This window comes from Xenorhabdus budapestensis (assembly GCF_017743015.1).
In the GTDB taxonomy this organism is placed as follows: Bacteria; Pseudomonadota; Gammaproteobacteria; order Enterobacterales; family Enterobacteriaceae; genus Xenorhabdus; species Xenorhabdus budapestensis.
Genome location: NZ_CP072455.1, coordinates 2,221,016 through 2,451,701 on the forward strand (window position 1 = coordinate 2,221,016; position 230,686 = coordinate 2,451,701).

General features: G+C 42.6%; 185 protein-coding genes and 5 pseudogenes (2 of these 190 cut by a window edge). 83 read left to right on the forward strand and 107 right to left on the reverse strand.

Going from position 1 to position 230,686, the window contains the following annotated elements; genetic code table 11:
* On the forward strand, positions 1-13,085 hold the 3' portion of the coding sequence (locus HGO23_RS09825) for a non-ribosomal peptide synthetase (protein ID WP_209026495.1). Its footprint begins 3,763 nt before the window's first position; only the last 13,085 of its 16,848 coding nucleotides appear in the window; the start codon falls outside the window, past its left edge; it ends in the stop codon at positions 13,083-13,085.
* A 139-nt stretch (positions 13,086-13,224) separates the two neighbouring features.
* Here the strand turns inward: HGO23_RS09825 and nth are convergent, their stop codons facing one another.
* From nth to HGO23_RS09865, 8 genes are all read right to left on the reverse strand, one after another.
* Positions 13,225-13,857, reverse strand: a complete 633-nt coding sequence (gene nth, locus HGO23_RS09830) for an endonuclease III (RefSeq protein WP_209026496.1) — start codon at positions 13,855-13,857, stop codon at positions 13,225-13,227.
* 14 nt (positions 13,858-13,871) lie between these two features.
* Positions 13,872-14,579: an electron transport complex subunit E gene (locus HGO23_RS09835; RefSeq protein WP_209026497.1), complete on the reverse strand. Its 708-nt coding sequence runs from the start codon at positions 14,577-14,579 to the stop codon at positions 13,872-13,874.
* The gene (gene rsxG / locus HGO23_RS09840) at positions 14,580-15,206 is read right to left on the reverse strand and encodes an electron transport complex subunit RsxG (RefSeq protein WP_209026498.1); all 627 of its coding nucleotides are present in this window, start codon (positions 15,204-15,206) and stop codon (positions 14,580-14,582) included.
* Positions 15,207-15,216: 10 nt separating this feature from the next.
* Positions 15,217-16,296, reverse strand: coding sequence for an electron transport complex subunit RsxD (rsxD, locus tag HGO23_RS09845; protein WP_209026499.1), 1,080 nt, complete (start codon positions 16,294-16,296; stop codon positions 15,217-15,219).
* A 12-nt stretch (positions 16,297-16,308) separates the two neighbouring features.
* Entirely contained in the window at positions 16,309-18,321 is a 2,013-nt protein-coding gene (rsxC, locus tag HGO23_RS09850; protein WP_209026500.1) for an electron transport complex subunit RsxC, read from the reverse strand.
* A complete protein-coding gene (gene rsxB / locus HGO23_RS09855; protein ID WP_099135273.1) occupies positions 18,314-18,937 on the reverse strand; it encodes an electron transport complex subunit RsxB in 624 nt (207 codons plus the stop codon). Before rsxB ends, rsxC begins: the two co-directional genes overlap by 8 nt.
* Positions 18,937-19,518 (reverse strand): electron transport complex subunit RsxA, encoded by a 582-nt coding sequence (rsxA, locus tag HGO23_RS09860; protein WP_047680103.1) that lies wholly within the window; start codon positions 19,516-19,518, stop codon positions 18,937-18,939. The genes rsxB and rsxA overlap by 1 nt, the downstream gene beginning before the upstream one ends.
* 125 nt (positions 19,519-19,643) lie before the next feature.
* On the reverse strand, positions 19,644-20,084 hold the full coding sequence (locus HGO23_RS09865; RefSeq protein ID WP_099135274.1) for a DUF2569 domain-containing protein: 441 nt from the start codon (positions 20,082-20,084) through the stop codon (positions 19,644-19,646).
* Between the two features lie 140 nt (positions 20,085-20,224).
* Between HGO23_RS09865 and HGO23_RS09870 the strand changes: the two genes are divergently transcribed.
* Positions 20,225-21,265 carry an oxidoreductase gene (locus tag HGO23_RS09870; RefSeq protein WP_209026501.1) on the forward strand — a complete coding sequence of 347 codons (1,041 nt, stop codon included), beginning with the start codon at positions 20,225-20,227 and terminating at the stop codon, positions 21,263-21,265.
* Positions 21,266-21,304: 39 nt separating this feature from the next.
* On the forward strand, positions 21,305-22,312 hold the full coding sequence (locus tag HGO23_RS09875; RefSeq protein ID WP_099135276.1) for a bile acid:sodium symporter family protein: 1,008 nt from the start codon (positions 21,305-21,307) through the stop codon (positions 22,310-22,312).
* Positions 22,313-22,355: 43 nt separating this feature from the next.
* On the opposite strand, the gene add is transcribed toward HGO23_RS09875, so the two are convergent.
* The 3 genes from add to manA all read right to left on the reverse strand — a co-directional run bounded on the left by add (position 22,356) and on the right by manA (position 26,392).
* Positions 22,356-23,357 carry an adenosine deaminase gene (add, locus tag HGO23_RS09880; protein WP_209026502.1) on the reverse strand — a complete coding sequence of 334 codons (1,002 nt, stop codon included), beginning with the start codon at positions 23,355-23,357 and terminating at the stop codon, positions 22,356-22,358.
* Between the two features lie 165 nt (positions 23,358-23,522).
* Entirely contained in the window at positions 23,523-25,046 is a 1,524-nt protein-coding gene (locus HGO23_RS09885) for a YdgA family protein (RefSeq protein WP_209026503.1), read from the reverse strand.
* A 170-nt stretch (positions 25,047-25,216) separates the two neighbouring features.
* Positions 25,217-26,392, reverse strand: a complete 1,176-nt coding sequence (manA, locus tag HGO23_RS09890; RefSeq protein ID WP_209026504.1) for a mannose-6-phosphate isomerase — start codon at positions 26,390-26,392, stop codon at positions 25,217-25,219.
* 173 nt (positions 26,393-26,565) lie between these two features.
* Here manA and fumC point away from each other — a divergent pair, with 173 nt between their 5' ends.
* Entirely contained in the window at positions 26,566-27,960 is a 1,395-nt protein-coding gene (gene fumC, locus HGO23_RS09895; protein WP_209026505.1) for a class II fumarate hydratase, read from the forward strand.
* A gap of 90 nt (positions 27,961-28,050) precedes the next feature.
* On the opposite strand, the gene tus is transcribed toward fumC, so the two are convergent.
* Positions 28,051-28,977: a DNA replication terminus site-binding protein gene (tus, locus tag HGO23_RS09900; RefSeq protein WP_209026506.1), complete on the reverse strand. Its 927-nt coding sequence runs from the start codon at positions 28,975-28,977 to the stop codon at positions 28,051-28,053.
* 313 nt (positions 28,978-29,290) lie between these two features.
* Here tus and HGO23_RS09905 point away from each other — a divergent pair, with 313 nt between their 5' ends.
* The 8 genes from HGO23_RS09905 (at position 29,291) to bioD (ending at position 36,488) form a co-directional block, all read left to right on the forward strand.
* Positions 29,291-29,923, forward strand: a complete 633-nt coding sequence (locus HGO23_RS09905; RefSeq protein WP_209026507.1) for a helix-turn-helix domain-containing protein — start codon at positions 29,291-29,293, stop codon at positions 29,921-29,923.
* 301 nt (positions 29,924-30,224) lie between these two features.
* The gene (locus HGO23_RS09910) at positions 30,225-30,779 is read left to right on the forward strand and encodes an iron transporter (protein ID WP_099135283.1); all 555 of its coding nucleotides are present in this window, start codon (positions 30,225-30,227) and stop codon (positions 30,777-30,779) included.
* A gap of 78 nt (positions 30,780-30,857) precedes the next feature.
* A complete protein-coding gene (locus HGO23_RS09915; RefSeq protein ID WP_209026508.1) occupies positions 30,858-31,196 on the forward strand; it encodes a cupredoxin domain-containing protein in 339 nt (112 codons plus the stop codon).
* A gap of 22 nt (positions 31,197-31,218) precedes the next feature.
* Entirely contained in the window at positions 31,219-32,058 is an 840-nt protein-coding gene (locus HGO23_RS09920) for an FTR1 family iron permease (RefSeq protein WP_209026509.1), read from the forward strand.
* Positions 32,048-32,947: an EfeM/EfeO family lipoprotein gene (locus HGO23_RS09925; protein WP_099135286.1), complete on the forward strand. Its 900-nt coding sequence runs from the start codon at positions 32,048-32,050 to the stop codon at positions 32,945-32,947. Before HGO23_RS09920 ends, HGO23_RS09925 begins: the two co-directional genes overlap by 11 nt.
* Positions 32,944-34,236: an iron uptake transporter deferrochelatase/peroxidase subunit gene (gene efeB, locus HGO23_RS09930; RefSeq protein WP_209026510.1), complete on the forward strand. Its 1,293-nt coding sequence runs from the start codon at positions 32,944-32,946 to the stop codon at positions 34,234-34,236. Before HGO23_RS09925 ends, efeB begins: the two co-directional genes overlap by 4 nt.
* A 347-nt stretch (positions 34,237-34,583) precedes the next feature.
* On the forward strand, positions 34,584-35,804 hold the full coding sequence (gene mlc / locus HGO23_RS09935) for a sugar metabolism global transcriptional regulator Mlc (RefSeq protein WP_099135288.1): 1,221 nt from the start codon (positions 34,584-34,586) through the stop codon (positions 35,802-35,804).
* Positions 35,805-35,924: 120 nt separating this feature from the next.
* The gene (bioD, locus tag HGO23_RS09940; protein WP_099135289.1) at positions 35,925-36,488 is read left to right on the forward strand and encodes an ATP-dependent dethiobiotin synthetase BioD; all 564 of its coding nucleotides are present in this window, start codon (positions 35,925-35,927) and stop codon (positions 36,486-36,488) included.
* 60 nt (positions 36,489-36,548) lie between these two features.
* Here the strand turns inward: bioD and HGO23_RS09945 are convergent, their stop codons facing one another.
* The 4 genes from HGO23_RS09945 to HGO23_RS09960 all read right to left on the reverse strand — a co-directional run bounded on the left by HGO23_RS09945 (position 36,549) and on the right by HGO23_RS09960 (position 38,782).
* Positions 36,549-36,890, reverse strand: coding sequence for a DUF1161 domain-containing protein (locus tag HGO23_RS09945; RefSeq protein WP_244589865.1), 342 nt, complete (start codon positions 36,888-36,890; stop codon positions 36,549-36,551).
* Positions 36,891-36,923: 33 nt separating this feature from the next.
* The gene (locus HGO23_RS09950; protein WP_209026511.1) at positions 36,924-37,286 is read right to left on the reverse strand and encodes a DUF1283 family protein; all 363 of its coding nucleotides are present in this window, start codon (positions 37,284-37,286) and stop codon (positions 36,924-36,926) included.
* 129 nt (positions 37,287-37,415) lie between these two features.
* Positions 37,416-38,162: a bifunctional NADP-dependent 3-hydroxy acid dehydrogenase/3-hydroxypropionate dehydrogenase YdfG gene (gene ydfG, locus HGO23_RS09955; RefSeq protein WP_209026512.1), complete on the reverse strand. Its 747-nt coding sequence runs from the start codon at positions 38,160-38,162 to the stop codon at positions 37,416-37,418.
* A 164-nt stretch (positions 38,163-38,326) separates the two neighbouring features.
* Complete coding sequence (locus tag HGO23_RS09960; RefSeq protein ID WP_099135292.1) at positions 38,327-38,782, reverse strand: hypothetical protein; 456 nt, start codon at positions 38,780-38,782, stop codon at positions 38,327-38,329.
* 152 nt (positions 38,783-38,934) lie between these two features.
* Between HGO23_RS09960 and HGO23_RS09965 the strand changes: the two genes are divergently transcribed.
* The 7 genes from HGO23_RS09965 to HGO23_RS09995 all read left to right on the forward strand — a co-directional run bounded on the left by HGO23_RS09965 (position 38,935) and on the right by HGO23_RS09995 (position 45,555).
* Positions 38,935-39,402 carry a MarR family winged helix-turn-helix transcriptional regulator gene (locus HGO23_RS09965; protein ID WP_099135293.1) on the forward strand — a complete coding sequence of 156 codons (468 nt, stop codon included), beginning with the start codon at positions 38,935-38,937 and terminating at the stop codon, positions 39,400-39,402.
* A gap of 269 nt (positions 39,403-39,671) precedes the next feature.
* The gene (locus HGO23_RS09970; protein ID WP_209026513.1) at positions 39,672-41,102 is read left to right on the forward strand and encodes a gamma-aminobutyraldehyde dehydrogenase; all 1,431 of its coding nucleotides are present in this window, start codon (positions 39,672-39,674) and stop codon (positions 41,100-41,102) included.
* A gap of 15 nt (positions 41,103-41,117) precedes the next feature.
* Entirely contained in the window at positions 41,118-41,891 is a 774-nt protein-coding gene (locus HGO23_RS09975; protein WP_209026514.1) for a nuclear transport factor 2 family protein, read from the forward strand.
* Between the two features lie 53 nt (positions 41,892-41,944).
* Positions 41,945-42,682, forward strand: a complete 738-nt coding sequence (locus HGO23_RS09980) for a FadR/GntR family transcriptional regulator (protein ID WP_209026515.1) — start codon at positions 41,945-41,947, stop codon at positions 42,680-42,682.
* Positions 42,683-42,735: 53 nt separating this feature from the next.
* A complete protein-coding gene (locus HGO23_RS09985; protein ID WP_099135297.1) occupies positions 42,736-43,488 on the forward strand; it encodes a cache domain-containing protein in 753 nt (250 codons plus the stop codon).
* A 100-nt stretch (positions 43,489-43,588) separates the two neighbouring features.
* Positions 43,589-43,987, forward strand: coding sequence for a DUF805 domain-containing protein (locus HGO23_RS09990; protein WP_099135298.1), 399 nt, complete (start codon positions 43,589-43,591; stop codon positions 43,985-43,987).
* Positions 43,988-44,013: 26 nt separating this feature from the next.
* A complete protein-coding gene (locus HGO23_RS09995; protein ID WP_209026516.1) occupies positions 44,014-45,555 on the forward strand; it encodes an NAD(P)/FAD-dependent oxidoreductase in 1,542 nt (513 codons plus the stop codon).
* Between the two features lie 101 nt (positions 45,556-45,656).
* Here the strand turns inward: HGO23_RS09995 and nadA are convergent, their stop codons facing one another.
* From nadA to nadB, 3 genes are read right to left on the reverse strand one after another with little or no spacing between them, the layout of a single operon-like run.
* Positions 45,657-46,763, reverse strand: coding sequence for a quinolinate synthase NadA (gene nadA, locus HGO23_RS10000; RefSeq protein ID WP_209026517.1), 1,107 nt, complete (start codon positions 46,761-46,763; stop codon positions 45,657-45,659).
* Positions 46,750-47,613, reverse strand: a complete 864-nt coding sequence (nadC, locus tag HGO23_RS10005; protein ID WP_209026518.1) for a carboxylating nicotinate-nucleotide diphosphorylase — start codon at positions 47,611-47,613, stop codon at positions 46,750-46,752. The genes nadA and nadC overlap by 14 nt, the downstream gene beginning before the upstream one ends.
* On the reverse strand, positions 47,613-49,163 hold the full coding sequence (nadB, locus tag HGO23_RS10010) for an L-aspartate oxidase (RefSeq protein ID WP_209026519.1): 1,551 nt from the start codon (positions 49,161-49,163) through the stop codon (positions 47,613-47,615). The genes nadC and nadB overlap by 1 nt, the downstream gene beginning before the upstream one ends.
* 101 nt (positions 49,164-49,264) lie before the next feature.
* Between nadB and HGO23_RS10015 the strand changes: the two genes are divergently transcribed.
* The 7 genes from HGO23_RS10015 (at position 49,265) to HGO23_RS10045 (ending at position 68,545) form a co-directional block, all read left to right on the forward strand.
* Entirely contained in the window at positions 49,265-50,419 is a 1,155-nt protein-coding gene (locus HGO23_RS10015; RefSeq protein ID WP_099135303.1) for an IscS subfamily cysteine desulfurase, read from the forward strand.
* Positions 50,409-50,951: a transcription repressor NadR gene (locus HGO23_RS10020; protein ID WP_209026520.1), complete on the forward strand. Its 543-nt coding sequence runs from the start codon at positions 50,409-50,411 to the stop codon at positions 50,949-50,951. Before HGO23_RS10015 ends, HGO23_RS10020 begins: the two co-directional genes overlap by 11 nt.
* Before the next feature lie 314 nt (positions 50,952-51,265).
* Entirely contained in the window at positions 51,266-51,505 is a 240-nt protein-coding gene (locus HGO23_RS10025; protein WP_209026521.1) for a hypothetical protein, read from the forward strand.
* Between the two features lie 773 nt (positions 51,506-52,278).
* Positions 52,279-56,694 (forward strand): SpvB/TcaC N-terminal domain-containing protein, encoded by a 4,416-nt coding sequence (locus HGO23_RS10030; protein ID WP_209026522.1) that lies wholly within the window; start codon positions 52,279-52,281, stop codon positions 56,692-56,694.
* A gap of 51 nt (positions 56,695-56,745) precedes the next feature.
* Positions 56,746-59,883: an RHS repeat protein gene (locus HGO23_RS10035; protein WP_209026523.1), complete on the forward strand. Its 3,138-nt coding sequence runs from the start codon at positions 56,746-56,748 to the stop codon at positions 59,881-59,883.
* A gap of 308 nt (positions 59,884-60,191) precedes the next feature.
* Entirely contained in the window at positions 60,192-67,358 is a 7,167-nt protein-coding gene (locus HGO23_RS10040; RefSeq protein WP_209026524.1) for an amino acid adenylation domain-containing protein, read from the forward strand.
* 23 nt (positions 67,359-67,381) lie between these two features.
* Positions 67,382-68,545: an FAD-dependent monooxygenase gene (locus HGO23_RS10045; RefSeq protein ID WP_209026525.1), complete on the forward strand. Its 1,164-nt coding sequence runs from the start codon at positions 67,382-67,384 to the stop codon at positions 68,543-68,545.
* 345 nt (positions 68,546-68,890) lie between these two features.
* Here HGO23_RS10045 and stlA read toward each other — a convergent pair whose 3' ends face one another.
* Positions 68,891-70,489 carry a phenylalanine ammonia-lyase StlA gene (gene stlA, locus HGO23_RS10050; protein WP_209026526.1) on the reverse strand — a complete coding sequence of 533 codons (1,599 nt, stop codon included), beginning with the start codon at positions 70,487-70,489 and terminating at the stop codon, positions 68,891-68,893.
* A 392-nt stretch (positions 70,490-70,881) separates the two neighbouring features.
* Positions 70,882-71,352 carry a GNAT family N-acetyltransferase gene (locus HGO23_RS10055; RefSeq protein ID WP_209026527.1) on the reverse strand — a complete coding sequence of 157 codons (471 nt, stop codon included), beginning with the start codon at positions 71,350-71,352 and terminating at the stop codon, positions 70,882-70,884.
* A 370-nt stretch (positions 71,353-71,722) separates the two neighbouring features.
* Between HGO23_RS10055 and HGO23_RS10060 the strand changes: the two genes are divergently transcribed.
* From HGO23_RS10060 to HGO23_RS19925, 10 genes are all read left to right on the forward strand, one after another.
* Positions 71,723-73,816: a replication endonuclease gene (locus tag HGO23_RS10060; RefSeq protein ID WP_209026528.1), complete on the forward strand. Its 2,094-nt coding sequence runs from the start codon at positions 71,723-71,725 to the stop codon at positions 73,814-73,816.
* A gap of 238 nt (positions 73,817-74,054) precedes the next feature.
* Positions 74,055-74,480: a hypothetical protein gene (locus HGO23_RS10065; RefSeq protein WP_209028839.1), complete on the forward strand. Its 426-nt coding sequence runs from the start codon at positions 74,055-74,057 to the stop codon at positions 74,478-74,480.
* 477 nt (positions 74,481-74,957) lie between these two features.
* Positions 74,958-75,215 carry a hypothetical protein gene (locus tag HGO23_RS10070; RefSeq protein ID WP_209026529.1) on the forward strand — a complete coding sequence of 86 codons (258 nt, stop codon included), beginning with the start codon at positions 74,958-74,960 and terminating at the stop codon, positions 75,213-75,215.
* A 7-nt stretch (positions 75,216-75,222) separates the two neighbouring features.
* Complete coding sequence (locus tag HGO23_RS10075; protein ID WP_209026530.1) at positions 75,223-75,471, forward strand: hypothetical protein; 249 nt, start codon at positions 75,223-75,225, stop codon at positions 75,469-75,471.
* A gap of 130 nt (positions 75,472-75,601) precedes the next feature.
* The gene (locus HGO23_RS10080; RefSeq protein WP_209026531.1) at positions 75,602-77,029 is read left to right on the forward strand and encodes a hypothetical protein; all 1,428 of its coding nucleotides are present in this window, start codon (positions 75,602-75,604) and stop codon (positions 77,027-77,029) included.
* 8 nt (positions 77,030-77,037) lie between these two features.
* Positions 77,038-77,328: a DUF2523 family protein gene (locus tag HGO23_RS10085; protein ID WP_209026532.1), complete on the forward strand. Its 291-nt coding sequence runs from the start codon at positions 77,038-77,040 to the stop codon at positions 77,326-77,328.
* 14 nt (positions 77,329-77,342) lie between these two features.
* Positions 77,343-78,386 (forward strand): zonular occludens toxin family protein, encoded by a 1,044-nt coding sequence (locus HGO23_RS10090; protein ID WP_209026533.1) that lies wholly within the window; start codon positions 77,343-77,345, stop codon positions 78,384-78,386.
* Positions 78,386-79,513, forward strand: a complete 1,128-nt coding sequence (locus tag HGO23_RS10095) for a type II secretion system protein GspD (protein ID WP_209026534.1) — start codon at positions 78,386-78,388, stop codon at positions 79,511-79,513. Before HGO23_RS10090 ends, HGO23_RS10095 begins: the two co-directional genes overlap by 1 nt.
* Positions 79,514-79,719: 206 nt before the next feature.
* A complete protein-coding gene (locus HGO23_RS10100) occupies positions 79,720-79,968 on the forward strand; it encodes a hypothetical protein (RefSeq protein ID WP_209026535.1) in 249 nt (82 codons plus the stop codon).
* Between the two features lie 189 nt (positions 79,969-80,157).
* A complete protein-coding gene (locus tag HGO23_RS19925; protein ID WP_280529515.1) occupies positions 80,158-80,292 on the forward strand; it encodes a hypothetical protein in 135 nt (44 codons plus the stop codon).
* Between the two features lie 410 nt (positions 80,293-80,702).
* Here the strand turns inward: HGO23_RS19925 and HGO23_RS10105 are convergent, their stop codons facing one another.
* The 3 genes from HGO23_RS10105 to HGO23_RS10115 all read right to left on the reverse strand — a co-directional run bounded on the left by HGO23_RS10105 (position 80,703) and on the right by HGO23_RS10115 (position 81,671).
* Entirely contained in the window at positions 80,703-80,984 is a 282-nt protein-coding gene (locus HGO23_RS10105; RefSeq protein WP_209026536.1) for a hypothetical protein, read from the reverse strand.
* A 223-nt stretch (positions 80,985-81,207) separates the two neighbouring features.
* A complete protein-coding gene (locus tag HGO23_RS10110) occupies positions 81,208-81,405 on the reverse strand; it encodes a type II toxin-antitoxin system TacA family antitoxin (protein WP_209026537.1) in 198 nt (65 codons plus the stop codon).
* 68 nt (positions 81,406-81,473) lie between these two features.
* Positions 81,474-81,671 carry a hypothetical protein gene (locus HGO23_RS10115; protein ID WP_069315805.1) on the reverse strand — a complete coding sequence of 66 codons (198 nt, stop codon included), beginning with the start codon at positions 81,669-81,671 and terminating at the stop codon, positions 81,474-81,476.
* 387 nt (positions 81,672-82,058) lie between these two features.
* Here HGO23_RS10115 and HGO23_RS10120 point away from each other — a divergent pair, with 387 nt between their 5' ends.
* Complete coding sequence (locus tag HGO23_RS10120; RefSeq protein ID WP_209026538.1) at positions 82,059-83,153, forward strand: NAD(P)/FAD-dependent oxidoreductase; 1,095 nt, start codon at positions 82,059-82,061, stop codon at positions 83,151-83,153.
* A 122-nt stretch (positions 83,154-83,275) separates the two neighbouring features.
* Positions 83,276-83,668 (forward strand): annotated as a pseudogene (locus HGO23_RS10125) (aldo/keto reductase); the annotation flags it as partial.
* Here HGO23_RS10125 and HGO23_RS10130 read toward each other — a convergent pair.
* From HGO23_RS10130 to HGO23_RS10145, 4 genes are read right to left on the reverse strand one after another with little or no spacing between them, the layout of a single operon-like run.
* Positions 83,649-84,899 (reverse strand): HlyD family secretion protein, encoded by a 1,251-nt coding sequence (locus HGO23_RS10130; RefSeq protein WP_209026539.1) that lies wholly within the window; start codon positions 84,897-84,899, stop codon positions 83,649-83,651. The pseudogene HGO23_RS10125 and the gene HGO23_RS10130 overlap by 20 nt on opposite strands.
* Complete coding sequence (locus HGO23_RS10135; protein ID WP_209026540.1) at positions 84,892-86,355, reverse strand: TolC family protein; 1,464 nt, start codon at positions 86,353-86,355, stop codon at positions 84,892-84,894. Before HGO23_RS10135 ends, HGO23_RS10130 begins: the two co-directional genes overlap by 8 nt.
* Positions 86,348-87,556, reverse strand: a complete 1,209-nt coding sequence (locus HGO23_RS10140; protein WP_209026541.1) for an ABC transporter permease — start codon at positions 87,554-87,556, stop codon at positions 86,348-86,350. Before HGO23_RS10140 ends, HGO23_RS10135 begins: the two co-directional genes overlap by 8 nt.
* On the reverse strand, positions 87,549-88,286 hold the full coding sequence (locus HGO23_RS10145; RefSeq protein ID WP_209026542.1) for an ABC transporter ATP-binding protein: 738 nt from the start codon (positions 88,284-88,286) through the stop codon (positions 87,549-87,551). Before HGO23_RS10145 ends, HGO23_RS10140 begins: the two co-directional genes overlap by 8 nt.
* Positions 88,287-88,638: 352 nt before the next feature.
* Here HGO23_RS10145 and HGO23_RS10150 point away from each other — a divergent pair, with 352 nt between their 5' ends.
* Together HGO23_RS10150 and HGO23_RS10155 are read left to right on the forward strand one after the other, a co-directional pair.
* Positions 88,639-88,917, forward strand: coding sequence for an LCI fold-containing protein (locus tag HGO23_RS10150; protein ID WP_099135316.1), 279 nt, complete (start codon positions 88,639-88,641; stop codon positions 88,915-88,917).
* 299 nt (positions 88,918-89,216) lie between these two features.
* The gene (locus HGO23_RS10155; RefSeq protein WP_244967777.1) at positions 89,217-89,501 is read left to right on the forward strand and encodes a hypothetical protein; all 285 of its coding nucleotides are present in this window, start codon (positions 89,217-89,219) and stop codon (positions 89,499-89,501) included.
* A 17-nt stretch (positions 89,502-89,518) separates the two neighbouring features.
* Here HGO23_RS10155 and HGO23_RS10160 read toward each other — a convergent pair whose 3' ends face one another.
* Complete coding sequence (locus HGO23_RS10160) at positions 89,519-90,463, reverse strand: helix-turn-helix transcriptional regulator (RefSeq protein WP_099135317.1); 945 nt, start codon at positions 90,461-90,463, stop codon at positions 89,519-89,521.
* Between the two features lie 84 nt (positions 90,464-90,547).
* Between HGO23_RS10160 and HGO23_RS10165 the strand changes: the two genes are divergently transcribed.
* Positions 90,548-90,997 (forward strand): carboxymuconolactone decarboxylase family protein, encoded by a 450-nt coding sequence (locus HGO23_RS10165; RefSeq protein ID WP_209026543.1) that lies wholly within the window; start codon positions 90,548-90,550, stop codon positions 90,995-90,997.
* Positions 90,998-91,125: 128 nt separating this feature from the next.
* Here the strand turns inward: HGO23_RS10165 and HGO23_RS10170 are convergent, their stop codons facing one another.
* On the reverse strand, positions 91,126-91,509 hold the full coding sequence (locus HGO23_RS10170; RefSeq protein WP_244967778.1) for a nitrilase-related carbon-nitrogen hydrolase: 384 nt from the start codon (positions 91,507-91,509) through the stop codon (positions 91,126-91,128).
* A 217-nt stretch (positions 91,510-91,726) separates the two neighbouring features.
* Here HGO23_RS10170 and HGO23_RS10175 point away from each other — a divergent pair, with 217 nt between their 5' ends.
* Positions 91,727-92,668: an acyl-CoA thioester hydrolase/BAAT C-terminal domain-containing protein gene (locus HGO23_RS10175; RefSeq protein WP_209026544.1), complete on the forward strand. Its 942-nt coding sequence runs from the start codon at positions 91,727-91,729 to the stop codon at positions 92,666-92,668.
* A gap of 214 nt (positions 92,669-92,882) precedes the next feature.
* On the opposite strand, the gene HGO23_RS10180 is transcribed toward HGO23_RS10175, so the two are convergent.
* Both HGO23_RS10180 and HGO23_RS10185 read right to left on the reverse strand, forming a co-directional pair.
* A complete protein-coding gene (locus tag HGO23_RS10180; protein ID WP_209026545.1) occupies positions 92,883-94,088 on the reverse strand; it encodes a DmpA family aminopeptidase in 1,206 nt (401 codons plus the stop codon).
* A 307-nt stretch (positions 94,089-94,395) separates the two neighbouring features.
* Positions 94,396-95,499 carry an alkene reductase gene (locus HGO23_RS10185; RefSeq protein WP_209026546.1) on the reverse strand — a complete coding sequence of 368 codons (1,104 nt, stop codon included), beginning with the start codon at positions 95,497-95,499 and terminating at the stop codon, positions 94,396-94,398.
* Positions 95,500-95,674: 175 nt separating this feature from the next.
* Here HGO23_RS10185 and HGO23_RS10190 point away from each other — a divergent pair, with 175 nt between their 5' ends.
* Both HGO23_RS10190 and HGO23_RS10195 read left to right on the forward strand, forming a co-directional pair.
* The gene (locus tag HGO23_RS10190; protein WP_099136610.1) at positions 95,675-96,172 is read left to right on the forward strand and encodes a GNAT family N-acetyltransferase; all 498 of its coding nucleotides are present in this window, start codon (positions 95,675-95,677) and stop codon (positions 96,170-96,172) included.
* A 230-nt stretch (positions 96,173-96,402) separates the two neighbouring features.
* A complete protein-coding gene (locus tag HGO23_RS10195) occupies positions 96,403-97,905 on the forward strand; it encodes an amidohydrolase family protein (RefSeq protein WP_209026547.1) in 1,503 nt (500 codons plus the stop codon).
* A 2-nt stretch (positions 97,906-97,907) separates the two neighbouring features.
* Here the strand turns inward: HGO23_RS10195 and HGO23_RS10200 are convergent, their stop codons facing one another.
* The 6 genes from HGO23_RS10200 to aptA form a co-directional block, all read right to left on the reverse strand.
* Entirely contained in the window at positions 97,908-98,366 is a 459-nt protein-coding gene (locus HGO23_RS10200) for a MarR family winged helix-turn-helix transcriptional regulator (RefSeq protein ID WP_209026548.1), read from the reverse strand.
* A gap of 107 nt (positions 98,367-98,473) precedes the next feature.
* Complete coding sequence (locus HGO23_RS10205; RefSeq protein ID WP_209026549.1) at positions 98,474-99,004, reverse strand: SDR family oxidoreductase; 531 nt, start codon at positions 99,002-99,004, stop codon at positions 98,474-98,476.
* Positions 99,005-99,018: 14 nt separating this feature from the next.
* Complete coding sequence (locus HGO23_RS10210) at positions 99,019-101,286, reverse strand: ATP-binding cassette domain-containing protein (RefSeq protein WP_209026550.1); 2,268 nt, start codon at positions 101,284-101,286, stop codon at positions 99,019-99,021.
* Between the two features lie 259 nt (positions 101,287-101,545).
* On the reverse strand, positions 101,546-101,749 hold the full coding sequence (locus tag HGO23_RS10215) for a hypothetical protein (RefSeq protein WP_099136606.1): 204 nt from the start codon (positions 101,747-101,749) through the stop codon (positions 101,546-101,548).
* A 200-nt stretch (positions 101,750-101,949) separates the two neighbouring features.
* Entirely contained in the window at positions 101,950-103,359 is a 1,410-nt protein-coding gene (locus tag HGO23_RS10220) for a CoA-acylating methylmalonate-semialdehyde dehydrogenase (protein WP_209026551.1), read from the reverse strand.
* A 14-nt stretch (positions 103,360-103,373) separates the two neighbouring features.
* Positions 103,374-104,735, reverse strand: coding sequence for an omega-aminotransferase AptA (gene aptA / locus HGO23_RS10225; protein ID WP_209026552.1), 1,362 nt, complete (start codon positions 104,733-104,735; stop codon positions 103,374-103,376).
* Between the two features lie 325 nt (positions 104,736-105,060).
* Between aptA and HGO23_RS10230 the strand changes: the two genes are divergently transcribed.
* Positions 105,061-105,486: a DUF2946 domain-containing protein gene (locus HGO23_RS10230; RefSeq protein WP_244589962.1), complete on the forward strand. Its 426-nt coding sequence runs from the start codon at positions 105,061-105,063 to the stop codon at positions 105,484-105,486.
* Positions 105,487-105,611: 125 nt separating this feature from the next.
* Entirely contained in the window at positions 105,612-107,690 is a 2,079-nt protein-coding gene (locus HGO23_RS10235; protein WP_209026553.1) for a TonB-dependent receptor domain-containing protein, read from the forward strand.
* A 151-nt stretch (positions 107,691-107,841) separates the two neighbouring features.
* On the opposite strand, the gene HGO23_RS10240 is transcribed toward HGO23_RS10235, so the two are convergent.
* Entirely contained in the window at positions 107,842-108,333 is a 492-nt protein-coding gene (locus HGO23_RS10240) for a MarR family winged helix-turn-helix transcriptional regulator (protein WP_099136602.1), read from the reverse strand.
* 312 nt (positions 108,334-108,645) lie between these two features.
* Here HGO23_RS10240 and HGO23_RS10245 point away from each other — a divergent pair, with 312 nt between their 5' ends.
* Positions 108,646-109,242 carry an NADPH-dependent FMN reductase gene (locus HGO23_RS10245; protein ID WP_209026554.1) on the forward strand — a complete coding sequence of 199 codons (597 nt, stop codon included), beginning with the start codon at positions 108,646-108,648 and terminating at the stop codon, positions 109,240-109,242.
* Between the two features lie 110 nt (positions 109,243-109,352).
* Here the strand turns inward: HGO23_RS10245 and HGO23_RS10250 are convergent, their stop codons facing one another.
* The 3 genes from HGO23_RS10250 to HGO23_RS10260 all read right to left on the reverse strand — a co-directional run bounded on the left by HGO23_RS10250 (position 109,353) and on the right by HGO23_RS10260 (position 111,207).
* Positions 109,353-109,970 carry a pyridoxamine 5'-phosphate oxidase family protein gene (locus HGO23_RS10250; protein ID WP_209028754.1) on the reverse strand — a complete coding sequence of 206 codons (618 nt, stop codon included), beginning with the start codon at positions 109,968-109,970 and terminating at the stop codon, positions 109,353-109,355.
* 107 nt (positions 109,971-110,077) lie between these two features.
* A complete protein-coding gene (locus HGO23_RS10255; RefSeq protein WP_099136599.1) occupies positions 110,078-110,503 on the reverse strand; it encodes an N-acetyltransferase in 426 nt (141 codons plus the stop codon).
* An 11-nt stretch (positions 110,504-110,514) separates the two neighbouring features.
* Positions 110,515-111,207 carry a class I SAM-dependent methyltransferase gene (locus tag HGO23_RS10260; protein ID WP_209026555.1) on the reverse strand — a complete coding sequence of 231 codons (693 nt, stop codon included), beginning with the start codon at positions 111,205-111,207 and terminating at the stop codon, positions 110,515-110,517.
* Positions 111,208-111,878: 671 nt separating this feature from the next.
* Here HGO23_RS10260 and HGO23_RS10265 point away from each other — a divergent pair.
* The 3 genes from HGO23_RS10265 to HGO23_RS10275 all read left to right on the forward strand — a co-directional run bounded on the left by HGO23_RS10265 (position 111,879) and on the right by HGO23_RS10275 (position 117,999).
* Positions 111,879-114,944, forward strand: a complete 3,066-nt coding sequence (locus tag HGO23_RS10265) for an autotransporter domain-containing protein (RefSeq protein WP_209026556.1) — start codon at positions 111,879-111,881, stop codon at positions 114,942-114,944.
* Between the two features lie 180 nt (positions 114,945-115,124).
* The gene (locus HGO23_RS10270; RefSeq protein ID WP_209026557.1) at positions 115,125-116,645 is read left to right on the forward strand and encodes a trypsin-like serine peptidase; all 1,521 of its coding nucleotides are present in this window, start codon (positions 115,125-115,127) and stop codon (positions 116,643-116,645) included.
* Positions 116,646-116,778: 133 nt separating this feature from the next.
* Complete coding sequence (locus HGO23_RS10275; protein ID WP_209026558.1) at positions 116,779-117,999, forward strand: MFS transporter; 1,221 nt, start codon at positions 116,779-116,781, stop codon at positions 117,997-117,999.
* A 61-nt stretch (positions 118,000-118,060) separates the two neighbouring features.
* On the opposite strand, the gene tyrP is transcribed toward HGO23_RS10275, so the two are convergent.
* The 3 genes from tyrP to HGO23_RS10290 form a co-directional block, all read right to left on the reverse strand.
* A complete protein-coding gene (gene tyrP / locus HGO23_RS10280) occupies positions 118,061-119,269 on the reverse strand; it encodes a tyrosine transporter TyrP (protein ID WP_209026559.1) in 1,209 nt (402 codons plus the stop codon).
* Between the two features lie 18 nt (positions 119,270-119,287).
* Positions 119,288-121,237: a pyridoxal phosphate-dependent decarboxylase family protein gene (locus tag HGO23_RS10285; protein WP_209026560.1), complete on the reverse strand. Its 1,950-nt coding sequence runs from the start codon at positions 121,235-121,237 to the stop codon at positions 119,288-119,290.
* Positions 121,238-121,540: 303 nt separating this feature from the next.
* Positions 121,541-122,443, reverse strand: coding sequence for a dimethyl sulfoxide reductase anchor subunit family protein (locus HGO23_RS10290; RefSeq protein WP_209026561.1), 903 nt, complete (start codon positions 122,441-122,443; stop codon positions 121,541-121,543).
* A gap of 259 nt (positions 122,444-122,702) precedes the next feature.
* Here HGO23_RS10290 and HGO23_RS10295 point away from each other — a divergent pair, with 259 nt between their 5' ends.
* Both HGO23_RS10295 and uspE read left to right on the forward strand, forming a co-directional pair.
* Positions 122,703-123,458, forward strand: coding sequence for a fumarate/nitrate reduction transcriptional regulator Fnr (locus tag HGO23_RS10295; RefSeq protein WP_099136591.1), 756 nt, complete (start codon positions 122,703-122,705; stop codon positions 123,456-123,458).
* Between the two features lie 128 nt (positions 123,459-123,586).
* Entirely contained in the window at positions 123,587-124,528 is a 942-nt protein-coding gene (uspE, locus tag HGO23_RS10300) for a universal stress protein UspE (protein WP_099136590.1), read from the forward strand.
* A 72-nt stretch (positions 124,529-124,600) separates the two neighbouring features.
* On the opposite strand, the gene HGO23_RS10305 is transcribed toward uspE, so the two are convergent.
* Positions 124,601-125,518 carry a tyrosine-type recombinase/integrase gene (locus HGO23_RS10305; RefSeq protein WP_416778706.1) on the reverse strand — a complete coding sequence of 306 codons (918 nt, stop codon included), beginning with the start codon at positions 125,516-125,518 and terminating at the stop codon, positions 124,601-124,603.
* Between the two features lie 280 nt (positions 125,519-125,798).
* Here HGO23_RS10305 and HGO23_RS10310 point away from each other — a divergent pair.
* From HGO23_RS10310 to HGO23_RS10325, 4 genes and pseudogenes are all read left to right on the forward strand, one after another.
* Positions 125,799-125,933, forward strand: a pseudogene (locus HGO23_RS10310) (IS5/IS1182 family transposase); the annotation flags it as partial.
* Between the two features lie 90 nt (positions 125,934-126,023).
* Positions 126,024-126,803: a lysoplasmalogenase gene (locus HGO23_RS10315; RefSeq protein ID WP_209026562.1), complete on the forward strand. Its 780-nt coding sequence runs from the start codon at positions 126,024-126,026 to the stop codon at positions 126,801-126,803.
* Complete coding sequence (locus HGO23_RS10320; protein WP_209026563.1) at positions 126,800-128,203, forward strand: coniferyl aldehyde dehydrogenase; 1,404 nt, start codon at positions 126,800-126,802, stop codon at positions 128,201-128,203. Before HGO23_RS10315 ends, HGO23_RS10320 begins: the two co-directional genes overlap by 4 nt.
* Before the next feature lie 261 nt (positions 128,204-128,464).
* Complete coding sequence (locus tag HGO23_RS10325; RefSeq protein WP_209026564.1) at positions 128,465-130,117, forward strand: FGGY-family carbohydrate kinase; 1,653 nt, start codon at positions 128,465-128,467, stop codon at positions 130,115-130,117.
* Between the two features lie 14 nt (positions 130,118-130,131).
* On the opposite strand, the gene HGO23_RS19930 is transcribed toward HGO23_RS10325, so the two are convergent.
* The 18 genes and pseudogenes from HGO23_RS19930 to HGO23_RS10410 form a co-directional block, all read right to left on the reverse strand.
* On the reverse strand, positions 130,132-130,482 hold the full coding sequence (locus HGO23_RS19930; RefSeq protein WP_342355502.1) for a surface lipoprotein assembly modifier: 351 nt from the start codon (positions 130,480-130,482) through the stop codon (positions 130,132-130,134).
* Positions 130,370-131,449 (reverse strand): surface lipoprotein assembly modifier, encoded by a 1,080-nt coding sequence (locus HGO23_RS19935; protein ID WP_280529516.1) that lies wholly within the window; start codon positions 131,447-131,449, stop codon positions 130,370-130,372. The genes HGO23_RS19930 and HGO23_RS19935 overlap by 113 nt, the downstream gene beginning before the upstream one ends.
* 179 nt (positions 131,450-131,628) lie before the next feature.
* The gene (locus tag HGO23_RS10335) at positions 131,629-132,414 is read right to left on the reverse strand and encodes an adenosylcobalamin/alpha-ribazole phosphatase (protein ID WP_425330493.1); all 786 of its coding nucleotides are present in this window, start codon (positions 132,412-132,414) and stop codon (positions 131,629-131,631) included.
* A complete protein-coding gene (locus HGO23_RS10340) occupies positions 132,411-133,961 on the reverse strand; it encodes a cobyric acid synthase (protein WP_099136586.1) in 1,551 nt (516 codons plus the stop codon). Before HGO23_RS10340 ends, HGO23_RS10335 begins: the two co-directional genes overlap by 4 nt.
* Positions 133,962-134,171: 210 nt before the next feature.
* Positions 134,172-134,375 (reverse strand): annotated as a pseudogene (locus HGO23_RS10345) (CbiQ family ECF transporter T component); the annotation flags it as partial.
* A pseudogene (locus HGO23_RS10350) lies at positions 134,369-134,503 on the reverse strand (cobalamin biosynthesis protein CbiM); the annotation flags it as partial. The pseudogenes HGO23_RS10345 and HGO23_RS10350, both read right to left, overlap by 7 nt.
* Positions 134,503-135,300 carry a cobalt-factor II C(20)-methyltransferase gene (locus tag HGO23_RS10355; RefSeq protein ID WP_209026565.1) on the reverse strand — a complete coding sequence of 266 codons (798 nt, stop codon included), beginning with the start codon at positions 135,298-135,300 and terminating at the stop codon, positions 134,503-134,505. The gene HGO23_RS10355 and the pseudogene HGO23_RS10350, both read right to left, overlap by 1 nt.
* On the reverse strand, positions 135,297-136,088 hold the full coding sequence (gene cbiK, locus HGO23_RS10360; protein WP_099136584.1) for a sirohydrochlorin cobaltochelatase: 792 nt from the start codon (positions 136,086-136,088) through the stop codon (positions 135,297-135,299). The genes HGO23_RS10355 and cbiK overlap by 4 nt, the downstream gene beginning before the upstream one ends.
* 23 nt (positions 136,089-136,111) lie before the next feature.
* Positions 136,112-136,897 carry a cobalt-precorrin-6A reductase gene (locus HGO23_RS10365; RefSeq protein WP_209026566.1) on the reverse strand — a complete coding sequence of 262 codons (786 nt, stop codon included), beginning with the start codon at positions 136,895-136,897 and terminating at the stop codon, positions 136,112-136,114.
* The gene (locus tag HGO23_RS10370) at positions 136,894-137,619 is read right to left on the reverse strand and encodes a precorrin-3B C(17)-methyltransferase (RefSeq protein ID WP_047683756.1); all 726 of its coding nucleotides are present in this window, start codon (positions 137,617-137,619) and stop codon (positions 136,894-136,896) included. Before HGO23_RS10370 ends, HGO23_RS10365 begins: the two co-directional genes overlap by 4 nt.
* The gene (gene cbiG, locus HGO23_RS10375) at positions 137,613-138,719 is read right to left on the reverse strand and encodes a cobalt-precorrin 5A hydrolase (protein ID WP_209026567.1); all 1,107 of its coding nucleotides are present in this window, start codon (positions 138,717-138,719) and stop codon (positions 137,613-137,615) included. The genes HGO23_RS10370 and cbiG overlap by 7 nt, the downstream gene beginning before the upstream one ends.
* A complete protein-coding gene (locus tag HGO23_RS10380; protein ID WP_209026568.1) occupies positions 138,700-139,488 on the reverse strand; it encodes a cobalt-precorrin-4 methyltransferase in 789 nt (262 codons plus the stop codon). Before HGO23_RS10380 ends, cbiG begins: the two co-directional genes overlap by 20 nt.
* Positions 139,481-140,080: a decarboxylating cobalt-precorrin-6B (C(15))-methyltransferase gene (locus tag HGO23_RS10385; RefSeq protein ID WP_209026569.1), complete on the reverse strand. Its 600-nt coding sequence runs from the start codon at positions 140,078-140,080 to the stop codon at positions 139,481-139,483. The genes HGO23_RS10380 and HGO23_RS10385 overlap by 8 nt, the downstream gene beginning before the upstream one ends.
* Entirely contained in the window at positions 140,070-140,741 is a 672-nt protein-coding gene (locus tag HGO23_RS10390) for a cobalt-precorrin-7 (C(5))-methyltransferase (RefSeq protein ID WP_209026570.1), read from the reverse strand. The genes HGO23_RS10385 and HGO23_RS10390 overlap by 11 nt, the downstream gene beginning before the upstream one ends.
* The gene (gene cbiD, locus HGO23_RS10395) at positions 140,738-141,916 is read right to left on the reverse strand and encodes a cobalt-precorrin-5B (C(1))-methyltransferase CbiD (protein WP_099136579.1); all 1,179 of its coding nucleotides are present in this window, start codon (positions 141,914-141,916) and stop codon (positions 140,738-140,740) included. Before cbiD ends, HGO23_RS10390 begins: the two co-directional genes overlap by 4 nt.
* Positions 141,909-142,550: a cobalt-precorrin-8 methylmutase gene (locus HGO23_RS10400; protein WP_209026571.1), complete on the reverse strand. Its 642-nt coding sequence runs from the start codon at positions 142,548-142,550 to the stop codon at positions 141,909-141,911. The genes cbiD and HGO23_RS10400 overlap by 8 nt, the downstream gene beginning before the upstream one ends.
* A gap of 12 nt (positions 142,551-142,562) precedes the next feature.
* Positions 142,563-143,537 (reverse strand): adenosylcobinamide-phosphate synthase CbiB, encoded by a 975-nt coding sequence (gene cbiB, locus HGO23_RS10405; protein ID WP_209026572.1) that lies wholly within the window; start codon positions 143,535-143,537, stop codon positions 142,563-142,565.
* Positions 143,534-144,931 (reverse strand): cobyrinic acid a,c-diamide synthase CobB, encoded by a 1,398-nt coding sequence (locus tag HGO23_RS10410; protein ID WP_209026573.1) that lies wholly within the window; start codon positions 144,929-144,931, stop codon positions 143,534-143,536. Before HGO23_RS10410 ends, cbiB begins: the two co-directional genes overlap by 4 nt.
* An 832-nt stretch (positions 144,932-145,763) precedes the next feature.
* Here HGO23_RS10410 and cobA point away from each other — a divergent pair.
* The 3 genes from cobA to HGO23_RS10425 are packed head-to-tail and all read left to right on the forward strand — an operon-like array spanning position 145,764 to position 148,490.
* On the forward strand, positions 145,764-146,567 hold the full coding sequence (cobA, locus tag HGO23_RS10415) for a uroporphyrinogen-III C-methyltransferase (protein WP_099136575.1): 804 nt from the start codon (positions 145,764-145,766) through the stop codon (positions 146,565-146,567).
* The gene (gene cobD / locus HGO23_RS10420; protein WP_209026574.1) at positions 146,564-147,637 is read left to right on the forward strand and encodes a threonine-phosphate decarboxylase CobD; all 1,074 of its coding nucleotides are present in this window, start codon (positions 146,564-146,566) and stop codon (positions 147,635-147,637) included. The genes cobA and cobD overlap by 4 nt, the downstream gene beginning before the upstream one ends.
* Entirely contained in the window at positions 147,630-148,490 is an 861-nt protein-coding gene (locus HGO23_RS10425; RefSeq protein WP_209026575.1) for a GHMP family kinase ATP-binding protein, read from the forward strand. Before cobD ends, HGO23_RS10425 begins: the two co-directional genes overlap by 8 nt.
* Positions 148,491-148,578: 88 nt before the next feature.
* Here HGO23_RS10425 and HGO23_RS19655 read toward each other — a convergent pair whose 3' ends face one another.
* A complete protein-coding gene (locus tag HGO23_RS19655; protein ID WP_244967779.1) occupies positions 148,579-149,472 on the reverse strand; it encodes a YadA-like family protein in 894 nt (297 codons plus the stop codon).
* A 239-nt stretch (positions 149,473-149,711) separates the two neighbouring features.
* A complete protein-coding gene (locus HGO23_RS10435; protein ID WP_209028758.1) occupies positions 149,712-150,659 on the reverse strand; it encodes a LysR family transcriptional regulator in 948 nt (315 codons plus the stop codon).
* A 384-nt stretch (positions 150,660-151,043) separates the two neighbouring features.
* Between HGO23_RS10435 and HGO23_RS10440 the strand changes: the two genes are divergently transcribed.
* Positions 151,044-151,313 (forward strand): hypothetical protein, encoded by a 270-nt coding sequence (locus tag HGO23_RS10440; protein ID WP_145956639.1) that lies wholly within the window; start codon positions 151,044-151,046, stop codon positions 151,311-151,313.
* Between the two features lie 36 nt (positions 151,314-151,349).
* Positions 151,350-152,171, forward strand: coding sequence for an intradiol ring-cleavage dioxygenase (locus HGO23_RS10445; protein WP_209026576.1), 822 nt, complete (start codon positions 151,350-151,352; stop codon positions 152,169-152,171).
* 194 nt (positions 152,172-152,365) lie between these two features.
* On the opposite strand, the gene HGO23_RS10450 is transcribed toward HGO23_RS10445, so the two are convergent.
* The 9 genes from HGO23_RS10450 to pntA form a co-directional block, all read right to left on the reverse strand.
* Positions 152,366-153,322 (reverse strand): fimbrial protein, encoded by a 957-nt coding sequence (locus tag HGO23_RS10450; RefSeq protein WP_209026577.1) that lies wholly within the window; start codon positions 153,320-153,322, stop codon positions 152,366-152,368.
* 12 nt (positions 153,323-153,334) lie between these two features.
* Positions 153,335-155,818 carry a fimbria/pilus outer membrane usher protein gene (locus HGO23_RS10455; protein ID WP_209026578.1) on the reverse strand — a complete coding sequence of 828 codons (2,484 nt, stop codon included), beginning with the start codon at positions 155,816-155,818 and terminating at the stop codon, positions 153,335-153,337.
* An 82-nt stretch (positions 155,819-155,900) separates the two neighbouring features.
* Positions 155,901-156,527 carry a fimbrial biogenesis chaperone gene (locus HGO23_RS10460; protein WP_342355485.1) on the reverse strand — a complete coding sequence of 209 codons (627 nt, stop codon included), beginning with the start codon at positions 156,525-156,527 and terminating at the stop codon, positions 155,901-155,903.
* Between the two features lie 171 nt (positions 156,528-156,698).
* The gene (locus HGO23_RS10465; protein WP_209026580.1) at positions 156,699-157,241 is read right to left on the reverse strand and encodes a fimbrial protein; all 543 of its coding nucleotides are present in this window, start codon (positions 157,239-157,241) and stop codon (positions 156,699-156,701) included.
* Between the two features lie 342 nt (positions 157,242-157,583).
* Complete coding sequence (locus tag HGO23_RS10470; RefSeq protein ID WP_209026581.1) at positions 157,584-163,595, reverse strand: non-ribosomal peptide synthetase; 6,012 nt, start codon at positions 163,593-163,595, stop codon at positions 157,584-157,586.
* The gene (locus tag HGO23_RS10475) at positions 163,592-168,295 is read right to left on the reverse strand and encodes a non-ribosomal peptide synthetase (protein ID WP_244967780.1); all 4,704 of its coding nucleotides are present in this window, start codon (positions 168,293-168,295) and stop codon (positions 163,592-163,594) included. The genes HGO23_RS10470 and HGO23_RS10475 overlap by 4 nt, the downstream gene beginning before the upstream one ends.
* A complete protein-coding gene (locus tag HGO23_RS10480; RefSeq protein WP_209026582.1) occupies positions 168,292-171,801 on the reverse strand; it encodes a non-ribosomal peptide synthetase in 3,510 nt (1,169 codons plus the stop codon). Before HGO23_RS10480 ends, HGO23_RS10475 begins: the two co-directional genes overlap by 4 nt.
* Before the next feature lie 577 nt (positions 171,802-172,378).
* Positions 172,379-173,767: a Re/Si-specific NAD(P)(+) transhydrogenase subunit beta gene (pntB, locus tag HGO23_RS10485; protein ID WP_209026583.1), complete on the reverse strand. Its 1,389-nt coding sequence runs from the start codon at positions 173,765-173,767 to the stop codon at positions 172,379-172,381.
* Between the two features lie 10 nt (positions 173,768-173,777).
* Positions 173,778-175,307, reverse strand: a complete 1,530-nt coding sequence (gene pntA, locus HGO23_RS10490; protein WP_209026584.1) for a Re/Si-specific NAD(P)(+) transhydrogenase subunit alpha — start codon at positions 175,305-175,307, stop codon at positions 173,778-173,780.
* A 448-nt stretch (positions 175,308-175,755) separates the two neighbouring features.
* Between pntA and ydgH the strand changes: the two genes are divergently transcribed.
* From ydgH to HGO23_RS10505, 3 genes and pseudogenes are all read left to right on the forward strand, one after another.
* Entirely contained in the window at positions 175,756-176,709 is a 954-nt protein-coding gene (ydgH, locus tag HGO23_RS10495) for a DUF1471 family protein YdgH (RefSeq protein ID WP_209026585.1), read from the forward strand.
* A 479-nt stretch (positions 176,710-177,188) separates the two neighbouring features.
* Positions 177,189-178,580 (forward strand): basic amino acid/polyamine antiporter, encoded by a 1,392-nt coding sequence (locus HGO23_RS10500; protein ID WP_209026586.1) that lies wholly within the window; start codon positions 177,189-177,191, stop codon positions 178,578-178,580.
* A gap of 595 nt (positions 178,581-179,175) precedes the next feature.
* A pseudogene (locus HGO23_RS10505) lies at positions 179,176-179,580 on the forward strand (fimbrial protein); the annotation flags it as partial.
* 172 nt (positions 179,581-179,752) lie between these two features.
* Here HGO23_RS10505 and hrpA read toward each other — a convergent pair.
* Positions 179,753-183,658, reverse strand: coding sequence for an ATP-dependent RNA helicase HrpA (gene hrpA / locus HGO23_RS10510; RefSeq protein WP_425330494.1), 3,906 nt, complete (start codon positions 183,656-183,658; stop codon positions 179,753-179,755).
* A gap of 240 nt (positions 183,659-183,898) precedes the next feature.
* Between hrpA and HGO23_RS10515 the strand changes: the two genes are divergently transcribed.
* Positions 183,899-184,537, forward strand: coding sequence for an FMN-dependent NADH-azoreductase (locus HGO23_RS10515; RefSeq protein ID WP_209026588.1), 639 nt, complete (start codon positions 183,899-183,901; stop codon positions 184,535-184,537).
* Between the two features lie 35 nt (positions 184,538-184,572).
* On the opposite strand, the gene HGO23_RS10520 is transcribed toward HGO23_RS10515, so the two are convergent.
* The 3 genes from HGO23_RS10520 to HGO23_RS10530 form a co-directional block, all read right to left on the reverse strand.
* The gene (locus tag HGO23_RS10520; RefSeq protein WP_099135901.1) at positions 184,573-184,893 is read right to left on the reverse strand and encodes a YdbL family probable chaperone protein; all 321 of its coding nucleotides are present in this window, start codon (positions 184,891-184,893) and stop codon (positions 184,573-184,575) included.
* An 11-nt stretch (positions 184,894-184,904) separates the two neighbouring features.
* Positions 184,905-185,069 (reverse strand): YnbE family lipoprotein, encoded by a 165-nt coding sequence (locus HGO23_RS10525; RefSeq protein WP_244967958.1) that lies wholly within the window; start codon positions 185,067-185,069, stop codon positions 184,905-184,907.
* A gap of 126 nt (positions 185,070-185,195) precedes the next feature.
* On the reverse strand, positions 185,196-185,699 hold the full coding sequence (locus HGO23_RS10530; protein ID WP_099135903.1) for a DUF4334 domain-containing protein: 504 nt from the start codon (positions 185,697-185,699) through the stop codon (positions 185,196-185,198).
* A 167-nt stretch (positions 185,700-185,866) separates the two neighbouring features.
* Between HGO23_RS10530 and HGO23_RS10535 the strand changes: the two genes are divergently transcribed.
* Complete coding sequence (locus tag HGO23_RS10535; RefSeq protein WP_209026590.1) at positions 185,867-186,127, forward strand: aminoacyl--tRNA ligase-related protein; 261 nt, start codon at positions 185,867-185,869, stop codon at positions 186,125-186,127.
* Positions 186,082-186,264: a His/Gly/Thr/Pro-type tRNA ligase C-terminal domain-containing protein gene (locus HGO23_RS20060; protein ID WP_416775795.1), complete on the forward strand. Its 183-nt coding sequence runs from the start codon at positions 186,082-186,084 to the stop codon at positions 186,262-186,264. Before HGO23_RS10535 ends, HGO23_RS20060 begins: the two co-directional genes overlap by 46 nt.
* A 75-nt stretch (positions 186,265-186,339) precedes the next feature.
* Here the strand turns inward: HGO23_RS20060 and HGO23_RS10540 are convergent, their stop codons facing one another.
* Positions 186,340-188,826: a YdbH family protein gene (locus tag HGO23_RS10540; RefSeq protein ID WP_342355503.1), complete on the reverse strand. Its 2,487-nt coding sequence runs from the start codon at positions 188,824-188,826 to the stop codon at positions 186,340-186,342.
* 245 nt (positions 188,827-189,071) lie between these two features.
* Between HGO23_RS10540 and HGO23_RS10545 the strand changes: the two genes are divergently transcribed.
* Both HGO23_RS10545 and HGO23_RS10550 read left to right on the forward strand, forming a co-directional pair.
* The gene (locus tag HGO23_RS10545) at positions 189,072-190,067 is read left to right on the forward strand and encodes a 2-hydroxyacid dehydrogenase (RefSeq protein ID WP_209026592.1); all 996 of its coding nucleotides are present in this window, start codon (positions 189,072-189,074) and stop codon (positions 190,065-190,067) included.
* A gap of 23 nt (positions 190,068-190,090) precedes the next feature.
* The gene (locus HGO23_RS10550; RefSeq protein WP_209026593.1) at positions 190,091-190,525 is read left to right on the forward strand and encodes an META domain-containing protein; all 435 of its coding nucleotides are present in this window, start codon (positions 190,091-190,093) and stop codon (positions 190,523-190,525) included.
* A gap of 466 nt (positions 190,526-190,991) precedes the next feature.
* On the opposite strand, the gene ghoS is transcribed toward HGO23_RS10550, so the two are convergent.
* The 5 genes from ghoS to HGO23_RS10575 form a co-directional block, all read right to left on the reverse strand.
* Positions 190,992-191,291 (reverse strand): type V toxin-antitoxin system endoribonuclease antitoxin GhoS, encoded by a 300-nt coding sequence (gene ghoS, locus HGO23_RS10555; protein WP_099135907.1) that lies wholly within the window; start codon positions 191,289-191,291, stop codon positions 190,992-190,994.
* A 158-nt stretch (positions 191,292-191,449) separates the two neighbouring features.
* A complete protein-coding gene (locus HGO23_RS10560; protein ID WP_209028760.1) occupies positions 191,450-191,887 on the reverse strand; it encodes a YcgN family cysteine cluster protein in 438 nt (145 codons plus the stop codon).
* Positions 191,888-191,905: 18 nt separating this feature from the next.
* Positions 191,906-192,562 (reverse strand): fumarylacetoacetate hydrolase family protein, encoded by a 657-nt coding sequence (locus HGO23_RS10565; protein ID WP_099135909.1) that lies wholly within the window; start codon positions 192,560-192,562, stop codon positions 191,906-191,908.
* Between the two features lie 47 nt (positions 192,563-192,609).
* Complete coding sequence (locus HGO23_RS10570; protein ID WP_209026594.1) at positions 192,610-193,692, reverse strand: lytic murein transglycosylase; 1,083 nt, start codon at positions 193,690-193,692, stop codon at positions 192,610-192,612.
* Positions 193,693-193,739: 47 nt separating this feature from the next.
* Complete coding sequence (locus HGO23_RS10575) at positions 193,740-194,012, reverse strand: YcgL domain-containing protein (RefSeq protein ID WP_099135911.1); 273 nt, start codon at positions 194,010-194,012, stop codon at positions 193,740-193,742.
* Between the two features lie 133 nt (positions 194,013-194,145).
* Here HGO23_RS10575 and minC point away from each other — a divergent pair, with 133 nt between their 5' ends.
* The 3 genes from minC to minE are packed head-to-tail and all read left to right on the forward strand — an operon-like array spanning position 194,146 to position 195,938.
* Complete coding sequence (minC, locus tag HGO23_RS10580; RefSeq protein WP_099135912.1) at positions 194,146-194,829, forward strand: septum site-determining protein MinC; 684 nt, start codon at positions 194,146-194,148, stop codon at positions 194,827-194,829.
* A 23-nt stretch (positions 194,830-194,852) separates the two neighbouring features.
* Positions 194,853-195,665: a septum site-determining protein MinD gene (gene minD, locus HGO23_RS10585; protein ID WP_209026595.1), complete on the forward strand. Its 813-nt coding sequence runs from the start codon at positions 194,853-194,855 to the stop codon at positions 195,663-195,665.
* A gap of 3 nt (positions 195,666-195,668) precedes the next feature.
* Entirely contained in the window at positions 195,669-195,938 is a 270-nt protein-coding gene (gene minE / locus HGO23_RS10590; RefSeq protein WP_038269249.1) for a cell division topological specificity factor MinE, read from the forward strand.
* Positions 195,939-196,128: 190 nt separating this feature from the next.
* Here minE and rnd read toward each other — a convergent pair whose 3' ends face one another.
* From rnd to yoaA, 5 genes are all read right to left on the reverse strand, one after another.
* Positions 196,129-197,259, reverse strand: a complete 1,131-nt coding sequence (gene rnd / locus HGO23_RS10595; protein WP_209026596.1) for a ribonuclease D — start codon at positions 197,257-197,259, stop codon at positions 196,129-196,131.
* Positions 197,260-197,376: 117 nt separating this feature from the next.
* Positions 197,377-199,062 (reverse strand): long-chain-fatty-acid--CoA ligase FadD, encoded by a 1,686-nt coding sequence (gene fadD / locus HGO23_RS10600; protein WP_209026597.1) that lies wholly within the window; start codon positions 199,060-199,062, stop codon positions 197,377-197,379.
* A 1,015-nt stretch (positions 199,063-200,077) separates the two neighbouring features.
* A complete protein-coding gene (locus tag HGO23_RS10605) occupies positions 200,078-200,653 on the reverse strand; it encodes a Slp family lipoprotein (RefSeq protein ID WP_099135917.1) in 576 nt (191 codons plus the stop codon).
* Between the two features lie 154 nt (positions 200,654-200,807).
* On the reverse strand, positions 200,808-201,503 hold the full coding sequence (tsaB, locus tag HGO23_RS10610; RefSeq protein WP_099135918.1) for a tRNA (adenosine(37)-N6)-threonylcarbamoyltransferase complex dimerization subunit type 1 TsaB: 696 nt from the start codon (positions 201,501-201,503) through the stop codon (positions 200,808-200,810).
* 63 nt (positions 201,504-201,566) lie between these two features.
* On the reverse strand, positions 201,567-203,483 hold the full coding sequence (yoaA, locus tag HGO23_RS10615) for a DNA repair helicase YoaA (protein ID WP_209026598.1): 1,917 nt from the start codon (positions 203,481-203,483) through the stop codon (positions 201,567-201,569).
* 101 nt (positions 203,484-203,584) lie between these two features.
* Here yoaA and HGO23_RS10620 point away from each other — a divergent pair, with 101 nt between their 5' ends.
* Positions 203,585-203,929, forward strand: a complete 345-nt coding sequence (locus HGO23_RS10620; RefSeq protein ID WP_099135920.1) for a RidA family protein — start codon at positions 203,585-203,587, stop codon at positions 203,927-203,929.
* Between the two features lie 74 nt (positions 203,930-204,003).
* On the opposite strand, the gene mdtI is transcribed toward HGO23_RS10620, so the two are convergent.
* The 3 genes from mdtI to zwf all read right to left on the reverse strand — a co-directional run bounded on the left by mdtI (position 204,004) and on the right by zwf (position 206,749).
* Complete coding sequence (gene mdtI, locus HGO23_RS10625; RefSeq protein WP_099135921.1) at positions 204,004-204,336, reverse strand: multidrug/spermidine efflux SMR transporter subunit MdtI; 333 nt, start codon at positions 204,334-204,336, stop codon at positions 204,004-204,006.
* Position 204,337: 1 nt separating this feature from the next.
* The gene (mdtJ, locus tag HGO23_RS10630; RefSeq protein ID WP_099135922.1) at positions 204,338-204,694 is read right to left on the reverse strand and encodes a multidrug/spermidine efflux SMR transporter subunit MdtJ; all 357 of its coding nucleotides are present in this window, start codon (positions 204,692-204,694) and stop codon (positions 204,338-204,340) included.
* 579 nt (positions 204,695-205,273) lie between these two features.
* Positions 205,274-206,749: a glucose-6-phosphate dehydrogenase gene (zwf, locus tag HGO23_RS10635; protein ID WP_209026599.1), complete on the reverse strand. Its 1,476-nt coding sequence runs from the start codon at positions 206,747-206,749 to the stop codon at positions 205,274-205,276.
* Positions 206,750-207,107: 358 nt separating this feature from the next.
* Between zwf and HGO23_RS10640 the strand changes: the two genes are divergently transcribed.
* Together HGO23_RS10640 and pyk are read left to right on the forward strand one after the other, a co-directional pair.
* Positions 207,108-207,992: a MurR/RpiR family transcriptional regulator gene (locus HGO23_RS10640; protein WP_280176107.1), complete on the forward strand. Its 885-nt coding sequence runs from the start codon at positions 207,108-207,110 to the stop codon at positions 207,990-207,992.
* A 178-nt stretch (positions 207,993-208,170) separates the two neighbouring features.
* Complete coding sequence (pyk, locus tag HGO23_RS10645; RefSeq protein ID WP_099135925.1) at positions 208,171-209,613, forward strand: pyruvate kinase; 1,443 nt, start codon at positions 208,171-208,173, stop codon at positions 209,611-209,613.
* 64 nt (positions 209,614-209,677) lie between these two features.
* Here the strand turns inward: pyk and HGO23_RS10650 are convergent, their stop codons facing one another.
* On the reverse strand, positions 209,678-210,226 hold the full coding sequence (locus HGO23_RS10650; RefSeq protein WP_099135926.1) for a helix-turn-helix domain-containing protein: 549 nt from the start codon (positions 210,224-210,226) through the stop codon (positions 209,678-209,680).
* A gap of 103 nt (positions 210,227-210,329) precedes the next feature.
* Between HGO23_RS10650 and HGO23_RS10655 the strand changes: the two genes are divergently transcribed.
* On the forward strand, positions 210,330-210,995 hold the full coding sequence (locus tag HGO23_RS10655; protein ID WP_209026600.1) for an AzlC family ABC transporter permease: 666 nt from the start codon (positions 210,330-210,332) through the stop codon (positions 210,993-210,995).
* On the forward strand, positions 210,995-211,318 hold the full coding sequence (locus tag HGO23_RS10660) for an AzlD domain-containing protein (RefSeq protein ID WP_099135928.1): 324 nt from the start codon (positions 210,995-210,997) through the stop codon (positions 211,316-211,318). Before HGO23_RS10655 ends, HGO23_RS10660 begins: the two co-directional genes overlap by 1 nt.
* Positions 211,319-211,385: 67 nt before the next feature.
* Here HGO23_RS10660 and lpxM read toward each other — a convergent pair whose 3' ends face one another.
* From lpxM to znuA, 3 genes are all read right to left on the reverse strand, one after another.
* Positions 211,386-212,354 carry a lauroyl-Kdo(2)-lipid IV(A) myristoyltransferase gene (gene lpxM / locus HGO23_RS10665; RefSeq protein ID WP_209026601.1) on the reverse strand — a complete coding sequence of 323 codons (969 nt, stop codon included), beginning with the start codon at positions 212,352-212,354 and terminating at the stop codon, positions 211,386-211,388.
* Positions 212,355-212,508: 154 nt separating this feature from the next.
* A complete protein-coding gene (mepM, locus tag HGO23_RS10670; protein WP_099135930.1) occupies positions 212,509-213,831 on the reverse strand; it encodes a murein DD-endopeptidase MepM in 1,323 nt (440 codons plus the stop codon).
* A gap of 20 nt (positions 213,832-213,851) precedes the next feature.
* Entirely contained in the window at positions 213,852-214,808 is a 957-nt protein-coding gene (gene znuA / locus HGO23_RS10675; protein ID WP_099135931.1) for a zinc ABC transporter substrate-binding protein ZnuA, read from the reverse strand.
* A gap of 92 nt (positions 214,809-214,900) precedes the next feature.
* Here znuA and znuC point away from each other — a divergent pair, with 92 nt between their 5' ends.
* Together znuC and znuB are read left to right on the forward strand one after the other, a co-directional pair.
* Entirely contained in the window at positions 214,901-215,656 is a 756-nt protein-coding gene (gene znuC, locus HGO23_RS10680) for a zinc ABC transporter ATP-binding protein ZnuC (protein WP_099135932.1), read from the forward strand.
* Entirely contained in the window at positions 215,656-216,441 is a 786-nt protein-coding gene (gene znuB, locus HGO23_RS10685; protein ID WP_209026602.1) for a zinc ABC transporter permease subunit ZnuB, read from the forward strand. The genes znuC and znuB overlap by 1 nt, the downstream gene beginning before the upstream one ends.
* Positions 216,442-216,807: 366 nt before the next feature.
* Here the strand turns inward: znuB and HGO23_RS10690 are convergent, their stop codons facing one another.
* The 7 genes from HGO23_RS10690 to aspS form a co-directional block, all read right to left on the reverse strand.
* Entirely contained in the window at positions 216,808-217,191 is a 384-nt protein-coding gene (locus HGO23_RS10690) for a YgiW/YdeI family stress tolerance OB fold protein (RefSeq protein WP_209026603.1), read from the reverse strand.
* Positions 217,192-217,333: 142 nt separating this feature from the next.
* Positions 217,334-218,341, reverse strand: a complete 1,008-nt coding sequence (ruvB, locus tag HGO23_RS10695; protein ID WP_209026604.1) for a Holliday junction branch migration DNA helicase RuvB — start codon at positions 218,339-218,341, stop codon at positions 217,334-217,336.
* Positions 218,342-218,357: 16 nt separating this feature from the next.
* On the reverse strand, positions 218,358-218,975 hold the full coding sequence (gene ruvA, locus HGO23_RS10700) for a Holliday junction branch migration protein RuvA (RefSeq protein ID WP_099135936.1): 618 nt from the start codon (positions 218,973-218,975) through the stop codon (positions 218,358-218,360).
* Positions 218,976-219,055: 80 nt separating this feature from the next.
* Positions 219,056-219,577 carry a crossover junction endodeoxyribonuclease RuvC gene (gene ruvC / locus HGO23_RS10705; protein ID WP_209026605.1) on the reverse strand — a complete coding sequence of 174 codons (522 nt, stop codon included), beginning with the start codon at positions 219,575-219,577 and terminating at the stop codon, positions 219,056-219,058.
* A 122-nt stretch (positions 219,578-219,699) separates the two neighbouring features.
* On the reverse strand, positions 219,700-220,443 hold the full coding sequence (locus HGO23_RS10710; RefSeq protein ID WP_209026606.1) for a YebC/PmpR family DNA-binding transcriptional regulator: 744 nt from the start codon (positions 220,441-220,443) through the stop codon (positions 219,700-219,702).
* A gap of 91 nt (positions 220,444-220,534) precedes the next feature.
* A complete protein-coding gene (gene nudB / locus HGO23_RS10715) occupies positions 220,535-220,972 on the reverse strand; it encodes a dihydroneopterin triphosphate diphosphatase (RefSeq protein WP_099135938.1) in 438 nt (145 codons plus the stop codon).
* Positions 220,972-222,741 (reverse strand): aspartate--tRNA ligase, encoded by a 1,770-nt coding sequence (gene aspS / locus HGO23_RS10720; protein WP_209026607.1) that lies wholly within the window; start codon positions 222,739-222,741, stop codon positions 220,972-220,974. Before aspS ends, nudB begins: the two co-directional genes overlap by 1 nt.
* 264 nt (positions 222,742-223,005) lie before the next feature.
* Between aspS and HGO23_RS10725 the strand changes: the two genes are divergently transcribed.
* From HGO23_RS10725 to cmoB, 3 genes are all read left to right on the forward strand, one after another.
* Positions 223,006-223,404, forward strand: a complete 399-nt coding sequence (locus HGO23_RS10725; protein WP_099135940.1) for an MAPEG family protein — start codon at positions 223,006-223,008, stop codon at positions 223,402-223,404.
* 150 nt (positions 223,405-223,554) lie between these two features.
* Positions 223,555-224,310 carry a carboxy-S-adenosyl-L-methionine synthase CmoA gene (gene cmoA, locus HGO23_RS10730; protein WP_209026608.1) on the forward strand — a complete coding sequence of 252 codons (756 nt, stop codon included), beginning with the start codon at positions 223,555-223,557 and terminating at the stop codon, positions 224,308-224,310.
* Complete coding sequence (gene cmoB / locus HGO23_RS10735; RefSeq protein WP_099135942.1) at positions 224,310-225,281, forward strand: tRNA 5-methoxyuridine(34)/uridine 5-oxyacetic acid(34) synthase CmoB; 972 nt, start codon at positions 224,310-224,312, stop codon at positions 225,279-225,281. The genes cmoA and cmoB overlap by 1 nt, the downstream gene beginning before the upstream one ends.
* A gap of 141 nt (positions 225,282-225,422) precedes the next feature.
* On the opposite strand, the gene cutC is transcribed toward cmoB, so the two are convergent.
* A complete protein-coding gene (gene cutC, locus HGO23_RS10740) occupies positions 225,423-226,169 on the reverse strand; it encodes a copper homeostasis protein CutC (RefSeq protein WP_099135943.1) in 747 nt (248 codons plus the stop codon).
* A gap of 486 nt (positions 226,170-226,655) precedes the next feature.
* Here cutC and argS point away from each other — a divergent pair, with 486 nt between their 5' ends.
* A complete protein-coding gene (argS, locus tag HGO23_RS10745; protein ID WP_209026609.1) occupies positions 226,656-228,386 on the forward strand; it encodes an arginine--tRNA ligase in 1,731 nt (576 codons plus the stop codon).
* 69 nt (positions 228,387-228,455) lie between these two features.
* Here argS and murJ read toward each other — a convergent pair whose 3' ends face one another.
* Positions 228,456-229,991 carry a murein biosynthesis integral membrane protein MurJ gene (gene murJ, locus HGO23_RS10750; RefSeq protein ID WP_209026610.1) on the reverse strand — a complete coding sequence of 512 codons (1,536 nt, stop codon included), beginning with the start codon at positions 229,989-229,991 and terminating at the stop codon, positions 228,456-228,458.
* A 229-nt stretch (positions 229,992-230,220) separates the two neighbouring features.
* On the reverse strand, positions 230,221-230,686 hold the 3' portion of the coding sequence (gene rimJ / locus HGO23_RS10755) for a ribosomal protein S5-alanine N-acetyltransferase (protein WP_209026611.1). Its footprint extends 107 nt past the window's final position; the window shows 466 of its 573 coding nt (coding positions 108-573); the start codon falls outside the window, past its right edge; the stop codon is at positions 230,221-230,223.

The following is a 230,686-nucleotide window of genomic DNA, read 5'->3' on the forward strand; positions in this document are numbered from 1 at the left end:
TCAGTGGGATTGAGTTTGTTGGTGAACAGGAACGAACCAACTACCCCTTTGTACTGTCAGTGGAAGATCTTGGTGACGCGTTGGGGTTGACGGCGCAGGTCGTGCAGCCGTTTGAGCCTGAACGGGTGTGCGGCTATATGCAGCAGGCACTGGAAAGTCTGGCGGACGCGCTGGAACAGGCGCCGGAAACCCCGGTACGGCAGTTGAACATCCTGCCGGAAGCAGAACGTACACTGTTATTAAGCACCTGGAATACAACGGAAACTGCCTACCCTGAGGCCTTGTGTATTCACCAGTGGTTTGAACAGCAGGTGGCGAAAACCCCGCAGGCCACGGCACTGGTCTATGAAAACCAGACCCTCAGTTATGCGGAATTAAATGCCCGGGCTAACCGGCTGGCGTATCAGTTAATGGCTCTGGGCGTTGAACCGGAGCAACGGGTTGCCATTTGTGTGGCACGCTCCCCGGCCATGGTGGTCGGGGTGTTGGCTGTCTTAAAAGCGGGCGGAGCCTATGTACCGCTGGATCCGGCTTATCCGGGAGAGCGTCTGGCTGACAATCTGAGGGATACGGCACCGGCAGTGGTGCTGGCAGACAGTCTCGGCCGGTCAGCATTGGGCGAGCATGTATTGGCAGAACGAAACGTGCTCGACCCGAATACCCCGTTCAACCAGCCGGATAGTAATCCGCAGATACTGGTATTGACTTCACGCCATCTGGCGTACGTGATTTACACCTCCGGTTCGACCGGCACCCCGAAAGGGGTGATGGTTGAACATCGTGGGTTAGTCAACCTGATTCAGGAGAAAATCACGCAATTTGCGATTGGGGCGGAGAGCCGGGTATTGCAGTTTGCTTCATTGAGCTTTGATGCCAGTGTCTGGGAAATGATGATGGCACTGTGCAGCGGTGCCGCGCTGGCTATTCCCGCCGGCCATGTGCGTCAGAACCCGACCGCTTTATGGCATTACCTGGAAGCTCAGGCGATAACACATGCTTGTCTGCCCCCGGCTCTGCTTCATGACCGAGCGGATATACCGGCATTAACGGTCAAACCCACCCTGATATTGGGGGGCGAAGCGCCCAGTACAGCGTTAATCCAGGCGCTGTGTGGCCGGGTCACTCTGTTCAATGCCTATGGCCCGACCGAGATAACGGTGTGTGCCACGGTCTGGCCGTGTCCGTCAGACTATACCGATACCGGGGTGCCTATCGGGCGTCCAACGGCGAATACTCAGATTTATTTGCTGGATGAGTATGGTCAGCCCGTGCCACTGGGGGCTGTGGGTGAGCTGTATATTGGCGGAGTGGGGGTGGCGCGGGGTTACCTGAACCGGCCTGAATTAACGGCTGAACGTTTCCTTGTTGATCCGTTCAGTGATAGCCCGGATGCGCGGATGTACCGGAGCGGGGACTTAGCCCGTTACCGGCCGGACGGTAATCTGGAATTTCTCGGCCGTAATGATCAGCAGGTGAAAATCCGCGGTTTCCGCATTGAACCGGGGGAAATTGAAGCCCGGTTAGCTGAGCACTCAGTGGTGCGTGAATCGGTAGTGTTGGCGCAGGGAGAAGGGCAGGATAGGTGGCTGGTGGCCTATGTGGTAACAGAAACGGTAGAAACAGAAACGAAGGCGGTGGAAGCGGATGAAGGGCTGGCGAACAGCCTGCGTGTCCACCTGAGTGCCCGGTTGCCGGATTATATGGTGCCGGCCGCTTTCGTCCGTCTGGATGCGTTTCCCTTGACGCCGAACGGTAAGCTGGATCGCCGGGCACTGCCGGCACCGGACAATGAGGCCTTTGCCCGGCGAGCCTATGAAGCCCCGCAGGGTGAAACAGAAAACGCGTTGGCAGCGATTTGGCGGGAAGTTTTAGGAATTGAATCGATCAGCCGGCATGATAATTTCTTTGCGCTGGGTGGCCATTCACTGCTGGCGGTACGAGTAATGAATCGGCTAGCGGCGTTGGGGATCGAATTGCCGCTGCCTGTGCTGTTTAGCACGCCTTCTTTGGCGGCTCTGGCTGAGGCAGTGCAGGCCCGGATTGATAAACAAGATAATGTAGTGTCGGCCATTATGCCCGTCTCCCGTGAGGGCATACTGCCATTGTCATTCGCGCAACAGCGTTTGTGGTTCCTGACTCAGTTTGAAGGTGTCAGTGAAACGTATCATATTCCCATTGCGCTACGTTTGCGTGGTCAATTGGATATCGTGGTCTGGCAGCAGGCACTGAATACGTTATTTGCCCGCCATGAAGCGCTGCGCTCGGTCTTTGTTTCCGTTGATGGTCAGCCTCAGATCCGCCTGCTGGCGGCGGACCATGGGTTGTCATGGGTTCAGCATGATCTGCGTAGACACCCGGATGCCGAAGTGGAACTGGAACGACTGTGCGCGGAAGAAATGTCGGCGCCATTTGAGCTCAACCGTGGCCCGCTTATTCGTGCAATGCTTATCCGGCTGGCGGATGACGACTATCAGTTTTTGCTGACCCAACATCATATTGTGTCCGATGGTTGGTCAGTTAATGTGCTGATACAGGAACTAAGCACACTCTATACAGCGTTTCTGGACGGACAGCCGGATCCTTTAGCACCGCTGGCAATTCAATATCCTGATTATGCGGTCTGGCAGCGTCAATGGCTTTCTGCTGATCGTATTCAGGTGCAGTCTGATTATTGGCGTACTATGTTGGCTGACGCCCCTGTTTTGCTGGATCTGCCGACAGACCGGCCACGACCGTCTGAGCAGTCGTTTGCTGGACACGTTTTACCCATCAATTTGGATGCGGAATTAACGAGCGCATTGAAACGCTTGAGTGAGCAGCACGGTGTCACCTTATTTATGACGCTATTGTCCGCCTGGGCGGTGGTCTTATCGCGTTTATCCGGCCAAACGGACATCGTGATTGGCACCCCCAGTGCCGGCCGTAACCGTCAGGAAGTGGAACCGTTGATTGGCTTCTTTGTCAATACGCTGGCGTTACGCATGGGCGTTTCGGGTGAGTTGACGGTAGCGGAATTGCTGGCACAGGTCCGGGAAACTGCGTTAGGGGCACAGGCGCATCAGGATTTACCGTTTGAGCAAGTGGTGGAAATCGTACAACTGACACGTCGGCTGGATCATACGCCCCTGTTTCAGGTCATGTTCTCTTGGGAGAACAATGAACATACCGACTGGACATTGCCGGGGCTGACCGTATCACCGGCTGATCAAGATGTTGAGATTGTCAAATTTGATCTCGAACTGGGGCTGTTTGAAGAGAATGACAAGATTGCCGGTGAGTTAAGTTATGCCACCGCCCTGTTTGATCAAACGACCATGGAACGACACATTGACTATTTGCATACGGTATTGCAAGCCATGGTGGCTAACGCCCAACGGCGGATCGGGGACATTGATATCCTGACACCGGCAGAGCGCCAGTTGTTGCTGGAAACCTGGAACGCCACGGAAACCCCTTATCCTGACGCCTTGTGTATTCATCAGTTATTTGAGCAGCAGGCAGAGAAAAACCCGGAGGCCATGGCACTGGAGTATCAGGGACAAACGCTCAGTTACGCTGAATTAAATGCCAGGGCTAACCGACTGGCTCATCAATTGATTGAGCAGGGAATTGAACCGGATCAACGGGTCGTCATTTGCGTGGCCCGCTCACCGGCCATGGTGGTGTCATTGTTGGCGGTTCTGAAAGCGGGGGGCGCTTATGTGCCGTTGGATATCACCTACCCGCCAGAGCGGCTGGCCTATATCCTGAGTGACAGCGCTCCGTCTGTGGTAGTGGCAGACCGGGCCGGGCAGTCCACATTAAGTGACGAGATGCTGGCCGGGCTGACGGTACTGGACCCGACGATGCCGCTGGATCAGCCGGACAGTAACCCACAGGTTTCAACGTTAACACCCCAGCATCTGGCCTACGTGATTTACACCTCCGGCTCGACCGGCACGCCGAAAGGGGTGATGGTAGAACATCAGGCGATTTATCACCGTACGCTGGGTGTTAATGAACGGTATGGTGTGACGGCGCAGGACCGGGTATTGCAGTTTGCGGCGTTTGCCTTTGATGTTGCCGTCGAGGAGTGTTTCTCGTCACTCTGTAACGGAGCCACGCTGGTTATTCGTGATGATAGCTGGCTGGCCTCCATGGCAGAATTTATTACCTTAACCGGCGAAAACCGTATCACGGTGCTGTTCCTGCCCACGTTATTCTGGTCTGAACTGGCGGGCAGAGACAAAGGGTTAGCGCTGCCTGACGCGCTCAGACTGATGATTATTGGCAGTGAGGCCGTGCAGAAAAAAGCCCTTCAGGACTGGTTTGCCCAGGGCGGTCACCGTCCCCGGTTATTAAACGCCTACGGTCCGACAGAAAATACCGTCACCGCCACCTGTCAGACCGTTGTCTCCCCTGAGGATGACCGTTCCATCGGCCGGCCGCTCAGCAATACCCGTATTTACCTGCTGGACAGCCACGGTCAACCAGTGCCGTTAGGTGGTGTGGGGGAAATCTATATTGGTGGCGTGGGGGTGGCGCGGGGGTATCTGAACCAGCCGATCTTAAGTGAAGAACGTTTTATTTCCGATCCCTTTAGTCAGGTATCGGATGCCCGGATGTACCGTACCGGGGATATGGCTCGTTATCTGCCGGACGGTAACCTGGAGTTTCTGGGCCGTAATGATCAGCAGGTGAAAATTCGCGGTTTCCGGATTGAACCGGGAGAAATTGAAACCCGCTTGCTGGAATACCCGGCGGTGCAGGAGGCGGTCGTGCTGGCACGGGATGACGGACAGGGTAAACGGCTGGTGGCCTATGTCGTGGCGGAAACTGGGGTAGCAGAAGCAGATAAAACGCTGGTTAACAATCTGCGCACTCACTTGAGTGCAGTTTTACCGGATTATATGGTGCCGGCGGCCTTTGTGCGGCTGGACAGTTTCCCGCAGACCCCAAATGGCAAGCTGGATCGCCGGGCGCTGCCGGCCCCGGACGGCGACGCTTTTGCCCGGCAAACCCATGCAGCCCCGCAGGGGGAAACCGAAATGGTACTGGCGGCGATTTGGCGTGAATTACTGGGCATTGAGTCGGTCAGCCGCCATGATAGCTTCTTTGCGTTGGGCGGTCACTCTCTGCTTGCCGTACGCATGGTTGAACGCCTGCGTCAGCAGGGGGTAGCACTGACGGTACGGGATTTGTTCCGGTCGCCGGTGTTGTCCGATCTGGCGAAAATGTTGGGACAGCATCGAGTTATTGAAGTCCCACCCAATGTTATTACCCCCGCGACACAGCAACTGACCCCGGCGATGTTGCCGCTGGTGGATTTAACCCAGGCAGATATTGACCATATTATTGAACAAGTGCCGGGTGGAGTAGAAAATATTCAGGATATTTACGCTTTATCGCCATTGCAGGACGGTATTTTGTTTCACCATTTATTGGCACAGGAAGGGGATACGTATCTGTTGAGTGGTCAGATGGCGTTTGCTGACCGTGCGTTGCTGGATCGTTATCTGGCAACGATGCAACGGATAGTCGACCGGCACGATATTTTACGTACCGCCTTTGTCTGGCAAGGGATATCGGTGCCGGTACAGGTGGTCTGGCGTCATGCCCCCTTGTCAGTGACCGAGCTGACGCTGGATCCGGCTGATGGCCCGGTCATTGACCAGTTAAGCCGCCGTTTTGATCCGCGTCATTATCGTCTTGACCTGGGTCAGGCGCCGTTACTGCACTTTGTGGTGGCGCAGGAAACCGATGGCCGCTGGTTCTTGCTGGAATTGCACCATCACCTGATTGGCGACCATGAAACGCTGGAAGTGATGCACCGTGAAGTGCAGGCCTGCCTGACAGGGCAAGAGGCAAGCCTGCCTGCGCCGGTGCCGTTCCGTAATCTGGTGGCGCAGGTCCGGTTGGGGGTGAGTCAGGCAGCCCACACCCGTTTCTTTACCGACATGCTGGCGGAAGTGGCGGAGCCGACGCTGCCTTTCGGGCTGGCGGATGTCCATCTTGATGGATCGCAGGAAAGAGAATTTTTCCAGCTACTGACACCGGAACTGAATGACCGTTTGCGCCATCAGGCCCGGCAGCAAGGAGTGAGTCTGGCGGCTTTGTGTCATCTGGCCTGGGCACAGGTGTTGGCGCGCAGCAGTGGACAGGAAAAAGTGGTATTCGGCACCGTGTTGTTTGGGCGCATGACCGGCGGCGAAGGGACAGAGGGGGGAATGGGTTTGTTTATTAATACTCTGCCGTTACGGCTGGATATTGATGACACCCCGGTACAGGACAGCGTACAGGCCGCCCATCATCAGCTGGCAGGATTATTAGTCCATGAGCATGCGTCACTGGCGCTGGCCCAACAGTGTAGCGGGATTGAACGCGGTACGCCGCTCTTTAGCGCCCTGCTCAATTACCGGCACAATAGTCTCTCAGCATCGTCGGATGAACCATTTGAAGGCATTGAATTTTTAGATGGAAAGGAACGCACCAACTACCCCTTTGGGTTGTCGGTGGAAGATTTTGGTAACGCGCTGGGATTGACGGCAAGTGTGGTGCCGCCATTTGAGCCAGAGCGAATATGGGGCTATATGCAGCAGGCACTGGAAAGTCTGGTGGACGCACTGGAGCACACCCCGGCTATGCCAGTGCGGGCATTGGACATTCTGCCGGAAGCAGAGCGTACCTTATTATTAACCACCTGGAACAGGACGGAGACCCCTTATCCTGCGGCGTTGTGTATTCATCAATGGTTTGAACAGCAGGCAGAGAAAACGCCAGAGGCCATAGCGCTGGAATATCAGGGACAAACCCTCAGTTACGTAGAATTAAATGCCCGGGCTAACCGGCTGGCGCATCAGTTGATTGAGTTAGGGGTCGGGCCGGAGCAACGGGTCGCGATTTGTGTGACACGCTCACCGGCCATGGTGATATCACTGTTGGCGGTACTGAAAGCCGGTGGCGCCTATGTGCCACTCGACATAACCTACCCGGCAGAGCGTCTGGCGTATATCCTGAGTGACAGTGCCCCATCGGTAATATTGGCGGATGACCCCGGACAGTCCACATTAAGTGACGAGATGCTGGCCGGGCTGACGGTACTGGACCTGACGGTGCCGCTGGTTCAACCGGACAGTAACCCACAGGTTTCAACGTTAACGCCACAGCATCTGGCGTACGTGATTTACACCTCCGGCTCGACCGGCACGCCGAAAGGGGTGATGGTGGAACATCAGGCGATTTATCAGCGTACTCTGGGGGTGAATGAACGGTATGGCGTGACGGCACAGGATCGGGTATTGCAGTTTGCGGCGTTTGCCTTTGATGTCGCCGTCGAGGAATGTTTCTCGTCACTCTGTAACGGAGCCACGCTGGTGATCCGCGATGATAGCTGGCTGGCTTCTATACCAGAATTTATTGCTTTAGCCCGGGAAAACCGTATCACGGTGCTGCTCCTGCCCACGTTATTCTGGTCTGAACTGGCGGGCAGAGATAAAGGGTTAGCGCTGCCTGACGCGCTCAGACTGATGATTATTGGCAGTGAGGCCGTCCAGAAAAAAGCCCTTCAGGACTGGTTTGCCCAGGCCGGCCACCGTCCCCGGTTATTAAACGCCTATGGCCCGACAGAAAATACCGTTACGGCTACCTGTCAAGAAGTTTTCTCCCCAAACGATGACCGTGTTATCGGTCGGCCACTTAAAAATACCCGCATTTACCTGCTGGACAGCCACGGGCAACCGGTGCCGTTAGGCAGTGTGGGGGAAATCTATATTGGTGGCGTTGGGGTGGCGCGGGGGTATCTGAACCAGCCGATCTTAAGTGAAGAACGTTTTATTTCCGATCCCTTTAGTCAGGTATCGGATGCCCGGATGTACCGTACCGGGGATATGGCTCGTTATCTGCCGGACGGTAACCTGGAGTTTCTGGGCCGTAATGATCAGCAGGTGAAAATTCGTGGTTTCCGGATTGAACCGGGAGAAATTGAAACCCGCTTGCTGGAATACCCGGCGGTGCAGGAGGCGGTCGTGCTGGCACGGGATGACGGACAAGGTAAACGGCTGGTGGCCTATGTCGTGGCGGAAACTGGGGTAGCAGAAGCAGATGAAACGCTGGTTAACAATCTGCGTACCCATCTAAGTGTTGTTTTGCCGGATTATATGGTGCCGGCCGCGTTTGTGCGGCTGGACAGTTTCCCGCAGACCCCGAATGGTAAGCTGGATCGCCGGGCGCTGCCGGCCCCGGACGGAGAAGCCTTTGCCCGGCAGGCGTATGAAGCCCCGCAGGGGGCAACCGAAATGACGCTGGCAGCGATTTGGGGGGAATTACTGGGCATTGAGTCGATCAGCCGCCATGACAGTTTCTTTGCGTTGGGCGGTCACTCCCTGCTTGCCGTGCGCATGATTGAGCGCCTGCGTCAGCAGGGGTTGGCCCTGATGGCACGGGAGTTGTTCCGGTCGCCGGTGTTGTCCGATCTGGCGAAAATGTTGGGGCAGCATCAGACCATCGAAATCCCGCCCAACGTGATTACTCCCGCAACACAGCAACTGACCCCGGCGATGTTACCGCTGGTGGATTTAACCCAGGCAGATATTGACCATATTGTCAGACAGGTGCCGGGGGGGGTAGAAAATATTCAGGATATCTACGCGTTATCGCCGTTGCAGGACGGGATTTTGTTCCACCATTTGCTGGTACGGGAAGGAGATACGTATCTGTTAAGTGGTCAGATGGCGTTTGCTGACCGGTCTTTGCTGGATCGTTATCTGGCGGCAATGCAACGGATAGTCGACCGGCACGATATTTTACGTACTGCCTTTATCTGGCAAGGGATATCAGTGCCAGTGCAGGTTGTCTGGCGTCATGCCTCCTTATCCGTAACAGAGCTGACGCTGGATCCGGCTGACGGCCCAGTCATCGACCAGTTAAGCCGACGTTTTGATCGCAGTCATTATCGTCTTGACCTGGGTCAGGCGCCGTTACTGCACTTTGTGGTGGCACAGGAAACCGATGGCCGCTGGTTCTTACTGGAATTACATCATCATATGATTGGCGACCATGAAACGGTGGAAGTAATGCACCGTGAAGTGCAGGCCTGCCTGACAGGGCAAGAGGCAAGCCTGCCTGCGCCGGTGCCGTTCCGTAATCTGGTGGCGCAGGTCCGGTTGGGAGTGAGTCAGGCAGCCCATACCCGTTTCTTTACTGAAATGTTAGCGGACGTGGCGGAGCCAACCTTGCCATTCGGGCTGGCGGACGTCCATCTTGATGGATCGCAGGAAAGGGAATTTTACCGGCTGCTGACACCGGAACTGAATGACCGTTTGCGCCATCAGGCCCGGCAGCAAGGGGTGAGTCTGGCCGCCTTGTGTCATCTGGCCTGGGCACAAGTGTTGGCGCGCAGCAGTGGACAGGAAAAAGTGGTATTCGGCACCGTACTGTTTGGACGCATGGCTGCGGGAGAAGGGGCAGGCAATGGCATGGGCCTGTTTATTAATACCTTACCGTTGCGGTTAGATATGGATGACACCCCGGTACAGGACAGCGTACAAACCGCTCATCGCCGGCTGGCGGGATTATTAACCCATGAGCATGCGTCACTGGCGCTGGCCCAACAGTGTAGCGGGGTTGAACGTGGCACGCCGCTCTTTAGTGCTCTGTTAAATTATCGGCACAATACGCTCTCAGCGCCGTCGGATGAACCATTGGCAGGCATTGAATTTTTAGACGGAGAGGAAGGAACCAACTACCCCTTTGGGTTGTCGGTGGAAGATTTTGGTGACGCGTTGGGATTGACGGCAAGTGTGGTGCTGCCGTTTGAGCCGGAGCGGATATGCGGCTATATGCAGCAGGCGCTGGAAAGTCTGGTGGACGCACTGGAGCACACCCCGGCTATGCCTGTGCGGGAATTGGACATCCTGCCGCAAGCGGAGCGTACCTTATTATTAACCACCTGGAACACAACGGAGACCCCTTATCCTCCTGCGGCGTTATGTATTCATCAATGGTTTGAACAGCAGGTACAGAACACCCCGGATGCAACAGCGCTGGAATATCAGGGACAAACGCTCAGTTACTCTGAATTAAATGCCTGCGCTAACCGGCTGGCGCATCAGTTGATTGAGTCAGGGGTCGGGCCGGAGCAACGGGTCGCCATTTGCGTGGCCCGCTCACCGGCCATGGTGGTGTCCCTCTTGGCCGTCCTGAAAGCGGGGGGGGCCTATGTGCCACTCGACACAACCTATCCGGCAGAGCGTCTGACTTATATCCTGAGTGACAGTGCCCCATCCGTGGTAGTGGCAGACCGAATCGGGCAGGCCGCACTGAGTAACAAGGTATTGGCCGGGCTGACGGTACTGGACCCGACGATGCCGCCAGATCAACCGGACAGTAACCCACAGGTTTCAACGTTAACACCCCAGCATCTGGCCTATGTGATTTACACCTCCGGCTCGACTGGCACGCCGAAAGGGGTGATGGTGGAACATCAGGCGATTTATCAACGTACGCTAGGGGTGAATGAACGGTATGGCGTGACGGCACAAGATCGAGTATTGCAGTTTGCGGCGTTTGCCTTTGATGTTGCCGTCGAGGAATGTTTCTCGTCACTCTGTAACGGAGCCACGCTGGTGATCCGCGATGATAGCTGGCTGGCGTCCATACCGGAATTTATTACCTTAACCGGCGAAAACCGTATCACGGTGCTGTTCCTGCCCACGTTATTCTGGTCTGAACTGGCGGGCAGAGACAAAGGGTTAGCGCTGCCTGACGCGCTCAGACTGATGATTATTGGCAGTGAGGCCGTGCAGAAAAAAGCCCTTCAGGACTGGTTTGCCCAGGGCGGTCACCGTCCCCGGTTATTAAACGCCTACGGTCCGACAGAAAATACCGTCACCGCCACCTGCCAGACCGTTGTCTCCCCTGAGGATGACCGTTCCATCGGTCGGCCGCTCAGCAATACCCGCATTTATCTGCTGGACAGCCACGGGCAACCGGTGCCGTTAGGCAGTGTGGGGGAAATCTATATTGGTGGCGTGGGGGTGGCACGAGGTTATCTGAACCAACCCATTTTAAGTGAAGAACGTTTTATTCCTGACCCCTTTAGCCCTGTCTTGGGTGCCCGGATGTACCGTACCGGGGATATGGCTCGTTACCTGCCGAACGGTAGTCTGGAATTCTTTGGCCGTAATGACCAGCAGGTGAAAATTCGTGGTTTCCGTATAGAACCGGGGGAAATTGAAACCCGCTTGCTGGAACACCCGGCGGTGCAGGAGGCGGTTGTGTTGGCATTAGATGACGGGCAGGGTAAACGGTTGGTGGCCTATATCGTCGCGGCAGCAGATGAAGCGTTGGTCAACAACCTGCGTACTCACCTGAGTGCAATTTTACCGGATTATATGGTGCCGGCGGCCTTTGTGTGTCTGGACAGCTTCCCACAAACCCCGAATGGTAAACTGGATCGCCGGGCGCTGCCGGCCCCGGACGGAGAAGCCTTTGCCCGGCAGATTTATGAAGCCCCACACGGAGAAATGGAAATCGCATTGGCGGCGATTTGGCGGGAAGTCTTAGGGATTGAACAGATCAGCCGGCATGATAATTTCTTTGCTCTGGGCGGTCATTCATTGCTGGCGATGCAGGTAATGAACCGGATAGCAGTTTTAGGGGGAGAGTTGCCACTGAGTGAACTGTTTAGCTCCCCTTCTTTGGCGGCCCTGGCTGAAAAACTCCATATTCGGTTTGATCAACAAAGCACATTGCCTCCTATCCTGCCTGTCTCCCGTGAGGGGGGACTGCCACTGTCATTCGTTCAAGAGCGCATGTGGCTTCTGACGCAATTTAGGGGTGCCAGTGAACACTATAATATGCCGCTCGTGTTACATTTGCGTGGGCAACTGGATATCGCAGCCTGGCAGCAGGCACTGGATGTGTTATTTGCCCGTCATGAAGCCCTGCGCTCGGTCTTTGTTTCTGTTGACGGTCAGCCTCAGGTCCGCCTGCTGGTGGCAGACCGTGGACTGCCGTTGGTTTATCATGACCTGCGCGGGTGCCCGGATGCCGAAACAGAGTTAAAACGACTGCGTACTGAGGAGGTGTATGAGTCATTCGATCTCAGCCAAGGGCCGCTTGTTCGGACGATGCTTATCCGGCTGGCGGATGACGACTATCAGTTTTTACTGACCCAGCACCATATTATTTCCGATGGCTGGTCAGTGAAGGTACTGATAGATGAACTGAACTCTCTCTATACGGCTTTTCTGTCCGGGCAACCGGATCCTTTACCCGTGCTGGCGATCCAGTACCCTGATTATGCAGCCTGGCAGCGGCAGTGGTTTTCCTCTGAACATATGCAGGCGCAAGTTGACTATTGGCGCACGACGTTGGCTGATGCACCGGCTCTGCTGAATTTGCCGACAGACCGGCCACGCCCGTTGGAGCAGTCGTTTGTCGGGCAGATTTTACCCATCAATTTGGATGTGGAATTAATAACCGCTCTGAAACGCCTGAGTGCGCAGCACAATGTCACGTTATTTATGACATTATTGTCTGCCTGGACGGTGGTCTTATCGCGTTTGTCCGGTCAGGAGGATATTATTGTTGGAACCCACAGTTCTGGCCGTAGTCGTCAGGAAGTGGAGCCATTAATTGGATTCTTCGTGAATACACTGTCGTTACGCACAAGAGTTTCGGGTGAGTTGACGGTAGCGGAGTTGCTGGCACAAGTCCGGCAAACCACGTTAGCGGCACAGGCGCATCAGGATTTGCCGTTTGAACAGATGATGGAAATTGTACAACCGTCACGCCAGCTAGACCATATTCCGTTGTGTCAGGCCGTATTTGCCTGGCAGGATTATGAAGATTCCGACTGGACATTGCCGGGGCTGACAGTGTCATCAATTGCTCATGATTTAAATATTACCAACTATGATCTCGAAATAGAGTTTTTTGAAGAGAATGGCATAGTTGCTGGGGCGGTAAGTTATGCCACCGCCCTGTTTGATCAATCGACCATAGAGCGGCACATTGACTATTTGCTTACTGTGCTGCAAACCATGGTAGATAACCCCCAACAGCGGATCAGGGAAATTGATATTCTGATATCAGCAGAGCAATAGTATTAATTTCACCTTACTATAAAAATCCGGTATCGATTATTTATACCGGATTTTTGAGATGCCTCTTTAATATTGTTGTTTCTCTGTAAATTAGGGTTAGCTCCCGCCAGATTAGGCGGGAGCTAATAGAAGAGATGTATTACTCTGTTTTATCCGCATATTCGCACAGATCTTCAATAATACAAGATCCACAGCGTGGTTTACGGGCAATACAGGTATAACGACCGTGTAAAATCAGCCAATGGTGGCAATCTACTTTGAATTCATCAGGTACAACTTGCAATAGCTTCTTTTCGACTTCATCGACATTTTTTCCCGGAGCAAATTGAGTCCGATTGCTGACACGGAAAATATGGGTATCGACAGCTATCGTCGGCCAGCCAAAGGCCGTGTTCAGAACAACATTGGCCGTCTTACGACCGACGCCCGGTAATGCTTCAAGCGCTATGCGATTTTCCGGTACTTCGCCTTGATGCTTTTCCAGCAGGATCCGGCAGGTTTTAATTACGTTTTCGGCTTTGGTGTTATATAACCCGATAGTCTTTATATACTCTTTTAAGCTATCAACGCCCAAATCAAGGATGGCCTGTGGCGTGTTGGCAACCGGATAAAGTCTTGCAGTTGCTTTATTGACGCTGACGTCCGTTGCTTGTGCTGACAGCAATACTGAAATCAGCAGTTCAAATGGTGAATTGAAAACCAGTTCAGTCGTTGGATTAGGGTTGTTATCCCGTAAGCGGGTTAAAATTTCGACCCGTTTTTGTTTATTCATATCTGATTACGCCTTTATCCTCTTGTGATATGGCTGCCACAGCCTTTTTCTATGTTGTCATAGCGACGCGTTTTAGCATCTGTACGGCTTTTAATTCGCTCATCAATGATATATTTCCCGGCCAGCATCAAACCTAATCCAATAAATGCACCTGGTGGTAAAATGGCTAGCAGGAATGGGGAATCCATATGCACAATTTCAATACGTAATGATTTAGCCCAACTGCCTAATAATAGATCTGCACCGTCGAAAAGTGTGCCATTACCCAGAATTTCACGTATGGCGCCAAGTACGAACAGGGCAAATGTTGCCCCAAGCCCCATTGCAATACCATCAAGCGCGGAGTGATAGATTGAGTTTTTTGATGCGTAGGCTTCTGCACGTCCGATAACGATACAGTTAGTCACAATTAGCGGGATAAAGATCCCCAATGATTCATATAATCCGAATGCAAAAGCATTGATTAACATCTGAACGGCACTGACAACAGATGCAATGATCATCACATAAATAGGGATACGGATCTCATGAGGAACCCAACGGCGTAAAGCTGATACGGCGATGTTGGTGCTCAACAGAACCAGTGTCGTTGCCAATCCCAGTCCCAGTGCGTTAGTAGCAGTAGAAGAAACCGCCAAAAGGGGACAAAGCCCTAAAAGTTGTACTAATGCGGAGTTGTTTTTCCATAACCCCTGAAGAAATAGGTTTTTGGTTTTACTCATTTATTTTGCTCCACATGTGGGTAATGAAGAAAGTTGTGCCGGAATGGTTTCCATATAGAGAGTTGTCCGTTTAACGGTATTGACAATAGCACGAGGAGTGATGGTTGCTCCCGTAAACTGATCAAATTCCCCGCCATCTTTTTTAACCGCCCAATGAGTATCATTATTGGAAGCGATTTTCTTGCCAGAAAAAGCATAGATCCAATCGGATATACGGGTATCAATTTTATCTCCTAACCCCGGAGTTTCATGATGTTCGGTAACACGCACACCAAGTACTTTGCCAGAAAAATCTGCGCCGACCAGTAGTTGAATAGCTCCTGAATAGCCATCAGGTGCAGTGCTTTCTATTGCAGCAGCAACCGGAGTACCGTTTTTACGTGCCAGATAGAGACGATGGGATTGTTGATTACCTAAAGCATCTGCGGTTACCAGATAACATTCATTTAGCATATCGTTGTCATACAGCGTGGGAGGAACAACCTGATCCAATAATACCTTATGCTGTAACGCTGCTTGTTCTGCAATCCGGTCTTTTGTCAATGAATAAACAATTGCCGTTAACCCGGTGGTACAAGCGGCAAAAATTGCGAGGGTAATACCGTGACGTCGCATAGTTTCTAACATGGCAGCTCCCTTATTTATGGCCGTAAGCACGGGGTTGTGTGTAATTGTCGATAAGTGGTACGCAGATATTTGCTAATAAAACAGCGAAAGCCACGGCATCTGGATAGCCACCATAGACACGGATAACCCAAATCAGCAAACCAATTACGGCTCCATAAATCAAACGGCCTTTCGGTGTAGTTGATGCGCTGACCGGATCCGTCGCAATAAAGAATGCGCCTAACATGGTTGCGCCGGAAAAAATTTGCAATAAAGGAGGTGAATAACGGCTTGGATCGATCAGCCAGCTAACTAAAGCACAACTTCCCAGTGCAAGGATAAATGTGGTCGGGATTTGCCAGTTAATCACTTTGCGATTCAGCATGATTAATCCACCAAACAAGTAAGCCACATTGATCCACTGCCAGCCAATTCCTGCCAGAGTACCTTGCAATATCGGTTGCTGTAATACTTCATTAATGTTGTGGGACAGTCTGCCGGTTTTGAAGCTATCCAGTGGCGTAGCCTGACTTAATCCATCAATTCCTTGTTGAAGTTGTATCAGAGTCGAACCATCAGGTGTGTGTCCTGTAAAGATCACCATCAGGCAATCCCACGGAGTCAACGTCATGATTTGTAACGAGGCTGGTGGCATCCAGCTTGTCATCTGTACAGGAAATGAAATAAGTAAGACAACATAACCTACCATAGCCGGATTAAATGGATTTTGTCCAAGCCCGCCATAAAGATGTTTAGCAATAATGATGGCAAAGAAAGTACCGAGTATGATCAACCACCACGGTGCCAGCGGCGGCAGACTAATGCCAAGCAGTAATCCGGTCACTAATGCCGAATTATCTTTAAGGTAGGGAATGACCAGTTGTTTCTTTAATGCAATAGCTACAGATTCAGCCATCAATGCGGTAATGATTGCCAACAGGATTTGGATCAAAGTTCCATAGCCAAAGAAATAGGTTTGCACTGCGATACCCGGTATAGCAGCTAAAGCCACCCATAACATAAGCTGGCTGGTATTTTTCTTACTGTGTGTAAAAGGCGAACTGGCGACTTTTAACAGGTTATTGTCAGTTTTGACTGGCCTAAATTTCATCGATAAATGTCACTATTCTGTTAGAGTTTCTTGTTTTTCTTGAGCGGCTTTTTTCGCTTTTACGCGGGCAATGGCGGCCTCGACAGCAGCTTTACGGGGATCAACCTCTTCGGTAACCACGGCTTGAGCTTCTTGTTGTGGAGCAGGTTCAGGCTGAGTTTGAGCGGCTTTCTTTGCTTTTGCACGGGCAATGGCGGCTGCGACAGCGGCTTTGCGGGGATCTTGTTTTTCATCCATGCTATTTTGTTGTGAAATTTCTTGTGACGTTGTCACTTCTTGGTTTTGTTGTGTGGCCTTTTTCGCTTTTGCTCTGGCGATAGCTGCGGCAAGAGCAGCTTTACGAGGATCTTCACTTTCAGCGGATGTTATTGTTGCTGTGGTTTGAGTATTCGATACCTGTTTTTCTGTCTGACGAGCACGTAATTGCTCTTTTCTGGCTTTGCGTGCTGCAATGGCTGCTGCATTATCAGGTGATTGCCCGGCTTGTACGGTGATTGACTCGCCAGCGTTGGACTGTTTTTCTTTCACGCGAGCGAGAGCCGCCTGTACAGCACTTTTATCCTGATTGTCTATTTGAACTATCGCTTTTTTATGGCGTTCTTCGCGAGCCAGTTTCTCGCGTTCCAAACGTGCTTGTTTAGCTTCAAACCGAAGCTTAGCTTCAGTTGATCGGCGAGCTTCGGCATCGATAGCGCGTATTTCGGCTTTTTCCTGCCGATAATACTGAACAAGAGGAATATTGCTAGGGCATACGTAAGCACAAGCACCACACTCAATGCAGTCAAATAAGTTGTGGTTCTTGGCTTTTTCATGCTCTTGACCACGGCTGAACCAGTAAAGTTGCTGGGGTAATAACCCGGCCGGACAAGCTTCAACACATAATCCACAACGGATACAGGCTTCTTCAGTCGCTTTAGGTTCCATTTCCTGGGTGGAAGGGGCAAGTATACAGTTGCTGATCTTGACGATAGGCACATTCAGATCAGGTAAAGAAAAGCCCATTAATGGCCCACCCATAATGACCATTTGCTCTGACTGAGGTTTAAATTTGGCTTGTTGTAACAGAAATTGAACAGGTGTACCTAAACGAGCCCAGAAATTACCCGGTGAGTTGATGGCTTCTCCCGTCAGAGTGACAACGCGTTCGATTAAGGGTTCTCCGTCAATAATGGTTCGTTTGATGGCCATCACCGTACCAACATTTTGCATAAGAACACCAATACCGGAAGAACGTCCGCCAGTAGGGACTTCTTTGCCCGTCAGGATTTTGGTGAGCTGTTTTGCACCACCGGATGGGTATTTTGTTGGGATAACGCGCACGGCAATCGATTTATCGTCTTTCAGAACATTTTTCAGGGCATCAATTGCTTCAGGTTTGTTATCTTCAATCCCGATCAAAACCTGTTTCGGATTGAGCAAATGTATCAAAATGCGTATGCCTTCGATAATTTCACCGGCATGTTCCTGCATCAAGCGATCATCAGCCGTGATATAAGGCTCACATTCCGCTGCGTTGATGATCAAAGTATTGATATGACTTCCACCACCTTTTAATTTTGCGGCGGTTGGAAATCCTGCACCACCAAGACCAGCAATACCGGCTTGATGAATACGTTGCAGCAAAGTATCAGCATCAAGGGATGTGTAATCCGCGGTTTGGATGCGTTCACACCATTGATCTTCTCCATCTGGACGCAGGCGGACACAGAGTTCTTTCAACCCAGAAGGATGGGCTGTAACACAAGGTTCAATCGCCGTGATAGTACCGGAAGTGGATGCATGAACGGGTACAGTTCTGCCAATCCCTATTGTCAGCGGTTGGCCTTTAAGTACTTTGTCCCCGGCTTTAACCAGTAGCTCTCCCTCCGGGCCAATATGTTGCTGTAAGGGAATAATCAATTCTTCTGGTAACGGAGCATAGCGTAATGGCGTACGGCTGGATTGCAGCTTCATCTCTGGTGGATGAATACCGCCATCAAAATCCCATATTTTGTTTTTGTTAAGCAAATTGAATAGATTAAACATTGGCTTTAACCTCAACAGGCTTAGCAGAAGATATCAACATGGGTTCTGGCTCAACTGGAATATTTTTAACCGGAATGGAGTTTAAATCCCATTTCCAGTTTGATGTTGTGGTTGCAACGGGGATCATCGTAATGCAGTCGGTCGGGCAAGGTGCGACACATAAGTCACAGCCAGTGCAGAGATCTTCAACTACAGTGTGCATTGCGCGATTTGCGCCGATAATGGCGTCAACAGGACATGCCTGAATGCACTTTGTACAACCTATGCAATTTTCTTCATCAATGAAGGCAACTTTCCTAACCGGGTTTTGTATGCTTTCATCGCCATTCAATGGTTGTGGATCAACCCCCAGTAATTCTGACATCTTGAGCATCACTTGCTCTCCGCCCGGGGCACATTTGTTGATCATCTCTCCATTGTTGGCAACAGCTTCTGCATAAGGGCGACAACCCGGATAGCCACATTGCCCGCATTGGCTCTGTGGCAGCAGATTATCGACTTTTTCAACAATCGGATCTTCTTCCACTTTAAAACGGCGAGCGGCAAAACCCAGAATTAACCCAAAGATTAACCCGAGTATGCTTAATACACTGATAGCAATCCATAAAGATATCATTAGAATTTCACCAAACCACTAAAGCCCATAAATGCAAGGGACATTAACCCAGCAGTAATAAGCCCTATCGATGAACCACGAAAAGGGGCCGGAATATTGGCAACCGCCAAACGTTCACGAATTGCGGCAAATAGCACCATGACAAGGGAAAATCCAGCGGCGGCCCCGAAACCATATATCGCAGATTGTAAAAAATTATGTGATTGATTGACGTTCAGCAAAGCCACACCAAGCACAGCACAGTTTGTTGTTATCAATGGCAGGAAGATGCCTAATAAGCGATAGAGTGCAGGGCTGGTCTTGCGAACTGCTAATTCGGTGAATTGGACAACAACGGCAATCACAAGAATAAAACTTAAGGTGCGTAAATAAACCAGATCCAGCGGAACAAGAATGAAAGTATTTACCAACCATGAACTGATAGAGGCGAGGGTCAGGACAAAAGTGGTTGCCATCCCCATGCCAATGGCAGTTTCGAGTTTCTTGGATACTCCCATAAATGGACATAAGCCTAAAAACTTCACTAAAACGAAGTTATTGACCAAGACCGTGCCAATAAATAAAAGAAGGTATTCAGTCATTGCTATCCTGAAAATAAGAGATTTGATGAAAACAATATATGTTTATAGTCGTGAAAATGACAGAAACTCCCCCGCCTTGTGGTGAGGCAAGCGGGGGCAATGATAACAATCAATTTTAGGGGATGTTATCGATCTTGTGTGAAAGTCATTTTAACCCGATAAGAGCGCTTGATATAAGGAACAAAAACAGCAGCAGCTAATAGGGGCCAAAGTAGTGAGCGAATAGCCATTTCGTCGGGAATAGGAGAAAAAGCAAATGTTTTAATGGCAATAAGAACAGAAAGTGTTAACCAGATGATAAAAATACGTGGGAATCGTTTTGAACGAATAAAAAGCAACTTTAATACCCAAAACGTAAAACACCACATAATAGCCGTGGTTAATACAGAGATATACCACAGGATAGTGAAATTACCTCCTGTTTGGTGAATGACATTGCCTTGCTGAAAAAAAGTTATGACATATAACACTAACATTGAACTGGCAGCGATAAGCGTCATGATTAAATAAGCGGCAGGAGCCAATAACCAACCGTTGATACGGTAATAATCATTGGATTGATACATAAAAAATATTCTCTCCATGATGGGTATTCAGATACCAAAAGATAGTAACACAGGAATTAAGATTATTTGCTAATGAATAAGAGCTGGTGGTATTTTCTGATGCTTTGTTATAACAGTTTTACAAATGTTAAGAGGCAGTTATGAGTAATTCTCTGAAAGTTGGTTTGGTTGGATATGGTTATGCCAGTAAGACATTTCATGCACCATTAATTGCAGAGACGCCAAATGTTGAGTTAGTTGCCATTTCCAGTAGTGATATAGAAAAAGTTAAAAAAGATTGGCCAACCATTAATGTTGTCTCTTCACCAGAAGCGTTATTCAACGATCCAGATATTGACCTCATTGTTATCCCGACTCCCAACGATACCCACTACCCATTAGCGCAAAAAGCATTGTCTGCTGGTAAGCATGTTGTGATTGATAAACCTTTTACGGTTACGGTGGAAGAGGCAGAGGCACTTAAGAAGCAGGCGAAAGATGCTAACTTATTGTTGTCTGTATTCCATAATCGTCGTTGGGATGCAGGTTTTTTGACCGTTCAATCGCTGATTAAAGAAAATGTATTGGGAGAATTAAAGTATTATGAATCCCGTTTTGATCGCTATCGTCCGGCTGTTCGTCAACGCTGGAGAGAAGCCGCAGGAGCGGGTAGTGGGATTTGGTATGACTTGGGCCCTCATTTATTGGATCAGGCAGTTCAGTTTTTTGGTAAGCCTCAAGCCATTACAACAGACTTAGGTATGATACGCCCAAATGCTGAAACACCAGATTATTTTCATGCACAACTCAAGTATCCCGGGTTAAAAGTGGTATTACATGCATCAATGCTTGTAGCAGCGGAATCTCCCATTTATACCCTGCATGGAATGGCGGGCAGTTACGTAAAATATGGTTTAGATACACAGGAAGAGTGTTTGAAAGCAGGCGAAAAGCCATCGCAGGAAGGTTGGGGTTATGATGCGCGCTATGGATATGTGACGTTGTCACAAGGTGATGGCTTGATTACGCAAGCCATTCCTAATTTACCGGGTAACTATGGTGCTTATTATGCTGCTATTCGTGATGCTATCTTGACAGGAAAACCTAACCCTGTGACCGCAGATGAAGCTATCTTGATTATGAAGTTGATTGAGGCAGGTGAAAAATCAGCGAAAGAGCAACGTACTGTGGTGATTGATTAACCTCAATTGATTAACTTTAAAGTAAGAGGAATGGCATTGATGGGCTGGTGGCAAAAGTTAAAAATCGATCCTTTTCTGTTAACACTGATTACCGTAGTAATGATTGCGTCATTTTTCCCCTGTGAAGGAGAAGTAAAAACGTGGTTCCAACATTTAACTACGGCAGCTATTGCATTGCTGTTTTTTATGCATGGAGCCAAACTTTCACGTGATGCGATTCTGGCAGGAATAGGGCATTGGCGTCTGCATTTAATTATTTTTTTTAGTACTTTTGTTTTATTCCCGATATTAGGTATGGGGTTACATTTCATTGTACCGGAATGGATGTCGTCAACGGTCTATATGGGATTTTTGTATCTTTGTGCTTTACCAGCCACTGTGCAGTCAGCGATTGCTTTTACTTCTGTTGCCAGAGGAAATGTAGCTGCCGCGATATGCAGTGCTTCAGCATCTAGTCTGTTGGGAGTCTTTCTTTCTCCATTACTTGTTGGTTTTCTGATCCAGATTCACGATGGTGTTGGTGATAGTACTGGTAATAGTGCTGTTCATCCTGACACATGGAAAGCGATAAAAGATATTATCCTGCAATTAATGGTGCCTTTTATTGTTGGTCATTTGTCACGCCCATTGATTGCCGATTGGGTAGAACGGCATAAAAAGTTGGTCAATGTGACGGATCGTTCATCTATTTTACTGGTGGTGTATGTTGCATTCAGCGAAGCGGTTGTAGAAGGCATTTGGCATAAAATTGATGCTTATTCACTGGTTATGATTGGTATTGTCTGTTGTGTTCTGCTGGCAATGGTATTAACCATTAATGTATGCAGCTCACGCTTATTTGGATTCAGCAAAGAAGATGAAATTACCATCGTTTTTTGTGGCTCCAAGAAAAGCCTCGCCAATGGAGTGCCGATGGCGAATGTTTTATTTCCGGCTGCAATGGTTGGCATTATGCTGTTGCCGTTAATGATCTTCCATCAAATCCAATTGATGGTCTGTGCGGTACTTGCAAATCGGTATGCTGCCCGCCGAAAAAAGGCAGAGTGATCTTCTGCCTTTAAAAGTAAAAAGTACGATTTGTTATCATCTGTTAGCGGTTTGCAACTTTAGCGCTTAATGCTTGTTTCTCTGTTTCACTCAGGAATGCTGTTGCCAACCCATTAATCTGTGCCTGTCGTATCTGTTCTGGCGATAGTCCAGCGGCAGGCGAAGCAACGTTGTACTCATTGCGAATTTCAATTCCTTCAACGGCCGGGTCATCGGTATTGATTGATGCCAGAATGCCATGCTCAAGGAATTTTTTCAGCGGGTGAGCTGATAAGGAGCTGACGGTACTGGTTTGCAGGTTTGATGTCAGGCAGGATTCAACACCAATGCGGTTTTCCGCAAGATAATCCATGAGCGCAGGATCGGTGATAGCCTTAACGCCGTGGCCGATTCTGGTTGCTCCCAACTTGCGGATCGCGTGCCAGATGCTTTCTGCGCCGGCTGCTTCTCCTGCGTGTACACTGATGTTCCAACCCGCATCACGTGCCTGGATAAAATGTGGTTCAAACAGCTGCCCGGGGAAACCAAGTTCATCACCTGCCAAATCCATCGCAGTAATATGTTGTTTATGGGCAAGCAAGCCTGCTAATTCTTGAGAACAGGCTTTTTCTCCGAATGTTCTGCTCAGAATACCAATCAGGCGAATTTGGATAGCGTGTTGTTTGCTGGCGGCGTGAATACCGTCAATGACAGCTTCTACGACACCTTCAACCGGAAGCTGGTGTTTCATTGCCATATAGTAAGGTGAAAAACGGAGTTCAGCATAATCCAGTCCGGCATTGACTGCATCTTCTACGTTTTCTACCGCAACCCTGTGGCAAGCATCCAAATCAGCCAGTACAGCAACACCCCAATCAAGTTTTTGCAGAAAGCTAATAAGATTTGGCTCATTTTTAATGACCTGGACATGGGGACGCAGAGTTTCCAGTTCATAAGCAGGGAGAGCGATATTATGTTGACGACCAAGATCCAGAATGGTTTCAGAGCGAATGTTACCATCAAGGTGACGGTGTAAGTCAGTGAGTGGAAGCTGTGTATCAATCATTTTTTTGTCCTTCTTATCAGAAAAATATACAAAAAAGCCAGTCAACGCATTGACTGGCAATGAAAGCACTATTTATCGTTTTTTTTACGATGTTTTTACTGTGTCGGTCTTTTTAACCTTCAGCGTGTACTTTCTTGTAGGGAACCCTAATCGGGTTCTGTTCTATTACTCAGTAGCAGGAAATTCAGCTTCACTATCATGCTGATTTGATTCACCTGCATTATCATGGGAGTCGATGAGGTGATTATCAAGCAGGAATTGATGTAAGCTGGACTCTTTACCATTTAATTTCACTTTGCCGTTGGCGTAGTGGAGGTTGAGGTCAATGGCGTCATCGGTGTTAGTCACAACGTTAAGTGCAGCACCTTGAGCGGCTATAAATTGAACCTGCATGTTAGCGGTTTTTTCAGCTTTGTTTTTATCTTCACCTAAATATTCGCCTGATTTGGTGATTTGTTCAATCAGCATGGGCTTAGACAATTTGACATTAAGTGATAATTCCTGGAGTAGGGTACGGAGCTGTTCTTCTGTTCCCATTTGAGCGATTTTATTCAGATCTTCAGGAATGTTTTGCAGCGCAATCTTAAAATCTAATGTGCTTTCACCTTTACTGTTTTTCCAGCTAAATGGCACGATACTGAAGTGTGGATTGTTTTTCAGCAGTATTGGCAAGTGGCTGAAAAGATCAGCGGCCATATTCTGAGATGATTGTTCTAACTCTTTGGTAGAAAATGATTTTGCTATAATATCATTGTAGGTTTGCGAAAATTTATGAACGGCTTGACCATCCAAATTATCTGCGTTAAACACGAGTTTACCTGAACCGAAATCCAGATTGCCCATTTTGAGTCCATCGATTTCATAAGCAACACCAGTATTCACGTTCTCCTTGTTTTCACTCATTTTGGTTGAAATTTTTAAATTCGTGAGAAGGAAATCGTCTTTACCATTGGAACTTTTCGAGGTTATTTCGCCAATAGCATAGTTTTGATTGCCCAAATAGAGATCGAATTTACCTTTTTTATTGTCACCAGCGTTAAAATCAATACCCTTGAGAGTGATAATTCTTTTTTCTGAAGGTACATCTACGGTCAGTTCATCGCTTTTGATACTGAAAGAAAGCTCACTTAAATCACGGCTGATATCTGTGTTGATTTTGGCACCGGAAAAAGTGATCTTAGTTCCGTCTTTATTCGTATGTTCGACTGGCACAATCTCAATATTGGAAGATGAATTGCCGCTATAACTTACACTAGCATCAATGTTAAACAGAGATTTACCATTAGTAATTTCAAACAGTTCTTTTAGTTGATCACTCTGTTCAATTTCTGAATGGATAGAGGCCATTTTAGGGACGAAATTGAATTTTTTCAGGACTGAAATTGGGAATGGGCCATGATCGATATGAGATTTGAAGATTATTTTTTCGTTTGGTTTCATGCCCGCATTTTTTGCATCATCTTTTACACTCAGGATAAAACGGACGTCAGAGCTGAAAATACCACGCTGGAAATCTTTTACCTGCATTTCAAGCCTGCTATCGGGGAATGCATCTGTAAGTTCTGTGTTCATCTTCTGGACTGTTTTATCCAAACGAGCTTCAACTTTCTTCCCTGTGTACCAGGACGCACCTGTCCACGCTGCACCTAAAGCAACAATTACGCTTACAGCTACTAACGATTTTTTCATGTGGGAATTCCATCCTTATTTTGCGCATACAATATCATTGGTATATATGCGATATGTCTTTGAGTAAAAAAGTTGTTAATTGTATAGGTTAACTAAAGAACTTTTAATCGCTTTTCAATAAAAATGTGATTAACAACCAATGGGTAAAAGTATAACTATATGAATTTAATCTATTTATTTGATACCTTGGCAAGTTTCCCATTGCCATGAACAGTCATGATTTTCTCTATAGCAGATAAGAAGACTGATTCACCTGAGACTATTCTCAATTCTTGCTTACCAGAATTTATAGTCACCTGACCATCAAAGCAAAATAGAACTGATGCAGAATCATTCTCTAATGCTATCGGTTGTGCTGAAACAGTATAAATTGAAAAATGAAAATCGTTGACGGGAACAGGGTAATTTAGAGCGTCTTTTTCCTGAGTTGGGATAGTTAACAACGTATCGGCCGGTTTAGAGATAAAATCCAGATTAGCCATTAATTCAGGGACATCCATATGTTTACTGGTTAAACCAGCACGCAGAACATTATCTGAATTAGCCATAACTTCTAATGCAACACCTTCAAGGTAAGCGTGAGGAGTGCGGGCATAGAGAAACATTGCCTGTCCTGGTTGCAGTTCAACGATATTGAGCAGAAGAGGGGTAAACAGGCCATTATCATCAGGATAGAACACAGTCATCTTTCTGATGGTATCCCAAGGTTCTCCCCGGCGGCTATTTAATGCTGATTTTAATACTGCGATGGCTAAACTTTTCTGCTTGCCCTGCATGGTCAGTAACTGAGAAAAAAGAAATGATAAATTTTGCTCAGTGGGGTTTTGCATAAATGTTTGGATATTGGGATGTGCGCCAGAAACATAACTAAGAAGCTCAGCAATTTCTGGTAAAGGCCGGAAAGCATTCATCGCTTTAAATGGCGTTAGTGCATACACTAGCTCTGGCTTATGGTTATCATCCTTGTAATTGCGTTGTGGTGAATCCAAAGGAATACCCGCAGCATTCTCCTTAGCAAACCCTTTTTCTGCTGATGGTTTATCAGGATGTACCTGAATAGAAAGAGGTTGAGCGGCGCATAACACTTTAAACAAAAATGGCAGACGTTGGAATTGATCCGCTACTTTTTTACCCAAATACTTTTCCGGATTTTGAGCGATAAGCTGTTTTAATGTGATAGGTTCGCCTGTTGCAGGATCAGTAACCTGAGAACTGCATTTCGGATGTGCTCCCATCCATAATTCTGCCATTGGCTGATTGTCAGGATTTTCGATGCCATAAATATTTGTCAGGGCGGTTTTACTTCCCCAATCATAATGTTGGATCTGGTTGGTCATTTTCAGCATGGCTGGATTTCCTATAATAAAAAATATACCTACTTATATAACAACAATACAATAAACACGATTAGGTCGCATTATCGATAGTAAATTTATGGCACTATAAACAAATGCCGACTAATTTATCTGCAAAGTTTGATCTGGCGTATTCAATTATTTTGTGTGCTAAGGAGATAGTAATGGCAGCCACTCGCATTGAAAAAGACTCAATGGGGCCAATTGAAGTACCTGCTGACCAATTATGGGGAGCGCAGACTCAACGTTCACTGGAACATTTCCGTATTTCTCAGGAGAAAATGCCAGTTGCATTGATCCATGCTCTTGCATTGACTAAACAGGCTGCGGCCAGTGTCAATATGGATCTGGGCCTCTTACCGAAGGAACGTGGTGAGGCAATTATCGCTGCGGCGAAAGAGGTATTAGAAGGCAAACACCCAACAGAATTCCCTCTTGCTATCTGGCAGACGGGGTCGGGCACTCAAAGCAACATGAACATGAATGAAGTGCTGGCGAACCGTGGTAGTGAGATCCTTGGCGGTCAAAGAGGCAATGAACGCTTGATCCATCCTAATGATGATGTTAACAAGAGTCAAAGTTCGAATGACGTGTTTCCAACAGCAATGCATGTTGCGGCCGTTATCGCATTGAGTGAGCATCTATTGCCTGAGCTGAAAGTACTGCAAAAAACACTGGCAGATAAAGCAGAAGCATTTAAAGACATTGTAAAAATTGGTCGTACTCACCTGCAAGATGCGACACCTCTGACTTTAGGTCAGGAAATTTCAGGTTGGGCCGCAATGCTGGTTCATAATCTGAAACACATTGAAGATAGCATTCCTCATGTATGTGAATTGGCGCTGGGTGGAACAGCCGTTGGAACGGGCTTGAATACTCATCCTGAATATGCAGTTCGTGTTGCGAAAAAGATCGCTGAATTATCCGGGCAACCTTTTGTAACTTCACCAAATAAATTTGAAGCACTGGGTACTTGTGATGCACTGGTTCATTCCCATGGTGCATTGAAAGGTTTGGCTGCATCATTGATGAAAATTGCCAATGATATTCGCTGGCTGGCTTCTGGCCCTCGTTGTGGAATCGGTGAAATCTCCATTCCTGAAAATGAGCCGGGCAGCTCTATTATGCCAGGTAAGGTTAATCCGACTCAGTGTGAAGCGATGACTATGCTATGTGCGCAAGTCATGGGTAACGATGTAGCGATTAACATTGGCGGCGCATCTGGTAACTTTGAGCTGAACGTCTTCCGCCCAATGGTTATTCATAATTTCTTGCAGTCTGTTCGTTTGCTGGCGGACGGTATGCGCAGTTTCAGTGAACATTGTGCTATCGGTATTGAGCCTAATCGTGCCCGTATTACTCAGTTGTTGAATGAATCTCTGATGCTGGTAACTGCGTTGAATACCCATATCGGTTATGACAAAGCGGCAGAAATCGCTAAGAAAGCACATAAAGAAGGTCTGACTCTAAAACAGTCAGCAATGCAACTGGGTTATCTGACCGAAGCTGAATTTGACGCTTGGGTTCGCCCGGAAGATATGGTTGGCAGCATGAAATAATAACTCTTGCTGATTTTGGTATTGGCTGATGTAAGACCGGAGGGTAAATCCTCCGGTTTTTCTATTTCTACATCAGCCAAATTGGTCGCCTTATATTTCCCGATAAAGGTGTAAACGCGGTATCACGAGCTCAAGTGGTTTTGCTTTAGGTTTATGGCGGTATTTGATTGCATTGGCATTATAGTTCGATAACGTACCCACTTTGGGTTTGATCTCACTATCTTCAGTATAAAAAGCGATGATTGGCAGAGGGCAGGCATACTGAACCTGTTTTTGTATTTCTGAATACCAAACGCGAGCTATGGGTTGTACTTTTACTGGTCGTTTAATTTTCAAAACTACATCATCGGGTAGCTTTTTGATATCTGTGATTTCTAATGCAACCAATGCAGCCCATTGATCGCTGGAGTAGGGGGGAACGGCTTTTCCTGCATTATAACTTTTTTCCAACCGTTCAAGAACTTGTTGTTTGGTCACTTTATTAATGATGTTTTTGTTGGCCCAACCAAAATTGATGGTATTTGGGTTCACGAGGGGAGTTATCGTGCGATAGGCATTTAAGGTAATTAAACCACGTAAATGATCGTGGACAAATTCAAATCGTTGCTCTTTGCTAACCCCTGATTCTTTAGTTACGATGTTTTCCAGCTCGGCTTTGAGTTGATTAACTTCTTTTATAACATCCATTGCAGTTTTATATTGCTGGTGGCTTACAGAAAAACATAGTGCGCCTGGCAATCGACTTGCTGCTTTGCTGCTGATATTAGGGTGGTTATGGTGTATGAATAGCTTCTGATAGAAGCTTAAACCTAAGCTAAGTGCTTCATTTCCTTGTAATGGATTCACATTAATTTCGGTAATTTGCTCATGTTCTTCGCCTTTTTCAATTTGTGGTAATTGAAATACCCGGGCATCAATAAGCGGATATTTCATCAACAACTCAATCAGCTCAGCCAATTTTTCTTCCTGTTTTTTAAAACAGGATGTAAGTGATTCTATTGAAAGGTATTTATTCATATCTTATTGCTCTGATTTTCAAGCCAACGATTTTTTACTCATTTAGTTACAACATACTATTAAACAAAATCAAAAAACAGCTCAACCACCCAAAAAAGAAAAAAATAAAGTCAAATAGGGTAGATAAGGAGAATTAATCTTTGAAATGGGTTATTGATAAACATTTATAGATTGTGTTAAAAACTAGAAACAAGTATTCCCTTAATTTTTTAAATTAGTGATCGTGAATAACTAATTAGTTAGCAAACTCATAAGAAATTCTTTCAATTTTAAAAATTTTATTTGTAAAATTTACATGCAGAGGTGGTTTAATATGAATAAATTAATTAAGCCAGTAAATTCTTTTACCAAGATCGTTGATACATTATTACCATATTCTGAGTCAGTCTCATCTGAACAATCAACACAAGGTACGTTGATTAAAGTTGAGCGTGAATTTGCTAAGTTTTTTTTACTTGAGAAGGGATATGTAAATATTCGCAGGCTAGGTGATGATTTAATCATTGCAACAGTGTTTTCACCGTATGTTCTGGGCTTATCTTTCTATTCTGGTGCAGAAGTTTATTACTCTATCGAGCTTGGCCCTGACTGTAAGATATATCAATTACCTCGTATTAGTGCGTTAGGTGCTATAAAGAAACACGATCTTTACAGGGAGTGGATGAGAGTAGTCTCTTATAAAATGGCTTTTTTATATGCGAGGGATATCAGTATATTTCGTCATGGCGCTAAAGAGATTGTATGCAGCTTATTATCCCGCCTTATCACTTTGCCAGACGATTTCAGAGAAAATATATCTGTTATCAAATATATAGAACAGCGATGCACACTTTCACGTAGTTGTATACAGCGTATATTATTTTCTCTAAAAAAAGACAAACACATTGAAATAATTGATGGTTATTTAAGCAAGGTTAATTTATTACCAACAGAATCACATTATTAATCATTAAACTTTATGCTGTTAATTTATTGAGCTTCATTCCTAAATAAAAAGTAAGTATTGTTAATAATGAAATAAAAATGGCAACACCATTCCATTGATAAAATGACTAAAACATTCCGCCTAATGTTCCTGATATACTTGAACCTGCATAATAACAAAATAGGAGCCCCAAGCTTAATTCACTGGGGGTCACAAATGACATTGAAAAAATCTAGTATAAATAACAATTTTTCTTGAATAACAAAAGTGATGATGATTATTATTAATATCACTATTTGCACAATAACAACGAGGTATCAAAATGCGTATTGGGATGAGTGTCGCGGCAGCGTTACTGGGAGTGGTATCAACATCGGCTATGGCGTTGGAATATCCTCTGGGGCAACCAGTTATCAAAAATGGCATGGAAATTCAAGGTGTTTACTTGCAACCGATCACCATGTCGATGGAAGGCAAACATAAAATGCACCATCTGGCGGCTGAAAAATCCGATATTCATCTGGAAGCGGATATTCACGCGGTCGAAGAGAATCCAAATGGTTTTGCCGAAGGGGATTGGATCCCATATTTGAAAGTCGATTATAAGGTTACTAAGTTAGATGAGCCGAAAAAAACACAATCCGGCACATTTATGGCAATGGTCGCCAGCGATGGTCCTCACTATGGTGAAAATTTGAAACTGAATGGTTATGGAAAATACCGTGTGGAATATCGTATTTCCCCGCCAAGTATGAATGATGAGGTTACATTCGGGCGTCATATCGATAAAGAAACTGGCGTGGCGGCATGGTTCGAACCATTTAGTGTTTCGTGGGACTTCGATTACGCCGGAACGGGTCGCAAAGGCAGTTATTAAGTTATTGGAAACAGCGAGCAATAATAAAGCGCTCGCTGTTATTAGACATTGGACGTCACGTTCTCGTCGAGGTTTATCATGAAATCATTCATTTTCACTCTGTGCATCGCGGTCGTATCGTTGATTTATGTGCCCATGGTGATTGCCGCTGAAAAATTTACCATTGAACTTGAAATGAATAACGGTAAGTTAACTCCATCGGTGTTAAATGTGCCTGCGAAAACGCCCGTTCGGATCAAAATTCGCAATACCGGTACGGAGCCTGTTGAATTTGAAAGCACGCAATTGCGTAAAGAAAAAGTCTTGGCGCCCGGTGCGAGCTCGGTGGTGGTGATAGCACCGCTTAAACCGGGAAAATATACATTTTTTGATGATTTTCATCTCGCGCACCCCGTCGGTGAGATAATAGCTGAGTAATCATTTGGTTGCAGGATATGGTATGGGACAAGTTCTTTTTGTGGTATGGCGCGAAAGCTTTGAGGCGCTACTCGTAGTCGGCATTATTTATGCGTGGATCAAACAACACCCTGATGCAGAGGCAGGGCGCCGTTATTTATGGAGCGGTGTCGCACTTGGGGGGGCCTTATCCCTCTTTTTAGCCCTGTTAATTTACGGCGTATTTAATGTGCTCGATGACAGCGGACAAACCTATTTTATGATTGGGATGTCGCTCTTTGCCTGTGTCCTTATCGTACAAATGGTGTACTGGATGAGCCAGCACAGCGCCTCACTTAAATCGGGTATTGAACACGAAATGGTTCGTAGCGCACAAAACCACTCTTGGTGGGGAGCATTGTTTATCGTCGCGATCGCGATTGCGCGTGAAGGTAGTGAAATCGTTGTTTTTCTCTCCAGTATCGTGATGGGGCTAACGCGAGATTCCATGTGGTCGTTTACGGGGGAAGTAGTATTAGGGATCGTGATAGCTGCACTGACATTGCATTTGTTCTTACTTAGCTATAGAAAAATTGCGTGGAAATGGTTTTTCCGTATCACTGGTATCGTACTGCTTTTCTTAGCATGTTCATTGCTTCTCAAAGGCGTGGAAGAGATTTCCAATGTGCTGTTAGAACACGATATTGAGCTGAGTGATTTTCTCATCTACCCATTATGGGATACCAGCAATTGGTTAGATGACTCAGGGTTGATAGGGAATTTTATGGCTACCCTGTTTGGGTATCGGGCGCAACCTATTGGGGTAAGTGTGCTGACGTTTGCCGTTTATTGGGTCATCGTGATTGCGTTATTCCGTCGTCGGGGGCATCGTCATGCTACGTAATACGTTGAGAATGACTGTTTCACTATTACTGTTATTGAGTTTAGGCGCGGGGGCGGAAAAGTATCGTGCGGGGCTTCCAAACATCGGTAATGAAATCGTTATTGCCAAAGGGGATATTCCTACACCGACGCAATATCAACCGATGATTGCGGCCTATATGAAAACGATGGGCGTACAAGTGGCGGCCATTGAAGCGCAGTTAATAACATTGCAAGGTGCATTAAACGCAGGAAATTGGCAAGCGGCGCAGCAAGCGTATATTCAGGCTCATTATGATTATGAGACGATCCGCGCGGTGGTTGTTGTTTTTGGTCATGCAGATCGTGTGATTAACCCCCACGCTAGTTATTTTCTTGAACAGGAGCGCGATCCGAAATTTATCGGTTTTCATCGTGTTGAATACGCACTGTTTTCAACGAACGATAAATCGGATGCTTTGGCAGCAACGCAAGCGCTACTGCGTAATGTACAAGATTTAAAACAGCGTGTAGCGGTGGAAACGCTCCCGATAGCAAAATTAGTGCAATCCGCGGATGACAGCATTGAGCTTATTTTAGAGACAAAACTCGGCGGTGATGAAAACCGCTATAGTCGCAGTGACTTGGCGGATATTGCGGCAAATTTGCAAGGTGCGCGCTGGATAGTTGACGGGTTGGCGCCATTTTTACCCTCTGAAATAGTGACATCACTCAATACGCAATTTGATACGCTTGATTCCGTGATGGCGAATTATCGCTCTGCACAAGGGCAATATTTCCATTATGAGCAACTCTCTCATCGGGATAAACAACAGCTTTACGCCCAACTGACACAGTTAGCGGAGGCGTTGTCTGGACTGCGGACAGCATTGAAGATAGATGTGTATTATAAATACCGGAACGAACCATGAAACACGAAAAAAACACGATCCCCAGTGAGAATGAATCGATTTCGCTGAGTAAACGCACGACGTTGAAATGGCTAGGAGCAGGCAGCATTCTGTTATCCGGTGGGACGCTGAGTTTACCGACAATGGCGATACCGGAAACGAAAACATGTGACAACCTCAGCCGCACACATACCATTCCTTATTTAGGAAAACATCAGGCGGGCGTGATCACGCCAGAACAAAAAGAAGCGATTTTTTTGTCGCTGAATTTAACAGTTTCCACGCTTGATGAGGTTGAAGACGTTTTTAAGCGCTTGACACAATGTATTGCTCGATTAACGCAAAACCGGCAGGCGGAAAAAATCACGAATGATCGTATGCCGCCAGCAGAATCTGGGATTCTCGGTAGTTATTTAGCGGCAGATGATTTAACCATGACGATTTCACTCGGTCATTCGCTCTTTGATAACCGTTTTGGGTTAACCTCGCTAAAACCGGAAAAATTTGTTGCGATGACCGCGTTCCCAAATGACTGCTTAGAAGCGTCGTGGTGTGGCGGTGATCTCTTACTGCAATTGTGTGCCAATAGCCGAGAAACTGTGATTTATGCATTACGTGATGTTTTGCGTCAGCTATCGGGAAAGGTTGCACCGCTTTGGAAGATAGATGGTTTTTTACCTGCTCGCGATATTGAATGCAAAACAACGCCTATCAATTTGTTTGGATTTAAAGATGGCACAGGCAATGCCGATGCGAAAGATGATGACTTAATGAACTCCCTCGTCTGGGTTACGCAAAAAGAACCTGCGTGGATAGAAAATGGTAGTTATCAAGCCGTTCGTCTCATCCGCTTTGCATTGGAATTTTGGGATAGAACCCCGCTTGAAGATCAAGAGAATGATTTTGGACGACATAAAGCGAGCGGGGCGCCGATGGGAAAGCAGCATGAGCACGACGACCCCGAGTTTAATCGTGATCCACATGGCGATCGGGTGTTATTTGACTCCCATATGCGTCGAGCGGAGCCTCGAACAACCGAACGGCATGTTTCCAAATTACGTCGGCGCAGTTATAGTTACTCACTTGGGTTAACATCAACAGGGCAACTCGATATGGGGCTGATTTTTGTTTCATTCCAAAATGACCTGAAAAAAGGCTTTATTGATACCCAAAAACGGTTAAATGGTGAGCCCTTAGAGCGCTACATTAAACCTTTCGGCGGTGGCTACTATCTGGTTCTACCGGGTATATCATCCAAGTATGATTATCTTGGAGAGAGTCTGATCCGAGCCGCTCGCGCCCTCACTTAATTTATAACAGGCATGCATGGGCAATAACGATTCGATACACCTTTTTGATAAACACAGTTTTGCCCAATGCATATTGACAGCTCACTCTATTTCAACATCAGAGATAGTTGAATTTCTACTAATACCTACATGATTTCCTTTATATACCGATTCACTCCAGCAACAGAGCGTTTAACACAACATTTGTTCTCAAATATTATTGATGCAAATTGTTAATCAAAAGTAACAATCACGAGAAGTTCGTGTGAAAGATCACATTTTTGCTTCAAACGGATACCTTCTGCTTTAAACCGCGACATAATCGTTACTAATTATTTAGAGGCGCAAATTAAATAGCGGGAGGCGCAGTGAGTGTGGACGTACAGCCAAGCCATGTTGACCAGATTAAGCAAATTAATATCGGTCTGGTCTATCGTCTGATTGATCAATATGGACCTATTTCACGTATTGCACTCTCTAAAAAAGCGCAGTTGGCTCCTGCCAGTATTACGAAGATTACACGAGAGCTGCTTGATGCTCACTTAGTGAAAGAAGTCGAGTTTCCTGATTTGGGGTTTCGTGGACGTCCAGCGACCGGATTGAAAATTGATAGTCAAGGGTGGCAATTTCTGTGTATACGTATTGATAATGGTAGCGTCGCATTTGGGCTTCGGGATTTAAGCAACAACTTGGTTGCTGAACAAGAATTACCATTTCTTTCATCCGAAAACCAAGATTTTCTGGACGATCTTGTTGCCCTGATTGATGATTTTTTCTTTCGGCATCAATCTCGTCTTGAGCGTTTGACTGCTATCAGTATTACCACTAATGCGATTGTTGATCCGATTAATAGAGTTGTTCATAGTTCACCGTATTACAATATCCAGAACCTTCCTCTTGGGTCATTTTTATATCGGTGTATCGGAGTGCCTATTTTTTTGCAGCATGGCATTACTGCGTGGACAATTGCAGAATCTTTATACGGGGCAGGGAAGAATTGTCAGAATATTATCCAGGTTGTCATTGATGACAATGTCGGTGTCGGTATTATGACAGCAGGGCAAATACTTCATGCAGGAAATCAAAGTGTTGTCGAAATAGGGCATACGCAAGTCGAGCCTGATGGTGAACATTGCTATTGCGGTAATACTGGTTGCCTGGAAACTGTTGTCGGCATCAAAAACATTTTGATAAAAGCACGGCAGTTAGCTCAAAAACAGCCTGATTCGTTAATGTCTACAAAAACACCTCTGACAGTTGAATGGCTTTGTCAGACTGCACAGCAAGGTGATCTTCTTGCAATAGAAATTATCCGTGATGTTGGGAAGAGAATCGGGGATATCATGGCGATTATGGTCAACATTTTCAATCCTGACAAAATACTGATTGGTTCGCCGCTGAATGCAGCGCAACATATTCTTTATCCTGTCATTCAACAGAAAATCACTCAGCTTTCACTTCCGGGATACAGTCAAAAAGTTGATATTGTTGCTACTGAATTTACTAATTCAGGAACTCTGCCAGCGGCATCATTGATTAAGCAATCACTATACAGTGGTCAGTTGCTGCTCGAAATCATGCAAGGATAGAACACATTTGATAAAACATTGAGCTAACGCAATCCCTGTCCCAAACACATCTCCTACACTTCAAGTCTGCTCGCTATAAACTTTAGTAGCCAGTTTATCTGTTACCACGGAAATGAATTTATGTTAACGCGCTTATTTGTTACAGGCACGGATACCAACATCGGTAAAACAGTTGTTACCCGCGCTTTACTGCAAATCTTTAATCATGAAGGGACAACCGCAGTAGGATATGAACTTCTTGCAAGGGAAGAAAGTCAAATTGACTTTGTTCAAATGACAAACTGTCTTAACAAATTGAGTCATAAAGCAGACCGCGTAATTGTTGATGGAGAGGGTGGCTGGCGTGCATTATCACAAGATAATGCGTTCTATTCTGATTGGGTAATGAAGGAAAAACTGCCTGTTATTTTAGTCGTTGGGATCCAAGCCGGATGTGTCAACCATGCCATTCTGACTGCCCAATCGATTATTAGTGACGGGTTACCACTGATTGGTTGGATACCCAATCGTATTAATCCTGGATTGGCACATTATGCAATAGTATTAGAGAGGTTACGTTGTCATATACCAGCCCCTCAATTAGGTGAAATTCCCTATCTTTTAAGGCCAGAAGAGCGGGATTTGTCTCATTATCTGGATATCTCAGTTATCTCGGCATTTGATACTTTATCTTTTGGTAATTAAGAAAAAATGGAAACAAAAAAGGGAGTTAACATATACTCCCTTTTTGTTTTTTTAATTGTGTTAGTTAGCGGACTTTTTCTCGTCAGCGGAGTGAGTGAATCGGGTATAAATAATTTTTTGTTTACCACGATTACAGCTTCCGACAATTTTCCCACTACCGTAATCCATCTGATCACTCGCAACAACTTCAAGGCTGAAGTCCGTTTTTTTAATACCATTATTAATGATTTTTTGGGCAATCTGTTCTTTCAGACTTTCGCACGTTACTATACCTTGTGAACTTATACCTTGTGAACTCACTATATTTTGTGAGTTTTGGCTTTGTAGATCTTGCGAAGCTTGTGTGACAGAAGGTACAAAAGCAGCAATAAACATAGCCCCGGTTAGCAAGAGTTTTTTCACCTTATCTCCTTATCTTATTGAAGTCGGTGTGGCTTATTCGGGGTCAATAGAGCGACCTGTTTTGATATCCAGACAGCGTTTTGTGTTCGGTTCCCAATAAGCATTCAGGTTAGAGTTTTTCAAACAAGCATCACGATTGTCAACGTCAATTTCATGTTTATTAAAATCTTTTTCCCTACGTTTATTAACCTTATTACGTAGAGACCGTTGATCGTTCCATTCCTCCTTGCTCTGTCGAGCATCTTCTTTGGTCATTGAGTTTTCACCCCCACCATTGATAGTGATGCAATTACTTGATGTACAATGATTGGAAAAAGCAGGTGTCTGCCAAAATAATGGCAAAAGGAGAGAAATCACAGGGATAATCTTGGCTATTAAGGAATGATGAATATTCATGTTTTAACCTCTTTCATAAAGTATTCATTGAGTGATACCCGAAATAAAATATATCAATATTAGAAATCTACGTTATATCGGGTATAAAATAACACCTATAGCACTAACGATTCATCAAAAGATGGAATATTAATTCCTGTGTACATTCATACCTGCAAATGTTTGGCAAACCGGCATCATTTCTAATGTATTGATATTGACGCGGGCAGGTAGATTCGCAACCCAAAATACAGCTTCTGCAACATCATCAGCGGTCAGGGCATCAGCACCTTCATAAGTTTTATTCACTTTTTCATTATCACCTTTAAAGCGAATCTGAGAAAACTCTGTCCCTCCAACCAGCCCTGGTTCAATATCCGTTACCCGAATATTTTTTCCTAGCAAATCAGCACGAAGCCCTAAACTAAACTGTTTTACAAATGCTTTTGTTGCCCCGTATACGTTACCACCCGCATATGGCCAACTTGCTGCTATTGAACCAATATTAATGATATGACCGTGATTGATTTCTACCATCTTAGGCAACAAGCTTCGGGTCATGTTCACCAAACCTTTTGTATTAGTATCAATCATGGTTTCCCAATCATCAGGGTTGGCCTGATATGCTGGCTCTAGCCCTAATGCAAGACCAGCATTGTTCACAAGAACATCAATATTACGTAAGTTATCGGGTAATTCCCGTATAGTTTGCTCGATTGCGGCTCGATCTCTTACATCTAGCTGGATAGGATAAATATTTTCACCTAATTCTTCTTTTAACTTATCCAGACGCTCTTTACGACGCCCTGTGGCAATGACCATAGAGCCATGTTGAATAAATTTTCGTGTAATCGCTTCACCAAAACCAGCTGTCGCCCCTGTCACAAAAACAATCATAGTTGTCCTCTTTTTGTAGATAGATTAGAAGAACCATTTGGTAATTTAATAGGATTGCGGGGAAACTTCCAGGTAATAAAATAATCTGAAACAGCTTGTAGGTTGCCCGTACTCCATCTTTACGGGCTCATAATAAGTGTAAATGAAAATGGAGAACAAACTGATCAGCGGGGAGTTTTTACTCGTAAACGCCCTGCAAGTCGTAAGCCTGCCTGAAAATTTCTGCTCATCATAGTTAATTGCACAAGGCCTGTTGCCAGCTCCAAAGCCTGAGCTGTGTAGAACCAGGTGTCAAACATCCCTTCAGAGGCCCTTATATTCAGAAATATGGCTACTGGGATCATGATCAGTAGCCCGTTGATGCCAATGATCGGCATGCGTTTTTTCTTTTCGTCGATCAGGCGACCTTTCCTGTCTTTACTCAGCGAAAATCCAGAACCTCCTGTTATAGCCATCAGTATTGCAAGGCTTGCCAGCCCGTAAAATGCGATACAATGTTTGACTACCACTACTGCTGTGGTATCCAAAAATAGTTCCGAAATCACAGTGGATGTCCAGAATGTAGCAATAAGAAGCATGGCCAGTGTACCGGAAACACTATGGATGATTGTTGTACGCATGTTTCACCAATCGGGTATAAGGGAAGATTTTGGTACTGGGATATTTGATCCTGATACCGCCACAAATTAACTTTTATTATGACAATTAATTCATATTGACACCATAATGTCAATATGAATTAATGATGTCAAACTATTTTACAGGTTACAATATGAAAGAAATGAATAGAACTCCGGCTGGCGCAGCATTAAGTGCCTCGGCACTTAATTTATTCAGGGTGGCTAGCAGCTTGCTGACCGAGGGAAACCGGTTGGTAGCCAATATTGGCTTGACCAGCGCCCGCTGGCAGGTGTTGGGAACAATTGTGTCCGCTGAAAATCCTCAGCCTGTCGCATGGCTGGCCAGAGATATGGGAATGAACCGACAGAATGTGCAGCGCCTCATCAATGAGTTGGAAAAAGAAGGGTTAGTGGAGTTTGTACAAAATCCTCATCACAAGCGGGCATATCTGGTTGTATTGACGGAAAATGGTCGTAAGGCTTTCAGTCATGCCATGGCGCTGGAAGCGCCATGGATGAATCGACTGGCAGAAGGGATATCACTGGAAGATATCCATACCATGAACCATGTTTTGAAAATACTCCGCAGCAGGCTAAATGAAGAAGTTACAGAAGAATAATTCCGGGAGACTAAAATCATAACCAAACATGGCAGGCGAGAACATCGCCTGCATTATCACCAATCTACCTGTTTTTCACTGATGATATGGAAATCCTCGATCTTTCTCACAGATTTACATATTTTTCTTGATGGAAATGCTGAAAGTTGCATGTATGTATCTAAATCATCTTGGTTTTTACATTTTTGCTACAAATTTGACGATAACACAACCATTAAATATATTAAATCATAGGTTATATTTTATCTTCAGTCCACCAGGAGGTAGCAATGCCGATACCAACTCTCAAGCATTTTATTAATGGTCAGTATATCGAATCTAAAGGTTCCGAATATTTTGATCTGGTAAGTCCGGTCACTGGTAAATCTTACGCGCGTTCTCCTAACGCGAGCGCGGCGGATGTTGATGATGCTTATGCATCGGCTAAAGCGGCATTCAAAATATGGGGACGCAGCACACCTTCAGAACGCCAGCAAGCGTTGCTAGCACTGGCTGATGCGGTAGAAAAAAACGCTGAACGTCTGATTGAGGTGCAAAGCCGCAATACAGGGCAGGTCAAGCACTTGATTGCCTCTGAGGAGGTTGCGACGTCGGTGGATCATATCCGCTTTTTCGCTGGTGCAGCTCGCTTTTTGGAAGGCAAGGCTACTGCTGAATATCTTTCCGGTATGACCACCAGCATCCGGCGTGAACCGCTGGGCGTGGTGGGGCAGGTCACCCCATGGAATTATCCGTTGATGATGGCGGTGTGGAAGATAGCACCTGCTCTGGCAGCGGGTAATGCTGTGGTGCTTAAACCGAGCGACACTACACCGGAGAGTACTCTGTTACTGGCTGAATTGTCCGCTCCGCTCTTTCCTGCCGGCACTTTCAACGTGGTGTTGGGTAATGCCAGCGCGGGTGCTCTGGTAGTTTCACACAAAATGCCGGCTATGGTTTCCATCACTGGTTCCGTGCGTGCAGGTTTGCAGGTTGCCTCTTCAGCGGCGGCTAATCTCACCAGAGCGCATCTGGAGTTGGGAGGCAAAGCACCGGTGGTTGTTTTTGCCGATGCGGATATAGATAAAGCGGTCAAAACCATTGCTACCGCTGGGTACTTCAACGCCGGTCAGGATTGCACAGCAGCTTCACGTGTGCTGGTGCATGAATCTGTTTACGATATCTTCATTACCAAACTGGTATCAGCAGCTAAGGCCATCCGTTTTGGTGATCCAGAAGATAAAGAGGCGTTGTATGGGCCGCTTAATAATATTCGTCAGTTGGAGCAGGTCAAAGGGTTTATTGCGCGTCTGCCCGCTCATGCCCGTATCGAAACAGGAGGCCGTCAGGCCGATCGTTCGGGATATTACTTTGAACCTACGGTGATTACCGGTCTGGAGCAGCACGATGAAATGATTCAGACCGAGATTTTTGGCCCTGTTATCACAGTACAGAAGTTCCTAACCGAACAGGATGCCATAGAGAAAGCTAACGATGTCAAATATGGGCTGGCCTCCAGTGTCTGGACCCGCGACCATGGTCGTGCGTTGCGCTTGTCGCGTGAGCTTGACTTTGGAACGGTCTGGATTAACACACATATTCCTCTTACGGCAGAAGCACCGCATGGTGGCTTTAAAAACTCTGGATACGGTAAAGATCTGTCGGCTTATAGTTTCGATGAATATACGCGTATTAAACACGTGATGAGTTCCAACGACTGATACAGGACATCCATAATGAATCAAAATAGATCTCCGCACGACTTGGTGTCGCACGCGCACCACGAGTTGTTTACTGGCCGTGATGTGGAAGCGCTTGAGCGTTATTTTGCGCCGAATTTCATTGAGCATTCGCCGTTGGTCAAAGATGGTCTTACCGGATTGCGTGAGCTGGTTCAGGCACATCCTGAACTGCACCATGAAACTTATCGTGTACTACAGGATGGTGATCTGGTTGCTATCCACGGCCGTTTTACGGGGTTAGACGATCAGCCGTTGGTCGGCTTTGATCTGTACCGGGTTGCCGATGGTTTAATTGTGGAGCATTGGGACGGCTTAGTGCCACAGTCCGCGCCCAATGCCAGTGGCCGAACTCAGTTAGATGGCCCGACTGAAACGGGCCATAGCCATGACAGGGAGAAAAACCGTGAACTGGTGGTTAACTTTTTCACGCGTACCCTGATCGAAGGGCACTATGATGAGTTTTGGAACTACACCAATGGTGAAAAGTTCCGCCAGCACAGCCCCGATATTCCCGATGGTACGGCTGCGGTCATTGCGTTTCTTAAGCAACTCAAAGATGAAGGGAGAGGCCTGCATTATGCAAAAATCCACCGCACAGTAGCTGACGGGCAGTTTGTTCTGACCCATTCGGAAGGAAGTATTGTTGAAGCACGTCACAGTTACTTTGAGCTATGGCGTGTTGAGAACGGCCAAGTGGCTGAACTTTGGGATGCTATAACCCCAGTACCAGAGGATACGCAGGCGTTGCATCGCTACGGTATTTTTTAGCGTTGCTTGCAGACATGCTGAAATCCCGTGTTATTTCGATCAGGAATTAGAGAATGACAGCATATTCCATCGTCTATGCACCGCTTGATCAGGCTACCCGGACCGAACAGGTTGTGATGCGTTTAAGCAACGCGATCATCTCCGGGATATTACAGACCGATGAGCAGTTGCCTAATGAAAACGAACTGTCGCGGTTATTAGGTGTGTCACCGGTCACAGTTCGTGACGCCCTGAACACACTACGTGCCAGACAGTTGATTGAGACTCGGCGCGGGCGTCATGGTGGTAGTTTTGTGTGCCAAGTTTCCGTTGAGATAATGCGGAAATATCACCCGTTGCGGCTGATAGCTTCAGGTGAACTGGCGGATTTCAGCGAGTTTCACTGTGCTGTGATCGGCCACAGCGCCAGGCTTGCGGCTCAACGTTCAACGCCGGATGAACTGAGAAAGCTTGAGCAGCTGGTCGACAGCTTTGCCGCCGCGACGCAACCGGACGCCCGTATACAAGCAGATATGCGTTGTCTGTTAACCCTGGCATCCCAGGCACAGTCAGCCAGTCTTGCCAATCAGGAGCTAGAGATTCAGGCCGAATGGGTCCCTTTGATGGAGCTTCTGTACCGAGAAGCTGCCGTTCACAGTGAAGTTGTTGCCGCCTGGCGTACACTCTTGGTGGCTTTGTATAAGGGGGATGACTTCGCTTGTTACCAGCTGGCACAAGAGATGATTACCCGAATTACCGACCACCTGCTTGAATGCAAATTTCGTATGGATACTGATGCGTTGTTCTTGTAGAGATCTGATCGCGAGTAAGGCGGCTGCATTCATCCCAGGAAAGAGGGAGGCATATGTACAACGACATACACGTAGAGCGGGCCAGGAGCATCCTGGACGATATCCTGGTCGCGGCGCAGCAGGCCACCGCAGCTTTAGCGGATAAGACAGCGCGTATTTTATTAAAATTGCCGTTATATCATACCGAAGGCATCCGATTAGCGCAGGAGCAGCGCGGCGCATTACAAAAACATATCCACGAAGTATTGCGTAACAACACTTGGTGTAACGGGGCAGGGTTTGCCAGCTATGCGGTAACGGAGGTAATTGGGGAAGAGAAAGGGTACTGGACGCTGGAGTGGTGGCGTCAGGAAGGGAATACCATTCAATATGCGCAATTGGAACACAATCAGGAGCAGCGTAGGCGTCTGGATTTCCGATTATTTGAATGGTTCCGTCAGCCGGCCAGTCGCCATCTTCCCGTCATTGACGGCCCCTATGTGGATTATGTCTGCAATGGTGCCTACACGATTACGATAGCCCATCCAGTACTTATCGGTGAGGAGTTTGTCGGTGTTGCAGCGGTGGATATGCTGGTGTCAACACTGGATCGGTTACTTCTGCCGGTTTTGGGCGCTATCGGTAAGCCAGCATTGATTATTAATAATGATGCGCGTGTCGTGACTTCGACAGTGCCGGGAGTGCGTGCAGGTTCACTATTGAAAAGCCAAGGTGTTAACCGATCGGCCGAGGGTGAAGTACCTTCACTGCGTTTGGTGATCTTGCCGTCATCACACACTAAATCACACAAGGCGTTTGTTTGCTGAAGCTTGGCTGGTCATGCGGTACGTCAGAAGGCATTGGAACGTGGTCTGATGATGTTTTTGACATTAGGGGGAACTTGCTGGTTCACAAGAGAGGACAATTATGCACTGGTATTTAACTGTCTTAAAGAATTATGCTTGTTTCAGTGGGCGAGCCCGGCGTAAGGAGTTTTGGTATTTCATTCTGTTTCAGAGCTTGGCTTTTCTCATCATTTCTTTCCTGGAAAGGTTGTTTGCTGTTGCCAATCCCGAAATTTATATGGGGTGGTTCAGCGCTATCTATCTGCTGCTCACATTTTTGCCAGCGCTGGCGGTAAATGCCCGTCGCCTGCACGATATTAACTGTAGCGCTTGGTGGTTACTGTTACATCTTATCCCGTTTGTCGGCACTAGTATCCTACTGGCTCTCGCGGCTCTAAGAGGGCAGGCTGGCAGCAATAAATACAATTCAGAGAACCGAATTCACTCACAGAAAAATATCCCAGGTCGGGCTAACGGGTGATTCCAGGCCACTAAAAGGGTGCTGAAATGGCAATGAATAGAAGAAATTTTATCTCTACTGTCGCGACGCTCACAGGGGTGGGAGTGCTTTCATCTATACTCCCAACAACATCTCTGCTCGCCCAGACCTTAACTGCGGTCGATGTTCCGTCCGCCAATATTGACCGATTCCGTCCGACGCTGTTGCAGGATGCACAATACAGAACCAGCCGGTTGGGGTTGGATCCGCGTATCTGGAACTGGCATAGAAATGTAGCGGCCAAGGCCATGCCAGCCAACTACTATGAATCCGCTCTGGCTGATTGGCCGGCTTTTGGTGGCTTTTCTAAAGACCAGAGTTGTGAGGTTGTAGTGATTGGCGGCGGATTGCTGGGGGCTTCCACAGCGCTGCATCTTGCTGAAGCGGGAGTGGATGTGATTCTGGTCGAAAAGGATAACATCGGTTCGGGAGCTTCTGGCCGTAATGGGGGGCAGATGACCCCCGGTATTGCCCGTTGGGGAGCTGAAACCATACTGGAGAGATTCTCACCCGATGAAGCCAAACGTTTATGGCGTTTTGCATCAGTTGAAGCAATGGATCTTGTGGATGAACTCTGTGAGCGTTACGGTTTTGAATGCGACCGCAAATACGGTCATATTACAGCAGCGATACACCCAGGTCATATGGGGTCATTGGTGGCTAATGCCGATGCTCGGGGTCAGTTGGGAGATACGGCGGCGAAGGTTATTGGGCCACACGAATTGCAGGAAGAGTATGTACGTTCGGGTATCTATTATGGTGCCAATATCGACAGTATCGGTGGACAGGTTCAGCCTCTGGCGCTACTGCGAGGCCTGGTTTATGGCTTTGCCAGACTGGCGGGACGAGTTTATGACAGTACGAAAGTGAAGAGCATCAGGCAGGATGCCAACCGTACAGTTATAGAAACTGAGCGGGGAGTTATCAGGGCAAGTAAAGCCGTGGTACTGGGAGTGCATGGCTCCAGCGATGAGTTTATCTCCGGCCCTTCCACTACAGTGCCTTTTTTCACCTATATAGCGGTAACTCCACCTTTGTCAATGGATATCAAAAAGTTGATCCCGTCAGATCTGCCTGTCTACGATACACAGTTACAGATAGACTATTATCGCGCGGTGCGTGGCAACCGATTGTTGTTTGGGGGGCAGGGCACTGGAAACTCCTGGTCACCGCGTGATGTGAACAATTATTTACTAGATCGTATCAAGACCGTGTTCCCGTATCTGGAAAATCCCGAACTGGAATATTCCTGGGGCGGGATCAGCGATTTGACCCTGAATGGTGCCACCGATGCCCGCAAAAGTGGTGACAGCATCCCTGTGTATATGGTGCATGGTTGGAGTGGTCATGGAGTAGCGCAGACGGTGCGCATTGGCAAAGCTATCAGCGACGATATCGCCGGACGTAACCACGACTTTGCCATGCTTACCCGTATCGACCACTTGAGTATCCCGCTGGGTTCCTACTTCTCTCCGATAGTTATTCCATTGATTAAAGGTGCTCTGGGAGCGAGAAGCATGTTTAATCCGGCAGAGATGGTTTCGTTCTGAGTGGCTGGCTTCTATTAGCCGATAGGCCGCTATTAAGAACGCAAGAAAATACGATATTCTTGCGTTCATTAGCTGAATCATCTTTGAATTAGGTGGCCTTGTTAAACAATATTCAGCATTCTATTCAATGCCAACAACGCATAGCGGGTGATACATGGATCCACACGAATGACGCCGACGGGATCATCCTGTTCAATACGTTCCAATGCCCAAAGCAAGTGCGGCATGTCAATTCGGTTCATCGTAAGGCAAGGGCACATATCTGGGTTGAGTGATACAATGTGTTTATCCGGATGTTGGCGAATTAAACGATTCACTAGGTTCATTTCCGTACCAATCGCCCATTTGCTGCCCGATGGCGAGCTTGCGATTGTATCGATAATATATTTGGTTGAGCCCGCCAGGTCAGAGGCAGCTACTACATCGCGGCTACACTCTGGATGCACAATGATTCGAAAGTTAGTATCACGCACATGGATGTCACGAATATTCTGCACAGTGAACTTTTCATGCACTGAGCAATGGCCTTTCCAAAGGATAATTTTGATTTCGTCCGGCGTACGCTGGGTCAGGAGTGCTTCTTGCTCAGGGTCCCACACCGCCATGTCCGTCAACGGTATGCCTAAATCGAATGCAGTATTACGGCCGAGATGCTGATCGGGGAGAAAAAGCACTCTGGCTTTTTTCGACAGCGCCCATGCCAGTACTTTTTTTGCATTGGACGACGTTACCGTAGCACCTTCGTGCTGGCCAACGAATGCCTTAATGTCAGCAGTCGAGTTAACGTAAGTCAGTGGGATAATATTATCGCCAAACTGCGATACCAAGCTATTCCAGGCTCGGTGCATTTGGGTAAGATTAGCCATGTCTGCCATTGAACATCCGGCACGCATGTCGGGTAACACGACCATTTGTCTGTCGTGCGTGAGCATGTCGGTAGTTTCCGCCATGAAGTGAACACCACAAAAAACAATATATTTTGCTTTCTGATTACCGGCCGCAACCTGTGCCAGTTGTAGCGAGTCCCCGGTGGTATCAGCGAATCTGATCACCTCATCTTTTTGATAATGGTGGCCGGGAATAAACAGATCAGTTCCGTATGCCCGTTTGATTTCTCCGATACGGCGACTCATTTCCTGTTCGGTGCGCTGTTTGTAATATTCCGGCATAGTAACGTTGCCGGGACGAATGATGTCAAGCAGAGCCATGATGGCTGGCCTCCTGATGCGTGATCGCCATATCTAAACCAATGTCCAGTGCTGGCGCGGAGTGGGTGATAAAACCAAGAGAAATGTAATTGACGCCCGTATGGCGATAGTACGGCAGAGTGTCGAGGGTTATGCCACCAGAAGCTTCGGTGATAATGTGTTCGGGGGTGATAGAGTTATAGCGCATAACCTGTTCGGGCGTGCAATTATCAAACATGATGACATCTGCACCCGCAGCGATAGCATCTTCAAGCTGTTCTTCGGTTTCTATTTCCACTTCTATTTTCACCATGTGCCCGACGTAGGCGCGTGCTTTAGCCACCGCGTCACGAATAGAGCCGCAAACAGCGATATGATTATCTTTAACCATCACCCCATCGTCCAGACCAAAGCGGTGGTTTTTACCTCCACCCATCCTTACTGCATATTTTTCCAACATGCGTAGCCCTGGTGTTGTTTTGCGAGTATCACACAGGTATATGGATGGATCGTCGAGCATCTTTATAGCGCGATGCGTGAGTGTGGCGATACCAGACATACGTTGCAGCAGATTGAGTAAGACTCGCTCCCCTTTGAGAATATCGCGTACTGCCCCCTTAATTTCAGCTAAAATCGTGCCCTGGGTCATCCACTCGCCGTCTTTAACATGCAGAGTCACGCTGATAGTGTTATTTAGCAATTTATAGCCGACGGTCAGCAGTTGTCCACCTGCGAACACGCCATCCTGACGTGATACGAGCTGTGCCGTACCCATTTGCGTGTCGAAAATAGCATTAGCCGACAGGTCGCCGTAGCCGATATCCTCTTCCAGAAAACGCGTGAGCATGGAGTTAAGCTGCAAGATTTCCATTAATTGCCGATCCTTTGGTTATAAATGATTGAAGTATGCCCTTGACAGTGAACTATCTGTTTGCCACGCCATTGGAAGTCGTCGCGGGCAGGGTAATCAGTGCGGAAATGTCCACCACGACTTTCAGTTCTCAGTAGCGCAGATTGAGCTATCAATTTCACCAGAGCCCAAGAGTTGGCTAGCTCCGCATCATGTATGCTGATATTACTTAATGTGATGTTCCGGTAAGGAATGGAGGAGAGTTCATCAATAAGCACGCTTAACGATCCATGATCTCTGACAATGGATAGATGGGCAGAAACCCACTGCTGTAACTGCTGCATTGTGATGCACGGAACAGCGAGTTGCTTCTCTTTTTCCTCCTTTAACGGCGTGTACCGTATCAGCTGTTGTTCAGCAATGTGTCGTGCCGCACGTTGACCGTATACCAGCCCTTCAAGCAGTGAGTTACTCGCCAGTCGATTGGCACCGTGAAAGCCGGTACAGGCGACTTCTCCAATTGCATATAGCCCTTTAACGTTAGTTTGTCCGTTATCATCGACCACTACACCACCCATCAGGAAGTGCATGCCGGGCGATACAGGGATCCGCCCTGAGGCTATCTCTATGCCCGCTTCCTGGCACAGTTTACTAATGGTAGGGAAACGTTTGACAAAGTTGGGAACAGCATGAATATTCAAATAAACGCGGTGTCCTTGCTGCTGTTCGTTATAAATAATGCGAGATAGTATGTCTCGTGCTGCAAGATCTTTTTGCGGATGACGGCCTTCCATAATTCGTCGGCCATTTTCATCTTCGAGCACCGCGCCTTCGCCTCTTACTGCTTCCGAAATCAACCCTAATGCTTCACCATCTTTAACCAATAGTGTCGGGTGAAACTGAGTGAATTCCAGGTCGGTCAGGGCTGCACCTGCACGGTAAGCCATCATCAGGCCGCCACCTGTAATGGCCTTATCATTGCTGGTCGTCGAATATAGATGGCCGCATCCCCCCGTCGCCAGTACAATGGCGTCCGCGTAGAGAGAGGCTAGTTCACCCTGACTAGTTTTAAATCGTACACCTGCGCATCTGTCGGCCTGATGGATAATATCCAGAACTTTTGTGTGTTCGCATATGCGAATATGTTTACCCAAGCGGTCGCTTAGGAATTTGACAAGGATCCTGCCGGTCTGATCGCCGCCGGCATGAAAAATACGTTTTGAGGTGTGTGCGCCTTCCCGTCCGAGCGCTGGCTCGCCAGTAATTGTTTTGTCAAATGGACACTCCGCTGCCAGCAATTGAATAATGATCTCTTTGCCAGTGCGAATAATATCCTTAACCCGGTAGGCATCGTTGTGATCGCTACCGACAGCCAGCGTATCTCCGACATGTTGTTCAATAGAGTCATCTGGTAGCCAGGAGGAAGCAATTCCTCCCTGTGCCAGTGTCGAGTTGCTGTTGCCAACGGTGTGTTTGGTCATGACTATGACTTCGCAGTCTGTAGGCATATACGAGGCACAAGCCAGTGCGGCTATCCCCGAGCCAATGACAACGATACGTTTAGTTGACACTGTGTTACTCCTGTCTTTACATATGTCTTGACACATAAGATTACATAACCTTAGAATCTTGACAAGGGAATTTTTACCTGCACTAAGGGGGGCTTACTGTTGTGATTTATTTGGATTATGCGTCATCAGCACCCGTGTCGCACCAGGCGCTTGATACCTTTCAGAAACTTAGTCAGTGTTGCTATGGTAACGCCAGCAGCTTGCATGATGCCGGCGAACAAGCGTCAGTGGTATTATCCTACTGTCGCCGTCAGCTAGCTCGCTTTTTAGGGGGAGATCCGTCAGGTGTTTATTTTACCAGTTGCGGTACTGAGGCGAATCTGCTCGGGATACAGTCTCTGGCCAGAGCTCTTCCAAGTGGTAAACGACATATAGTGACAACGAAAATGGAACACCCTTCAGTGCACTATGCAATGCAGGCTCTGGAAGAGGCAGGCTTTATTGTCACAGTATTAACTCCAGATACGCGCGGTATAGTGACGGAAGCGATTCTGGCACAGGCGCTACGCCCTGATACTGGACTGATTTCTATCCAGCATGCGAATTCAGAAACTGGCATTGTTCAACCTATCGCCCAATTAGCACAGCTGACCAAGGGACAGAATATCCTGTTTCATACAGATGCAGTGCAAACGTTCGGTAAGATCCCTGTATTACAGGATGAACTAGGCGTGGATGCGATTTCGATATCCAGCCATAAAGTCTATGCTCCCAAAGGTGCCGGGGCAGTCTATATTCGTCCCGGCATCCCATGGCGTCCTTTGTATCCGACGGTGACACATGAAAATGGTTTTCGTCCGGGCACCGTCAATGTGCCACTGATCGGTGCGTTTATTACCGCATGTGAAGAAACGATGGAGCGCCGCGAACAAGATGAGCAATGGTGCCGCATGTTGAGAAACAGGCTGATACGAGGTTTGCGGGAAAACACTCTACCAGTGAGCTATTTCAGCGATAGGGAACACGAACTATTACCTGGTATTTTCGGTTGTTTTTACTCAGGTGTTGAAGGCCAGTATGCTATGCTATCTTGTAATCGTCGTGGGGTGTGTATCGCAACGGGCAGCGCGTGTACCGCGGGGCAGCAGGCTCCCTCGGGTGCTTTAACCGCATTGGGACTGTCAAACCGCGATGCTTTACAATTCATTCGTATCTCATTTGGACGTTATACCTCTGAAGAAGATATTGATGTCTTACTACAGGCGCTGGTCGCTCTGCGCCATGAAATTCAACAGGAGCCGGTATTTGGACGCTGAAAAAAAACTCGTGGGAGAAACAAGACGGGCCAGTCTTATCGAATGGTTACAACAGGAAGGTGGACCGTTAACAGGAAGCTATCTGGCCAAAAAAGCGGCGGTATCACGGCAAGTGATCGTGCAGGATATATCGTTGTTAAAAGCCCGGGGTGAGCCGATTACAGCTACTATTCAAGGTTACCTATATGTACCGTACTCAGCCACTCGACAAAAGGAAATTGAAATTATTGTCGCCTGCAAACATGCTCCCGAGCAAGCCGAAGAGGAACTACTATTAATTGTCGATTGCGGCGTTACGATTAAAAACGTCATCATTGAGCACATAGTGTATGGTGAGTTAACCGCCGAACTGCGCCTCAGCACACGTAAAGACGTCGCAACTTTCCTAGAAAGAATTAATGAGACTGGCGCATCTTATCTATCTGAACTGACGGAAGGCGTGCACTTACATATGCTATGTGCTACGGAGCGCCAGCGCCTCGAAAATGCGGTTGCGGCGCTTGATGCAGCAGGAATACTTATTAAAGATTGATAGCTCCTTGCTGGCTAACAGATCTAATGACCCGCCTTTTTGAGCGCAAAATCTAGACAATATAATTATTAGAGTATGCACATAATAAAAGATGGACGCCATAGGGGTATCCATCTTATCAGTTCGAGTTAAAAGCAGGTACATTTGTTGAAATGGTGTAGAGGGAGATGAAAATGCCTATAGAACAAATGAATGATACATCACAAGATATGCAGTTATTTACTTTTAGTCGTGAACCTGTTGTGGGTGGAAAAGCACTATTAATATAAAGAAGGACGATGAGTCTATTATTATAGTCGGTTCTTGGGATAAACATGGACGATACAGTTTTTTATAAAACTGAAGATCGAATTATTGGTTCGGGATTTGATCAACTCTCTGATAGCCTTGGTTTTGACGAACAAGAAACTCTCCATGATGTCAATATAGGTGATACAGTTAAGGTCACATACCTTGGATCAAATAGACCACAAAAATATAAGTGTAATGCTAAAATTGAAAAAGGGAAAAAATACTATGATAATATAAATATCAATATTGAAGTGATAAGATAAAAATATATTTATTAATATTATTAGAATATGATTATATTAATTCTTATACCTCAAATGACCATCTTATGTTTATTAATATGTGTTAGTTGATATATTGTCTCATTAATATGTGCTTAATAAGCTTTCATTAGTGATACACCCATTTTTCTCATTCTGGGTTGTTGCTGTGACGAAAACGACTTCATAACCACTTCCACACACTTAAGTCACTGCCACATAAATTGACAACAATGTTTGTTAAATTAACACTACTTTTATCATTCTATTCTTCCAATAAAAAAAGAAATCGTTTTTCTATAACACATCGTATTAAATAATGAATATGGCATGATAGAAATAAAACCTTGACAAAATTCCATAGTGAATTTTAACTCACTAAACAGAAAAATATTTCTAATTTTATTTGTTATATTTAAAGAATGAATTTCTCATATCGACATTGATATGGAAGGTATGGGATTTTAAGTTACTATTTGTCTGTGTGTTATTTATTCAATTGAACCGCAAGCTAAATGATTAAAATAAAAATTTAGCAAAAGCACTAATTTTACTCCGCTATTTAAAATAATACTTCGTTTAACTTTTTTAATATCAGATAAGGCGAAGGATTTGTTCAAAGATAGGGTAATAATCTACAAAATATTGACCATTAGAATTTAAGAAAAATGTTCGAACAACAGCTTAGCTGGGGGGAAACCTACTATCCCATCCGTTCCTGATAATTGATTACAGAAAATACAGGCTTTTTCAAGAGCCTGCCGAGGGAGAATTATATGCAGAATTCAAAAGATCTGAAACTGGAGATGCCATCGTTACCGAAAGGAGGAGGGGCACTTTATGGAATGGGGGAATCGCTGGGGGCGATCGGGCCGGATGGGCTGGCGTCTTTCTCACTGCCATTACCGGTGTCTGGTGGTCTGGGAGTTGCTCCAGTATTGGCATTAAGTTACAGCAGTGCAGCGGGTAATGGGGCATTTGGTATGGGATGGCAGTGTGGGGCAGGTCTGATCAGCCTGCGGACATCTCATGGTGTGCCTCAATATAGGGGAGAGGATACGTTTCTCGGCCCTTCCGGTGAAGTGTTGTCTGTTGTTCCCGATGCAAAAGGGCAGCCTGATCGACGTACTGCAACTTCGTTACTGGGAACTACGTTGAAACAACCGTATATCGTCACCCGCTATCAGCCACGAATTGTCAGTGATTTTAGTAAGCTGGAGTATTGGCAGCCGCAGCAGAGCGGTCAGGATAAGCCTTTTTGGGTGATGTTTACAACAGATGGACAAGTACATCTGTTGGGTAAACACAATCACGCTCAGATTGCTGATCCGAAAGATGCAACAAAAATTGCTTGTTGGTTATTAGAAGAGACGGTAACGCCAACGGGTGAACATATTTATTATCATTATCGTACAGAAGATGATACAGGCTGTGATGCCGATGAACTTCGTCAACACATTGGTATGTATGCTCAGCGCTATCTGGCGAAAGTCTGTTACGGCAATATTTTCCCGGAAGCGGCATTTATCGCGCTGAAATCCGGTATTCCGGCAGATGACGCTTGGTTGTTTCATCTGGTGTTTGACTACGGCGAGCGTTCCTCATCCCTTTATACTGTGCCGGAATATCATACTTCCGGCGAGTGGTTGTGCCGGCCGGACTGTTTTTCCCGCTATCAGTTTGGTTTTGAAGTGCGCACACGCCGTTTATGTCGGCAAGTTCTGATGTTTCACCGCTTGCAGACGCTGGCAGGGGAAAACATCACGAATGAAACTCCGGCACTGGTATCCCGTTTGATCCTGGAGTATGACCTGAACAACCGTGTTTCTTTGTTACTTAGTGCTCGTCGTCTGGCACATGAAGCAGATGGTACACCGGTTACTTTGGCTCCGCTGGAAGTCGATTATCAGCGCTTTGAAAATGATCTGCACCAGAACTGGCAGAAGATGCCTGAGTTGGAAGATTTTAATGCATTCCAGCCTTATCAACTGGTCGATTTATACGGTGAGGGAATTCCCGGTGTGCTTTATCAGGATATTCCCGGTGCCTGGTGGTATCGCGCACCAGTGAGAGATATAACATCGGATGAAACAGATGCTGTCACCTATGATACGGCAAAACCGTTACCCCATATTCCGGTTCAGCAGGACAGTGCTATGCTGATTGATTTCAATGGTGACGGTCGGTTGGACTGGGTAGTCACCGTCGCCGGACTCAGAGGTTACCACTCTATGACGCCGGAGAGAGAATGGACGCCATTTATCCCGTTGTCTTCCATTCCAATGGAATATTTTCATCCACAAGCTCAACTGACTGATATCACTGGTACAGGATTACCCGATCTCGCACTCATTGGCCCCAATAGTGTACGGTTTTGGGCTGATAACCAAGAAGGGTGGGGTAAAGCTCAAAATGTTGAACATACGGGAACTATTCCTTTACCGATCCCCGGAAGAGATGAGCGTAAGTTAGTTGCATTCAGTGATATGACAGGCTCTGGTCAGCAACATCTCGTAGAAATTTCTGCTGAAGGTGTTCGCTGTTGGCCAAATCTGGGATGGGGACGTTTTGGGGAACCGTTAACACTGCCGGGTTTCCAAATTACCGGGGAAACTTTTAACCCCAATCGGTTGTATATGGCAGACATAGACGGTTCTGGCACCACTGACCTGATTTATGTTCGTAATACTTATATGGAGCTCTATCTCAACGAAAATGGTAATCGATTCGCAGCACCATTGAAAATTGACCTGCCATCTGGGGTGAATTTTGATGACACCTGCCAGCTCCAGATTGCAGACATCCGAGGGCTTGGGGTTACCAACATTATTCTGACGGTACCACATATCTCCGTACAGCACTGGCGTCTGGAAATGACAACACAGAAACCCTGGCTGTTGAATGCGATAAACAACAATATGGGGAGTGATACTGTATTAAGTTATCGCAGTTCTGCTCAATTCTGGCTGGATGAAAAACAGCAGGCGGCTGAAGAAGGGCGTACGATAGCCAGTTACCTGCCATTCCCGGTTCATCTCTTGTGGCGTACAGAAGTATTGGATGAGATTACAGGAAACCGACTATCAAGCCGTTGTGATTATGCTCATGGAGCATGGGATGGGCGGGAACGGGAATACCGTGGTTTCGGGCGAGTCACGCAAACAGATACAGATAAACAGGCGGGTGCTACTTATGGAACAATCGCTGAAACACCAGCACCTTCCCGTACCATTAGCTGGTTTGCAACGGGAATACCAGCGCTGGATTATCTGTTACCACACGAATACTGGCAAGGCGATGAACAGGCTTTTGCGCATTTTACTCCTCGTTTTACCCGCTATGATGTTACAACCAACCGTGAAATTACAATCACTCCCAATCAAGAGGAAATGTACTGGTTAAACCGGGCAATGAAAGGGATGCCATTACGCAGTGAAGTGTATGGAGATGACGATACAGAGCTGGCAGGAACACCGTATGCTGTCAGTGAATCACGCCCTCAAATCCGAATACTTGTGGGAGTATCAGCAGATGAACTTTCAGCATGGCCATCCATTCTGGAATCGCGAAGCTACCAATATGAGCGTATTACCGTCGATCCACAGTGCAGCCAACAGATTATTTTGAAAAGTGATGTGTTGGGATTTCCGACAGATACTTTGAGCATTGCTTATCCCCGACGGCAGAAACCTCCAGCATCGCCATACCCGGATACCTTGCCAGAAACCTTGTTTGACAGCAGTTATGACGACCAACAAATATTGTTACGTTTGACTCGTCAGCGTTACGAATATCACCATTTAATTGACGAAACATCATGGATACCGGGATTGCCAGCGATCTCACGCAGTGATACGAAGAAACTGTCTCAGGATATCGTGCCTGACAGAGGATTATCGTTGGAATGGTTTGACACTACTGATGGTGCCGGGGTACTGCCTGGAACGGAAGATGATTATTTGGGTCATTCGGTGGTGAATTATACAGGTGCTGGTGGTAAACCGGATTTTCCACCTCTTGTTGCTTACACAGAAACCGCTGAATTTAATAAGACTTCGTTAAAAGCTTTTGCTGGAATAATGAGCTCGGATGAATTTAAAAAAGAGCTTGAAAATGCGGGTTGGCAGTCTGTTCCAGCGCCTTTACAAGATAATAATATATTCAACGTTTGGGTCGGGCGCCATAACTACACCGATTTTGCGGGGGCAGAAGGATTTTATCGACCACTGGCGCAACGTCAGACCTTGATGACCGGTAAAAATCTTATTGGCTGGGATACGCATTTCTGCGCTGTAATTCAGGAAAAAAGCCCCACTGGCTCGGTTGCATCTGCCCGATATGATTACCGTTTTAACGTTGCCTATATGGTAACTGACGCAAATGACAATACTTCTACTACCACTTATGATGCGCTTGGAAGAGTGACAAGCGTAAGATTTTGGGGACTAGAAGAAGGGGTGATGCAGGGGTACACCCAACCAGAAAATGAAGTTACACCTTTTATTGTGCCTTCTCTTGTCGATAAAGCACTTGAACTGAAACCGGGTATCCCTGTGGCTGGGCTTGCAGTATACGATCCATTGAGCTGGATTCTGCGAGCAACAACGGAAGTTACAGACTCTAAAGACTTACTCACCGAAGATAATTACATTGGTCGGCTCGCTCTTAAACGTTATCTGCTACGAAATTCCACCATAAATTTAAAAACAGTTCCTCGTCTTCCACCTCATATGCTGAGTATTTCGACGGACAGATATGACAGCGATCCAGAACAACAATTGCATCAAAGCATCTCTTTCAGTGATGGCTTCGGAAGAACGTTACAAACCGCAGTCAGGCATGAGGCAGGGGACGCATGGCTGTTAAGTGATAACGGTACAATTATGGCGGATGAAACAGGAGCCCCCATAAATGAACAAACTGATTTCAGATGGGCGGTGTCCGGTAGGACAGAATATGACGGAAAAGGTCAGCCTCTGCGTACATACCTGCCTTATTTTCTTAATGACTGGCGATATGTAAAAGATGATAGTGCACGCCGCGATCTATTCGCTGACACAAACTGTTACGACCCGTTGGGGCGTGTCTGCCAAGTAGTTACTGCGGCAGGTTATTTGCGACGGACGTTAATTACTCCCTGGTTTGTTGTCAGTGAGGATGAAAACGACACAGCAGCAGAAGTAAATCAATAGCAAATGTTCTAGCCACCGACATATCGGGAAACATTTTTCAGGAGTCATCGAATGTCACAGACACTATATTCAAAAACCCCGTCCGTTGTAGTTATGGATAACCGTGGTTTAAACGTCAGAACGGTTCAGTATTACCGACATCCGGATACTGTGGATCTAACTGATGAACGCATTTCTTTTAGTCAATATACGCTGGCTGGCTTTCCGGAGCGGATTTTTTCACCACGTCAATATGATTTATGGCAAAGAGATAACAGCATAAAACCAGACAGGGCCAGTATACAAAGTTTGAGCGGTATAGCTCTCCGAACAGAAGGTGCCGATGATGGCGTTGCTGCGGCATTAAATGATATTGCAGGACGGCCTGTTATCAGTGTTGATGCAATGGGAGTGAAACGGCGATATTTATATGAGGAAAATCATCTGGCAGGACGCTTGCTGAGTATTACTGAACAAGCACCAGATCAAGAACTCAGTGTTATCGAACGTTTTGTTTGGTCAGGAAATAGTGAACAAGAAAAAGCATATAATCTGGTTGGAACCTGTGTATCGCGCTACGATACGGCAGGCCGTGAAGAATGTCAGAGCGTATCTTTATTGGGAAGTCCCCTAAGAATAACCCGTCAGCTATTGCCAGATGATATAGAAGCTGATTGGCAGGGAAATACACCCAATGATTGGAATACCTCATTTTCCGGGAATGTTTCCGAGAATAGTTTTACCACTTATATGACGACGGATGTCACTGGCGCGCTACTGACACAAACTGATGCTATGGGCAATCAGCAGCGCTATGAATACGACCGTGCAGGCCAGTTAAAAAGTAATTGGTTAACTCCTGCACAGGGAGAAGAAAAAAATATAATTTCATCTCTGACCTATTCTGCCGCAGGACAGATACTAACCCAAAAGGATGGTAATGGGATCTTAACGACAAATCTGTATGAACAGAAAACTCAGCGGTTGTCTGAAAGTCGGGTTGAACGGCCATCCAATCATCTATCCGGAGCCGCAATTTTACAGAATTTTCATTATAAATATGATCCGGTAGGAAATGTTGTCAGTGTTTACGATCATGCACAGGCTGTACGGTACTGGCGTAACCAGAAAATTTCCCCCGAAAGTCAATATACCTATGACTCGTTTTACCAACTGATTAGTGCCACCGGCCGGGAGATGTCGGCTCTTTCTGGCTCAATAAGTTCTCTTCCATCACCACTGATTTCGGTATCCAATGGTGATGATGTGTATACCAATTACATCCGTCACTACACTTATGATCGTGGAAACAATCTTACACAAATCCAACATAATGCATCGGGTAGTGGCAATAACCATGTAACATCTCTGACAGTTTCTTCTCGTAACAATCGTGCTGTACTGAGCACGTTTACCACTGATCCGGTGCAAGTAGATACTTGGTTTGATGCTGGTGGACATCAAACTTCATTATTGCCAGGTCAGAAGCTTGGGTATAACCAACGCGGAGAGTTATCTCGAGTAACTCCGGTTAGTCGCGACACGGAGATGGATGAAGAATGGTATCGCTATAATGAAGACAGCCAGCGGCTGGTTAAAGTCAGTCAACATCTGAACGGCAATACCCAACGTAAAGCGCGAACAGTCTATCTTCCTGGACTGGAATTAAGAACGATGTTCAGGGGAAATACACTTAACGAAGAGCTACATATTATAACTGTGGGCCACGTCAGGCTACTTCACTGGGTATCAGGTCAGCCAGCTGAAATTAAAGGTGACCAGTTACGTTATTCCTATAGTAACTTTACCGGCAGTAGTGCGATGGAAGTTGATGAATTTGGGAAAGTTATCAGTCAAGAGGAATATTATCCTTATGGTGGAACGTCAATCTGGACTGTACGAAACCAGACTGAAGCAGCTTATAAGTTTCACAGATATTCAGGAAAAGAAAGAGATGCAACCGGGCTTTATTATTATGGCCTGCGATATTATCAGCCGTGGGCGGGACGTTGGCTCAGTGCAGATCCCGGTGGCATTATTGATGGATTGAATATGTTCAGTATGGTGCACAATAACCCTGTCAATGGTACAGATAGTGATGGAGGGGCATCATTGATGAGCAACGTCATTACGTTGATCGGTGGATTATTCAACAATGGATTTTCTTTGCCAAGCTTCTCCGGACCGTCGTTTTCCTGGCCATCATTATCCTTAACATCACTGTTTGATTTTGACTTTTCTTTTGATTTCAGTCCTGTAGGTGCGGTTAAAAAAATTGCGGGGCCTGCCGTAAAGTTCGTATATAAGAAAGCATATAAAAAACTGCTTAATTATGCGCTTAGTAAAGCAAAAACAGAGCAGCAGAAGAGGAATATTATCCGTGGATTCAGAGGTGTAAGTGTTGGTGTCGGTGTCGCGGTTGCCATTGCGGGTGTTGTGTCAAGCGCAGGGCTGGCGATACCTGTTGCTGTTGGTGTGGTTGCCGCAGGCGGGGCGATTGCCGGAGCTATTGGTGTTTTTGCTGGCCCTATTTCACGCTCTTTATCTAAGGTTTACGCCAAATTATTTCGAGGGCGCACGGCAGCGCATTTGTCTACTGCGACAGGTAATTTTATGGCTGGTGGAAGTGTTGGTAGCGCGGCTGTTGCTCATGGTGTGACAAGCATGAATGATCCCGTTTTAAAACGGCAGGGACGGACAGGTGAATACAGAAGCGTAGCTGGTGTTGAGGTAGGCATTGCATCCGGCACAGTTTCCGCTGTTTTAAACGATGACTTGGTTAAATCAGGTATTGCCGCAAGCGCGGCTGCAATGGGTTCTCAGGTGTCTGAATCTCAGAAAACGCTGGAAGGGGTTGGTGACGTTGCTGCGACAGCAGCGATAGAAGGCGCATTAGCAGGACGCAAATTAGCTAAAGCGCTTGGTCTTCGCAGCTTGGCTGCACGTGCGACTGAGACTGTAGCTGAAGTTGCAACTAATGTAGATATTTCGTCTGCGTCTTTAGTCGAAAATTCCAGTACCGCTATTTATGCACATGGAAAAACCTTCCTGCATGTGAGAACAGAAGATACTAATAACTTTGAGGCATTTAGAAATATAGAGGAAACATTACCTGCTGATGGTGATGCAGGATGGTTAAGTGGAACTCTGGAAAATGTATGGGGATGGTTTAGCTGGTCCAGAAACCAGAATCAGGAAAGTTTTGCCTGAACTGGATAGGAGGCTGAATTGGCCTTGTTGATCAGTGAATAGTGCTTTTATTGAGTGGAGAATACATATTATTAAGATCCAGAGCTGTAAATTATAGCTCTGGACAAAGTAATAACCAAGATTTCATACCGTAACGGAAGCACATCAGCAGGCGACTGATGGATCGATTTCTGCACGATATGCGAACTATCAACCGAGTTTTATTAAACCATTAAGAGAAAATATAATGCAATATAAACTAATAGGCATTGTGCCGAGGAGAATGTAATTAATAAAATATAACTTTCTAAATTATATTGTCAGTAGCTATGAACACATTACCAGTTGTACCTCTTACTCAGTATCAAAAAGAAATCTACTATGAATCTCAACGTAATCCAGAAAGTAGTCAATTCACAATATCCATCGCAAGAATATTAAAAGAAAATATTAACCTTGAAAAACTTTTTTATTCAGTTAATAACGTCCTTAGCCATGATGTGACATGCCGATTGCGCATCATTGAACAAGAGGGTGTGTTAAGTCAGCAGATACAAAATATTACCGATAATCAAGCAGAGATAATTGATGCAGAAGGTGAAGATGTTGCTGCCCTCTTCAAAAAATGGTCAGAACGAGTTTTTAATCTGGATGATAAATCACTCCTTGAGATCGCTTTGTTACGAAATCTGAAAAATGGCGGCATAGCTATTTTTCTTCGGGCCCATCATATTGTTTGTGATGGTTGGGGAATAAACCACTTAGCAAAAAAAATTGCTGATTACTATCAAAATAATGAAGAAATTAATCCGAGAGGTTTGTCTCTCAATTCTGAGCAATATATCTCAGCAATCATTGAACAAGAAACAATTCTGTCAAAACCAGAAATAGAACAGCAAATAACAGAATTGGTTGTGCTTACACAACGCCACGAGTCCGTTTTTTTTAATCGGAGAAAGAAAACTCATTTATCTCGCTTCATACAGTATCGATATATACTGGATAAGATTGATGTTGAGAAATCTATTTCTCAAGGAATGAATCCCTACCAAGTCATTATGTCTGCGGTGACTATTTTATTGTCACGAGTACATAATAACACCCAGCTAGTAATAGGTATCCCGTTGCTCAACCGCCGTATTAATCAACTTAATATTGCAGGTCAATGGGCTAATACACTGCCATTGGCTATTGAGGTCAACGCAGAGGATACCCTTATTGAGTTAGCGGCTCGTATTAAAACAGAAATCACAAAACTAAAAACGTTTGAGCATATTCCTCTTGGGCGTTTGCTTAAGTCTATGGGGACGACAAAGCGTCAAGGGTTTGATGTCACTGTATCTTATAACTACTCACCTATAACAGCGACTTCCCGTGATACCTATAAAAACGAAGATATCTATGCGGCGGTTACAGCTCATGAAAATGATGCTATCGGGATCCACGTACATACCTATGGGGATAATAGTGAGGTCGCTGTTGATATCACCGGCGCGGCAGATGTTTTCGATGAGGATTATCCATTCGAAACATTTACAGCTTCCTTAGAGCGTATTACCAAACAATTGATTGCATTACCCACACAAACTGTTTCACAAGTAAGTCTCTCTTCGGCAGAAGAAATGGCTCAATTGGCGCTTTTTGAGCAAGGGCCAATCGTAGAATTCTCGCAGCAAGAAACTTTATCAACATTATTTGATAATCAGGTTTCATTACACGGGGAATCCGTCGCTATCGCAAATTCTGGCGATCAGCCTGCACTTACTTATACTCAGTTCCAGACCCGTATCGACAATATGGTGACGGTTTTACTGAAAGAGGGGGTGAGGAAAGGAGATATCGTTGCCATCTTAATGGATCGCAGTACGGATATGTTAACCGCTATCTTTGCGGTATTAAAAGCAGGCGCTGCCTATTTGCCTGTAGATCCCAACTATCCGCAGGAGCGGATTGATTATATGTTGAAGGACAGTGGCGTCACGGTCATCATCTCCGACAAACTTAATCCGTCTTTAATTGCTCAAGCTTATATTGTCATTGACGGAAATCACATTTCAGTTCAGGAGAATGTGAAGCAACCCAATTTATCTACAGCGGATTCTCTGGCATATATGATTTATACATCAGGCTCCACTGGGCAACCTAAAGGTGTGATGATTAATCATTATTCAGTGGTAAACCGGATTGAATGGATGCAGGAACGTTATCCGTTGGATAATACTGATGTGATACTACAAAAGACACCGATTTCATTTGATGTTTCTGTCTGGGAGTTATTTTGGTGGTCGATTTCTGGGGCATCTGTTCACTTATTACCACCGGGTGCTCACAAAGATCCCTTAGAGATCATAAAAGCGATCAGTACACATAATGTGACGACATTGCACTTTGTCCCCTCTATGCTCCAGCCTTTCTTAGATATTTTGGAAGCCGAACCTGAGTTAGTGTGGAAATTAACCAGTCTGCGCCGTGTATTCACCAGCGGTGAAGCGTTACCTTCTACACGGGTTAATCAGTTCCGTAAGATCTTTTCCTCTTTTGGTTTCAATGCACCGGCTTTGGTCAATCTCTATGGCCCAACAGAGGCAACCATTGATGTATCGTATTTCGAGTTTATTCCTGAAAATAATAAAGTGATCAAGCGAGTACCCATTGGTTTTCCAATCAACAACATTTCACTGAGAATTATGTCTCAGCATGGTACTCGACAATCAATAGGTATCGCTGGTGAGTTACAGATTAGTGGTGTTGGATTGGCTCGTGGTTATCACAATAAACCAAAATTAACTGACGAAAAATTCATTTTGGATGGAGGTGAGCGCTGGTATCGCACAGGAGATTTAGCAAGGTGGTTATCTGACGGTAGCATCGAATATTTGGGAAGAATTGATAATCAGGTAAAAATCAGAGGTAATCGTATTGAGTTGGGAGAGGTACAAAACACACTTGAGCATATTCAGGGAATTAGTCAGGCGCAAGTTTTACCACAAAAAAACAGTAATGATGATGCTTACCTTTGCGCATATTATGTAATAACTAATAATGATGTAACAAATAACCCGAATTTTACTTCTGAAAAACTGCGTAAAACTTTACTGGAATTTTTACCTGATTTCATGGTTCCTCTGAAATTTTTCCGGGTTCCTTACATTCCTCTTACACCAAACGGTAAAATCGATCGTGGAGCGCTTGGCGCATTGGCGGAAACAGAAGTTTTGAGTAACCATGATGATGCTCAAACAGAAACAGAATATCAACTAGCAGAGATTTGGAAACGGGTATTAAAGATTGAAAAACTAAGTGTACAGGATAATTTTTACACATTAGGCGGTGACTCAATATTAATGTTGAAAGTACGTTCTGATGCTGAAAAGGCGGGAATAAATGTAACTCTTTCTGAATTATCACAGTATTTGACGATAGCCGAGTTGAGCCAACAAATTGACCCCGACCGTAAAATTCAAAGTGCCGTTGAATTATCTCCTTTCGCGCTGATCAAAGAAAAAGAGCGGGCAGCACTTTCTCAATATGAGGACGCATTCCCTGTCACTCAGCTCCAACTTGGCCTGATATATCATAGCCAGCAGAGTAAAAGCCTTACCACTTATAAAGATGTTTTCCGCTATACTCTGAAAGGAAAGTGGGAACCTGAAATCTTTCGTAAAAGTGCAGCAGAGACTATCCAACGTCATCCTGCTCTTCGTTCACACTTTAACCTGGCCGATTTCAGCGAACCTTTGCAAATCATCAATCACAGTATCGATCTTGATAATGCCATAGGGATTCAGGATCTCAGCTTATTGACATTGGCTGAGTCTGAACAAATTATCAAAGAGCACATGGAGAAAAGCAGTCGTCAAGACTACCAATTTGATCGTGCGCCGTTATATCACATCAGTTTATTCAAGACCGCAGACACTATAGAGATGGTGATCAGTTTCCATCATGCCCTTTTAGATGGTGGCAGTGTGGCAAATTTAATACGTGAACTCTTTTTTCGTTACTTGAATGAGGGAATATATTTTTTTGAAACGGATGTACTTCCATCACCTGCTTTGTATATACAAGATGAACTCCGTGCATTACAAGATCAGGAACATCGAGTGTTTTGGAAAAACATGTTTAATCGACTTCCCCGAACCCAATTTCCCAGCTACCGATTGTATGAAAGTTTGCCAAAAAATCGAATTTTTTCAAAAAAAGCAATTATTCCAAAAGAAATTGAAAAAAAGCTGGAGATCTTAGTACAGCATGAACACGTTTCAATTAAATCGGTATTCTTTGCTGCACATTGTTTAACTGTGACCAAAGTTACCGCTCAGGATGAAATTGCGACTGGATTAGTCACTCATGGAAGACCAGATGCACAGAATTCAGAGCAAACGCTGGGCTTGTTTCTTAATACACTCCCTGTACGTTTCTCTGTATCGAACAAAACATGGAAAGAGTGTATCCACTCTGTATTTAGTGCTGAACAGCGTCATGCCCCATACCGTAAATATCCACTTAATGCTATCCAGCAAGTAGCCGGTGAAGGTGCAAAAATAAGTTCCGCGTTTAATTACATTCGATTCCACATATTAACGGAAATATTTAGTGGCCCTGATTTATCCCTCATCGGGTTTGATCCGTGGGAAGAAACTAACTTTGAAATACTGTTCAATGTCATGACTGACTTCATCACAGGCCAACATTATTTACGATGTGATTTTGACGGCAATGTTTTCTCACAAGTGCAGGCTGACACTTATATGGACACTTATATGACCATATTGAACAGAATGGTCAGTCATGGTGATCAGCCAGCAACCCTGAGCCAGCCACTCACACAAAGAAGCAAGGTAATACCATCCTCAAAATTCATATCAACATTGGACATGATTAAGAAGAATGTAGGGGAGCAACCTGATGCAATAGCAATTCGTTATCATGGCATGCAATGGAGTTATGAAAAACTCTGGTCAGAGTCCGGTAAAATTGCTTCTGAACTGATTTCTAAGAGCGTTGTTCAAAATACACCGATTGCTATTGTTCTTGAACGTTCTCCGACACTCGTTGCATCACTGATTGGTGTAATGAGAGCAGGCGGAGTCTGCTTACCATTGGATCTGAGTTATCCAGCTCAGCGTATTGCAGCAATGGTGGAACAGGCTCAGCCGATACTGGCTATTGTTGATGATAAATCCGATACATTACTCAACATGGTGACAGTCCCGACCATAAGGGCAGACATGTTGATAAACGGCAATACACATGTACCGAATAGAGAAATAGCCCCTGAGCAGCTAGCTTATTTACTGTTTACCTCAGGTTCAACGGGTAAACCCAAAGGCGTGGCAATGCCACATCGCAGTCTGTCGAATTTGATTGTCTGGCAGAATGAAACGCATACTGGTAAGAGTATTCGTTCTACCTTACAGTATGCACCGTTGAGTTTTGATGTTTCATTTCAGGAAATCTTCTCTACACTGACTTCTGGTGGTGAGTTACACCTTATTAGTGAAGATGAACGGCGTGATCCTTTGCAGTTACTGCATATTATCAATAAGTACCAGACAGAAAGAATTTACCTGCCTTATGTTGCACTGCAACAATTGGCTGAAACAGCAGTCGCACTGGACACTTACCCAAAAAACCTGAAAGTGGTTATCTCATCCGGTGAACAACTTCGGGTCACAGAAGATATTCGTCTGTTTGTTGGTCAAATAAATAACGGTATTCTTGAGAACCAATATGGCCCAACGGAAACGCATGTCATCACTGCATTTACGATGGAGGGAGCTCCAAAGTCCTTCCCTGAGCTTCCCCCTATTGGTAAAGGTATCACCAATTCAGATATCGTACTCCTTAACAGTCAATTAGAAGAAATCGCTTCTGGTGAGCAAGGTGAAATTTACGCACGTGGTTTACCAGTCGCGCTAGGTTATTACCGTCAGCCAGAACTAACCGCAGAACGCTTTATTATGCTCAAAGACGGTGATGAGCCACTGTATCGTACCGGTGATCTGGGTGTGAAGCTTAAGGATGGCAATATTCTCTATTTAGGCCGCAAGGATACTCAGGTTAAAGTTCGTGGTTATCGTATTGAGCTGGCGGAAATAGAATTAGCGGTATTGAGTACACCTGATGCTGATAAAGTACTGAAAGACGTTGCTGTTGTCGTTCAACAACACGGTGAAAATGATGGTTTTCTGGTCGCATTCCTGATTGGAGAAAAAAACGAAGCATTTACAGTGCGTGTACAACAACATTTGTCTGAAATGTTTCCTAAACACATGCTCCCTTCCAAAATAGAGTGGTTAGAATCACTGCCTAAGACTCCTGGTGGGAAACGTGATGATGCGGCATTACGTAATATGCGGATCATACATGGGCATAATGATGTAGAAGATATTGCTCCGCGAGACAACTATGAGCAAGTATTGTGCGATCTGGCGGCAGACTTATTGAAAATACCCAGCTTATCTATCCATCAAAACTTGTTTGATAACGGTGGTACATCATTGACAGCCATGAGAATGGTCGTTCTGGTAGATAAACATTTCGGTGTCAGCATTCCTTTGTCCCTTTTTATTAGTAACCCAACTGTCGCACAGTTAGCTGTATATATCAGAGAAAAAGGAGGCTATCCAAAATTCAGTCCTCTTGTTCCCATGCGTACTGAGGGTCATAAACGGCCATTGTTTTTTGTCCATCCAATGGGGGGCAATGTATTGTCTTACTTACGGTTAGTGAAGTATTTCCCCAAGGATCAGCCTTTCTATGCGTTACAGGCTTACGGCGTGGACGCAGGATCTAAACCATTGGTCAGTATACAAGAACAAGCGGCAAATTATCTGGAATCCATACGTCAAATCCAGCCACATGGCCCATATTCAATCGGAGGTTGGTCTTATGGCGGATTTGTCGCATTCGAGATGGCACGTCAATTGAAAGAGCATGGAGAAAAAGTCGCAAATCTTTTCGTCTTAGATACGGTTGCTCTTAACACGGAGTCTCAGGAAAAAGTGAATGAGGAAGCACTGTTACGATGGTTTTTCTGGGAATTATTATGGATTAATGAAGGCGCGACTCTCCCTGAGCAGATTGTACCGGAGCATATAATTTCTTTGCAGGAACGATTTGAATACATCACAGAGCATGCAATTGCCACAGGAGTCATTCCACAAGGCAGTTCCCGGGCCTTAGTACAAAGATTATTTGACGTGTATCAGACCAATTGGAAAGCGGCTACAGATTATGCTGCTTATAAGGCAGATATCAATATAACGTTATTACATGCAACGCGTCCATTACCTGAAGTGTTACGTTCTATGCATGATGCGGTAAGAAGTGCGTATCGTGATCCTAAAAATGGCTGGGAGAGTAAGACAACGGGACGTATCAATGTTATTGATGTGTCGGGTGATCATTTGGAAATGATGGAAGAGCCTTATGTAGAGGAAGTAGCACAAGCAATCCTTCGAGAAATGAAGACGTTATCCCCTACAAAATAAGCCTTATTGGTTTCGGAGGAAGTATGAATCGTCAATTAAAAGTGATTGTAATCGGAGCAGGAATTGGTGGGATAACGGCTGCTATAGTGTTACGGCGAATTGGCTATGTTGTTGAAGTTTATGAACAGGCTCCAACTTTACGTACAGCAGGTTCAGGTTTGTCTGTAATGTCTAATGCTGTTGCTGCTTTATCCTCTATTGGTATTAATCTGAAATTGGAGCACTTTGGTGCTCCCATTAAGTGTTTTGAAATTAGGAATACCCGAGATCGTCTGATACGCAAATTACCAATACCTGAAATCTCGTCTTCTAATGGGTTCGATAGTGTTTGTATATCACGTAAAGCATTGCAGGAAGCTCTGCTACAGCAACTTGATCAGAATATTATCCATGTCGGCGCTAAGGTCACCGAAATTTCCGAGAGGGATGACGGTATTTCTGTCCGTTTTGCTGATGGCAGAAAAGCACATGGAGATTTGCTCATTGGTGCTGATGGGATCTACTCTTTTGTTCGTGACTATATCCAAGGGAATAAGCCAGTTCGTCCAGCTGATTATATCTGTTGGTTGGCGATTACTCGTTATCAACATCCGCAGATAACACCTGGTTACGTTGGTCATTATTGGGGAGCAGGAAAACGAATAGGTTTGATCGATATAGGTGGGGGTGAAGTATATTGGTGGGGAACTGCAAATATGCCTACTGAGCAGCTCTGTGAGTGGAAAGGAAATAATAGAGACATCTCGTCTTATTATAAGGGGTGGCCAGCGATTGTTTCTGATATTATCTTACAAACTCCATCTGAAAATATCATTTCTGTCTCTGCACAAGATAGGCCTTTTTCACCCCTCTGGGGGAAAGGCAGAATTACGCTGTTAGGAGATGCGGCTCACCCTATGTTGACAAGCCTTGGTCAAGGTGCGGGTATGGCTATCGAAGACGCTGTTGTTTTAGGGCATGTATTCAGGCAGCAGTCAGATCCAATTTTTGCTCTGCGTCAATACGAAAAAATTCGTATTCCAAGGGCTGAAATGTTAGTTAATACATCAAGAATGCTGAGTGAAACTGAGCAAGAGGATCGTATTTTTCATTGTTTGAAAAGAGATCTGTCCTTACGGTTTGTGCCAACGAAAAATCTCAAAAAAAGTATAGAACACTCATTAAATTTTCCTATGGAAGATTTTTAGAACATAAAAAACTGTGTGACACTTTTACCTGTATTAGTGTGGGGGTTATCGGGTGGTGTAGGGGGCAGTTCTCCTGCTCCGCCCGATAACCCCATCAAAACTTCCGGTCGAACCCAGAGTACATATGCTGTCCACTTTTAGTTTGTTATCAACATATTCAGCAAAGCCCGTAACACAATAGTCCGGGCGGTGTTCTTCAACCGACTGATGTTACACTGTCACTAGCTAAGTTGAAAGTACATAAACCTAGCAGGGGACTACGCAATGCCAAGGTTGGAGCGGGCAATTTCAGGTCGTTACGGCCATTTAAATTAGCCGGAAGATCATTGAAGAGTTTCAGTAGTTTTATTCGTCAAGGATGATTTCTGGTAGAGGAAGTTGATCATTAATAATTGCATCTGCAATCCGGATTATATCATTATCCAATGCACGATCGATCTCCAGGGGAGGGCTGATTTCGCGCACTGCCTGGTAAAATTTAGCTGTTTCAGGTGCAAGTTTACTAATATTGTCACGGAGATAAATTGCCTGACAAACGACCAGTATTGTCATTGCAACAATATTACGTAATTTTTGTTCCATTTCCAGAACATCTTGCGCAGCATGCAAACCCAAGCTCACAATATCTTGATTGTACTGCTCTGTTGCTAAAGTATGTATACTAGATGCAGCACAATCATGGCGGATTGCAGCAACTAGGGCTGTTTGTGAAATTTGGACACCTTTAAAACCTTGATACATGCCGGGAGTTGGACTAAGTGAATTCGGTAATCCGCGAGAGAAACGGCTATCCATCATCAGTGCCACAATTGCGTGAAGATGATTGGCAATTAAAGCGATATCCAACTTTAGTGCATCCATAGTCCGTGCAATATATTGCCCCATAAAATTTCCACCATGTAAGACATCACCATTTTCTGGATCAATCAAAGGATTATCATTCACAGAAATAACTTCTCGCTCCAATATTTTTCGAGCTGTAGCTAAAGATTCCGGAACTATGCCTAATATTTGCGGTGCACAACGAATTGAATAGACTTCTTGTAAGGTATCATTTAACCGGGTGATTTCCTGGTGACGACAAGCCTTATTCGCTTGTTCTTTAATTCCCGCTAATAAATTGATCTGTGTCGAACCTTCTAATAAATTACGCAATGTACTGGCTACTGCTTTTTGTCCCGGATGATTTTTTACCTGTTGAATTCTGGCATCATAATGTTCATGAGATGCGAATAATGCTTCAACAGCCAATGCAATAACAGATATTGTCGCTTTTAAGAGTTTTTCCAGTTTAATAATTGTAAGTGAACCGATACCTGACATCACCCGGGTGCCATTGATAAGAGCGAGCCCTTCTTTTGCTTGCAAGGATAACGGCGTCAATCCTGCACGTTTAATTGCTTCAGCAGCGCTAATTTCTTCTCCCATATAATTAACCTGACCAATACCACATAATGCACGTGCAATATAAGATAAAGGAATTAAATCACCGCTTGCACCCACTGAGCCATACCGGGGAACCAGGGGTACAATATCATGATTAAGATGATTGGCTATCGTTTGAGCGACAATTGGTCTGGTTGCAGACCAACCTTTACAAACAGAAAGTAACACAGTAAATTGTGAAGCTCTAATACAAGTTTTGGACATATAGTCCCCAGTGCCAACAGAAAGAAAAGTTAACAGATTTTTCTGATGTTCTGAGATCTTCTCAAACGGCACAACTAAATTGGCATTCCCTCCAAATCCTGTATTAATTCCATATATTACTTCTCCTGAATTTAATTTATCCTCTAATTTTTTACGACCACGGTTTAAAATATTTATGACACCTTTTGATATTTCTACTTTTTTCTGTTTTGTCGCAATCTGATAGATTTCTTCCAGAGAGATAAAGCCATTTTCATTAATAATGATGGTTGGCTGAATATCTTTAGTGTTCATTTTCATCTCCATATAAAATAAGAATGTAATAATACGTGGTTTCGTATAAAAAGTGCAATCATGGAACAGGTGTATCAGTCACAACTCAATCTGACACATCAACTTGAAAAGATGAAAATTACCAGTATTTTGAGGTAAAAAAATAAATGGCTTCAACGGTTATAAAATAACTTAGGGTTTAATTATTTTTAATCTGCGATTCTATTTATGAGAATAGTAAAAGGAAGCCTTATCACTCTTCATTGGGCTATTCATCTAATAGGTTATCCATTGCGGGTCTCCCAGAGATATTATAGTCTTGACAATAAATAGCGATTAATAATCGATAAGACAGAGAGATGGATTGTGGCAAAAAAAGAAAACCAGAAAAGCTATATAGGCGCAAATCTCCCTTATGACCAATTCGAATTAATTCCTCTGAGCATACCAATGTGTGGGATGTTGTCTTCTAGGTATACCTCAGATACGGCTTGGAAGCCGTGTTTGGCGTAAAATGATTGGAGGTGTGCTTGCGCAGATAAAAAAATAGGGGATTCTGGGTAAGATCTTTCTATGAAGGAGACTACATTTTCCATCAGCTTGTGTCCTAACTTGGCTCCTCGCACAGATGGATCGATAATGATTCTCCCTACGACAATTTGTTTTGAGCTTTTGTATGCTTGTAGTATGCGTGCATAAGCTATGATTTTTTTGCCCTTAGAGCCTACAACGTGTAGTGTATCTTTCTCTAAATCTAAACCATCCAGGTCTTGATATGGGCATGACTGTTCAACAATAAATACCTGATTTCTCAGAGAGAAAATCTTATAAAATTTTTCAGTATCAATATGTTTTGATTCTAAGTATTCCCAAGTCAATTCCATGTTTCCCTCTTTTTTACAACAGAATGCCTAATGCCAATCGGAGTAAATAAGTTATAGAACCAATTATCGCAAAACAAATTACAAAAATCATTGCAACTAAACTGAGTCTCAGTTCCTTAACAAGCCTATCCTGATAGCGTAAGGTGAGCGCGTTCAACTCGTACATAGCGCAGACATTAGCATTGAGCCCCTACAACACGGGTTCGCATAATGTATAAGCGTTATGTTTAATTGCTAGGCTGCTAGAATAGCGGTGGCAGCCTAGCAATTTAGCATAACGTGGATTGTGCGAATCCCCGCACCGATCTTTCCTGTCCACCTGCCCAAAAGCCCACATCCCTTGACTCCCTAAACTAGTACACGAGGGGATATGGGCGCTATTTATTCACATTCTGATCGCACTGCATTAGGTCTTCAATTTTTGAATTCCTATAACGGTTATTTTGATTCATTTCACCGTCAGCATCAGCCCTTACAATCCCAACCTGAATATCACAAGAACATTGCTCGTTTCGCTCAATCAAAACGGGATTATTTGTTCTCTCGACAGCGTTATATTCAAGTATTTGGGGAGCAGGAGGGAGCTTTTTTACCGTCTCTTGATTCTCGAGTTCATCAAATCATTTTTTTATTTGAGGCTGATTCATTACCTGAATTTTCTTTGGATTGGCGTATGTATGTTGCTTACTTAGCATCTGGCTTCGGATCTTTTTCTATCTCTGTGGCGCAAGCTGTTTGTAGTTTAGTGAAGGGACTAGGTGTCGAGAAAGCAGTAACAAGGTTAGAAATGGCTTATTCTTTGGCGTTCGCAACCCCAGACGGCAAAGGAAAGGGTATTAACCTGTTCTGTTCAGATGAGGATTTACAACTGGTTGCTGATGATCTTGTTCAATCACTATCTGATTCGCCTTTATGGTCTTGGCTTGAATCTTCTGATGATCGGGATACTTTTTGTGATGCTTTTATTGATATCATCAAGGATCGTGTTGAACAGGATTTTAATTTTTCGGCTGATACTGTATCGAAGTTGATTCGTGCTCGGACTGGTGATACATCTACCGATAAAAAATTAGGCGTTATTTTGCGTTTTATGAATCCTTATTTTGTTCGTCGTTTTCTGGACAGACAACGCCTTACCAGAGTACTTGAGATTTCCCGTATCTTGATGATGCTTTCACCGCTAAAGCCATACTCCTCTGATTGGTTACTTTCACACTATAAGCGTAAGGATGCTAAAACGTTGCGCTTTCTTGAGGCCATGGGGATTTTTGATGCTGATGAAAAATTGGTTTGCAGCCTGAAAGAAGCGTTTGATTCCTCTGTTTCTAATCGCAAAAATCGAGTTGTCGAGTTGATAGTTCGTGCAAAAGGGGTTTGTTCACTAGCCGAAGATATGGGCTTGACAGGTTACTTTATTGTGTTGACTTGTCCTTCTCGTTTTCATTCGGTCAGAACAGTGAAGAACAGTAAAACGGGTAAGGCTTTTCATACTGAAAACCCACAATGGATTGAGAATGGGATGCCGACTGTTCGTGATTCTCATCAATGGTTGCTGGACACTTTTACTCGTGTCCGTAAGCGCTTGGATAAACTCGATATCACTATTCCAGGATTGCGAACAGTTGAGCCACACGCAGATGGCTGTGTTCACTGGAATATATTGTTTTATTCTCAGCCTGAGCATATTGATACAGTTTTATCGATTTTTACGGAGGAAGCATTTAAGGATTCGCCAGATGAGAAGGGAGCAAAACAGCACCGTATAAAAGTGACGGCGGTTGATCCTGAAAAGGGTGATGGCTTCTCTTATATCATTAAATATATTACCAAGATGGCAGGATTTGAGGACTCTAAAGGCATTTCAGAGCTGAATGACAAATATTCAGGGACTTCATTTCAGAATGCTGTCCAGCGTGTTTCTGTTTGGTCTCGTGTTTCAGGAATTCGGCTTTTCCAGTTCTTTGGTTGCCCAAGTGTTACCGTTTATCGCCAGTTACGACGTTTGCGCCATCCATTGAAAAAAGGAGATATTTCATTGGAGCATTTTACTGATGTTGAAAAATGCGAATTGGAAGAATTACGCCTTGCCGCTGATGATGGCAATTTTTTACGTTATATCGAGTTAAGCGGCGGTTTTTTCTCGGACTTTGTGGCACAGCCTTATTACTTGACTCAGATTATTGATGGTGAAGAAAAAAGGAATTGTTACGAAGAAACAGCCAGTAAAGCCGTTTATGGTTTTACATTTCATCACCATGTTTTTATAACTCGTTTTACAAATTGTGAGGTTAGACGAATGAATGAAGCAGATCGCCTTGCGTTGGCATTTTTACGCGCAGATGAAAATACCTTAAATCAGGACTTTCTTGATTGTCTCGAACAAGGTTCTGATGATTTTGAAGATGATTACGAGCCAGAGAACGGGAGGCGCTTGCCAAGTTTATTAGAAGGTACTCGCTCATGATGAGTTTTTCTCTATGTGTGCTGTGTACTCAAATGAATACCTTATTACGTTGCAGGGGGGCTGCATCGTTATTGACTGTCAGAATTGTTTTCTTTTTGTTCTCAGAAGATAGATTCTTGGGTTTTTCATCGTGTCTTTTGAAAACAAAGCGGCCACAAGGTGAGGTCACGAGCCTTGAGACTGTTTTGTTTTCCTTGGACTCGTGACAATAACTGTCGCTAAATAGAGAGATAAAAATATGATTAATAATTACATAGATCGTTATCAGTATAAACATGCTATGCCTGAGGGATTTAAAGCAATGGCGGTTCAAGGTGGGCACTTTTCTCATGTGCTTTCAGATATTGAAGAAAGGGAAATTTTGGCTTCCGATGGTACGAAAGAGCTAAAGCAAAAAGAAAAATTTGGTTTTGTTTTGGCAGTGCCATTTGATGATCATAAGTTAAAGGTACGAACAACTGAGTTTCGTAAATATGTTTGTTCCAAAGAGGATTATATTTTCCTCAAATCTGTTGAAGCAGATATTTCAGAGCAACCAGTTTATATCTCATTTTTACCGAGTGCGTGGGCGACATCACGAGATAATAACGGTGTCTGGTATCAATATGTCACTGGTTCAATTCAGCGTTTTGATGGAAAACCATTAATTATTAATAAAAAATGATTAATCACTATTTGTTTTAAGTAATGAATGGTAATGTCCTCTATATATAATGATAAACAGACGGGACAACCTTCAATGGGTTATAACGTCGAAATATTTTTGGATTTGCAAGAATAATCATTTGAGAGGTAAAATCTATGGTATCTAAAAACGAAAATATTACTGCAACAATTTGTAATTTAAAATCTAAGGATGACTGTTATTCTATGGCATTAAATTCATCATATTTGCCTATTGGATATTCATCTAAACCAATTACTACAACTGATATTTCTGCTTTTCTTGTTGTTGTTATTTTGTTATTTTGCATATTTTTTTATGGGATGAGAAAATTACTTCTAATAATTAAGTAGTGGTAATAATAGTAAATTGGATTATTTTATTTTTCATTTGATTGGAAAGGTGTCAATAAATAAACAAAACTTAAAAATTATTGCTATTTAAAGGGGATTGTTAATTTTAAAGGAATAGTTATTTATGAATGACTATACCGAAATTACAACTAAATTCTGTCAGCCTCATATGGGTATGAGTACTGGTAGTAATAACTGTAATGATATGATTTTGAAATTACCGAAATCAGAAGTGAATAAACTTCAGTCTTCGATTATTTCAAACAGTCCGCCCTTAGGTGAATTCAATATGAATATCTTAGGGGCGGGGCTAGGGCTTGTCCTAGTCTTTTATGTATTAGGTTACGGATTAGGACGCATGATAAAAATGGTTAATTTTTAGGTATATTATGAAAATCAAAAATGTTATTTCGAACGGTTATTTAAAAGCAGGCGTTTTAGCTTCTTTGGCATTGAGTTCTGGTGTATTTGCGGCTGATGGCGCACAACAATCATCAAGTGGGTTTGATATTCTTTTAAAACAAATTGATATAGCACCAATTATTACAGGTGTTTTTGCTGTAGCAGGTACGGTTTTTGGTGTATCTGTTACCATCATGGGAATTAAAAAGGTTGGGGGAATGCTCAAATCCTTTTAATTTAAAGGGGCTTTTAGCCCCTTTTTAGAGGTTTTTATGTGGGAATTAATGAGTTTTTTTACGGGGGTATTATGTGCATGGGCAGTAATACAAGGATTTAATAGTTATTAATTATAAGGTCATTATCATAATGCTTTATTCCGTAAAACGACATTTTATTTTTTTCTTTCTGATTTTTATTATATTATTTCCCCCTTTTTATTATGCTTATGCAAACCCCGTTGTTTTGTTAGCCCGTACTGGTATCGGTGTTGGTTTAGCCAGGGTAATAGCGAATAGGGCTGCTGCTGTTGCGGCTAATGATGGTGTATATTTATCCTTAGTAAGTAATACAAGTCGTTCTATCTCAAGTACTTTATTAAAACGTATTTCATCTAAAATAAGTGATAAGTCAGTGTATAAGACGGTTGGCGGCGCTTTGAATTGGGCTGGGGTTGGTTATGGTATTGGTACTATAAATGAAAATTCCTTTGTTTCTGATGATATTAAAGTAGCAACCACTGGAAAAAAACGAGAAGACGGACGTTATGATGTTTCTGTGGATGGTAAAAACTATATTTCAGATTTTGAACCATCGCCTGACACTCCGTTTTTCATTACTATAAACACTACAGAAAATGGCGATGTAATCATTTCGGATTCAGAGAATAAATTATATCCATTTTATACCTATTTTAATAAAAAAAGAATACATGGCCATGACTGGTCAAATATTGCTTTGTCCTATTTTTATCAGTACAAAAAATCAAATTCAACAAAGATTTGTGGACTTGGGCGCGTGTCTTGTAATGTGGATTCACCATCGGTAAAACGCATTAGTAAGCAAATGAATTACGTAACAATTGGGTATGTGGGTACATACCTTGAATCTCAAGGGTTTTATAAAAAAGGAGATTCAGGTCATTTTGAATTTAACGTTAATATTTATGCTAACTCTAATTTTAGTGACATTCCTAAAAATCCAGAACAACAAATTAATGAAGTTAAAGAGCAACTCATTGATAAGTTAAATGAAATGAAAATTGATGTTGATGAACTGACAAAATTATATAACGATATGTTTATGGAGGCGTCTTTATCTCCTGATTATCAGGGCGTTCCTTATAGTGCTAGCAACCCTATTACTAAGCAAGAAGTTATTTCTAGTAATCCTGAGTTATCTAACTTGAAAAAAAGTGAATGGCTTAAGCCTGCGCAAGTGAATGCTAATTCACCAATTCAGGTGATGCCGTCTTACTCTAATTTTAATGAATCAGCTAATTCACAAGATGTTAATACAGATATAAAAGATGGTGATGTTAAATATCCAGATTTAGATATGCCGACGGCTGAGCAGATATTAACACCTTATAAATCTTTTTTCCCTGAGCTACAGAATTTTACTATGCCATTTAGAAATGCTCAATGTCCGGTCTGGGATATTGATATCCCTTATATGAATTTTAGGGGGGGAATAGATTCTCATTGCACGCTGATTGAGGAAAATAGAGACGTGATTGAATCTATTTTTGTATTGGTTTGGTCTTTTTTGGCATTACGTAGACTGCTGAGTGCATAGGGAATCAGATGGGGCGTTTATTAAAATTATTGCTCGGTGAGGGATTGAGTTTTGTTTTCAAAGGGATTGTGGCAAAGTTTTTTTTATTCTTTGCATTATTTTATGTTACAACTGAATTTATTCCCATTGTTATTAATTGGTTTTTACCAAAATCAATTAATTTATCTGAGCTTTTTGGCGCATTACCTGATGCGATGTGGTATTTCCTCAATTTGTTGCAATTTCCGTTAGGTGTGCCTTTGTTAATTTCTGCGATGGTGACGCGGTTCATTATCCGCCGATTGCCGATTATTGGTTGAATAAGGGGATAAGGATGCCTATCACGGCTTATGTAGGAGTGCCTCGTTCGGGTAAATCTTATGAGGTGGTTAAATCGGTTATTGTTCCGGCGATTGCGTCCGGTCGTCGCGTGGTTTCGAATATTTACGGTCTGAATGAAGAAAAAATTAAAGCCTATTGTTTGAAAAAGAATAAAAAATTGTCTTCTGATCATTTAGGCGAGTTGGTGCTTGTTGAAAATAGCCAATGTTTGGATGAAAACTTTTTGCCCTCGATGGAAAACCGCGACACCTTTTGCCGGGCGGGGGATTTGGTGGTTATTGATGAAGTCTGGCGGGTCTGGGGCAGTGAGAAAGAGATCCCGAAAAATCATCGCTCCTTTATTGCTGAGCACGGCCATTTTGTTGACGCAGCAACGGGCGTGATGTCGGATTTGGTCGTCATTAACCAGTCGGTGTCGGATATTCCGCGGTTTATTAAAAACCGGATTGAAACCACATACCAGATGAAAAGGCATGTGGCGCTGGGCTCAAGCCGCCGTTATAGGGTCGATGTCTTTGGTCAGGCGAAAGTAACGAAATCTAACCGGATAACCTATTATCAGGAAAAATACGATAAAGCGATTTTTGAATTATATAGCTCCGTGGAAGGGAATAATCATAAGCAACTGAGAACGGATGCTCGTCAGTCTATATTTTCTTCAACAAAATTTTTAACACTTGCTGTGTTTATACCTAGTTTGGTCTTGGTTTCCCTTTATTTTCTTTATAAATATTTTAATCATTATTTAAGTCCTGACAGTCAGAAACAAGAAGTTTCTGTCAGTCAATCCACATCTACAACAACTGCACTGCCTGTTAATTCGATTATCAACCCTGTGAAATCAACGGTGTCGCTATCAGATAAATGGCGCATTACAGGTGAGTTGGTTAAAGATGGCAGGGCGTATGTAATTCTGGCAGATAAGCAAGGGCGGTTGCGCCTCGAACCACGAAGCCAATTTCAGTACAGCGGGCGGCTTTTGCAGGGCGATATTGAGGGGCAGATCGTGAATTATTACTCTGGAGGAATACAATAATGAGAAAAGGATTATTTTTAATTTTTTCCTTACTGGCCTTGTCTGCACAAGCTAAAAATGTGGATTTCAAGCTGGAAGCTGTACCATTACCCAAAGCGATTGGGCTTATTTATGATGAAGTCTTACAAAAGCCTTATATGCTTGATCCGAATCTTGCCAGTGATACCAGTCTGATAAGTTTTCATGCTACCGATAAGCAGGATTTTAACCAGTTTATTGTCCGTTATTTCCAGAATATGAATATTAACGTTCATGAGAAACAAGGGGTTGTTTATCTTGTCAAGGTGAAACCGCCTGAACCCAAGGTGATGAAACAAAGTTTCGTTTATAGCCCCGTCCATCGTGATGTCGAGTATTTACAGAGCTTTTTAAAAGTAGAGGGTGAAGTGGCTGCCAGCGGTGATAAGCTGGTTTTTTATGGCACTAGAGAAGAGATAACACGGGTTCAGAGTGTGTTAAGTTCCGTTGATGCGCCATCACGTGAAGTGGTGGTAACTGGTTATGTTTTTGAAGTCCAGGATATTGAAAAAGAGGGCAGCGGGATTAACCTCATGGCTAAATTATTGTCAGGTAAATTAGGAATTAATATTGGCATAAAACAGAATTATGAGAATTTCATTACGATCAATACAGGTGGCCTTGATGCGATGGTTGAGCTGTTTCGCCGTGATGAACGTTTTCATGTGGTGAGTAGTCCGACTTTGCGTGTGAAATCCGGTTCAAAAGGTAGTTTTAGTGTCGGCTCTGATGTGCCTGTGTTATCCAATGTGACTTATCAGGATGGGCGGCCTGTGCAATCCATTGAGTATCGCTCCAGCGGGGTGATTTTCGATATTCAGCCCACAATTAAAAGTCAGGCGATTGATTTAGAAATACGACAGCAATTATCCAACTTTGTCAAAACAGATACGGGTGTTAACCAGTCGCCAACCTTGATTAAGCGTGACATTGTCACTGATGTTTCGGTCAAAAGTGGTGAGATTATTGTGTTGGGCGGTCTGGCTGAAAACAAGGTAGAAGAGGGCAAAACAGGATTCAGTTTCCTGCCGAAAGGTTTTTTAACGGGTAAGTCAAAAGCCAATACGAAGACTGATATTATCGTATTATTGCAGGTAAAAGTGATCTGACGTTATCGAGCACGGAAAAGCCGCCCCCGCAGCGTTGCGAGGAGGCAGGTTTTTCCGGCACAGATAGCGTCATTCTGTTTTTATATTGGCTATAATCCGGATAAAAATAGAGTATCGGATATTTGGGATAGATAGAGATGAGAAATATTATCGGATATGAGCAGCTCGATATTTTCTAGGTAATTAATTAGTTAGAGGGTATTTTTATGTCTGTGAAGAATCAGAGTCGTGACCGTCTTCCTAATGGAAGATTAAAATCTTATCGTCGGGTAGGAAGGTGTTTTCCTAGTTGTAAGAGATGGTTTGATAAATCTCCGTCTTGGTATCGTAACTTGATGATGACCAGACCAGAACGGCGGGAAGTGAAACTGCTTTTGTCTAAGGTACTAAACGGTAGCGATCCTGATGGAATGGCGTTTCCGGTGCACAATAAACCCTTTGCATGGTTTTATTGAATGGCGTCAATTTTGCCTATCTTTATATCATCGTTACAATGTAAAAATACTTATTTTAGTGATGACGGTAATTATGGTAATTACCGTAAGATAGTGGACCTTAGGAATCAGACGTTCATATCTAACGAACTAACCACTCATGTTTAACGAACTAAGTGCTCATGTTTAGAAAAAAGGGAGAGGGAGGATATGAAAAAACTTAAAACACATGCAGAACTACATACCGAGTGGATGAAAAATCCTGAATATAAAGTAGAATATGAAGAATCCTCCGATGAAGAAGTGGAATTTCATATAATTCAACTTATTGAAAATAAAAGATAAAAAATCGTTTTTGATTCAAGGTTTGATAAACTTCGGGAAGTTTGAGTTTATTCTATTGTAATAGCTCTGATGATCGTAACGTTGCTCGTTCAATGGATTGGATGCCCGTTAGGGCATGTAAGGCGGCATTCGAAAGGTTATGGGAGAACAGTGGCTAATCCGCCGATACAAAGGGGGGGACTGAATCAGGGAATACGAAACCCTCCCTTCACCCTGCTAAGCCCGTGAGCGAAGCGAACCACGGAATTATCAGACTCACGAAAGCAGAACGGTCGATAGACAAAAGGCTATTCAGCGGACACGGCGAACTAAGTGCTCATGTTTAACAGAGTGAGTGCTTATTTTTAACGAACTAAGCACTCATGTTTAAGGTATTAAAGTTATAATAACTTATTAATTTTAAATGTTTTTTATAGTCTCGGAGCTAATAATTTTTTTATATTTCGTAGTTCTTCTAATCCACCTGGTATCATAAAACCTAATGTTCCATCATTATGATCTATAACTTCTTGGAGTTTGGCTGTGTTTTTGTATTTTTCAATCTTTGATAATGCATAAGAAGCATCTTCTATTAAATTGTATATTTTCATTTTTTTTATGTTTTCATGCCATTTTTTTGTTTCTTCATTGTAAATATATACACGATCAAATCCTCTTGTTATGCAATAACCAACTACTTTCCATTTTTTCAAGTTATTTTCCTTAAAGAAATTTAGTGGGGGATGTATATCAAAACAAATGTATTATTTACTAAAAACAGCCCATATAGCTAATGCTATCACTATGAATATTAAAAAAGTTTTAGGATTTGTTGGAATATGCATTACATTTTCCTCTTAGTAAGTGTGTCATGCTGTAGTGGTCTAAGGTTATCTTCGGGTTTTCAGCCTTGCACCTGATGTTTTACAGAATGGCTTAAGTCTTTAGCTGAGATTTCCACGGCGCTTTATACCCCATGAGTTTTTTAAAACCTGCATTATTAGAAAGCGGTTGCTCCAGTATTTGCATGAATGCATGATATTTTTCGTCGCTAACGAATAAGTGGTGCTGATCGAGTATAACTTCTTTTTTATTAATAAGTAGTTGACTATTATCATTTTTAGTGTCTTTCATATCATTCCCTTATTAATCTATAAAAGAGTGAAATCTCCTCAGTAGAGGAGATCTTTGTATTTTTGCAGTTAGTTTTGAGTCTGTTGCTTAACAGCATGAATCAAGTCCTTTGCTGCATCTTTTGCATAATTATCAATCAAATGGTTAACAAGGTCAGTCCATGAGATAGATTTTCCCGCCACATGACTGGCATCTATTGCTAGTCGTTCAAGCTTCAATTTTCTTTCGGCGACAATAGCCATAGTTGTTCGCTTAGGTGTAGACATAACAGTGTTCGCCTTTTTATTAGTCAAAATCTTATATTGACTTATTATAGGTAAACATTCATGTAATTGTATCTTTGTACTTGTATAAGTGTTTACCATGTGGTAGATTTTTTTCAGTGCATGATTGTATATGTGCATATTTCGCTAACTGGAACCATTGGAATGTGAGTTTTTTAGTCGGCTAGTGTAATGGTAGATCGAGTACTCAGGGTCAAACCTCAGTACTTTTTTAAAAGCATTACGGGTTCGCATAATGTATATTATGTTAAATAAACTATATAGGATTCAATTTCTCCTGATGTTGTCAGTACTTCATGGTGAGGTACAATAACCCTGATAATAAACTGAGATGTAATAGACAGATTATGAACCATGAATAATACTACGATGAAAAATAATAAAATTATCATTGTTGGTGCCGGTTTTGTAGGAACAACGCTGGCATGGTGTTTATCTTACCACCATAAGGGCGAAATTATTCTGATTGATAAAGGACAGGCGGGTAACGGAGTGACTAAACAGGCCTTTGCATGGCTCAATGTTTCTTATGGTAGACCGGGCGCTTACAGCAAGCTTAGGCAGCAGGCACTCAATGAGTGGCATTATCTCGATAAACAAACAAACGGAAAGTTAAATATAAATTGGTCAGGTGCTATCAGTTGGCAGGAAACTGAATCTGCAACCCGTGAATTTATCGATATTTATAGTGAATCGGGCTTTAATGTTAAGGCATTGACGAAAGCTGAACTTCAGACACTGGAACCACAGCTTGTAACCCTCCCGGAGCTTGCTGCCTTTGCAACGGAAGAAGGTGCTGTTGATCCTCTTCACGCAACACAAGTACTTTTACAGGAAGCTCTGAACAACGGTGTCACCTATCTGCCGGAAACGGAAGTGACTGCCATTAACTATAATGGCAAACAGATTCTCGGAGTTACTACATCACAGGGAGTTATCTGTGCTGATCAGGTTGTACTGACTGCCGGTGTCGGCATAATTTCTCTGATGGAAAAATTAGGGGAACAGCTCCCTTTATCTGCATCTCCTTCTATCATCGTGCTATATCAACATCAGGCTGAAACTCCTTTTGTACACCACATTATCTCAACTCCTGATATGGAAGTACGTCCGATATCAGGAACAGCTTTGCTTGCAGCAGAAGATTATTTAAATGACTGTCCTGAAAACAGTGCCACATGTATCGCACTAAATGCCCTACCTGCCATAAAAAAAGCCTTTATAGGTAGTGATAGTCTGTGCTTAGAAAAGGCTTCTGTTGGCATGCGCCCAATTCCTAAAGATGAAATGCCCATCGTTGGAAAAGTTACTGATTATTGTGGTTTATATATGATCAGCATGCATGCAGCAATTACACTTGCACCACTGATATGCCGACTGGCGCAGGAAGAAATAATAAATGACACAGAACAGGCTGCGTTAAATCCATACCGACTAACACGCTTTAGTGCTGAAGACTTGTAATTGACGTTTTTTTAACTGGTTTATGCATCATCTTTTCAAAACTTGCGATTTTCATCACGTTTAACTATTAGCCTATTGATATGCAAGAATGAATTCCGCCCCCTCTCCTCCTATCAGATACGGAACACATTTCCACGAACCAGATTGAACTTTCTCCCTATCTGCAAAACTGTCATGTGACAGATTGGGCGAAAGATCATGGTATTCATATCACATCCTATATGACCCTCGCTTATGGTAAGGCGCTTCAAGATGAGGTTATCGGACGCATAGCCACAAAACATCAGGCCACTCCTGCACAGGTGATTTTGTCCTGGGCAATGGCATTGGGTTATAGCGTGATCCCATCTTCAACTAAGCGCGAAAATTTACAGAGTAACCTGAAAGCCACCGAGCTTAAATTTGATGCAGACGATATGACTGCTATCGCCGCACTTGGTCGTAACGAACGTATCGTTAGCCCGGCTTTCGGGAGCTGTTTTGAGATCCATGTTTTCAACGAGGTAACGCGATAAATCCCTTTTCCAGTCCATGAACTTCCATACCTTCCGGCATAGCTTCCCCGATAGTTACCCGACGAGATACAGCCGGGCTTTTTAAATCCGGGCGCCAGGTTACGATCAATTGTCCATTGCTGTCGTGAGTTAATGCTTTTTCTGGCACAACAGTGCCCCGTTCATTGCGATAAATAACAATATTAACTTTGGCACTCATACCGGGTCTGATGGGGTAATTCTGTTTCATGGGTGAAGTCACTTTAATCACAACGTCATAATAAATCGCCGATCCGGGGTTGTCGTTATTCACGCTTTGCATGGCAATGGTTTCAATTTCCCCATCCAAAGGGTGATCGGAAAACCCCTCCCCGCTAATTTTTACTGCCAGCCCTTCTCTTAGTTTGGCGAGATCGGTTTCTTCAACTTGTGCCAGTACCTGATACTGTGTTGTGTCCATCACTTCCAGTAAAGGCATCCCATCGGTAACCCGAACGCCTGTCTGAATCGTCAAAAACTTCCCCTTTTCTCCTTGCACTGCCCTGAGCACAACACCGGAAAATGGCGCTTTTATTTCTTTATGGGTGTATTGTTCCTGTAGTGTCTGGTAGCGGCTGGTTGCATTTTGCAGCTCCATCTCTGCAACACGTACATTGCCAGCGCTTCCTTTTTGTCGGGTGGATGCAAGATCGTCTTTTGCAGAAGCGAGTTCCGTGAGTTGTCGGCGAAGTTGCTGTTCAAGGTTTTCCACTTCCATTTGTGGAATGATGCCCCGTGAAAAAAGCGCCTGTGTTTTTGCCAGATTATTTTTCAATTCCATCACCATATGATTCGCATTTTCGACGTTTCTTCTGGCCCGGATGACTTCCTGACTGTTTTCCCAGTCATGCAATTGTTCAACGGCAGATGAGGCTTTGATCATCTCAACCTGCGCCTGCCGAAGCTCAATATCCAGTTTGCGGGTATCAAGTGTCACTAATGTCTGGCCAGCTTTCACTTGTTGCCCTTCTTTGGCTAAAACTTGTTTGATAATGGCATCAAATGGCACAGGGATAGTTTCGAGGCGCCCGGATTGCAGCTTGCCGACCAGACCTAATTGTTTTTCTATAAGAGCGGGTTTTACCTCAATCCACTGTACTGATCCCTGATCTGACGATTCTTTTGAGGACAAATACCCTGAAAATAACAAAGCAAAAAAACAGATCACTACTACAAGTACGCCAGCGATGGCCCATTGATAACGTTTAGTCATTGAGAACGATCTCCCAGCTTTCCAGTGTCGTGCCAAGAATTTGATCCAGTTCGGCCTGAGCATTGAGATACTGGATAAGTGTATTCAGGCGTGCATTTTCGGCATTTCTCAAGTCGGTTTCAAAACTCAGAACCTGAAAGTTACTGGATCGCCCTGCCTGTAATTTTTCCTGTTCAATTTCGAGTTTCTTTTGAGAAAGTGAACTGGCTTTTATCGCTAATTGATATTCCTGCCAGCGTGATTCTGTATCCCGGATGGCATTGATGACTCTTTTTTCCAGATTTATTTTGGCCTTTTCCAGATATAACGCCTGCTTCTGGACATCAACTCTGGCCTGAACTTCCGCCTGTTTCCGAGTCATATCATCAATTGGAATATCCAGTTGTATACCCACATAATTTTCCCAGTTGCGGGCCTCAGAAGAGGATGAACGATACTGGGATGTTCCTCCAACCAATGATAAATCCCAGAGTCGGTTATCTCTGGCCTGCAATAATTGAATATCTGCCATTTTTGCGGAAAGTAACTGGATAAGATAACCCGGCTGCTGAGCCTGCGCTTTTTTAATGGATTGTTCAACATTCAGACTGACGTGAGTGCCTTCCAGCGTATCGGTCGCCTGGATAGGAGTTTTAAGGCTAAGGGCAAGTAACTTAAGTAATGCCAGCTTTGCAGTATGCACATTGTTTTCAGCCTCTTTTGCCGAAAGTTCCTGCATGGCCAGATCAGCTTGCGTCTGTATGATATCTGTCTGGGCCATTCTGCCGGCATCAATCAACTCTTTGTTCGTCTCCACTAATCTCTGCATACGCTTAAGGGAAGCGACAGAAAGTGAATGTTGTTCCTGAGCACGGAGTAACGCATGGTATGCCAGAATAATTTGTGTGATGGAATCGGAAATAGTTGCTTTTAGATTCAATCGGTTGGTTTGTTCCCGGAGTTTTGCCAGTAAGATTGGGGCATTATTAATATCGGTTCCTGCTCCCCGTAAAAGAGGCTGTATCACAGTAATACTTGCACCATCATTGTGAAGTTTGTTTATCCTTGAGTTATTGTTCTCACGCGTCCAGGAAAGTGTGAAACGCGTTCCCAAAGGAGTGAGCAATGTGGCATTAGGAAAAAGGTTAGCTTTCCTGAAACTTGAATCCTGATCTTTACCTGCAATGTAACGTCCACTTAGCTGTAATTTTGGTGTGAATCGGTCCTCTGCCACCCGTAAATCAAATTTCTGGGCGATGCGATCCAGATAAGCACTGCGGATTGCATAGTTATTTCTTAGGCCAAGCGATATCGCGTCACTCAACGACAGGCCGATCACTTCTCCAGAAGTTTCTCGACTCAGGCTGTAATCAGGTTCTGATAAAGCTAATTGTTTCTGTTCAGATGCAGAGATTCCTGTTTGAGGAAAACAGAAAAATAAAGTCAGCGAACTATAAAGGAAATATTTTTTAATCATCACGTAATGCCTGTACGGGTTCCATTTGAGAGGCTTTATGTGCGGGATAAAAGCCGGAGATAAGCCCCGCTATGATTGAGCTACCTATTCCTAACGGAATTGATAAGGGAGCCAGAGAAAATGACCAGCCAGAATAAAGAACAAAAATAAAGGCGACGATGACACCGACTAACGTACCAAGGATTGCGCCGGCAAAAGTTAGTGCCGCAGCTTCATACAAAAAAAGACGCCGGATATCCTGAGCTCTTGCCCCTAAAGCCATCCGCAAACCAATCTCTTTTCGCCGGGCCGAAACGTTCATCAGCATCACATTCGAAATTGCAATGCCGCCGGTGAGCAGCGAAATGCCCGCTAACCCGATCAACATAAAAGAAAAGGTTTTACTTTGTTCTGTCTGCCCTTTCAGTAATTGCTGAGCAACCCGAACATCAATGTTAACCTCTGGAAACTTTCGTTTGAGCAACGCCAATAAATCTTTTGCATCGGTTTCTGTAGTTACGTTTGTTATGGTACGGGCGATGATGCCATTCAGATCAATATTGAGTGAGATTTTTCGCATGGCATTGATAGGAGCAACCACGACCGAATCCAGAGAAAAAGGAAATATGGGGTTTTGCCCTTTTACATCGAAAATGCCAATTATGGTGTATAAATAATTGCCAAGCTGAATCTGCTTGCCAAGCACACGGGATGCATCCCCTTCACCAAGGGTAACAGCGACTTCATTGCCAATGACCAGATAAGGCGAGTGCTGATCATAATCAGAAATGAATCGGCCATAACGAAGTCGCAATTGCATAACTTCCTCCAGTTCCGCAGAAGAACCTATTACGGTAAATGTTTCTGTTTTCCCGTTATATCGACCGGGAGAAGGAGAATAGATCCACGGTGCTGTTGAAGATAAACCAGGAATAGCCGTTGTCAGATCGGCCATGTTAAGTGAGTCACTATCAATTCCATGATTATAAGTGTAAAAATTTGTTGTAATAACATTGATATCCAGCCCGCTGAACATCTTTAACGCAGCCAGTGTAGCGTTATGTCCGGTATTAACAAATGCCACAATAGACGCACAACCAATAGCAATCCCTGATAAAGCAAGCAGAGAACTTTTTCCTGTTGCTATTAAGTTACGCCAGGCTTCTCTCCACATCATTAATACCGACATGCCATAGTTGCCGGACTGACGACTATCATGCATGCGTTGTCATCCTTCTGGTTTCATGCAATTGACCATCAATCATGCGTAACTCGCGCTGCATATGGTTTGCAACCATAGCATCATGGGTTATTACGACCAGCGTCATCGCGTTTTCTGTGTGAAGAGAAGAAAACAGTAATAAAATTTCTTCTGCCGTTTGTTGATCCAAATTGCCAGTGGGTTCATCAGCCAGCAGTAATGAAGGTTCTCCTACCAATGCCCTGGCGAGTGCCACTCGCTGACGCTGCCCGCCGGATAAATCTGCCGGATAATGTTCCGCACGGTGTGAAAGCCCTACCAAATGTAGTTTTTCTCTGGCAATTTTATGAGCCTGCGAGGCAGAAATACCACGGTAAAGAAGCGGCAGAGCGACATTTTCTGTCGCTGTCATTCCGGCCAACAAATGAAAGCTTTGAAAAACAAAGCCAATTTCTTTATTACGCATTCTGGCACGAAGCTCAGCATCTGCTTTTGACATATCAACGCCGCAAAGAAAATATTTCCCCAAAGTAGGCTTATCCAGCAGACCGAGAATATTCAGTAATGTGCTTTTACCTGAACCCGATGCTCCAACAATAGCGCAACTCTGACCGGCAAAAATTTGTGCTGTGATATTTTTCAGAACTGATATTTCGCCCTCCCCTCCATGTTGATAAACACGGGTTAGCCTTTGCATATTGATAACAGGTGATATTGGTATTGTGGGATGAATCGAATTTATAGTATCCATTATTTTTATAATATCTCCTAGCTTTAATATCTACATTCATCTTTATTAAAACAGCCGGTTTCTGATGTCGTTAAGGCATTAATAATCAAGTCACCTAAAATCAATGTTGTTATGGTACATAGCGTTTCAATTATAAATAAATTATTTTCATTGCGTAAATGATAGCAAATTAATTATTGAAACATAAATTATGATAATAGAGATTAGATTTCTAATCCAGAATATAAAAATATAGACAGTTTCTAAATTTTAAAATTGTAACATCATCATATGATAATTTAGATTTAGTATGCTTTGTGATAAGCAATATTTTTTATCTAAAAATTCATAAAATTATGACAGGAGAATGTTTATGTTTAAGAAATTATTAACAGTTGGGGCATTAGCTGCGGGTGTTTTGTTGAGTAGTAATGCAATGGCACTAAATAATTGTCAGGTTGAAAACGTACCAAAACATCTTACCGGTAATCTTTATGAAATGTATGTTGTTAACCCTACAAATAATTTCGCAAATACCTTTGAAAGGTATGGTATTACATGGTATTTTAAAGGAAAAATTGGAAATGGAGAGTGTAAATATAATACTGGAAGGAAAGCCTATCAAGCTTATTATCAAGGAAGAAAATACTAATTCTCCAAAGAAAATTATTATCATGGTAAATTTATGATGCAGATAAACCCCGTTTAAAACGACGGGGTTTTTTGGCTCTTATAATGAACAATATATTCCCTATATTCCCTTATTAGCTGGTTTTAACGGTCTTTCATAAATCCATCTAAATTTTCAATATAAGATAAAAACATAAGAAATCTCTAAATTTTAAAATTGTAACATAGTCAGGTGATGATTTAGATTTAGTATACGTTATCAAAAACAATTTGATAATTAATACATTTTTAAGTTACAAATTTTAAAACTATGACAGAAAAATGTTTATATTCAAGAAACTATTAACAGTTGGTACATTAGCAATAGCATTGTTCGGAGGTATTGGAACTGCATCAGAAAACGTAGATATCCCCTGGGACAATTGTTATTCTTCTCCTGTAGAATATAACAATGGCGTATATACTAAATATCTTGTTAAAGATAGTATTGTTTTTCTTGATATACGTAATGAAAATAGAATTAAATGGTATTTAAAAGGCTTCAAAAAACTATATATCTGTGGCATGAATGTTTATGTTGGCAAATATGAAGGTAAGAAAATATAAGATTCTCAAAAAAGCGCTTACTCCAGTTGATGCAAGCGCACTTTAACTTCATCAATATAAATTTGCTTTAATTTTTCTGGCTCTATATCAATCAAATGCTGAGAAAAACCATTGATATAATCCAACAGATAGCCAAGCTCTTCCTGATGATAGTGGCCAGATATTAACGCACTATTATCATCAGTTAATTGCAGAACAATATGTGAGAATGGTTTTCCGTGATAATGCTCAATACCTGAGCTTTTTATTTTAATCTGAAAATAATGTTGCTGTTGTTCCTGCCTTAACTGATCAAAGTTGAACAAATGAAAATCCGTAAGATGAATATTTTCAGAAGCGGTTAATAATTTTGTCGTTGGATGAAATGACTGGATTACGTTACAACGTAACACACGTAAATCTTGTTCTTCATAATCAAACACAGCTAAAAACCATTTTCCGGTTTCAAACCACATTGCAATAGGATAAATAAAAATCGTTTCGTTATGATAAGTTATCTCTAGATTTTCCTGTTGCAGAATATGGTTTAGCAACATATCCAGTTTTCTGATCGGATTGACCTGCTTTACAGTACGTACACCTAAGTGCTTGCGTAATTTATCTTCCTTTATTTTTTCATCATGGGGCAGAACCTGCTTTAGCTTTTCAGAAATACTGCGAAATTGCAGATTGAAAGGCGTGGATTGCAGAACATGCTTACCTGAAATAGCAAATAACATTGCATGAATTTCATCCGCACTAAACCTGACCGGAGTTAACCGATATGTCGGGGCAATAACATACCCCCCATTCCTTCCCCGCTCAGAATATAAAGGAACGCCCAACTCTTCTAAAGCAGAAATATAACGTATCGCACTACTGCGGGATAAATTAAATTCTTGCATAAGTTCATTTAAGGTTACTTTCTGCCTGCCCTGTAAAAAAAGTTGCATCTGTTGCAATAGCACTGTTTTTTTCATCATGAATCCTTAAAAAAGGTGTCAGAAAGTGAAACCTATCTACTTTATAATGATTCTTACCTAATGGAAAGTTAAAAGGAAAGTATTATGACACGTATTTCTTTAGCAAAAACGTTCCCTGATATTTATCAGCAACTGCTATCAGTAAATGCTGAAATAGATAAAGCAGCTTTATCTGTGGGAATTATTGAGGGGTTCTGCCATCTATTAAAATTGCGTATCTCTCAGATTAATGGATGTGCATTTTGTATCAGATTACATACCAGAGATGCCTTACAGCAGAATGAATCTATTGATAAAGTTGCCCTGCTTACGGCATGGCAAGAAACAGAATATTTCACAGAAAAAGAACGGGCAGCACTGATGTTAGTCGAGGCGGTAACAGAAATACAAAATGAGCATATCCCAGATGATATTTATCAAAAAGCAGCGGAATTATGGAGCGATACACAGGTCGCAGCAATCGAATGGTTGGCTATTATGATGAATGCGTTAAATCGAATTGGAATAGCTTGTCGGTATCATGTAGCGCCGTAATTACAGTTATTGGCTACCCGCCTAAATCAGGCGGGCATATAAATGATATTACTGCCCTTCCCTAATTCAGTTGCTCGCTAACATACGGCGCTAAAGTTGATCTTTGCGGGCTTTGTGTTCCCAGCAGTTTAAAGCACCAACTTTACCAAGAGCAGTTGGTCGATAATAGATTGAGAAATGTAAAGGCTACCGTTATCTTTCTCGCTGAAACCAAGAACTATCATAATATTATGATCGGCAGCAGCTTGATCAATTCTTTGATATTGCAGGCTATTAAGTACTAATGAATTGTTGTGATACTGTTTGATGAACTGAGTGCACCAAAGAGGTGAATCTAACCATATGAACCACGGATAACCTGGTATCCAGGTTTCAGGGAAAGCAATCAAACTAGCACCTTGACTGGCTGCTGACTCAATAAGTGAGATGGTTTTTGCAACAGTTGCTTCCAAATCAAGAAAAACAGGGGCGGCTTGAACGGCAGCCACGCGATAGGTTGTGTTTATTAACATTATAAATTATCTCCTTATTTATTATCACAAATAAAAATTAAGCCTTTATCTCTTTTTCCTCAATTTATAAGTGAACGACATTTCAATGCATAATGTTCAAATACAGAGTGAACTGAATTACTTTGAAATGCTGTCATAAGATTGCTACCTTATCCGTTAATTTGTGTATTGTGGCTATCTCACATAACTTTATCTTAATTAGAATGGTCAGGATATTATGAAAAAAATACTTATTTACATCGTATTTGTTTTAACCTCAATGTCTATGCAATCTATGGCTGAAGAGATTAGATATAGTTTACGGGGAAATGATGGCAAAGAAATTACTTATTATTTGATAAAAAGAAATAGCACACATTCTGACGATCTTCTTGTCCTGATTCAGGGCTCTGATTGTAACAGTGTTATCAATAACCGGAAAATGATAGAAAATTTTGGCGCTACTTTCCCTGAGAATGATATTCTCTTAGTAGAAAAAGCAGGGCTTGATAGCCGTATTGGCAAAGATGGGGTTGAAGTTGATGATTCGGCATGTCCACAAGTATATATTCAGAATGATTCACCATCAAAACGCGTTAAAGATTATCTTGCCGTATTAAATCAATTAAAAAACAAATATCATCATATTGTCCTTATTGGAGGAAGTGAAGGCGCTCTTGTTAGCAATATGATAGCGTCTAATGCAGATTTTATTACTGCTGCGATTTCGATTAATGGTGGTGGACGTTTCTTTATTGATGATGTTATCCATAGCATCAGGCATGAAACTCCGGCAGAAATGTCCGATGAAGCAGTTAACAGTTTTAAAAATTTTGCGGAAACAGCAAAGAAAAATAACTTGCCTGCTGGCATGGTAGTCAGTGGACATGGCGCAAACTGGTGGTATGAGTCGTTATCCATTGATAATCAGAGCTTGATCCAATCCAGTAAAACCCCACTATTTGTTATCCAGTGTATGAGTGATAATAATACTGATGCGGCTGGGATACTAAAGGTGATGGTAGCTATTGATAATCCAAAGGTTTCTTTTAAGACCTATGATGGCTTAGACCACTTTTTCAAGGATAGTGATGGAAATTATCATGCTGCAACAATTATTAAAGACATTAAAAGCTGGTATCAGTTACAAAGCAAGAGCGCTGTTTCAAACAGTAATTAAGCGTCGTTTTCCATAAAAATTCGTCATCATAAACCGAAATGTGGTAGCAACACTTTTCGCATTGCTACCCTATTCTTTTCCCAAGATGTTTTTTCATTATTATTACTCATCTATTTTAGAATGTTTATATTTAGTGATTTTACCGAGAAAATAATCAAGAAATAGCCTGTAAGGACGGGAGCTATAATTATCTTTCAGCAACAGAACCGAGAAGTTATGAGCGAGGCCCGACTACAATCAACTTACAGGTTAGGTTATATTTTTTTAATATTTCTTTAACTCTGTCTTTAGGAATAGCATATGAAGTATTACCATTTCTACCAACCATTGTTTTGGCTGCGAACATCGCATTAATTATGGCCTCTTCCGTTGCATTTATGGTTGCTTCATATAACGGGTCCAGCTTGTCATTTGGTAATATTTCTACTGTTTTTATATCCTCTCTGGAAAATGCACCATTATTTGCAGTAGAAAATGCAATAAATATTTCACCACTGGTATTACGGGCTACACCACCTACTTTTGCAAGTCCAAGGGATACTCTTTTAGCTATTTTTTCTAATTGGTGAGGTGCTAATGGTGCATCTGTAGCTACCACAGCTATTATAGATCCAGCATCTTTTATTTTTTTCTTATCCCCATAATATATCGGAGTAATATCTTGGATTTCTTTACCAATCGGAACCCCTGAGATAATAAGGTCATCTCTAAATCCAAAATTACCCTGAACAAGCACCCCGACAGTAAATCCCCCGTCTGTTTTATCTAAAACCCTTGATGAAGTACCTGTTCCGCCCTTAAAATTAAAGAGGTTCATTCCAGTTCCGCCACCGACATTTCCTTCTTTTATAATGCCTGATTTAGCACTATTCAATGCATGATATACATGTTCTTTTTTTACATGCATACCGTTTATATCATTTAATATTCCATCCCATGTTTCTGTAACCACGGGTAGTAACCAAAATAAATCATCTTTTAGTGGTGATATTAGATTGTTATCAATCATCCAGCTAATTGTTGAGTCTCTGACAATACCGACACTATGAGTATTGGTTATTAATATCGGGGTTTCCAGAAAACCACTTTCCTCAATCCATTGACTGCCTGTCATCTCTCCGTTTCCATTTAAAGAGAATATGCCGGAAAATACCGGGCTAAAATTTTTTCCTCTGGGTAATATCGCTGTCACACCTGTTCTTACCGGGCCTTTGCCAACTTCTAGTTTTCCATCACCTTCAATGATAGTTGAATAGCCAACTTTTACACCATTCACATCGGTAATTGCATTATATTTTCCGGTTTTTCCAGAGAAAGGAATGCCGAAATTTCTGGCTCTAACCTCATTGGCTAGAGAGTTTGATGCTATCATTGTTGAGATAGATAAAATTAATATATTCAATATTTTCATGCTGTTCATAAATACTCCTTGTTATAATAAATAAACCTTATTATTTTATTCATAATTATTATTAATAAAATAATAACGGTTTATTAAAATAATAATAACCTTTGTTTTTTAGGTTTATTTTCACCATGAGTAAACTAAATAATTTGCCTGCAACGGTAAATAGTTTCACGTAAATGAATTGTTTTATAAAAAGTCACAAAGTTAATTATTTTTGATATTTATCGAATTAAGTTACAAAAAGAATGATAAAGAAGGAGAAGAGAAAATATGGCGGCCACACTGAAACATCTCAATTAAGCCGCCTGTCAGCATCAGATTAGTAATTCGCTTTCGGCCAGTCGGTATAACCTTTTGCCCCACTACCATAATAGGAGTCATGATTGACACTGGTCAGTTCAATGTCATAACGCAAACGTTCGACCAAATCAGGGTTGGAAATAAACGGACGACCAAATGCAACCGCGTCAACTTTTCCTTCCGACCGGCGGGAAATAGCCATTTCCAGATCGTAGTCGTTATTGCCGATGTAAGCACCTTCAAACCATGACCTTAATTTATCTAAATCAATGCCTTTAGGAATAACACGGTCTTTTTTTGTAGTCCCTTCAACAAAGTGTAGATAAGCCAGTTTGAACTGGTTAAGTTGTCGAATCAGATAGCCATAAGTTGCCATTACATCACTATCAAGCGGTGTGTTTCCTACTTCAGTTGTCACTGGGGACAGCCGGATACCAACCCGACCACTGCCCCAAACTCCGGTGACAGCTTCAACAACTTCCAGAACCAAGCGAACTCGGTTTTCAATAGAGCCGCCGTACTGATCGGTACGATGGTTAGTTGAATCACGTATGAATTGTTCCAGTAGATAATTGTTGGCTGAATGGATTTCTACACCGTCGAATCCTGCACGCTTGGCGTATTCAGCAGCATGTCCGTATTGCTCGATAATGCCGGGGATCTCATTGGTCTCCAGTGCACGTGGCATGGAAACTTCCTGCATTCCGTTCTCAGTGTAAACATTACCATCGGCTTTAATAGCAGACGGTGCTACCGGCGGTTCTCCGTTAGGTTGTAAATCGACATGAGAACAACGCCCGACATGCCACAATTGCATCACCATTTTGCCACCAGCAATGTGAACAGCATCGGTGACTTTTTTCCACGCAGCTACCTGCTCTTCTGTCCAGATACCGGGAGTCATCGCATAGCCGCGTCCCTGTGCTGAAATATTGGTTGCTTCTGAAATAATCAGACCTGCACTGGCACGCTGAACATAATATGTTACGTTGAGTTCCTTCGGTACACCTTCCTGATTCACACGGCTGCGTGTTAAAGGTGCCATAACTATACGGTTAGTAAGTTCAATTTCGCCTAGTTTAGTTGGTGAGAAAAGATCGGTGCGAATGCTATTGTCAGACATAAGATTTCCTTTTTTATAATAGACCAGTCGTCTACTATTACTATTTGAATTCAGAATTTTTCCCTTGGCTTTTGCGAGAACATCAATATATAAATCACATGATCATAAATATTAATGCCATTTTAACAAAATTTGTTTATAACATCTCTTAGTTAGAACATAACCAGGAAACAGTATGGGATTTTCACCGCTTATCAGAGTATTATCAAAAAACGATGTTGCAGCATATCAACAGCTTAGATTCGAAGCTCTACGTTCTGATCCTGATGCTTTTGGTTTAACATATGAAGAAGAACATACCAAAAGTGAACAGGAATTTGTAACCATATTAACTGATTCTCTGGTGTTAGGAGCCTATTTAAATAATAAATTAGTTGGAATGATCAGGTTTCAACGAGGTGTTGGGTATAAAAATTCACATAAAGGGACTATTTGGGGGTTTTATGTCAAACCTGACTGTCGAGGTTTGAAAATAGGAGAAAAACTTATTGGAAAATTGATGGCTATTCTGGAGGGAAATGTTAAACAAATATCATTAGCTGTTGTTGAAGAAAATGTATCAGCTATAAATTTATATAAAAAATTTGGTTTCGAAATATATGGCACTGAGCCTGTGTCATTAAAAAATGATTCAACATACGTTAATATGGTGTTGATGTACCTGATAATGTAGGTATCTATTTTTAGTAACTTAATTCTTAATTAAGAATTATAAATTTTATTGTTGAGTAAATTTCCGACAAAGACATCATGGGTGGCGTTGATACTGATATATTCTCCTTAATGAAGAACCCCGGCCGCTTGCAGTGGGGAATTAGACCCTAAGAGATTAAAAGGTAGTACTACTTCTCTCTTGGTACACCTGTAATTCACTCAACAAACATCGAAACCAGGAAAAAGTTCATGAATGCTTTACCTATTGTAGCCATTTTATTGATGTTATTTTCTTGTTTGGTTAATGCTGATGAAGTAAACACAGTTTTAGATAAGAAAAATGAAGCAGCCACTGCGCGTTTCTTCAGTAATCTGATTGAAACTAATAATCCGAATATTGCAGAGCTAACCATGGCAATGAGAATGATGCCTAAGGGTGCAGATATTCATCTTCATTACTCTGGTGCAATGTTTGTAGAAAGCTATCTTGACTGGTTAGGTGATAAAGGATATTGCATTTATGATAGATCTGAGCCGAAATTTAAAATAGAGATTTATCAGGTAGAAACACGTCAGAAAAATCAACTCCCGGAGGGAAGTCAGCAATTTTGTCTCGATAAGGATGAGGTCATCGCAAATAATACCTTCTACCGAAAATTATTGGAGGTATGGTCAACCAAAGATTTCTATAACCACTATGATGTACAGAAGGCTCCGGATCAGCACTTTTTTGACGCCTTTAGTTATTTCAGCTCATTAGCAGATCAAGATTTAATGGCTGGATTTACTAAATTAAAAAATCGGGCCAAATATGAAAACGTTCAGTATTTGGAAGTTATCTTACAAGAGGCGCCTTCTGTTGAATATCCAGATCTTGCAAAAGTGCTTGATACGTTAGATCCGAATGCCGATGAAAGCGTCGTTTTCGCAGCGCTGGCTCCCTATGCGGAGTTTATGGCTAAGGATCCAAATTTTACGAAAAGTATATCTAACTACATCCAAACAGGAGAAGCTGCGATTTCTGGGATGGACGATGATAAATTTCGTGTTCGAATTCAAGCCTATGCTTATCGTGATGAGCCACGAGCTATTGTATTCTCAAGTTTATATTCAGCATTTTCGGCAGCACATGCCAGCAAAAAGATTGTCGGTGTGAATATCGTTGGAGCGGAAAATGGTTATATCTCAATGCGTGACTATAAGTTGCACATGTTGATGTTTCGGTATTTAAAAACCCTTTTCCCTGATGTTTATTTATCTCTGCATGCGGGTGAGCTGGTTAACGGAATGGTTCCACCAGAGGAGTTGGCAAATCATATTCAATATGCTGTAGATATTGCAGGAGCTGATAGGATCGGTCACGGTGTTGCTATCGCCAGGGAGGAGAATACATTGGAATTACTCAGCATACTGAGAGAAAAGAAAATACCTATTGAAATAAACCTGACAAGTAATGGTTTTATTCTAGGAATAAAAGGAAACAACCATCCGATAAAACTTTATCAACGTCATGGTGTTCCTTTCGTGATATCAACTGATGACCCTGGGGTTCTTCGTAGTGACTTAACTCAGGAATTTGTAACCTTTGCCATAAACTACAAACCATCATATGCAGATATCAAGAAAACTGTGTTTAATAGCATTCAATACTCTTTTCTAACCCCAGAAGAACAATCGACAGAGTTGAAGGATCTGCGAGCCAGGTTTTTAGTTTTCGAATCAGAGATTGCGAAGTTAGCTGAGCTGGATTAATTTCAAGTCAGTGTTTGCGCATATAAAAGATCTGCTGCACGATTACACAGCTCTGTAAATATAGCAATTTCGCCTTGAGACATATTAGCAACCACAATATCAGCCATATTGTGGTTGCTGGATTCTACCCGCTGTAAAAACATTAATCCCTTCTGACTTAATTTAGTCACCAATTCACGCTTATCGCTTTCCCCTGCTTCTTGTTCAATCAGTTCCTTATCTTTTAGTGAACGCAGGATCTTAGATGTTTTTGAACGGGTAAAACCAAGCTTTTCACCAATAACACTGGGTTTTATGAGTTGATGCTGTCGAAGTAAATATAAGGTATCGTATTGTGCCCAGGAGACACCTTCCGGATTTGTAATGGTTCTTCTTGCGACAAGAACACACTGGAATCTGCTTAATGCATCTTCAAAAGGTGTCATTGCCACATCATAAGTATTCTGATTATCCGTTTTCATATGACCTTCTTATATAACCTGAACTTTGGATACAACTTGAAATCCACCAGGCATATATACGGCTAAAGAACAGTAAAAATCAAGGAAGAAAATTACTTCACAGTCACTTATATTAATGAACCTAATGCCACATCATCGCCATTGATGACCATTTTTTCGAGTTTTTCCAACCAAACTGACTGAGAAACAGTTTTGATGTTATACCCTTTGTATTCAAGTGCCAGATACACAAGGGTAAAGTCAGTACCTTTAAGGTGAAATAAATGGAAATTATGATGACCGGGTATGTTATTGGAAACTGACAATGTAACAATGAGTTGGCTGACAAAATCAACAGGCAATAGATCTGTATTTAATAATTCTGGGTATAGAGCAATTCCCATTTGGATAAAACTTTTAATCTGACGCCACAGAAAGTCATCTTCCTGACATGCGCTAGTGACACTGTCACCGGATATTCGCCCTATTCGATAAACATTGATATCGACACCTTGAGTTCTGGCTTGTTGTATATATTGTTCAGCTACCCATTTACTTTGGGTATAACCAATAGAGAGAGAATCAGGGTGATCCGGAAAACAATCCTCTGTAATGGGTTGTTTAGGATAGTCTGATGCAAATACAGCGATTAAAGGCAATATTTAAGATAAAACTATTTTTTATGGCAATGCTGGCGTAAATATTCGGCTGTCAATGAATTACCCTGTTCAAACATTTCCTGTGGTGTGCCGCTGAACATCACTCGTCCACCATCGGTTCCCGCACCTTCACCTAAATCAATTATCCAATCTGCTTCCGCAATAATGTCTATGTTGTGTTCAATGATCACGACAGAGTTTCCCTGCTCTACAAGACGGCGAAATAACTTAATAAGGACTGCCACATCTGAAGGATGAAGCCCGGTTGTCGGTTCATCAAAAACATAAATATCACCTTTATTATTAAGGTAAGATGCAAGTTTCAATCTTTGGCATTCTCCACCGGATAAATGATCAAGAGACTCCCCAAGCCGCATATAATCTAATCCAACATCTTTAATATGTAGTAATGTTGGGTGGATTTGACTATCTCCCTCAAAAAAACTTGTGGCCTGAGCAATACTCATATTCATCAGATCAACAATCGTTTTACCTTTATACCTATAATTTAAGGATTTTTTATTGTATTTCTGCCCCTGACAAGCCTCACAAGGCAAGGTAACAGAATCCATAAAAGCCAAATCAGTTTCAATTACGCCTAATCCGTTACACTCCAGACATGCCCCTCTGGCATTGGGTGAAAACCATGATTTGGTCACATTATTAGCCAATGCAAAGCGTTCCCGAATATGATCAAAAACCCCGCTCCATGATGCAATATGAGAACGCTTAGAGGTATGGAGAGGTTTTTGGTCAATAACAACAGCATTTATACATTTAGGAACAACCTCCCCCATAATCAAGGAACTTTTACCTGAACCAGCCACACCACTGATAGCAAGCATTACACCCATCGGCATATCAATAGAAATTTCTTTTAGATTATGCAATGTTGCATTTCTGATGGGGAGATAGCTAACAGGTTCTTTCGGGGTTCGGTTGAGATGGGTTATTTGGGACAAATATTTTCCGGTTAATGTCCCGGAGATACGTAATCCATTAAGATCGCCTTGATAAGTCACGGCTCCACCGTTGTCTCCTGCGCCGGGACCTAAATCAATCACATGATCTGCAATTTTAATGACATCAGGATCATGTTCGACCATTAAAATAGTATTACCTTTATCACGTAGTTGCCGAATCAGTGTATTAAGTTTTGTAATATCAGCCGGATGCAAACCAGTACTGGGTTCGTCAATGATATAAGTCATTCCGGTGAGACTACTGCCTAAATGACGCACCATCTTTAAACGCTGAGATTCTCCTCCTGATAATGTTGTTGTTGAGCGATTAAGATTTAAATAGCCAAGGTCAACAGAGCACATTGACACTAAGCGTGCTTTTAAAGCATTGAGCAGTGTATTTACTGAAGGATCATTCAACGTCGCTATAAATTGCCTCAGCTCTACAATTGGTATATCTACACAATCACCGATACTCTTACCCTGAATTAAACATGAACGGATACGCTTATTGAGTCTCTGCCCGTGGCAGACAGAACACTGTTTCATTGAAACAATATCCTGAAATTCTTCGCTTTTATGCTCTTTGCTATCCTTAACCAGATAACTGCGCGTAAATCGGGTAATAACGCCTTCAAATCGGGCAGATTTAGGCCAATCAGGGGAAGGCGTTGTCGGTACGACGTTATCCGCATAAAGTAAAAGTCGGTGTTCTTCTGTAGTGTAATCAGCAATTTTCTTGTCATTATCAAACAAACCAGAATGAACATATCGGCGCCACCGCCAAGTACCCGGCGCAAATGTGGAATATTGAATTGCCCCTTCATTCAATGACTTGTTTTCATTCACCAGTCTTTCAATATCTATGTTGCTGGCAATGCCCAATCCTTCACAGTTTGGACACATACCTGATGGATGATTGAACGAGAAGATATTGGAATAACCGACAAAGGGTTTACCGACCCTGGAAAACAAAAGTCGCAGCAAAGTATAAATATCTGATGCCGTACCAACCGTAGAACGTACATTTTCACCAATACGTTTTTGGTTAATAATAATTGCAGTAGTGAGGTTATTTATCTCATCCACATCCGGCTGACCATAGTATGGCAACCGATGCCGGATATAAGGCGGGAAAGTATCATTGAGCTGTCTTTGAGATTCCGCGGCAATTGTACCAAACACAAGGGAGCTTTTACCTGAACCTGAAACACCCGTGAATACAGTGATAACGTTTTTAGGAATGTACAGATCAATTCCTTTAAGGTTATTTTGTCTCGCACCACGAATTTCAATTGTGTTTTGTTCATGATTTCTCATTTAATTCACCTTTTACGCGTAATTCATACCAACACCGGGGAAAAAACACTCATTTATTCTGTCAGGTGGCTGACTATAGCACCGCAACAAATGATTTCCAAATGGGAATCATATTTTGTGTTTGTTAGAAAATTTACGGGGGATATAAAAACAAATTAATGATTATAGTTTCCCAATGGAAACTATATTTCTACGATTTTTAAAGCAGGGGGTGGACTTCATGTCATGTCAGGAGAGAGAAGAAGAAAACTTTTTCGGTTTATGAGAATAAACCTTCGTCCTCATCATCTTCATCTCCGAATATTTCCTCTAATATTTCTAATAACTCGTCTTCATCTAACCAACCATTCCCGCTCATACTTCCAGTCATTTCTTTTTCAAAAAGCTTACATATCTTATCTGCTGCTATTTTGGAATCTTCATTCAGCTCAATCAGGGCTTCGATCTTATTACGTAATTTCATTTTCGCCTCAGTTAATTTTTTTAGGTTTAAGATGGAGAATACACACGACAGATAATAATAGTTAAAATTTATTTTAAGTTTGCGATTTTCATCAGGCTTTGTGCAGGGATTCACAAATCGAATGTTCACTCACAAACTCTTTTCAGGGGAAAATATGGACGGAATTTGAGCGGTAAGATACCGCTCAGATCGGTTATTGTTTAATGATTACTTGGGAAAGAGAACTGAGCCACTTCATGACGTTCCTGCTTAATCCAACGTTGTGTGATAGTTTTCCGGCGAGTGTAAAAACGTACACCATCCGGGCCATAAGCATATAAATCACCAAATAATGACCGTTTCCAGCCACCGAAACTATGGTAAGCAACCGGAACTGGTAATGGAACGTTAATACCTACCATGCCTACTTCAATTTCATTTGCAAATAACCGGGCAACTTCGCCGTCATTTGTGAAGACACAAGTGCCATTACCATATTCATGGGCATTAATGAGTGCAACCGCTTCTTCCAAACTGGACACTCTGACAATACACAAAACCGGCCCGAAGATCTCTTCCTGATAAATTCGCATCTCTGGTGTCACATGGTCAAACAGACAACCACCGATAAAGAAGCCGTTTTCGTGGCCGATAACAGAGAAATCTCTCCCATCGACAATTAACCTGGCACCAGCTTTAACACCCTCTGTGACATAAGCTGAAACTTTCTCAAGGTGTGCTTTGGTAATCAACGGCCCCATATCCAGCCCGCCTGCTGCACCTGCCCCGATTTTTAACGCCTCAACTTGAGGTATGAGTTTTTCTATCAAGGCAGTAGCTGCATTATTTAAATCTGCATCAGGCATAATAACAGCATGGTTTTTTGCCCCACCCAGTGCTTGCACCCGTTTTCCACGACGTGCGCCTTCACTATAAATATATTCAGCAACAACTGTTGAACCGACAAAACTCATTGCCTTAACATCTGGTGATTCAATCAGACAATCAACAGCTTCTTTATCACCATTGACCACATTCAGCACACCATTTGGCAACCCTGCCTGATGGAGTAATTTTGCAATGAATAATGCTGAGCCAGGTACACGCTCAGAAGGTTTAAGAATGAAAGTATTACCACACGCAATAGCCAGAGGGTACATCCATAACGGAACCATTGCCGGAAAATTAAAGGGAGTAATGCCAGCCACGACACCGACAGCATGGAAATCACTCCATGAGTCAATTTCCGGCCCGACATTACGGCTGAATTCGCCTTTTAATAATTCCGGTGCCCCAATAGCAAAATTGACATTCTCAATACCTCTTTTCAATTCTCCCGCAGAATCTTCAAGGGTTTTGCCGTGCTCTTCACTAATTAGTGTGATGATCTGATCTTCATGTTGTTCAAGCAACTGCTTAAAACGAAACAAAATCTGGGTACGTTTAGCGGGTGGCGTATTACGCCACTCAGGGAGTGCCGCTTTCGCGGCAGCAATTGCGTTTTGTACAGTGGCCGTATTTGCCATTTCAACTTGCCGTATCACAGCACCCGTTGCAGGATTAAATACCGCTGAAGTTCTGCCACCAGCAGTGGTCATTTCACCATTAATGAGATGCGTAATTGTTTTCATACTTCCGACTTCCTTTACTTAATCCGATGTAAAACATCACCCACTGCATTGAATAAACGGTCAAGATCATCGGGTTTAGTATTAAACATCGGACCAAATTGCAGAGTATCGCCACTAAACCGGACATAAAAACCCGCGTTCCATAGCGCAATACCCGCTTCAAAAGGACGAACATTTCCATCATCGTCACGTGGCGCGATTTGAATTGCTCCAATCAAGCCACAGTTACGAATATCAACAACATTTGGACAATGTTCGAGTCCGTGTAGTGTTTGTTCAAAATGAGGGACTAATTCAGCAGCTTGTTGGATCAGGTTTTCTTTTTCCAATATTTCTAAAGTGGCCAAACCAGCAGCACAGGCAACGGGATGAGCTGAATAAGTATAGCCGTGGTTGAATTCGATCATGTGTTCAGGGAGTGGTTGTGACATGAAAACATCATAGATGTCACTGGAAACAGTGACTCCGCCAAGAGGGATAGCCCCGTTAGTAACCTGTTTGGCGAAATTGAGAATATCCGGAGTAACACCGAAATAATCTGCGGCTGTCCAACATCCCATACGGCCAAAACCAGTAATAACTTCATCAAAGATTAACAAAATATTGTGTTGGGTACATATTTCCCGCAAACGCTGTAAATAACCTTGTGGCGGGATAATCGCGCCAGCAGAGCCGGCAACAGGTTCAACGATAACGGCAGCGATATTACTGGCATCATGTAGTTCTATGAGCTTCAATAACTCATCGGCCAATTCAGGGCCACCTGTTGATGGAATCCCTTTGGTGAATGCCATATTACTCTGCAAAGTGTGGGGCAGATGATCAACATCCATCATTTGGCCAAACATCTTGCGATTCCCACCAATACCACCAAGACTTGTCCCACCGACATTAACACCATGATAGCTACGCATTCTGCCAATCAATTTGGTTTTTGTCGCTTGTCCTTTTATACGCCAGTAGGCACACGCTATTTTTAATGCTGTATCAGCAGTCTCTGAACCTGAATTGGTAAAAAAGACATGGTTTAAATTACCGGGCATCCGTTGGGCGATTTTATCTGCCAATCTGAATGACAGAGGGTGAGCATATTGGAAACCTGGAGAATAATCTAACGTGCCGAGTTGTTCTGAAGCAGCCTGACGGATTTCCGAACGTGAGTGACCCGCTCCACAAGTCCATAACCCCGATAAGCTGTCATAAATGCGACGACCTTTATCATCCATTAGCCAATGCCCATCCGCAGAGACAATCAGCCGTGGATCTTGTTGAAATTGACGATTAGCACTAAACGGCATCCAATGTGCTTTCAGGTTCAGGTCTTGGAAAGAATCAGCATGACAGGAATGAGTTTGAATGGTATTGCTATCTGACATTTTGTAACTCCTCATATTAGGATTGTAACAAAAAGTTGTAACAACAAGTTTGCAATAAAATGATATTAAAGTTAAATCTCATTTATCGAATCATTAGTTATGAATTTACTCATACAAATGAAACTAATTCCAGCAAAGTATCCAACGAATTGTAGACAATTAACTGATTTTAATTTGAAATTATTGCGGATATTTAATGCAATTATAAACTCTAAATATGCTAATACTGACGTACGAATCAAAAGTCCCCAAAATATTTTAACAAAGCCAATAAAAATGCAGTAAGATTGGCACCCAATCGTCAGCATTGATCTGGATTATTAGTTTGTTATCACTCTTTCATCTATCACAACGCAGAACACCAGCGTTAGTTGCCTTATTGGCGATTATGATGTTGTTCATCGCTCCGGTGGTATCAAAAACACTGGAGCACAGCCGTGGTATAAAAAGTGAAGCATGTCATGGTATGTCGATGCCTGATATGCAAAACAGTAATCATCATCAGGCATCTTTTTTATCAGATACCATGAATCATCATGGCGTCGATCATGTCCATATGGGATTGATGGACGATATTGCCTGTGGTTATTGCCAGTTACTGATTAATCTGCCGTTGTTGTCGGGAACATTCGTTTCTTTTCTCCTGCTGACATTGACGATTTCCCGTGCACCACCAGCACCATGTTTTTCTGGCCCGACGATCCGGTTGTTCTATGGCGAGTCACAACCACGTGCCCCACCCCTTAATTAATCCGCTTACTTGAAATAAATCATTTATTTTCCTTGCCTTACGTCATTTTTCATAAGGCAGGTCGGGATTGCTTTAAACAAATTCAAAAACAGGATTTGTTACTCATTAATTAAGGGATATTTTTCATGTCTAGTACACAATTATTTCGCGTCTCTCCTCTGGCCACAGCTTTAGCGATTGCATTCTTTATGCCGGCCAGCAGCTTAGCTGTCACGAAAGATCAGATTGAAGAGACGAAAGACTCACACACCATCCATGAGAGTGAATCAGTAATAACCGTAACCGCGCCGGCTGTTTCACCACTTAGTGTTTTCTCTTCACTTAAAACACCTCGTCAGCCTGTGCCTGCCAGCGATGGTTCGGATTACCTGAAAACTATCCCCGGATTTTCCCAGATCCGTAACGGTGGAACTAATGGTGACCCTGTATTTCGCGGTATGTTTGGTTCTCGCTTGCGGATGTTGATTGACGATGGTGAAATTCTGGGCTCTTGTCCATCAAGAATGGATGCTCCAAGTTCTTACATTTCACCGGAGAGTTATGATGTACTGAGTCTGGTCAAGGGACCACAAACTGTTCTTTGGGGACCGGGAAATTCAGCGGGAACTATCCGCTTCGAACGCTCCCGCCCGCAATTTGAAGAACCTGGTGCTACAGGCAATGCCAGCACAGTTGTTGGTTCTAACGGACGTTGGGATGGTAACGCAGATCTGAGCTTCGGTAATCAGCATGGTTATATGCGTTTTATTGGCAATAAATCTCGCTCTAATGATTATAAAGATGGTGACGGATACCGTGTTCCTTCCCACTGGAATAAATGGAATACCGATGTCGCGTTGGGATGGACGCCTGATGAAGATACATTGCTGGAATTAAGCGCAGGGCAAGGTGATGGAAAAGCACGTTATGCCGGACGTGGGATGGATGGCTCTAAATTCAAACGTGAAAGTTTGGGAGTACGTTTTGAAAAGTCGAATATCGGCGATGTGTTTGATAAGTTTGAAACCAACTTTTATTACAACTCTACCCGCCATGTGATGGATAACTTATCCCGCCCTTCTCTTCCAGAAATGGACATGGGACATGGTGGCCATATGGGGCACGGTGATAGTCATATGAAACATGGTACTCACCCTATGGCACATGGAGGACACAGCGGTGGTCATGGTATGAATATGAAGATGGCCCACCAACTGGATCGCCGTACTTTTGGTGGCCGTATGATGGGAACATGGCTCTGGGAAGATTTCAGATTACAGAGCGGTGTGGATATGCAGACCAATACCCACCGCAATCAATCCCAAAAAGATGCACGATTCCGTGATTATGGTGTTTTCGGCGAGCTAACCTGGGATGCAACTGAACAAAGTAAAGTCATCGGTGGTGCGCGTTTGGATCGTGTTTTAGTCAATAAATACACTCAAGACACTCAGGAAGCACGAACAGATACTTTACCAGCAGGTTTTGTCCGATTTGAACATAACCTGAAAGAGCTCCCGGTTATGTTTTATACCGGCGTAGGCTATACCGAACGTTTCCCTGATTATTGGGAACTATTCCGTTCTAAAGGTAATGCTTTCAAGAAACTGCAAACAGAAAAAACAACGCAGTTAGATATTGGTGCACATTATAACGATCACAACCTGAAAGGCTGGATTTCAGCTTATGTTGGTAAGATTGATGACTTTATTCTATTTCACTATGCTGACAATAAAGTCAGCAAGGCAAGTAACGTGGATGCCACTATTTGGGGTGGAGAAATGGGGGTTGCTTACCATCTGAATGATAACTGGAAAACAGATGCAAGTCTGGCTTATTCCTGGGCACAAAACACTTCCAACCATCGCCCATTACCCCAAACGCCACCATTGGAGGCGCGCTTAGGTTTGACCTGGGAATATGGTGATTGGACAAGCAGCGGCTTGCTGCGTTTAGTCAGCAGTCAGAACCGGGTTGCAATCAATGAAGGTAACGTTGTCGGGAAAGATTTTAACCGTAGTGCTGGTTTTACCGTCTTCTCTGCGAATGCTGCTTATAAGGTGACTAAAAATATTCAGATTAGTGCCGGTGTTGACAATATCTTTAACAGAACTTACAGCGAACACCTCAATCTGGCAGGAAATAGTGGCTTTGGTTATTCGGCCAATACGTCAGTAAATGAACCTGGTCGTACTTATTGGGCCAGATTTAACGTGAAATTCTAAACATTAGCCTCCCAGACTTTGCCCTGAATCATATCGGGGCAAAGTCTTCACCATTTCTTAACGAACTTTTTATTAAAGTTATTTTTACATAGCATGAAGAAATATCTTCTTAAAAAGATACTTTTATGGGGCGATAATTATCAGAGGAATCCTAAATGTCGGATTCATTCGTCAACAGCCAATGACGCAATAACATAGCAAGTTGTTCTTGCTGTTCACTGGATAGCGCCCCAAGAATTTCTCTCTCATTTTCCAGATGACTTTCAACTACTTTATCTATGAGCTTTCTTCCCTCCGCAGTCAAAGAAACTTTGCAACTGCGTCGATCTTTAGCATTTGCAACACGCTCAATCAGCCCTCGTTGTACCATATGCTCAATGCGGGTACTCATTGCTCCCGAAGTCAACATAACGGATTGATACATCTCAGTTGGTGTAATTGGTGTGTCATAACGGCGTAGTGTCGCAAGGATATCAAACTCAATAGCGCTCAAGTCGTATGCCTTGAAGATAGGCTGTAATCGCTGTTCGATAATTTTATTTGCACGGTATAAACGCCCAATCACACCCATTGGTGAAGGATCAAGGTCTGGACGTTGCTGCTCCCATTGTATGAGTAAACGGTCAATGTGATCGTACTTCATGTCTTTTTCCCTATTCATTTATTTTTGAAAAAAGATACTTGATAAAATTTATATAGGCTATTATTTTAATTTGTCTTTACATAAAGATACATTTCATAATGAATTTTACATCAGCTATTCTGGGTATTATCGGAATTGCGTTATAGCCATTTCAGCTAATTTTGGCAGATAAATTGGATTTGGAACGACAGTGGTTTTTTCCTGTTTCAATTTATCAGATCCTGCATCATTATGATTGCTGTTTGGTTTTCTATTCCTCGAAATCGAATGCAAACAGTCTCATCACCCCATATAACCCAGGAGTATTACAGTATGAAATTGACTTTGATATCTGGCAGCCAACGTCAAAATTCCAGCAGTCAACGTGTAGCCCGCTATTTGCAAAAACTCAGTAATGAATATGGATTTACTGATACTAATTTCCTCGAATTGTGCAATGTAGAACTTCCTCTTCATGACGGCTATACCACAGATATATCAGCAGAGTCACATCCGTGGCAGGCAATTGCTCACCATTTAAGAGAAAGTGACGCCTTTATTTTTGTGTCTCCTGAATGGCATGGAATGGCGCCACCAGCATTAAAAAATCTATTGTTATATTGCTCTGTGACGGAACTGGGGCATAAACCAGCATTATTGACTAGCGTTTCTGCTGGCCCAAATGGTGTTTATCCTCTTTCAGAATTACGTATGACTGGTTTTAAAAATAACCATGTTTGCTTCCTGCCTGATCACCTAATTTTCCGCCAGAGTGAAAGCTTAATCTCACCAGATTTGATTTGTAATGATGCTGTATTTGAAGGGCGAGTTCACTATACACTGAAACTACTAAAATCTTATGCCGACGCTCTGAAACATGTACGTGAAGTTATTAGAGAAGAAAATAAAAAGTATCACTATGGTATGTAAAATAGACCAGAATAACTATTTTTACTAAAAATCAAAGCATTAAAAACCTAAGCTCGGCTCAATGATATGAGTCGAGTATAAAAGATCGGATTACCGATCTTTTATATGAATTAATACAGGTTGTCCTTAAGCCGTTGAGGTAATTCTGCATCGTACCCAACATCATCAAACTCATTTTTACTGAGTTCTTTGAGAATACGCCCTGGACTGGGTAAAGCACTGCGTTCAATCTGGGTTGAAGCATCCCATAAACCGGAACGTATAATGGCACGACTACATTGGAAGAAAACAGCATCTACTGTGATCCGTAATACAGAGTTTGGCAAAACGTTACGGTACGCAAAACGCTCTAGTATTTCCGGAGTAATTAATATTTCTGCCCGACCGTTGATGCGTAATGTCTCACCAATACCAGGAATAAGCAGTAACAGAGCAATACGGTTATCGTGCAGAATATTACGCAGACTATCGATTCGGTTATTCCCTTTTCTGTCTGGCAAAATCAACGTTTTTTCATCTTCGATATGAATAAAGCCAGGTTGGTCTCCACGTGGAGAAACATCCATCCCTTCTTTACCCATTGTTGCTAATGCTGCAAATGGTGCTGATTCGATAAAAGGACGATAAATCGGATGAATATGATCCGTTTCCTTAATTACAGCAAGTGCCGTGGGTTTTCCGTAAATTTGCTCAAGTGTGGTGATATCAGTAACAACGTTATCCATTATGAAATTTCTCCTTCATAATCAATTCGTAGTCTGACATGTTCTATGATGATATTGAGTTAGTCATAGAACGGCGCTGTTTTATACAGTAAAAAATTGACACTACTTAGTCAGTGATGAAAACGCATAACATACTCCAGATGCCCTGTTGCTTCATCTTCCTCTTCTTTAGCAACATAAAATCCTTGTGATAAGTAGAAATTATAGCTTCTTTCATTTTCTTGATAGACTGCCAAGGTAAGCTCTGTTCTACGATTTTTGGCATCGGTTATCAATTCGCTACCAACTCCCTGCCCCTGGCAATCCGGTAACACAAAAATTGCTGCCAATGCGTCATCATGTAGTGCGTAAAAACCGATGATTTTTCCGTTTTGGACATAAACATATACTTCAGAAGCCGGAATATAGAGATTTCTCATATTTTCGACCTGAGATTCCCAAAAATCAGCAGCGACAAAATGGTGTGCTTTAATAGATGCCTCCAGCCAAATTGTCAGAACGTCGTCCATATCTGCTTCTGTGAATTTCCTGATCATTTCTGTGGGCCTTATAATTCTTCCTCTTTTTTGAAGACAGATATTATAAATGGAGGCTTAAAATTTGGAACATGAGGAATTAATTTCTGGTAGAGAGAAAATCCCGCCTCTTCTGCACAGGCTATTCGCTTTTCCAATGACCAGTACGTATCATGAAAAGAGAACGGCTTACCCGTTTTAGTCCACAAAGTCGTTAACAATGTATTTCCGTCACGGTAAGTCTTTCCTGCTTCTCCTGTTTTGAATGGGCCAAAATCTATGCCGATGGCATCCAAATTAAAATCAAGAGTCATGTAATAACCATGTTTAATTACATGGCTATTTACCTGGCGAAAAATAGCTCTGACTGAATCTTCTGTTTTTAATGTACAGAGCACAAAAGCGCTGATTACTGTATCAAAAGGGATGTCATTCGTATAGTGATGAAGCTCGGTTGGATAAGTGAATATAACCCCACTATCTTTATGAATTTCTCTTGCCAATTCAATTGCATATTTTGAAATATCTGCGCCGATCATTTGAGGAACAATCGGTGCAAGAAAAGGAGTTAATGCTCCTGAACCACAACCAAGATCAAGAACTTTTTTTATGGAATTATGTTGTTTAATAAAATCACAAATAGTTGTGAAACCATATTTTATTTCAAGAATATCATTGTATTGTGAAAAAAACTCAGATAGTTCTTTCTCTTCCCATTTACTCATATATTCACCTCTTATTGTTTTTATAAAACCGTGAAAAAATTAATAGTCAGGTTAATTTAATATTATAATTTATTTAATGATTATTTTATCGAGAATTCATGGTTTAAATCCCATTTAAAGAATAAATTAATTTTATAAATTTTATATATGGCATAAATTATTACATGAATAATGGTTTATAAAAGCTTTGTCTTATCTCCTATGCTTTTATATTAATCATGCTTATTTTATTACCCTGATAAATATCCATTTAATAAATAATAGATTGCTTAATTAAAGCACCGAGAAGTATTTTTTTTATTTTGTGACTAACAACAAATAACTGTATATCAGTGTAAAAAAAGAAAATTTAAATTTATCTAATTGAATTTAAAATAAAAATAAAATTAAATTATTGTAAATCAAATGTTATCAGTGGGTTAAATAAATTCTTGCATTTGATGTTTAGTTATCATTTCATAGAAACTTGCTGGCGAGTTATAGAGATTTTTTTCGATATCTTAATTAATTATTTAAAGATTATTCTGCAACATCCATCTGTTTTGGGAATAACTTAATGCTGCCAGTTATATGAACTCAAATGACCTATTAAATATAAGTATTTTCTGAAAAGTTATTTATTGGATAGCGAATCGGAAGATTTCATTATGTAAAAAAATGGACCTATTCTTATGAAAAAAAACAATACTGTAAAACCTATATTTTTGTGGGTAACATTATTTTGTGGACTATTACCTATTAATGCTTCAATAGCCGATACTGGATATCAAGAACAGGGGCAGAAAAACTCTCCTAAAAGTTGGCTATCAGAGGAATTCAAGCGTCAATGGGGATTAACCGCAATTGGCGCGCATTATGCCTATGCACGTGGTTATACTGGGAAAGGGATTAATGTTGGTGTGCTGGATGAGGCTGTTACTCAGCATTCTGAGTTTACAGGAAAACTTAAGATATTAAGTCCTGAAGATACTTGGAACTATGATGAAAAGAAAAATGGAACGATCATCTTCGGTGCTCACGGTAACCATGTGTCAGGAATTATTGCCGCAAACAGAGACGGCAAAGGGATGCACGGAGTGGCATTTGATTCGGGCTTAATTACAGCAAAATATTTGCAAAATGAGTTCAATCGTACAGAAGCCATGATTCAGAGTAATGTTCGGGTTATCAATAATAGTTGGGGTGTTCGCCCTAGCTATGCTACTGATAGCAATGGTAACCCTATAAGATTTCCAAATGGAACAGTAAAATATGATAAAGTCACACTAGACGATGTCATTAAATATGCCACCCCGATTAAAGAAATGTTGGATAAGTTAAGTAAGTCTCCAATCCCAGAGGAAGATTTCTATCCAATATTTGGAACAATCAGATCAGCTTCCTTATTACGTGCAGCACGTCATGATAAATTGGTTGTTTTTGCTGCGGGAAATGCCAACAACTATAACGTCACTTGGTTACATGCAGGGATGCCGTTTTTCTTCCCTGATGTATTAAAGAATTACCTTAGCGTAGCCAACCTGACCAGAGACAATCGAATTAATGTCTCATCAACCAGTTGTGGATATACCGCTAGCTACTGCTTGTCCGCACCAGGAACTAGAATTTACAGTAGCACAGGTGATTTTGTCTCGAAAAATGATGGAAAAATAGACGAAGATGCTTTAAGTAAGGGTGAACTGGGGATTAATCCTATTTATGAGGCTTACACTGGCACATCTATGGCATCCCCGCATGTAGTTGGAGCTGCGGCTGTCTTGATGCAGCGTTTTCCTTATATGACAGCGGGGCAAATCTCTGATGTTCTCAAAACAACTGCTACTGATCTGGGGGAAAAAGGTATTGACCGGCTCTATGGCTGGGGAATGCTGAACCTGAAAGATGCCATTGATGGTCCTAAAATGTTTATCACTGAGAAAGATATTCCCACTGAATTCTATATTCCCGGCTCATATACGGAAACTCAGTTTGTCGCAAATATCCCCGGAATTGGGGGAATAGTGGAAAAAGGTACTACTGTAGAACGGGTATGCGATAGCATTGAGTGTGCCTATGACTATTGGAGTAATGATATCGCAGGTCATGGTGGATTGACTAAAACCGGTAAAGGAATACTTGAACTTGCTGGTAAAAATAGCACTTATAAAGGGCCAACTTGGGTAGAACAAGGCCAGTTGCAAATTAGTGGCTCTATAATTTCTGATGTCACTGTGCAAAATGATGCAATACTGAGTGGAAGTGGTACTGTTGGCTCACTTATGGTCAATACCAGTGCCAATATTGCACCAGGCAATTTAAATTCAATCGGAATACTGAATGTTGATCGTAATGTTACTTTCCAGGAAGGTTCACGTTATCTGGTTGAAGTTGCACCAAATACCCAAGGACGCAGTGATCGTATTTCCAGCAACGGTTCAGCGGTATTGAAAGGTGGAGCTGTACAGGTCACGTTAGAAAACAACAGCAACTTACTCTCAAAACATGAGGTTCGTAGCCTGCTTGGTCAGCAATACAATATTTTACAGGCAAACCGTGGTATCAATGGTCAATTTACTACCGTTGCACCTAACTATTTGTTCGTTGGTACTCATCTTAACTACCAACCTAATAGCGTGATGTTAGATATAAAACGTAATTCCACTACATTCGCCAGTATGGGTAAAACCGCTAATGAACGTGCGATAGCCAATGCTGCTGATAAGCTGAATCTGGGTCATCCGGTTTATGAGAGTATCTTAATGTCTGATACGCCTGCTCAGGCTCGCCAGGCATTCCAACAATTGTCTTCTGGACAGATCCATGCTGATATCGCTGCTGCACAAGTCAATAGCAGCCGTTATCTGCGCGATACGTTGAATACACGCTTACGTCAGGCAGATGGCGGAGCCACTAATCAGGATATCAAAGCAGATAAAAATGGTGTTTGGGCGCAAATCACCAGCAACTGGCAACGCGCCGATAATACCAGTGAAGTCAACGGTTATCGTATGTCTAATTATGGTGTGTTACTGGGCGCAGACAAAGAGTTGACGAATGACTGGCGTATCGGTATGTCTACTGGTTATACCCGCTCTTCTCTGCGTGGTGGCTATAATACTTCAGCCGACAGCAACAATTTCCATCTGGCATTATATGCTAGCAAGCAGTTGAATGCTCTGGCATTACGCACTGGTATGGCCTATAGCTGGCATCGTTTTGATACAGAACGTTCGGTTGCTTTTGGCAGTCAGTCCGACAATCTGAAAGCCAAATATGGCGCACAAACCGGGCAGATATTTACTGAAGCAGCTTATAGTATTAATGCTCCTTGGTTGAATCTGGAACCATTCGCCAACTTGTCTCACGTTAATTTCCGCAATGGTGGTATTAATGAGAAAGGTGGTGCTGCGGCATTAACTGGCGAAAAACAATCGAAAAATGCCACTCTCTCTACATTAGGTTTACGCGTTGACCAAAAATGGCAGACGCAAAATCAAATTACTGTCGGTATGTATGGTGAATTGGGTTGGCAACATCAATTTGGCAATGTTGATCGTGGTAGTAAATTAAGTTTCAGCAATAGCAATGCAGCATTTACTATCAACAGTGTCTCAGCAGCGCGTGACGCCGCTGTCATCAAAGCGGGTACAGCATTGAGCATTAATGAAAATGCTAAATTATCTCTGGGATATAACGGTGTTTTATCAGGCAATCACAAAGATAATGGTGTATTCTTCAATGCCAACTGGAAATTCTAATCAATTAAAACCCTATAAAAAACAAACTCATTGCTGGCAATAGCTGGCAGTGAGTTTTTCTTTTCTTCTTCATTTGATGGTTTTGTATCCACGGCAACACAAGATAGTTAAATAGAGCTTATGCATTATGAGTCGGATAATAACTATCGAGTCATCTACATAACCTAAAGGAGGAAAATTATGACTTATCGTAATGCTCTGTTAGTTAGTTTGTTTTCTATCACAGCAAGTTCAAATGCTTTAGCTTTAAATAATACATCTATTGATTTTGCTGAATCTAATAATAATGGTGCTCCATTAATGAAATCAACCGATCCTGGTGCTAATAAATTCAGAACTGTCGGTAAATTTGTGGGAGGAGCAAACTGTACTGCGACCCTGATTGCTGGTGAAAATGAACCAAACCCAGAAACTCCGGCCTTGATACTAACAGCAGGACACTGTGTTAATAGCAATGTAGGAACAAATGAAGTGAGCGTTGATCGGCCAGTAGAAATGGATTATTGGCAATATACTCCGGATTATTTCATCGACAAAAAAGACAACCTTTCACCAATAAAAATTGACCGTATTCTGTATTCAACGATGAAACACCAAGATATCGCTGTCTTACAATTGAAGGCCACTTATGGTGATCTGGCTAAGAAAGGCTATCATCCTTTGAAGCTGAAGAAAAACCTGAAGATGAAACATCAGCCTATCGTGTTGACTCATATTCCTGTTAATAATGTTGATTACAATTTTGCTTACCTTAGAAAGTCTGAATGTGATATTACCGGAAAATCACCATTATTATATGAAAGTTCTGCGCCATGGATTTGGTCTCCGGTCTTCTCTGTTAACTGTGCTGGTGTAGTTGGCGGAACATCTGGCTCCCCTGTTTTTGAAAAAGGTAAAACAGAGGTTATTGGTGTTCTTAATACAACCACAACACCGGGTATGACCGGTTGTGGACTCGGCAGACCTTGTACTGTCGAAAACAATAAAGGTGTTTCAGAAGAAGGAGCCAGCTATTTCATTCCTGTAGATACCATTGCTAATGCAATAACTAAGGACAACAAACTGGATCTATCTAAACTGGAAAATAATAGCGGTGACATTTTAGAAAGAAGTCTGCTGTGGTCACCTTGGATTACTCAAAGTGTTGTTGACGGAGAGAAAGCAAAATGGGATGTCATTATCAAAGAAGGTGCTAATGTCAAAAATATCCGCTATAAAACAGGGTTGATCAGCGAAGTGGATTGTACAAATGAAGCAGGATATAGCGCTCCAGTTTCAGCCAGCAAGAATCTATTGAAAAACATGTTACTGCCTGAAAAAGACGGCATTTATAAACTCTGTGTTATCCATCAGAATAACAATGGTCAATGGCAAAAAACAAAAGATGCCTCAGTGATGTTGCGAGAAATTGATAATGTTCCACCATCAATCAAACCAATTATCCATAAAAATGACCATGGGAGTGACAACTGGTATGTAACTGTTAAAGCTCAACAATATGAACTCATGGGTGTTCAAGTGAAATATGGCCCTAAAGCAACAACTAACTGTGATGATAAATCAGGTTACGGCTTTGCCTGGAGACCTATAGCTCTGGCGAAATCTGAAGCTCCATGGCGTGTATGTGCATATGGTCAAGATATGGCAAAAAATGATAGCCTAATTAGTGTACTTGATATTGAAGCAACTGCTGCTAAATAAATAAACAACCCCACTGCCAGTAATCGCTGGCAGTGAATCTCCTTTTTCAAACTCAGAACCTTTCTCTCTCCTTAATACAAGCCATTTTGTCTATTTCTATCCAATCCTATTTTCTATCAGAGGAGGCTTGAATATGCCATCACGTATTATTTTGCCTATAGTTTCACCGCTAATTTTACCGATATTCTCATTTGCTGTATTTTTCATCGGTGCAACAGAGTTTATGCTATCTCCCATGCTCAAACCATTGGCCGAAGCATTTGAAACAACAACAGATAAAGCGGCCTGGTTGGTATCCAGTTATGCCCTCGCTTACGCACTTTCAGCACCGATTTTTGGTTGGTTATCAGATCGAATAAGTCGATATAAATTGTTACTGGCATCTTTGCTGTTTCTTTCACTTGATGGGTTGGCATTGACTATAACCCCCAATTTAGAAATTGCTATCGGATTGCGTATTTTCGGAGGTATTGCTTCGGCTGCTCTGATCCCAACTATTTTTGCACTGGTTGCAGATATTTTCCCTCTCCATAAACAAACCTCAGCAATGGGAATAGTTATGCTTGGCATGACTGCGGGTATTGCGGTCGGCCCTGTCTTCGCAGGAGTATTAACAGAAATTTTTAACTGGCGGATACCATTTTTGATGAGTGCGATCGGATGTATTTTGCTTTTTATTTTAAGCAGAAATGTTTTAAGCCGAAAATTGCCTTTAAACCTGAAAAGGAACTCCTTCCAAAATCATCGAATAGGAAAAACAGAAATCACATTTCAATGGATATACCAGGAGAATTTAATCTGTCCTCTTATCGCAAAAGGGTTTTGGAATGGTACGGCAGTATCTGCTTTTATATTGACCGGAGAAGTATTAAGACGACATTATGATTTAGAAACAGACGCAGTTGGTATCTCTGTTTCTGCATTTGGCATCGGGCTTGGTTTGGGGAATCTGTCTGTATATTTTGTGAAGCGTTTACAGATCCGGGAAGAATGCATGCTACTGTTGGCAGTAATAACACTTTTCGCGGCCAGTTCTGCATTTATGCTATTGCCATTGTCCTTGTTCTTTAGCCTTAGTTGCCTGATGTTATGGGGATGTGCACTCGGTCTTGCAGCTCCTGTCAGCACTTCTATTTTGGCAAATCGAGCAAAACGGAACAAAGGCCAAATATTGGCAGTATCTGAAAGCTTGAATAATCTGGCGATTCTATTTTTACTCCCCATTGCGACTATGCAACTAACCCAGCACGGTATCGCAACCGCGATGATAATACTGGGAAGCTGCTTGATAATAGCTATTGGGCTGATATTGAGAGATTTTTTAGTGACAGCGTCACTAAATCGAAACCAATAAACGTAATAAAAGGCTTTGGTTAATTCCAAAGCCTTTTGAAAATAATAAGGAGTTAATGAACTTATCCAACTTCAGGTAACATTCCGGTCACAATACCTATTTGAATAGAAATTACTGCGATCCCACAAAGAAATACCAAAACCAATGCAGGCGTTCCGCCGAAGACCCGATATTGGCATATATTTTTTTGGCGAACCTTAAAAATCAAAATACTAGGTAATAACAGAGCAAGGATTGATAACGCAATAGCAGCATATCCCAACGCCATGACGAATCCCTTTGGATAAAACAGAGCAAACACTAATGGAGGTGCAAATGTCAGCAATCCGGTTTGTAAGCGCCCTGCTACATTATCCTGACGTTTGAAAAGATCTGCCAGAAAATCAAATAACCCGAGCGTGACGCCCAAAAAAGAAGTTGCTAATGCCAGATTAGCGAATATTTGCACTGAAAATTCTGTTTTTGGCGATGTAACTACATCACGAATCGAGCGGATCAATCCATCTAATCCGGATTTTTCAGCTAGAATTCCCAATAATGTTGTTGAATCAAGGCTTCCTAATGTAGCTAACTGCCAAAGGATATAAGCCATCAGAGGAATTGCACTACCGATAATAAATATCCATCGTAATTTGCGAATATCACCTTTCATATATCGTACAATGCTCGGTACGCTGCCATGAAAGCCAAATGAAGTGAAAACAACAGGAACAGCAGATAAAATAAGACCTTGCTCAATAGGCATGGATAATAAATTTACATGCTGGATGTGTGGAAGCATTAAACCAAGCATCAATACCAGAAAGATAATTTTGGCGCTAAACAATATCCTGTTTATAAAATCGACAGAGCTAGTGCCAATACAGACAATCCCACCACCAATTAAGGTGAATAAAAGTACGCCAACAGCACCATGAAATGAAGCACCTAACCATTTATTAATGTTGGCAGTAAGCAAATCACCTGCCCCACTGATATAAGCCGCAGTTAGGGCGTACAACAGAAACATCATACTGAAACCAGCAATGATTTTTCCATATTTCCCAAGATAACGATAAGCTAGTGTTCCCAAACCGGTATCGAATGATTCATACTGATAAGCTTCAACCAGCAATAATGCGGTATAACTCATCAAAATCCATATTCCAACCAGCATAACAAAACTAACACTGAAACCGATACCAGATGCAGCCAGTGGCATTGCCAGCATACCTGCTCCGATCGTTGTCCCAGCGACAATAAAAATACTTCCCAGGGTACGATTTTTCATACCTATATCCCTTTAGTATCAACTAAGAAATGAAGTATCAAAATCTAATCTTTGATGTAATTGTTTTTCTTTTTCATCAACAATTTGAGTCAGTTTTTTAACAAAAATAGATTTTAGTTGCTCCCAATATTCTTCAAAGTGTTCTTTATTGCGCAGGCAATGTGTCATTACGGCTGCCCGCAATACATATATATGATGCACTTCTTTCCATTCACTATAACTAAAACCACATTGTTCAGCGTAATACCTAGGGGTATCACCATACTCTTTGTAATCCAGTATTGTTGATGATGTGAGAAGATCGTTGGTATAAGCACGTCCGTTGGAATATGAACATAGTTCATAGATCCGTTTGTTGAGAATGTTGTGGTTCAGCAGGCTGGTATTTCCGACTTCCTTGAAAGAAAAGTTAATCATATGAAAGTCAGGTGTTGGCATGATATGCATTTCAAATTGATATTTCCCAACCTTTATTGGTTGCACATTGGTTATTTTATCCAATAATCGATTGGCAGTGACGATCCCGGCAGCGATCACTTTGCCATACCCATTAATGTTCAGAGGTAATAATCTATGAGCTGCCCACAAAGCTGCGGCTGTTGCTCCTGCTTTTGAGCCTTCCATAATAGAGGCACCCAATATTCCTCGATTACTGGTTGGTGAATCGCTGTGAACATCACTATCTTCAAAGACATAAGCAGCATGGGAAGAAATCAAATCAAGAATTTGTTTATTCTTCATACAGATAGCACCTGCCGAATATTGAATGAACCCCATCTTATGGGGGTCAACAGTAATCGAATCGACGTGTTTCAGTGCCTTGAAACTCTGATAGACTCCCTGTTTAGGCCAGTTAATATTTTCAGGGATCAGACCGAGTTCGTGATGATGCTTAACTAATTCATCATATTCCATAAATTTTCCCTGCTCATTCAGCAGTAAAGAGCAGGCATAACCTGCATAGGCTGCATCAACATGGATGTAGAATGATGCCCCATAACGTTCTTCACATTCCTGTCTCAACTTTATTACTTCATCAATGCGATCAATTGCTCCTACTTCCGTTGTACCTACCACAGCAATCATTGCCAAAATAGCTTCTCCTTTCTCAATAAGAGAAAACGTAATTTCACGCATCTTGGCAACATCAGTCTGGTAATGTTCATTAACAGGCAATGGAATAATATTTTCTTGTCCAATACCAAAAATATCGGCTGCTTTTATCCAAGAGTAATGCTTAGACTGTGGTACTAGTAGTTTACCTAAAATTTCCGGTTTAACGCCTATGCCACGACATGTCATATCGCGTATTTCATTAAATACGCCCTGCTTTTTTAACTCACTAATTAAATCAATGACTTCTGTTGTTGGAATATTCATTAATTGTTTTTGAGACTTGTGACTGAGCAGATTTTTGGTTTCGGGATGTTGGGAGATAGCTAAAGATAGTGTTTTTAAGTTTCTGGCAACCCAAAGACCCTCATAGTTAGCCACTGTTCCTCCTGAGGTGATGTGTCCCCAGGCTTGTTGTGAGTCATAGCCAAACATTTGGCAGAGATCTAACCCGGATTCAAGCTCAAGATCTGTTGTAGTTGGTGATGCTTCATAAGAACAGTTATTCGGGTTATACATCATCGCCATGACATAAGCGAGATTAGAAACCATCAAAGTGTCAGCATTAATGTGTCCAAGATAACGGGGAGAAAAGAAAGGAATGGAGGTGTTTTTTAGTTTTGCCGATAACTGATTTAATATTCCTTCTGTCCGATACAATGTTTCTCTGTAGTTATGCTCATAGCGATCAATTGACGTAACCAGGGCGGAATCTTCAGGATGAAAACCTGAACGCCAATGCATATGCTCACTGACCGCATAATCCATCATTTCCCTGAAAAACACAGCATTTTCTGACTTTGGACCTAAAAATAGAGCATCTACATTTAAGTTAGAATTAAGTGGCTTAGTCATAATCACAATATCCTCGATTGTTCATTATTCTTTATTAGCTATTTATTCATTAACTAAGTCGAGCTATGAACACAGATATAAAACATATGATTTGAAATATTAATAATAAGTTAATAAATACTTTAAATTTGTGCGCTGGCACAAAGAAATGATAAAGAGAAGGTAGTGTTTTGGGGATAGCTTGCAAACACAAAACCATGAATATATTGTGGTTTTTTGCACATAAAATCAGTGACGGTAGCCCATTTTTTATTGTGCAGATCAGAAGAAACGGAGGATATAGTTTTATGATGATATTAATAATTACATATCGCACATGATAAAGAAAATATACTGATTAATAATTTCAGCAACAAACATAATGACTGTACCCGACAGAATAGGACAACCTGTACGGATGCGTGTTCTGTATCGCCCTTTCCATAATGTGTATGCCCAGATCGCCATAGCAATAATGTATAAACACCATGTTATCATTCTGAAACCGAATACACTTTTGAAATTAAGTTCAGGTTGATGGGGAAAAATGGTGTTTTTTCCTTCATTTCCCAATGCTGTCTCTACTAACCACCCCATGTATGCTGGTTGTTCAATCAATCGCATTGTCACACTGATAAAAACAATAATCAGTGCTGACATAATAAGTTTGGTAGGAATTTTTTCTCGCATCAGTTTTCTGCCCGACTGACTAATAAATGACAAAGCCAGTGCTGGCCCCAACGTAAATACTGCGCCATAGAACAAAAAATAAGTGTTAATATTTGTCCAGGTGATCATGGTACTATCCAAATAAATACTGACCATATAGTGAATATCAGTTAAGCCAATAATACCGATCCCCGCCATAACATATACATGTCCCCGCTTGGTGACCAAAACAAAAAGTGTATATAAACTCAATGCACCAAAGTAGATGGCAGCAAATGTTGTTTCTATATTTATCCACTCCCGCTGATGTATTATGTTATGTAATTGTAATAAACGATATACACTGAATGGATATTCCATAATATCCAAAGAAGATAGCAACCCTATGCCAGACAGTATACTACTGATTACTAGGGCTATGCGGACAGGTACAGCCGTTGATTGTTGCCCTGCGTTTGTTTTCTGATTAAAACAATAAACATAAAGTGCACTCATCAGTACCAGGCCAATAGAACTTTGCACTATCATTGTAAATGCAATTAACAGCCATTCACTCATGCTAATCCATCCATTTATCTGTAAACCCACCTTTATCGTCAATACACTACCGTCAACCCAACATTATATTATTAATATAATTTTAGTTTTATTGGTGTGTTATATTGAGTGTGCAGAATTTTACGCAAGTTAAGCCTTAATCACAGCAAAATTTCATTTTTTTCTTCGTCAATAGATTAACAAAAAAATCAGGCTCTTATCAGAGCCACCTAAATATGTTAAATTGACGAACATCAATCATTTCTAACGAGCACTTCCTATGGTTCCAGAAAAACGCATTATTAGGCGGATTCAATCAGGTGGTTGTGTAATCCACTGTCAGGATTGCAGCATTAACCAACTATGCATTCCTTTCACCTTAAACGAACATGAACTCGATCAGCTTGATAATATCATTGAGCGTAAAAAACCTATCCAAAAAGGGCAAACCCTTTTTAAAGCGGGTGACACATTAAAATCGCTTTATGCTATCCGTTCTGGAACCATCAAAAGCTATACAATCACTGAAGAAGGTGATGAGCAAATCACGGGGTTCCATCTTGCTGGGGATTTAGTCGGATTTGATGCCATAATCAACACAGAGCACCCTAGTTTTGCTCAGGCATTGGAAACTTCAATGGTATGCGAAATTCCATTTGAAACATTAGATGATCTTTCCGGAAAAATGCCAAATCTCCGCCAGCAGATGATGCGTTTAATGAGTGGTGAAATTAAAGGTGATCAGGAGATGATCCTCTTATTATCCAAAAAGAATGCAGAAGAAAGGCTGGCGGCATTTGTTTATAATTTGTCCCGCCGTTTTGCACAACGTGGTTTTTCCCCCCGTGAATTCCGTCTGACTATGACACGTGGTGATATCGGTAATTATCTCGGTTTGACAGTTGAAACTATCAGCCGTCTGCTTGGACGTTTTCAGAAAAATGGCATTTTAAGTGTTAAAGGAAAGTATATCACTGTAGAAAACATAGAGAAATTAACTGAACTAGCAGGTAAAGCTCACCTAAATGTGATATAAAGTTATCTCAAAATTTAAGCCAGATCACTATATTTTGCTGATCTGGTACTCTCCTACCCTGTTATAGTTGTCTATATTAGTTTATCTTTCTGTCCGAAAGGCACATCCAGCCTCTGCGAGGTATTAATATGGCAAACTACCAAAACCTCTTAGTTGCAATTGATCCGAATCAGGATGATCAGCCAGCATTAAGACGTGCGGTATATATCGTGCAACGTAATGGTGGCCGGATTAAGGCTTTCTTGCCCATTTATGATCTCTCATATGATATGACCACGTTACTTTCTCCCGAAGAAAGAAAAGCTATGCGTAAAGGTGTTATTAGTCAACGGGTTGCTTGGATAAAACAACAAGCGCATTACTACCTTGAATCAGGAATTGATATTGAAATCAAGGTAGTTTGGCATAATCGTTTTTATGAAGCGATCATTCAGGAAGTTATTTCTGGAGAGCATGATTTGCTATTGAAGATGGCACATCAGCATTCTCTATTAGAGTCTATAATTTTTACACCGCTAGACTGGCATTTATTGCGTAAATGCCCTTGTCCTGTCTGGATGGTAAAAGACCAGATATGGCCAGAAAAAGGATCAGCCGTTGTTGCGGTGAATTTATCAAACAAAGAATCCTATCATAATGAACTCAACCTGAAATTAGTTCGTGAAACACAAGAACTTGCTAACAGAATTGTAAAAGAACCTCTTATCCATCTTGTCAGTGCCTACCCCGCTGCTCCTTTAAACATTGCAACAGACCTGCCTGATTTTGATCCCAATGTATATAATCGGGCATTACGTGGTCAACATTTAGTCGCAATGAAAGAACTACGACAGAAATTTTGTATTAGCGAAGAACAAACACATGTTCAGGAAGGTTTGCCGGAAAAAGTCATTCCTGAAATTTGCGAGGAGATTAATGCTGGTGTGGTTGTTTTAGGCATTCTTGGACGTACAGGTTTATCTGCTGCATTTCTTGGTAATACTGCAGAATATGTTATAGACCGGTTAAAATGCGATCTACTGGCAATTAAACCTGATGGTTTCGTTTGTCCGATTGATGTGGATGAATAATAATCAATAATGATTCGAGAGTTTGCCCGAAATAGGATTTATTCAAATATCGGGCAAACTATGATTACTAAATCAAAAATTCAAATTCCTGGCCGCATTTCTCAGGCGTTCATCTCCACGCCGATCATACTTTTGAGTTGTCGTAATACTTGAGTGTCCCATTGCATCTTTAACAGTCACAATATCTTCGCCATTATCCAACATAGCTGAGGCAAAGGTTCTACGTAGATCGTGAGGGGCAAATTTTTCTATTCCGCTTTCAATCCTGCGAGTTTCCAATATATGATAAATAGCCTGATCGGAAAGGCGGTTTTCTGTTACATCATCATGCCGTCGGATACGAGTAAATAATGGCCCGGCATGATCTCCCCGAACTTCATCAACCCAACGATTCAATCGTCTCCATGTTCCTTCCGGCATATATGACAAACGTTCTTTGTTTCCTTTCCCCATTACTCTTAATGCTTGTTCACGATAAATGATGTGTTTCAGATCTAGTAAGACAATTTCTGAACGGCGCAGACCGCAACCTACCAGAATGCCGATAATGGCTGCATCGCGTAAACCTTTTGTACTGAGATCGTTTTCACAGATATAAAATAAGGTCTTAATTTCATAACGCTCAAGCGCCCGCCCTTTGGGTAAGCGATTTCCTCTGACAGAACGTACTTGCTTAATATGTTGAAAATTATCTGTGTCAAGTTGTTTCATTGTCCAGGCTTCTAATGCAACTCCTTTCAATGCAGAAAGATAAGTATTAATCGTTGCAGGTGCTTTGCCTGAATCAGAGAGCATCTCCATAATGGCCTGAATATGATGGCGCCGTAGATTACTCCATAAACAATCCCGCACATTTTGGTAACCCAACATTTTTGCCACAATATTAAGAAATGACTGCATAGTTTGGCGACTTCGTTTTGACCCAAGACTGACAAGATATGCAATGGCAGGATTGTCATATATCTGATGACCAGATGCAGACAATGACATAACCATTCCCTGCTTTTGATAGCCGTTGGAATTTTGTTGCTCACCAGAAAGCACAATCAGTGAGTTTTTCTCCCCTTTATTTTTATCGTTCTTATCATCTTTATGGCGCATAACTGCCCCCTGACTCCAATGTCTGTTGATCGCGCTACGTAAAAATTGGGACTTATGACTCACACTATCTTATTGTTCAAATCTTACTTTTTCAAATGTATATTTTAATAAGTAAAGGAATTATGACAAAAATAATTCACCTTAATTTTGTTGTGAACGGACAATAAAAATAGTCGAAAATGCGTTTGCCAGAATCAAATATTTTCGTTCAATAACAATAATATAATATAAATTTGCACGAAATTTCGCCAGCACGTTGGCACTGGCGTTTGTCATTATCTGGTTACCAATATGGGTTGAGTAAATGATGAATACAAAACGTCAATAGGCCCTGGTTGCAGGTCAAAAAAATTCTGTTACTGTAAAGTAAGGAAGAAACAGGGGAACGAGATATATGCCATCAAATAATTGCACTCCTCGGCATGATTTGCATAACAAAATCGGATTGCTCTATACACTCCTTTCAGTTAGCGCCATAGCAGGTGCCTCACTCAGTGCTTCTGTAAATTCCGCATGGATTTGGCTCCATTATCTGACTAAGCCCACCGCTACAGCACTATTAGTGTTTTGGATTCTGTTGATCCGCGCACCTATCTCAATGCATTATCGCAACGCCATTGCTTTTGGGCTTGCATTTGCCGTAGGGGGTGATTTTTTTTTGATGTTACCGCAAGACTATTTTTTGGCCGGACTATTTTGCTTCCTGCTCACACATTGCGCTTACATTTATGCTCTATGTTGCGACAGTATTTATATTCCTGATATTAAAAACCACTATTTCAGTTTAAAATTTATAATTATTCGTACGGTTTTCATTATATTTGCAGTCTTTATCATATTTGTAGTAATCGCATTATTAATAGTCATCGGGCTGTGGAATAATCTACCTGACAGCATGAAAATTCCGGTTGCCATCTATGCTACGATTTTGGCTCTCATGGCTGGGTTAGCGGTTAATAGAGCAATTATTTATCCATTTAAAAGCCCGACGCTTCCAGCACAACATGCAGCAAATACTGCCGCTCTTGGAAGTATCTTTTTTGCTATCAGCGATAGCATGCTTGCTTATGGACGTTTTTACTTTGAAACTCCGTTAAGTCCGCTCTTGGTACTCGGCACTTATTATATAGCTCAATGGTGTTTTGCCAGCTCTGTGCGGAGGAGTGATCAATGACAGAATTAATCAACACCAAATTTGACGCACTGCGCCAAGCATGGGAACAGAATCGACCTGATGAATACCAACGTCGGGATGATCTGTTGTGCTTACGAGCAAATTTTAAAGCCAGCCTGAATGAAATGGCGGAAGCAGTTTCCTACGATTTCGGTCATCGCTCTAGCCACGAGAGCATACTGGCAGAAGCAATAACTGTGTTGAAGGAAATTGATCTTTGTCTGCGGTATCTTAAAAAATGGATAAAACCACAAAGACGCAAGGCTGGATGGCAGTTGTGGCCGGCAACGGCTGAAATACGCTATGTACCGCTTGGAGTTGTTGGCATCATGGCGCCGTGGAACTATCCGGTTAATTTGACTCTCACACCATTAATAGCAGCTCTTGCCGCAGGTAATCATGTATTTATCAAACCTTCAGAACATACGCCGCATACCAATGCCTATTTAGAAAAACTTCTAAGCAAAATTTTTCCTGAAAACCGTGTCAGTATTGCACAAGGCGGAGCAGATTTTGCGGCCGCTTTTTCTGCCTTACCCTTTGATCACCTGTTTTTCACTGGCTCCAGGGCGATCGGTAAAAAAGTAATGGCCGCTGCCGCACAAAACCTCACTCCCGTTACGCTGGAACTTGGCGGCAAGTCTCCAGCACTGATTGCCCCCGATGCCGATCTGAAAAAAGCGGCTGCCCGTATTATAACCGGAAAGCTTTTCAATTCTGGACAAACCTGCATAGCACCCGATTACGTATTATTGCCGGAAAGCGTAATTGAGTCGTTTATTGCAGAGGTTAAGGAACAGATTTCGCAACGCTATCCCCAACCAAACAACTTTCCAGACTATACAAGCATTATCAATAACAACCAATATCAACGTCTTATTAAATTACTTGAAGATGCAACCATACGTGGTCATCAGATCATTCCGCTTATGCCTCTTATTGATCCGAGACAAGCGCTTAAGCAACGTGTTCTCGTTCCTACGCTAGTTCTAAACCCTGATGACAACAGTGCCATCATGCAGGAAGAAATTTTCGGGCCACTGATACCGATTAAAACCTACCGCTCTTATGATGAAGCAATCCATTATATTGCAAGCCGTGATCGCCCATTGGCCTTTTATTGTTTCAGTAAAAATAACAAGCAAATTGAGGCCGCTTTGTTGCACATCGTCGCAGGTAGCATTTGCATCAATGACACGCTGTATCAATTTGCATGTACAAGCTTACCCTTTGGTGGCGTAGGTTCGAGCGGTATGGGGCAATATCACGGCTATGAAGGCTTTAAAACCTTTTCCAAAGCCATGCCTATTTTGCGCAAATACAATCTGGCACTGACAGATCAGCTACGTCCTCCCTATGGTAAGCGTGTTAATATGATTATCCGCTTTCTCACACGATAAAAAATCATTAAAACATGTTATCAGGTAATTACAGAATAATATTTTCCCTGCACTCATCACTCATGGTTGCAAGAATACAAAAACATTTTAACTCACTTTTCTAATGTTATTATCTGCCCAAGTATTGTTCGCAAAATAAGTACATTTATGGATGTATTTAATTCAATCTATTTAGAAACGATTATTATTAAATTCAAGGCATTGAAAAAACATACTGCCGTTTTTGGATCTTTATATAATTTAAAAAAATTAATAGGAACTATGAATAATAACGTAAGCAGACCGGACAGTGATCAAGTCGTCATTGGTGTTGATGTCGGTACAGGCAGTGCCCGTGCCGGTATTTTTGATATGAATGGGAAAATGCTGGCATCAGCCAAACACGATATAACACTTTATCGTGATAGTGCTAATTATCGTGATAGTAAAAATAGTGCTAATTTTGTTGAGCAATCCAGTCGTGAAATCTGGGATGCGGTCTGCTATTGCGTCAGAGAGGCGATGTCGCGCTCTGAAAGCACACCGCAACAAGTTGCCGGTATCGGTTTTGATGCCACCTGCTCATTGGTTGTGTTAGATAAAGATATGGAACCGATTTCTGTCAGCCTGAGTGAAGATCCGAACCGCAATATCATTGTCTGGATGGATCACCGGGCGACAGCACAGGCAGAACGCATCAACGCATTAAGTCATTCAGTGCTTAACTATGTCGGCGGTAAAATTTCCCCCGAAATGGAAACACCGAAAATTCTCTGGCTGAAAGAAAATCGCCGCAAAACCTTTGATGACACATGGCAATTCTTTGATCTGGCCGATTTTCTGACCTGGAAATCCACCGGATCTCTTTCCCGCTCTACCTGTACCGTGACCTGTAAATGGACCTATCTTGCGCACGAAAAACGTTGGGAGGCGGATTACTTCCGGCAAATCGGTCTGTCTGAACTTGCAGATGAAAACTTTACCCGTATCGGACAGAGCATTGTCGAACCGGGAACACCTTGTGGTCAGGGGCTGACAGAAGACGCCGCACAACGGATGGGCTTACTGGCAGGTACACCAGTCGCCGCTGGTATGATTGATGCTCACGCAGGTGGTATCGGTACTGTTGGTGTCAACGGTGATGCGACCCGTAACATGGCTTATGTGTTCGGCACCTCTTCCTGCACGATGACGACAACTCAGGAACCGATATTTATACCCGGTGTCTGGGGCCCCTACTTCTCTGCGATGATCCCCGGTATGTGGCTGAATGAAGGTGGGCAAAGCACAGCGGGAGCGGCAATCGACCAACTGTTGTCTTTGCACCCTGCCGCACTGGAAGCCAAAGCAATGGCAAAAGAGAAAGGCATATCTCTGCCGATTTTTTTAGCTGATATGGCTATGAGAAAAACGCAATCTGCCTCCCAGGCTGTCGAACTGGCAGAAGGTATTCATGTCGTTCCTGAGTTTCTGGGGAACCGTGCTCCTTTTGCCGATCCTCACGCTCGAGCGGTCATTGCCGGATTGGGTATGGAAAACAGTCTCAATAATCTGCTTTCTCTTTATATCGCCGGTGTGTGCGGTATCGGTTACGGGCTACGACAAATTATCGAGGCACAGGCGAAATCAGGGGCAATAATTGAAAATATTGTCATCAGTGGAGGAGCAGGTCAGCATCCTTTCGTCCGCCAGTTACTTGCAGATACCTGCGGTGTAACGGTGGTTGCGACTCAAGCCAGTGAACCTGTTCTGCTCGGTTCCGCCATTCTGGGGTCGGTGGCCGGTGGCATTTTTGCGAGTGTCAGACAGGCAATGGCGCACTTTTCTGCCATTGACCGCACATACCAGCCAAATGAGATCTATCGCGAACGCCATAACATCCGTTTTACATCATTTCAATGCCTCCAGCAGTGTGCCAGAGAGCTTAAAGGCTAAGTCCATAGCTTCGACTAAAAATATTTTTCTAGCTGTATTTGTACTTCGTTTTTATCGTAACTGTATTGCCAGCTTATATTGCTACGATTGTGCAAGTGGCGGAAAGTGACAGAAGGTGTCATCCCCAAGATTTTGCTGGCAGGAAATTTAAAGGAAGCGGTATAGATCTGTTCATTATCTTGACGTTTGGCACCCAGTAATGCGCTGTAGGCGCCAAAACGTTGCGTTTTCAATGTAGCAAACAGCGAGCTATCAATGCCGGAATAAAGTGGCCCGGCTATCCCCGCAGTAACCCCCCATTGTTGATAACGAGCTGCTGATTGTTGATTGTTTCGATAGCTCCAGCCAGTGCCGCCAAACAGAATAAAATCGTTGCCGATGGCATGGGAGAGATTGAAATAAGATGAGGAAAGTTTGATCAGAGATAGCCCATTGCCATTCTATTTTGGCAGCGACAGCATGGTATTCGGTAATCCCGGCTTGTTGTTGATATTCAAACAAGGGGGCAAAAGATAAGTCATGATTCCTGCTTTTAAAGTTGTAGCCACTGACCAACAAAAACGTGTTTTCGTTTCCGTTATGGTAATGAGGATAGACCTCACCATCAATCATTCCGCGACCAAAAATGCCGTGGTGACCAACAAGCTGGTAGCGCCGGCTTAATATAACATGATAAGCACTGCCCCATTCCTTAATCGCTTTTGGTATCTCCCGTTCAATTTTACACTCGCCTTTTGAGACAAGCAGGCAGTCCGGTTTCATATTTGGAGACATATTTATATTATCGTTATAGATATAACTGAGTGAAAACGAACTGCGCCAGCGATTTCTTTGGGTTATTGCTTTTATATAATCATCTATGTTCTTCAAAACGGTTGCGGGTAATTGATGCTGTTTACTTAATTCATCCATTATCTGTTTGGCTTCCCGGTTTTTGTGATCCTCAAAATAGACACGGGCTAATTCCAATTTGATACGGGTGAAATTCGGTTTTTGATACAGGATCTTTTGATAGAGGGAAGCTGCGAGAGTTAAATTCCCCTCATGACGTGCCAGCCCACCTTGGGCAAAATTGACCAACATAACATCATGCCCCGGCAATTTTTGGTAAACCGATAAAAAGCGTCTTACATCTGACCATTGCTGATAATTAATGGCAAGGTACAGCGCTTGACCGATATCCTTAAGATTGTTTTCAATCTTAAATTCTTGCCCATGAATCTTTGTCGGTTTACCAAAAACAATCGACGAAATGTTACCCTTTGGCGAAATCGCATTTGATATATCATTGGCGTAGCCTGTTGAAAAAAGGAGTGATGTCAGTAGTGACACGAGTAATATTATCGCTGAAACATTATTAGAGGATTTCTATCTACCATCAGAACAAATGTTGATTGCTGTCCGCGCGGATGGACGACTCAATTACATTCTTAATCAATTGAACCCATCACCCAATAGAGAAGGAACAGAGGATAATATGACACAGCATAAAGAAAAATTTGATGGTTTGGCTAAAGGTTATGATCGCTACCGTCCTCGTTACCCGCAGGCACTTTTCCGGGAAATTTGTCACTGGCTGCCCAAAGACAGGACACTGTCTTACGTTTATCCGGCCAACATTCTGTCCGAGCATTAAACGATTGCAAAGTGGCAAATCCCGCATAGTTATTGACGACACTGTAGGCCCCTTGTTGGAAGGGAAAAGACCACATAGCAGTGATAGGTAGTTTTAGTAATTTAGTTATCATCACGCCTAAAACCCCTTGATGGGCAACTATTAGTTGATTTTTCCGGGCAGTATTAGAACAAGAAATAGCAGCAGGCAGCTCCTCAGTATATTTCTCTACCCGCGCTGAAAAATGCCGGAATGGCTCTCCCCCGGTTGGACAACCATTTTGCCAATCCGCCAACCAATGTAACCAAGCCTGTGGCTCTTCGTTAGCAATATCTGTGTGATGACGCAGTTCCCATGCGCCAAAATCCAACTCATTGAGACAGTGGTCACTTTGTATGGTTAATTTAAATATATTTGATTGCGCAATGATTTGGGCTGTTTGTTGTGCCCTTTGCATTTCACTACAGTGGATAGATTGAAAAGTGATGTTTTTCAGTGCATCAGCGACTTGCTGTCCCTGCTGTATCCCAATTTCAGTTAAAGGTAAATCGGTTTTGCCACAAAAGACACCATCAATATTGGCTTGTGTCTGCCCATGTCGAACAAGAAACAATCGCATCTGATTATTCTCTCCTTGTTGGTTTTGTCTTTTGCCGTCAACGTTTATTACTTTCAACATCATGGCATGACTTCACTGGATTTGTGTCCATACATTAACTGGTAAATCCGCGCGATATCCAGATGCTCGCGCATACTGGCAGCCAATATATTAAATTGTTTTTCTTTGTGCTGGAGGTAATTAAAAGCCATATTTTCTAGTGGAGCGAAACCTTTTCTTATCCGCAGTTGATTTAATAACGGGCGGGTAAACGTGTTTTGATCAAATAAACCATGCAGGTAACTTCCCATTACCAAGCCATCTTGTGCAACAGCTCCGTCAAACCACGTTTTTTCTTCACCATTGTGTAAATGCATTTTGGCGAAAGGCATTGCCTGCTTACCAAGCCGGGTAGTTCCCATATGGATCTCATAGCCCACAATAGGTTGTTCGCTGCATAATTTCAGCATACCTGATAACACAGGTGACACGACTCCCCTGACCTGTGCGGTCTGTTTTTCGCTACTAAATTCTGTTTCAGTATCCAATAAACCTAAACCTGCCATTTGGGTTAAGCCGGATTCCACTCCATCCACAATCTGCTTACCCAACATTTGATAGCCACCACAGATCCCGATAATCGGCACATTTTTCTGCTGGGCTGTGATAATTTCCTGCTCAAAGCCCTGAGTTTTCAACCATGCCAAATCTCCTAACGTATTCTTGCTACCGGGCAGAATAATAAGATCGGCGCCCTGAAGTTCAGAAGGCTCGGAGACATAACGCAAATGCACATCCGGTTGAGCCGCCAGTGCATTGAAATCGGTGAAATTAGCAATATGAGGGTATTGGATGACAACAATATCCAGACAATCTGCTGTTTTTCGCTTCTGTTGGTCATATTTACCCACCTGCAAAGCGACGCTGTCTTCATCTTCCAGATCAAGATCCAGCCACGGCAATACTCCCAATATTGGTACTTGTGTTAAGGCTTCAATCTGCTCAATTCCTGATTGCAACAAAGATATATCACCGCGAAATTTATTAATGATGACACCCTTGATGCGGGCTTTTTCCTCGGGTTTAAGTAAAGCTAATGTGCCGTAGATGGATGCGAATACTCCGCCACGATCAATATCCGCCACCAAAATGACCGGGGCATCCACTAATTCGGCCATGCCCATATTGACGATATCGCGATCACGCAGATTGATCTCTGCCGGACTGCCCGCCCCTTCTAATACTATGATATCCGTTTCTGCTGCTAACCCGTTATATGCCATCAAAATCTGCTGAAGCAATTGGGGTTTATGCTCGTGATATTCCACCGCGTTCATGCTGCACATGACTTTCCCCATAAAAATCACCTGAGCCTTGCGATCGCTAGTGGGTTTCAGCAATACAGGATTCATACGCACATCCGGCGCAATTCCGGCTGCTTCCGCCTGAAATATCTGTGCTCGTCCCATCTCTTTGCCATCTGCGGTAATCCCGGAATTAAGCGCCATATTCTGAGATTTAAAGGGAGTGCAACGATAACCATCCTGTGAAAATATCCGGCAAAATCCTGCTACCAGCACACTTTTGCCTACATCCGACGCCGTGCCCTGAACCATCAGCGATAATGTCATTCTATTTTCTCCCTTATGCTAAGTGACTTGTTTCGCAATAATTTGTTTCGCAATAATAGAAAAAAGTTCCTGCTCTGTCTTACACAGAGGCAATCCGCCTTCAGTGTGGGGCGTTATTCCACTTTTCACCCTATGTTTCTTTCACTCTATGTTCCTAACCTCTAATATCTTCAATTCATGTTCTTGATTCATATAATTCATGCGTATCATTCATAAATGAAATTCACCCTGATATAACTTAAGTTCCAATGCCACACTCATTTGCTGATAACGACTCATCACCCGCGCAAACAACATGCTGATCAACATTGCCAATGATCGGTAACCTGTTCGCAAAGAGCGATAACCGAACCGCAGTGATTGCGCATGATGAATCGCTACCGCTTCCTCTAAAAAGATAAAAATAAAGCGCCACACAGTGCCAATAAGACTTTCCGGTTGCTCTCCTCTTGTACAATTTGACGTAACCTTACCAGCCCTGCCGCCAGAAAAGGCAAAAAACCCTCCATGACATGCATAGCGAAAACTTCTTGCGGTGCCATCACCAAAAACAGTGCGATAATTGCCAGTTTTTATTAATCAAAATCGTTGAAAAATAAGACAATTCCTGCCTGCATTCTTTTTCACTGAGAGACAATGTGGTGAGATCGCGCCAACATTGCTCAGTCGGTAAAGTGGCGTCAGCCATCATCAGTGCATGTTCTAAGAGATTGTGACGTTGTAACAGATTACGGATCAGGGGAAAACGCGAATAGACTTTCATCAAGACAAGACAGTCGTGATTGAGCAATGCTTGCTCCAGAACTGCTTCAGAAGCGGTACAGGAAATAACAGCTAATGTTTGATCTTCCATTGCCAGCGGCATCATACTGGCAGCGGCAATGGCAGAAAATGAACTGATCCCTGGTACTATTTCCAGCCATGAAGGTGCCGTCCATGCAGGAGAGATCATCTGTTCCGATACCAGCCGCTGCAAAAGAAATACCCATGTACTAAACAGCATCGGATCGCCCAAAGTGATAAAACCGACTTTCCTGCCATTCGCCACTTCCTCTTTTAAAGCCTGTGCAACTTCATCCCACACCGCTTTTTTTGCCGCCATGTCTGCTTTCATTAAAAAGTGATAAGTGAAAACTTCGGTTTTCGGCGAAAGGTATTCTGCAATAATGGAGTGAGCAAGGCTTTTGGCTCCTTTCTTTCCCGTTGGGGTATAAACCACATCAAGTTCAGAAAGAATACGTACTGCCCGTACAGTAACCAGGTCACTGGCACCCGGGCCAACGCCCATAACATACAGTTTTCCTGCGGTTGCTTGTTTATCCTTTGCTTGTTCGTTCATATGGCTTTCTCCTGATCACTCAGCGCGTCAGTAAGGTGATCGACAAACATCTGCCGAATCATCGGGTTTTCTCCCAATCCCTGTAACCAGGGAACAGCGATTATTCCGGCTTTCTCCAACTGTGATTTCCAGGAGTCTTCTTCATCTGAAGCCATATCATTGATGGCATGATCGCCTGCCACCAGCATCAATGGCATCAGATAAACTTTACGGATTTTCTGCTCTTTTAATCCTTTTATGACCAAAGGAAGTTCGGGATAGCTTTCAACCGCGCCTACCCGCGCCGGAAAATGGTAATGGTTCATCAGGTGATCAAGACAGGCGTAGGCAGAAAAAGCATGGTGCGCTGTACCGTGTCCCATAAAGACGACACATTCATTCGCTGCCAGCAAAGGGAGCTGATGGCGCAGTGCCTGCATCAATTGCAAGTAGTCATCAAAATGGCTGAGTAACGGTGTACCTAACACCAAGCGCTTAAAACGAGGGCGAAATTTTTCAACTTCACGCAGCACTTTTTCATACTCATCGCCATTAATGATATGCAGGCATTGAACAGCAACATCGTTATAACCTGCGTGATGCAATCTGGTCAGCGCATCATGGGGAGTATCAATATAAATGCTATCGCGCTGGCGCAATTTTCGAATGATCATGCCAGAGGTAAATGCCCGCAATAGATCCCTGTCTGGAAACACTGATGCCAGCTGTTGCTCACAGGCTTCAATATTGTTTTTCAACGTTTCGGGATAACTGGTTCCGAAACTAATCACCAATAATGCCTTTTTCATTTCGCTTTTCCTTATTGGTCTATTTACATGGGAAAATTCGCCAATAATTGCCCCATTTCTTCCAATCCATTGGCCTGCGTGATCCCTTCACCTTCAAATTGCTGCTTTGGACGACAGAGCACAATACAGGGCAACCCGAGAGAAAGACATGGCTCCACTTTCTCCAGGAAACCACCCTGATCACCAGACTCCTTAGTTATCACAACCTCCGCCTGACAAAATTGGTAAAATGACCGATTAAAATCAGCACTGAATGGGCCTTTCAGAGCAAAGATCTGATCAACCGACAAACCACAAGATTCACACATGGCTAAAACGTCTGCTGTCGGTAACACTCTGGCCAGCACCGTTTTTCCTTTCAAGTGAGACAAATAATCAACCAATTGTTTACTGCCCGTTGTCAGCAAAATACGCGTTCCCAAATTGACCGCTACTTCACATGCCTGCTCAATAGTTGCCACTTTGTAGATGAGAGGATGTTCAACAGCATCAATATCGCTAGGGCGGATATAACGAATAAGAGGAATCCCCAACTTTTGGCAGGCGCTGACAATGTTTTGACTTAATTGCTCGGCGTAAGGATGAGACGCATCAATGACCATTTTTATCCCGCGCTGTTGCAGATACTCAGCCATAGCCTCGGTTTCCATCCTGCCGGTAACAATTTCACCATGAATCCCCATCGCCTGCTGTGCCCCGGCGGGTGTAGCCACCGACAGGCAATAATCTATGCCGACAGTATCCATCATCACGCAAATCTGGCGGGCATCGCTTGTGCCGCCAAAAATTTGCATCAGTGGCCGTTTCATAACTTGTATCCTCTCGGCGTGATCATCAGCCCATCACGTATATAAGTTGACTGATTACCCACTATCACCAGACTGCGCATATCAACACGGGAAAAATCCATTGAACCAAAAGTTGTCAGCCATTTATCTTCATGTTTGCGTCCCGCTGCTTTTACCACACCCACGGGGGTTTCCGCCGATTTCCACGGAGCCATCAAAGAAAATGCCCGTGCCAGATGTTCTTCCCGTCCGCGGCTGCGAGGATTATAAAAACAGACCACAAAATCAGCTTCTGCCGCCGCCCTTACCCGTTTCTCAATCAATTCCCACGGTGTCAGCAAATCGCTCAGGCTGATATGACAAAAATCATGCATCAGCGGCGCACCAAGCAAAGCAGCGCAAGCGGTACTTGCCGTCACTCCTGCTACCAGCCTGACTTCGACATTGCGCTTTTGCTGGCTGACCAACTCCAGAATCAAACCCGCCATGCCATAAATACCCGCATCACCGCTACAAACCACCGCCACGTTTTTGCCCTGTTCGGCCAGCTCAATGGCTGTCTGACAGCGTTCAATCTCTTTGCACATGCCAGTTTTGATAATTTCTTTATCACCTACCAGTGGCTTCACCAAATGGGTGTAGGTTTTGTAACCGACCACGATATCAGCCGCTTTCAATGCAGCAATTGCTTCCTGCGTCATCATGGCTTCGCTGCCGGGACCAATTCCAATGACAGTTAACATAGATGCAATACTCCTAATGTGATGGTGACGCCCTGCTCACGCAGGGTATGGCCAACCAGATGACCCTGGCTCATTAACCAGGCCACAGGTTGGGAGACACAGCCTATGCCCACCGTTTTGCGGACAAACTCAGAAACCGGGAATGTTTGTTCACACTCGGCAAGCTGATTAACAGAAAAGGTTTGGAATGGAATTTGACGCTCTTGTGTCAATTGGATGAGCGCAGGTTCGTTTTTTTTCAGTTCGATACTGCCGACGGCTTTTAACGCCAAAGGGTCAAGGTTATGTTCCAGCAGATGGCGTTCCAATAATTTTGTGAGCCGTTCAGCTTCAACTCCCCGTCGACAACCGATTCCTGCAACGATACGACGAGGGATTAATTTAAAAGTAGGGATTGCCAGCGCCAGTTTTGTCCGTTCATAACTGACGTATACCAGAGCGTCCAGTTCAGGCCGATCCTCCAGAGCGTCAACCGGAATGAACCCGCGTGTGTCATAGCGTTTTTTTTCATCGCACAAATTGGGATGCCACCAAATTCCTACCCGTTTGCCATTGACCAGCATTTGATTAACGGTTTTGACGTTGGCACGGAAATTCTCCATTTTTCCATCAATTTGTTGTGATAACAGATCCAGTGCCGCGACCTGATTAACATCTGTTGCAGTGGTAATCACCGCCTGACCATCAAGAATATCTGCAATCTGTTGTGCCAGTTTATTCGCGCCTCCCATATGTCCCGATAATAAACTGATGGCAAACTGCCCTTTTTCATCCAACACAATAACGGCCGGATCAGTCATTTTATCCTTGAGTAAGGGAGCGATAACCCGAATGGTGATCCCCGTCGCACCAATCATGATCAACGCGTCATATTGAGTGAAAACTTTATGTACCGTATTGGCAAAACCGCCTTCAAACGCGATGAATCTGCTATCTGCATTCACCAGTTCAGGGGAAGTGAAACAATCCATTACTAAATGAGATTGCAGACGATGAGCTAACGCGACACCACCTTCTGTCAGGCAAAACAAGGCATATTCTTTGTCAGGTGACATAGAGTTAAGTGGTATTGTCATTTTGTCAGACGCTACGGTATTCATGGCTGAACCTCGCATCGTACAGTTTCGAATAGTGATACTCTTCCCCAAGAAAAGCCCCTACCAAAATCAAGGCCGTTTTACGAATATCGGCGCTATGTACCTGTTCAGCTATCGTCTCCAATGTCCCCCGCACAATCTGACAGTCTGGCCAGGTTGCTTTGTAAACCACGGCAACCGGGGTTTCCTGCCCATATCCCCCCTGAATCAATCGCGCAACAACCTTTGTAATGTTCTGTACCGAAAGGAAGATCGCCATTGAGGTCTGATGAGCGGCAAAGGATTCCAGCGTTTCCCGTGGCGGCATCGGGGTTCTGCCTTCCATCCGGGTGATAATCAAACTTTGTGCGACTTCGGGCACGGTATATTCCACTCCCAATTGCGCGGCAGCGCCAAGAAATGAACTCACGCCGGGCACAGAGACAAAACCAATAGCGTGATTTGCCAGTTCTTCAGACTGTTCACGGATGGAACCAAACAGCGATAAATCTCCCGTTTGCAGGCGAACTACCAATTTGCCCGCTTTCACACCATTCACCATTAACGCCGTGATTTCCGATAACGTCAGTTTCGCGCTGTCATGGCATTCGGCATCTGCACTGCAATACTCCAGTAATTCCCAATTAATCAGCGAACCGGCATAAATCACTATCTGAGCCTGACGTAGTAATTGATAGCCTTTCAGCGTAATCAGACTTTTATCTCCCGGCCCTGCACCAACAAACCAGACTTTATCGGTATCAAAACTGACGCTATTCATATGTTCAGGCATCGTCCTGCTCCTCTTGCCAATCCCCTTCTTGCGCAAAATCTTTCTGACAGGACAACAAATAAGTGGGATTGTTGGGTTTGAAATAATGTCCTTGCCCTAACGCCGTCAGTTCTCCCACCTGAATTTCACGCCCATCCAGCGCTGTCACCTGACAAGATTTCAGATGCGACAATGCTTGTGTGAAGTTTTCCAATAGGATAAAAGTCATTACCAAACGTCCACCGGAATTCAGGTGCAATAACGCCCAATCAATGATTTCAGTCAGATGTCCTCCCGTTCCGCCAATGAAGATAGCATCCGCAACGTTGTCCAATGGCACGGGGGCAACTCCAGACTGGATGCGGATCTTATGGCAGCCAAAATGCTGAATATTTTCAGCAAGGAGTGACAGGGCATCTTCTTTGCGTTCAATAGCGAGGATATCCAATGCGGGATAGCGCAATGCCGCTTCAATACTGACGCTGCCAGTACCCGCACCAACATCAATAAAACGGCAGGCTTTTTCCAGCTCCAGTCGTTCTAACGCCAGCACTCTAACGACTTCTTTGGTCATTGGGATACGATGACCGCGCAAAAACAGTTCATCTTTCATCAGGATCACCATTCAGAATCACCACGACATTCAGGCCATAATTAATGTTGCCGCGTTGTACAACTTCTTCTGCGGCCAGACAAATAATTTGCTCATGTTCATGGGATAAATTTTTACCAATCACCATGCGACGTTGCTGTCCTCGCGCCAGAATTTCTTGTGCAATCTGGTAGGGACCAATAATGTCATCCGTTACCATGGCGATTTTTTCGTGTTGAAGCAGCCAGTCAAAGTCCGGTTTGCGCCCGTGGCTACTGGTGAGGTAAATGTCGTTCATATCTAACAAAATTCGGGCGCACAAATATTGGATCGAGCTGATACCAGAAATAATGCGGATATTTTGTCTGCCCGCATTTTGCTCGCCGGTATGTAGTCCAGAAATATGTAGCCCAGAGAAATGTTCGGTAATTCGCTTGCCAATGCCATAAAACAGCGGATCGCCCGAAGCCAGTACAACAATTTGCCGATGCTGATTCCGTTCAAGCCACTGCATTAATCCATCCACATCAGCATTTACACGACGTGTTTCCCCATTAAAATAAGGAAATTCATCAAGATGGCGTTTTCCTCCGACCAAGATTTCTGCCTGACTGATAGCATCTAACGCAGCCAACGTTTGGTTTGCAGTGGCACCCGGGCCAATGCCCACAACAGTAATCATCGGCAACCCTCCATAAAATCTTTCACTATCTCTTCCACGGGCCGATTACAGCCCAACACCTGGTTATCAAAGGAGAACAGAATGGCGTCGCACTGCGGTTTGCCTTTGGCGAAACGCAACATTTGGTCGATACGCCCGCAGATTTTCCGGGCAATTTGTTGATGCACAGCCTGCCAGCCCTGCTCTGCAATCAACTCAATCGCAGCTTCGGTGGTATCACATTGATCCACTGCCTGAATCAGTTCAAAAGGGGCTCCCATCAAGGCCAGATTAGCGATCAGCGTTTCCATGCGGCCGTCAGCAATATGGCTGTGAGTATGAAAAATACCGGCGGCGATTTTCACCAACTTGCCGACATGCCCTACCAACATGACATGGCGAAACTCCAAACGTACCGCTTCTTGCAGCATATAACCGACAAAATTGCTCATCGTGACGACATAATTGGCATCAATGCCCAACTGCTGGCTGACAAAACGTTCACCGTGATTTCCCGGCACGAAAATAATGCGATCCAGCCCACTGGCACGTTTGGTCTCTAATTCCAGCGCCAGAGAACGTTTCCAGCTCTCTTCCGACATCGGCATCACAATGCCGGTTGTGCCGATAATCGAAATTCCGCCCTTAATACCTAATCTGTCGTTATAAGTTTGTTTTGCCCGTTCCTCACCCTCAGGGGCAAAGATGACAATATCCGCCCCACGGTTCGGCCCGATCGCCTCCCGCACCCCCTCTTCAATGGTATGGCGTGGAGTTTTATTGATAGCCGCCCAACCAATGGGCAAACCCACGCCTACCCGCGTAACCCTGCCAATGCCTTCACCACCATCCAGCGTGATCACACCACTGTCATTCAGGGAAACACGGGCAAAAATCAACATACCGTGGGTTGCATCCACATCATCGCCACCATCTTTGCGGATAGCGGCAACCGCCTGCTGCCCTTCAATCAAAGGCTGCTCGACATTTAAGGCCAATGTGACACCAGAAGGCGTGACAATCGAAATCTGATGAATAATCTGCTGACGCAAAATCATTAACGCAGCAACTCGTGCGGCGGCTGTAGCACAAGATCCCGTGGTGTAGCCCTTGCGATACTGTTTTCCTCTGTGCCAAATCGTTCCGAGGTTATCGACGGGTTTATCATCGTTCGATTTATCGCTGACTTCATTCATGCCTTACCTCCGGCATCCGGTACAGAATGGCGTTGATAATAGCGGCGGCAATATTGCTGCCTCCCTTGCGACCTTTTGCAGCAAGGCAATTTAATCTGCTATTGATAAGGGCATTTTTTGATTCCTCTGCGCCAACAAACCCAACGGGCACACCAACAACGGCAATTGGGGTAACTTGATGTTCCATCAAACGAAACAGTGCAGTCGGGGCGTTGCCAAAGACAAAAATCTTCTCCCCCGGTTCTTGCAGGGCCAGATCGACTGCCGCCATTGAACGGGTAATTTGCTGTTCTTTGGCCATTTGAATGGTACGGGGATCACTGACATAACAACGGCATTCACTACCGTACTGAGCCAGCCGGGCTTTATTGATGCCAGACAGCGCCATTGTCGTATCGGTATATAGCGTACAACCACGCAATATACCGTCGCGAATAAGGCACAAAACATCGGGAGAAAAATAGAGAATATCAAGCCAGTCAAAATCAGCGGTGGTATGGATTACTCGTTTAATCACAGCTTCTTGATCTGCATCGACAAAGTGATAATCAGGACGCGACTCGACAATAAGCCGGCTGATGATGTCAAAGCTATTTCGTTCAATCTGTTGGGGTTGTCGGATGTAATTATTCATGTTGCTCTCTCCTTATACCGTCGCACTGGCCAAACTATGCAGCAACGCAAACAACAGGAGTGCCATTACTGATGCCACCATCATCATCTGAACAGACTGTGGAATATCGTCAGGAGTGACCTCGCGCCTTGCATCACCAATCCACGGCTTTTCGACAAGCTGATTAAAGTAAACACTCGGCCCGCCAAGACGGATGCCTAATGCTCCTGCCACAGTTGCTTCCGGCCAGCCACTATTAGGGCTACTGTGTTGATAACGATCACGCCAACCGATACGCAGTGCCTGCCGAAAATCTAAACCCTGCCATTTCGCAGCCATCGCCAGCAGCAACCAGCCCAAACGTGCGGGCAGCCAATTCGCCACATCATCCATACGCGCCGAAAACATCCCCAGTGCCCGATAACGGGACGTTTTATAGCCCACCATTGAATCAAGGGTATTGACAGCCTTATAGGCCATAGCAAGTGGAGCACCGCCAAGCATTAAGAAGAACAATGGTGCAATCACACCATCCACACTGTTTTCTGCTACAGTTTCAATCGTGGCACGGCTGATTTGCGGCGTTTGCAATTGAGAAGTGTCCCGGCCGACAATTTTTGCAAGCTGTTCACGGCTGGCATTTAAATCCTCCTGACACTGTTTTTCCTTACACAAGGCTTGATAAACATCATTTGCGGCATCACTCAGGCTGCGTCCTGCCAACACGGTATAAATCAGCCAGATTTCAGCTAACCACCCTAGCCAAAATGTCACGCTATAGGCCAACTGCAAAACCCAATAGCTCGCCAGCCAGGCGCTCCCCACGACTAACAGCCATAACAGTACGCCACCCCATTTCAGGCCAGTTTCTGTCCGGCAAAACCGGCGAATAAGTTGCTCAGCCTGACTGATAAGTTGCCCGATCCAGCGCACGGGATGCGGCCAATGAGGAGGATCACCCAATTTCATATCCAGAATAAAAGCGGCAAACCACAATAGAACCGTCATAACAGCCTCCGTGCCATCATCAGCCAGCGATGGAGCAAACCAGGACGTTGGGCAAAATGGATATGCAGATAGCCCGCCAGCGTATTGCCATTCTGGTAGCCGCCCTGCCAGCTTTTCTGCGCTTCTTTTGATGTCCCTTTAACACATTGAAAAACAGGCGGTTGAGTCGTGATAAAATCCGAGTAATGGAATTCATGCCCTCGCAGCGTTTCTCCCTTTGCTACTAAAGGCGTATCACACAGTGCGGTGGCTTCGCAGTAACCAAAGCGTTTCAGGTGATCTCCCATCCGGCTTTCACCGGCAATCAGACCCACCATGTCATGCCGTACACCCTCAGCATCAATCAGGGCATCGCCGAGATACATCAAACCACCACATTCTGCATAAATGGGAATGCCTTTTTGATGCGCCTGACGTAATGCGGTATGTATGGCGTCGTTGGAAGATAAGGTTCGGGCATAAATTTCAGGGTATCCCCCGCCCAGATAGATCATCTGGCACTCAGGCAACTGATGATCATGCAGAGGGCTGAAACGTTTGATGGTCACGCCTGCTTTTTCCAATAACAACAGGTTATCGGGATAATAGAAGTTGAATGCTTCATCTTCTGCCAGAGCCAGCGTCAAACCCTGTCCCATTAAGGGATCAACCAGAGAATCGATACTTCCTTTTGGCAAGGAAGATAGCCGGGTTAATGCCAGCAACTTATCTAAATCCACCGAGTCTTCAATCTGCTGAGCAAGGCGAGACCAGCATTCTTCGGGCTGATTTTTATCATCATACTGACCGTCTTGTTCTTGTGCAGGGATCAGCCCAAGATGGCGGGAAGGAAGGGTAATCTCTGGCATAACAGGAAGCCGCCCCAAAACAGGAATACCGCAATAACCTTCAATTGCCTGTTTTAATAACTGGAAATGGCTATCCCGATTGACGCGGTTGATCAGCACTCCCAGGATATTGACCGCCGGGTCGAATTGCTGAAATCCCATCACGGTAGCGGCAATTGAGGTAGAAACCGCTTTACCATCCACCAATAAAATCACCGGACAGTTAAGCTGTTTTGCCATCGCCGCACTACTGCAATAATTGGGATCTATACCATAGCCATCGTATAGCCCCATGACCCCTTCAATAACCGCAACATCTTTATCGGCCATAGCCTGACTGAACAAACCATTCAGGATGGGTTCGGGAAGCATAAAAGCATCAAGATTACGCGAAACGATCCCTGTCACAGCGCGATGCCAGCCACCGTCCAGATAATCAGGCCCGATTTTGAACGGTTGTACCCGCAGTGAACGGTTCATCAAAGCACGCATGATGCCCAATGTAACGGTTGTCTTACCACATCCACTGCCTGTACCGGCGATGACAAAAGCATATTTCTGTTGCATGTGCTTACCCCAAAACATTTAAATCTTGTATTAGTGCCAAAATCGGACTTATCTTTAAGTCAGCATAGCTTTTAAGTTGGTATCGGTTTTAAAATCGCATGAGTATTAGGATCCTCAATTAATATTCTCAATCATTGATATGTATCAAACAAAAGGTTTTTAATGCACTTTTGGCAAAGCAATTAATATCCCATGAATAGTCTAGATATCAATAACGCATTCCCACCTGAATAAATAAGCTATGCAATAAATCCATGATTAAAAAAGTTTAATGCAAGAATACAACAGGAAAATAAATTTATTTTCAAAATACACATTTTTCATTTTTATAAAAACATCCTTTATTACTTTTGTGATCTTGTTCATGATTACTGGTTTTTAAAAACTATTTTTAGTTCAGATAAAATAAAAAATAATATAACTCAATCAATAAAAAGACAAATTCAAACACATAATATATTGAATTTAATCATGTTTATTTTCAGAGGTCAAAAATGCAACTCATTAATATTATAAAATTACTTTTATATGGCTAAATATTTTCAATAGATAACAAATTTCGACTTGAAAATTATTCATGCTTAAGAATAAGAATGTTGATATAAATCAAATTTACCTGTCTCCTATTGAGATAATAATGATGAAAAAATTAAAACAGACATAACAAACTTTTTAAGAACAAGAAAAGGCCATCAATAAAATGATAAATAAAAAACATAGGCCAGAGTAAAGGAAGCTTTTTAAAAAAATAAAGAACGACCTCACTGTTTTTATGAAAAATATATTTTTGTTTCTTTGATTATTTAGATTTTAAATTCATAGAGGTAATCCAATGAATAAAGGTTATGTATGGTTAGTGGGTGCAGGCCCAGGTGATGCAGGTTTAATCACGGTCAAAGGATTACACTGTATTCAATCTGCGGATGTCATTGTTTATGACCGTCTTGTCAATCCTGAACTTATTGCTCTGAGATCAGATCACTGTGAAATTATCAATGTTGGAAAAGAACATGATTACCACCCCATCCCACAGGAAGAAATTAATCAAATTCTGCTAAGACATGCACAGGCTGGAAAGCAGGTTGTCCGTCTGAAAGGTGGCGACCCTTATGTCTTCGGCCGCGGAGGAGAAGAAGCGGAAGTGTTGGCACAACATGGTATTAAATTTGAAATTGTGCCGGGGATCAGTTCCTCAATTGGTGGATTATCCTATGCTGGCATCCCTGTCACCCACCGCAATCACGCATCAAGTTTCCATGTTGTGACAGGCCATACCTCTCAGGGCAATGAACAACAGAACTGGAAAATACTTGCTCAATTGGAAGGAACATTGATTATTTTAATGGGGATGACCCGCTTGATGGATATCTGCCAGCAATTAATACTCTATGGCAAATCCCCTACAACACCTGCGGCAGTGATCATGTACGCCAGCCATTCAAAACAAAAAAGTGTGACAGGCACACTGGAAACTCTGGCGGCAAAAGTGGAAGAGAAAGAACTGCATGCCCCTGCGCTGATTGTGGTTGGTGATGTCGTCAATTTAGCGGAAACACTCTCCTTCTCACCAACTTATCTGACACTCGGTGAGCTATTCCCAACATTGGAGAATTCCGCTGAGGAAGCAATATCATGAATGAACATGGCGGCAATATCATTAGCGTTGCCCAACAATATGGCCTGCCAGCCGATGACCTGATTGATTTCAGCGCTAATATCAATCCGTTGGGCGCACCTGAACGGGTTAAAGCATTGATCAAAAATAGTCTTGCCGATATCGAGAAGTACCCGGATGTGGAGTATCGCCATTTGCATCAGGCAATTGCAAAGGCTCATCAATGTGATTGCACAAAGATAATAGCCGGTAATGGAGCAACAGAACTGATCTATGCTGTCGTCCGTTATCTCAATCCCAAACGAGCTTTGCTTCTTATTCCAGGATTTGCCGAATACCGGCGAGCCTTGCAGCAAATCGGAACAGAAATTATCGACTATCCATTAACAGAAGAAGCCGGATTTCAACCTGATTTACGCCTGTTCAATACGCTTGCGACGACGCAACCCGATTGTGTTTTTATCGCCACGCCCAATAATCCTACCGGATTAATGCCGGATAACCCGTTTATGCAATCGCTGGTGGAATATTGCGAGAGTCAGGGGATCTCGCTGATTGTTGACGAATCCTTTATTGATTTTCTGCCTGATAAGCGGGGATTGATACCTCAATGTGCGGTCACTCAACATCTTTATGTATTGCGTTCAATGACAAAATTTTTTGCCATTCCGGGGTTACGTTTAGGCTATTTAGTCAGCGGAAATGCAGCGGGGATTGCAGAGATGAAAAACCGGCGTGAACCGTGGTCAATTAATGCTTTTGCTGCGCGGGTTGGTGAGATTTTGTTTGATGAGCATGACTATATTTCTGCGACACATCAATGGCTGAAATCACAGCAACATTATTTATGGAATCAACTGTCAACCTTCCCTGAACTGACGGTCTGGCCGCCATCGGCTAATTTTTTATTTTTCCGCTGTAATCAACCTAAGGTTGATTTATGGCATACCTTGCTGAAATACCGGTTGTTAATTCGTCATTGTAAAAATTATGCAGGATTAGATGAACGTTACTATCGCATAGCCGTGCGCAGTGAGCGGGAAAATCAGCGCCTGATCGCCGCCATGCAGCAGGTTTTGATTTATGGCTGAGGCCGCTTGCCCCGCTTCCTGTGGAGAACTTATACAAGGGTGGCTGTTTGGTGGAGAAAAGTTAATCTCTTGCCCAATCAATTGGTTCAGTTATGTTTCTGTCAGTGAAGGGAGTCCCATACCACACGAACGGCCACGTATGCGCCAGATGGTAAATTTATTGCTGGATTACTGGCAGGAGCCACCGGAATTGGCTGCCGGCTTGCGTATTGAACATCAATCAACAATTCCAGTCGCCAAAGGCATGGCCAGCAGCACAGCAGATATTGCTGCGACCGCCCAGGCCACCGCCAGATTATTGGGCAAGTCATTGACCAGTACAGAATTAGCGCAACTCTGTGTCAGACTGGAACCCACTGACAGTACCATATTCGAACAATTGACGTTGTTTGATCATCTCACTGCCCGGACTCAAATTCCCTTCAATTGGCAACCGGATATTGATATTTTGCTATTGGAAAGTTCACAAACTATTTCGACAGAAACATACCATCAACAGGATCATGACGCACAATTGCGGGATAACGCCCCGCTATTCCGCCAGGCATGGTTACAATTCCGTACAGCAAACCAACGGCATGATAATAACCGTCTTGGGGAGGCTTGCACATTAAGCGCCATCGCCAGCCAATCGATACTGCCGAAACCTTGTTTTGATCAATTGCGGGGTCTGGTTGAGCAAACAGGCATTTATGGCCTGAACGTTGCTCATAGCGGCAGTGTTGTTGGCCTGTTATTCAATTCACATCACCATGATGCAAATTACCTGCACTGGTGGCTGCATCAAAAGAAGATCGCTGGATACTATCCGAAAACTCATCAAGTCAAACTGATTGCGGGTGGTGTCCGTTAAAAATCAGGAGAGGCATTTAGCCTCTCCTGTTATTTCTCGTACTTACTTCATGTTTTTACTTAATATTACAGCAAGCAAAAGAGGAAACTTACCAGCTTATACCAACACCAGCGCCAAATACCGGACTACCTGAATTATTCCAGCTGGTTGACAATCTGAGGCTTACATTTTCATTTAATTTATCCTGAATACCTAAAGCTACAGCGCTGCCATTTCTGTATTGGCCTAAACCTAAACCAAGACTAAATCCGGTATTATTGCTATAAGGAATATTGCTCATTGCTGCTACGCTGGCAACACCAGCATTAGCCCGTTTTTCAGTTCGGTCAATTTTATTATCGAAATCATTAAATTTTTGGTCTGTATATGATTTTAGATCACCGAAACGCGTATCAGTATAATCATTCGCGTTCTTTAACGTTTCTTTATCTCCTAAAATACGTTTTTCAGTTTCATCACTCATCTTAGTGTTTAGTTCTCCCTGAATCTTACTTGTTTGAACCCCCACCTCAGCTTTCACCTGAGTTTCCACGCCCTTGATTACTGTGTTGTTCACCTCAGCTTTCATATTAGCGTTCAGTTGCTCTTTCACAGTCTTTATTTTCTCGTTTGTTTGATTCTGAGTGAACACTTTCTTATCTTCAGGCTTTGTGATAGCGTCCTTGTCAAACAGACCATCTACTTCCTTCTTTGCTCCCGCAGCTATTTGCGCCTTTGTTTGTGCCTGCGAGAACGATTTATTCGTGGCATTACCGTCACCATCAACGATCGATGCCTGTATTTTTTTGTTTGTTGCGTCCATTGAGTATATATCTAGATCACCATTGGTGGTTGCTAACTCCACGCCAGGGATGTTAGTACCATTTTCGTCCTTAAATGTAATCTTACCAGCAGCAGCAGCAGCTGTCTCAGATAATAATGCAGAGGAGATCAAAACAGACAAAATTGCTAATTTACGTGGTGTAGTTTTCATATTAAACATATTAAAATTTTCCCATTATTAATGAGTGATTAGTGTGTGGAACTACTAACAAAATGTATTGACTTACATTTTGTTAATTCTTAAATTATCTTCTTTAATAAACTTAATCTTTTTTAAAATAAATCATCAGGTTTTTTAATTGCAAATCATTCCTTCTCTTGTTAATAAATACCAATAGATTTTAGATTAATAGCCGTGCATTTATAATTTCGGACAAATAAATGGCTTTATAATAAAAACTATGTTTCTAATTCTTGATATTCAAGACAGTTTTTCTGCCTGCCGTTTTTACTTTGACCTTTATAACGAAATGCCTCAATTAATTTTACAAAAGCCGATGTATGTTGTTTTCGGCTTGGATAATAAAGAAAATATCCCGGGAAAGGTTCACACCAATCCTCTAAAACTTTAACTAACTTCCCTTCAGCAACTTGTTCTTCTACAGAATCTTCAGGAACAATAGATAACCCAAGCCCCAAAATAGCCGCTTCTATACGCAGCTCCAGATTATTAAAAGTCAGCTGACCTTTTACCCGTACCCGCGTTCGCTGTCCCCCCTTAGAAAATTCCCAGGCATATAAACCACCTAAGGTAGGTCGCCGGACATTGATACAGTTATGATTCTGCAAATCGAGCGGCGTTTCCGGTTTACCGTGAACAGCAAAATATTCCGGCGCTCCCACTACACACACTCTCCAGTCCGGGCCAATACGTACAGCCACCATATCCTTAGCTACCAGCGCCCCCGGACGTACTCCCGCATCAAAACGATCGCTGATAATATCGGTCATACTGTTGTCCATAAACAGCTCTACATGAATATCGGGATATTCACGCACAAAAGGCTGCAATAATGGCCACACAGTAGACTGAAGCGCATGTTCTCCCAGAGTAATGCGGATATTACCCGCAACCCGATCCCGCATATCCGTCAGCGTGATGAGATCATTTTCAATTTCATTCAAATGTGGGCTGATATTGTTAATCAGCATTTCTCCCGCTTCAGTCGGCACCACGCTACGGGTCGTTCGGGCTAGTAGTCGAATATCCAGTCGTTCTTCCAGGCTCCTTATGGCATGGCTTAATGCAGATTGCGAGAGTCCAAGTTTTGCAGCAGCACGAGTAAAACTTCTCTCATGCGCAACGACAATTAGATAAAAAATAGCCGTAAAGTTATCCTTCAGCATCTTACTCATACCCCTCTTTTCCATCAGTGTGATCCGGTTGCAACGTGATCATTTTGATATATATGTTTTGATACATATGTTAAGTTCAGCAATGGGTACGAAGAGATGCTAATCAATATAACTTCCATTAACTCTAATAATATGACTGCCATAAACTCTAATGAAGAAAGGCAGTCGTCATGTTGTAGCTAAAGATTAACACCCTAATAAATTTTGATTAATACCTGGAAAATGATAGTGATTATGAATTTTATTCATTAAACTGAAATAATTAACCTTATATTTTACTGATTTTTAGCATTCAGCTTTGCAAAACATCCATATAATTATCTGTTTTTAAATTATTTTTACCCTGCCTATTTTAGTGATAAAGGCGATTGCTATTTGGCTGAAATGTACAGCGGCCCCGGACATCAAAAACGCTTAATGGAGTTGGTGATGGGGACGCTGTTTATTGTTCTGCCGATAATCTGGCTGGTGGCATGGGCATGGGCGGAAAAAATGCACGATAAAGTCACAGCAACTTTCATTGAGCGTGAAAACTATAAACTATATTTAATATATGTATCTAATTATTTAATACATGACCAACTTGCGCTTGATGGGCTTTTTCAGTTTAATGCCTGCATTGACCTCGTACCTGGCTTTAAATGAAATCATATTATTAAATAACATATAGGGAGCCACTTTGTGAAAAATGAAAGAAGACTTTTTCTGAAACAGGCAAGTATTACTGGTGCAGTATTTTCATTATTACCTCTGATTCCAACAACCGTTCTCGCCTCTTCAAATAACCAACCAAAGAGAGAGGATGATATTAATATAGGCGTTTGCGAGATGACCCCAGAGGAAATGTCAGGTCCATATTTTATAAATAACAAACTGCTGAGACGGAATATAACCGAGGATGAACCAGGAATACCTCTTTTATTGACAATGAAAATAATTGATTCTGTAACCTGCAAACCTTTAGATGATATCTTTATTGATATATGGCATTGTAATGCAATGGGAAAGTATTCAGGTTGGAAATACATAAACCCAGACCTCAAGGCTCCATCTGGTGATATAGGGACGATTTCAAGAACGGATGAAAGCACATTCCTTCGAGGGGCACAAAGGACAGATAAAGAAGGCATCGTCAGATTCACCACCATTTTCCCTGGATTTTATGCTGGAAGAGCTTTACATATCCATTTATCAGCAAGGAGTGCGAATGTACAAAAAAGACAGGAAGATAAATTCTATTTTGTAGGTCAATTATATTTCCCTGAGGATATATCTGAAGAAATCATGATTAATGATATGTATTCTCCAAGGGATATTAATAGGCTTAAAAATGAAGATGATTCCATCTTTTCTGGCGTTAAAAATAGAGCTGCAATTTTAACAGTAAAAAAGATAGGGGATAATCTATTGGATGGATTACATGGAAAGATAGTCTTATCGATTAATAAAGACAATGTGTCCAAGAAAATAACCCCTAAAGACTTGGCTAAACACACTGTATAGGTATGATTACCTAAGACAGAGAACTGACAGATCACATCTAGCCTAATCCAATGCAGGAGAGGCATTTAACCCCTCCTGTGATTGGATTGGTTACCGGCAGGAACAGAGAATCCAAAGCCTCCTCGGGGTTAATTAATACATACAGGGGTCGCCCCAGAAAAGTTTGATTTCGCTGATGAATGGCTATCTCTCGATTACTTATAATCGACAGTGAAGGTGGCTGTGGCATTAACGCTACCGGCAGAAACACGATTACTGGTTTGATAATACTTCGCCATATATGACAATGTTTTCGGAGAATTTATCTTGCCAAGATCCTGCGGTTGATTAAATTTCACAGGATTGCCTCCGCTATCTAAAATCTGGATGCCGATCCCTGTTGCTGATGAGGTTGAATCAGCATTTATCACTCCATTTGCTTTTGCATTAATATCTGCCGAATTCCAGGTAATATTCGCGTTCGGTGATCCTTTGCATTGCACACCAATCTCGAAAGAACGTCCACCGGCGGTATCACCTTTGTTTTTAAAATGACTTATTAATACGGTTCCCATCGGAACATTAACACCCGGAGTAGTTATTTTACAAGTTCTTGCCGTGACGTTAAAAGCCGGGATTATATATTCGTACAAAATCTCTCCGGTATACTTTTTCTTCTCATCTTGACGAGCCATCGTTATTTTTATCTCATTGATTTTTCCAGATTGAACACTACCATCGATCACTATATGAAACTTACTGTCAAATTTCTTTTCTTTGCCGATCCCTCTTATACTGCCCTGTATCATTTCCGCATGTTCCAAACCATTAGGTTTGAGGCTCCATTTAAATCTGACACCAGGGAGACTGGTATTATAAAAGTTATTTTTGTGGGAACCTACTACTCCATTGATAGATTGTACATATATATTCTGATTGTATTTACTGCATTTTACATCCTTCCCATTATTGGAGATGATTTTCTTGTACGGCATTTTATTATAGTCAATAGAAATATCATCAAATTTGACTATTTCCTGAATTCTATCAGTCTTACATACTGCTGCTGTAACTCGTGTTGAATAACTCCCCGCGACAATGATAATTAATAATACCAATAAAAAGTTATTAGCTTTAATCTGAAAGTGATTATTACGTTCAAAATTAAACATGATAAATTCCTTTTAACTGCGGCAGTCAGCAATCAGGCGTAATACGCCTGACTTTTCGGGCAGCACTGATAAATCTGTTTTTGCATGACATTGTTGACCTTTATTTTTTCCCCATTGTACTTTTATTTCTGCCTGCTCGGGGACAGCATTCAAATACAGCTCACCGTCATCACCAACAATTCCGCTACTGTCACTGTTTATTAACGCTGCGCTGGCACCAAAAGGTACGAGTTTGCCGTTGTGACGTAATGTTACCAATATCCGGTGCCCCTGACGGACGCGAAAATCGGCAGCAACCACGGCACCGCGAGTCGGTACAATGTGTTGCACTGAGTTGTCAAGGTCAACGCCATCAGCCAGCATTTCAGTATCCAAGGCAACCCGGTTGTAGGCATAAGGTTCGATCGACGGGATTACGGCATAGCCACGTGAATCCGTTTTAATTCCACTGTGATTCAAAATTTTTGTTTCTGCTGCACCAGCTGCTTTAACCAGTGCCACGGTCTCACCCAATGATTGGGAAAACGTAATACCGTCTTGATGGGCGACAAGACCGCCAGACAACCCGTAGTTAAGCGACTGGCTATTATCACTGTAGCTGTAACCCAGATTCACACGGCCAGAAGAATGGCTATATCCCAGCGAAGCACCGCCACTCGCCCCTTCCATATTATTGCTGTGCTCCCCGTGGATACTATATGACAAGGCATGATCGTCCAATGCGCTGCCACTTATAGCCAGTTGTTGACTTCCCTGACTGTGGCCGTTTCTGCTGATGCTGTAAGTTGCCCATCCATTAGGCAGCCACTTATCCAGTGGAATAGAGACGTTAAACGATGCCTGTATATCCTTACTCTTAATGGATTCATGATTGGTATTGTAGGAAAGATTCAAGCCATAACTGATCCCGGCAAGGTTAATGTTATAACCGGCAGATAATGATTGGTTGGTGCCTTGTTTTCCCCAGTAATCCTGCTGATAGGCAGATACATAAAGATTGCCAAAATCCCCCATCCCCTGGTTTAGGGTTAGCTGCAATTGGCTACGCTTATTTTGTGCGCGGCTGGCGTCTTTTCTTACTGAATATTCATTTGTCTCTGCAAATGAATAGTATTCTGGTGTGGAATAACGATACCCAGCCAAAGTCAGGGATGTCCCCGTTGCTTCAATACTTTTCGTATATTGAATTCGATACGATTGCCCCCGTTTATGTTCATTCTCCGGCAATCTGGCATCTGCCAGTGTCGTATCCAGAGAAATCGCACCAAAATTACCTAACCCAACCCCCAGACCCGCGTTAAATGCCCGGTAGTTTTCTGCTACCTGCATACCAGATAGCAAACTTAACCGATTGGAGAGCCCATAGATAAATGCCGCTTCGCTAAAATAAGGTTTATCAGCGTTAGCATCGGAATAACGGTAACGCCCCAGGGTAAGCTGATATTTTAATTGCCCTTCTCGCTGCATCATTGGCACTGATGAAAATGGTTGCACAAATTTACGCTGTCGCCCGTCCTTTTCGGTGATCGTGACCTCCAAATCACCGGAGCCGGAGGTTGAATAAAGATCCGTGATAACAAAAGGCCCCGGCGGAACATAGCTTTCATAGATGACGTAATTATTTTGGCGAATCGTTACGCGCGCATTGGTTTGAGCAAGACCACGGATAATTGGCGCAAAGCCACGTTGGCTACCGGGCAACATTAAATTATCGGATGTCATAGAGGCACCAATGAACGGCACGCTTTCAAATATATCTCCGTCAGTAAAGGTTTCGCCAAGAATTATCTGGCTTTTTAGTCCATGAATGTCCCGTTGGATGTAGCTGTTAATGGATGAAAAACGACTCTTACCTTTATTTTTTCCAGAATCATAGTCATAAACTGATTGATTTCTTACCCGCCACGGTCCGATATTTATTCCGCTTTGTAAATTTAAAAAATAACTTTGGTTTTTTGTATTTTTATTATGATTTTCTGATCCACTAAAATTATAACTCATTAAAAATGCTGACTCTCCCTGTTGCCATAGATGTGATGCCACAGTATCTCTGGCTTGATTATCCAATGCGGCTTGTGGAATACTGATATCCAGACGTTGCCCATAGAAATCAAATGAAGCCGATGCCTGTGGAATATACTCGCTAATATCATCAATAATTTGTTCAGGCGAGAGTTTCATCAGCGCAGGAAAATCTGACATTTTCACGCCAAACTGTTTTAAATTATTGACCGTTAGCTGTGGAGACAGTTTGCCGTTTTCCAGCTTAATAAAATTAACCTGTTTTGTTTCTTGCTCTTTGCCGTTAAGAAATATGTTTACCTGATACTGACCCGGTAATTGACCACCGGGGAATGAAAATACGCTTAAATCAATTACCGATTGAGTATCATTTAATTCCAATGCTGATAATCGAAAATAATCCTGTGCCATGACGGGTAATGATAACAACACGGAAAAACATAAAATAAAGACTGAAAGCAAACATACTGGCATAATTGTGCTACCACTTTTTTTATATTTAATAAATATAATTTTTAGTCCCCAATATTTATCTTTGTTATCTTTCATCTTCTTTTTAAGGCAGGTTTTTAATTACCTCTTTGCTTACACCACCATAACTGTTAATGCTATTCCAGCTAACTAAGCCTGGTGATTCAGATGGCAGGACGAAATGCGCTACGCCCTGTGGAGCGATCATATCAGTCCCCGTCAGGGGTTTTCCGGCCACTTCAAGCTGCCCGATGGTTACGTAATAATTACTGGGGTTTCTGACCTCAAGTTGGTGACCAATGCGACGAAATTTCAGCATTTTATAAGCTTCTTCAGAATCACCTTCAATGCCTTCAGGCCGATAAAACAATTTGATTCGGGTTTTCACCGTAATCAATAAAGTATTCTGTTCGTTCTCTTGTACGGAAGGAATAGACTTCACATTAAGGTAAAAAACCGATTCCCTATCCTCAGGTAAATTACCTCCGGTACGGACAATACGAAGAATACTTTCCTTGCCAGCATCCAAACGAAATAACGGCGGTGTCACAATAAAAGGGGCTTTTTCTCCCTTTGAATCAGTACTGATAAAAGACTGAATTAAATAAGGCCGGCTTTCGTCAGAGTTTTTCACTGAAATTGAAGTTTCTTTTTTATTGCCTTTATAAATAACACGGGTTCCACCAACGGTTACACCCGCCCAGGACGGCAATATAAAAAACAATGAGCATATAAGCGTTATTTTTTTCGTTAGCATATACGATGTAAATATTCTTTTTATTTTATTTTTCATTATTACATGACTATTTATGATGTTAATAGCTCCCGGCCGCAGCCATAAAAATACCTCTGCGGCCAGGAAAGAAATGTTTATAAATGATTTTTATTTGTAATCTATACTAAAACTAAGTGTGGCATTGGCCGCTCCGGCTTTAACGGCATCTCCATTAGATACATAAGCCGCTTTTAAAGGTATAATCATATCTTTTTTATTGATTAAAATGTCCTTTTTTAGTATGGCAGTAGTAGACAAATCTATTTGGTTACCTCCGTCGTCATAAAAACCAATTCCAATCCCAGTTGCTCCAGATGTATCTAACGCCAATAACTTGCCATCTTTACTATCCTTATTACTCCCAGAAAATTTGACATCCATGGAAAGAGGTACAGCAGTAACAGGGCAATTAGTTAATTGGATATTAAAATCCTTTTCACTCCCTGTAACTTTAATTCCCTTTTTTCCGTTTATATCGCTCGTGTGATATGTCCCCATCTTCACAGGTTTGCTAGAAGCAGTACAGGTTGATGCTACAATGTCCCCCTTAAATGTTACTGTCCCCGTTGTTGCCGGAAAAGCCGCATAAGAAATATTGCTTACTGAAACCAATATTGCAGCAATAAAAGATGAAACTAAAGCCTTTTTCATTTACATATCCATAATGATCATAATATACAACTAGTTATTATGTATAACGCAAAACAATAAAACGTTATAACAAAAAATTTCGGTCACAAGTTTCTGTGCGAAGAAGAAAAATTTACCTTAAGAATCAAAAAAGATCAACAATTTGATCGGTATTGACGATCAATTGCCTATATATTGATAGGATTTATCAATCAAGGGAAAATGAAGCGAGCGAGAGAAGAATTTTTACATATGATTCACAATTGCATATATTAATGCTAACAATTGACTGAGGCAACTTTGACCGCCAAATTCGTTATTGGCCTCATCCATGAGGCTAATTTATTAATTTTTCAGGAAAATTTAGCCATAAAACTGACTGATACTCTCTTTTTCTTGACCGGATACGATGATATTTAGTAGTCGTTCATAATATTCAGCCAGATTATCAATAACTTCTTCTGTATACAGCTCCGGATTGTAATTGATATCACACACGATATTTTGTGGCATGTATATGAGATTCATCCCAAGTGATTCAAAAGGAATCACTTGGGCCTCTATCAATTCCACATCAAGATTTGGCAGTGATAATTTTCCATTCTTAGACATGTCGATAAAATCGTAGAGATTTTGCGCATCTAAATAGTTAAACAGAACTTTAAATATATTATCCATCGCCTTTTCTCCCACCGCTTCAATCACGACAGACATGTGGATATTTGAATTCTCTATGGCACGATGAATAAATTGACTAACCTGCTTAATGATTTCTTGCAGGCTCATCTCCTTACTGATGGTCGATTTTACTATTAATTCACTTAAGAATAACCCGACTGTTTGATGGCTTTCTATGCGAGTACGGTCAGCTTTTGGTGAGGTAACAATATGTTGTGATTCACCGGAGTACATAAAAAGACAAGTGTGGAATAAAGCCATAAATAACATATAAGGCGTGATCTTATGAGTTTCACAATATTGCGAAACAGCTTTATCGAGTGAATCAGGTATTTTGATATGTCGGGCGTGAGGCCGATATTTTGAGGCCAGATGATGTTTGAAAGGAACGGGGAAATTACGTTCTATACTAACTTCGGAAAATTGTTGTTGCCAGAATTTAATCTGTTTTTTAACCGCCTCAGTTGTATGAATTTCTTGCAAGTCATAAACATAACCAGAATATTGCATGGCAACCGGTGATAACGTATTTTCTTGCCCCCGAGAATAAGCCGTATATAACTGTTTAAACTCATTCATAATGATATTGATAGACCATCCATCGGAAATTATGTGATGTATATCAATAAGTAATACCGTGATTTTTTCCGAAACAGGCAGTAAAAATGTCCTGATTAGTGGGTCACTATAAATATCAAAAGGTGTTCTTAATTTCTCTTGCCAGAGCTTGTTAATTTCAATAATAATTTGTTCTTTCTCTATTCCTCTTGGTAATGCTTCGATAACTTGCAGGTTAATTTTCATATTGTTATCAGGCTGCATGAAAATCTGCTCATTTTCTTTATAAAACTTAAAACGTAAACTTTCATGTCGCTCTAAGATAGTATTTAAACTTTTTTCCAACGCACTATGATTCAGTTCTCCCTCCATCAGCAAAGCAATTGGTACGTGGAAACTGTCCTCCAATAACCCTTCTTGAACAAAATACCAAAACAGTTTCTGACTATAAGAAATAGGTATTTTTCCATCAGATATATTGTGTATTGTCTTCGGTACAGATATTTCGTGCTTATAACTGTTACGAATTACACTTGCAACCTGTGCAATGGTTGGATTTGCAAATAACTGCTGCATACTGAAATTATTGGTTAAAGTATTTCTTATGGAAGCGGTTATCTTAACAGCCAAGAGTGAATGACCACCAAGCGAGAAAAAATGATCATAAATACCAATTTGATTGATTTTTAGATGTTCTTGCCATAACTGACAGAGTTTTTCCTCGATTTCATCTCTCGGTGCGATATAAGTCTGACGACGTAAATCACTTTCATCCGGAATAGGTAATGCTTTTTTGTCCACTTTATTATTCAAATTCAGTGGCATGCGCTCCAATGGGATATAAAGACTGGGCACCATATATTCAGGCAATTGTTTTTTCAGTGCAGATTCCAGTAACTCTGCAAGTTCTCCACCAATGGCAGGGAGTTGCGGATAATTGGCCAAATGAGTTTGGCTGTAATCTGAGCGTGCCTGTATTTGAGGTAATTCACCACGGCTGAAAATCACATCCAATGAATCAGGTTGCCGCTGTGACCAGGTAAGCTCACACTGGTAGCCGCACTGTTCCGCATATTGAAGTAAAGATTCGAGTGCCAAAACTTGCTCTGTTGCTTCTGGAGAAAAACCGCTGGTATCTTTTGATGGAAAAACTATCTGATTAGATGGCCAATGACGTAGCCCTTCCGCTAAATCAAAATCCTCTTTGATGCGGGCATTAGGAATACCGGAAACGCCAAATGTATCGTATTCGCCTGCCTCTAACACATTACGAAGCGCTTCAATAGAATTGAAGTCGCACCAGGTTATGGGTAAAGTGCAACATAATTTCGCATTTTTATCGCACTTATGTAATATCACTTCATAACGATAGCGCAGCATTTCATTGTCACCAACACCACGTTTAACCAAAATATCAACTCTACCAATTTCTGGGTAACGCATCGGCAATTGTGCAAAATAACTCGGACTAAGTAAAAACTCTTTTTCTTGCTGTAAACGCCGTTGAATGCGATTTGCCAGTGTACCCACCGAAATACGTTGCCCATTCAGGCGATTTTTCTCGATGGCCGTTACATGTGCAGTTAACAAATCTAAGTTACGGATATCTCCCAGCAGAATTTTCCCCCCGGCTTCAACCGCAGGCAATAACTGTGTAATGACTTTTTCCAGATATTGAATGTTGGGAAAATATTGAACAACGGAATTAATCACAACGGTATCGAACTGATCAGGCGTGATTGTGCCTAAATTCAGTGCATCTCCCCTTCTTAGTTCTACGTGCGACCAGCCACGCTGTTGCAAAATCTTCTGGTGACGAGCCAATACTTCCGCTGAAATATCAGTGGCCAATACTGATTCGCACCGTTCAGCATAACGATATAACAATAAGCCAGATCCACAGCCGATTTCTAATAAGCGGCGGGGGTGCAGGGATTCAATCCTCTGCATGGTTCCCGTCCGCCACTCTTCCATTTGTTCCAACACAATCGGTTGTTCGGTATAACTGTTCATCCAGCCACCAAAATCACTATCGTCATCGCTCTTATCGGTAGCATCAATAGCAGAGTTTTCTGTTATCTCCTGCCGATACTGACCATCAAAGATCTCTGTCCAGCTTTCAAGGTAATCCACATTAAAAGCGGCCGCTTTCTCTGCCAGCCAATTCGTGCTCGGACAAACATAAGCAATGAGTTTCCTGTCTTCACTGTCATGACCATCAGCGATCACGGCAGCATTACTTAAAATTTCCTGCCCCGCCAGAACAGTTTCAATTTCCCCCAATTCAATGCGATGGCTGCGAATTTTAATCTGCGCATCCAGTCGGCCAATAAATTCCAGCTCACCTTCCGGCGTCCAGCGCACTAAATCACCCGTACAGTAAAGTCGGTCTGGGTTGATACTGAAGGGATCTCGGATAAACTGTTTTTCCGTGATATCCGGTGCATTGCGGTAACCACGTGCCAGTTGAATGCCGCCGATATGCAGTTCCCCGATAGCCCCAAGAGGCACCAGATTACCGTCGGAATTCAGGATACGCATTACGGTATTCGGCAACGGTTTTCCAATCGTCACTCGCTTATCTGCCGTTAATAAGGCGGTAGTCACAATCGAAGTACACTCTGTCGGACCATAAACGTTAAACAGCTTTCTGCCCTGCGACCACTGTGCGGCGATATGTGGTGCCACCGCTTCCCCTGCCAACAGCAAGGTTGAAACGGTGCGCCATTTGTTGAAATCCAGATGAGGCAACAGCGCCGGCGGGAGTACAGCGTGGGTTATATGGTATTTTTCAACCATCTCATCCAGCCATTCAGGCGAACGGCGCTGTGTTTCTGAAATCAAATACAGCGTGGCACCATAGGCCAGAGTCATTGCCATTTCCAACACTGCGGCGTCGAAGCTCCAGGAAGCAAATTGCAACCCGCGAATATCAGCATCCGCACCAAATAACATAGCTTGCGCCTGTGCCAGATTCACCCAACCCTTATGCTCCAGCATGGCTCCTTTTGGCCGGCCGGTAGAACCCGAAGTATAAATGACATAGGCCAGATGATTTTCTGTCAGGGGCGCCGGACGATGAACAATATTGTCGGTGGGCAGGTTTTGCACATGCAATTGTACCGCGTCGGTATCCAGACAGATAACGCGTTGTTGGCTGATGGGTAATTTATCAACCAGCGCTGTTTCGGTCAGAATAAATTCGGCCCCGCTGTCCTCCAACATGTATTGCAGGCGGGCTTGCGGGTAACTGGCATCCAACGGCACATAAGCTCCGCCGGCTTTGAGAATGCCTAGCAGTGCAATCACCGTTTGTAACGACCGGGGAAGGCAAATTGCAACCAGAATATCTGGCCGGATACCTTGCTCAATCAGGTAATGAGCCAATTGATTGGCCTGAGCATTAACGGCCTGATAACTTAAAGTACTATCACCAAAAACCAGCGCAGTTTTTTCAGGATTCAGTGCCACCTGTTCTTCAAACAATTCATGGAAGCAACGTCCTGGTGGGTAGTGGTTCTGTGGCCCGTTTAATTCATGCAGTAAGGTCTGTTTTTCAGCTTCTGCCAATAATGGGAGTTCATGAACAGAGGGTTCTTTATTGATTGAATCATCTGTCATCACCTCAACAAGACCAGAAAGCAAAGTTTCGTAATTGGCAATGAATCTCTCAACGGTACTACTGTTGAACAGAATCGTGTCGGAGACCCAGACTATAGATAATTCGTTTGTTTTTTCTTCTTCATAAACATGGACTTCCAAATCAAATCGAGTCGTTTTAAGTAAATCACTCCCAAAGTCAGTAATATTATCCTGTTCCAGCGTTGTATCCTGTTGGTTGTTCTGTACTGCAAACATGATCTGAAATATCGGATTATAATTTAAGCTTCGTTCCGGGCTGAGCCTTTCTACCACCAACTCAAATGGCAGATCTTGATGCTCGTAGGCATCCAGAATAGTACGACTGTTTTGTTTTAAGAGTTGACTAAAAGTAGGATGACCAGATAAATCCGTTCGGATAACCAGTGAATTGACGAAAAAACCGATCAACGGTTCAATATCAGGATGTTGCCTGCCGGCAATTGCTGTTCCAACCAGAATGTCTTTTTCATTACTGTAACGGCTAAGCAATACAGTAAAAGCCGTTTCCAGAAACATGAATAAGGTAACGTTATGCTTAACACACAGTCCCCTGATTGCTTGGGTTAACTGCGAAGAAATACGTTGTGTATGAAAACACCCTTCGATATTTTGTTTCTCTGGCCGTGGATTATCCAGTGGCACACGATGAACTGGCGAAATTCCAGTTAGCTGATGCTGCCAGTATGCCAGTTGTTTTTTCAGCACATCACCCTGCAACCAGCCCTGTTGCCATTGGGCATAATCGGTATATTGAATTTTCAGTGGCGGCAGCGGATTTGCTTTACCCTGACAATAAGCTTTGTATAACGTGAAAAATTCATTGAGAAATATTGCCAGCGACCAACCATCGAAGGCAATATGATGAACCGTATAAATAATAAGATAATCATCTTCTGCCAATTTTATTAACCGGACGCGCAACATCAGGTCCGTGCTAAGGTTAAAAATCAAACTCTCTTCTTCCTTACCAATTTGTTTTAACTGATAATTTTTTTCGGTTTCAGGTAGCGCAGATAAATCATGGTGTGTAATCGGTAAATCATAATCAGTGACAATAAATTGCCGCGGCTCATTATTGATGGTTTTAAAATGGGTACGCAACACTTCATGGCGTTCAAGTAATGACTTAACGGTTGCCTCAAACGCCTGTATGTTAATGGCTCCCGGCAGCCTGAAATCACCCATACAGTTATACTTGGGGCTGCCTCCATCCAGCTGATCAATAAACCATAAGCGCTGTTGAGCAAATGAAAGCGGATAATGTTCTGCTTTGCCATCACGCTGAATATCTTGCAAAAAGTGATACGTCTGAGTTTGCTCTTCTGAATCGAGCTGATTCAGAAAATCAATCAACTCCTGTTTATGTTGTTTCCATTCATTAAGCAACTTTGGCGGAATACTGCTGCGGCTGGTCTCGTATTGTAAACGATTATCAGTAACGAACAGAGTAATTCCCTGATTTAAAGCCTCATTGACAATTCGCGCTGCATTTTTCATATATCACCTTTCAATAGTTTTTGTGCGGTTTCTTGCCCAACCTGGAAATGTTTTCTTTTTTCTTTGATCAGGTGAATAGTGATAATTTGTGATAATTGCTCAAGTGTTGGATGTTCAAAAACACTTCTCAACGGAACTTCTATTTCTAATTCGTTGCGTATTGAACTAATAAGACGAGTTGCCTGAAGTGAATGCCCCCCCAATGTGAAGAAATTGTCATAAATGCCGACTTGACTGACGTTCAGCAAACGTTTCCATAACTGACCGATTTTAATTTCTATTTCATTTCTTGGTGCCACATAGTTTTGTCGGCGTAAATCGTCTTCATTTGGGATCGGTAGCGCTTTTTTATCCACTTTATTATTTAACGTGAGTGGCATACGCTCCAGTGGGATATAAAGACCAGGAACCATATATTCTGGCAGTTGTTGTTTCAGTGCAGATTCGAGTAATTCTGAAAGTTCTCCGCTAATGGCCGAAATTTGCGGATAGTTAGCTAAATGGTTTTGATTGTAGCCGGTACGTGCCTGTACTGGTGGTAACTCTCCGCGGCTGAAAATCACATCCAGTAAATCAGGTTGCTGTTGTGACCAAGTCACACCACATTGATAACCACATTGTTCAGCATATTGCAGTAAAGATTCAAACTCCTGAACCTGTTTTGATGCCTGTGGGGAGAAACTGCCGGCATTTTCTGGTGGTGTTATCATCTGATTGGCTGACCAGTGACGCAGCCCTTCTGCCCAAGCAAGATCATCTTTAACTTTGGCATTAGAAAAGCCTGAAACACCAAATGTATCCTCTGTGCCCATCTGTAACAAATTGCCCAGACTTTCAAAAGAATCGAAATTGTGCCAATTTAGTGGCATTTCATGACAAGATTCGGTATTTTCATCTCTTTTATGTAAGATGACATCGTAACGATAACGCAGCATTTCATTATCACCGATGCCACGTTTAACCAGAATATCAACCCGGCCGATTTCAGGATAACGCTCCGGTAATTGAGCAAAATAAGTTGGACTGAGTAAGAACTCTGGTTCTTGTTGTAAACGCCGCTGAATACGGTTCGCCAGTACCCCTACCTGAATACGCTGCCCGTTAAGATGACTTTGCTCTATCGCTGTAGCATGGGCGGTTAATAGATCTAAATTGCGAATGTCACCCAACAGAATTTTTCCTCCTGCTGTCACCGCAGACATTAGCTGTTCAAGCACTTTTTCCAGATATTGAACATTGGGGAAATATTGGACAACGGAGTTAATCACGACAGTATCAAATTCGTCAGTATGTAATGTTCCTAAGTTGAGCGCGTCTCCTCTTCTTAGTTGCACATGTGACCAGCCATGTTGTTGCAGAATATGTTGGTGTCGGTTCAGAACCTCAGCCGAAATATCAGTAGCCACCACTGACTCACACCGCTCAGCATAGCGATACAACAGTAATCCGCTACCACAACCAATTTCCAGTAAACGATGAGGGTTCAGGGCGTTAATCCGGTGCATTATTCCTGCTAACCACTCTTCCATCTGTTCAAGAGCAATCGGCTGTTTAGTGTAGCTGTTCATCCAGCCACTGAAATCACTACCTGATTCGACTGAATCACTTATATTTTCTTGCTGAGTATTCTCCGTTATGGGTTGACGATACTGCTCATCAAAAATTTCTGTCCAGTTTTCAACGTTACCTGCGTTAAATTCAGTGGCTTTTTCACCTAACCATCCTGTACTTGGGCAGACATACGCAATGAGTTTTTTCTCTTCATCTTGACCATAAGCGATAACAACAGCACTACTTAAAGCATCATGCCCGGACAAAACTGTTTCTATTTCACCCAACTCTATGCGGTGACTACGGATCTTAACCTGAGAGTCAACACGGCCGATAAACTCCAACTGACCATCCGGTGTCCAGCGCACTAAATCACCAGTTCGGTAAAGTCTGTTTTCCCGGCCATCTGTTGAATGTGGACTGAATGGATCACAAATAAATTGCCTTGCCGTGATTTCCGGTGAGTTTCGGTAACCGCGTGCTAACTGAACACCGCCGATATACAGTTCCCCGATAACGCCCATCGGAGCCAAGTTACCTTCTGGATCAAGAATACGCATCACAACGTTAGGTAAAGGTTTTCCAATCGTGACCTGTTCGTCAGTTAGTAAAGCCGTGGTAACAATGGATGTACATTCTGTCGGGCCATATACGTTAAACAGTTTTCTATTCTGTGACCAGCGAACAGCAACCTGTGGAGGTACTGCTTCACCTGCCAGAAGCAAGGTTGAGACAGAACGCCATTTGTTAAAATTCAGATGAGGAAGCAGTGCTGGTGGTAGTACAGCATGGGTTATCTGATATTTTTCAACGATTTCATCCAACAATTCAGGGGAACGCTGTTGAGTTTCTGAAATCAAATACAGTGTTGCGCCATAGGCTAATGTCATGGACATCTCTAAGATCATGGCGTCAAAACTCCAGGAGGCAAACTGCAATCCCCGGCAATGTGAGTCAATGCCAAATAAATCTGCTTGCGAAAATGCCAGATTAACCCACCCTTTATGTTCCAGCATCACCCCTTTCGGTTTGCCGGTAGAGCCAGAAGTATAAATCACATAAGCCAGATGATTTTCCGTGAGCGGGAGTGGACGCTCAGTAATATTATCTGTGGGCATGTATTGCAGCTGTGACTGTATTGTCTCGGTATCCAAACAGATGACTTTCTGCTGGCTGATTGGGAGTTTTTCAACAAGGTGAGTTTCGGTCAGAATGAACTCTACTTTACTGTGGTCTAACATATATTGGAGACGGGCTTTCGGATAACTGGGATCTAACGGTAAATAAGCCCCACCCGCTTTAAGAATACCCAACAACGCCACAACCGCCTGTAATGATCGTGGTATGCAAAGGGCAACTAATGTGTCCGGTTTGATCCCCTGTTCAAGCAGATAGTGCGCCAATTGGTTGGCTTGTTCATTTAATGATTGATAGTTTAGGGAGTTATTATCAAAGATCAGTGCATTTTTTTCAGGGTGTTGTGATACCTGATCTTCGAAGAGTTCATGGAAACATTTCCCGGTCTGGTAAGGAACTTGTGGCCCACTCCATTCATATAGTAAGGTATTTCGCTCAGCATCTGCTAGTAATGGAATGTCATGGACAGATGGCTCGCTGATGCCAGCATGATGTTTCATCACATCAACAATATTGGTCAGCAAGATCTCGTAATTGGCGATTAATCTGTTAATGGTCGCACTTCTGAACAGGCTGGTGTCAGAGATCCACCCAATGGATAACTCACCTTCGTCTTCTTCATATATATGGACTTCCAAATCAAATCGGATAGTCAGAAGCGAACGTTCTTTAGATGTGACAATGCTATCCTGCTCCAGAGTGGTATCCCGTTGATTATTCTGTACTGCAAACATGATTTGGAAAATAGGATTATAATTTAAATTCCGTTCTGGACTGATTTTCTCTACCAGCATCTCAAAAGGCAGGTCTTGATGTGCATAAGCATCCAGGATGGTACGACTATTTTGTTTTAATAGTTCACTGAATGTAGGCTGACCGGATAAATCCGTTCTGATCACCAGTGAATTGACGAAAAATCCAATCAAAGACTCTGTGTCACGGTGTCTTCGTCCTGCAAGTGGCATTCCAACCAGAATATCCTTTTCACTACTGTAACGACTCAACAACACAGCAAAAGCCGTTTCCAGAAACATAAATAACGTCACTTCATGTTTGGCACACAGTGCTCGTATTTCTTGGGTCAGAGCCTTTGAAATACGCTGTGGATGGACATCCCCTTCAAAATTCTGTTTTTCTGGGCGTGGATTATCCAGTGGAAAACGGTGAAGTGGTGAAATACCTGATAACTGGTTTTGCCAATAATCCAGTTGTTTTTCCAGAATATCACCTTGCAACCAATCCCGTTGCCATTGGGAATAATCGGTATATTGAACTTTTAATGGTGGCAGAGGATTATCCTCGCCCTGACAATAGGCACGATATAATGTGAGCAGTTCACTGATAAATATTGCCAGCGACCAGCCATCACAGGCGATATGATGAATCGTATAGAGAATGAAATAATCATCCTCTGTTAATTTTAGCAACCGAATACGCAGCATCAAGTCAGTGCTGAGGTCAACGACTTGTTTCGACTCTTGTTCACCGAGTTGTTTAACCTGTTGTTCCTTCTCAGATTCTGACAACGAGGACAGATCATGCATTGTAATAGGCAGATCATAGGAAGTAGTGATAATCTGCCGTGGTTCATTATCAATAATTTTGAAATAAGTACGCAGCGATTCATGGCGTTCAAGTAATGTTGCTATAGCAGCCTCAAAAGCGTTGAGATTGAGTGGCTCTCTCAACCTGAAATCACCTGTGCAGTTATACTGAGGGCTGCCTTCGGTTAGTTGATCAATTAACCACAAACGTTGCTGAGCAAATGAGAGTGGATAATGTTCCGCACGGTCATAACGCGGAATATCTTGCAGTCGGTGAGTGTCCGTGTCCTCTTCTGAATCGATCTGATTCAGGAAATCAATCAACTCTTGTTTATGTTGTTTCCATTCACTGAGCAAGCCTGGTGGAATATTGTCACGGCTGGTTTTGTATTTCAGTTTGTTATCAATAACAAACAAAGTGATCCCTTGATTTAAAGCTTCATTAATAATTTGTGCTGCATTTTTCATATATCACCTTCCAATAGTTTTTTCGTTATTTCTTGCTCAGTGTAGAAATATTTTCTTTTTTCTTTCACCAGGTAAACCGTGACTTCTTGTGATAACCGCTCAAGTGTTGGCTGCTCAAAGACACTGCTCAATGGTATTTCAATGTTCAGATCATTACGTATTGAACTGATAAGGCGGGTTGCCTGAAGAGAGTGACCACCCAGTACGAAAAAGTTGTCATGGATACCGACTTGACTGACACCCAGTACCTCTTGCCATAATTGACTGATCTTTTTCTCTATTTCATTTCTTGGCGCGACATAATCTTGTTGGCGGAAATCATTTTCATTTGGAGTAGGCAACGCTTTTTTATCCACTTTATTATTTAACGTGAGTGGCATTCGCTCTAACGGAATATAAAGGCTTGGAACCATGTATTCTGGTAATTGTTTTTTCAGTGCTGATTCGAGTTGTTCTGAAAGTTCAGCTTTAATAGCTGAGTATTGGGAGATGTTTTCGGTATTAACTTGCAAAACTCTTTCACCCAACCAATCTGCGGTTGGACAAACATAGGCAATCAATCTTCTGTCTTTATCGTTCCCATAAGTAATAACCGCCGCGCTGCTTAAGGCGTCATGTCCGGTCAGTGCAGCTTCGATTTCTCCTAACTCAATCCTGAATCCTCTAATCTTGACTTGAGAGTCAATCCGGCCAATATATTCCACACTACCATCAGGCAACCAACGGGCTAAATCTCCCGTTCGGTACAAACGTTGGGATTGGGATTTTTCTGTCAAATCAGTAATAAATTTCGTTGCGTTCGTTTCAGAAGCATTCAAGTACCCGCGTGCCAGTTGGGTGCCACCAATACATAATTCCCCCGCAACACCAATAGGTACTAGATTGCCTGATGGATCAAGAATACGGATAACGGTATTAGGCAATGGTTTCCCAATCGTAATTTTGTCATCAGTTAATAAGCCAGAAGTCACAATGGCAGTACACTCTGTCGGGCCATATACGTTAAACAGTTTTCTGTCCTGTGACCAACGAACCGCGACTTGTGGTGGTACAGCTTCCCCCGCTAAAAGCAAAGTTGAGACACAACGCCACTTGTTAAAGTCCAGGTAAGGCAGCAAAGCAGGCGGTAATACAGCATGGGTAATCTGATGTTTTTCAACGAGTTCATCCAACCATTCAGGGGTATGCTGTTGGGTTTCTGAAATTAAATACAGTGTTGCGCCATATGCCAGTGTCATAGATATTTCTAAGATCATGGCATCGAAACTCCAGGAAGCGAACTGTAATCCCCGGCTATATGAATCAACACCAAATAAACCCGCCTGTGAAAGTGCCAGGTTGACCCACCCCTTATGTTCCAACATAACCCCTTTCGGTTTACCAGTAGAACCGGAGGTATAAATGACGTAAGCCAGATTATTTTCTGTTAGTGGAAATGGACGTTCAGCGATATTGCCCGTAGGCATGGGCTGCAATTGTGACTGTATTGTATCAGCATCTAAACAGACAACTTTCTGCTGGCTGATTGGGAGTTTTTCTATCAGATTTTTTTCGGTCAGAATGAATTCAGCTTCGCTGTGTTCCAGCATATATTGGAGACGGGATGTTGGATAGCTGGTATCTAACGGCAGATAAGCTCCACCTGCTTTAATAATCCCCAATAGTGCTACGACAGCGCGTAATGAACGAGGAATACAGAGTGCAACCAATGTTTCTGGTTTGATATTTTGTTCTATCAAGTAGTGAGCAAGTTGGTTGGCTTGTTTATTTAGCTCCTGATAACTCAATGAATTGTTGCCAAAAACAACGGCTGTTTTTTCAGGATGTCGGGCAGCTTGTTCTTCAAACAGTTCATGAAAACAGCCGCCATGCTGGCTATGATCCTGTGGCCCATTCCATTCATGTAATAAAGTGTGTATTTCAGCCTCTGCTAATAGTGGAATGTCATGGACAGAGGGTTCTTTGTGTATCAGATCTGAGCCGATACGTGGCTTCATCACACTAACAATATTAGCAAGCAAAGTTTCATAATTGGCGAGTAATCTTTCGATAGTAATATTTTTGAATAGGCTGCTGTCATAAACCCATAAAAGGGATAATCCTCCCTCTTCTTCATAAATATGAATTTCCAAATCAAATCGAACTTTTAAAAGCAGGCGCTCTTCAATCTCAATATTATTATCCTGCGCTAACGTCGTACTTTGCTGAGTATTCTCCAGAGTAAAAGCGATTTGGAATATAGGGTTATAATTTAAGTTTCTTCCTGGGCTAATTTTCTCTACCAGCATTTGAAATGGCAGATCTTGATGTGCATAAGCATCCAGAATGGTACGACTGTTTTGCCTTAATAACTCACTGAAAGTAGGCTGACCAGATAAATCAGTTCTGATCACCAGAGAGTTAACAAAAAAACCAATCAGAGGCTCAATATCATGGTGTATTCTCCCTGCAAGGGGTGTTCCGACCAGAATGTCTTTTTCATTACTGTAACGACCTAACAATACAGCAAAGGCTGTCTCCAGAAACATGAATAGAGTGACTTCATGTTGGTGACATAATGCTCTGATTTCTTGAGTCAAATCCTTTGAAATACGTTGCTCATTAAGCTTCCCTTCGAAACTCTGTTTCTCCGGTCGTGGGTTATCCAGTGGAAAACGGTGAAGTGGAGAAATACCTGATAACTGGTTTTGCCAATAATCCAGTTGTTTTTTCAGAATATCCCCTTGCAGCCAATTTCGTTGCCATTGAGCATAATCGGTATATTGGATTTTAAGTGGCAATAATGGGGCTATTTCCCCTTTATTATAAGCACGATATAAAGTGATAAGTTCATTGATAAAAATTTCTATTGACCAACTATCGCAGGCGATATGGTGAATGGTATAGATAATGACATAATCATTTTCAGCCAGCTTTATCAACCGTATACGCAACATCAAGTCAGTACTGAGGTTAAAAACCAAGTCATCTTCTTCTTTACTAAGTTGTTTAACTTCGTTTTTCTGCTCAGCTTCAGACAACGCCGTCAGGTCGTGCAGCGTAATAGGTAAATCATAGGAATTTGTTACAACCTGCCGTGGCTCATTATCAATAATTTTAAAATGGGTACGTAATGCTTCATGGCGTTCAAGCAATGCTTTTACAGCGGTTTTAAAAGCATTGAGATTGAGTGATTCACGCAATCTCAAATAGCCAGGACAATTATATTGGGGACTACCTTCGGTAAGTTGGTCGATAAACCACAAACGTTGTTGAGCAAATGAGAGTGGATAATGTTCTGCATTACCATCTCGTTGAATATTCTGTAACAGATATGTCTGAATTTCTTCTTTTGAATCGATCTGGCTCAAAAAATCGATCAACTCCTGTTTATGTTGTTTCCATTCACTGAGCAATTCTGCTGGAATACTATCGCGGCTAGTTTCGTATTGTAAACGGTTATCAGCAACAAATAGAGTAATTCCCTGATTTAAAGCCTCATTCACAATTTTCGCTGCATTTTTCATATATAACACCTTTTACATAAAAATAATTTTCAGGCACATTTCAGTAATCTTTCGAAAAAAATATTTATTAATGATTTTCTTTATCATTTTTTGAAATGGGTAAGATATGTTTTTATATAGTTAAAATTCGATGTTTTAACATATATCGTGCAATAAATATTTTTTGAAATATTGAATGAGGCAGGTAAGATAGGAATTTAATTTTAACATTAAAATCTTTATCCAAATAATTATTCATAATGTTTAAAATGGTAAAATGAAAGCAATTAATAACCATGTTAACATATGAACATCGAAAATCCTTAGCGGTATTGTTTGACTTAGTTATCAAAATAATGAAAAAAACATAAAGATTTTTTGATGGTTGTGTAATATGAACTTTACATCAAAACAAATGATATTCAGAGAAAAAAATCTGTAAATTTCAGTAATAACCCGGTTTGAGTTGTGATGTTTATTTAATCTACATAAATTTGAATTTAATTAAAAATCAGATGTAAAACTGATATTTTCAAACAAAAAAGAGCTTCGATTTTTATACGAAGCTCTCAAATTTTATTCGATTAAATATATTCAATCATAGTGTACGTAAAATTGCCTCAACACTTGCTTTGGCATCACCAAATAGCATTTGTGTATTCTCTTTAAAGAATAATGGGTTTTGCACGCCTGCATATCCGGTATTCATAGATCGTTTAAAAACAATCACATTTTGCGCTTTCCAAACTTCCAATACAGGCATTCCAGCAATCGGGCTGTTTGGATCTTCTTGTGCCGCTGGATTTACTGTGTCATTGGCACCAATAACCAGAACTGTATCTGTTTCAGAAAAGTCATCATTAATTTCTTCCATTTCCAAAACAATGTCGTAAGGCACTTTAGCTTCAGCCAGTAATACGTTCATATGACCAGGCAAGCGCCCTGCCACTGGATGGATACCAAAACGTACGTTGATTCCTTTTTCACGCAATCTTGCTGTGATGTCATGTACCGGATATTGTGCCTGAGCAACAGCCATTCCATAGCCCGGAGTAATAATAATTGAAGTAGAATTCTTCAATAGTTCAGCGACGTCTTCTGCGGTTGTTTCACGATATTCCCCCATTTCCTGATTATCATCCGTTGAGACTCCATAACTACCAAAACCACCGGCAATAACACTAATAAAGGAACGGTTCATCGCCTTACACATAATATAAGAGAGGATCGCACCAGAAGAACCCACTAAAGCACCAGTTACAATCAGTAAGTCATTACTCAACATAAAACCTGCCGCAGCGGCCGCCCAGCCTGAATATGAGTTCAGCATGGAAATAACAACCGGCATATCTGCCCCACCGATGGATGCCACTAAATGCCAGCCAAAAGCTAATGCGATTACCGTCATGATGAGCATAGTGAAAATCTGTAAACCGACGCTTTCTGTTTTGATAAAACTAATCATCAACACAAAAGAGACAACCAAAGCAGCCAGATTAAGTTTATGGCGATGTGGCAACATTAATGGCTTGGATGAAATTTTTCCGCGTAATTTACCAAATGCTACAACCGAACCTGTGAAGGTCACAGCCCCAATGAAGATCCCAAGGAAAACTTCTGTCAGATGAATATTTTCCATAATGGCATCAGCAAAAATATCGTGGGCCATAAAGCTATTGAACCCAACCAAAACAGCAGCCAAACCAACAAAACTATGCAAAATAGCGACTAATTCTGGCATTTCAGTCATTTCTACTTTTTTAGCGAGACGAGTTCCAATGACTGCCCCAATAATCATTGCCAGAATAATCCAGCCAACGTTACCTGTATCCGGCCCTAAGATGGTCGCAATCAGGGCAATTGCCATCCCGGTTATGCCAAAGATATTGCCTCGTTTGGAACTTTCATGACGAGAAAGCCCCGCAAGACTGAAAATGAATAAGATAGCGGCAACAATATATGCCGCAGTGACTACTCCATTCGACATAAGTTACCCCTTATCCTTTACGAAACATTTTTAGCATACGTTGTGTAACAGTGAACCCACCAAAAATATTGATGCTGGCAATCAACACTGCAATGAAAGAGAAGAAACTTACCCATCCACCTTCGCCTATTTGTAATACTGCTCCGACCACAATAATCCCGGAAATAGCATTAGTGACAGACATTAATGGAGTATGTAATGAATGGCTGACATTCCAGACAACGTAATATCCAACCACGCAAGACAGAGCAAATACGGTAAAGTGGGACAGAAACTCTTTCGGAGCAACATTTGCTAACCAACCAAAAAGGATAATGGCCAATGCCAGTAACCCATACTTCAGCCACGGTGATTTAGGGGGGTCTGCTGGTTTATTTGCTTTCTTAATAACATCAGGTTTAGAGGGTTGCGCTGAAACCTGGATTGGTGGTGCAGGCCAGGTGATCTCTCCTTCTTTAATGACGGTGACACCACGAATAACAATATCATCGAAATCAATGGTAATTTCACCATTTTTCTCTTTACACAGCAATTTCATAAGGTTAACTAAGTTAGTGCTGTATAATTGTGATGATTGGGTAGGTAAGCGGCTGGGGAGATCAGTATAACCAATAACCTTGACTCCATTGTCTGTCACAACAAGTTTATCGGCTTCTGTAAATTCGCAGTTTCCTCCATTTTGTGCAGCCAGATCGACAATCACACTACCCCGTTTCATCGACTCCACCATTTCTTTGGTAATCAGTTTTGGTGCAGGCTTACCCGGAATCAATGCTGTTGTAACAATAATATCAACTTCTTTTGCTTGAGCAGCGAACAGTTCCATCTCAGCCTTGATAAAGGCTTCTGACATCACTTTTGCATAACCATCCCCACTTCCCGCTTCCTCTTTGAAATTTAATTCCAAAAACTCGGCACCCATACTTTGAACCTGTTCCTTAACTTCTGGACGAGTATCAAAAGCACGGACAATCGCACCGAGACTACCTGCGGCTCCGATAGCAGCAAGACCAGCAACACCAGCACCAATAATCATAACTTTAGCGGGTGGTACTTTACCGGCAGCAGTAATCTGACCAGTAAAGAAACGGCCAAATTCATGAGCTGCTTCAATAATGGCACGATAACCAGCAATATTTGCCATTGAACTCAAGGCATCTAATGATTGGGCGCGGGAAATCCGTGGGACGGCATCCATTGCCAGAACAGTTATTTTGCGTTTTGCTAATTTTTCCATTAATTCAGGATGTTGAGCTGGCCAGATAAAACTGATTAATGTTGCTCCTTCCTTCATTAACTCAATTTCTTTATCTTCCGGAGCATTTATTTTAAAAATAATGTCTGATTGCCAAACTTCATAATGCTCTGCAATATCAGCCCCGGCTTTCTGATAAACAACATCATCAAAACTGGCAAGAGACCCTGCTCCTGTTTCAATTTTTACATTAAATCCTAACTTCCGTAATTGCTCCACTGTTGATGGTGTGGCAGCAACGCGAGCTTCATTGGGAAATTGCTCTTTTGGTACACCAATATGCATAATGTTTCCTTCTTTAAGGATAAAATATTGCTGATTATTACCTGTTGAAGCCAATTTAACGATTAGATTGTTTTTATTACTACTATTAGTAAAACCTATCAATGAGATTTATACCCGCCATATTTAAAGTTGCATCTTGAAATCTATAGGGTATGTCAACAAAAACATATAAATGAAATAATACCATTAAGGTAACATAAGGATTCTAAAAGACAATATTTCTGACAATAAAATAACCTTCAATGTAAACGATGATTATTTTTATATAAATCAATATCTTCATTAAAAGTCTTGGCGTCATGTGCCAAAAACAGATAAGCAGTTATTTGAATAGAATAAATTCTTGCGACAATTGGCATTATTACATGTAATAATTATGGCCTATGTGATACAGAACAATGTTCAGCACGTTATAAATATTTTAATGCGCAAGGCGAAAGGATTTTTTATGAAGCTGAAGACCACGATCATCGCAACTGCGATGTTCTCATTAACAACAATTACCGCAGCACATGCAGCAAAAGAATTAACACCAGAGCAAGCTGCTGAACTTAAGCCATTTGAACGAATCGCAGTAACCGGGCGTTTTAATGCAATTTATGAAGCAGCCGATGCGGTTTCCCGTCAGGCTGATAAAAAAGGTGCCGATAGTTTCTACATTCAGAGTCTAGACGATTTCAATGGAAGTGGTAATTTACGGGTTGTTGCTGATTTGTATCATAAAGATGCAGAAAAAATAGATAAAACCACTCAATATCGCATTTATCGTGGGATAAAAGAATTACCTAAAACCGAAGCTGTCACTCTGGAACCTTTCGATACGGTGACAGTAAGTGGTTATTTCCCAACTGATCCTGATCTGAAAGAGGCTCTTGCCAAAGTAACTAAAAAGAAAAATGCCGCCTCTTTCTTTATCGTTCGGGATATTGCCCCGAACAATGGTGGTAATCAGGTAGTTACAGCCTACATCTATAAAGAAGATGCACCAAAACGCCAAGTACAATCTGATAAAGCAGTAATCCCAGCCGATTCCGATGCGGGACGTCAGGCTTTAGCACAAGGTGGAGAAGCTGCTGAGAAAGTTGAAATTCCGGGTGTTGCCTCGTCAACATCAACCAGCAATGTTATTGGTCGCTTTTTTGAAACCCAGTCATCAAAAAGTAGCCGTTACACTGTAACCTTGCCTAACGGAACAAAAATTGAAGAATTGAATAAAGCATCTGCGGCTCAGATGGTGCCTTTTGATTCCATCACTTTCTCTGGCTATTACACAACTGAACCTGAAGTATCTTATCAGGTCGCTAAACGTGCAGCAGAAAAAGGGGCAAAATACTACCATATTACAAGAGAATGGCAGTCTAATGGTGGCAACGTTACCATTAGCGCAGATTTATTTAAATAATCAATTTATTTCTCAAGTCAATTTATGAAAGAGGCACATCTACTAATGTGTGCCTTTTTTTCTATGGATCGCTTTTGTCATATCCACAAAATTCATTATTTGACCTTCATTTACACGTTTTTCATAACTGTTTATTATTTGTTTCACAAAGGTAAATTCAAGTTTGTATCATTAAAAATGTTTACAATATGAACATCTGATTGTTTCTTAAGAACATAGAGAGGAACGAAAAAGTCATTTACAATTTATTTTATTAGAGAAAAATATATTTTTATGCATAATTTTTATATTTTTTTGCATAGTCACCCATTGCATACAACCTTTTCACTCCGTAGAATCGCCCTGTTTTTTAGATTTAACTACTGAATATTTCTGCATTCTGTAGCATGGATGCAATAAATGTCCAATATGTGTTCGATATTCAGAATAAGTATTCTGGCTAATCGTGTTGATTTTATCTTACTTTTAGGAACGTATCTTTGGAAAAGAAATTAGGCCTTACGTCTCTAACAGCACTTGTGTTCAGTTCTATGGTTGGAGCGGGTGTATTCAGCTTGCCACAAAATATGGCATACGCAGGTAGCCCAGCGGCATTAATGCTTGGTTGGGGGATCACAGGCATAGGTATTCTCTTTTTAGCTACGTCTTTACTTTTGCTCTCTCGCCTCCGCCCTGATTTGGACGGTGGTATCTTTACTTATGCTAAAGAAGGGTTTGGTGAATTAGTCGGCTTTTGTTCTGCATGGGGATATTGGTTCTGCGCTATTATTGCCAATGTTTCTTATCTGGTGATCGTCTTTGCGGCATTAAGTTTTTTTACTGATACTGAGCATTCCGTGATTTTCGGTGATGGAAATACTTGGCAAGCGTTGATTGGTGAATCGCTCTTACTTTGGTTCGTTCACTGGCTTGTACTCAGAGGAGTACAAACAGCGGCAGGTGTCAATCAATTAGCCACAATGGCAAAACTGTTACCACTAGGAATGTTTATCGTTCTAGCTGCCATCGCTTTCAAAATGGACATATTTACATTCGATTTCACCGGCGTTGAGATGGGTGTCCCCGTTTGGCAGCAAGTCAAAGATACCATGCTGATAACCTTATGGGTATTTATTGGTGTTGAAGGTGCAGTCGTGGTTTCTGGCAGAGCCAAAAAACGTAAAGATATTGGTATTGCAACTATATTGGCTGTTATTTCAGCATTGAGTGTTTACGTGCTTGTTACCCTACTCTCATTGGGATTAGCTATCAGACCTGAATTAGCCGCAATGCGTAATCCTTCTATGGCAAATGTGATGGTAGGGTTAATTGGCTCAGCAGGTGAAGTTATTATTGTTGCTGGTTTAATCGTTTCCGTCTGTGGTGCTTATCTGAGCTGGACAATTATGGCGGCAGAAGTACCTTTTATTGCTTCTCTGCATGGCTCATTTCCTAAGGAATTTAGTAAACAGAATGATAAAAAAGCGCCTGCATCTTCACTGTGGATCACAAATGGAGCCGTTCAGTTAGCGTTGGTCTTGATTTGGTTAAGTGGCAGTAATTACAACACATTGCTTTCCATTGCATCAGAAATGATACTTGTTCCTTACTTTTTGGTTGGTGCATTTTTAGTAAAAGTGGCATTTGAGCGTAGTAATCGAGTTTTATTGTTCATCGCTACCGGGGCTTGTACCTATGGTTTGTGGTTACTTTATGCTTCAGGTTTAATGCATCTGCTGCTTTCTGTTATATTGTATGCTCCCGGATTACTGATTTTCCTATATGCACGGAAACAAAATCAAGGGTGTAATGATCTAAATATATTAGAAAAATCTGCGATTACTATTTTATTACTGACAACGATTCCCTCTACCTGGTTGTTGACTCACTAGAACCTATTCTTTGCATCCATTGACTATTTATCAGTCTAAATCATCTAATAAGATCATGGAGAGAAGCTTACTTCTCTCCTTTTTCAAGCTCCCCCTTCTCTTTTTTGATATGGTCTCCTGCTGAGTTTTTTTTATGTATTTAGATAAATGTATGTTGTAACTAATATGTAATCATGAGATCAAAAAACACCCTATACATAAATATTTATTCTGTTTTATTGCTTCAAGGTTTTTTTAAGTACCCATTATACAAATTATATTATGGCAGTTATTATTAATAGTGAGCTAATTTCTATTAGTTATATAGACTGAAAATACTAATTTTATCATCTACCCAATGTTAAATATCAGGCATTAATGCCAGTCATAGGATATTCATCCCAAATAAATAATAATTGGTTAAATATATAGTAAAAATATAAAAGTGCAAAAATAAACACTTTTATCCTTATATTTATCCCACCAAACTTTCTCCAATTAATAGTTAATCTTATAAAACAGAATAAAAGCTCATTCACGATTAAAAAACATTCTATCCTCTGAATTACAATGCTATTAATGTTTAGCAGAAACACGTGTTGTTACTCCAACTCCGAGTTGCTCCCTTACCCGTAAAACAATGTTAGTCAATATGGGAGAAATCAGAGCGAGTGAGTTTCGTGGTATAAATAGTACCGCAGGGACAAAAGATTTCCGCTTAGAATTTGATTGCGATCCAAACGCCAAAGTCAACATAATACTGGATGGACGCCCGGCAAAAAGTGGCATCAATAATATCTGGGCATTGGATTATAATAGTGACAACGTCACGGAAACAGGAATTGGTCTGCAAATTTTGTTTTATAATCAGCTACTAGAGATACGTAAGCCGATTAAAGCAAATGCTGAATACGTAACACACTTTTCATTTCCACTGCGAGCACGTTATATTCAAACTCACCCACGGATTACACCGGGAAAAGCGGATGTAACAACAACAATTACGTTGACTTACGAATAAATAAATCACTTCTTTCCTCTTTTTTTGATGATGACGTAAATATTTTTTACGTCATCATCGGTAGTTTTGAGTCCTTAAAAGTATGTTGTAACTATAAATGGTAAGTTGAACATTTCAACGTAGAAATGGGGCCTTAGTGCCTTGACGATCAAAACCTTAAGCCCCTAAAACATTACGCAGCGATATTTTCCATCGCCTGCAAAATACGCTTATCAGATATCGGATACGCTGTCCCCAATTGTTGGGCAAACAGACTGATACGCAGTTCTTCGATCATCCAGCGGATCTCTTTCACTTCCGGCAATTGCTTCTGCTGGACAGAAAGTTTCGCTAACCACTGCTGCCATTGTTGCTGGATATTCTCAATCCGGCTCATGTGTGCCCTATCCTTGTTTGGATCAATCGCCAATTTTTCCAATCGACGTTCAATACCATTCAGGTAACGCAAAACATCCGCCAGACGTTTCCAACCGTGGGCTGTGACAAATCCTTTAAAGACCAAACCGGAAATTTGTTCTTTAATATCAGATAAAGCCAGTGCCAGAGCGATATCGACCCGCCCTTTCAGACGCTTATTAATAGCAAAAACCGTCGTCAGGATCTGTTCTACCTGTTTGGCAATTTCAACTACTGTATCATTCAAATCGGCGCGAACTTTATCCTGTAAACTTGCAAACGATTGTTCATTCCATGCTGGCCCGCTATTTTCTGCGATTAATCTGTCCACACCACAGGAAATACAGTCATCAATCAAATCCAACACTTTTCCATACGGGTTGAAATAGAGACCAAGTTTGGATTTATTCGGTAACTTTTCGTGCAGATATTTAATCGGTGAGGGAATATTCAATAACAGTAATCGACGAGTTCCCTCCCACATCGCATTTTGCTGTTCAGACTCCGTTTCAAACAATTTAATACCAATACTGTCTTTCTCATCCACCAACGCAGGAAATGCTTTAACGGAATAGCCACCACGTTTCTGCTCATAGCGTTTAGGCAGCTCACCAAAGCTCCAGATATGTAGCCCGCTTTGTTCGATACCATCATCTGCTACCGCCGAAAGTGTTTCCTGTACTTTATCTTTCAGTTTCAACTTCAATGCCGAAAGATCTTTTCCTTCCGCCAAGGTTTTATTCTTTTCACCAATAATGCGGAAAGTCATTTTCAAATGATCAGGAACCTGCTCCGGTTGCCACTCATCACGTGACACCATCACACCTGTCATGCGACGAAGTTCTTTCTCAAGACTATCCAGCAAGATCGCCTGTGGTTGCGTTACTCGCTCCAGAAATGCCTGCGCATAATTAGGTGCAGGGACAAAATTACGCCGGGTCGGCTTCGGCAGCGATTTAATCAATGCCACAACCAACTCATGGCGAATTCCGGGAATTTGCCAGTCAAAACTTTCATCCCTGACCTGATTTAATATCGGCAACGGAATATGTACAGTGACACCATCCGCATCAGTTCCCGGTTCAAATTGATATGTTAAGCGGAATTTCAAATTATCCTGGTGCCAGTAATTCGGATAATCCAACGCACTAATTTTATTGGCATCACCTTTAATCAACATGCTCTTTTCAAAATTGAGCAGTTCCGGCTGATCTTTACTGACTGTTTTCCACCAGCGATCAAAATGGCGGGAAGAAACCACGTCTTTGCCAATTCGTTGATCGTAAAAGCTAAATAAAGTCTCATCATCCACAAGAATATCCCGGCGACGAGATTTATGTTCAAGCTCTTCAACTTCTTCACGTAGCTTGAGATTAGTACGGAAGAATGAATGACGAGTCTGCCAATCCCCTTCCACCAGCGCATGGCGGATAAATAATTCACGGCACAACATCGGATCAATCTGACTGTAATTGACCTGACGACCTGTCACAATCGGCAAGCCATATAATGTCACTTTTTCCGATGCCATGACCGCACCTTGAGATTTCTGCCAGTGCGGTTCACTATAGTGACGTTTGATTAAATGTGCCGCCAGAGGCTCTATCCATTCCGGTTCAATGCGCGCAGCAACACGCCCCCAAAGGCGGCTGGTTTCTACCAATTCAGCGACCATCGCCCACTTAGGCGGTTTTTTAAATAATCCAGAGCCGGGAAATACAGAGAACCGAGCATTACGGGCACCGGTATATTCCTGTTTCTCCATATCTTTCTGACCTATGTGAGATAACAATCCTGTCAGTAACGCAATATGAATGCTGCGATAATCCGCTTCCTGACTGTTGACTGGAATACCGATCTCTTTGACAACCTGCCGGAGCTGAGTGTAAACATCCTGCCACTCTCTGACCCGCAGATAATTCAGGTAATCCTGACGGCAAAGTTTGCGCAATTGGGAGCTGGAAAGTGCTTTTTGCTGTTCTGCCAGAAAATCCCATAATTTCAGGAAAGCGATAAAGTCGGAATCTTTATCGGCAAAACGACGATGTTTTTCATCCGAAGCCTGCTGTTTTTCCAGTGGCCTTTCCCGTGGATCCTGAATGGATAATGCTGAAGTAATCACCATCACTTCCCGCACACAACCATGAGCCCTTGCTTCCAATACCATGCGAGCCAGACGAGGATCGATAGGCAATTGTGCAAGCTGCCGTCCTATTTGTGTCAGCCGGTAAATCCCGCCAAATGAGGTTTCCGTATCAATGGCACCAAGTTCTTCCAACAAACGGACACCATCCTGGATATTACGTTTATCCGGTGCTTCAACAAATGGAAAAGCACTGACATCTCCTAAGCCAATTGAGGTCATCTGCAAAATAACCGATGCCAGATTGGTACGCAGAATTTCAGGGTCGGTAAATTCCGGGCGGGATAAGTAATCTTCTTCTGAATAGAGTCGAATACAGATCCCATCAGAAACACGGCCACAGCGGCCTTTACGTTGATTCGCCGATGCTTGTGAAATTGGCTCTATCGGCAAACGTTGAACTTTAGTCCGATAGTTATAACGGCTAATGCGTGCATACCCAGTATCGATGACATATTTTATTCCGGGGACAGTCAATGAGGTTTCTGCGACGTTAGTTGCCAGTATAATGCGCCGCCCAACATGTGGTTGGAAGATCCGGTTTTGTTCGCTATTGGACAGACGGGCAAACAGCGGCAACACTTCAGTATGCAGAAAATTCTGTTTATTGAGTGCATCCGCAGTATCGCGGATTTCCCGCTCTCCGCTCATAAAAACCAAAATATCACCAGAACTTTCCCGGCTTAACTCATTTACTGCATCAATAATAGCTTCCAGCTGATCCCGATCACTGTCATTATCATCACTTGCCATCGGACGGTAACGGACTTCCACCGGATAAGTACGGCCTGACACTTCAATAATCGGGGCATTATTGAAATGGCGGGAGAATCGCTCAGGGTCGATAGTCGCGGAGGTAATAATGACTTTCAGATCAGGGCGTTTCGGCAATAACTGACGCAAATAACCTAATATAAAATCAATATTCAGACTACGTTCATGTGCTTCATCGATAATCAGCGTATCGTATTGTAATAGCAAACGATCCTGCTGCAATTCAGCCAGCAAAATACCGTCAGTCATCAATTTGACCAACGTATTGTCACTAACCTGATCATTAAAGCGAACTTTGTAACCCACTGTTGAACCAAGTGGTGTTTCCAGTTCATCCGCAATACGGCTGGCAACCGAACGAGCCGCTAAACGACGGGGCTGGGTATGACCAATCAGCCCTTTTACCCCTCTGCCCAATTCAAGACATATTTTCGGGATCTGGGTGGTTTTACCGGAGCCTGTTTCCCCTGCAATAATAACAACCTGGTTATCCCTGATTGCTTTATAGATATCTTTTTTCTTCTGGCTGACAGGCAGGTTTTCTGGGTATTTAATCGGAGGACATGCGGTCTGACGATTGATAACTTTTTGTTTTGCCGCTGCAATATCCGCAGAAATAGATTGAGCTACAGCCTGTAAGGAGGCTTGATTTTTTATTTTTGCTGCGCCTTGCAGACGTTTTTTTAAACGGAACTGATCGCGCAACAGAGTGTGCTCAAGTTCAGCATATAATTCAGCAATTGGTGCTGTCAAAGGTGATTCCACTGTGATAAATCCTTGTGACATTCTTAATTGAATCGGGTTGTCTTTTTTCTCAACACCGCTTTTAGTTATGTTATTACATATTCGGCTGACAAATCTATTGTTCAATAATTTTGAACGCCAATCTCGAAATATTGAGCTATTGTCTGAATGATAACCTCATTAAAATAGCTAACACATAGAAACAATCGGCAATGTATTAGTGACAATACATTAGTTACTGGTGTTATGAAGGAATTAAAAATGAGCAACGTACTGGTTCTGAAATCCAGCATTATGGCGCAAAATTCACAAAGCAACAAAATGGCTGACTCTTTTGTCAAAGCTTGGCAGGCCAATCATCCAAATAGTCATATTAGCACACGTGATCTGGCTGCAAATCCGGTTCCGGTTCTGGATGGCGAATTAATCAGTGCACTACGTCCAAATGGTGCTGAGCTGACAGAGCGCCAGAAAGCAGCATTAGCCTTATCAGATGAACTAATCGCAGAATTAAAAGCACACGATGTCGTTGTAATTACAGCCCCCATGTACAACTTCTCTATTCCAACTCAATTAAAAACCTATTTCGATTTGATTGCTCGGGTAGGCGTTACTTTCCGTTATACCGAAACAGGCCCGGAAGGTTTGCTAAAAGGAAAACGCGTTATTGTGCTGACCAGCCGTGGTGGTATTCATAAAAACAACCCATCCGACTTGATAACCCCATACCTAAGTGTTTTCCTCGGATTTATTGGTATTACTGATGTGGAATTCGTGTTTACCGAAGGCCTGGCTATGGGTGAAGAGTTAGCAAATCAGGCGCATCAGGGTGCCCGCGATGCGATAACTGAGATAGTCGAAAAAATGACGCCAAAACAACCAGAAAAAATTGTTGCCTAATCAGGCTTAGCGCGTCAGACAAACAAATGACGCGCTTATTTCTTCACCCAATTACCATTAATACCAAGTACAAACTCCCCTGCTTCTGCACGATTAACTAATTTTTCACCCGCTATTTTCGCAACCTGATCCGTTGTCATATTGTTCTGAGCGGCAATCTCAGCATATCTTTTTTCCCGCTCACTATTGATTTTTCTGACCACGGATAGTGCATCCTGAGAATTCTTGACTGGTGCCAGATAACCGCTGAATGTTTCTCCTACCAGACCTTGCTGTTTTGCTTCATTCAGCGTCATACCCATGGCAAAAGAGCTGAACAGCAGGCTTAACAAAAGTATTACTCCTGTTTTTTTCATATTCTAACTCCTTAGAATAAGTCAGAGTTGTTTTTGAGCATATCTTCAATCTGCCGATCGACTTTGATATGAATTTCATGCTCAATTTTGACATTCATATTGATATTAATAGGCTTATCTGGTGTTGCCACTTCCAACCTGACACACCCTGCCAAGCCTGTACAGACCAATACCATACCACTAATGACTCTCGAAAATCTGAATCCACTCTTTGTTATCATTTATCACTCCCGTTTTCAGTTAGCAGTTAACCCCATCTGTTGACGGGGTTACAAGAATAAATGGAAACTACTTGTTTTTTATTACTTTTCAATGAATTCAACTGGAAAGTCGGATAGTCTCTCAAGGTAGAAATAATAATATTTTCCATTAAAAACAATGTCAGGAAATCCTTCTATGGGCTTCCCATTCATCACTCCAAGCAGGGTGTTATCGTCAACTTTCCTGAAGTGATCAAAAATAGGAACACCATCATATATCATTGTTGCAGAAGATTTTCCTCTAAATTCAACTTCCCAAAGAGATGCTTCACCTTTCATTATATGATTGGAAAATAATTTCCCATCATCATTAAAACAAACCAGCGGAATTGCATCGAATTTGCTTTTAAACCATTTACCGAACCAATTCATTTCGATCAAAGATTCATGGCCCCAGTGGCCTGTGTTGAAGTCTCCACCTTTCCATTTGCTTAATATTTCACCAACCCGCACCTCAGATAGTGAATCAAAAAAATTAAGCAATTCGCTTTCATCTTCAATTTTTTCTCTGAAACGGAGTTCATCGAAAATCTGTTTGGTGTTCATATTTAACCTCATGATTAAAAACGTTAGCGTAATGGTCGTTTAGTAAAGTGTGCGGCATGAATGTAACGCTGTAGCTGCTTACATTGATCTTTTCTTGCTTACCGCAATTTTGTTGCTATAACTTTTACTTGCTTTTTCTTATACAGGTTGCTAAGAATTTAAGCACTATGAAAATCGAACTGGCTCTTCAGGATAATATAGGGCGTGAGTGGCAGTGTGGAACAGTTCAACTGGATTTTAATCTCCCGGAACGTTTCGATATTGCATACACAAATACCGCAGGAGAGAAAGAGCAGCCGGTTATCTTACATCAGGCAATATATGGCTCTATAGAACAATGGCTCGGCATGTTGCTAGAAATGACTCAGGGTGCTTTGCCGGAATGGATCCACTCGTTGCTCATAAAATCAGGCGGTTCCATCAATTGAAGATCCCTAATATTCTGATCATCGGAGAGCAGGAAATGAAAGCACATCAAGTTGCGTTACGTCGGGGTAAATTAGTCACTACTATAGATAAAGCCCAATTGGTTGATCAGCTAATTACATACCGAAATGTGTCATAACCTGAAATATCTGCTCGGTCATTGAATAAATCAATGGCCGAGTGTTTGGTTCAGAGGTTTAATAAATGAATAATATTAACTACCTACAGATATATTTTTTTCTAACCATTCTTCCAGATTACTGCCAAAGCGCAGACTGCGCCATAACTGGAATATGTTCTCTTCATGGCGATAATTAAACCTGACTTCTCGTTTTTTATCCACGACTGGATTGACCCCGTTGATTTCTGATTGCAGTACCAAAATACCCAGATTATCGAGTGTCACATATGCCTTAGAACGACTAATTTCCAAATAACGCAACCAGTCCATTGCCAAACCCGCGGTTAAATCATTTTTTCCTATAGAGTCAACCGTGTCCTTGTCCAGCCTTAATGTTAGATCGCCATCATTGGCTATCCATCCTTGCTGAACAATCCACTGTTTATCATTTAATAACACTGGCAATTCACCGCTAATTTTCCCTGACATGGCAAGTTGTTTAACTTTTAATACGTCGAATAATTTACTCACACTCAACTTGTTAAAGTGTAATACAGCGGCCTGTTTTTGGGGCAGTTGTAATTTATTTAACCTGAGTTTGCCATCCAACATATCAATATTCACATTAGACAAGATTAGCGGCTGTATTTCAGTCGGAGGATAAAAACCTTGTAAATCCGCTGATACATTATCCATATTAAACAATCCGTTAACAGTCTTTATTCTGAGCTGAACAGGTGACGTTACACCTAATTGCCAAGTGTATTCCTGTAAACGCCACGGTAACACAAAGTCCACCCCATCAACGTTTCCATTCTTTAGCCACATACCGGCATTTTTTACTACCCAGTGCCCTCCGGCCCGCAATCCTTGTCCTCTGGCCGCCGAAAATGCTGCTTGTGCATAGATATTCCCACCACGCACGGTGATCCCCAAATCAGCAGGGATCAAAGTTTGAAATGCCAGCAAAGATTGTCTCGGCCAGCGCGCTTCTCCCCTTAACCTTGTACCATCCCAACGCCCATAAACGGGAATTGGCCCAATACCCTTCCCGTACAATTTACCGTTTAACATAAAATTATTGGGTGACTGACCAGTCAAGGTTGCCCGGAATTCAACGGGAGGCAAAAAACCACCGGAGCGAAAATCCGTTCGCAAAGCAGAAAGTTTCAGATCTCCCGTCAATGCAGGCTCAGTGACTGAACGCTTCCATACCAATGGTTTCATCAACTGTAAACGCGGGGCCTTCATCTGTACAAGACCATAGTCGATAGTATCAAACCCTGTATTTAGGGCATTTACCATTATCTGTGATTGCTTCCAGCTTCCTTTACCTGAGATATCCCATTTCGCCTTCAGTGGCGGTAAATCCCCATTTCCCCAATAGCGCCAATTCCAGTTTCCATGATCGGGTATAAAATCTTCGGCATAACCATCAAAATGCAGCCTGAATGTTCCCCAATAACTCTCTTTTGCTGTTACTATCGCCTGTAAGCGGCCAGTGAAACCATTACGGGTTAAATAAGTTCCTGCCAAAGGTAAACGGGCTTCCTTAACAGTAAAATTTTCACTGACTTTTCCCCGGCCCCGGAATAGTGATCCGGGCTGGAATGTAATTTTAGGTGCAGCCAGTGAACCTGTGATGATTGCCGGCAACGACATCGCCATGATCATTTGTCCTCTGTTCATTTGCCCGGTTAACTGAAAAGGAATATGAGCATTCGTTAAGCTGACTGGTGTCGGTTTTATGGAAAGAACAACATTACCCTTACCAAATTCATTCTGAGTGAGCAGATTCACTCTCCCACTCGCCTGCATACCATTCAATCCTTTCTTCCACTGTTCTAGGGTAAGATCCACTCCGCCGGATAACGGTTGAGCCGCACTTGTCCAACGCCATTTACCATTCCGGATCACAAATTGAGATTGATTGAATGACCATGGTAATTCAGCCCATATCTGCGGTTCGTTTTTTTCATGTACATTGTTTTCATGTACATTGAATTGGGCTTTCGGTTGGGTATGAGTGCTCAATTGAGTAACTGTGAACTTCCCATTCTGCCCCTGCCATTCCAACGCTATCAGCAAAGGTTCAGGATACTGGCTGACAGACAACTGCCCCTCTATCCTATGTCCCTGAAGTGATGAGTCAAATTTAAGCTTTCCGGCAAATTCTTGCCATGGTGCAGGAACAAAGTGATCAATGGACAATTTAATCGCCGGAATAGAGGACAATATTTCGTTAACAGATATAGATAGTGGTGCAGACTGTGTATTCGTCGCTGGTAATTGTGATAAACATTGGCTCTGACTATAAACTTCAGCAATATGTATATCCCAATAGCGTTCTGCACCCTGCGCATTACGCGAGTATCCGGCAGACAAACCGGATACCTTGAACAATTCACATTCTTGTATCTGCAACGATAAGTGATCGAGCAGTAATATATTCTTTTCCCACTTTGGTTGAGTTAACGAAAGAGTCATCCCCTGTGGCAACCAATGACTGGCAATCAATGGCAGCCAACGTGGAAGTGTGAACCAACCTATCAACACTGATAATACCAACAGTATTATCATCACTGTGAACACTCTTAATATCCTGGTCATCTGTTCTTGAACTCTTCTTTTCAACCTGAATGCAACTTCCTGTTATGATAGTCTCATATCAGACTAATAAGTCGGTTTATTATACAGGCTAGGTATAATAGCTTAACAAGTGCTTTATTCGAGTATATGTAGTTAACACATAGCAAGGTGAATTCAGCGAGTAACTCGAATGAAATTAAGCAATCACACAGTCAATATATGGTGGAAATAATACTATGAAATTAACTGTTTATAGTACAAAACAATACGACCGTAAACATTTTGAATTACTCAACCAAAAACTTGGCCTTGATTACTATATCGAGTTTTTTGACTTTCCCCTTAGTCCACAAACCGCTAAAAATGCCATTGGCGCAGATGCTGTTTGTATTTTCGTTAATGATGATGGTGGACGCGAGGTTCTGGAAGAGCTGGCAGAAATGAACATTAAAATCCTGGCATTACGTTGTGCCGGTTTCAACAATGTCGATCTGGATGCTGCCAAAGAATTGGGTATTAACGTTGTTCGTGTCCCGGCTTATTCACCGGAATCTGTTGCTGAACATACAGTCGGCTTGATGCTATGTCTGAATAGACGTATCCACCGAGCCTATCAACGCACCCGGGATGCCAATTTCTCTCTCGAAGGGCTGACAGGCTTCAATATGTATCGGCGTACCGCAGGTATTATCGGTACTGGAAAAATCGGTCTTGCAACCTTAAGGATCCTAAAAGGCTTTGGTATGCATTTATTAGCAAATGACCCCTATCCAAATCAGGAAGCATTAAACCTTGGTGTGAAATATGTGGATTTAGATACTTTGTATGCTGAATCTGATGTGATCTCACTACACTGTCCAATGACACCTGAAAACCATCACTTACTGGATGAAACGGCGTTCAGTAAAATGAAAGATGGTGTGATGATCATCAACACCAGCCGAGGTGCCTTAATTGATTCTATTGCCGCTATCAACGCATTGAAACAGCAAAAAATCGGGGCATTGGGGATGGACGTCTATGAAAACGAGCGCGATTTATTCTTTGAAGATAAATCAAACGACGTTATTCAAGATGATATTTTTCGTCGTTTGTCTTCCTGCCATAATGTTTTGTTCACAGGCCATCAGGCATTTTTGACGGAAGAAGCATTAACCAGTATCAGTGAAACAACGTTACAAAATATCCAACAACTCACTTCTGGTGAATCCTGCCTGAATCTTGTTGGATGAAGTAATAAATATCAGGAGATCAAATGAACAGAGCGATTCCATTAGCGGTCGCCACCTTGCTACTTACAGCATGTCAATCTACAGGGGTCAGTGCCACAGGAAATATTACTGCTAAAGATTTACAACACCGTAATTTTGCTTTGGTTAGTGTTAATGGTGAGAATGTCTCCAATAAAGAAGATACAAAATTGTCCATTACATTTGGTGACAAAATGTTTGTTTCCGGGACAATGTGTAACAACTTTATGGGAATGGGGAAATTAAAGGATAACGTTTTAACAGTAAGTAACTTAAGCAGTTCTCAGATATTCTGTGTCAATGAAAAACTCAACAAATGGGATCGGGTCATGGTTGATATTCTCACCCAAGGTGCAAGAGTGAGTTTAAAAGACAAGCAATTAATGTTGATGAATAAAAGAAACAAGCTGGTTTATACTTTGAGGGAACCTGTTCAATAATCCAATTAATTAAAGCTATTTTACTTTTTGTTCCACATGCTTAGACTAATCAAGATTACCCGGTATGCTATCGGGTAATCTGTTCTCTATACCTTTCTAAGAGAAACCAGCTAATCTCTCATCTTCCTGAAATACGATTAGTTATGTCTGATGTTGGCTATTTTTATGATAATAAAATCCCAATCGTTAATGTTACAGCAACCCAGAATCCTAAAAATTTCATATAACACATCCAGTTACTGTTCATTCTTCTGACTCCCTTATTATCAAATAAATAGTGGTAACAACACATAGACAAAATTTTAATTATTTCATCCTAAGACTTTACCAACCTTTTCCTATATATTTGTTCAATGGTTCAAATATCATTCCATTATTTATTATTTGTGGAATAATCTGAAACATAAGGAGCTTTATCCAGATAAATTTACTATTTAGGCCATCATGTTTTTATATATCTGAGCAATCAATTTTCAGGGTGCTCCTTGTCAGGATACAATGCTGCGCTCCAGTTACTGTAAGTACAAACAAATATAGATGGTTCTTTGCTTGAGTAAGACTTGGCAATGGATTTAATTTTTTCTGCCAGTTGAAGGGATCCTAACGAAGAATTGCCAACATAAGTTCCACTTGGAAGACGATGCCACTTTCCATTAGGGAAACGTATAGATCTACTGAATTTGTTTGCTGTCATTCTTTTATACAGCTTTTCATATCCCGCAGATCCCGTGCCATACAGTTCCACACGAATTAAATAACTTGCCATTTACCTTTCCTTGTTTTGACTGCCGAATAGACAAATTATCAGTTTTTCTTCACTGATAAAAGTGAGAAAAACGAGAAGAAAATCCGGCAGTAATGACAGCTTAAGAATTTGAGATATTCATTGATATAAAAAACATTTTATATCAATGAATAAAACACCTATTCAGGCCTGTTTAAAATATGATCTTCCCAGTCCACTACATCGGATTCGCGCACAGCAATGTGCCTGACGGAAATACGCTCTACGTGCATGGCTGACTTTGAGCCACTGATTAACGGATGCCAGGGCAGAAGATTTTTTCCTTCCTCAATCAGACGATAGGCGCATGTTTTCGGTAACCATTCAAATGTCACCATATTTTCACGGGTCAATTTGATACAATCAGGTTCATAACTAAAACGATCTTCATAATTTTTGCATTGGCAGGTTTTGATATTCAGTTGATTGCAGGCAACATTGGTGAAATAAATATCGTCAGTATCTTCATCCATCAACTTATGCAAACAACATTGACCACAACCATCACACAATGTTTCCCACTCTTGATCGGTCATTTGTTCCAGGGTTTTCACCTGCCAGAAAGGTTGAGACATAATTTCTGTCATTCCTCATTACTAAATCACTCTGGTTGTTAAAACATGCTCATTAAGAGAAACAGTCAGAACATCACCAGATTTCAATTCCCCTACGCCTTCAGGTGTCCCTGTCAGGATAATGTCACCAGGGCGAAGAGTAAAAAATCGTGACATATAGCTAATCAATGGAATGATTGGCATTCGCATGTCACACGTATTGCCGTTCTGACGTAATTCACCATTTACTGCCAGAGAAAGCTGGCTATTTTGTAGATCCTCAAAAGCATTAACAGAGATAAAGCCCGAAATCGGACATGAACCATCAAATGCTTTACTCTTTTCCCATGGCTGGCCTGACTGTTTAAATTCACGCTGCAAATCACGCAATGTCAGATCCAACGCAACAGCAAAACCTGCAATCGCCTGACTGACTCGCTCTTCGCTGGCATTTTTAAGCGTCGAACCGATTAAAACCGCCAATTCAACTTCATGGTGTACAGTGCCTAGTTTTTCCGGAATGGATATGGGCTGACGCAAATCACAAAGAGCTGTTTCAGGTTTTATGAATATCACCGGCTCTTCCATTATGTCTGAACCCATCTCTTTGATATGTTTGTCGTAGTTACTACCGACACAAACGACTTTATTAGCAGGAAAATCCAGCAGTACTCCCTGCCAGTCTCTATGCTGGTACATAGTATTCTTCCTTATCTTTTATCAATTAATTTCTCAAGATATGATACTCAATCAGTAAAGTGATGAATTCTCTGTTCGATACCATCAGCCATCATACTAACACTGAGAGCAAAATAGTAAGAACGATTCCAATGCATAATGGTACGGAAATTTTGCGTCACCCAAAACACCCTCGGTTCAGCTCCGTCAGTAATTATAATCCAACCTTTTGTTTTATTAGGTAAGTGTGCAAATTCGTGGGAGAAAACACCTAATGCTTGCCATTGTGAAATAGTTTTACCCTGTTTTACTTTAATTCCTTCTAAAGTTTTATCGAAATTATCCGGTAATGAAACAACATATCCCCACGGTAATCCTTCCTGCCACCCTTCTTTACGCAGGTAATTAGCCGTAGAGGCAAAAACGTCTTCCTTATTGTTCCAGATATCAATTTTTCCATCACCATTCCCATCAGCAGCATAAGTCAAATATGAAGTCGGCATGAACTGACTTTGTCCCATTGCACCTGCCCAGGAACCTTTTAATGTCTGATCACCATCAATATATTTATTTTCTATGATATTAAGAGCCGCTATGAGTTGTTTTATGAAAAAAACTTCCCGACGGCCTTCAAAGGCCAGTGTGGACAATGCTGATACAACATCCTCCTTTCCCTGAATACGGCCAAAACCACTCTCCAGCCCCCACAAAGCAACGATATAGGATTTCGGGATGCCATATTTACGACTTATTCTCTCTAATTCAGGAAGATTTTTTTGATACTGCTCAACACCCTGTTTTATTTTCCATTCCGGCAGAACATGCTTCAGATACTCATCCAGAGTCACTTTTTTCTCCGGCTGATTGCGATCCGATTTAATAACTTGTGGAATAAAATGAACATCGGCAAATGCACGCGCCAACGTCTTCTCACTGAAGCCTTGCTTCCGTGCTTGTTGTTTTAACAAAGCCACATAAGCAGGAAACTGAGACGGTTCACGGGAAGCAAGTGGGAATTGTTGATCCAGCGCTTTGACTTGCATTTGTAATAAAACTGTTGAACCTGAATTCTGCAATATTCTTCCATCGGGTGAAGCACACCCAGTCAGCAATATTACACTCAATAAAGGTACATTGATGGTTAATTTCATGAACCTCTCCTCTTAATTCAGGATCAAGTCACTGCCAGTGACTCTTTTCATAGCTTGGTTGCAGCCAGATGTTCATTGATTAAACTTTCTACCGGCGGGGGAACCTGCAAGTAAAATCCTTGCTCGCTCAGTGCTTCTTTCACTTTTTCAATATCCGCATTGGCCAATTTTTTTCTTTCCGCTAATGAGAGCATCATAGAGAGCTGTGGTTGACCAAATGCTTTCAATAACTCTTCAGGAATGCGTGAAAAATCTCCTTTTTTTTCAATGTAGAGATAAGTTTGTTCACGTTTTGGGCTTCTGTAGATTACACAAATCATTGTCATAAACTCTTTTAAATTAACACTGCGACTTGCTTGAATAATTCAGTAACTATAACATGCTTATTATATTTAAGAATATCGTATCCTTGGGCTGTTCCAGGGATCTTAACCTTGCTGAGTCTGAATATCGATGTCACAATCGCCAATTGAGCTAAAAGGCAGTAATTTTACGCTTTCGGTCGTTCATTTGCATGATGACCAGCCGAATATCATTCAAAAGGCCATACAAGAAAAAATGGAGCAAGCGCCTGAATTCCTGAAAAATGCACCTGTCGTTATCAATATATCCCATCTGCCTGTAAATGCAGATATTTTTGCCCTCCACCGGGTCATTGAGTCTACAGGATTGCGTGTTGTGGGTATCAGTGGCTGCCAGGATGAAAAACAACGGGAAATTGTGCTGAAATCCGGGCTTCCTTTATTAAAGGAAGGAAAAAGCCAGAAAGTACCTAAAGAAGAAAATAAGCCATCCGAACCTATTTTCAGGAAAACTCGTATAATTAATACGCCTGTCCGTTCAGGACAAAGAATTTATGCTCCAAATAGCGATCTTATTGTCACCAGCAATGTCAGTGCTGGCGCAGAATTAATCGCTGATGGAAATATTAATATATATGGTGTGCTACGTGGACGTGTATTGGCAGGCGCATCTGGTGATAAAGAAAGCCAGATTTTCTGCACCCATTTAAATGCTGAGCTAACCTCTATTGCAGGCCAATATTGGCTCAGTGAAGAAATTCCAGAAAATTTTGTCGGTAAAGCGGCAAAATTACGTCTGGTCAATAACGAATTAACTATTGAAACTTTAATCTAGCCCTTATAACAAGGAATCGCTTCATGGCACGCATTATTGTTGTTACATCTGGTAAAGGTGGCGTTGGCAAAACCACTTCAAGCGCGGCCATTGCTACCGGCCTCGCACAAAAAGGGAAAAAAACCGTAGTCATCGATTTCGATATTGGGCTGCGTAATCTCGATCTCATCATGGGATGTGAGCGTCGTGTAGTTTTTGACTTCGTCAACGTGATCCAAGGTGATGCCACGTTAAATCAAGCGCTTATAAAAGATAAGCGCACCGAGAATTTATATATTCTTCCTGCTTCTCAAACCAGGGATAAAGATGCCCTCACGCGTAACGGTGTCGAAAAGATCCTGAATGAGTTAACTGAGCAAGGATTCGAGTTTATTATCTGTGATTCACCAGCAGGTATTGAGAGTGGTGCATTAATGGCACTCTACTTTGCCGATGAAGCAATTATTACAACAAATCCGGAAGTTTCATCTGTTCGCGACTCGGATCGAATTTTAGGTATTCTGGCCTCTAAATCACGTCGTGCTGAACGAAGTGAGGATCCTATCAAAGAGCATCTTTTGCTGACCCGCTATAACCCCGGGCGCGTAAACCGTGGTGATATGCTCAGTATGGAAGATGTCTTGGAAATTTTGTGCATTCCTTTAATTGGTGTCATTCCAGAAGATCAATCCGTTTTACGCTCTTCAAACCAAGGGGAACCTGTTATTCTGGATGAAGATTCTGATGCAGGTAAAGCATACGAAGATACTGTTTTACGTTTACTCAGTGAAGAACGGCCTTTCCGCTTCATTGAGGAAGAAAAAAAGGGTTTTTTGAAACGCCTGTTTGGAGGGTAACGCATGGCTTTGTTAGATTTCTTCCTGTCGAGAAAAAAGTCGACAGCCAATATTGCCAAGGAACGGCTGCAAATCATCGTGGCAGAGCGGCGCCGTGGTGATGCTGAGCCTGCCTATTTGCCCGAAATGAAACGCGATATTCTGGCGGTGATTTGTAAATATGTACAAATTGATCCGGAAATGCTTTCTGTACAGTTTGAGCAAAAAAATGATGATATCTCGGTACTGGAACTTAATGTAACATTACCGGAGGTTGAGGAATCGCCAAAATAACGCTATCAAATGGCGCTATTTAATTTAATACTGTGATTTCTTAGTAAAAAATCGGGATGTCATCTCATCCCGATTTGAATACATTAAACATCCTACCAAAATCTTCTTATCCAATTTTTCTCTTATTGCCCTGCTTATTTATCCAGGCAGGGGATCAGAGCCATATCTCTTAAAAGATATATATCAGAAGCTATGATGCTGAATAATTTTCCAATATTTCAGCAATAGGCTCAGCCAGCCATTTTCCACGCCAGCCCCTAATTAATTCAGGTTGCTGCTCCGGTGATTTCAATTTCCAGTGCCAACAGAGCAATTGATTAATTTGCCGACGAGAAGCTAACAATTCAGCATTAAAAGAGTGAGATTCACTCACCTGAGTAATCAATGATTTAATTTCTTTAAACGCTTTGCGATAACCCGGATAGTCTATCAAATTCATAATTTGAGCCGGACATTCTTCTTCTGGAAGATCTCTGCTTTCTGCGGCCATAGCCAGTAACCGACGCCCATGACAACGGATTTCTTGCCCGCTTAAACCTAAAGCATCCAACTCTCCCAGTGAAGTCGGCATATAACGGGCTACCTGCCACAAATTTTCTTCACGAATAACAAAATTAACAGCCAAATCCCGTTCACGAGCCTGATTCAAACGCCATGCAGCCAATTTTTTTAAGCAAGCCAACTGCCTGGGACGCAACTGCCATGCGTTACTGATATCTTTGTAAGCACATTCCGGCATTAATACTTCTTTACGACGTTGGGCAATCAGAGCACTTTCATCTTTTGCCGCCCCAAAATATCCTAGCTGTTCTGTTTTCGCCATCAAAATATCGGCCAGCGGTAATAAGTAGTAAACATCTGCTGCCGCATATTCACACTGTTTTTCGCTCAACGGACGAGCCAGCCAGTCAGTACGGGATTCACTTTTGTCCAATTCCACGCTCAGATATTCTGCAACCAATGTTGCAAACCCACACGATAATGGATGACCAGCAAACGCTGCCAATACCTGAGTATCGATAATAGGTGCAGGCATACATTGAAAGCTATTCCAGAAAACCTCTAAGTCTTCACTGCCAGCATGAATAAATTTTAATACATCCGGATCAGTCAATAATTCCCGCAAAGGTTGCCATTGCGAAATGCTAAGGGGATCGATCAGAGAAAGTTGCTCACCATCAAACAGTTGTATCAAACCTAAGTGGGGATAATACGTCCTTGTACGTACAAATTCTGTGTCCAGTGCAATTCTTGCATGTTGTTTTGCCCGATTGCAGATGGACTGCAACTGAGCATCGGAGGTAATCAACTGATAATTCAAAACATCATTCTCTTAGCCATTCATAGTATATGCACAACAACGCCGGCAAGAACCGGCGTTGTTGATGTGACAGGCAATTTTAAATATTTACCTTTTAAAAATCACTCTTCAAGCTATTCACTTCGCGTTGCTTGCTTTTCTTAATTCTTCGTCTCGGAGTTCTTTGCGAAGGATCTTACCGACATTCGACTTCGGCAACTCATCGCGGAATTCGATAATTTTTGGTACTTTATATGCGGTCAGATAACGACGGCAATGTGTCTTAAGTTCATCCTCTGTCAAACTGGGATCCTTACTCACTACAAATACCTTGACGGATTCACCTGAGTTTTCGTTTAGAACACCTATTGCTGCCGACTCTAACACTTTAGGATGGGAAGAAACAATATCTTCCACTTCATTCGGATAAACATTAAAACCTGAAACCAGGATCATATCTTTTTTCCGATCAACAATATGTAAAAAGCCTTTTTCATCAATATTGGCAATATCCCCTGTTGCCAGCCAACCATCTTTTAACACCTCATCTGTTGCATCAGGACGATTCCAATAACCTTTCATCACCTGAGGCCCACGCACCCACATCTCACCCGACTCTCCCTGAAGGACTTCTTCCCCTTCATCATCCACCAACTTAATTTCTGTCGAAGGAACAGGGAAACCAATACTGCCACTATAGTGAGTCAAATTATAAGGATTACCTGCAACCACAGGTGCACACTCAGTCAGGCCATAACCTTCAAGCAGATGACAACCTGTCAGCTTTTCCCATTTATCGGCGACTGCACTCTGCACAGCCATACCACCACCCACAGCCATACGTAATGCAGAAAAGTCTATTTTTTGGAATTCGGGATTATTGAGCCACGCATTAAATAACGTGTTAACACCAGACAATGCTGTAAATTTGTAGCGTGATAACTCTTTAACCGTTCCGTTCACATCGCGTGGATTGGTAATTAATAAGTTTTGCCCGCCCAGTTCAATAAATAACAAGCAATTTATCGTAAGTGCAAAGATATGGTACAGCGGTAATGCCGTGATCACTAACTCCTGACTGGGGCGTAATAAAGGGGCGTAGTTCGCTTTTGTCTGTTCAAGGTTCGCCAACATATTCCGGTGAGTCAACATGGCACCTTTTGCCACGCCTGTTGTACCACCAGTATATTGCAGAAATGCCAAATCTTCGTTATTTATATCCGGCTTGACATACTGCATGCGATAACCCTTGTGGATGACGCTGCGAAATGAAATCGCATCCGGTAAATGATACTTCGGAACCAGCCGTTTAACATATTTTACGACGAAATCTACAAGAGTCCCTTTTGGGCGAGATAATTGGTCTCCCATTCGTGTCAAAATGACATGCTTAACCGGAGTGTTGAAAACTATCTTTTCTAATGTATGTGCAAAATTAGAGACAATAACTATGGCTGATGTACCACTATCAGTGAGCTGATGTTCCAGTTCACGCGGGGTATATAGAGGGTTGACATTAACAACCACCATTCCGGCACGTAAGACACCAAAAAGAGCGATGGGATATTGAAGCAAGTTTGGCATCATTAATGCCACTCGATCCCCTTTTTTCAGCCCCAACCCATTCTGCAAATAAGCAGCAAAAGCGCGGCTACGCTCTTCCAGTTTACGGAAAGTGACTACTTCGCCCATATTAATAAATGCGACCCGATCGGCATAGTGTGCCACGGCATTTTCAAACATTTCAATCAATGATGAATAACGATCGGGATCGATTTCTGCCGGAACATCTGCCGGATAATGTTTTAGCCAGACTTTTTCCAAGTTGAGTACTCCTGAAATCTAATTGCTGTGCAACCATTGACCATGAAACAAAAACCAGACCTGTATATTTAACAAATTATTAACTCAGCTTACCAGTTTGAAAAGAAACATTGTTCAGGTTGGCGATGTACATCACTAATTTAATACTTCTTTATCACTACTAAAAAATAAGGCAGCTCATGCCACCATATGTTTTTATTATTTATCAATTAGTTACTAATAAAATTAATATTTAGATGTCTAATCCATTAATTATACACTGATTTAGTTATTTTTGACTAAAACTCACTTCATTATTCCAAATAGTTATAATAAAAATAAGCCAATGAATAATAACTATTAAGGGGTAATAGGCACTTACAGGCTACGAAGAATATTTGCACAATACGATAAGTTGATATCATGTTTTCATGACCAAAAACGATTACACCGAACCACAAAGAAGAGCACTATCTAACCAGTTAAAATCTGATAACTTTTATTACAAGAGATAGGTGTTATGCTCCACGTAACTCAGTTCAATTGGCGAATTACTTTAATTTAGCGATTGTTCGATGGGCAAAAGTTACACCTGACTTTATTTCAAATAATCGACTATTTTCATTAAACTTGCTTTATTAAAAAATTATTCAGTTTGGGTTACAACCCTATAGAAAACAGCCTATTTTATCTTACTTATTCTTCCAGAATTATTTTTGGTTCATGGTTGATTGGACGAAATTTTATAAAGTTAACATCAAAAAAACTTTATTTATTATCACTCATATTTTATGTATTAATTCTTCTGTTATTTCCATTTATAGATTTAAAAACACCAATTAATATTATTATGTTTTCCTTTTTATTAGCTGCAATTTCAGGTTGTTCAGCACCCTTATTTTTTACAATATATCTTTCCTTGGTATTCGCTCTCCAGCGAGAATAAATTACTCTTTAAATATTTTACAAAAATGACCTCATGACATTTTCAGGCACGAGACCATTTTTCCTTCAATTACTCAATTTAAGACATTATTCAGTCAAAATCTTTCATATGAGATGGCAAAATTGGAGTACTTCCACCCCACCCCATAAAATAGGGGTTACCATAATAACCCCAGATATTACCTGTGGAGGGGGCCAATGAAATACGCTGAACCTCATTCCAAAGTTTAAACCCATTAACATTCATCAAAACATAGTCATACGGGCTATCCCCGATTTTTCCTTTCTCTAACCCCGTAATAAATCCCACAACTGTAACATAATGATCCTGAAAATCACTTGGTTCTAAAAAAGAATTCACGTAAGCATAAAGTCGCCCAAGAGAAGAATTATCAATAAGTGGAACTGCATCACTTGCCAATGGCAGTGTAGAGATTTCTAATCGTGTGCGTCCCTTCTCATTTAAGACGCTCAATACTTTTCCGCCGAATCTCCCTTCATGCCCTATATATAAATCCGGCATTTTTTTGACATCAAGTAAGTTTTCTACAGGATTTTTAGTCGTTCCTTTTATTGAGTCAGGCACTGATACACAACCTGTAAGTATCACTGCTCCTATAAATGCAATTACTTGCAGTATTAATCGGTAGTGTGTTCCATTGAGCATAAACCCCTCCAATACAGGAAAATCAACCTGTTCTATATAATATGGACATCAATATTTCATGGACATCGTTTTTTGCCACAAGTTGCATTAACTTAATGCAACTCTCACAATGCCGTCTTCCTCAAATTACCTAAAAAGGTATTACCTGGAAATGTTAACGACCTGGTAATTTTTTCCACGTTACCTCATTACGCAAATAAATAGGTTCCGCCGACTCAACGGCTGTCGTTTCCCCCGCTTCCCACATCTGAACCGCTAATGGCAGCATATCTTCTGCATGAGGTAAGGTTATGCCACTTGGTATCAAGGTTAAATGGCTGTCCAATAATTGAGAGTAAGCTTCCCAGCCCGTTCCAGCTATCGCCCACTCTCCTGTTAAAGAGTTCATAATGGATTGTGCCTGTTCGGGATTCAAAACTGTCTCTGTTTCATTCCCCAACCATTTGCCTTGTTCATTACGGGTATATTGCGCCCAGTAAACTTCTCCCATACGGGCGTCAATAGCAACCAAAACATTCGTTGCATTTTTCAGACGAAATGCCCCCTGAGCCATCATTTTCAGAGAAGAGACGCCGATCATTGGTAACTCAGCACCTAATGCCAGTCCCTGAGCAATCCCGACACCAATGCGCACACCAGTAAAACTCCCCGGCCCCTGACCAAATGCCAAAGCATCCAGTTGTTGTAATTTTATATTGTTCTTAGACAATACCGCCTCTACCATAGGCAGAATACGCTGAGTATGTTCCCGTGGGGAAATTTCAAACTGTGCCTCAATGTGGCCATCATTCCAAAGTGCAACAGAACAAGCTTCGGTTGCTGTATCAATAGCTAAAATCCGTATGGACATGCCTTAACTCCGGCAAGAATAGAATTCGAGATAAGGAGTTATACTATCATACCCCCAAAGATTTTACTCTGACTCTGATTGACGAGACTTAAGAAATGCCACAGCTTTCGACAAATCTCGCGTACGGGGAGATGAGGGCAGGCTGTTGAGAAAAACTTCACCATACGGACGCATTACCAATCGATTATCACAAATAACCACCACGCCATAATCATCAACATCACGGATCAAACGACCGACCCCCTGTTTAAGACTGAGTACCGCATCAGGGATCTGGATTTCATTAAAAGCATCACCGCCCTTAAGCTGACAATCTTCAATCCGCGCTTTAAGGAGTGGATCATCCGGTGCTGCAAATGGTAATTTATCGATAATGACGCAAGATAAAGCATCACCCCGCACATCTACCCCTTCCCAGAAACTACCGGTCGCCACTAACAAAGCATTACCCGCAACAAGAAACTGAGATAATAATTGCCTCTTACTGGTTTCGCCTTGTACTAATACTGGTAATGTCATGTTTGCCCGGAACTCTTCTGCCAGACAGCGCATCATTTGGTGGGAAGTACACAGGAAAAAACAACGTCCCTTATTGCTTTCGATTAACGGCTTTAACATACGAGCCAACAATTTTGCTCCGCCATACTGATTAGGCGATGGTAAATGACGAGGAACGCATAATAACATTTGGCGTTGATAATCAAACGGACTGGGAAGGAGTAATGTCTGAGCCCGTTCTAATCCCAAACGTGCTGTGAAATGTTCAAGCTGCTCGTTAACCGATAGTGTTGCCGATGTGAAAATCCAACAACCAGATTGTTCACGGATAATTTCACTGAATTTGTCGGATACAGACAAAGGTGTTAATGCTAATGAAAAATGCCGGCCATAGCTTTCAAACCAATAACTATAATTGGGTACATTAACATCAATCAGCCTCTTGAGACGATTACGGTAGATAGTTGCCCGTTCAAAAGCGGCATCCAGCATCGTTGAACGCCCCAAAGAGAGTTTCATTACGTCATAACAGAGCTCCAGTGCATCATCCAATCGCACCAATGCACGCTTTATATGCTGTTGTTGCAATGCTTCACGGAGATTACCCCGATAACTATTTTCTCCGAGTGATAAACGAAAATCCTGTGTACTTTGACTCAAACGATCCGCACTTTTCTGTAATTGCGCCTGATCCCTGACTTCAGTGCGGTAAGCTATGATGATATCCCGTGATAAGTCCAGCAATTGGCGACTACTCAGCTGCTGACCAAAGTATTGGCTGGCAATATCGGGGATTTGATGAGCCTCATCAAAAATCATCACTTCTGCCCGCGGAATTAACTCACCAAACCCGGTATCTTTGACAACCACGTCCGCCATAAACAGATGATGGTTGACGATAACAACATCTGCCTCCATCGCCCTGCGGCGGGCTTTCAGAACGAAACACTCCTGATAACTCGGACAATCCCGGCCAAGACAATTGTCGTTAGTACTTGTTACCAATGTCCAGACAGCGCTGTCTTCGGCAATCTGATGACAACTACTGGTATCTCCATCTTCAGTTTGAGATGACCAGCTTTTCAGCTTAATCACTTCTGATAGCATTTCAGGCTCAAGCTGAGATCCGCCACTTGATTGCTGCTCAAGACGTTCAAGACATAAGTAATTTGAACGACCTTTTAATAACGCCAAACGACCAGAAAATTCCAACGCATCAGCGATAGTGGGCAGATCACGATTATAGAGCTGATCCTGTAATGCCTTAGAGCCTGTAGAAATAATCACTTTCTTGCCCGAACGCAATGCAGGCACCAGATAAGCGAAAGTTTTTCCCGTTCCAGTACCCGCTTCTACCACTAATTGCTGTTGCTTTTGAATTGCTGCTGTAATGGCAGAAGACATTTCCCGCTGGGCATCACGGGGGTTGAAGCCTTGTATGGCTTTGGCAAGTACACCATTTTTCGCAAAATCGTCTGACACAGATCGTCTCTTTCAATAAAATAAGGCAGAATTATGCCAAGACTGAATAGCAATAACCAGCCAATTCAGTATAAAAGCTGTATAAATTAACAGGAGATTTAATGACTATTGAACGCATTGATCCGGATACCCGCTGGTCAGAAGCTGTTATCTACAATGACACTATTTATTATACTAGTGTGCCAGAAAATCTGGATGGGGACATTACTGAGCAAACGGCCGATACACTGGCTGCGATTGATATCATGTTGCAGAGTCTGGGCTCTGATAAGAGTAAAGTCATTGATGCGACGATTTTTCTGGCAGATAAAGCCGATTTTGGTGGCATGAATGCAGCCTGGGATGCCTGGGTTGTTGCAGGAAGTGCTCCTGTACGCTGTACTGTTCAGGCTGAACTGATGAATCCAAAATACAAAGTGGAAATTAAAATCATCGCAGCCCTTTAAACAGTTATATTTGATTTATGGCATTGAAAAAGATCTGCTCATTCAATGCCATTTGTAGATTTAATGGATTGAGTTTATGCCATTTTGATCATAATCATACCGATCAACAATAACACAATCCCTCCCCAACCTTTAAAGTTCAGACGTTGATTAAACATGATCCAGCCTGCCGCAACTGTGGCAATAATTCCGAATGCTCCCCAAAATGCATACGCGATGGAGAGTTCAATACCTTTTACTGCTTGTGCCAATGCACTGAATGCGCCTAAAACTGCCACCAGCGATAAAATCCCAATCCAGAAGCGTTGAAAGCCATTGGAAAGTTTCAATAAAATATTTGCCACAATTTCCAGAAAAATAGCCAAAATTAAGAAAGCAGCATGCCACCATTCAAAATGTGCCGACATATTACGCCTCCTTTTCTTTCATTTGTGGTTTTGGCGCTTTCTTGGCTCCCGCTTTAATCAGTGCTATTCCGACTATCAATAGCGACAGTCCTCCCACTTTCATGGGCGAGAGTGATTCGTCAAACCACATCACGCTAAAGGCCGTAATGAAAAGAATACCGATCCCTTCCCATAAGGCATAGGCCACACCTAAAGCGACTTTTTTAACTGCAATTGCCAATAGAATATAAGATGTTGTGATCATGGTATACATCACGAGCATACCGGTAAAATCACCCGAAACACTGGCTTGCTTCATGGACAATGTACCAATGACTTCTGTCACAATCGCCAGTGCAAGAAATATCCAATAAATCATTTTTTCTCCTGAACATACCTTATAAGTATGCCAAGACATCAAACCACTAATGCCAATAAAATCATCTAAAAATGCGATATCAAGATGAGCTTGATAGCTTGATGTTTTGGCAAATAATTAATTGATTAATAGTTAACTAACAAATAGTTAGAAGTTAGAATTTTCCGAAGGAAATCGGTTAACAGGAGAAACACCCTAAAGTGCGCCGCACCAATAGTGTTCACTGGATAAGATTGCAGAGAGAAATAAGACGTGAGTATTACTTTGGATTTTGACGCTTTTAGCGTTATTCATGATATTTTATTCTTTCATCACACGATGATCACTGTGTGATATACTACGAACCCTCATATTAGTGGTGTAATTAGTTACCCTACATATCTAGCATATTCCAATAATAAACACAATTGGCGGGCAAGTTTTTTAAGTTAAACGGCTAACCCGTTTTAGTAGGCTGAAACTAAATATACTTATGGAAATTTTTTAACGTGATTAGTTTCAAAAAGTCAAAAAAGTGAGCCAGGATAGGATCTGACCGCAAATACGGTCAGATAATATAATAGTATAAAATACAATGTGTTATTCAAATTCGTTCCATGAACGTCCATCGCGGGTGATCATGGCAATGGAAGCAACTGGCCCCCAAGTTCCTGCCTGATAAGGTTTTGGTGGTTCGTTATCCGCTGCCCAAGCATCCATGATGGAATCAACCCATTTCCAGGCTTCTTCCACTTCATCCCTACGGACGAACAGCGCCTGAATACCGCGCATTGCTTCCAGCAGCAAGCGTTCATAAGCATCGGCAAGATGGGTCTGATTGAATGTTTCAGAGAAACTCAAATCGAGCTTAGTTGTCTGCAAACGGTGTTTGTGCTCCAGCCCCGGCGCTTTATTCAGTACTTCAATATCAATACCTTCATCCGGCTGCAAACGGATCGTTAGTTTATTCTGCGGTAGCTGTTGGTAGGATTCAGCAAACAGATTCAATGGCGGCTCTTTGAAATAAACCACAACTTCAGAGCATTTTGCTGGTAAACGCTTACCTGTTCTCAGGTAAAAAGGAACACCTGACCAACGCCAATCATCAATATCAACACGAACTGATACAAACGTTTCAGTTTTACTGGCCTTATTTGCACCCTCTTCTTCCAGATAACCCGGCACTTTCTTACCATGCACGAAACCAGCGGTGTATTGTCCGCGAACGGTTTTTTCCCGCACGTTGGTTTGATCAATCTGGCGTAATGAACGCAATACCTTAACTTTTTCATCACGAATACGATCTGCGGACAGATCAGACGGAGGTGACATAGCAATCATAGTCAAGATTTGCAGCAAGTGATTCTGGATCATGTCGCGCATCTGACCGGCCTGATCGAAATACCCCCAGCGCCCTTCGATACCTACCTCTTCGGCAACTGTGATTTGCACATGGTCTATCGTACGGTGATCCCAGTTATTAACAAACAGAGAATTGGCAAAACGTAATGCCAGCAAGTTCAGTACCGTTTCTTTACCCAAATAGTGGTCAATCCGGTAGATCTGATTTTCATTGAAATACTTTGCTACTTCATCATTAATGGCACGGGAAGAGGCGAGATCTGTGCCCAATGGCTTTTCCATCACAACACGATTGGGCTCTTGATTCAATCCCGCTGCGCCCAATCCATGGCATACTGCACCAAATGTACTGGGTGGCATAGCAAAGTAATGAATAGCCGGCAAATTATCCCGATTGAGAATTTTCGCCAGCCGGGTGAAATGTTCTGTTTCATTAACATCCAAATTGCAAAATTCCAGACGTGAACTGAGTTTCTTCCACAATTCTGCATCCAGCTTTTCGGACATAAATGTTGTTAATGCTTCCTCAACTACCTTTGTATAGGCTTTTTTATCCCAGTCAGCACGACCAACCCCGATAATCCGGGTATCCGGATGGATATAACTCGCTTTTTCCAACTGGTAAAGGGAAGGCATCAATTTCCGGCGTGCTAAGTCTCCTTTCGCCCCAAAAATCACCAAATCACAAGCCTGAGCTGTAGACGTCACCGCCATGTTGCATCTCCTCAATTACGGGATATTGTAATTTTTTTACAGAACTCGCAGGTAATGTACTCTTTTGATTATATGCAGTAAACACCTCATTCTTCGATTATGGTGACCTGCATGGATCTCATTTCCCTACTTTCTGTGCATAAATTTTTATATTTCGTATTATATTATGAATGATATTTGTATTGGAAAGTGGCAATTAATTGAAAATTTACAACGTATAAGAAGTAATCTTACCAAATTGAAAGTTAGATGTTTGTCATATTTTCATGAAAAATCTCAAGTTATTCACTTTTCCCTCTGCCAGCTTTCAGTAACAAGTAGTATATTTTCACAAAAATTACATAGATTTCTCCTGTTAATGAAATCGTTAAAACCGAGGTTGAACTGCGTCTATATGAACACACTAGAACAACTCCAAAATAGTCTTGATGTTTTGAGTAAGTCTGAAAAAAAGGTTGCGCAGGTCATTCTTGATTCACCACATACTGCCATCCACTCAAGTATTGCTACTCTGGCAAAAATGGCGAATGTCAGTGAACCTACGGTTAATCGCTTTTGTCATCGCCTGAATACTAAAGGCTTTCCTGATTTCAAATTACATCTGGCACAAAGTCTGGCGAATGGCACACCTTATGTGAATCGCAATGTAGAAGAAAGTGACAGTGTCATATCTTATACCAATAAAATTTTTGAATCGGTAATGGCTAATCTGGAAACGGTTAAAAGTAATTTAGATATCACAACCATTAACCGCGCCGTTGACTTACTGACACAAGCAAGGAAACTCTCTTTTTTTGGTTTAGGGGCATCTGCTGCTGTAGCGCATGATGCTATGAACAAATTTTTCCGCTTTAACATCCCCGTCAGCTATTTTGATGATATCGTTATGCAGCGGATGAGCTGTATCAACAGTACTGAAGGTGACGTTGTTGTACTTATTTCCCATACAGGCCGTACTAAAAATCTGGTGGAGCTCGCCAGACTGGCTCGTGAAAATGACGCAACTGTCATCGCTATCACTTCAACAGGCTCACTACTGGCACAAGAAGCCAGCCTCTCTATTCTGTTAGATGTTCCTGAAGACACTGATATTTATATGCCAATGGTTTCCCGAATTGCTCAACTTACCATCATTGATGTGCTGGCAACGGGTTTTACATTACGTCGGGGTTCAAAATTCCGAGATAACTTAAAGAAAGTCAAAGAAGCATTACGAGACTCGCGATTTGATAAGCATGACTAAAGCAGGGAAATAGACTGTGTTTTTGTTCACTATTTATCAACTCTCCAGCCTGATAGCATAATAAAAAGTTTATCCCCGTCAGTATCATTTATATTGTGGGGTTGATAATCAAAAAAAGTTGCATGGTTATCTCACGGTAATCAAAAATCCATACTTCATAGGTCAACGGAGTTAATACATGTCCAAACGGCTCAGAAGAACTAAAATCGTTACTACACTTGGCCCTGCTACAGATCGTGACAACAACTTAGAGAAAGTGATCAATGCGGGAGCCAATGTTGTCCGCCTTAATTTTTCTCATGGCACAGCAGAAGATCATATCCAGCGTGCAAATAGAGTGCGGGAAATTGCAGCTCGGTTGGGGTGCCACGTAGCTATACTTGGTGATCTCCAGGGCCCTAAAATACGTATTTCTACCTTTAAAGAAGGAAAAATATTTCTGAATGTCGGAGATAAGTTCCTGCTTGATGCTAATCTGGGCAAAGGAGAAGGTGATAAAGAAAAAGTCGGAATTGATTATAAAGGATTACCATCCGATGTGACGTCCGGTAATATCCTGTTACTGGATGATGGCCGGGTTCAGTTAAAAGTCCTGGGTGTTCAGGGCATGAAAGTCTTTACAGAAGTTACTGTGGGTGGCCCTCTTTCCAATAACAAAGGCATCAATAAACAGGGTGGTGGTTTATCCGCCGAAGCACTGACAGAAAAAGATAAAGCAGATATCATCACGGCCGCAAAAATCGGGGTTGATTATCTTGCTGTTTCTTTCCCCCGTTCTGCCGAAGATCTGAATTATGCCCGGCGCCTGGCACGTGATGCCGGTTGCGAAACACAAATTGTTGCCAAAGTTGAGCGCGCTGAAGCCGTCAGCAGCGATGAAATCATTGATGAAATCATTCTGGCATCAGATGTTGTCATGGTAGCTCGTGGCGATTTAGGTGTTGAAATTGGTGATCCTGAGTTGGTTGGTGTTCAGAAGAAGCTGATTCGTCGTGCCCGTCAACTGAATCGTGTCGTAATCACAGCAACCCAGATGATGGAATCCATGATCACTAATCCGATGCCAACACGCGCAGAAGTTATGGATGTCGCCAACGCTGTACTTGATGGCACTGATGCAGTGATGCTGTCTGCGGAAACTGCTTCGGGTCAATATCCGGCAGAGACTGTCGCAGCAATGGCTCAAGTCTGCCTGGGAGCAGAAAAAATGCCGGGTATCAATGTCTCCAAACACCGAATGGATATTACATTCGACAGCATTGAAGAAGCTATTTCGATGTCTGCCATGTATGCAGCCAATCATCTAAAAGGCGTCAAAGCGATTATTGCCATGACCGAATCAGGTCGTACAGCGCGCATGATGTCTCGTATCAGTTCCGGCTTACCTATTTTCTCCATGTCACGCCATGAATCCACCCTGAATCGCACTGCATTATACCGTGGTGTTACTCCGGTTTATTGTAGCGACCACATTGATGGTATCGCCGCAGCAAGTGAAGCTGTCAGTCGCCTGCGTGATAGAGGTTATTTAACTTCCGGAGATTTAGTGCTGGTTACTCAAGGGGATCAAATGGGAACTATCGGCAGCACCAATACCTGCCGGGTGCTTGAAGTAAAATAAAAAAGTGAATTAAATCGTTAAGAAAATTATTCTGCGCGCTACGTTCAGAAGCGCGCAGAATGTATTAATTTTGTTCAGCTACCAGAATCGCCTGTGTATCTGGTTCCAGCGCTTCGAACACATGTTCCTGATCTGCAGAATAGCAGATATAATCACCTTCATTTAATTCTTCTGGTGCTGCTGTTGGCCCGACAAATGCCCGGCCTTTAGTGATGATAATGTGCTCCACCGAACCCGGTGGATGTGGTTTAGAAATGCGATCTGCTCCCGGTTGAGTCATCAACAGATAAATGTCACGACGCGCCCCCGGTGGGCAAGTTGCCAGTAAAACTACCTGGTAGTTCGCCTGCTCTGCTGTTATTTTAGTGCCCTCACCACGTCTAATCACCTGCGTTTTGTTACTTTGTGGCTCCAGCAAACGGGCAAAAGGAATATTCAACGCTACACACAATGCCCAGAGTGTTTCAAGACTGGGGTTCCCGTTACCTGCTTCCAATTGTGACAACGTAGATTTTGCAATATCCGCACGTCGAGCAACCTCTGCCAGAGAAAGGCCAATACGTGCACGCTCACGAGCTAAGCTCTTCGCAATTTTGCTGATTGGCTGTGTCATATTATGGCTCCAATGTTCATTAAAACGAACAAAATGTTCGTCTTGATTTGCATTTTCATTTTGTTCATTATAATGAAATTTCGTTCGATATGGGTAAAAATAGATGTTCACTCACCATTTCTTCTCCTGTCTGAAAGGAGACATTAAAAAAACGATATTTTTAGTTTGTTTGGCTGTAGGTGTGGTTGGTGTTTCTTACGGTTCACTGGCTACCGCTTATAGTTTTCCGTTATGGGTTCCTATTGCTTTATCTATATTAGTGCTGGCGGGAGCATCCGAATTTATGTTTATTGGTATTGTTGCCAGCGGTGGTAATCCACTTGCAGCGGCAGTAGCGGGTTTATTGGTGAATGCCCGCCATTTACCCTTTGGGGTGGCTGTGCGCGAATTAGTCGGAAATCGCATGGCAAAGTTTTTAGGCTGCCATATTATGAACGATGAAAGTGTGGTATTCGGAATGTCGCAAGCAACTCCCGAACAACGTAAGGCTGCATATTGGCTATGTGGTATCGGTGTCGCCATATTCTGGCCACTCGGCACTCTAATTGGCAGTACGGTTGGCAAATTTATTCCAGCGCCAGAGACTATTGGTCTGGACGCTGTTTTCCCAACAATTTTGCTGGCAATGGTGATCCCTTCATTCAAAAATAAAACCTCGCTTATTCGCGCCTCTAGTGGCGCGGCAATTTCGCTTTCTGCCATACCTTTTGTACCCGTGGGGTTACCAGTATTACTGTCACTACTGGGCTTACTGACGAGGAAAAAATAATGGCAGACTATACCCTGATTATTATTGGTATTGCGATTTTGTCGCTAGGTACTTATTTAATGCGCTTCGGTGGAGCAAAACTAGGGAACAGGCTTGCGTTATCTGAACGTTCTCAGGCCTTTCTTTCCGATGCAGCAACCACGTTGTTGTTCTCTGTAGCACTTGCCGCCACTTTTTACGAAGGTGAACATTTTGCTGGTATGGCACGAGTAATAGGTGTTGCTGTTGCAGTATTTCTTGCCTGGAGAAAGGTACCACTGATTGTAGTGATTCTGGCAGCCGCTCTCATAACGGCACTACTACGCTATGCGGGAATAAACTAAAAAGTGCATTTCCATGAAATAGATGTAGAAATTCAGGGGCAATATACTGCCCCTTTCAATGACCAGATCAAAGATTATCCCTTTTATAAGGCTCAATATCCCCTTCTTTCCGTGTCTTGAGTAGTTTCAATATCCAGGTATATTGTTCAGGGTTAGGCTTTACCAACTCTTCCAATTCCTGATTCATACGACGGGCAATATAAGCATCATCCTGCCCTGCAATATCATCCATAGGTGGGCGAATATAAATATCCAACTGGTGAGTTTCACAGTTATAAACCGGGAACAGAGGAACAATTGCAGCTTTACAAACTTTCATCAAACGGCCGACAGCAGGCAACGTTGCTTTGTAAGTCGCAAAAAAATCAACGAACTCGCTGTGCTCTTCGCCATGATCCTGATCAGGCAGATAATAGCCCCAAAATCCCTGACGTACTGATGCAATAAAGGGCTTTATTCCTGCATCACGGGAATGAAGACGTCCGCCAAAATGGTAGCGAGCCTTGTTCCACAGATAATCTGCTACCGGATTGCTCTGATGATGAAACATTGCTGATACTGTCTGCCCACGAGCGGCCAATAACATAGCAGGAATATCCACCGCCCAACCATGTGGAACCATAAAAATCACATTCTTGCCCTGTTCTTTTAAAGCGTGAATGATCTCCTCACCATGCCACTGAGTTCGCTTAAGCGTAGACGCGGTACCTCTCAAATAAAGTTCCGCCAGCATGACAAAAGATTGTGGTACGGTGGAAAACATCTTATCGATTAATATTTCATGCTGCTGTTCCGACAGTTCAGGAAAACAATACAGGAGGTTAATTTTCGCTCTTCGTCGGGCACTTTTTACTTTCCTGCCTGCCCAGATACCAACTCTAGCCAGAAATGGATCACGCCATTTAACCGGGATATAAGCCAACCCCGCTAATATCCCTATACCAGCCCAAAGCCCCCAATAACGAGGATGCAAATAAGATAAATGAAACGTTGGGACGTAACCCAATTTACTATCTGTATCTTTCTCTTTATTCATGAGCTAACTCTGATGGTTCGAACATAGACTTTCAATACCCGCTTTCAATACATTTTTCCCTAATATATTTGTTCTCAATATGTTCGTTTTCAACAAAATAACATAAAGCGGATGATACCAATCATCCGCTTTATGTGTTAGTAATCTGAACTTTTTAATTCAACGACAGTTGCGGTTTAACCTCTTTAACCATCGCAATATATTCCGAACGTTCTTTACCGCCTAATCCACCGGAACGAGGCAGTTTTGCCGTGAGTGGATTAACGGGTTGCTGATTATCCCAAAACTCAAAGTGTAAGTGAGGGCCTGTTGAACGACCAGTATTACCTGATAAGCCAATACGTTCGCCACGCTTCACTTTCTGACCAGGTTTCACCAGCAGTTTTCTCATATGCATGTATCGAGTTGTATATTGACGACCATGTCTAATGGCAATGAAGTAACCTGCGGCACCATCAAATTTGGCAACGATAACTTCTCCGTCACCAACAGCCAGAACTGGCGTTCCTACAGGCATAGCAAAATCAACCCCTCTATGGGCTGTAACCCGTCCTGTGACAGGATTTAAGCGGCGAGGATTAAAAGAAGAAGATACCCTGAACTGTTTTGTTGTTGGAAAACGCAAGAAACCACGTTCCAAACCTGATGCATTGCTATCGTAGAAGCGACCATCTTCTGCACGGAACGCGTAATAATCATTACCGCTGCTTTGCAAACGAACACCCAATAGTTGGCTCTGTTCACTTTTCCCCTCAAGCATTTCACGGGACATCAATACGGAGAACCGATCACCTTTACGTAACCGACGGAAATCTATCTGCCATTGTAATGCTTTAGTTACTTCCCTTGCTTCACTACTGGTTAAACCAGCCGACAAAGCGCTTCCAGTGAAACTGCCATCCACAGCACCTGTAATGACACTATTTATCCATTCTCCCTTCTGATATTCCTTTGTCTCTTTGAAAACATCACCTTCACGGGTATAAATACGCGTTTCACGACGCGATACTCCCCAGGTTAACGTTTTCAGACTGCCACTATCGTCAATAGTCCATGATAATGACTGACCAATATTTAAATCGCGCAGAGCCTTATTTTGATTTGCTAACAAAGCAATATCGGACGAATCTATACCAAATTGGTTTAAAATAGAGCTTAGAGTATCACCATTGGAAACAACGTACTGGTGGGGAATATTTGTCGTTGTATCAGTGCCACTCTCCTCATCCCTAATCCCCTCATCCGAGAACTGTTCATTACTATCACCTATCGTGTCATCTGTCGCATCAGGGATACTATCGGGAGTTGTGAGGATAATGTTCCCCGTTCTTTCCATTCTTTCTTCTTGTTCGTGATAAACAACCGGCCGCCACACAGCTACAGCCAAAGTGACCAAAGTCAAAGAACCAAGCATGATCTTGTGTGGCTTTGGCAGGTTGTTGTATACCAGAACGATAGTTTTAACTATCTGCTGCACTAATAAAATTCCTTATTATACTAATTCAGGCAGCTGAGGTATTGCTCCGACAGTTGAGTTATAAATTTCATGTAACTGTCTTTATTCAATACGATGCCACTTCCCAATGGGTCAAGTGTTCCAATACGCACATTAGTACCTTTTGCTACGGCATGAATGACGGCTGGCCTGAATTGAGGTTCAGCAAAAATACATTTCGCTTTTTGCTCAACCAATTGTGTTCGTATGTAATGTAGTCTTTGCGCACCAGGTTGTATTTCAGGATTCACAGTAAAAACACCCAATGGTGACAACTGGTAGTGTTTTTCAAAGTAACCATAAGCGTCATGAAAAACGAAATATCCCTGTCCTAGCACGGGTTTCAGAATATGGGTAATATTCTTGTTAGTTTGTACAAGCTGTCCATTGAATTTACGTAGGTTTACTTCTAGTTGGTGTTTCTGTTGAGGGTACTGCTCAACAAGCCGGGAATATATCGCCTGAGCGGCTTTCTCGGCAATTTTTGGTGACAGCCAAATATGCATATTATATTGGCCGTGGTGATGATGTTCGTGATCTGTTTCATGTTTATGCTGATTCGATTCATTTGAATCATGTTCATCTTCGCTATTTTTCAGTAATAGGGGTTTAATAGTAGGTAAATCAGCCAATTCCAATTGTTTATTTTGTGCAATTTTTTCTATTGGCTTTGCTAAAAATGTCTCCATATCCGGGCCAATCCAGACAACCAAATCCGCCTGATTAAGTTTGCGGATATCTAAAGGCCTTAAAGCATAATCATGTGGGGAAGCTCCATCAGGTAAAAGCACCTGAGTATCTGTTACACCGTCAGCAATCGCGGCAGCAATAAAACCTAATGGTCGGATAGATGTGACGACATCTGCCTGAACAGAGTAATTAATACCCATTGTTAATACAGTAACCAATGTTATCTGGCGAAAAAATGTATGCGCGTATTTTTGTGATTTGTGTAACATAATATGAATATTCCATGCATCGAATCTAAAAATGTTATATTATAACATTCCAATGATTCTGCAAGACACTTTTAACATGTCTGTTATGTAACATGTCAACTATGATCACCCTAAAAAACATTACGGTTAATTTTGGTAGCCTCAAGGTATTAAACAATATCTCTTTCAACCTTACACAAGGTAAGATCCTAACGTTAATCGGCCCCAATGGAGCAGGAAAATCAACGTTAGTACGCGTCGTTCTGGGTTTAATTCTCCCTACTTCCGGCACTATTGAACACAACCCTACGTTGAAGATAGGATACGTCCCACAAAAACTTAATCTTGATCCCACTTTACCTTTGACTGTTAAACGTTTCATGATGCTAAAATCGGGCGTTAAGTCAGCAGATATCATCCCAGTTTTGGAACGAGTCAAAGCCACACATTTATTGCAATACCCCATGCAGAAGCTATCAGGGGGAGAAACCCAACGAGTCTTACTCGCCAGAGCGTTACTCAATCATCCTCAACTTCTGGTTCTTGACGAACCGACACAAGGTGTAGATGTGAATGGTCAGTTAGCACTTTATGATTTAATCAATCAAATCAGAACAGAACTTAATTGTGCTGTCCTTATGGTATCTCATGACCTGCACTTAGTGATGGCGAAAACAGACGAGGTTTTGTGCCTTAATCAACACATTTGCTGTTCAGGTACTCCTGAAGTGGTATCCATGCATCCAGAATTTATTGCGATGTTCGGTCGTCATGGTGCTGAACAACTGGCAGTTTATCGTCATCATCACAATCATCAGCATGATCTAAGAGGAAAAATTATTTTGAAAAAAGGTGGAGAACCACGTTAATGATCGAACTACTATTTCCGGGTTGGCTGGCCGGAATTTTATTGGCAATTGCCGCAGGGCCTCTTGGATCTTTTGTTGTTTGGCGCAGAATGTCCTACTTTGGCGATACACTGGCACACGCATCATTGCTCGGTGTAGCATTCGGATTTTTATTAAATATTAATCCATTTTATGCTGTTCTTGCTGTTACGCTGATATTGGCCGTTATTTTAGTCTGGCTGGAAAAACGCCCACAACTAGCTGTTGATACCCTGCTAGGGATCATGGCCCATAGTGCCTTGTCATTAGGTTTAGTGGTTGTCAGCTTTATGACCAGTATTCGGGTCGATCTAATGGCTTATTTATTCGGTGATTTACTTTCTGTAACTTATGAAGACCTCTGGATGATTTCAGCAGGTGTTGCAACTGTTGCAGGGTTATTGGTATGGCAATGGCGTGCTTTACTGTCGATGACGGTCAGTCAGGATCTGGCTTTCGTGGATGGTATTAAAATTCAACGGTTACGAGTATTATTGATGTTAGTGACAGCTCTGACTATTGGGCTGGCAATGAAATTCGTCGGTGCACTGATTATCACCTCTCTGTTAATTATCCCAGCAGCAGCAGCCCGTCGTTTCTCTCGTACTCCCGAACAAATGGCAGTTTGTGCTATTGGTATAGGAATGTTCTCGGTAACCAGCGGATTAACGTTATCTGCGTTTTATAACACACCCGCGGGGCCTTCTGTTGTACTTTGTGCTGCCATGTTATTCGCATTGAGTTTAACCTGTAAAGTAAGAAGTTAGTCGCTCAGGTTAATAGAAAAATCTCGACTTTCTGATTATATAAACACAAGGGTTATGATCTTAATGATGATGACCCTTTTTCTTTAAGACCAAATTTCAAGATAAAAAGTAGCGACACAACAAAATATTCACATTAAAACGTAGGTATCTAAGCTGCCAATCAGCTTTGGCATTCTTCACATTGCAATAATCATCCGTAAATAATTATTGAAATATAGAAAAGTAAAAAACCAACATTTTACTGATTAATGTATCATGCTCCTATTTGGGAGAATATCCAAATGGCAAATATTGATGTGGTTTACCCTTTTTGCCGGGCAAGTAAGAAGCCCCGCGAATACGGGGCTTATATTCAAAGTACCAGTATTATTTCACAACGTGGATAACTTTGGCATCAATCTCAATACTGTTCCAATCCTTGTCCACTTCGCCTTCGATATGAACTTTATCGCTCGGAGTGATCGTCTGACCCAGCCAGATTTTGTCATCAATGTCAACGTAAACAGAACCACTGTTATCCTTGAACTCATAGAGTTCGTGGCCAACCTGTTTAACAATGTTACCTTCCAGAACAACCCATGCGTCATCATGAAGGGATTTTGCTTTCGCAACGCTGGTCAGGCCGAAAGTTGGGCCTTTAAATCCACCCTGAGAATAACCCGCGCTATCCGGGGAAACGAAACCTCCCTGCTGTGCTAAAGCATTAAAAGAAAGTGTGCTGAAAATGATAGCGCCCAGTGTTTTTTTCATGTTTTTCTCTTTGATTGTGTGTGCAAATAAAAAACCCCGCAATCGCGAGGCTTAAGAAGTCAAAAAGCTGTGTGACATTGCTGTCACTTTCGTCACAATAGCATGATTTTTTCGTACACGTTAGCTATTTTTCAAGTAATTTTTACTCGCTTTCTTTACTTAAGCCAAAGTGCCGATAGGCGTGATTGGTTGCAATACGGCCTCGTGGTGTGCGCTGAATGAACCCTTGCTGGATAAGGAAAGGTTCCAGAACATCCTCTATGGTTTCCCGCTCTTCTCCAATTGCTGCCGCGAGGTTATCCAACCCAACCGGGCCACCCATAAATTTATCAATAATGGCAACCAGTAATTTACGGTCTAGGTAATCAAACCCTGCTGAATCCACATTCAGCATATCAAGGGCTTTCGCAGCAATATCACCGTTAACTGAACCATCGCCTTTTACCTGGGCAAAATCACGTACCCGACGCAGTAAGCGGTTTGTAATACGAGGAGTTCCACGGGAGCACATCGCAATTTGCCTTGCTCCGTCATCTGAAATACTCAACCCCATATAACGGGCACTGCGGGAAACAATGCTTTGCAAGTCATCCACATTATAAAATTCAAGGCGTTGTACAATACCAAACCGATCGCGCAAGGGAGAAGTCAAAGAGCCTGCGCGTGTTGTAGCCCCGACTAAGGTAAACGGAGGGAGATCAATTTTGATTGAACGGGCTGCCGGACCTTCTCCAATCATGATATCCAGCTGATAATCTTCCATTGCCGGATAGAGAATTTCTTCTACAACCGGAGACAACCGATGGATTTCATCTATAAACAGAACGTCATGAGGTTCAAGATTTGTCAGCATGGCCGCGAGATCGCCTGCTTTTTCTAATACCGGCCCTGAAGTTGTGCGAAGGTTAACCCCCATTTCGTTTGCAACAATATTTGCCAATGTGGTTTTACCCAATCCGGGCGGGCCGAAAATCAGCAGATGATCCAGCGCATCACCCCGTTGCCGCGCAGCCTGAATAAAGATCTCCATCTGCTCACAAACATGATGTTGACCAACATATTCAGACAGCAATTTAGGCCTGATAGCGCGATCAATGGCTTCATCATCTTGCAGAACTTCTGCTGAGACCAGACGGTCAGCTTCAATCATTACTTAACTCCTGCAATTACAGAACCGCACGAAGTGCTTCTCGGATAAGAGTTTCACAATCTGCACCCGGTTTAGCAACTTTGCTGACCATCCGGCTGGCTTCCTGCGGTTTATATCCTAATGAAACCAGAGCTGCCGCTGCTTCTGCTTCAATATCAGCATCAGAATTAGCCGTTTGAGTTGCCGCTGGCAAATTAATGTCACTATTTTGATTAAACAGATCGCCCTTAAGCCCTTTAAAACGATCTTTCATTTCTACCACTAACCTTTCCGCTGTTTTTTTACCGACTCCCGGCAGTTTAACCAGAGAAGTAATGGCTTCTTGCTCAATAGCTGTCACGAATTGCTGAGCAGACATACCAGAAAGGATCGCCAGTGCCAGTTTCGGCCCGACACCATTGACTTTAATCAGTTCGCGGAAAAGTGCACGCTCTTGCTTATCATTAAAACCATATAATAATTGCGCATCTTCACGCACAATAAATTGGGTAAATAAAATAGCTTCCTGGCCGATTTCAGGTAGTTCATAGAAACAGGTCATTGGCATATGAACTTCATAACCTACACCATTCGTTTCCAATAAAACCAATGGAGGCTGTTTTTCCAATACAGTTCCTCTCAAACGCCCTATCACTATTTACCCCCTGAAAATAAAAATAAATGATTCGATACAGCTTATAGCATAAAAAAAGCTGGACGTATATCCAGCCAAAGTTATTTCAGACGCCCTCGTGTCAAATTTAACCGTGGATCGCCTACACGGAGTAAATTTTGGCTCAGATGACAATGTGTAATTGCAATCGCTAAGGCATCTGCCGCATCAGCCTGTGGATTGGCCGATAGTTTCAGCATCGAACGTACCATATGCTGAACCTGAATCTTATCTGCTGCTCCAGTCCCAACAACCGTCTGTTTAACTTGGCGCGCCGCATACTCAAATACAGGAATGAATTCATTAACCGCAGCCAAAATAGCTACACCACGAGCCTGCCCCAGTTTCAAAGCGGAGTCTGCATTTTTTGCCATAAAAACTTGCTCTATTGCAAAAGCATCAGGTTGGAATTGGGTAATGATTTCGGTAATACCTGCATAGATCCGTTGCAAACGGCTGGGAAGATCATCAACTTTTGTTCGAATGCAACCACTACCAAGATAAATAAGTTGTCGTCCCTGCTGGCGGATAACACCATACCCTGTCACTCTGGAACCAGGGTCAATACCAAGAATAACCGCCATATCTATTTATTCACCTGTAGTATGGGATAAAAAAGATGGAATAAAAAAGCATGGAATAAAACGTTAGAGAAAGTGCTCTGACCCAAGGTGCACTTCCTCTACGCTGTGAATCCTGATGTTGATTACAGCAGAGCTGCAACTTCATCAGAGATTTCACCATTATGGTAAACCTCTTGAACGTCGTCAGAATCTTCAAGCATATCAATCAGACGAAGCAATTTAGGCGCAGTTTCCGCATCCAGTTCCGCTTTAGTAGATGGGATCATAGAAAGTTCAGCAGAATCCGCTTTGAAACCGGCTGCATCCAGCGCATCTTTAACGTCACCAAAAGTCTCTGGTGTAGTGTAAACGTCGATCGCGCCATCATCATAAGTTTCAACATCATCAGCACCTGCTTCCAAAGCCGCTTCCATTACAGCATCTTCATCCAGACCCGGTGCGTAAGAAATCACGCCCTTTTTGGTGAACAGATAGGCAACAGAGCCGTCAGTCCCCAAGTTACCACCCGTTTTGGTAAATGCGTGACGAACATCAGAAACTGTACGGTTACGGTTATCGCTCAGGCACTCGACCATTACAGCAGTACCACCCGGGCCGTAACCTTCATAAATGATAGTTTCCATATTATCTGACTCGTCGTTACCAACACCACGGGCAATAGCGCGGTTTAAAGTATCACGAGTCATATTGTTGGACAGTGCCTTGTCGATTGCAGCACGAAGACGTGGGTTAGAATCAGGATCACCTCCGCCCAAACGTGCAGCGGTTACCAACTCGCGGATAATTTTGGTGAAGATTTTACCGCGTTTTGCATCCTGCGCAGCTTTACGATGTTTCGTATTGGCCCACTTACTATGACCTGCCATGAAAATATCTCCGATAAAACGTTTATTACCCTGCACACCCCAATCTGCTCGTTTTGTTCACTGCAAATTGAAATCCATCAGGCTTGATAGACTAAATAACAAATTCTTCAATTGCCTGCCGATTGCTCCATGATTTAGTCAACTTAGCAGCCTCTTCCGCTACCAGCCATCGATAAGTCAGGTGCTCCGTCAGCAAAATTTCACGCTCCTCAGGTAACGCCAGCAAAAACCAATGTTCTTTGTTTCGCGTCACACCGGGAGCATATCGATAGCGTAAATGTGAAAAAATTTCATAATAAAGACAGTGCTGACAATCTATCAGTTCAAGATCCGCACTACTGGCAATATTAATACCGATCTCTTCCTGTACTTCACGCAACGCTGCCTGATAAGGCTTTTCGTCTTCTTCCAGACTACCGGTAACAGATTGCCAAAAATCAGGATCGTCCCGCCTCTGTAACATTAGCACCCTTTTGCTGTTGGCAGCATAAATAACAACCAGTACAGATTCAGGGCGCTTATAGTTCATTATTCGCTCTCTTTTTTAGTAACTGAAATAGCTAATTCTTCCAGTGCCGCCGGATTGGCGTAGCTCGGTGCTTCAGTCATCAGACATGCCGCCGCTGTCGTTTTCGGAAATGCGATAACATCACGGATATTATCAGTATCCGTCAACAACATAACGAGGCGATCCAGACCGAAGGCCAGCCCAGCATGAGGAGGAGTACCATATTTCAGTGCATTCAGAAGGAAGCCAAATTTTTCCTGCTGTTCTTCTTCATTGATACCCAGAATACGGAATACCGCCTGCTGCATATCATTACGATGGATACGGACAGATCCTCCACCCACTTCGTAACCATTGATAACCATATCATAAGCATTGGCGATGGCAGATTCCGGCTTACTTTCCAGATCTTCGGCAGACATATCACGTGGAGAAGTAAATGGATGGTGCATTGCAACCAGCCCACCCTCCCCGTCGTCTTCAAACATCGGGAAGTCAATGACCCAAAGTGGTTTCCAGCTTGTCAGATCAGTCAGATTCAGATCACGGCCTAATTTCAGACGCAGTGCCCCCATCGCATCAGTGACAATATTTTTTTGATCTGCACCGAAGAACAGGATATCGCCATCCTGTGCATTAGTGCGGGACAACAGGCCCTCCACCACTTCTGCGGACAAGAACTTAGCAATCGGGCTTTGAACACCTTCCAGACCTGCGGCTCGATTATTGACTTTCATCCATGCCAATCCTTTCGCACCATAGATACCAACAAACTTACCGTATTCGTCAATTTGCTTACGGCTCAGTTCAGCACCACCCGGTACACAAATTGTTGCTACACGCCCTTTTGGATCGTTTGCAGGTTCTGCGAAAACGGAAAATTCCACTGCTTTGACCAGATCAGCAACATCAACTAATTCCAGCGGGTTACGCAGATCCGGTTTATCAGAACCAAAGCGACGCATAGCTTCAGCAAACGTCATGATTGGGAACGTTCCTAAATCGACACCACGGACTTCCAGCCATAGCTCACGGATCATTCTTTCCATGATTTCACGAACCTGCTCAGAAGTCATAAATGAGGTTTCGACATCAATCTGAGTAAATTCAGGCTGACGATCTGCACGCAGGTCTTCGTCACGGAAACATTTTACAATCTGATAATAACGGTCAAAACCGGACATCATCAGTAATTGTTTAAACAACTGTGGAGACTGAGGCAGTGCATAAAATTTGCCTTTATGAACACGGCTTGGTACTAGATAATCCCGCGCACCTTCCGGTGTTGCTTTAGTCAGCATTGGTGTTTCCACATCCAGAAAACCCGCATCATCCATAAAACGACGAACAAAACTGGTGATTTTTGCTCGGGTTTTTAAGCGCTGTGACATTTCAGTACGACGCAGATCAAGATAGCGATATTTCAAGCGCTGTTCTTCACTGTTATTCTGGTTACTGTCCAGTGGCAATGGTTCTGAACGGTTGAAGATTTCAAGGCTTTCAGCGAAAACTTCAATTTCTCCTGTTGCCATATCTTTATTGATCTGGCTGTCAGGACGGGCACGTATAGTCCCCGTAATTTGAATACAAAACTCATTACGCAGTTCAGAAGCCTGAGCAAATGCGTCTTTTTTATCCGGATCAAAGAATACCTGAACGATACCTTCGCGATCTCGCATATCAATAAAAATCAGGCCACCCAAATCACGACGACGGTTTACCCAACCACAAAGAGTCACTTTTTGGCCTTCATGGGCCCGGCTCAACTGCCCACAATAATTAGTACGCATACAATATCCTTTTACTCAGCTCGTTATGCATTCTGCTGCGGAAATTTTGGCATTGTTCTTTTAGGAAGAATTGTCAAAAAAGGAGAGCATTATACTGGAAATTCCATCCAGAGATAAGGCTATAACACGGTTCCTGCCAAGACAATTTTTTCTATCGGATAAATCAGATAGAATTTATCATTAAGTATTATGATTTATAGCGACAGTTTTACTTTTGAGGTTTATCATCAGTTAGCCGTTTTTGGTTAGGCAATGGAGTTATAAATGATTAGCTCACTTTATATCGTATTGGGCGCACTACTGGTAATTAAACTGTCTTTTGATGTAATTAAGTTAAGAACACAGTATCGGGTTACATCTGGTGATGGCGGTTTTTACGAATTACAGACAGCCATTCGCATTCATGGTAACGCTGTTGAATATATCCCTATTTCTCTACTCTTATTATTGATAATGGAGATGAATGGCGCAGCCGTATGGATGCTGCATATTTGTGGCATATTGTTACTTGCAGGCAGGTTATTACACTACTATGGCCTGCATCATCGTGAGTTCCGCTGGCGGCGAATGGGCATGGCTGCAACATTTATGTCAATGATAATAATGATTGTGGCTAATATATACTATTTGCCCTGGGAACAGATATTTTCTCCCTATTCGTAACCTATATTTAACTGATAAAGAAGCCAATTATTGATTTGAATTGGCATCTTTTTGGCTGCCTAAAAGGTTCTATTGGATTAGCTCTTTCTGCCTTTTCTTGCATTCTGTTAGAATAGCCAATTCTTAATTGTTTTCAAAATCAATGTTGTTATGTCAAATCAAGATCCTCACAATCAACGGGACAGTCTGTTCTCTACTCCAATCGCTAAATTAGGAGACTGGAGTTTTGACGAACGTGTCGCCGAAGTCTTTCCAGACATGGTGAAACGCTCCATTCCTGGCTACTCAAATATCATTTCCATGATCGGTATGCTGGCAAGCCGCTTTGTGACTCCGAGCAGCCAGATCTACGATCTCGGTTGTTCTCTCGGTGCAGCAACCTTATCCATTCGCCGCAATATCAATTCTGATGACTGCCGCATTATCGCTATTGATAATTCATCCGCCATGATTGAGCGTTGCCGCCGTCATATTGACGCCTTCAAAGCAAAAACGCCTGTTGAAGTGATCGAGCAGGACATTCTTGATACCGACATTCAAAATGCCTCAATGGTGGTATTAAATTTCACATTGCAGTTCCTTCATCCTGAAGATCGCCAGAAAATATTAGACAAAATCTATGCCGGGATGAAACCCGGTGGCGTTTTGGTACTGTCTGAAAAATTCAATTTTGAAGATCAGAACATTGGTAAATTACTATTCAACATGCACCACGACTTCAAACGAGCCAATGGTTATAGCGAACTAGAAATCAGTCAAAAACGTAGCATGCTGGAAAATGTCATGCGGACAGATTCTATTGAAACTCACAAATCACGTCTGAAAAAATCTGGTTTTCAGCATGCAGAAGTGTGGTTCCAGTGTTTCAATTTTGGCTCACTATTAGCCATAAAAGGAGCTGAATAATGATCAATTTCGGTAACTTTTATCAGCTAATTGCTAAAAACCATCTGAGCCATTGGCTAAATTGCCTGCCCATCCAATTAAGTGACTGGCAGAAAACATCATTGCATGGTCAGTTTAGTTCGTGGATAAAAATTCTGGAAAATTTGCCTAATATCAAACCCACTCATATGGACCTGAAAAATGGGGTTATTGCTACACATGAACCCGATCTATCAGCAGGGGAAAAAACGCGTATCCACAATATACTGAAACTTCTGATGCCATGGCGTAAAGGGCCTTTTTCATTTTATGGTATTGAAATTAATACCGAATGGCGTTCTGACTGGAAATGGGATCGTGTTCTGCCTCATATTTCTTCTTTAGAAGGCAAAACTGTACTTGATGTCGGTTGTGGTAGTGGTTACCACATGTGGCGCATGGTAGGTGAAGGGGCCGAATTAGTGGTAGGTATCGATCCTACCCAACTTTTCCTTTGCCAATTTGAAGCCGTCAGAAAACTGCTGGGCAATGACCAACGTGTGCATCTTCTTCCACTGGGTATTGAGCAATTACCTGAACTGCAAGCTTTCGATACCGTATTCTCTATGGGAGTACTTTACCATCGCCGCTCTCCCTTTGATCATCTGTGGCAGCTAAAAAATCAACTGATTTCTGGCGGTGAACTGGTGCTGGAAAGTTTGGTGATCGAAGGTGATGAAAACCACTGCCTCATTCCAGGTGAGCGTTACGCGCAAATGCGAAATGTTTACTTTATTCCTTCAGCTAAGATGTTAAAAACATGGTTGGAAAAATGTGGTTTTATTGATGTCAGAATTGTTGATCATGCAATTACAACAACCGATGAACAACGCCGGACAGAGTGGATGAAAACAGAATCTTTGGTTGATTTCCTTGATCCATCAGATCAAAGTAAAACAATAGAAGGATACCCAGCACCACTGCGTGCTGTTCTCATTGCCCGCAAGCCTTAATCCTGCAAAAAATATAAATAGTATATTGATGTGTGAATTGCCCGTTATGGCAGTTCACACCCTCAATACTCAGATGCTACTAGTTGTTCAGATACGACTAATTGTTTAGATACTACTTTCGTAAGGCCAATCATAGCTAGACTAGCGATCGATCAAGCTCATCACACCCTTCATGGATTCCACTAACTCAGGATCGACACTGTAATGAGAATATTCCCCCATTTCGCTATTTTCAGAACTCATACTCACCCCCGCCTTACGGTAATTCATCTTAGAAGATACAATCTTACCTGCTGAGCTATGAACCTCCGCCACCCCAATCTCTAAAAACTTACTGATATTACTGGCCCGGACACCCGCTCCAGGCATAATGCTTGGCCCACGACTCGCTTGTGACAGCTCTTTTAACAAATGTAAACCTAGTTCAGCACTATTTTGCTGGCCAGACGTCAAGATACGCTTTACTCCAAGATCGGTAAGTTTTTCCAATGCGTTAAGAGGGTCACAGCACATATCAAAAGCACGGTGAAAAGTGACCGCCATATTCCCTGCCAATGCCATTAATTGCCTCATACGCAACATATCAACCTTCCCTTCTTCGTCCAAAACACCGAAGGAAACGCCGGGAAACCCCATATCACGAATAAGGGAAACATCATTTTTCATGGCCTCAAAATCCAGTTTATCGTAACAGAAATCTCCACCTCTGGGCCGGACAATTGGATGAACAGGAATAGATAGGCACTGTAACGACTGTTGCAATGCGCCTGTACTGGGTGTTAAACCACCTTCTAACGGGCCTGCACTCAGTTCAATTCGATCGGCCCCTGCTTCTTGTGCAACCAGAGCACAACTTATGCTATAACAGCAAATTTCTAGCTTTAACATTAAAAGCCCCTTGAATATCAATCTGCCAACACGTCATAAATAGATTCGAAATATTTCATTACCGAACTTATTAACTATGACAACTATATTTTTAAAATGGCATGTCAGAAATCACAAGATCAGAGTTTTTTACTGAAATAACACAATAAAAAAGTCACTTTTGCCAAGCACTCCGCATTTCTGTCAATGCTTCTTGATAGAAAGCGAATAATACTTGATCGAGATTACATTCTCATTTAAGGACAGTTTCATTTTAAGTTATTTATCTTGACGAAGGTCTACAACACGATTTTCCCCGACTACCTCGACGAAGAATCCACCGAAAGAGAGCCGAAAAACAAAAAGTAACCCTGCCAACGCGGGCTGGCAGTAGCATGCAGAGTATTGAATATGGTATAAACCCCGTTATTTTCTCATAACCCACACGCTTGAAAATGCTGCATTATAAAGATGTGTGATTTTTAGCGCGTAACTTAAGGTAACACTGTGAATATACAGGCTATTCTTTCAGAAAAGATCAGTAGTGCGCTGATTGCAGCTGGTGCTCCAACCGATAGTGAAGCTCACGTTCGCCAATCTGCAAAGGCACAATTTGGTGACTATCAGGCAAATGGTGTCATGGCGGCAGCTAAAAAAGCAGGTATGCCTCCCCGACAACTGGCAGAAAAAGTCGTCAATTTGCTGGATCTGCAAGGAATTGCCAGCAAAGTCGAAATCGCTGGCCCCGGCTTTATCAACATTTTTCTTGATAAAGAGTGGGTTGCCACAAATACAGAAAACGCACTGAAAGCTGAAAAACTGGGCATTTCTCCTGTAGAGCCGCAAACTATCATTATCGACTATTCTGCTCCTAATGTTGCTAAACAGATGCATATTGGTCATATCCGCTCTACCATCATTGGTGATGCTGCTGCACGTACTCTTGAATTCCTCGGCCATAAAGTCATTCGCGCTAACCATCTTGGTGACTGGGGAACCCAATTCGGGATGCTGATCGCTTACCTGGAGAAAGTGCAGAATGAAAATGCCAAAGATATGGCATTAGCAGATCTGGAAGAGTTCTATCGCGCCGCCAAGAAAAACTACGACGAAGATGAAGAATTTGCCATTCGTGCCCGTAACTATGTAGTGAAACTGCAAGGCGGGGACGAATATTGTCGTAACATGTGGCGCAAATTGGTTGAGATAACCATGTCACAAAATCAGGCAACCTATAATCGCCTGAATGTCACTCTGACAGAAAAAAATGTTATGGGTGAAAGCCTGTATAACGATATGCTGCCGGGGATCGTTGCTGACCTGAAACAACGTGGCATTGCTGTTGAAAGTGATGGGGCGACTGTGGTTTACCTTGATGAATTCAAGAATAAAGAAGGTGAACCAATGGGCATTATCATCCAGAAGAAAGATGGTGGTTATCTTTACACCACTACAGATATTGCCTGTGCCAAATACCGCCATGAAGTGCTGAATGCTGATCGGGTTCTCTACTATATTGATTCACGCCAGCATCAACATCTGATGCAAGCCTGGTCAATTGTACGTAAAGCTGGCTACATCCCTGAATCCATGTCACTGGAACATCATATGTTCGGCATGATGCTGGGTAAAGATGGAAAACCATTCAAAACCCGTGCAGGTGGTACAGTGAAATTATCTGATTTACTGGATGAAGCTATTGAACGCGCGGATATGCTTATCCGTGAGAAAAATCCGGATATGCCGGAAGATGAACTGAAAAAAGTCGTCGAAGCAGTAGGCATCGGTGCAGTGAAATATGCCGATCTTTCCAAAAGTCGTACCACAGACTATGTATTTGACTGGGATAATATGCTGGCCTTTGATGGCAACACCGCGCCTTATATGCAGTATGCTTATACCCGCGTCTCTTCTATCTTCAAACGCGCTGAAATTGATGAAAACAGCCTGACATTACCAATCGTTCTGAACGAAGAGCGTGAACAAGCATTGGCTACCCGTTTGTTGCAGTTTGAAGAAACCATCATTACTGTAGCCCGTGAAGGGACACCGCATGTGATGTGTGCTTATCTGTATGACCTGGCAGGCCTGTTTTCCGGTTTCTATGAACATTGCCCAATCCTGAACGCTGAAAGTGAAGAATTGCGCCAAAGCCGCCTGAAATTGGCGCTGTTGACGGCGAAGACCTTAAAACAAGGTCTTGATACTTTAGGTATCCAGACTGTAGAACGGATGTAACAGCATCTTATAAAAACGGGCGTAAAATGATTTTTCCGCCCGTTTTTTTCTGGCAATGTCAGATAATCACTATAATCCCCGATGAGCAAAATCCTTTAATCGGAACCCCATCAAAGCTAATGCCGCAAAATAGCTACCAGCCCCAGCAATGACAATGCCCATCAATCGCAACAAGCGCAATGCCATATTACCCTGCTCCCAGGCAGGCATAATCCACAACATTGTCAGTAATACCCCCACCATCACTACAATCGCCACTAACAACTTAAGCAAGAATACGCCCCATCCTGCTAATGGTTTGAATATTTCACGTTTACGCAATTGCCAGTAGAGCATAGCTGCATTAAAACAAGCCGCTAAACCAATGGAAAGTGCCAACCCCGCATGTTTCAGTGGGCCGATAAAGGCAAGGTTCATTAGCTGAGTCAGAATCAAGGTAGCAATCGCAATCTTGACCGGCGTTTTAATATCCTGACGGGAATAAAAACCAGGGGCCAAAATTTTAACCACAATCAACCCCATTAACCCGAAGGAATAGGCAATCAGTGCTCGTTGCGTCATTTCTGCATCAAACGCGGAAAAATTACCATACTGAAAAAGTGAAACTGTCAAGGGTTCTGCCAGAATGCCCAACGCTACCGCGCAAGGGAGTGCTAAAAGAAAACAGAGACGTAATCCCCAGTCCATTAATTTACGATACTCTTCATGGTTTCCACTGGAAAAACTTTTCGCCAGAGAAGGCAACAAAATCGTTCCCAATGCCACACCTAACACTCCAGAAGGTAATTCCATTAAACGATCAGCGTAATACATCCATGAAACAGAGCCTGAAACCAGAAACGAGGCAAAAATTGTATTGATGATCAGAGAAATCTGGCTGACTGATACCCCCAGAATGGCAGGCCCCATCTGACGGATAACCCGCCATACACCACTGTCGCGGAAAGAAACACGCGGCAATACTAACATGCCTATTTTTTTCAGATGAGGAAGTTGGTATGCCAATTGCAAAATGCCACCAGCAACAACAGCCCATCCCAGAGCCATTACTGGTGGATTACAATAAGGTGCAACAAACAGTGAAAAGATAATCATGCTGATATTCAGCAGGGTTGGTGCAAAGGCGGGAACAGAAAAACGATTCCAAGTATTGAGGATCGCCCCTGCCAAAGATGCTAAAGAAATTAAAAAGATATACGGAAATGTGATTCTGAGTAAATCACGAGTTAAAACAAATTTGTCTGGTGTATCGGTAAAACCCGGCGCAGTAACATAAATAACCCAGGGTGCCGCGATCACACCAATCACTGTGACAATCGCCAGAATCAACGTCAACATACCTGAAACATAGGCAATAAACGTCCGTGTTGCTTCATCTCCCTGCTGATCTTTGTATTCAGCAAGAATAGGAACAAAAGCCTGCGAAAAAGCACCCTCAGCAAAAATGCGGCGTAACAGGTTAGGTAATTTGAAGGCAACAAAAAAGGCGTCTGTTGCCACTCCTGCACCAAATATACGAGCAATAATGGCATCACGAATGAAGCCCAGCACGCGTGAAAACATCGTCATTGAACTGACTGCTGCCAGTGATTTTAATAAATTCATAATATTATTTAAAAAGTCTATTTTTATGACATGCGTATGAAAGCGTAAAGCAATTCCACCAGACATGCTCAACATGACAAAGCACAACGATCTATGGCAAAGAATATGATCTGATGAGATAGCACTGATAGGCAAAGTTTAACAGACAAAAACTCTGTCTACATTGGCTATCTCTTTTTTATTAATTATTTTTATACCTGCAAACTCAGAAAATAATCCTTCACCTTTTTTACCAGTTATCATCAGTCAATGCGGTCAGAACATGATCTTGCCAGACTCCATCTATCATTAGGTATTTCCTGGCATATCCTTCCCGCTCAAAATTCAGTTTTTTGAGCAAGTTTCCACTTCTATGATTGTGCGGCATATAGTTGGCCATAATTCGGTGCATTTTCTGATCACGCTGCATATAACGGATAGCAGGTTGTAACGCTTCATACATTAACCCCTGCCCTTGTCGTTTTTCCGCCAAAGAGTAGCCAAGATAACAAGAATGGAATGCGCCACGTACAACATTGGTGAAATTTGCCACTCCGATAATTTCGCGTTCATCAAGGCCTAACAATACAAAATTGAATATCGTATTTTGCCGTTGTAATTCTGCAAAATAACTCAGTCTGTTTATCCAGCCCGAAGGCTGGTAAAAACTGCTATCCCTTGTTGGCTCCCACGGTTTAAGAAAATCTTTATTTTCT

What these genes read in the sequence shown, in the direction of transcription:
- nth (WP_209026496.1), bottom strand. Translation starts at nt 13,857, where the DNA reads ATGAATAAACAAAAACGGGTCGAAATTTTAACCCGCTTACGGGATAAC.
- HGO23_RS09835 (WP_209026497.1), bottom strand. Translation starts at nt 14,579, where the DNA reads ATGAGTAAAACCAAAAACCTATTTCTTCAGGGGTTATGGAAAAACAAC.
- rsxG (WP_209026498.1), bottom strand. Translation starts at nt 15,206, where the DNA reads ATGTTAGAAACTATGCGACGTCACGGTATTACCCTCGCAATTTTTGCC.
- rsxD (WP_209026499.1), bottom strand. Translation starts at nt 16,296, where the DNA reads ATGAAATTTAGGCCAGTCAAAACTGACAATAACCTGTTAAAAGTCGCC.
- rsxC (WP_209026500.1), bottom strand. Translation starts at nt 18,321, where the DNA reads ATGTTTAATCTATTCAATTTGCTTAACAAAAACAAAATATGGGATTTT.
- rsxB (WP_099135273.1), bottom strand. Translation starts at nt 18,937, where the DNA reads ATGATATCTTTATGGATTGCTATCAGTGTATTAAGCATACTCGGGTTA.
- rsxA (WP_047680103.1), bottom strand. Translation starts at nt 19,518, where the DNA reads ATGACTGAATACCTTCTTTTATTTATTGGCACGGTCTTGGTCAATAAC.
- HGO23_RS09865 (WP_099135274.1), bottom strand. Translation starts at nt 20,084, where the DNA reads ATGTATCAATCCAATGATTATTACCGTATCAACGGTTGGTTATTGGCT.
- HGO23_RS09870 (WP_209026501.1), top strand. Translation starts at nt 20,225, where the DNA reads ATGAGTAATTCTCTGAAAGTTGGTTTGGTTGGATATGGTTATGCCAGT.
- HGO23_RS09875 (WP_099135276.1), top strand. Translation starts at nt 21,305, where the DNA reads ATGGGCTGGTGGCAAAAGTTAAAAATCGATCCTTTTCTGTTAACACTG.
- add (WP_209026502.1), bottom strand. Translation starts at nt 23,357, where the DNA reads ATGATTGATACACAGCTTCCACTCACTGACTTACACCGTCACCTTGAT.
- HGO23_RS09885 (WP_209026503.1), bottom strand. Translation starts at nt 25,046, where the DNA reads ATGAAAAAATCGTTAGTAGCTGTAAGCGTAATTGTTGCTTTAGGTGCA.
- manA (WP_209026504.1), bottom strand. Translation starts at nt 26,392, where the DNA reads ATGCTGAAAATGACCAACCAGATCCAACATTATGATTGGGGAAGTAAA.
- fumC (WP_209026505.1), top strand. Translation starts at nt 26,566, where the DNA reads ATGGCAGCCACTCGCATTGAAAAAGACTCAATGGGGCCAATTGAAGTA.
- tus (WP_209026506.1), bottom strand. Translation starts at nt 28,977, where the DNA reads ATGAATAAATACCTTTCAATAGAATCACTTACATCCTGTTTTAAAAAA.
- HGO23_RS09905 (WP_209026507.1), top strand. Translation starts at nt 29,291, where the DNA reads ATGAATAAATTAATTAAGCCAGTAAATTCTTTTACCAAGATCGTTGAT.
- HGO23_RS09910 (WP_099135283.1), top strand. Translation starts at nt 30,225, where the DNA reads ATGCGTATTGGGATGAGTGTCGCGGCAGCGTTACTGGGAGTGGTATCA.
- HGO23_RS09915 (WP_209026508.1), top strand. Translation starts at nt 30,858, where the DNA reads ATGAAATCATTCATTTTCACTCTGTGCATCGCGGTCGTATCGTTGATT.
- HGO23_RS09920 (WP_209026509.1), top strand. Translation starts at nt 31,219, where the DNA reads ATGGGACAAGTTCTTTTTGTGGTATGGCGCGAAAGCTTTGAGGCGCTA.
- HGO23_RS09925 (WP_099135286.1), top strand. Translation starts at nt 32,048, where the DNA reads ATGCTACGTAATACGTTGAGAATGACTGTTTCACTATTACTGTTATTG.
- efeB (WP_209026510.1), top strand. Translation starts at nt 32,944, where the DNA reads ATGAAACACGAAAAAAACACGATCCCCAGTGAGAATGAATCGATTTCG.
- bioD (WP_099135289.1), top strand. Translation starts at nt 35,925, where the DNA reads ATGTTAACGCGCTTATTTGTTACAGGCACGGATACCAACATCGGTAAA.
- HGO23_RS09950 (WP_209026511.1), bottom strand. Translation starts at nt 37,286, where the DNA reads ATGAATATTCATCATTCCTTAATAGCCAAGATTATCCCTGTGATTTCT.
- ydfG (WP_209026512.1), bottom strand. Translation starts at nt 38,162, where the DNA reads ATGATTGTTTTTGTGACAGGGGCGACAGCTGGTTTTGGTGAAGCGATT.
- HGO23_RS09960 (WP_099135292.1), bottom strand. Translation starts at nt 38,782, where the DNA reads ATGCGTACAACAATCATCCATAGTGTTTCCGGTACACTGGCCATGCTT.
- HGO23_RS09965 (WP_099135293.1), top strand. Translation starts at nt 38,935, where the DNA reads ATGAAAGAAATGAATAGAACTCCGGCTGGCGCAGCATTAAGTGCCTCG.
- HGO23_RS09970 (WP_209026513.1), top strand. Translation starts at nt 39,672, where the DNA reads ATGCCGATACCAACTCTCAAGCATTTTATTAATGGTCAGTATATCGAA.
- HGO23_RS09975 (WP_209026514.1), top strand. Translation starts at nt 41,118, where the DNA reads ATGAATCAAAATAGATCTCCGCACGACTTGGTGTCGCACGCGCACCAC.
- HGO23_RS09980 (WP_209026515.1), top strand. Translation starts at nt 41,945, where the DNA reads ATGACAGCATATTCCATCGTCTATGCACCGCTTGATCAGGCTACCCGG.
- HGO23_RS09985 (WP_099135297.1), top strand. Translation starts at nt 42,736, where the DNA reads ATGTACAACGACATACACGTAGAGCGGGCCAGGAGCATCCTGGACGAT.
- HGO23_RS09990 (WP_099135298.1), top strand. Translation starts at nt 43,589, where the DNA reads ATGCACTGGTATTTAACTGTCTTAAAGAATTATGCTTGTTTCAGTGGG.
- HGO23_RS09995 (WP_209026516.1), top strand. Translation starts at nt 44,014, where the DNA reads ATGGCAATGAATAGAAGAAATTTTATCTCTACTGTCGCGACGCTCACA.
- nadA (WP_209026517.1), bottom strand. Translation starts at nt 46,763, where the DNA reads ATGGCTCTGCTTGACATCATTCGTCCCGGCAACGTTACTATGCCGGAA.
- nadC (WP_209026518.1), bottom strand. Translation starts at nt 47,613, where the DNA reads ATGGAAATCTTGCAGCTTAACTCCATGCTCACGCGTTTTCTGGAAGAG.
- HGO23_RS10025 (WP_209026521.1), top strand. Translation starts at nt 51,266, where the DNA reads ATGGACGATACAGTTTTTTATAAAACTGAAGATCGAATTATTGGTTCG.
- HGO23_RS10030 (WP_209026522.1), top strand. Translation starts at nt 52,279, where the DNA reads ATGCAGAATTCAAAAGATCTGAAACTGGAGATGCCATCGTTACCGAAA.
- HGO23_RS10035 (WP_209026523.1), top strand. Translation starts at nt 56,746, where the DNA reads ATGTCACAGACACTATATTCAAAAACCCCGTCCGTTGTAGTTATGGAT.
- HGO23_RS10040 (WP_209026524.1), top strand. Translation starts at nt 60,192, where the DNA reads ATGAACACATTACCAGTTGTACCTCTTACTCAGTATCAAAAAGAAATC.
- HGO23_RS10045 (WP_209026525.1), top strand. Translation starts at nt 67,382, where the DNA reads ATGAATCGTCAATTAAAAGTGATTGTAATCGGAGCAGGAATTGGTGGG.
- stlA (WP_209026526.1), bottom strand. Translation starts at nt 70,489, where the DNA reads ATGAACACTAAAGATATTCAGCCAACCATCATTATTAATGAAAATGGC.
- HGO23_RS10055 (WP_209026527.1), bottom strand. Translation starts at nt 71,352, where the DNA reads ATGGAATTGACTTGGGAATACTTAGAATCAAAACATATTGATACTGAA.
- HGO23_RS10060 (WP_209026528.1), top strand. Translation starts at nt 71,723, where the DNA reads ATGGGCGCTATTTATTCACATTCTGATCGCACTGCATTAGGTCTTCAA.
- HGO23_RS10065 (WP_209028839.1), top strand. Translation starts at nt 74,055, where the DNA reads ATGATTAATAATTACATAGATCGTTATCAGTATAAACATGCTATGCCT.
- HGO23_RS10070 (WP_209026529.1), top strand. Translation starts at nt 74,958, where the DNA reads ATGAATGACTATACCGAAATTACAACTAAATTCTGTCAGCCTCATATG.
- HGO23_RS10075 (WP_209026530.1), top strand. Translation starts at nt 75,223, where the DNA reads ATGAAAATCAAAAATGTTATTTCGAACGGTTATTTAAAAGCAGGCGTT.
- HGO23_RS10080 (WP_209026531.1), top strand. Translation starts at nt 75,602, where the DNA reads ATGCTTTATTCCGTAAAACGACATTTTATTTTTTTCTTTCTGATTTTT.
- HGO23_RS10085 (WP_209026532.1), top strand. Translation starts at nt 77,038, where the DNA reads ATGGGGCGTTTATTAAAATTATTGCTCGGTGAGGGATTGAGTTTTGTT.
- HGO23_RS10090 (WP_209026533.1), top strand. Translation starts at nt 77,343, where the DNA reads ATGCCTATCACGGCTTATGTAGGAGTGCCTCGTTCGGGTAAATCTTAT.
- HGO23_RS10095 (WP_209026534.1), top strand. Translation starts at nt 78,386, where the DNA reads ATGAGAAAAGGATTATTTTTAATTTTTTCCTTACTGGCCTTGTCTGCA.
- HGO23_RS10100 (WP_209026535.1), top strand. Translation starts at nt 79,720, where the DNA reads ATGTCTGTGAAGAATCAGAGTCGTGACCGTCTTCCTAATGGAAGATTA.
- HGO23_RS19925 (WP_280529515.1), top strand. Translation starts at nt 80,158, where the DNA reads ATGAAAAAACTTAAAACACATGCAGAACTACATACCGAGTGGATGAAA.
- HGO23_RS10110 (WP_209026537.1), bottom strand. Translation starts at nt 81,405, where the DNA reads ATGAAAGACACTAAAAATGATAATAGTCAACTACTTATTAATAAAAAA.
- HGO23_RS10115 (WP_069315805.1), bottom strand. Translation starts at nt 81,671, where the DNA reads ATGTCTACACCTAAGCGAACAACTATGGCTATTGTCGCCGAAAGAAAA.
- HGO23_RS10120 (WP_209026538.1), top strand. Translation starts at nt 82,059, where the DNA reads ATGAAAAATAATAAAATTATCATTGTTGGTGCCGGTTTTGTAGGAACA.
- HGO23_RS10130 (WP_209026539.1), bottom strand. Translation starts at nt 84,899, where the DNA reads ATGACTAAACGTTATCAATGGGCCATCGCTGGCGTACTTGTAGTAGTG.
- HGO23_RS10135 (WP_209026540.1), bottom strand. Translation starts at nt 86,355, where the DNA reads ATGATTAAAAAATATTTCCTTTATAGTTCGCTGACTTTATTTTTCTGT.
- HGO23_RS10140 (WP_209026541.1), bottom strand. Translation starts at nt 87,556, where the DNA reads ATGCATGATAGTCGTCAGTCCGGCAACTATGGCATGTCGGTATTAATG.
- HGO23_RS10145 (WP_209026542.1), bottom strand. Translation starts at nt 88,286, where the DNA reads ATGGATACTATAAATTCGATTCATCCCACAATACCAATATCACCTGTT.
- HGO23_RS10150 (WP_099135316.1), top strand. Translation starts at nt 88,639, where the DNA reads ATGTTTAAGAAATTATTAACAGTTGGGGCATTAGCTGCGGGTGTTTTG.
- HGO23_RS10155 (WP_244967777.1), top strand. Translation starts at nt 89,217, where the DNA reads ATGTTTATATTCAAGAAACTATTAACAGTTGGTACATTAGCAATAGCA.
- HGO23_RS10160 (WP_099135317.1), bottom strand. Translation starts at nt 90,463, where the DNA reads ATGATGAAAAAAACAGTGCTATTGCAACAGATGCAACTTTTTTTACAG.
- HGO23_RS10165 (WP_209026543.1), top strand. Translation starts at nt 90,548, where the DNA reads ATGACACGTATTTCTTTAGCAAAAACGTTCCCTGATATTTATCAGCAA.
- HGO23_RS10170 (WP_244967778.1), bottom strand. Translation starts at nt 91,509, where the DNA reads ATGTTAATAAACACAACCTATCGCGTGGCTGCCGTTCAAGCCGCCCCT.
- HGO23_RS10175 (WP_209026544.1), top strand. Translation starts at nt 91,727, where the DNA reads ATGAAAAAAATACTTATTTACATCGTATTTGTTTTAACCTCAATGTCT.
- HGO23_RS10180 (WP_209026545.1), bottom strand. Translation starts at nt 94,088, where the DNA reads ATGAACAGCATGAAAATATTGAATATATTAATTTTATCTATCTCAACA.
- HGO23_RS10185 (WP_209026546.1), bottom strand. Translation starts at nt 95,499, where the DNA reads ATGTCTGACAATAGCATTCGCACCGATCTTTTCTCACCAACTAAACTA.
- HGO23_RS10190 (WP_099136610.1), top strand. Translation starts at nt 95,675, where the DNA reads ATGGGATTTTCACCGCTTATCAGAGTATTATCAAAAAACGATGTTGCA.
- HGO23_RS10195 (WP_209026547.1), top strand. Translation starts at nt 96,403, where the DNA reads ATGAATGCTTTACCTATTGTAGCCATTTTATTGATGTTATTTTCTTGT.
- HGO23_RS10200 (WP_209026548.1), bottom strand. Translation starts at nt 98,366, where the DNA reads ATGAAAACGGATAATCAGAATACTTATGATGTGGCAATGACACCTTTT.
- HGO23_RS10210 (WP_209026550.1), bottom strand. Translation starts at nt 101,286, where the DNA reads ATGAGAAATCATGAACAAAACACAATTGAAATTCGTGGTGCGAGACAA.
- HGO23_RS10215 (WP_099136606.1), bottom strand. Translation starts at nt 101,749, where the DNA reads ATGAAATTACGTAATAAGATCGAAGCCCTGATTGAGCTGAATGAAGAT.
- HGO23_RS10220 (WP_209026551.1), bottom strand. Translation starts at nt 103,359, where the DNA reads ATGAAAACAATTACGCATCTCATTAATGGTGAAATGACCACTGCTGGT.
- aptA (WP_209026552.1), bottom strand. Translation starts at nt 104,735, where the DNA reads ATGTCAGATAGCAATACCATTCAAACTCATTCCTGTCATGCTGATTCT.
- HGO23_RS10235 (WP_209026553.1), top strand. Translation starts at nt 105,612, where the DNA reads ATGTCTAGTACACAATTATTTCGCGTCTCTCCTCTGGCCACAGCTTTA.
- HGO23_RS10240 (WP_099136602.1), bottom strand. Translation starts at nt 108,333, where the DNA reads ATGAAGTACGATCACATTGACCGTTTACTCATACAATGGGAGCAGCAA.
- HGO23_RS10245 (WP_209026554.1), top strand. Translation starts at nt 108,646, where the DNA reads ATGAAATTGACTTTGATATCTGGCAGCCAACGTCAAAATTCCAGCAGT.
- HGO23_RS10255 (WP_099136599.1), bottom strand. Translation starts at nt 110,503, where the DNA reads ATGATCAGGAAATTCACAGAAGCAGATATGGACGACGTTCTGACAATT.
- HGO23_RS10260 (WP_209026555.1), bottom strand. Translation starts at nt 111,207, where the DNA reads ATGAGTAAATGGGAAGAGAAAGAACTATCTGAGTTTTTTTCACAATAC.
- HGO23_RS10265 (WP_209026556.1), top strand. Translation starts at nt 111,879, where the DNA reads ATGAAAAAAAACAATACTGTAAAACCTATATTTTTGTGGGTAACATTA.
- HGO23_RS10270 (WP_209026557.1), top strand. Translation starts at nt 115,125, where the DNA reads ATGACTTATCGTAATGCTCTGTTAGTTAGTTTGTTTTCTATCACAGCA.
- HGO23_RS10275 (WP_209026558.1), top strand. Translation starts at nt 116,779, where the DNA reads ATGCCATCACGTATTATTTTGCCTATAGTTTCACCGCTAATTTTACCG.
- tyrP (WP_209026559.1), bottom strand. Translation starts at nt 119,269, where the DNA reads ATGAAAAATCGTACCCTGGGAAGTATTTTTATTGTCGCTGGGACAACG.
- HGO23_RS10285 (WP_209026560.1), bottom strand. Translation starts at nt 121,237, where the DNA reads ATGACTAAGCCACTTAATTCTAACTTAAATGTAGATGCTCTATTTTTA.
- HGO23_RS10290 (WP_209026561.1), bottom strand. Translation starts at nt 122,443, where the DNA reads ATGAGTGAATGGCTGTTAATTGCATTTACAATGATAGTGCAAAGTTCT.
- HGO23_RS10295 (WP_099136591.1), top strand. Translation starts at nt 122,703, where the DNA reads ATGGTTCCAGAAAAACGCATTATTAGGCGGATTCAATCAGGTGGTTGT.
- uspE (WP_099136590.1), top strand. Translation starts at nt 123,587, where the DNA reads ATGGCAAACTACCAAAACCTCTTAGTTGCAATTGATCCGAATCAGGAT.
- HGO23_RS10305 (WP_416778706.1), bottom strand. Translation starts at nt 125,518, where the DNA reads ATGTCATTGTCTGCATCTGGTCATCAGATATATGACAATCCTGCCATT.
- HGO23_RS10315 (WP_209026562.1), top strand. Translation starts at nt 126,024, where the DNA reads ATGCCATCAAATAATTGCACTCCTCGGCATGATTTGCATAACAAAATC.
- HGO23_RS10320 (WP_209026563.1), top strand. Translation starts at nt 126,800, where the DNA reads ATGACAGAATTAATCAACACCAAATTTGACGCACTGCGCCAAGCATGG.
- HGO23_RS10325 (WP_209026564.1), top strand. Translation starts at nt 128,465, where the DNA reads ATGAATAATAACGTAAGCAGACCGGACAGTGATCAAGTCGTCATTGGT.
- HGO23_RS10335 (WP_425330493.1), bottom strand. Translation starts at nt 132,414, where the DNA reads ATGATGTTGAAAGTAATAAACGTTGACGGCAAAAGACAAAACCAACAA.
- HGO23_RS10340 (WP_099136586.1), bottom strand. Translation starts at nt 133,961, where the DNA reads ATGACATTATCGCTGATGGTTCAGGGCACGGCGTCGGATGTAGGCAAA.
- HGO23_RS10355 (WP_209026565.1), bottom strand. Translation starts at nt 135,300, where the DNA reads ATGAACGAACAAGCAAAGGATAAACAAGCAACCGCAGGAAAACTGTAT.
- cbiK (WP_099136584.1), bottom strand. Translation starts at nt 136,088, where the DNA reads ATGAAAAAGGCATTATTGGTGATTAGTTTCGGAACCAGTTATCCCGAA.
- HGO23_RS10365 (WP_209026566.1), bottom strand. Translation starts at nt 136,897, where the DNA reads ATGAAACGGCCACTGATGCAAATTTTTGGCGGCACAAGCGATGCCCGC.
- HGO23_RS10370 (WP_047683756.1), bottom strand. Translation starts at nt 137,619, where the DNA reads ATGTTAACTGTCATTGGAATTGGTCCCGGCAGCGAAGCCATGATGACG.
- cbiG (WP_209026567.1), bottom strand. Translation starts at nt 138,719, where the DNA reads ATGAATACCGTAGCGTCTGACAAAATGACAATACCACTTAACTCTATG.
- HGO23_RS10380 (WP_209026568.1), bottom strand. Translation starts at nt 139,488, where the DNA reads ATGCCTGAACATATGAATAGCGTCAGTTTTGATACCGATAAAGTCTGG.
- HGO23_RS10385 (WP_209026569.1), bottom strand. Translation starts at nt 140,080, where the DNA reads ATGAAAGATGAACTGTTTTTGCGCGGTCATCGTATCCCAATGACCAAA.
- HGO23_RS10390 (WP_209026570.1), bottom strand. Translation starts at nt 140,741, where the DNA reads ATGATTACTGTTGTGGGCATTGGCCCGGGTGCCACTGCAAACCAAACG.
- cbiD (WP_099136579.1), bottom strand. Translation starts at nt 141,916, where the DNA reads ATGAATGAAGTCAGCGATAAATCGAACGATGATAAACCCGTCGATAAC.
- HGO23_RS10400 (WP_209026571.1), bottom strand. Translation starts at nt 142,550, where the DNA reads ATGAATAATTACATCCGACAACCCCAACAGATTGAACGAAATAGCTTT.
- cbiB (WP_209026572.1), bottom strand. Translation starts at nt 143,537, where the DNA reads ATGACGGTTCTATTGTGGTTTGCCGCTTTTATTCTGGATATGAAATTG.
- HGO23_RS10410 (WP_209026573.1), bottom strand. Translation starts at nt 144,931, where the DNA reads ATGCAACAGAAATATGCTTTTGTCATCGCCGGTACAGGCAGTGGATGT.
- cobA (WP_099136575.1), top strand. Translation starts at nt 145,764, where the DNA reads ATGAATAAAGGTTATGTATGGTTAGTGGGTGCAGGCCCAGGTGATGCA.
- cobD (WP_209026574.1), top strand. Translation starts at nt 146,564, where the DNA reads ATGAATGAACATGGCGGCAATATCATTAGCGTTGCCCAACAATATGGC.
- HGO23_RS10425 (WP_209026575.1), top strand. Translation starts at nt 147,630, where the DNA reads ATGGCTGAGGCCGCTTGCCCCGCTTCCTGTGGAGAACTTATACAAGGG.
- HGO23_RS19655 (WP_244967779.1), bottom strand. Translation starts at nt 149,472, where the DNA reads ATGTTTAATATGAAAACTACACCACGTAAATTAGCAATTTTGTCTGTT.
- HGO23_RS10435 (WP_209028758.1), bottom strand. Translation starts at nt 150,659, where the DNA reads ATGCTGAAGGATAACTTTACGGCTATTTTTTATCTAATTGTCGTTGCG.
- HGO23_RS10450 (WP_209026577.1), bottom strand. Translation starts at nt 153,322, where the DNA reads ATGTTTAATTTTGAACGTAATAATCACTTTCAGATTAAAGCTAATAAC.
- HGO23_RS10455 (WP_209026578.1), bottom strand. Translation starts at nt 155,818, where the DNA reads ATGCCAGTATGTTTGCTTTCAGTCTTTATTTTATGTTTTTCCGTGTTG.
- HGO23_RS10465 (WP_209026580.1), bottom strand. Translation starts at nt 157,241, where the DNA reads ATGAAAAAGGCTTTAGTTTCATCTTTTATTGCTGCAATATTGGTTTCA.
- HGO23_RS10470 (WP_209026581.1), bottom strand. Translation starts at nt 163,595, where the DNA reads ATGAAAAATGCAGCGCGAATTGTCAATGAGGCTTTAAATCAGGGAATT.
- HGO23_RS10475 (WP_244967780.1), bottom strand. Translation starts at nt 168,295, where the DNA reads ATGAAAAATGCAGCACAAATTATTAATGAAGCTTTAAATCAAGGGATC.
- HGO23_RS10480 (WP_209026582.1), bottom strand. Translation starts at nt 171,801, where the DNA reads ATGAAAAATGCAGCGAAAATTGTGAATGAGGCTTTAAATCAGGGAATT.
- pntB (WP_209026583.1), bottom strand. Translation starts at nt 173,767, where the DNA reads ATGTCGAATGGAGTAGTCACTGCGGCATATATTGTTGCCGCTATCTTA.
- pntA (WP_209026584.1), bottom strand. Translation starts at nt 175,307, where the DNA reads ATGCATATTGGTGTACCAAAAGAGCAATTTCCCAATGAAGCTCGCGTT.
- ydgH (WP_209026585.1), top strand. Translation starts at nt 175,756, where the DNA reads ATGAAGCTGAAGACCACGATCATCGCAACTGCGATGTTCTCATTAACA.
- HGO23_RS10515 (WP_209026588.1), top strand. Translation starts at nt 183,899, where the DNA reads ATGAGCAACGTACTGGTTCTGAAATCCAGCATTATGGCGCAAAATTCA.
- HGO23_RS10520 (WP_099135901.1), bottom strand. Translation starts at nt 184,893, where the DNA reads ATGAAAAAAACAGGAGTAATACTTTTGTTAAGCCTGCTGTTCAGCTCT.
- HGO23_RS10525 (WP_244967958.1), bottom strand. Translation starts at nt 185,069, where the DNA reads ATGGTATTGGTCTGTACAGGCTTGGCAGGGTGTGTCAGGTTGGAAGTG.
- HGO23_RS10530 (WP_099135903.1), bottom strand. Translation starts at nt 185,699, where the DNA reads ATGAACACCAAACAGATTTTCGATGAACTCCGTTTCAGAGAAAAAATT.
- HGO23_RS10535 (WP_209026590.1), top strand. Translation starts at nt 185,867, where the DNA reads ATGAAAATCGAACTGGCTCTTCAGGATAATATAGGGCGTGAGTGGCAG.
- HGO23_RS20060 (WP_416775795.1), top strand. Translation starts at nt 186,082, where the DNA reads ATGGATCCACTCGTTGCTCATAAAATCAGGCGGTTCCATCAATTGAAG.
- HGO23_RS10540 (WP_342355503.1), bottom strand. Translation starts at nt 188,826, where the DNA reads ATGATAATACTGTTGGTATTATCAGTGTTGATAGGTTGGTTCACACTT.
- HGO23_RS10545 (WP_209026592.1), top strand. Translation starts at nt 189,072, where the DNA reads ATGAAATTAACTGTTTATAGTACAAAACAATACGACCGTAAACATTTT.
- HGO23_RS10550 (WP_209026593.1), top strand. Translation starts at nt 190,091, where the DNA reads ATGAACAGAGCGATTCCATTAGCGGTCGCCACCTTGCTACTTACAGCA.
- ghoS (WP_099135907.1), bottom strand. Translation starts at nt 191,291, where the DNA reads ATGGCAAGTTATTTAATTCGTGTGGAACTGTATGGCACGGGATCTGCG.
- HGO23_RS10565 (WP_099135909.1), bottom strand. Translation starts at nt 192,562, where the DNA reads ATGTACCAGCATAGAGACTGGCAGGGAGTACTGCTGGATTTTCCTGCT.
- HGO23_RS10570 (WP_209026594.1), bottom strand. Translation starts at nt 193,692, where the DNA reads ATGAAATTAACCATCAATGTACCTTTATTGAGTGTAATATTGCTGACT.
- HGO23_RS10575 (WP_099135911.1), bottom strand. Translation starts at nt 194,012, where the DNA reads ATGATTTGTGTAATCTACAGAAGCCCAAAACGTGAACAAACTTATCTC.
- minC (WP_099135912.1), top strand. Translation starts at nt 194,146, where the DNA reads ATGTCACAATCGCCAATTGAGCTAAAAGGCAGTAATTTTACGCTTTCG.
- minD (WP_209026595.1), top strand. Translation starts at nt 194,853, where the DNA reads ATGGCACGCATTATTGTTGTTACATCTGGTAAAGGTGGCGTTGGCAAA.
- minE (WP_038269249.1), top strand. Translation starts at nt 195,669, where the DNA reads ATGGCTTTGTTAGATTTCTTCCTGTCGAGAAAAAAGTCGACAGCCAAT.
- HGO23_RS10605 (WP_099135917.1), bottom strand. Translation starts at nt 200,653, where the DNA reads ATGCTCAATGGAACACACTACCGATTAATACTGCAAGTAATTGCATTT.
- tsaB (WP_099135918.1), bottom strand. Translation starts at nt 201,503, where the DNA reads ATGTCCATACGGATTTTAGCTATTGATACAGCAACCGAAGCTTGTTCT.
- HGO23_RS10620 (WP_099135920.1), top strand. Translation starts at nt 203,585, where the DNA reads ATGACTATTGAACGCATTGATCCGGATACCCGCTGGTCAGAAGCTGTT.
- mdtI (WP_099135921.1), bottom strand. Translation starts at nt 204,336, where the DNA reads ATGTCGGCACATTTTGAATGGTGGCATGCTGCTTTCTTAATTTTGGCT.
- mdtJ (WP_099135922.1), bottom strand. Translation starts at nt 204,694, where the DNA reads ATGATTTATTGGATATTTCTTGCACTGGCGATTGTGACAGAAGTCATT.
- zwf (WP_209026599.1), bottom strand. Translation starts at nt 206,749, where the DNA reads ATGGCGGTGACGTCTACAGCTCAGGCTTGTGATTTGGTGATTTTTGGG.
- HGO23_RS10640 (WP_280176107.1), top strand. Translation starts at nt 207,108, where the DNA reads ATGAAATCGTTAAAACCGAGGTTGAACTGCGTCTATATGAACACACTA.
- pyk (WP_099135925.1), top strand. Translation starts at nt 208,171, where the DNA reads ATGTCCAAACGGCTCAGAAGAACTAAAATCGTTACTACACTTGGCCCT.
- HGO23_RS10650 (WP_099135926.1), bottom strand. Translation starts at nt 210,226, where the DNA reads ATGACACAGCCAATCAGCAAAATTGCGAAGAGCTTAGCTCGTGAGCGT.
- HGO23_RS10655 (WP_209026600.1), top strand. Translation starts at nt 210,330, where the DNA reads ATGTTCACTCACCATTTCTTCTCCTGTCTGAAAGGAGACATTAAAAAA.
- HGO23_RS10660 (WP_099135928.1), top strand. Translation starts at nt 210,995, where the DNA reads ATGGCAGACTATACCCTGATTATTATTGGTATTGCGATTTTGTCGCTA.
- lpxM (WP_209026601.1), bottom strand. Translation starts at nt 212,354, where the DNA reads ATGAATAAAGAGAAAGATACAGATAGTAAATTGGGTTACGTCCCAACG.
- znuA (WP_099135931.1), bottom strand. Translation starts at nt 214,808, where the DNA reads ATGTTACACAAATCACAAAAATACGCGCATACATTTTTTCGCCAGATA.
- znuC (WP_099135932.1), top strand. Translation starts at nt 214,901, where the DNA reads ATGTCAACTATGATCACCCTAAAAAACATTACGGTTAATTTTGGTAGC.
- znuB (WP_209026602.1), top strand. Translation starts at nt 215,656, where the DNA reads ATGATCGAACTACTATTTCCGGGTTGGCTGGCCGGAATTTTATTGGCA.
- HGO23_RS10690 (WP_209026603.1), bottom strand. Translation starts at nt 217,191, where the DNA reads ATGAAAAAAACACTGGGCGCTATCATTTTCAGCACACTTTCTTTTAAT.
- ruvB (WP_209026604.1), bottom strand. Translation starts at nt 218,341, where the DNA reads ATGATTGAAGCTGACCGTCTGGTCTCAGCAGAAGTTCTGCAAGATGAT.
- ruvC (WP_209026605.1), bottom strand. Translation starts at nt 219,577, where the DNA reads ATGGCGGTTATTCTTGGTATTGACCCTGGTTCCAGAGTGACAGGGTAT.
- HGO23_RS10710 (WP_209026606.1), bottom strand. Translation starts at nt 220,443, where the DNA reads ATGGCAGGTCATAGTAAGTGGGCCAATACGAAACATCGTAAAGCTGCG.
- nudB (WP_099135938.1), bottom strand. Translation starts at nt 220,972, where the DNA reads ATGAACTATAAGCGCCCTGAATCTGTACTGGTTGTTATTTATGCTGCC.
- aspS (WP_209026607.1), bottom strand. Translation starts at nt 222,741, where the DNA reads ATGCGTACTAATTATTGTGGGCAGTTGAGCCGGGCCCATGAAGGCCAA.
- HGO23_RS10725 (WP_099135940.1), top strand. Translation starts at nt 223,006, where the DNA reads ATGATTAGCTCACTTTATATCGTATTGGGCGCACTACTGGTAATTAAA.
- cmoA (WP_209026608.1), top strand. Translation starts at nt 223,555, where the DNA reads ATGTCAAATCAAGATCCTCACAATCAACGGGACAGTCTGTTCTCTACT.
- cmoB (WP_099135942.1), top strand. Translation starts at nt 224,310, where the DNA reads ATGATCAATTTCGGTAACTTTTATCAGCTAATTGCTAAAAACCATCTG.
- cutC (WP_099135943.1), bottom strand. Translation starts at nt 226,169, where the DNA reads ATGTTAAAGCTAGAAATTTGCTGTTATAGCATAAGTTGTGCTCTGGTT.
- murJ (WP_209026610.1), bottom strand. Translation starts at nt 229,991, where the DNA reads ATGAATTTATTAAAATCACTGGCAGCAGTCAGTTCAATGACGATGTTT.